216 protein-coding genes, 6 tRNA genes and 2 pseudogenes (2 of these 224 only partly in view) are annotated in these 226894 nt (G+C 66.3%); 105 read left to right on the top strand and 119 right to left on the bottom strand.

The window, feature by feature from the left end:
• On the bottom strand, positions 1–338 hold the 5' portion of the coding sequence (locus ACZLIB_RS15075) for a glutathione peroxidase (RefSeq protein ID WP_019337359.1). The gene continues 250 nt to the left of window position 1, outside the view; only the first 338 of its 588 coding nucleotides appear in the window; it begins with the start codon at positions 336–338; its stop codon lies beyond the left edge, outside the window.
• Positions 339–951: 613 nt separating this feature from the next.
• On the opposite strand from ACZLIB_RS15075, the gene ACZLIB_RS15080 reads away from it, so the two are divergent.
• The 6 genes from ACZLIB_RS15080 to ACZLIB_RS15105 all read left to right on the top strand — a co-directional run bounded on the left by ACZLIB_RS15080 (position 952) and on the right by ACZLIB_RS15105 (position 5293).
• Entirely contained in the window at positions 952–1311 is a 360-nt protein-coding gene (locus ACZLIB_RS15080) for a GntR family transcriptional regulator (RefSeq protein ID WP_006453095.1), read from the top strand.
• A complete protein-coding gene (locus ACZLIB_RS15085; protein ID WP_032130455.1) occupies positions 1311–2186 on the top strand; it encodes an ABC transporter ATP-binding protein in 876 nt (291 codons plus the stop codon). Before ACZLIB_RS15080 ends, ACZLIB_RS15085 begins: the two co-directional genes overlap by 1 nt.
• Complete coding sequence (locus tag ACZLIB_RS15090) at positions 2183–3211, top strand: ABC-2 transporter permease (protein WP_201116784.1); 1029 nt, start codon at positions 2183–2185, stop codon at positions 3209–3211. The genes ACZLIB_RS15085 and ACZLIB_RS15090 overlap by 4 nt, the downstream gene beginning before the upstream one ends.
• A gap of 25 nt (positions 3212–3236) precedes the next feature.
• Positions 3237–4124, top strand: coding sequence for a DUF4097 family beta strand repeat-containing protein (locus ACZLIB_RS15095; RefSeq protein WP_032130457.1), 888 nt, complete (start codon positions 3237–3239; stop codon positions 4122–4124).
• 31 nt (positions 4125–4155) lie between these two features.
• Positions 4156–4761, top strand: coding sequence for a YggN family protein (locus ACZLIB_RS15100; RefSeq protein WP_478468039.1), 606 nt, complete (start codon positions 4156–4158; stop codon positions 4759–4761).
• 106 nt (positions 4762–4867) lie between these two features.
• Positions 4868–5293 carry a hypothetical protein gene (locus ACZLIB_RS15105; RefSeq protein WP_032130459.1) on the top strand — a complete coding sequence of 142 codons (426 nt, stop codon included), beginning with the start codon at positions 4868–4870 and terminating at the stop codon, positions 5291–5293.
• 105 nt (positions 5294–5398) lie between these two features.
• Here ACZLIB_RS15105 and ACZLIB_RS15110 read toward each other — a convergent pair whose 3' ends face one another.
• On the bottom strand, positions 5399–6826 hold the full coding sequence (locus ACZLIB_RS15110; protein WP_049400231.1) for a class II fumarate hydratase: 1428 nt from the start codon (positions 6824–6826) through the stop codon (positions 5399–5401).
• A 294-nt stretch (positions 6827–7120) separates the two neighbouring features.
• Here ACZLIB_RS15110 and purB point away from each other — a divergent pair, with 294 nt between their 5' ends.
• The 6 genes from purB to lpdA all read left to right on the top strand — a co-directional run bounded on the left by purB (position 7121) and on the right by lpdA (position 17298).
• Positions 7121–8488, top strand: a complete 1368-nt coding sequence (gene purB / locus ACZLIB_RS15115) for an adenylosuccinate lyase (protein WP_049422054.1) — start codon at positions 7121–7123, stop codon at positions 8486–8488.
• A 733-nt stretch (positions 8489–9221) separates the two neighbouring features.
• The gene (locus ACZLIB_RS15120) at positions 9222–10634 is read left to right on the top strand and encodes a ribosomal protein uL16 3-hydroxylase (protein ID WP_478468041.1); all 1413 of its coding nucleotides are present in this window, start codon (positions 9222–9224) and stop codon (positions 10632–10634) included.
• A 9-nt stretch (positions 10635–10643) separates the two neighbouring features.
• Entirely contained in the window at positions 10644–11540 is an 897-nt protein-coding gene (locus tag ACZLIB_RS15125; RefSeq protein WP_049398739.1) for a GNAT family N-acetyltransferase, read from the top strand.
• A gap of 186 nt (positions 11541–11726) precedes the next feature.
• Positions 11727–14558 (top strand): 2-oxoglutarate dehydrogenase E1 component, encoded by a 2832-nt coding sequence (locus tag ACZLIB_RS15130; RefSeq protein ID WP_478468042.1) that lies wholly within the window; start codon positions 11727–11729, stop codon positions 14556–14558.
• Between the two features lie 40 nt (positions 14559–14598).
• Positions 14599–15798, top strand: coding sequence for a dihydrolipoyllysine-residue succinyltransferase (sucB, locus tag ACZLIB_RS15135; RefSeq protein WP_478468043.1), 1200 nt, complete (start codon positions 14599–14601; stop codon positions 15796–15798).
• A 63-nt stretch (positions 15799–15861) separates the two neighbouring features.
• On the top strand, positions 15862–17298 hold the full coding sequence (lpdA, locus tag ACZLIB_RS15140; RefSeq protein WP_008264626.1) for a dihydrolipoyl dehydrogenase: 1437 nt from the start codon (positions 15862–15864) through the stop codon (positions 17296–17298).
• Between the two features lie 136 nt (positions 17299–17434).
• Here lpdA and ACZLIB_RS15145 read toward each other — a convergent pair whose 3' ends face one another.
• Complete coding sequence (locus tag ACZLIB_RS15145) at positions 17435–18331, bottom strand: LysR family transcriptional regulator (protein ID WP_478468045.1); 897 nt, start codon at positions 18329–18331, stop codon at positions 17435–17437.
• Positions 18332–18454: 123 nt separating this feature from the next.
• Between ACZLIB_RS15145 and gstA the strand changes: the two genes are divergently transcribed.
• Complete coding sequence (gstA, locus tag ACZLIB_RS15150) at positions 18455–19057, top strand: glutathione transferase GstA (protein ID WP_277779156.1); 603 nt, start codon at positions 18455–18457, stop codon at positions 19055–19057.
• Between the two features lie 25 nt (positions 19058–19082).
• Here the strand turns inward: gstA and ACZLIB_RS15155 are convergent, their stop codons facing one another.
• From ACZLIB_RS15155 to ACZLIB_RS15205, 11 genes are all read right to left on the bottom strand, one after another.
• A complete protein-coding gene (locus ACZLIB_RS15155; protein WP_253143566.1) occupies positions 19083–19331 on the bottom strand; it encodes a hypothetical protein in 249 nt (82 codons plus the stop codon).
• Positions 19328–19540 (bottom strand): hypothetical protein, encoded by a 213-nt coding sequence (locus tag ACZLIB_RS15160; protein ID WP_010486834.1) that lies wholly within the window; start codon positions 19538–19540, stop codon positions 19328–19330. Before ACZLIB_RS15160 ends, ACZLIB_RS15155 begins: the two co-directional genes overlap by 4 nt.
• 169 nt (positions 19541–19709) lie before the next feature.
• A complete protein-coding gene (locus ACZLIB_RS15165; protein WP_478468047.1) occupies positions 19710–21299 on the bottom strand; it encodes an alkaline phosphatase D family protein in 1590 nt (529 codons plus the stop codon).
• Complete coding sequence (locus ACZLIB_RS15170) at positions 21299–23542, bottom strand: TonB-dependent receptor family protein (protein ID WP_350259443.1); 2244 nt, start codon at positions 23540–23542, stop codon at positions 21299–21301. The genes ACZLIB_RS15165 and ACZLIB_RS15170 overlap by 1 nt, the downstream gene beginning before the upstream one ends.
• Before the next feature lie 169 nt (positions 23543–23711).
• Positions 23712–25148 carry a replicative DNA helicase gene (locus ACZLIB_RS15175; RefSeq protein WP_032129633.1) on the bottom strand — a complete coding sequence of 479 codons (1437 nt, stop codon included), beginning with the start codon at positions 25146–25148 and terminating at the stop codon, positions 23712–23714.
• 212 nt (positions 25149–25360) lie between these two features.
• Complete coding sequence (locus ACZLIB_RS15180) at positions 25361–25921, bottom strand: NADPH-dependent FMN reductase (RefSeq protein ID WP_032129634.1); 561 nt, start codon at positions 25919–25921, stop codon at positions 25361–25363.
• A gap of 66 nt (positions 25922–25987) precedes the next feature.
• Positions 25988–27931, bottom strand: a complete 1944-nt coding sequence (gene asnB / locus ACZLIB_RS15185; protein ID WP_478468048.1) for an asparagine synthase (glutamine-hydrolyzing) — start codon at positions 27929–27931, stop codon at positions 25988–25990.
• Positions 27932–27934: 3 nt separating this feature from the next.
• Positions 27935–30214 carry a thiamine pyrophosphate-dependent enzyme gene (locus ACZLIB_RS15190; RefSeq protein ID WP_478468049.1) on the bottom strand — a complete coding sequence of 760 codons (2280 nt, stop codon included), beginning with the start codon at positions 30212–30214 and terminating at the stop codon, positions 27935–27937.
• A gap of 78 nt (positions 30215–30292) precedes the next feature.
• The gene (locus tag ACZLIB_RS15195; RefSeq protein ID WP_478469939.1) at positions 30293–30949 is read right to left on the bottom strand and encodes a glutathione S-transferase family protein; all 657 of its coding nucleotides are present in this window, start codon (positions 30947–30949) and stop codon (positions 30293–30295) included.
• A 175-nt stretch (positions 30950–31124) separates the two neighbouring features.
• Positions 31125–31667, bottom strand: coding sequence for a GNAT family N-acetyltransferase (locus ACZLIB_RS15200; protein WP_049460564.1), 543 nt, complete (start codon positions 31665–31667; stop codon positions 31125–31127).
• A gap of 126 nt (positions 31668–31793) precedes the next feature.
• Complete coding sequence (locus tag ACZLIB_RS15205) at positions 31794–32639, bottom strand: glycine zipper 2TM domain-containing protein (protein ID WP_032129667.1); 846 nt, start codon at positions 32637–32639, stop codon at positions 31794–31796.
• A 163-nt stretch (positions 32640–32802) separates the two neighbouring features.
• On the opposite strand from ACZLIB_RS15205, the gene ACZLIB_RS15210 reads away from it, so the two are divergent.
• Together ACZLIB_RS15210 and ACZLIB_RS15215 are read left to right on the top strand one after the other, a co-directional pair.
• A complete protein-coding gene (locus ACZLIB_RS15210) occupies positions 32803–33018 on the top strand; it encodes a DUF6116 family protein (RefSeq protein WP_049398753.1) in 216 nt (71 codons plus the stop codon).
• On the top strand, positions 33015–33794 hold the full coding sequence (locus ACZLIB_RS15215) for a TatD family hydrolase (protein WP_049420901.1): 780 nt from the start codon (positions 33015–33017) through the stop codon (positions 33792–33794). The genes ACZLIB_RS15210 and ACZLIB_RS15215 overlap by 4 nt, the downstream gene beginning before the upstream one ends.
• Before the next feature lie 72 nt (positions 33795–33866).
• Here the strand turns inward: ACZLIB_RS15215 and ACZLIB_RS15220 are convergent, their stop codons facing one another.
• Positions 33867–34694 carry a tRNA threonylcarbamoyladenosine dehydratase gene (locus ACZLIB_RS15220; RefSeq protein WP_478468051.1) on the bottom strand — a complete coding sequence of 276 codons (828 nt, stop codon included), beginning with the start codon at positions 34692–34694 and terminating at the stop codon, positions 33867–33869.
• An 80-nt stretch (positions 34695–34774) separates the two neighbouring features.
• Between ACZLIB_RS15220 and ACZLIB_RS15225 the strand changes: the two genes are divergently transcribed.
• Entirely contained in the window at positions 34775–35209 is a 435-nt protein-coding gene (locus ACZLIB_RS15225) for a cytochrome c (RefSeq protein ID WP_164080945.1), read from the top strand.
• A gap of 136 nt (positions 35210–35345) precedes the next feature.
• Complete coding sequence (locus tag ACZLIB_RS15230; RefSeq protein ID WP_010486804.1) at positions 35346–35840, top strand: glycine zipper 2TM domain-containing protein; 495 nt, start codon at positions 35346–35348, stop codon at positions 35838–35840.
• Between the two features lie 71 nt (positions 35841–35911).
• Here ACZLIB_RS15230 and ACZLIB_RS15235 read toward each other — a convergent pair whose 3' ends face one another.
• Positions 35912–36121, bottom strand: a complete 210-nt coding sequence (locus ACZLIB_RS15235) for a cold-shock protein (protein WP_005410290.1) — start codon at positions 36119–36121, stop codon at positions 35912–35914.
• A gap of 236 nt (positions 36122–36357) precedes the next feature.
• Between ACZLIB_RS15235 and ACZLIB_RS15240 the strand changes: the two genes are divergently transcribed.
• The 3 genes from ACZLIB_RS15240 to arsC all read left to right on the top strand — a co-directional run bounded on the left by ACZLIB_RS15240 (position 36358) and on the right by arsC (position 38458).
• Positions 36358–36843, top strand: coding sequence for a DUF456 domain-containing protein (locus ACZLIB_RS15240; RefSeq protein ID WP_049398758.1), 486 nt, complete (start codon positions 36358–36360; stop codon positions 36841–36843).
• 119 nt (positions 36844–36962) lie between these two features.
• On the top strand, positions 36963–38117 hold the full coding sequence (locus ACZLIB_RS15245) for a phospholipase A (RefSeq protein ID WP_049434855.1): 1155 nt from the start codon (positions 36963–36965) through the stop codon (positions 38115–38117).
• Positions 38117–38458 (top strand): arsenate reductase (glutaredoxin), encoded by a 342-nt coding sequence (gene arsC, locus ACZLIB_RS15250; protein ID WP_478468052.1) that lies wholly within the window; start codon positions 38117–38119, stop codon positions 38456–38458. The genes ACZLIB_RS15245 and arsC overlap by 1 nt, the downstream gene beginning before the upstream one ends.
• Before the next feature lie 71 nt (positions 38459–38529).
• Here the strand turns inward: arsC and ACZLIB_RS15255 are convergent, their stop codons facing one another.
• The 4 genes from ACZLIB_RS15255 to ACZLIB_RS15270 all read right to left on the bottom strand — a co-directional run bounded on the left by ACZLIB_RS15255 (position 38530) and on the right by ACZLIB_RS15270 (position 41669).
• Positions 38530–39165: a glutathione S-transferase family protein gene (locus tag ACZLIB_RS15255; protein ID WP_049398760.1), complete on the bottom strand. Its 636-nt coding sequence runs from the start codon at positions 39163–39165 to the stop codon at positions 38530–38532.
• A 58-nt stretch (positions 39166–39223) separates the two neighbouring features.
• Entirely contained in the window at positions 39224–39559 is a 336-nt protein-coding gene (locus ACZLIB_RS15260; RefSeq protein ID WP_423175035.1) for a hypothetical protein, read from the bottom strand.
• Positions 39560–39636: 77 nt separating this feature from the next.
• Positions 39637–40032, bottom strand: coding sequence for a hypothetical protein (locus ACZLIB_RS15265; protein ID WP_049421524.1), 396 nt, complete (start codon positions 40030–40032; stop codon positions 39637–39639).
• A 119-nt stretch (positions 40033–40151) separates the two neighbouring features.
• Complete coding sequence (locus ACZLIB_RS15270; protein WP_049398764.1) at positions 40152–41669, bottom strand: fumarate hydratase; 1518 nt, start codon at positions 41667–41669, stop codon at positions 40152–40154.
• Positions 41670–41816: 147 nt separating this feature from the next.
• Between ACZLIB_RS15270 and ACZLIB_RS15275 the strand changes: the two genes are divergently transcribed.
• From ACZLIB_RS15275 to ACZLIB_RS15305, 7 genes are all read left to right on the top strand, one after another.
• Positions 41817–42701, top strand: a complete 885-nt coding sequence (locus tag ACZLIB_RS15275) for an RNA polymerase sigma-70 factor (protein WP_478468053.1) — start codon at positions 41817–41819, stop codon at positions 42699–42701.
• 57 nt (positions 42702–42758) lie between these two features.
• Positions 42759–43223 (top strand): hypothetical protein, encoded by a 465-nt coding sequence (locus tag ACZLIB_RS15280; protein WP_478468055.1) that lies wholly within the window; start codon positions 42759–42761, stop codon positions 43221–43223.
• 161 nt (positions 43224–43384) lie between these two features.
• Entirely contained in the window at positions 43385–43849 is a 465-nt protein-coding gene (locus tag ACZLIB_RS15285) for an Imm26 family immunity protein (protein WP_478468057.1), read from the top strand.
• Between the two features lie 172 nt (positions 43850–44021).
• Positions 44022–44471, top strand: a complete 450-nt coding sequence (locus ACZLIB_RS15290) for a carboxymuconolactone decarboxylase family protein (protein ID WP_012511595.1) — start codon at positions 44022–44024, stop codon at positions 44469–44471.
• A gap of 66 nt (positions 44472–44537) precedes the next feature.
• Entirely contained in the window at positions 44538–45359 is an 822-nt protein-coding gene (locus ACZLIB_RS15295; protein ID WP_478468058.1) for a hypothetical protein, read from the top strand.
• A 96-nt stretch (positions 45360–45455) separates the two neighbouring features.
• Positions 45456–47327: an ABC transporter ATP-binding protein gene (locus ACZLIB_RS15300; RefSeq protein WP_107433037.1), complete on the top strand. Its 1872-nt coding sequence runs from the start codon at positions 45456–45458 to the stop codon at positions 47325–47327.
• 79 nt (positions 47328–47406) lie between these two features.
• Positions 47407–48186, top strand: coding sequence for a ferredoxin--NADP reductase (locus ACZLIB_RS15305; RefSeq protein WP_478468059.1), 780 nt, complete (start codon positions 47407–47409; stop codon positions 48184–48186).
• A 77-nt stretch (positions 48187–48263) separates the two neighbouring features.
• Here ACZLIB_RS15305 and ACZLIB_RS15310 read toward each other — a convergent pair whose 3' ends face one another.
• Positions 48264–48743, bottom strand: coding sequence for a glutathione peroxidase (locus ACZLIB_RS15310; RefSeq protein ID WP_132810485.1), 480 nt, complete (start codon positions 48741–48743; stop codon positions 48264–48266).
• A 130-nt stretch (positions 48744–48873) separates the two neighbouring features.
• On the opposite strand from ACZLIB_RS15310, the gene ACZLIB_RS15315 reads away from it, so the two are divergent.
• Positions 48874–51042, top strand: coding sequence for a M3 family metallopeptidase (locus tag ACZLIB_RS15315; RefSeq protein ID WP_478468060.1), 2169 nt, complete (start codon positions 48874–48876; stop codon positions 51040–51042).
• 198 nt (positions 51043–51240) lie between these two features.
• Here ACZLIB_RS15315 and ACZLIB_RS15320 read toward each other — a convergent pair whose 3' ends face one another.
• The 4 genes from ACZLIB_RS15320 to ACZLIB_RS15335 form a co-directional block, all read right to left on the bottom strand.
• Positions 51241–52002: a hypothetical protein gene (locus tag ACZLIB_RS15320; protein ID WP_182266411.1), complete on the bottom strand. Its 762-nt coding sequence runs from the start codon at positions 52000–52002 to the stop codon at positions 51241–51243.
• 161 nt (positions 52003–52163) lie between these two features.
• Complete coding sequence (gene cfa / locus ACZLIB_RS15325; protein ID WP_049398775.1) at positions 52164–53279, bottom strand: cyclopropane fatty acyl phospholipid synthase; 1116 nt, start codon at positions 53277–53279, stop codon at positions 52164–52166.
• 19 nt (positions 53280–53298) lie between these two features.
• Positions 53299–54180 (bottom strand): DUF3298 and DUF4163 domain-containing protein, encoded by an 882-nt coding sequence (locus tag ACZLIB_RS15330; RefSeq protein WP_478468061.1) that lies wholly within the window; start codon positions 54178–54180, stop codon positions 53299–53301.
• A 37-nt stretch (positions 54181–54217) separates the two neighbouring features.
• Positions 54218–54520 carry a GNAT family N-acetyltransferase gene (locus tag ACZLIB_RS15335; RefSeq protein WP_006455911.1) on the bottom strand — a complete coding sequence of 101 codons (303 nt, stop codon included), beginning with the start codon at positions 54518–54520 and terminating at the stop codon, positions 54218–54220.
• A gap of 209 nt (positions 54521–54729) precedes the next feature.
• Between ACZLIB_RS15335 and ACZLIB_RS15340 the strand changes: the two genes are divergently transcribed.
• Entirely contained in the window at positions 54730–54891 is a 162-nt protein-coding gene (locus ACZLIB_RS15340; protein ID WP_165929939.1) for a hypothetical protein, read from the top strand.
• A gap of 43 nt (positions 54892–54934) precedes the next feature.
• Here the strand turns inward: ACZLIB_RS15340 and ACZLIB_RS15345 are convergent, their stop codons facing one another.
• Positions 54935–55561, bottom strand: a complete 627-nt coding sequence (locus tag ACZLIB_RS15345; protein ID WP_010486760.1) for a rhomboid family intramembrane serine protease — start codon at positions 55559–55561, stop codon at positions 54935–54937.
• A gap of 7 nt (positions 55562–55568) precedes the next feature.
• Positions 55569–57134: a POT-type proton-dependent oligopeptide transporter gene (locus ACZLIB_RS15350; protein WP_032129657.1), complete on the bottom strand. Its 1566-nt coding sequence runs from the start codon at positions 57132–57134 to the stop codon at positions 55569–55571.
• Between the two features lie 163 nt (positions 57135–57297).
• On the opposite strand from ACZLIB_RS15350, the gene ACZLIB_RS15355 reads away from it, so the two are divergent.
• Positions 57298–58146, top strand: a complete 849-nt coding sequence (locus ACZLIB_RS15355; protein WP_478468062.1) for an endonuclease/exonuclease/phosphatase family protein — start codon at positions 57298–57300, stop codon at positions 58144–58146.
• Between the two features lie 132 nt (positions 58147–58278).
• Here ACZLIB_RS15355 and ACZLIB_RS15360 read toward each other — a convergent pair whose 3' ends face one another.
• Positions 58279–58890 carry a superoxide dismutase gene (locus ACZLIB_RS15360; protein ID WP_005410310.1) on the bottom strand — a complete coding sequence of 204 codons (612 nt, stop codon included), beginning with the start codon at positions 58888–58890 and terminating at the stop codon, positions 58279–58281.
• 219 nt (positions 58891–59109) lie between these two features.
• On the opposite strand from ACZLIB_RS15360, the gene ACZLIB_RS15365 reads away from it, so the two are divergent.
• Together ACZLIB_RS15365 and ACZLIB_RS15370 are read left to right on the top strand one after the other, a co-directional pair.
• Positions 59110–59568 carry a guanyl-specific ribonuclease gene (locus ACZLIB_RS15365; RefSeq protein WP_478468063.1) on the top strand — a complete coding sequence of 153 codons (459 nt, stop codon included), beginning with the start codon at positions 59110–59112 and terminating at the stop codon, positions 59566–59568.
• Positions 59568–59981 carry a barstar family protein gene (locus tag ACZLIB_RS15370; RefSeq protein WP_049398781.1) on the top strand — a complete coding sequence of 138 codons (414 nt, stop codon included), beginning with the start codon at positions 59568–59570 and terminating at the stop codon, positions 59979–59981. The genes ACZLIB_RS15365 and ACZLIB_RS15370 overlap by 1 nt, the downstream gene beginning before the upstream one ends.
• Positions 59982–61014: 1033 nt before the next feature.
• Here ACZLIB_RS15370 and ACZLIB_RS15375 read toward each other — a convergent pair.
• Both ACZLIB_RS15375 and ACZLIB_RS15380 read right to left on the bottom strand, forming a co-directional pair.
• Positions 61015–62781: a hypothetical protein gene (locus ACZLIB_RS15375; RefSeq protein ID WP_478468065.1), complete on the bottom strand. Its 1767-nt coding sequence runs from the start codon at positions 62779–62781 to the stop codon at positions 61015–61017.
• 10 nt (positions 62782–62791) lie between these two features.
• Positions 62792–63391 carry an NfuA family Fe-S biogenesis protein gene (locus tag ACZLIB_RS15380; protein WP_032129662.1) on the bottom strand — a complete coding sequence of 200 codons (600 nt, stop codon included), beginning with the start codon at positions 63389–63391 and terminating at the stop codon, positions 62792–62794.
• A 90-nt stretch (positions 63392–63481) separates the two neighbouring features.
• Here ACZLIB_RS15380 and ACZLIB_RS15385 point away from each other — a divergent pair, with 90 nt between their 5' ends.
• The 3 genes from ACZLIB_RS15385 to zupT all read left to right on the top strand — a co-directional run bounded on the left by ACZLIB_RS15385 (position 63482) and on the right by zupT (position 65153).
• A complete protein-coding gene (locus tag ACZLIB_RS15385; protein WP_006456031.1) occupies positions 63482–63832 on the top strand; it encodes a 4a-hydroxytetrahydrobiopterin dehydratase in 351 nt (116 codons plus the stop codon).
• Positions 63829–64245 (top strand): energy transducer TonB, encoded by a 417-nt coding sequence (locus ACZLIB_RS15390; RefSeq protein WP_032129663.1) that lies wholly within the window; start codon positions 63829–63831, stop codon positions 64243–64245. The genes ACZLIB_RS15385 and ACZLIB_RS15390 overlap by 4 nt, the downstream gene beginning before the upstream one ends.
• A gap of 98 nt (positions 64246–64343) precedes the next feature.
• On the top strand, positions 64344–65153 hold the full coding sequence (gene zupT, locus ACZLIB_RS15395) for a zinc transporter ZupT (protein ID WP_006456115.1): 810 nt from the start codon (positions 64344–64346) through the stop codon (positions 65151–65153).
• A 549-nt stretch (positions 65154–65702) separates the two neighbouring features.
• Here zupT and ACZLIB_RS15400 read toward each other — a convergent pair.
• Positions 65703–66677, bottom strand: coding sequence for an RluA family pseudouridine synthase (locus ACZLIB_RS15400; protein ID WP_049401092.1), 975 nt, complete (start codon positions 66675–66677; stop codon positions 65703–65705).
• Between the two features lie 407 nt (positions 66678–67084).
• Between ACZLIB_RS15400 and rne the strand changes: the two genes are divergently transcribed.
• Positions 67085–70330, top strand: a complete 3246-nt coding sequence (gene rne, locus ACZLIB_RS15405) for a ribonuclease E (RefSeq protein WP_478468067.1) — start codon at positions 67085–67087, stop codon at positions 70328–70330.
• A gap of 437 nt (positions 70331–70767) precedes the next feature.
• Here the strand turns inward: rne and ACZLIB_RS15410 are convergent, their stop codons facing one another.
• From ACZLIB_RS15410 to ACZLIB_RS15455, 10 genes are all read right to left on the bottom strand, one after another.
• Complete coding sequence (locus tag ACZLIB_RS15410) at positions 70768–71655, bottom strand: endonuclease/exonuclease/phosphatase family protein (protein ID WP_049401096.1); 888 nt, start codon at positions 71653–71655, stop codon at positions 70768–70770.
• Positions 71656–71657: 2 nt separating this feature from the next.
• On the bottom strand, positions 71658–74825 hold the full coding sequence (locus tag ACZLIB_RS15415; protein WP_478468068.1) for a discoidin domain-containing protein: 3168 nt from the start codon (positions 74823–74825) through the stop codon (positions 71658–71660).
• Positions 74822–75658, bottom strand: a complete 837-nt coding sequence (locus ACZLIB_RS15420; RefSeq protein WP_006378064.1) for a carbohydrate ABC transporter permease — start codon at positions 75656–75658, stop codon at positions 74822–74824. The genes ACZLIB_RS15415 and ACZLIB_RS15420 overlap by 4 nt, the downstream gene beginning before the upstream one ends.
• The gene (locus ACZLIB_RS15425) at positions 75655–76536 is read right to left on the bottom strand and encodes a carbohydrate ABC transporter permease (protein ID WP_006378065.1); all 882 of its coding nucleotides are present in this window, start codon (positions 76534–76536) and stop codon (positions 75655–75657) included. The genes ACZLIB_RS15420 and ACZLIB_RS15425 overlap by 4 nt, the downstream gene beginning before the upstream one ends.
• Positions 76533–77873 (bottom strand): sugar ABC transporter substrate-binding protein, encoded by a 1341-nt coding sequence (locus ACZLIB_RS15430; RefSeq protein WP_032129771.1) that lies wholly within the window; start codon positions 77871–77873, stop codon positions 76533–76535. Before ACZLIB_RS15430 ends, ACZLIB_RS15425 begins: the two co-directional genes overlap by 4 nt.
• A gap of 4 nt (positions 77874–77877) precedes the next feature.
• Positions 77878–79482 carry a glucoamylase family protein gene (locus ACZLIB_RS15435; RefSeq protein WP_032129772.1) on the bottom strand — a complete coding sequence of 535 codons (1605 nt, stop codon included), beginning with the start codon at positions 79480–79482 and terminating at the stop codon, positions 77878–77880.
• A gap of 250 nt (positions 79483–79732) precedes the next feature.
• A complete protein-coding gene (locus ACZLIB_RS15440) occupies positions 79733–82789 on the bottom strand; it encodes a TonB-dependent receptor (RefSeq protein WP_032129773.1) in 3057 nt (1018 codons plus the stop codon).
• Between the two features lie 76 nt (positions 82790–82865).
• The gene (locus tag ACZLIB_RS15445) at positions 82866–83903 is read right to left on the bottom strand and encodes a LacI family DNA-binding transcriptional regulator (protein WP_032129774.1); all 1038 of its coding nucleotides are present in this window, start codon (positions 83901–83903) and stop codon (positions 82866–82868) included.
• Between the two features lie 149 nt (positions 83904–84052).
• Positions 84053–84328, bottom strand: coding sequence for a BolA family protein (locus tag ACZLIB_RS15450; RefSeq protein ID WP_434060509.1), 276 nt, complete (start codon positions 84326–84328; stop codon positions 84053–84055).
• A complete protein-coding gene (locus ACZLIB_RS15455) occupies positions 84325–84624 on the bottom strand; it encodes a YciI family protein (RefSeq protein ID WP_164080200.1) in 300 nt (99 codons plus the stop codon). Before ACZLIB_RS15455 ends, ACZLIB_RS15450 begins: the two co-directional genes overlap by 4 nt.
• A gap of 375 nt (positions 84625–84999) precedes the next feature.
• On the opposite strand from ACZLIB_RS15455, the gene ACZLIB_RS15460 reads away from it, so the two are divergent.
• Genes ACZLIB_RS15460 through ACZLIB_RS15470 form a run of 3 tightly spaced genes read left to right on the top strand, consistent with a single transcriptional unit; the run spans position 85000 to position 88409 of the window.
• A complete protein-coding gene (locus ACZLIB_RS15460; protein ID WP_478468069.1) occupies positions 85000–85905 on the top strand; it encodes a segregation and condensation protein A in 906 nt (301 codons plus the stop codon).
• A 13-nt stretch (positions 85906–85918) separates the two neighbouring features.
• Positions 85919–86794 (top strand): SMC-Scp complex subunit ScpB, encoded by an 876-nt coding sequence (scpB, locus tag ACZLIB_RS15465; RefSeq protein WP_125894427.1) that lies wholly within the window; start codon positions 85919–85921, stop codon positions 86792–86794.
• Entirely contained in the window at positions 86787–88409 is a 1623-nt protein-coding gene (locus tag ACZLIB_RS15470) for a pseudouridine synthase (RefSeq protein ID WP_423175015.1), read from the top strand. The genes scpB and ACZLIB_RS15470 overlap by 8 nt, the downstream gene beginning before the upstream one ends.
• A gap of 116 nt (positions 88410–88525) precedes the next feature.
• On the opposite strand, the gene ACZLIB_RS15475 is transcribed toward ACZLIB_RS15470, so the two are convergent.
• Positions 88526–89314 carry an AraC family transcriptional regulator gene (locus tag ACZLIB_RS15475; RefSeq protein WP_414578492.1) on the bottom strand — a complete coding sequence of 263 codons (789 nt, stop codon included), beginning with the start codon at positions 89312–89314 and terminating at the stop codon, positions 88526–88528.
• Positions 89315–89404: 90 nt separating this feature from the next.
• Here ACZLIB_RS15475 and ACZLIB_RS15480 point away from each other — a divergent pair, with 90 nt between their 5' ends.
• Positions 89405–90520: an MFS transporter gene (locus tag ACZLIB_RS15480; RefSeq protein WP_478468070.1), complete on the top strand. Its 1116-nt coding sequence runs from the start codon at positions 89405–89407 to the stop codon at positions 90518–90520.
• Between the two features lie 95 nt (positions 90521–90615).
• Positions 90616–90909 carry a hypothetical protein gene (locus ACZLIB_RS15485; RefSeq protein ID WP_032129780.1) on the top strand — a complete coding sequence of 98 codons (294 nt, stop codon included), beginning with the start codon at positions 90616–90618 and terminating at the stop codon, positions 90907–90909.
• Here the strand turns inward: ACZLIB_RS15485 and ACZLIB_RS15490 are convergent.
• The 3 genes from ACZLIB_RS15490 to ACZLIB_RS15500 all read right to left on the bottom strand — a co-directional run bounded on the left by ACZLIB_RS15490 (position 90896) and on the right by ACZLIB_RS15500 (position 93402).
• A complete protein-coding gene (locus tag ACZLIB_RS15490) occupies positions 90896–91330 on the bottom strand; it encodes a hypothetical protein (RefSeq protein ID WP_032129781.1) in 435 nt (144 codons plus the stop codon). The two genes, ACZLIB_RS15485 and ACZLIB_RS15490, sit on opposite strands and share 14 nt — an antisense overlap.
• Positions 91331–91433: 103 nt before the next feature.
• Positions 91434–92240: an amidohydrolase gene (locus ACZLIB_RS15495; protein WP_032129782.1), complete on the bottom strand. Its 807-nt coding sequence runs from the start codon at positions 92238–92240 to the stop codon at positions 91434–91436.
• A 13-nt stretch (positions 92241–92253) separates the two neighbouring features.
• Positions 92254–93402, bottom strand: coding sequence for a pyridoxal phosphate-dependent aminotransferase (locus tag ACZLIB_RS15500; RefSeq protein WP_032129783.1), 1149 nt, complete (start codon positions 93400–93402; stop codon positions 92254–92256).
• 188 nt (positions 93403–93590) lie between these two features.
• Between ACZLIB_RS15500 and ccmA the strand changes: the two genes are divergently transcribed.
• The 11 genes from ccmA to ACZLIB_RS15555 all read left to right on the top strand — a co-directional run bounded on the left by ccmA (position 93591) and on the right by ACZLIB_RS15555 (position 101948).
• Entirely contained in the window at positions 93591–94220 is a 630-nt protein-coding gene (ccmA, locus tag ACZLIB_RS15505; RefSeq protein ID WP_032129784.1) for a heme ABC exporter ATP-binding protein CcmA, read from the top strand.
• On the top strand, positions 94217–94912 hold the full coding sequence (gene ccmB / locus ACZLIB_RS15510; RefSeq protein WP_032129785.1) for a heme exporter protein CcmB: 696 nt from the start codon (positions 94217–94219) through the stop codon (positions 94910–94912). The genes ccmA and ccmB overlap by 4 nt, the downstream gene beginning before the upstream one ends.
• 43 nt (positions 94913–94955) lie before the next feature.
• On the top strand, positions 94956–95726 hold the full coding sequence (gene ccmC, locus ACZLIB_RS15515) for a heme ABC transporter permease CcmC (protein ID WP_006378253.1): 771 nt from the start codon (positions 94956–94958) through the stop codon (positions 95724–95726).
• Positions 95723–95911 (top strand): heme exporter protein CcmD, encoded by a 189-nt coding sequence (locus tag ACZLIB_RS15520; protein ID WP_032129786.1) that lies wholly within the window; start codon positions 95723–95725, stop codon positions 95909–95911. The genes ccmC and ACZLIB_RS15520 overlap by 4 nt, the downstream gene beginning before the upstream one ends.
• Entirely contained in the window at positions 95908–96369 is a 462-nt protein-coding gene (ccmE, locus tag ACZLIB_RS15525) for a cytochrome c maturation protein CcmE (protein ID WP_032129787.1), read from the top strand. The genes ACZLIB_RS15520 and ccmE overlap by 4 nt, the downstream gene beginning before the upstream one ends.
• The gene (locus ACZLIB_RS15530; RefSeq protein WP_049401124.1) at positions 96370–98289 is read left to right on the top strand and encodes a heme lyase CcmF/NrfE family subunit; all 1920 of its coding nucleotides are present in this window, start codon (positions 96370–96372) and stop codon (positions 98287–98289) included.
• Between the two features lie 8 nt (positions 98290–98297).
• Positions 98298–98915, top strand: a complete 618-nt coding sequence (locus ACZLIB_RS15535) for a DsbE family thiol:disulfide interchange protein (protein ID WP_049401125.1) — start codon at positions 98298–98300, stop codon at positions 98913–98915.
• A gap of 4 nt (positions 98916–98919) precedes the next feature.
• Positions 98920–99369: a cytochrome c-type biogenesis protein gene (locus ACZLIB_RS15540; protein WP_049401127.1), complete on the top strand. Its 450-nt coding sequence runs from the start codon at positions 98920–98922 to the stop codon at positions 99367–99369.
• The gene (locus ACZLIB_RS15545) at positions 99363–100352 is read left to right on the top strand and encodes a tetratricopeptide repeat protein (protein WP_253143595.1); all 990 of its coding nucleotides are present in this window, start codon (positions 99363–99365) and stop codon (positions 100350–100352) included. Before ACZLIB_RS15540 ends, ACZLIB_RS15545 begins: the two co-directional genes overlap by 7 nt.
• Positions 100353–100490: 138 nt before the next feature.
• Positions 100491–101603, top strand: coding sequence for a homoserine O-acetyltransferase MetX (gene metX / locus ACZLIB_RS15550; protein WP_164080182.1), 1113 nt, complete (start codon positions 100491–100493; stop codon positions 101601–101603).
• A complete protein-coding gene (locus tag ACZLIB_RS15555) occupies positions 101604–101948 on the top strand; it encodes a DUF1294 domain-containing protein (protein ID WP_049401133.1) in 345 nt (114 codons plus the stop codon).
• Between the two features lie 55 nt (positions 101949–102003).
• Here ACZLIB_RS15555 and cydC read toward each other — a convergent pair whose 3' ends face one another.
• Positions 102004–103683, bottom strand: coding sequence for a thiol reductant ABC exporter subunit CydC (gene cydC, locus ACZLIB_RS15560; RefSeq protein WP_478468071.1), 1680 nt, complete (start codon positions 103681–103683; stop codon positions 102004–102006).
• A complete protein-coding gene (gene cydD, locus ACZLIB_RS15565) occupies positions 103680–105425 on the bottom strand; it encodes a thiol reductant ABC exporter subunit CydD (RefSeq protein WP_180866286.1) in 1746 nt (581 codons plus the stop codon). Before cydD ends, cydC begins: the two co-directional genes overlap by 4 nt.
• A gap of 228 nt (positions 105426–105653) precedes the next feature.
• Here cydD and ACZLIB_RS15570 point away from each other — a divergent pair, with 228 nt between their 5' ends.
• The 10 genes from ACZLIB_RS15570 to pgaD all read left to right on the top strand — a co-directional run bounded on the left by ACZLIB_RS15570 (position 105654) and on the right by pgaD (position 116337).
• Positions 105654–107237 carry a cytochrome ubiquinol oxidase subunit I gene (locus ACZLIB_RS15570; protein WP_032129413.1) on the top strand — a complete coding sequence of 528 codons (1584 nt, stop codon included), beginning with the start codon at positions 105654–105656 and terminating at the stop codon, positions 107235–107237.
• Between the two features lie 15 nt (positions 107238–107252).
• Entirely contained in the window at positions 107253–108407 is a 1155-nt protein-coding gene (gene cydB, locus ACZLIB_RS15575; RefSeq protein ID WP_049401140.1) for a cytochrome d ubiquinol oxidase subunit II, read from the top strand.
• Between the two features lie 54 nt (positions 108408–108461).
• Positions 108462–108575, top strand: coding sequence for a cytochrome bd-I oxidase subunit CydX (gene cydX, locus ACZLIB_RS15580; RefSeq protein ID WP_032129411.1), 114 nt, complete (start codon positions 108462–108464; stop codon positions 108573–108575).
• 56 nt (positions 108576–108631) lie between these two features.
• A tRNA-Pro gene (locus tag ACZLIB_RS15585) sits at positions 108632–108708 on the top strand.
• 140 nt (positions 108709–108848) lie between these two features.
• A tRNA-Pro gene (locus ACZLIB_RS15590) sits at positions 108849–108925 on the top strand.
• Positions 108926–109147: 222 nt separating this feature from the next.
• Complete coding sequence (locus tag ACZLIB_RS15595) at positions 109148–110353, top strand: CynX/NimT family MFS transporter (protein ID WP_032129410.1); 1206 nt, start codon at positions 109148–109150, stop codon at positions 110351–110353.
• A 343-nt stretch (positions 110354–110696) separates the two neighbouring features.
• A complete protein-coding gene (pgaA, locus tag ACZLIB_RS15600) occupies positions 110697–112724 on the top strand; it encodes a poly-beta-1,6 N-acetyl-D-glucosamine export porin PgaA (protein WP_478468073.1) in 2028 nt (675 codons plus the stop codon).
• 1 nt (position 112725) lies between these two features.
• Complete coding sequence (gene pgaB, locus ACZLIB_RS15605; protein WP_478468075.1) at positions 112726–114612, top strand: poly-beta-1,6-N-acetyl-D-glucosamine N-deacetylase PgaB; 1887 nt, start codon at positions 112726–112728, stop codon at positions 114610–114612.
• 1 nt (position 114613) lies between these two features.
• Positions 114614–115870 carry a poly-beta-1,6-N-acetyl-D-glucosamine synthase gene (gene pgaC, locus ACZLIB_RS15610; RefSeq protein ID WP_010486660.1) on the top strand — a complete coding sequence of 419 codons (1257 nt, stop codon included), beginning with the start codon at positions 114614–114616 and terminating at the stop codon, positions 115868–115870.
• Complete coding sequence (gene pgaD / locus ACZLIB_RS15615) at positions 115867–116337, top strand: poly-beta-1,6-N-acetyl-D-glucosamine biosynthesis protein PgaD (protein WP_032129407.1); 471 nt, start codon at positions 115867–115869, stop codon at positions 116335–116337. Before pgaC ends, pgaD begins: the two co-directional genes overlap by 4 nt.
• Before the next feature lie 137 nt (positions 116338–116474).
• Here pgaD and ACZLIB_RS15620 read toward each other — a convergent pair whose 3' ends face one another.
• The 11 genes from ACZLIB_RS15620 to ACZLIB_RS15670 all read right to left on the bottom strand — a co-directional run bounded on the left by ACZLIB_RS15620 (position 116475) and on the right by ACZLIB_RS15670 (position 127906).
• A complete protein-coding gene (locus ACZLIB_RS15620) occupies positions 116475–117746 on the bottom strand; it encodes a glutamate-5-semialdehyde dehydrogenase (RefSeq protein ID WP_478468076.1) in 1272 nt (423 codons plus the stop codon).
• On the bottom strand, positions 117743–118900 hold the full coding sequence (gene proB, locus ACZLIB_RS15625; RefSeq protein ID WP_180866279.1) for a glutamate 5-kinase: 1158 nt from the start codon (positions 118898–118900) through the stop codon (positions 117743–117745). The genes ACZLIB_RS15620 and proB overlap by 4 nt, the downstream gene beginning before the upstream one ends.
• An 11-nt stretch (positions 118901–118911) precedes the next feature.
• Complete coding sequence (locus ACZLIB_RS15630) at positions 118912–119175, bottom strand: YciI family protein (RefSeq protein WP_032129404.1); 264 nt, start codon at positions 119173–119175, stop codon at positions 118912–118914.
• Positions 119175–120470: an argininosuccinate lyase gene (gene argH / locus ACZLIB_RS15635; RefSeq protein ID WP_049461415.1), complete on the bottom strand. Its 1296-nt coding sequence runs from the start codon at positions 120468–120470 to the stop codon at positions 119175–119177. Before argH ends, ACZLIB_RS15630 begins: the two co-directional genes overlap by 1 nt.
• A 20-nt stretch (positions 120471–120490) precedes the next feature.
• A complete protein-coding gene (gene argC, locus ACZLIB_RS15640) occupies positions 120491–121444 on the bottom strand; it encodes an N-acetyl-gamma-glutamyl-phosphate reductase (RefSeq protein ID WP_032129402.1) in 954 nt (317 codons plus the stop codon).
• Positions 121441–122043, bottom strand: a complete 603-nt coding sequence (locus ACZLIB_RS15645) for a GNAT family N-acetyltransferase (RefSeq protein WP_049401159.1) — start codon at positions 122041–122043, stop codon at positions 121441–121443. Before ACZLIB_RS15645 ends, argC begins: the two co-directional genes overlap by 4 nt.
• A 3-nt stretch (positions 122044–122046) precedes the next feature.
• A complete protein-coding gene (locus ACZLIB_RS15650; protein ID WP_478468077.1) occupies positions 122047–123375 on the bottom strand; it encodes an acetylglutamate kinase in 1329 nt (442 codons plus the stop codon).
• Positions 123376–123450: 75 nt separating this feature from the next.
• Complete coding sequence (locus tag ACZLIB_RS15655; RefSeq protein WP_478468078.1) at positions 123451–124539, bottom strand: acetylornithine deacetylase; 1089 nt, start codon at positions 124537–124539, stop codon at positions 123451–123453.
• A 152-nt stretch (positions 124540–124691) separates the two neighbouring features.
• Entirely contained in the window at positions 124692–125888 is a 1197-nt protein-coding gene (locus ACZLIB_RS15660) for an argininosuccinate synthase (RefSeq protein ID WP_478468079.1), read from the bottom strand.
• A gap of 119 nt (positions 125889–126007) precedes the next feature.
• The gene (locus ACZLIB_RS15665; protein ID WP_032129398.1) at positions 126008–127018 is read right to left on the bottom strand and encodes an N-acetylornithine carbamoyltransferase; all 1011 of its coding nucleotides are present in this window, start codon (positions 127016–127018) and stop codon (positions 126008–126010) included.
• 318 nt (positions 127019–127336) lie between these two features.
• A complete protein-coding gene (locus ACZLIB_RS15670) occupies positions 127337–127906 on the bottom strand; it encodes a glycine zipper 2TM domain-containing protein (protein ID WP_032129397.1) in 570 nt (189 codons plus the stop codon).
• Between the two features lie 188 nt (positions 127907–128094).
• On the opposite strand from ACZLIB_RS15670, the gene cysS reads away from it, so the two are divergent.
• From cysS to ACZLIB_RS15685, 3 genes are read left to right on the top strand one after another with little or no spacing between them, the layout of a single operon-like run.
• The gene (gene cysS / locus ACZLIB_RS15675; RefSeq protein WP_478468080.1) at positions 128095–129471 is read left to right on the top strand and encodes a cysteine--tRNA ligase; all 1377 of its coding nucleotides are present in this window, start codon (positions 128095–128097) and stop codon (positions 129469–129471) included.
• A gap of 53 nt (positions 129472–129524) precedes the next feature.
• On the top strand, positions 129525–129977 hold the full coding sequence (locus ACZLIB_RS15680) for a SufE family protein (RefSeq protein ID WP_049423936.1): 453 nt from the start codon (positions 129525–129527) through the stop codon (positions 129975–129977).
• Positions 129974–131221, top strand: coding sequence for an MFS transporter (locus tag ACZLIB_RS15685; RefSeq protein ID WP_032129395.1), 1248 nt, complete (start codon positions 129974–129976; stop codon positions 131219–131221). The genes ACZLIB_RS15680 and ACZLIB_RS15685 overlap by 4 nt, the downstream gene beginning before the upstream one ends.
• Positions 131222–131860: 639 nt before the next feature.
• On the opposite strand, the gene dksA is transcribed toward ACZLIB_RS15685, so the two are convergent.
• Positions 131861–133090, bottom strand: coding sequence for an RNA polymerase-binding protein DksA (dksA, locus tag ACZLIB_RS15690; RefSeq protein WP_071229711.1), 1230 nt, complete (start codon positions 133088–133090; stop codon positions 131861–131863).
• Positions 133091–133362: 272 nt separating this feature from the next.
• On the opposite strand from dksA, the gene yidD reads away from it, so the two are divergent.
• The 4 genes from yidD (at position 133363) to ACZLIB_RS15710 (ending at position 137446) form a co-directional block, all read left to right on the top strand.
• The gene (gene yidD / locus ACZLIB_RS15695) at positions 133363–133617 is read left to right on the top strand and encodes a membrane protein insertion efficiency factor YidD (protein WP_014037867.1); all 255 of its coding nucleotides are present in this window, start codon (positions 133363–133365) and stop codon (positions 133615–133617) included.
• Between the two features lies 1 nt (position 133618).
• Positions 133619–134965 carry a dihydroorotase gene (locus ACZLIB_RS15700; RefSeq protein WP_010486624.1) on the top strand — a complete coding sequence of 449 codons (1347 nt, stop codon included), beginning with the start codon at positions 133619–133621 and terminating at the stop codon, positions 134963–134965.
• Entirely contained in the window at positions 134965–135813 is an 849-nt protein-coding gene (locus tag ACZLIB_RS15705; protein WP_049401255.1) for a M23 family metallopeptidase, read from the top strand. Before ACZLIB_RS15700 ends, ACZLIB_RS15705 begins: the two co-directional genes overlap by 1 nt.
• Before the next feature lie 112 nt (positions 135814–135925).
• Positions 135926–137446: a hypothetical protein gene (locus ACZLIB_RS15710; RefSeq protein WP_478468081.1), complete on the top strand. Its 1521-nt coding sequence runs from the start codon at positions 135926–135928 to the stop codon at positions 137444–137446.
• A gap of 97 nt (positions 137447–137543) precedes the next feature.
• On the opposite strand, the gene ACZLIB_RS15715 is transcribed toward ACZLIB_RS15710, so the two are convergent.
• The 5 genes from ACZLIB_RS15715 to efp form a co-directional block, all read right to left on the bottom strand.
• Positions 137544–138248, bottom strand: coding sequence for a squalene/phytoene synthase family protein (locus tag ACZLIB_RS15715; RefSeq protein ID WP_478468082.1), 705 nt, complete (start codon positions 138246–138248; stop codon positions 137544–137546).
• 11 nt (positions 138249–138259) lie between these two features.
• The gene (locus tag ACZLIB_RS15720) at positions 138260–138955 is read right to left on the bottom strand and encodes a phosphoglycolate phosphatase (RefSeq protein ID WP_110712927.1); all 696 of its coding nucleotides are present in this window, start codon (positions 138953–138955) and stop codon (positions 138260–138262) included.
• On the bottom strand, positions 138952–139668 hold the full coding sequence (ubiG, locus tag ACZLIB_RS15725) for a bifunctional 2-polyprenyl-6-hydroxyphenol methylase/3-demethylubiquinol 3-O-methyltransferase UbiG (protein WP_049401248.1): 717 nt from the start codon (positions 139666–139668) through the stop codon (positions 138952–138954). The genes ACZLIB_RS15720 and ubiG overlap by 4 nt, the downstream gene beginning before the upstream one ends.
• A gap of 25 nt (positions 139669–139693) precedes the next feature.
• A complete protein-coding gene (locus ACZLIB_RS15730) occupies positions 139694–141037 on the bottom strand; it encodes a TRZ/ATZ family hydrolase (RefSeq protein WP_014037873.1) in 1344 nt (447 codons plus the stop codon).
• Between the two features lie 197 nt (positions 141038–141234).
• Positions 141235–141801, bottom strand: coding sequence for an elongation factor P (gene efp / locus ACZLIB_RS15735; RefSeq protein ID WP_014037874.1), 567 nt, complete (start codon positions 141799–141801; stop codon positions 141235–141237).
• A gap of 120 nt (positions 141802–141921) precedes the next feature.
• Between efp and epmB the strand changes: the two genes are divergently transcribed.
• Positions 141922–142938: an EF-P beta-lysylation protein EpmB gene (epmB, locus tag ACZLIB_RS15740; protein ID WP_478468083.1), complete on the top strand. Its 1017-nt coding sequence runs from the start codon at positions 141922–141924 to the stop codon at positions 142936–142938.
• A gap of 73 nt (positions 142939–143011) precedes the next feature.
• Here epmB and ACZLIB_RS15745 read toward each other — a convergent pair whose 3' ends face one another.
• The 3 genes from ACZLIB_RS15745 to ACZLIB_RS15755 form a co-directional block, all read right to left on the bottom strand.
• A complete protein-coding gene (locus ACZLIB_RS15745; RefSeq protein ID WP_032130248.1) occupies positions 143012–145138 on the bottom strand; it encodes a putative bifunctional diguanylate cyclase/phosphodiesterase in 2127 nt (708 codons plus the stop codon).
• Positions 145135–146037: a phosphate/phosphite/phosphonate ABC transporter substrate-binding protein gene (locus tag ACZLIB_RS15750; protein WP_032952775.1), complete on the bottom strand. Its 903-nt coding sequence runs from the start codon at positions 146035–146037 to the stop codon at positions 145135–145137. The genes ACZLIB_RS15745 and ACZLIB_RS15750 overlap by 4 nt, the downstream gene beginning before the upstream one ends.
• Positions 146038–146113: 76 nt before the next feature.
• Positions 146114–146884, bottom strand: a complete 771-nt coding sequence (locus ACZLIB_RS15755) for an RNA methyltransferase (RefSeq protein WP_478468085.1) — start codon at positions 146882–146884, stop codon at positions 146114–146116.
• Between the two features lie 120 nt (positions 146885–147004).
• On the opposite strand from ACZLIB_RS15755, the gene ACZLIB_RS15760 reads away from it, so the two are divergent.
• Entirely contained in the window at positions 147005–147832 is an 828-nt protein-coding gene (locus ACZLIB_RS15760; protein ID WP_049401244.1) for an inositol monophosphatase family protein, read from the top strand.
• Between the two features lie 311 nt (positions 147833–148143).
• Here ACZLIB_RS15760 and ACZLIB_RS15765 read toward each other — a convergent pair whose 3' ends face one another.
• Together ACZLIB_RS15765 and htpX are read right to left on the bottom strand one after the other, a co-directional pair.
• The gene (locus tag ACZLIB_RS15765; RefSeq protein ID WP_478468086.1) at positions 148144–148590 is read right to left on the bottom strand and encodes a hypothetical protein; all 447 of its coding nucleotides are present in this window, start codon (positions 148588–148590) and stop codon (positions 148144–148146) included.
• Between the two features lie 254 nt (positions 148591–148844).
• Positions 148845–149711 carry a protease HtpX gene (gene htpX, locus ACZLIB_RS15770; protein WP_478468087.1) on the bottom strand — a complete coding sequence of 289 codons (867 nt, stop codon included), beginning with the start codon at positions 149709–149711 and terminating at the stop codon, positions 148845–148847.
• A gap of 93 nt (positions 149712–149804) precedes the next feature.
• On the opposite strand from htpX, the gene gluQRS reads away from it, so the two are divergent.
• The 3 genes from gluQRS to phaR all read left to right on the top strand — a co-directional run bounded on the left by gluQRS (position 149805) and on the right by phaR (position 152206).
• The gene (gene gluQRS / locus ACZLIB_RS15775; protein WP_478468088.1) at positions 149805–150725 is read left to right on the top strand and encodes a tRNA glutamyl-Q(34) synthetase GluQRS; all 921 of its coding nucleotides are present in this window, start codon (positions 149805–149807) and stop codon (positions 150723–150725) included.
• 17 nt (positions 150726–150742) lie between these two features.
• Positions 150743–151483: an acetoacetyl-CoA reductase gene (gene phbB / locus ACZLIB_RS15780; RefSeq protein WP_049401241.1), complete on the top strand. Its 741-nt coding sequence runs from the start codon at positions 150743–150745 to the stop codon at positions 151481–151483.
• A gap of 183 nt (positions 151484–151666) precedes the next feature.
• Positions 151667–152206, top strand: coding sequence for a polyhydroxyalkanoate synthesis repressor PhaR (gene phaR, locus ACZLIB_RS15785; RefSeq protein ID WP_032130258.1), 540 nt, complete (start codon positions 151667–151669; stop codon positions 152204–152206).
• A gap of 74 nt (positions 152207–152280) precedes the next feature.
• Here the strand turns inward: phaR and ACZLIB_RS15790 are convergent, their stop codons facing one another.
• From ACZLIB_RS15790 to ACZLIB_RS15815, 6 genes are all read right to left on the bottom strand, one after another.
• Positions 152281–153234 carry a TraB/GumN family protein gene (locus ACZLIB_RS15790; RefSeq protein WP_125895514.1) on the bottom strand — a complete coding sequence of 318 codons (954 nt, stop codon included), beginning with the start codon at positions 153232–153234 and terminating at the stop codon, positions 152281–152283.
• A gap of 1 nt (position 153235) precedes the next feature.
• Positions 153236–154168, bottom strand: coding sequence for a DUF1684 domain-containing protein (locus tag ACZLIB_RS15795; protein ID WP_478468089.1), 933 nt, complete (start codon positions 154166–154168; stop codon positions 153236–153238).
• A gap of 11 nt (positions 154169–154179) precedes the next feature.
• Positions 154180–156087, bottom strand: coding sequence for a DNA mismatch repair endonuclease MutL (mutL, locus tag ACZLIB_RS15800; protein WP_478468090.1), 1908 nt, complete (start codon positions 156085–156087; stop codon positions 154180–154182).
• 121 nt (positions 156088–156208) lie between these two features.
• Positions 156209–157771 carry an N-acetylmuramoyl-L-alanine amidase gene (locus ACZLIB_RS15805; RefSeq protein ID WP_478468091.1) on the bottom strand — a complete coding sequence of 521 codons (1563 nt, stop codon included), beginning with the start codon at positions 157769–157771 and terminating at the stop codon, positions 156209–156211.
• Positions 157772–157853: 82 nt separating this feature from the next.
• On the bottom strand, positions 157854–158336 hold the full coding sequence (gene tsaE / locus ACZLIB_RS15810; protein ID WP_032130506.1) for a tRNA (adenosine(37)-N6)-threonylcarbamoyltransferase complex ATPase subunit type 1 TsaE: 483 nt from the start codon (positions 158334–158336) through the stop codon (positions 157854–157856).
• Positions 158333–159817 carry an NAD(P)H-hydrate dehydratase gene (locus tag ACZLIB_RS15815; protein WP_049401236.1) on the bottom strand — a complete coding sequence of 495 codons (1485 nt, stop codon included), beginning with the start codon at positions 159815–159817 and terminating at the stop codon, positions 158333–158335. Before ACZLIB_RS15815 ends, tsaE begins: the two co-directional genes overlap by 4 nt.
• 23 nt (positions 159818–159840) lie before the next feature.
• Between ACZLIB_RS15815 and queG the strand changes: the two genes are divergently transcribed.
• Together queG and xseA are read left to right on the top strand one after the other, a co-directional pair.
• Positions 159841–160911, top strand: a complete 1071-nt coding sequence (gene queG, locus ACZLIB_RS15820) for a tRNA epoxyqueuosine(34) reductase QueG (protein ID WP_164080198.1) — start codon at positions 159841–159843, stop codon at positions 160909–160911.
• A gap of 45 nt (positions 160912–160956) precedes the next feature.
• Positions 160957–162288 (top strand): exodeoxyribonuclease VII large subunit, encoded by a 1332-nt coding sequence (gene xseA / locus ACZLIB_RS15825; protein WP_049463075.1) that lies wholly within the window; start codon positions 160957–160959, stop codon positions 162286–162288.
• 529 nt (positions 162289–162817) lie between these two features.
• On the opposite strand, the gene ACZLIB_RS15830 is transcribed toward xseA, so the two are convergent.
• Positions 162818–163714 (bottom strand): M48 family metallopeptidase, encoded by an 897-nt coding sequence (locus tag ACZLIB_RS15830; protein WP_478468092.1) that lies wholly within the window; start codon positions 163712–163714, stop codon positions 162818–162820.
• Positions 163715–163803: 89 nt separating this feature from the next.
• Entirely contained in the window at positions 163804–165690 is a 1887-nt protein-coding gene (locus tag ACZLIB_RS15835; RefSeq protein WP_032130291.1) for a formylglycine-generating enzyme family protein, read from the bottom strand.
• An 84-nt stretch (positions 165691–165774) separates the two neighbouring features.
• Here ACZLIB_RS15835 and rnd point away from each other — a divergent pair, with 84 nt between their 5' ends.
• Together rnd and ACZLIB_RS15845 are read left to right on the top strand one after the other, a co-directional pair.
• Complete coding sequence (gene rnd, locus ACZLIB_RS15840) at positions 165775–166854, top strand: ribonuclease D (RefSeq protein ID WP_478468094.1); 1080 nt, start codon at positions 165775–165777, stop codon at positions 166852–166854.
• Between the two features lie 162 nt (positions 166855–167016).
• Positions 167017–169056, top strand: a complete 2040-nt coding sequence (locus tag ACZLIB_RS15845; protein ID WP_478468095.1) for a DUF4034 domain-containing protein — start codon at positions 167017–167019, stop codon at positions 169054–169056.
• 88 nt (positions 169057–169144) lie between these two features.
• Here the strand turns inward: ACZLIB_RS15845 and ACZLIB_RS15850 are convergent, their stop codons facing one another.
• Entirely contained in the window at positions 169145–171475 is a 2331-nt protein-coding gene (locus tag ACZLIB_RS15850) for a TonB-dependent receptor (RefSeq protein WP_478468097.1), read from the bottom strand.
• Between the two features lie 180 nt (positions 171476–171655).
• On the bottom strand, positions 171656–172237 hold the full coding sequence (locus ACZLIB_RS15855) for a TetR/AcrR family transcriptional regulator (RefSeq protein WP_478468098.1): 582 nt from the start codon (positions 172235–172237) through the stop codon (positions 171656–171658).
• A 101-nt stretch (positions 172238–172338) separates the two neighbouring features.
• Between ACZLIB_RS15855 and ACZLIB_RS15860 the strand changes: the two genes are divergently transcribed.
• The 4 genes from ACZLIB_RS15860 to ACZLIB_RS15875 all read left to right on the top strand — a co-directional run bounded on the left by ACZLIB_RS15860 (position 172339) and on the right by ACZLIB_RS15875 (position 175395).
• Complete coding sequence (locus tag ACZLIB_RS15860; RefSeq protein ID WP_478468100.1) at positions 172339–173394, top strand: sugar phosphate isomerase/epimerase family protein; 1056 nt, start codon at positions 172339–172341, stop codon at positions 173392–173394.
• Positions 173395–173414: 20 nt separating this feature from the next.
• Positions 173415–174308 (top strand): alpha/beta fold hydrolase, encoded by an 894-nt coding sequence (locus ACZLIB_RS15865; RefSeq protein WP_478468102.1) that lies wholly within the window; start codon positions 173415–173417, stop codon positions 174306–174308.
• A complete protein-coding gene (locus tag ACZLIB_RS15870; protein ID WP_478468103.1) occupies positions 174298–175224 on the top strand; it encodes an alpha/beta hydrolase in 927 nt (308 codons plus the stop codon). The genes ACZLIB_RS15865 and ACZLIB_RS15870 overlap by 11 nt, the downstream gene beginning before the upstream one ends.
• A gap of 95 nt (positions 175225–175319) precedes the next feature.
• Positions 175320–175395: transfer RNA gene (locus ACZLIB_RS15875), tRNA-Ala, on the top strand.
• A gap of 249 nt (positions 175396–175644) precedes the next feature.
• Here ACZLIB_RS15875 and ACZLIB_RS15880 read toward each other — a convergent pair.
• The 7 genes from ACZLIB_RS15880 to ACZLIB_RS15910 form a co-directional block, all read right to left on the bottom strand.
• Positions 175645–175911 carry a hypothetical protein gene (locus ACZLIB_RS15880; protein ID WP_478469966.1) on the bottom strand — a complete coding sequence of 89 codons (267 nt, stop codon included), beginning with the start codon at positions 175909–175911 and terminating at the stop codon, positions 175645–175647.
• A 117-nt stretch (positions 175912–176028) separates the two neighbouring features.
• Positions 176029–176883 carry an aKG-HExxH-type peptide beta-hydroxylase gene (locus tag ACZLIB_RS15885; protein ID WP_478468105.1) on the bottom strand — a complete coding sequence of 285 codons (855 nt, stop codon included), beginning with the start codon at positions 176881–176883 and terminating at the stop codon, positions 176029–176031.
• Entirely contained in the window at positions 176876–177460 is a 585-nt protein-coding gene (gene yhhC, locus ACZLIB_RS15890) for a cyclophane-containing peptide 2OG-Fe(II) oxygenase YhhC (protein WP_478468106.1), read from the bottom strand. The genes ACZLIB_RS15885 and yhhC overlap by 8 nt, the downstream gene beginning before the upstream one ends.
• A complete protein-coding gene (gene yhhB, locus ACZLIB_RS15895; RefSeq protein WP_478468107.1) occupies positions 177457–178593 on the bottom strand; it encodes a cyclophane-forming radical SAM/SPASM peptide maturase YhhB in 1137 nt (378 codons plus the stop codon). The genes yhhC and yhhB overlap by 4 nt, the downstream gene beginning before the upstream one ends.
• Positions 178590–178763, bottom strand: coding sequence for a YhhA family cyclophane-containing RiPP (yhhA, locus tag ACZLIB_RS15900; protein ID WP_423173805.1), 174 nt, complete (start codon positions 178761–178763; stop codon positions 178590–178592). Before yhhA ends, yhhB begins: the two co-directional genes overlap by 4 nt.
• Before the next feature lie 395 nt (positions 178764–179158).
• Positions 179159–180088 (bottom strand): Kiwa anti-phage protein KwaB-like domain-containing protein, encoded by a 930-nt coding sequence (locus tag ACZLIB_RS15905; RefSeq protein ID WP_478453589.1) that lies wholly within the window; start codon positions 180086–180088, stop codon positions 179159–179161.
• A complete protein-coding gene (locus ACZLIB_RS15910; protein WP_423173803.1) occupies positions 180085–180669 on the bottom strand; it encodes a hypothetical protein in 585 nt (194 codons plus the stop codon). The genes ACZLIB_RS15905 and ACZLIB_RS15910 overlap by 4 nt, the downstream gene beginning before the upstream one ends.
• A 419-nt stretch (positions 180670–181088) precedes the next feature.
• Here ACZLIB_RS15910 and ACZLIB_RS15915 point away from each other — a divergent pair, with 419 nt between their 5' ends.
• The 3 genes from ACZLIB_RS15915 (at position 181089) to ACZLIB_RS15925 (ending at position 183157) form a co-directional block, all read left to right on the top strand.
• Positions 181089–181319, top strand: coding sequence for a hypothetical protein (locus ACZLIB_RS15915; protein ID WP_423173802.1), 231 nt, complete (start codon positions 181089–181091; stop codon positions 181317–181319).
• A 735-nt stretch (positions 181320–182054) separates the two neighbouring features.
• Entirely contained in the window at positions 182055–182666 is a 612-nt protein-coding gene (locus tag ACZLIB_RS15920; protein ID WP_423173801.1) for a hypothetical protein, read from the top strand.
• Complete coding sequence (locus ACZLIB_RS15925) at positions 182663–183157, top strand: hypothetical protein (RefSeq protein WP_478468109.1); 495 nt, start codon at positions 182663–182665, stop codon at positions 183155–183157. Before ACZLIB_RS15920 ends, ACZLIB_RS15925 begins: the two co-directional genes overlap by 4 nt.
• A gap of 61 nt (positions 183158–183218) precedes the next feature.
• On the opposite strand, the gene ACZLIB_RS15930 is transcribed toward ACZLIB_RS15925, so the two are convergent.
• From ACZLIB_RS15930 to ACZLIB_RS15940, 3 genes are read right to left on the bottom strand one after another with little or no spacing between them, the layout of a single operon-like run.
• A complete protein-coding gene (locus ACZLIB_RS15930; RefSeq protein ID WP_423173799.1) occupies positions 183219–185153 on the bottom strand; it encodes a helix-hairpin-helix domain-containing protein in 1935 nt (644 codons plus the stop codon).
• On the bottom strand, positions 185154–185939 hold the full coding sequence (locus tag ACZLIB_RS15935) for a PP2C family serine/threonine-protein phosphatase (protein ID WP_478453594.1): 786 nt from the start codon (positions 185937–185939) through the stop codon (positions 185154–185156).
• A gap of 23 nt (positions 185940–185962) precedes the next feature.
• Positions 185963–186637 (bottom strand): vWA domain-containing protein, encoded by a 675-nt coding sequence (locus ACZLIB_RS15940; protein WP_423173797.1) that lies wholly within the window; start codon positions 186635–186637, stop codon positions 185963–185965.
• A 74-nt stretch (positions 186638–186711) separates the two neighbouring features.
• Here ACZLIB_RS15940 and ACZLIB_RS15945 point away from each other — a divergent pair, with 74 nt between their 5' ends.
• Positions 186712–187392 carry a hypothetical protein gene (locus ACZLIB_RS15945; RefSeq protein WP_478468110.1) on the top strand — a complete coding sequence of 227 codons (681 nt, stop codon included), beginning with the start codon at positions 186712–186714 and terminating at the stop codon, positions 187390–187392.
• Between the two features lie 335 nt (positions 187393–187727).
• Here the strand turns inward: ACZLIB_RS15945 and ACZLIB_RS15950 are convergent.
• Together ACZLIB_RS15950 and ACZLIB_RS15955 are read right to left on the bottom strand one after the other, a co-directional pair.
• A pseudogene (locus ACZLIB_RS15950) lies at positions 187728–188076 on the bottom strand (TonB-dependent receptor domain-containing protein); the annotation flags it as partial.
• Between the two features lie 20 nt (positions 188077–188096).
• The gene (locus ACZLIB_RS15955) at positions 188097–188858 is read right to left on the bottom strand and encodes an SDR family oxidoreductase (RefSeq protein ID WP_478468111.1); all 762 of its coding nucleotides are present in this window, start codon (positions 188856–188858) and stop codon (positions 188097–188099) included.
• Between the two features lie 132 nt (positions 188859–188990).
• Between ACZLIB_RS15955 and ACZLIB_RS15960 the strand changes: the two genes are divergently transcribed.
• Positions 188991–189833, top strand: a complete 843-nt coding sequence (locus tag ACZLIB_RS15960; protein WP_478468113.1) for a bifunctional transcriptional activator/DNA repair enzyme AdaA — start codon at positions 188991–188993, stop codon at positions 189831–189833.
• A 71-nt stretch (positions 189834–189904) separates the two neighbouring features.
• Here ACZLIB_RS15960 and ACZLIB_RS15965 read toward each other — a convergent pair whose 3' ends face one another.
• Positions 189905–190930 (bottom strand): NADP-dependent oxidoreductase, encoded by a 1026-nt coding sequence (locus tag ACZLIB_RS15965; protein ID WP_478468114.1) that lies wholly within the window; start codon positions 190928–190930, stop codon positions 189905–189907.
• Positions 190931–191264: 334 nt separating this feature from the next.
• Between ACZLIB_RS15965 and ACZLIB_RS15970 the strand changes: the two genes are divergently transcribed.
• The 7 genes from ACZLIB_RS15970 to dxs all read left to right on the top strand — a co-directional run bounded on the left by ACZLIB_RS15970 (position 191265) and on the right by dxs (position 197784).
• Positions 191265–191340, top strand: a tRNA-Phe gene (locus ACZLIB_RS15970).
• Positions 191341–191413: 73 nt separating this feature from the next.
• Positions 191414–191489: transfer RNA gene (locus ACZLIB_RS15975), tRNA-Phe, on the top strand.
• 140 nt (positions 191490–191629) lie between these two features.
• Complete coding sequence (locus ACZLIB_RS15980) at positions 191630–192181, top strand: lipocalin family protein (RefSeq protein WP_478468116.1); 552 nt, start codon at positions 191630–191632, stop codon at positions 192179–192181.
• 162 nt (positions 192182–192343) lie between these two features.
• Entirely contained in the window at positions 192344–192820 is a 477-nt protein-coding gene (locus tag ACZLIB_RS15985) for an LEA/WHy family protein (RefSeq protein WP_032130304.1), read from the top strand.
• 65 nt (positions 192821–192885) lie between these two features.
• The gene (locus ACZLIB_RS15990; RefSeq protein WP_180844528.1) at positions 192886–194676 is read left to right on the top strand and encodes an acyl-CoA dehydrogenase C-terminal domain-containing protein; all 1791 of its coding nucleotides are present in this window, start codon (positions 192886–192888) and stop codon (positions 194674–194676) included.
• Positions 194677–195105: 429 nt separating this feature from the next.
• The gene (locus tag ACZLIB_RS15995; protein WP_019336875.1) at positions 195106–195771 is read left to right on the top strand and encodes an HNH endonuclease; all 666 of its coding nucleotides are present in this window, start codon (positions 195106–195108) and stop codon (positions 195769–195771) included.
• Between the two features lie 105 nt (positions 195772–195876).
• Positions 195877–197784, top strand: a complete 1908-nt coding sequence (dxs, locus tag ACZLIB_RS16000) for a 1-deoxy-D-xylulose-5-phosphate synthase (protein ID WP_478469940.1) — start codon at positions 195877–195879, stop codon at positions 197782–197784.
• Between the two features lie 165 nt (positions 197785–197949).
• Here the strand turns inward: dxs and ACZLIB_RS16005 are convergent, their stop codons facing one another.
• From ACZLIB_RS16005 to ACZLIB_RS16015, 3 genes are all read right to left on the bottom strand, one after another.
• Positions 197950–198153 carry a hypothetical protein gene (locus tag ACZLIB_RS16005; RefSeq protein ID WP_005417823.1) on the bottom strand — a complete coding sequence of 68 codons (204 nt, stop codon included), beginning with the start codon at positions 198151–198153 and terminating at the stop codon, positions 197950–197952.
• A gap of 167 nt (positions 198154–198320) precedes the next feature.
• Positions 198321–198884, bottom strand: a complete 564-nt coding sequence (locus ACZLIB_RS16010; RefSeq protein WP_049401711.1) for a DUF3011 domain-containing protein — start codon at positions 198882–198884, stop codon at positions 198321–198323.
• Between the two features lie 132 nt (positions 198885–199016).
• Entirely contained in the window at positions 199017–199223 is a 207-nt protein-coding gene (locus tag ACZLIB_RS16015) for a hypothetical protein (RefSeq protein WP_049423877.1), read from the bottom strand.
• 404 nt (positions 199224–199627) lie between these two features.
• Between ACZLIB_RS16015 and ACZLIB_RS16020 the strand changes: the two genes are divergently transcribed.
• The 4 genes from ACZLIB_RS16020 (at position 199628) to ACZLIB_RS16035 (ending at position 201163) form a co-directional block, all read left to right on the top strand.
• Positions 199628–199912 carry a hypothetical protein gene (locus ACZLIB_RS16020; protein ID WP_049423876.1) on the top strand — a complete coding sequence of 95 codons (285 nt, stop codon included), beginning with the start codon at positions 199628–199630 and terminating at the stop codon, positions 199910–199912.
• 12 nt (positions 199913–199924) lie between these two features.
• A complete protein-coding gene (locus ACZLIB_RS16025; RefSeq protein ID WP_032128669.1) occupies positions 199925–200158 on the top strand; it encodes a DUF1653 domain-containing protein in 234 nt (77 codons plus the stop codon).
• Between the two features lie 86 nt (positions 200159–200244).
• Complete coding sequence (locus tag ACZLIB_RS16030) at positions 200245–200817, top strand: TetR/AcrR family transcriptional regulator (RefSeq protein WP_049401207.1); 573 nt, start codon at positions 200245–200247, stop codon at positions 200815–200817.
• A gap of 13 nt (positions 200818–200830) precedes the next feature.
• Positions 200831–201163, top strand: a complete 333-nt coding sequence (locus ACZLIB_RS16035) for an SMR family transporter (protein WP_005410423.1) — start codon at positions 200831–200833, stop codon at positions 201161–201163.
• Between the two features lie 22 nt (positions 201164–201185).
• On the opposite strand, the gene ACZLIB_RS16040 is transcribed toward ACZLIB_RS16035, so the two are convergent.
• The 5 genes from ACZLIB_RS16040 to ACZLIB_RS16060 form a co-directional block, all read right to left on the bottom strand.
• Positions 201186–201359 (bottom strand): DUF1328 domain-containing protein, encoded by a 174-nt coding sequence (locus ACZLIB_RS16040; RefSeq protein ID WP_006380555.1) that lies wholly within the window; start codon positions 201357–201359, stop codon positions 201186–201188.
• Positions 201360–201453: 94 nt separating this feature from the next.
• Positions 201454–202095, bottom strand: coding sequence for a LysE family translocator (locus ACZLIB_RS16045; RefSeq protein WP_032128667.1), 642 nt, complete (start codon positions 202093–202095; stop codon positions 201454–201456).
• Between the two features lie 98 nt (positions 202096–202193).
• On the bottom strand, positions 202194–202802 hold the full coding sequence (locus ACZLIB_RS16050) for an ATP-dependent Clp protease proteolytic subunit (protein WP_032128666.1): 609 nt from the start codon (positions 202800–202802) through the stop codon (positions 202194–202196).
• 37 nt (positions 202803–202839) lie between these two features.
• On the bottom strand, positions 202840–203190 hold the full coding sequence (locus ACZLIB_RS16055) for an SRPBCC family protein (RefSeq protein WP_478468117.1): 351 nt from the start codon (positions 203188–203190) through the stop codon (positions 202840–202842).
• Positions 203190–203501 carry an ArsR/SmtB family transcription factor gene (locus ACZLIB_RS16060; protein ID WP_042358872.1) on the bottom strand — a complete coding sequence of 104 codons (312 nt, stop codon included), beginning with the start codon at positions 203499–203501 and terminating at the stop codon, positions 203190–203192. Before ACZLIB_RS16060 ends, ACZLIB_RS16055 begins: the two co-directional genes overlap by 1 nt.
• Positions 203502–203587: 86 nt before the next feature.
• On the opposite strand from ACZLIB_RS16060, the pseudogene ACZLIB_RS16065 reads away from it, so the two are divergent.
• Positions 203588–204277 (top strand): annotated as a pseudogene (locus ACZLIB_RS16065) (aspartate/glutamate racemase family protein); the annotation flags it as partial.
• Between the two features lie 27 nt (positions 204278–204304).
• On the opposite strand, the gene ACZLIB_RS16070 reads toward ACZLIB_RS16065, so the two are convergent.
• Positions 204305–204700 carry a hypothetical protein gene (locus ACZLIB_RS16070; protein WP_012511691.1) on the bottom strand — a complete coding sequence of 132 codons (396 nt, stop codon included), beginning with the start codon at positions 204698–204700 and terminating at the stop codon, positions 204305–204307.
• Positions 204701–204940: 240 nt separating this feature from the next.
• Here ACZLIB_RS16070 and ACZLIB_RS16075 point away from each other — a divergent pair, with 240 nt between their 5' ends.
• Both ACZLIB_RS16075 and ACZLIB_RS16080 read left to right on the top strand, forming a co-directional pair.
• Positions 204941–205450, top strand: a complete 510-nt coding sequence (locus ACZLIB_RS16075; protein WP_478468119.1) for a DUF3011 domain-containing protein — start codon at positions 204941–204943, stop codon at positions 205448–205450.
• An 85-nt stretch (positions 205451–205535) separates the two neighbouring features.
• Entirely contained in the window at positions 205536–205973 is a 438-nt protein-coding gene (locus tag ACZLIB_RS16080; RefSeq protein ID WP_478468120.1) for an N-acetyltransferase family protein, read from the top strand.
• On the opposite strand, the gene ACZLIB_RS16085 is transcribed toward ACZLIB_RS16080, so the two are convergent.
• The 11 genes from ACZLIB_RS16085 to thrS form a co-directional block, all read right to left on the bottom strand.
• Complete coding sequence (locus tag ACZLIB_RS16085) at positions 205952–206293, bottom strand: low molecular weight protein tyrosine phosphatase family protein (RefSeq protein ID WP_478468121.1); 342 nt, start codon at positions 206291–206293, stop codon at positions 205952–205954. The genes ACZLIB_RS16080 and ACZLIB_RS16085 overlap by 22 nt on opposite strands.
• A complete protein-coding gene (locus ACZLIB_RS16090) occupies positions 206290–206490 on the bottom strand; it encodes a hypothetical protein (RefSeq protein ID WP_014037933.1) in 201 nt (66 codons plus the stop codon). Before ACZLIB_RS16090 ends, ACZLIB_RS16085 begins: the two co-directional genes overlap by 4 nt.
• 117 nt (positions 206491–206607) lie before the next feature.
• A tRNA-Pro gene (locus tag ACZLIB_RS16095) sits at positions 206608–206684 on the bottom strand.
• A 68-nt stretch (positions 206685–206752) separates the two neighbouring features.
• Positions 206753–207109 carry a MerR family transcriptional regulator gene (locus ACZLIB_RS16100; RefSeq protein WP_005410431.1) on the bottom strand — a complete coding sequence of 119 codons (357 nt, stop codon included), beginning with the start codon at positions 207107–207109 and terminating at the stop codon, positions 206753–206755.
• Complete coding sequence (locus tag ACZLIB_RS16105; protein ID WP_005410432.1) at positions 207090–207389, bottom strand: integration host factor subunit alpha; 300 nt, start codon at positions 207387–207389, stop codon at positions 207090–207092. Before ACZLIB_RS16105 ends, ACZLIB_RS16100 begins: the two co-directional genes overlap by 20 nt.
• 27 nt (positions 207390–207416) lie before the next feature.
• Positions 207417–209798 (bottom strand): phenylalanine--tRNA ligase subunit beta, encoded by a 2382-nt coding sequence (pheT, locus tag ACZLIB_RS16110; RefSeq protein WP_478468123.1) that lies wholly within the window; start codon positions 209796–209798, stop codon positions 207417–207419.
• Between the two features lie 85 nt (positions 209799–209883).
• Positions 209884–210879: a phenylalanine--tRNA ligase subunit alpha gene (locus tag ACZLIB_RS16115; RefSeq protein ID WP_005417865.1), complete on the bottom strand. Its 996-nt coding sequence runs from the start codon at positions 210877–210879 to the stop codon at positions 209884–209886.
• Between the two features lie 193 nt (positions 210880–211072).
• Positions 211073–211432 carry a 50S ribosomal protein L20 gene (gene rplT, locus ACZLIB_RS16120; protein ID WP_006380762.1) on the bottom strand — a complete coding sequence of 120 codons (360 nt, stop codon included), beginning with the start codon at positions 211430–211432 and terminating at the stop codon, positions 211073–211075.
• A gap of 11 nt (positions 211433–211443) precedes the next feature.
• Positions 211444–211641, bottom strand: coding sequence for a 50S ribosomal protein L35 (gene rpmI, locus ACZLIB_RS16125; protein WP_005410436.1), 198 nt, complete (start codon positions 211639–211641; stop codon positions 211444–211446).
• Positions 211642–211907: 266 nt separating this feature from the next.
• Entirely contained in the window at positions 211908–212450 is a 543-nt protein-coding gene (gene infC / locus ACZLIB_RS16130) for a translation initiation factor IF-3 (protein ID WP_005410437.1), read from the bottom strand.
• Positions 212451–212498: 48 nt separating this feature from the next.
• Positions 212499–214400: a threonine--tRNA ligase gene (gene thrS / locus ACZLIB_RS16135; RefSeq protein WP_049401217.1), complete on the bottom strand. Its 1902-nt coding sequence runs from the start codon at positions 214398–214400 to the stop codon at positions 212499–212501.
• Between the two features lie 429 nt (positions 214401–214829).
• Between thrS and ACZLIB_RS16140 the strand changes: the two genes are divergently transcribed.
• From ACZLIB_RS16140 to ACZLIB_RS16150, 3 genes are read left to right on the top strand one after another with little or no spacing between them, the layout of a single operon-like run.
• Positions 214830–215126 carry a hypothetical protein gene (locus ACZLIB_RS16140; protein WP_005410439.1) on the top strand — a complete coding sequence of 99 codons (297 nt, stop codon included), beginning with the start codon at positions 214830–214832 and terminating at the stop codon, positions 215124–215126.
• A complete protein-coding gene (locus ACZLIB_RS16145; RefSeq protein WP_049401219.1) occupies positions 215126–215389 on the top strand; it encodes a hypothetical protein in 264 nt (87 codons plus the stop codon). Before ACZLIB_RS16140 ends, ACZLIB_RS16145 begins: the two co-directional genes overlap by 1 nt.
• Positions 215390–215399: 10 nt before the next feature.
• Positions 215400–216959, top strand: coding sequence for a PepSY-associated TM helix domain-containing protein (locus tag ACZLIB_RS16150; RefSeq protein WP_329893986.1), 1560 nt, complete (start codon positions 215400–215402; stop codon positions 216957–216959).
• A gap of 129 nt (positions 216960–217088) precedes the next feature.
• Here ACZLIB_RS16150 and ACZLIB_RS16155 read toward each other — a convergent pair whose 3' ends face one another.
• Positions 217089–217481 carry a VOC family protein gene (locus ACZLIB_RS16155; RefSeq protein WP_478056983.1) on the bottom strand — a complete coding sequence of 131 codons (393 nt, stop codon included), beginning with the start codon at positions 217479–217481 and terminating at the stop codon, positions 217089–217091.
• A gap of 90 nt (positions 217482–217571) precedes the next feature.
• A complete protein-coding gene (locus ACZLIB_RS16160) occupies positions 217572–218762 on the bottom strand; it encodes a glycoside hydrolase family 18 protein (RefSeq protein WP_164080650.1) in 1191 nt (396 codons plus the stop codon).
• A 222-nt stretch (positions 218763–218984) separates the two neighbouring features.
• Between ACZLIB_RS16160 and ACZLIB_RS16165 the strand changes: the two genes are divergently transcribed.
• Complete coding sequence (locus ACZLIB_RS16165; protein ID WP_223224731.1) at positions 218985–219971, top strand: tetratricopeptide repeat protein; 987 nt, start codon at positions 218985–218987, stop codon at positions 219969–219971.
• A gap of 134 nt (positions 219972–220105) precedes the next feature.
• On the opposite strand, the gene pnp is transcribed toward ACZLIB_RS16165, so the two are convergent.
• The 5 genes from pnp to infB all read right to left on the bottom strand — a co-directional run.
• The gene (gene pnp / locus ACZLIB_RS16170) at positions 220106–222214 is read right to left on the bottom strand and encodes a polyribonucleotide nucleotidyltransferase (RefSeq protein ID WP_121504563.1); all 2109 of its coding nucleotides are present in this window, start codon (positions 222212–222214) and stop codon (positions 220106–220108) included.
• Positions 222215–222365: 151 nt separating this feature from the next.
• Complete coding sequence (rpsO, locus tag ACZLIB_RS16175) at positions 222366–222626, bottom strand: 30S ribosomal protein S15 (RefSeq protein WP_005410445.1); 261 nt, start codon at positions 222624–222626, stop codon at positions 222366–222368.
• A gap of 173 nt (positions 222627–222799) precedes the next feature.
• Positions 222800–223708, bottom strand: coding sequence for a tRNA pseudouridine(55) synthase TruB (gene truB / locus ACZLIB_RS16180; protein ID WP_049401224.1), 909 nt, complete (start codon positions 223706–223708; stop codon positions 222800–222802).
• Positions 223709–223815: 107 nt separating this feature from the next.
• Entirely contained in the window at positions 223816–224199 is a 384-nt protein-coding gene (gene rbfA, locus ACZLIB_RS16185; protein ID WP_005410447.1) for a 30S ribosome-binding factor RbfA, read from the bottom strand.
• A 129-nt stretch (positions 224200–224328) separates the two neighbouring features.
• On the bottom strand, positions 224329–226894 hold the 3' portion of the coding sequence (infB, locus tag ACZLIB_RS16190) for a translation initiation factor IF-2 (protein WP_478468124.1). It continues 80 nt past the right edge of the window; only the last 2566 of its 2646 coding nucleotides appear in the window; its start codon lies off the right edge, out of view — the gene reads right to left on this strand; its stop codon occupies positions 224329–224331.

A 226894-nucleotide genomic window follows, 5' to 3' on the forward strand; every position in this document is an offset into this window, starting at 1 on the left:
TCCTGGATCTGCTTCTCGTCACCCGGTTCCTGGCCCTTGAAGTCATTGGAAGGAAAGCCCAGCACCGCAAAACCGCGGCCTGCATAGCGCTTCTGCAGCGCCTCCAGCCCTTCGTACTGCGGCGTGTAGCCACACTTGCTGGCGGTGTTGACCACCAGCAGCACCTGCCCGTGATAGCGCTGCTGCAGATTCACCTGCTGCTTGCTGGCCAACGGCCGGTATTCCAGATCGAGCAGGTCGGCCGCCAGCGCACTGGCGGAACCGGCGGCGCCGGCCACCATCAGGGCCAGCAGGGACAGGCCGCGCAGGCGGCACGGGGAAACGGTCGGCAGGGGCATCAGAGGCGGTCCGCGGTAGCCATTCACAAGGCCCGGCCAGTGCTGGCCGGGAATCGGCCGAACTATAGCACCGGGCTCTGGAGCCCCTGATGGCACAGGTCCATCCCGGGCTTTGCGCGGCGTGGCGAATGTGCTGCCCGGGCGCCATCGAAGGCGCAGTGATGACATAGCATGGACATCACTGAATGGAAGGCCGCCCCGAAAAGCCCTCTGCAGAAGATTCATTTCCCTTTTAAATCAATCGACTAGAGGGATTTTTCAGCAATCTGACCACCCCTGCCATCAGTTGGGGACGGCAAGGGGTTGCACGTAGGCGTGCCGGTGTTATAGTTGCATACAACACCAGTCACCTGAGACAGGGGGAAGCCATGAACGTCCGGATCCGTCGCAACCTCACCGCACCCGCGGCCGTCGCTGTTTCGACCCTGCTCGTGCTGGCCTGGTGGGCCACGCCCACCGCCCCTGTTTCCGCCGCTGCTGAAAGTGCGCAGGACGCGACTCTCTCCCCCGCAGGGAACGCCCCCTCCTCCCCCCCTCCCCCGCGTCGGCTGCACAGCGCGCTGTCCATGCCGTATTTCTCGTTCGCCCAGCCGCTGACCCCACGGAGCTGAATATGAGCGACATCCAGTGGAGCGACGGCGCTCCCATCTACCGTCAGTTGAAGGAGCGCGTGATCGCCATGATGCTCGACGGAATCCTCAAGCCGGGCGATGCCCTGCCTTCGGTGCGCCAGGTGGCCGCCGACTATCAACTCAACCCCATCACCGTTTCGCGCGCTTACCAGGAGCTGGCCGACGAAGGCCTGGTCGAGAAGCGCCGCGGCCTGGGCATGTTCATGACCGAGCAGGCGGCCACGCAGCTGCGCAGCAGCGAACGCGACCGTTTCCTCAACGAAGAATGGCCGGCGGTTCTGGAGCGCATCCAGCGCCTGGGCCTGAGCCTCGACGAATTGCTGCCCCAGGGGAAAGTCTGATGAATAGCACTGCAAGTGAGTCGGTCATCACCGCCCGAGGCCTGCGCAAGGCCTACAAGACCACGGTCGCCCTCGACAACGCCAGTTTCAGCATTCCAAGCGGGCGCATCGTCGGCCTGATCGGGCCCAATGGCGCCGGCAAGACCACCGCGCTGAAGGCCATTCTTGGGCTGACCTCGGTGGAGGGTGAACTGAGCGTGCTCGGCCGCGACCCGCGACTGCACCGCGACGAACTGATGAACGACATCTGCTTCATCGCCGACGTCGCCGTGCTGCCGCGCTGGCTGAAGGTGCGCGAGGCGATCGATTTCGTGGCCGGCGTCCACCCGCGCTTCGACCGCGCCCGCTGCGAGCGCTTCCTGGCCAACACCAAGCTGCAGCCGAAGCAGCGCGTGCGCGAGCTGTCCAAGGGCATGATCGTGCAGCTGCACCTGGCGCTGGTGATGGCCATCGATGCCCGCATCCTGGTGCTGGACGAGCCGACCCTCGGCCTGGACATCCTGTACCGCAAGGAGTTCTACCAGCGCCTGCTGGAAGACTACTTCGACGAACAGAAAACCATCATCGTCACCACCCACCAGGTGGAGGAGATCGAGCACATCCTCAGCGACGTGATGTTCATCCGCGATGGCCGCATCGTGCTCGACGCGGAAATGGACGACGTCGGCCAGCGCTATACCGAGCTGCTGGTCAATGCCGACCAGCTGGACACCGCGCGCGCCCTGAAGCCGATCGACGAGCGCAGCCTGGCGTTCGGCAAGACGGTGATGCTGTTCGATGGCGTGCCGCGCACCCAGCTTTCCTCTCTCGGCGAGACCCGCATCCCGGGCCTGGCCGACCTGTTCGTCGCCATCATGAAGGGGACCTACGCATGAATGCCGTCAACCACCCCATCAGCCCGATCGGCACCCTGCGCTGGCTGCTCAAGCGCGAGTACTGGGAGAACCGCGGCGGCTTCCTGTATGCCCCGTTGATCGCGGGCCTGATCTCACTGGTGATGAGCATCGCCGGCATTGCCTTCGGCCTGTTCGCGCTGAACCGTGCGGCACGCGACGGCGGCCTGCACATCGATGGCGAGAACGTGAACATCAACGGCCTGAACCTGGCCCTGCTCACCCGTGACATCAGTGCCAAGGACCTTGCTGATCTTGGCAACGGCCTGGACCTGACTCTGGTACTCAGTTCAAGTTGGCCGTTCGTGGTGCTGGCCTTCGTCGTGTTCTTCTACTGCCTGGGCGCCCTCTACGACGATCGCCGTGACCGCAGCATCCTGTTCTGGAAGTCGTTGCCGCTGTCGGACACGCAGACCGTGCTGTCCAAGGTGATCAGCGCACTGATCGTGGCACCGTTGATCGCGGTCATCGCCGGCATCCTCACCATGTTCGGCTTCATGCTGATCATCAGTGCCGTCGCGCTGCTGCACGGCGGCAGCCCGATGACCCTGATCTGGGGCCCGGCCAGCCCGCTGACCCTGGCCGCTGGACACCTGGCCTGGATTCCGGTCTATGCCCTGTGGGCCCTGCCCACCGCCGGCTGGCTGCTGCTGTGCTCGGCATGGGCCAGGAGCAAGCCGTTCCTGTGGGCGGTGATGTTGCCGCTGTTTGCCGGCATCATTGTCAGCTCCACCAAGATGATGCCGCTGTTCGGCCTGACCACCGGCTGGTTCTGGCAGAACATCGTCGGCCGCCTGCTGCTGGGCGGCGTGCCCGGCATGGACCTGCTGTATCGCCTCGGCGCCGACGAAGCATCGCGCCGCGATCTGGACTCGGTCGTCAGCCTGATGTCCCCCGCCTCGCAGCTGAAGTCGCTGGCGATGCCGGAGCTGTGGATCGGCGCCGTCGTCGGTGCAGTGTTCATCTTCCTTGCCATCCGCCTGCGCAAGCGCGCCGGCGAGATCTGATCCCATCCATCCGGAGGCACCACCCATGCGTTCTTTGCTCGCCTGTTCTGCGTTGTTGCTGTTGCCGTTGTCGGCGCTGGCCGCCGATGCTCCGAACTGCAAGTTCACTGCTGCCCGCGCACTGAAGCTGGACGTGGCTGGTGCCAGGACGGTGGTGTTCGAGGTCAACCAGCATGACCTGAAGGTGGTCGCCAGCGCTGGCGGCGGCCAGCTGGACGGCCGCGCCTGCGCGTCCAGCCAGGAATGGCTGGACCAGCTGGTGCTGGAGCAGCGCAAGGTCGGCGACAAGCTGGTGGTGAGCCTGCGCCGCGACGGCCGCCAAAGCGGTATCAGCCTGGGCAACAGCTACGCCTGGCTGGATATCCGTGGCAGCGTGCCGGACAACATGCCGCTGCAGTTCAAGATCGGCTCGGGCGATGCCAGCGTGGAGAACGCACAGTCGCTGAGCGTGGACGTGGGTTCCGGTGATGCCGTGGTCCGCGGTACCCGCGGCAGCATCCACGCTGCAGTGGGTTCGGGCGACCTCAACATCGATGGCGGCAGCTCCCTGAATCTGCTGTCGCTGGGTTCCGGCGACGTCACCGTACGCAACATCAGCGGCGATGCCAGCACCGGTACCGTCGGCTCCGGTGACCTGAAGATCAGCGATGTGCGTGGCAACGCGCGGCTGGATACCGTGGGCTCGGGTGATATCGAGTTCAAGCGCGTGCAGGGCAGCGTTGAAGTAGGCGTGGTCGGCTCCGGCGGGGTCGATCTGGCCGACATCGGCGGCAATGTGCATGTCCGCAGCCACGGCTCGGGCGACATCAACGTCGACGGCGTGCGCGGCACGCTGACCGTCGACCACAGCGGCAGCGGTGACGTCGATCATCGCAACGTCAGCGGCCGGGTCACTCTGCCGCGCAGCAAGTAAACCCTCTTCCAGACACTACCAGGGGAACACCATGAACCTGTTGCGCCTGTTGCCCGCTGTGCTGCTGTCCCTGCCGCTGATCGCCTGCGGCGGCACGTCGTCAGCACCCGACAAGACCGTTGGCAAGAGTGTGGCCGAAGCCACAGGCGGCGTCGGCGAGACCGTCAGGAACGCGATGGACGATGCCCGCAAGGATATCGCCCAGGGCAACATCAAGATCTCGGCGGACAAGCAGCCGCGTGCGGAGATCACGCCGGATGGCCGCCTGCTGATCGCGGGCAAGGAGATCGCCGCCAACGATATCCAGCGCCGTCATCTGCAGGACTACCGCGGCCACGTGGTCGCCATCGCGATGGACGGCATGGATGTCGGCCTGGCCGGCGCCAAACTGGGTGCCAGTGCTGCCGGCGAAGCGCTGAAGGGCATTTTCAGCGGCGACAGCGAAGGTATTGAAAAGCGCATCAATGCCGAAGCCGAGAAGATCGAAGCCCAGGCCAAGCGCATCTGCGACCGCCTTCCGGCGATGCTGGCCAGCCAGCAGGCGCTCGCACGTGAACTGCCGGCATTCAAGCCCTACGCGACCATGGACCAGAGCGACGTGGACGACTGCGGCAAGGACACCGTGGTCCAGCGCTAGGCCTGTGACAGATCAGCGCACCCGGCCGGCAGCGGCGTCCAGCTGCCGGCCGTAGTGCGCCGCCCGGCTTACAATAGCGGCCCCGGACGCCCCCGAACCGAATGTCATGAAGAAGCTGTTTCTGCTGTTGACCGCCCTGCTCTGCCTTGGCCTGGCCGGCTGTGACCAGGAGTACCGCAACCACCGCGCCGAGCGTGGCAAACCCAAGATTTCCGTAAGCGAAGGCATGGTCACCGTGCGTCGCCCGCCCGCGCCGAACATCATCATCCTCGCCGACGGCACGATGAAGATGGACGAGATCCAGATTCCGCTGGACGACGGGCAGAAACAGATGCTGCAGACCATGTTCGGCAAACTGCAGGTGCTGCGCCAGAACACCCTGGTGGCCGCACCGGCCGATCCCAACATGCAGCCGGTGAAGATCCAACCGCCGGAGGGCATGGTCGTGATTCCGGCGGACCTGATCCAGCGCATCCCGGAGTTCAAGGATTACACCGACACCTTCGGCAACATCGTCGCCGACCGTCGCTGAAAAAAAACGCCGCCCAAAGGGCGGCGTTTCTGCTTTCTTGTAGAGTCGAGCCATGCTCGACTCCGGAACAACAGTCGAGCATGGCTCGACTCTACAACCGGCCGATCAACCGCCGGCGCCGCCGCCACCGGCCTGGATGCCACCGGCGGTCAGCGCGGTCGGGTCCAGCAGGCGACGCAGCTCGGCCTCCTCCAGTCCACTGTCCTCCAGCGCCACATCCAGTACCGGGCGCTGTTCCTTGTACGCACGCTTGGCAATCGCCGCCGCCTTCTCGTAGCCGATGATCGGGTTGAGGGCGGTAACCAGGATCGGGTTGCGCGCCAGCGCCTCGGCCACGCGGTCCTCGCGCACCTTCAGCCCGGCAATCGCACTGTCGGCCAGCAGGGTGGACACGTTGGCCAGCAGGCCGATGCCATCGAGCAGGTTCACTGCGATCAGCGGCAGGGTGACGTTGAGCTGGAAGTTGCCGGTCTGCCCGGCCACGGTGATCGCAGTGTGGTGACCGATCACCTGTGCACAGGCCATCACCGTCGCTTCCGGAATCACAGGGTTGACCTTGCCCGGCATGATCGAGCTGCCCGGCTGCAGCGCCGGCAGTTCGATCTCGCCCAGCCCGGCCAGCGGACCGGCGTTCATCCAACGCAGGTCGTTGGCGATCTTGATCAGCGCCACCGCCAGCGCATTGAGCTGACCGGAAAGCTCCACCGCGTCGTCCTGTGCGGCCAGGCCTTCGAACTTGTTCTCGGCACTGTCGAACTTGAAACCGGTCTGCTGCTTCAGTGCCTTGGCCACCTGTGCACCGAAGCGCGGATCGGCATTGATGCCGGTGCCGATGGCGGTGCCACCCAGCGGCAGCCGGCGCACGCGCTTGAGGCTGTCTTCGATACGCTCCTGCGCCGACGCCAGCTGCGCCGACCACGCGCCGAATTCCTGCTCGAAGGTCAGCGGCATCGCATCCATCAGGTGGGTGCGGCCGGTCTTGACCACCTTGCGCAGGCTGCGGCCCTTCTTGTCCAGGGTCTTGCGCAGGTGCACCAGCGCCGGCAGCAGCTGCTCATGCGTCGCCAACACCGCCGACACCCGCAACGCGGTCGGAATCACGTCGTTGGAGCTCTGCCCCTGGTTGACGTGGTCATTGGGGTGCACAGTGGTCTTGCCCGCCTTGCCGGCACGGTTGGCCAGGGTGGCGATGACCTCATTGGCATTCATGTTCGACGACGTGCCAGAACCCGTCTGGTAGACATCGATCGGGAACTGCGCGTCCCAGTTGCCGGCGGCCACTTCGGCGGCAGCGGTCTGGATGGCCTTGGCCACGTTCTTCGGCAGGTGGCCCAGTTCTGCGTTGACGCCCGCGGCGGCGCCCTTGACCAGGCCCAAGGCACGGATGAAACCGCGCGGCATGCGCTGGCCCGACACCGGGAAGTTCTGCACGGCACGCTGGGTCTGGGCGCCCCACAGGGCGTCCGCAGGCACCTGCAGCTCGCCCATGCTGTCGTGTTCGATTCTGAAACCCTTGCTTGCAGCTTTGCTCATTGCATCAACTCCGCACTACTTCAGTTGGGGAAAGGGAAGCGGCGGCTGGCAGGGTGTCGCTTCCCGGGCTGGCGGCTGCGCCAACGATACTCCCTTGCCCGCAGCGTGGGATGACGAGGGCGGGCCAGATCGTTTCATCCGCAGGGCCGATCTGCACGCGCAAGGGGTAGTGCCGGCCGCTGGCCGGCAATCCATGGAATCGTGGGCCGGGCGTGGTTGCCGGCCAGCGGCCGGCACTCCCTCACCGGCACGTCGTAGAATATGGCCCCCGCCGCTCGCCCCAGCCCTGCCGACATGTCCGATTCCGCCCTGCTCGCCCTGTCCCCGCTCGATGGCCGCTATGCCGGCAAGGTCGACGCCCTGCGCCCGATCTTCTCCGAGTACGGCCTGATCAAGGCCCGCATCACGGTCGAAGTGGAGTGGTTGCTGGCCCTGGCCGCCGAGCCGGGCATCGTCGAACTGGCCCCGTTCTCCGACGCCGCCATCGCGCGCCTGCGTGCCCTGGCCGCCAGCTTCAGCCCGGTCCAGGCCGCGCGCGTGAAGGAGATCGAGCGCACCACCAACCATGACGTCAAGGCGGTGGAGTACTTCATCAAGGAACAGCTGAAGGACGACGCCGAGCTGGCCCCGGCGCTGGAATTCGTGCATTTCGCCTGCACCAGCGAAGACATCAACAACCTCAGCTACGGCCTGATGCTGGAACAGGCCCGCCGCGAGGTGCTGCTGCCGACCCTGGACGGCATCGCCAACAGCCTGCGCAGCCTGGCCCACGCCCAGGCCGGCCAGCCGATGCTGTCGCGCACCCACGGCCAGACCGCCTCGCCCACCACCCTGGGCAAGGAACTGGCCAACGTGGTCGCCCGCCTGGAACGCCAGCGCAGGCAGATTGCCGCGGTCGAATTGACCGGCAAGATCAATGGCGCGGTGGGCAACTACAACGCCCACATCGCCAGCTACCCGGACGTGGACTGGCCGGCCTTCGCCGAGCGCTTCGTGACCGGCCTGGGCCTGGTGTTCAACCCGTACACCACGCAGATCGAGCCGCACGACAACATCGCCGAGATCGGCGATGCCGCACGCCGCGCCAACATCATCCTGATCGACCTGGCGCGCGACATCTGGGGCTATGTTTCGCTGGGCTACTTCAAGCAGCGCCTGAAGGAAGGCGAAGTCGGCTCGTCGACGATGCCGCACAAGGTCAACCCGATCGACTTCGAGAATGCGGAAGGCAACTTCGGCATTGCCAACGCGCTGTTCGAGCACTTCAGCGCGAAGCTGCCGATCAGCCGCTGGCAGCGTGACCTGACCGACTCCACCGTGCTGCGTGCGCTGGGCACCGCGTTCGGCCACAGCCAGGTGGCGCTGGATTCGCTGGCCAAGGGCCTGGGCAAGCTGGAAGTGAACCCGCAGCGCCTGGATGCCGATCTGGACGCGGCCTGGGAAGTGCTGGCCGAAGCCGTGCAGACGGTGATGCGCCGCCACGGCCTGCCGAACCCGTACGAGCAGCTGAAGGCGCTGACCCGCGGCCAGGGCATCACCGCCGAGTCGATGCGTGCGTTCGTGCAGGGGCTGGAGCTGCCGGCGGATGCGAAGCAGCGTCTGCTGGAGATGACCCCGGGCAGCTACACCGGCCTGGCCGAGTCGCTGGCGAAGAAGATCTAAGGGGTTTCCTTTGCGGCGGCGGCCGCGGGCGCTGCCTGCGGCAGGCAACGGCAACAGCAACGTCAAGAGCGGCTCTGGATTGCTGCTAGCTGGGCGGGACGGGATGGGCCAGCGGGACACGCCGTAAACCCGTCCATGGGGGCTCGATGGCGCCATCCATGGCGCCAACGGTCCCGCTGGCCCATCCCGCCCCACCTCTGACAGATTCCTGGTGACGGATCGAAGAGCTTTGGGTTGTCGGGACGGAATTTGAAAGAGGGACGCGGCTTCGCCGCGTCCCTCTGTTGTTTTTGGCTGATTGTAGAGCCGAGCCCATGCTCGGCTGCTTGTTCCAACAGCAAGCCGAGCATGGGCTCGGCTCTACAGGAGCATGAGCAAGCGCAGCGCGCGACCCGCTTTTGCCTTGCTTTTTTTCTTCCATTCCGTGGCGGGCCGCGCAGGAAACTGTCAGGGGCCGGGCGGGGTGGGTTCGCGGGACCGTTGGCGCCATGGATGGCGCCATCGAGCCCCCAGGGATGGGTTTACGGCGTGTCCCGCGAACCCACCCCACCCGGCCCAGCCCATGAAGCCAGCGCTTTACGCGACCAGCCCCCGCCACGAGGGGCTCCGCCGTTGGCCGGAACCCCCGCGACAAACCCGCGCACGTGCGCAATGCCCACGAACGGCGGACAATGGAGATCTCAGGCGGCCCGCCGCGCCGCCCCTCCCGCTTTCCGCTGCAAGGAACTCCCCCATGGCCGCCCGCAAGTCCTCCGCCCCCCTCATCGAAGTCACCGCCCGCCCCGGCCAGCCGCTGGGCATGGCGCCGGCCACCTTCCTGCGCGACTTCTGGCAGAAACGCCCGCTGCTGATCCGCAACGCCTTCCCCAACTTCCAGACCCCGGTGCAGCCGGAAGACCTGGCCGGGCTGGCCTGCGAGGAAGGCGTGCTGGCACGCCTGATCGAGCACGACAAGACCCAGGACGGCTGGCGCGTACGCACCGGTCCATTCCAGGAAGACGTGTTCCCCGCCCTGCCCGACCACGACTGGACCCTGCTGGTGCAGGACGTGGACAAGTGGGACCCGGACGTGCGCGCCCTGATCGAGCACTTCAGCTTCCTGCCGCGTTGGCGCATGGATGACGTGATGATCAGCTTCGCCGCCACCGGCGGCTCGGTCGGCGCCCATGTCGACCAGTACGACGTGTTCCTGCTGCAGGCCCATGGCCATCGCCGCTGGCAGATCGATGCCAGCGAATCGATCAAGGGCAAGCAGCCGCCGCTGGGCTTCCGCCCCGACGTGGAGCTGAAGCTGCTGAAGGTGTTCAAGCCGACCCACGACTGGGTGCTGGCGCCGGGCGACATGCTGTACCTGCCGCCGAACGTGCCGCACCACGGCGTCGCCGAAGATCCCTGCCTGACATTCTCGTTCGGCATGCGCGCGCCGTCTTCGGCCGAGCTGATCAGCGACTACCTGGACACCCTGATCGCCGATGCCGACGAGAACATCCGCTACCAGGATGCCGACCTGAAGGTGCCGGCCGACCCGAACGAAATCGACACAGTGGCGATGGCGCGCGTGATCACCGCGCTCAACGCCATCCGCATGAACGACCCGGACAAGCTGGGCGACTGGTTCGGCCGCTTCATCACCACCTACCGCGCGGCCGGCGAAGTGATGGCCCACCAGGCCGCACCGGCACAGGAAGAAGTGGTCCAGGCCCTGGCATCGGGCCTGCTGCTGCAGCGCCACCCGTGGGCCCGCCTGGCCTGGCGCCGGGCCAAGCGTGGCGCCAGCCTGTATGTCAGCGGCCAGGACTTCGCGCTGCCGGTGAAGGACGCGCAGCGCCTGGCTGGCACCGAACAGCTGGACGCCGCCGCTTATCGCGGCCTGTCCGACGAGGGCCGTGCCGTGGTCCAGCAGCTGCTGGTCGGCGGGGTGTTCCAGCTGATCGACCCGAATGAGGTATACGAGGCCGAAGACGAGGACGACGGCGAGGATGCCGTGGTGCTCGGCGAGGTCGTCGAAGGCCGTGACCGCGTGGATGCGATCGACGCCGATGCGGTATCCGACGATGTCCACTCCGTGACCGTGCACGACGACGGCATCGAGGTCATCGTCAACTTCGAGGACGACGAAGAAGACGACAGCGCCGGCCGGGCCTGAGCCATCGCCATGATCCGGGTCCAGCAGGTCAGCCACGCCGATGCCCACGTTGCCATCCACGAGGTGCGCCAACGCGTGTTCGTGCAGGAACAGGGCATCGCCGCCGAGCTGGAACGCGATGCGCTGGACCCGGTCAGTGCCCATGTGCTGGCGCTGGACAGTGACAACCAGCCGGTCGGCACGGGCCGGCTGGCCCCGGATGGCCGCATCGGCCGCATGGCGGTGCTGGCCAGCCATCGCAGCCACGGGGTCGGCGGGGCCCTGCTGGAAGCACTGGTGGAGGCCGGGCGCCGGCTCGGCCTGGCCGAGCTGCATCTGCACGCCCAGCTGCCCGCCCGTGACTTCTATGCCCGCCAGGGTTTCCTGCCCGAAGGCGAGGTGTTCGAGGAGGCCGGCATCGGCCACCAGCAGATGCGCCGCCGGCTGGGCGCGGCCAGCGCCATCGACAGCCGCGCCGAGGCGGTGGCCATCACCACGGCCATCATCCACCGCGCCCGTCGCCAGCTATGGCTGCACAGCCGCCAGCTGGACCCCGGGCTGCTCGACGCGCCCCCGGTACAGGCCGCCCTGCGCCGCTTCGTCACCGCCCGCCACGACAAGCAGCTGCGGGTGATCGTGCACGACGCCGCCGCGATCGCCTCTGCCGGGGCGCCACTGCTGGCGCTGGCCCAGCGCCTGCCCAGCGTGATCCAGTTCCGCGAGGTCACCGACCCGGTCGACCGTGCACTGGCCTCGGCCTGTCTGCTCAACGATGCGGGCGACTTCTACTTTCGTCTGATCGGCCATCGCCTCGACGGCGAAGCCGGCATCGCGCTGCCGACACGTTCGCAGCCGTTCGAGCAGCAATTGCAGCGCGTCTGGGACCGTTCGCGTGATTGCAGCGAACTGCGCGCGCTCGGCATCTGAGCGGAGCGGGCTGACTCAACCTGTCTGGAACCGGCACCGGGGGACGCGCGATACCTCTGGTGGTGCCCCTTCGTGTCCGGTTGGGGGTACAATTTGGCTGTTTGAACGCGCCCGCGCAGGGCTATTCATCTTCCTGCCGGGTCCTTCTGAAGCCATACCCCACAAAGCGAATCAACACCCTCCATCGTGGACAATCAACTGAAGCAGTTTGCGCAATCTTCGCAACTCGCCGGCGGCAACGCCTCCTATGTCGAGGACCTGTACGAGCAGTACCTGGTCTCCCCGGATAGTGTCGATCCCAAATGGAAAGCCTACTTCGACGGCTTCAAGGGCCGTGAAGCAGGTGACATTCCGCACTCGGCCGTCATCTCCCACATTGCGGACGCGGCCAAGGATGCGCTGAAGGCCGGTACCGGCAACGGTGCAGGCGACGAGCGCGAGCGCAATGTCGGTCGTCTGATCACTGCCTACCGTTCGCGCGGCCACCTGGACGCCCGCCTCGATCCGCTGGGCCTGGCCGCACCGGTCAACACCCCGGACCTGGGCCTGCCGTTCCACAGCCTGTCCGATGGCGACCTCAACAGCGAGTTCAGCACCGGCGGCGTCGGTGGCCAGCCGCGCATGAAGCTGCGCGACCTGCTGGCACGCCTGAAGGCGACCTACACCGGCTCGATCGGTGCGGAGTTCATGCACATCTCCGAGGTCGAGCAGCGCCAGTGGATCTACAAGAAGCTGGAACTGGCCGGTGGCAACTACCAGCTGGACGCTGATACCCAGCGCCGCACCCTGGAGCGCCTGACTGCGGCTGAAGGCCTGGAGCGCTACCTGCACACCAAGTACGTCGGCCAGAAGCGCTTCTCGCTGGAAGGCGGCGACTCGCTGATCCCGATGATGGACACCATCATCCGCAGCGCCGGCAAGGATGGCGTCAAGGACGTGGTGATCGGCATGGCCCACCGCGGCCGCCTGAACGTGCTGGTCAACACCCTGGGCAAGAACCCGCGCAAGCTGTTCGACGAATTCGAAGGCAAGTTCGAGCACGACGAGCACGCCTCGGCCGGTGACGTGAAGTACCACATGGGCTTCTCGGCCGACGTCGCCACCGATGGCGGCCCGGTGCACCTGGCGCTGGCGTTCAACCCGTCGCACCTGGAAATCGCCGACCCGGTCGTGGCCGGTTCCGTGCGTTCGCGCCAGGAGCGCCGCAAGGACACCGCGCGCAAGCAGGTCATGCCCATCCTGATCCACGGCGACGCGGCCTTCTCCGGCCAAGGCGTGGTCATGGAACTGTTCCAGATGTCGCAGGCCCGCGGCTTCGCCGTCGGCGGCACCGTGCACATCGTGGTCAACAACCAGGTCGGCTTCACCACCTCCAACCCGCTGGATACGCGTTCCACGCGCTATGCCACCGACGTGGCGAAGATGATCGCCGCCCCGGTGCTGCACGTGAACGGCGATGATCCGGAAGCCGTTGTGTTCGCCGCGCAGCTGGCCTTCGAGTTCCGCCAGAAGTTCGCCAAGGACGTGGTCATCGACCTGATGTGCTACCGCCGCTGGGGCCACAACGAGGCCGACGAACCGGCGATCACCCAGCCGCTGATGTACCAGGTGATCCGCAAGCACGCCACCACCCGCGAGATGTACGCCGAGCAGCTGGAAAAGGCGGGCGTGATCGCCGCCGGTACCGGCAAGGCGATGGTCGATGCCTACCGCGAGAAGCTGGATGCCGGTGAAGTGACCACCGAGCTGGCCAAGGTCGAGAAGACCCCGCCGACCAGCCCGCTGTTCGTCGATTGGCCGAAGCTGCTGGAAGGCAAGCTGTCCGACCCGATCTCGACCAAGGTCGAGAAGGACAAGCTGGTCGAGCTGGCCAAGCTGATCAACACCATTCCGGACGAAGTGCAGCTGCACTCGCGCGTGGCCAAGGTCTACGACGACCGCCGCAAGATGGCCGCTGGCGAGATCCCGGGCGACTGGGGCTTTGCCGAGAACCTGGCCTACGCCACCCTGCTCGACGAAGGCAGTGCCCTGCGCCTGGTCGGCCAGGACGTGGGTCGCGGTACGTTCACGCACCGCCACGCGATCCTGCACGACCAGAAGACCGACAACTACTACATGCCGCTGCGGCAGCTGGTGGATTCGCCGGAGAAGGCCACCGTCATCGATTCGCTGCTGAGCGAAGAAGCGGTGATGGCCTACGAGTACGGCTTCTCCACCACCGATCCGAACACGCTGTGCATCTGGGAAGGCCAGTTCGGCGACTTCGCCAACGGTGCCCAGGTCGTCATCGACCAGTTCATCGCCGCCGGTGAAGCCAAGTGGGGCCGCATCTCCGGCCTGACCCTGCTGCTGCCGCATGGTTATGAAGGGCAAGGTCCGGAACACAGCTCGGCGCGCCTGGAGCGCTTCCTGCAGCTGTGCGCACTGGAGAACATGCTGGTGGTGGTGCCGTCGACCCCGGCGCAGGCCTTCCACATGCTGCGTCGCCAGCAGCACCTGACCACCCGCAAGCCGCTGGTGGTGATGTCGCCGAAGTCGCTGCTGCGCCACAAGCTGGCCGTATCGACCCTGGACGAACTGGCCAACGGCGAGTTCCAGCACCTGATCGGCGACGCCAATGCGGACGCCAAGAAGGTCAAGCGCGTGGTGCTGTGCTCGGGCAAGGTCTACTACGACCTGCTGGAAGACCAGACCAAGCGTGGCCAGGACGACGTGGCGATCATCCGCGTGGAGCAGCTGTACCCGTTCCCGCGTGCGCTGCTGGCTGCCGAACTGAAGAAGTACGGCAAGGCCACCGACGTGGTGTGGACGCAGGAAGAACCGCAGAACCAGGGTGCGTGGTACCAGATCCGCCACCACCTGCAGTTCTGCCTGGCCGATGGCCAGAACCTGCACTACGCCGGTCGCGCACGTTCGGCTTCGCCGGCTGCCGGTCACATGGCTGACCACGTCCGCGAACAGCAGCAGCTGGTCGCCGATGCACTGGTCAACCCGTTCAACGACACGTTCGCTGAATAATCCTCCCCCTATTTAGAAGACAAACCAGGAAGCTCCCGCAATGGCCACCGAAGTCAAAGCCCCGGTACTGCCCGAATCCGTCGCCGACGGCACCATCGCCACCTGGCACAAGAAGGTGGGCGACGCCGTCAAGCGCGACGAAAACCTGCTTGACCTGGAAACCGACAAGGTCGTCCTGGAAGTGCCGTCGCCGGTCGACGGCGTGCTCAAGGAAATCAAGTTCGCCGAAGGCTCGACCGTGACCTCCAGCCAGGTCGTGGCGATCATCGAGGAAGGCGCCGTCGCTGCTGCCCCGGCTCCGGCCGCTGAAGAGAAGAAGGCCGAGGCCGCTCCGGCCGCTGCCGCTCCGGCCGCCGCCGCTGCTCCGGCCCCGGCTGCCAAGTCGGCCGCCGACACCCTGCCGCCGGGCGCCCGCTTCACCGCCATCACCGAAGGCGTGAACCCGGCCGACGTCGACGGCACCGGCCGTCGCGGCGCGGTGACCAAGGAAGACATCGTCAACTTCGCCCGCAACGGCGGCGCCGGCAAGGCCGGTGGCGCACGTCCGGAAGAGCGCGTGCCGATGACCCGCATCCGCAAGCGCATCGCCGAGCGCCTGATGGAGTCGAAGAACTCGACCGCCATGCTGACCACCTTCAACGAAGTCGACCTGTCCAAGGTGTCGGCGGCGCGCAAGGAACTGCAGGACGAGTTCGTCAAGGCCCACAGCATCAAGCTGGGCTTCATGAGCTTCTTCGTGAAGGCCGCGGCCAATGCCCTGCAGCGCTTCCCGCTGGTCAACGCCTCGATCGACGGCGACGACATCATCTACCACGGCTACTCGGACATCTCGATCGCCGTCTCGACCGAGAAGGGCCTGGTCACGCCGGTCCTGCGCAACGTCGAGCGCATGTCGTTCGCCGACATCGAGAAGACCATCGCCGACTACGCCAAGAAGGCCCGTGATGGCAAGCTGAGCCTGGAAGAACTGCAGGGCGGCACCTTCACCGTGACCAACGGCGGCACCTTCGGTTCGCTGCTGTCGACCCCGATCATCAACCCGCCGCAGAGCGCCATCCTGGGCATGCATGCCATCAAGGAGCGTCCGATCGCCCAGAACGGCCAGGTCGTGATCGCGCCGATGATGTACCTGGCGCTGTCGTACGACCACCGCATCATCGACGGCAAGGACTCGGTGCAGTTCCTGGTGGACATCAAGAACCAGCTGGAAAACCCGGGCCGCATGCTGTTCGGCCTGTAAGACACCTCCCGCCCCTCCGCGCCTGCGCGGAGGGGTTCTGGTAATGCATCAAGGAATAATTCAATGGCTGAACAATTCGACGTCGTCGTCATCGGTGCCGGCCCGGCCGGTTACCACGCTGCCATCCGCGCGGCCCAGCTGGGCCTGAAGACCGCCTGCATCGACGCAGCGCTGGGCAAGGACGGCAAGCCGGCGCTGGGCGGCACCTGCCTGCGCGTGGGCTGCATCCCGTCCAAGGCGCTGCTGGATTCCTCGCGCCAGTTCTGGAACATGGGCCACATCTTTGGCGACCACGGCATCAGCTTCAAGGATGCCAAGATCGACGTCGAGGCGATGGTTGGCCGCAAGGACAAGATCGTCAAGCAGTTCACCGGCGGCATCGGCATGCTGTTCAAGGCCAACAAGGTCGCCGCCTACTACGGCTTCGGCGAACTGCAGCCGGGCAACGTGGTCAAGGTCACCCAGCATGACGGTTCCATCGTCGAGCTGAAGGGCACCAACGTCATCATCGCGGCCGGTTCGGATTCGATCGAACTGCCGTTCGCCAAGTTCGACGGCGAGACCATCGTCGACAACGTCGGCGGCCTGGACTTCACCGAAGTGCCGAACCGCCTGGCCGTGATCGGCGCCGGCGTGATCGGCCTGGAACTGGGCAGCGTGTGGAAGCGCCTGGGCGCTGAAGTCACCATCCTGGAAGCACTGCCGGAGTTCCTGGCCGTGGCCGACGCCGAAGTGGCCAAGACCGCTGCCAAGGAATTCAAGAAGCAGGGCCTGGACATCCGCCTCGGCGCCAAGGTCTCCAAGACCGAGATCACCGGCAAGGGCAAGAAGAAGGAAGTCGTTGTCACCTACACCGACAGCGAAGGCGAAAAGACCCTGACCGTGGACAAGCTGCTGGTGGCCGTTGGCCGTCGCGCCGCCACCAAGGGCCTGCTGGCCGAAGGCACCGGCGTCAAGATCAACGAGCGCGGCCAGATCGAAGTCGACGCGCACTGCCACACCGGCGTCAACGGCGTGTGGGCGGTCGGCGACTGCGTGCGCGGCCCGATGCTGGCACACAAGGGCTTCGAGGAAGGCATCGCGGTGGCTGAGCTGATCGCCGGCCTGCCGGGCCACGTCAACTTCGACACCATCCCGTGGGTCATCTACACCGAGCCGGAACTGGCCTGGGTCGGCAAGACCGAAGCCCAGCTGAAGGCCGAAGGCATTCCGTACAAGGCCGGCAGCTTCCCGTTCGCCGCCAACGGCCGTGCCGTGGCGATGATCGAGCCGGCTGGCTTCGTGAAGATCCTGGCCCATGCTGAAACCGATCGCATCCTCGGCATGCACCTGGTCGGCGCCAACGTCTCCGAACTGGTGCACGAAGGCGTGCTGACCATGGAGTTCAGCGGCTCGGCCGATGACCTGGCCCGTATCTGCCACGCCCACCCGTCGCTGTCGGAAGTGATCCACGACGCGGCGATGGCGGTCAGCAAGCGCGCCATCCACAAGGCGAACTGATCGTTCGCTGGTAGTGCCGGCCGCTGGCCGGTATGACTGGATACAAAAAACCCCGCCTCGGCGGGGTTTTTTGTTGCCCGCACCCCTGGCGGGCAGCTTGACGCCCGCACACTCCGGCTCCCCGCCGGTAGCGGGCTCACGCTGATCCTGACGCACTGCCCGCAACGGCCGTGGCCAGCTCCCGCATGAAGACCTGCGTTGCACGCGATGCGCAACCCGCCGGCGAAAAGACCAGGCCAAACAATCGACGGATGGTCGGCTTCACCGGCAGCACGCGCAGGCCGTGGAGATCGTCCGGCAATGTCGATTCCGGTACCAGCGAGACGCCCAGTCCCTCGCGCGCCAGCACGCACGCGCTGGCCCAGTCGCGCACGGTCACCCGTACGTCGCTCAGCTGTAGGCCAGCGTCCGCCATCAGGCGCTGACCGTTCACCGCGCAGCCCCCTGTTGCGAGGATGAAGGGTTCGCCCGCCAGCTCGCTCAAAGCCACCCCGCTTTCGGTGGCGCGACGCCCCAGCGGATGCGCCTGCGTAAGCACCGCCATCCACCCGTCGCTGCCCAGCATCAACGGGGCGCGATCTGCAGCGGGGTTCATCACCACCCCGGCGTCGACCGTGCCCGATTCGAGCCAGCGCTCGACCTCCTCGTCCGTACCCTCCACGATCACCACCTCGATGCCCGGGTGGCGGCGCTGGAAATCCCGCAGCAGCGCTGGCAGCACGCTGGAAACGAGTGACGGGAAGGTCGCCAGGCGGATGCGTGCACCACTGAATCCCTGGCTGTCATCGGCCAGCGCGCGGATCGCCTGCAGGCCGCCCAGCATGATGCGCGCGTGTTCGATCACCCGCTGCCCGAGCGCAGTGATCTCGACCTGACGCCGCTCGCGCACGAACACCGCAAACCCCAATGAGGACTCCAGCTGGGCCAGGGCCTGGCTGGCACCAGACTGGCTGATGCCGACCCGGTCAGCGCCGCGCGAGATGGTTCCCTCGTCGGCCACCGCAACCAGCAGGCGCCAGTGGGCAAGATTCATCATGACAGGCAGTAGCCCAGCTTATGGGAGAAAAATCGAAGATTGATTTTACCGGATACAGCTCGCACAGCAGACTGCCTCGCACCGGCTGACCCGGCCGTCCTTTCTCCCTCGAGACCCTCCATGAAGCTGTACTACGCGCCCTACACCTGCTCGCTGTCGCCCCATATCGTGCTACGTGAACTTGGCCTCCCCTTCGAGCTGGTCAAGGTCGACAACGCCAGCAAACAGACCGCCGATGGCCGCGATTTCCGCACCATCAACCGCAAAGGCTATGTCGCGGCGCTGGAACTGGATGACGGGAAGGTGCTGACCGAGGGCCCGGCCATCGTCCAGTACCTGGCCGACCTGAAACCCGGATGCGCGCTGGCCCCGCCGGTCGGCAGCTGGGAGCGGGTACGACTGCAGGAATGGCTGAACTTCGTGACCAGCGAGATCCACGCCGGCTCGGCGCCGCTGTTCAACGCCGATCTGCCGGAAGCGGCCAAGGCCTTCTTCCGGCAGAAGCTGTTCAAGCGTTTCGACCTGCTGCAGGAGACGTTGGCAACGCAGGACTTCCTCATGGGACCGGACTTCAGCGTCGCCGATGCCTATCTTTTCACGGTGCTGGGCTGGTGCCGCTTCTTCTCCATCGATCTGGCGGTGTGGCCGGCGCTGCCTGCCTATGCCCGCAGGATCAACGCACGACCGGCCGTGCAGGCGGCGCTGCGTGCCGAGGCAGCGTGATGTGGAGCCGAGCACAGGCTCGGCGCTACACCTTTCCAGCAGGCTTCTTCGGTGGATCGTCGCAGACCCGATGCTGCACCACCGTCTCGCCGACCTTCCATTCCTTCGCGACCCTGCAGCGCTCCTTGGCTTTCTGCACAGAGACCGCGGCAGCATTCGCCTCGTCAGCCGCAGCAGTCTGCTGGCGTTCCAGCCACACCGACGGTGGCGCTGGAGGTGTGGCCAGTGCCGGCCCCGCGAGCAATGCCAGCGCCACCAGCAGCACCGTCCTCATGCAGCCACCGCTCGGCCACCGAGCAGGCGCGCCGGCAGCATGAACAGCGCGCGCAGGAACGCGAACAGGGCCGAGAAGGTGATGCCGACCAGGCGGAACGGCAGGCTCAGCAGCCACACGAACGGCCAGGCGATCAGGGCGAGGATCGCCAGCGGCCAGCACAGCACGAACAGCAGGCACCACACACCGAGCGCGAACAGGGTCTTCATCACGGTCTCCTTGGGGCGGCACCTTGCCGCCTGCGGACACCTTGGCGCCCCGCCCTGGCCACCCGCAAACGGTTTGCGACGAAACCGGGGCTGGGGGCGATGAAACCGATTGCGGGGAAACCGGAGATTCAGGAGGTTGCCGGCCAGCGGCCGGCACTACCGCAGGGATTTACACCGGGACCGCGCCCGGACGGCCGTGGGTCACCTGGAAACGCGCCGCGGTGCGCACCGCAGCGTCCGCACGCAGCACACTGTCGGTGAAGCGCAGTTCCGCATCCACGGTCTGCCGGTTCAGCTGCAGCTTCCACCAGCCACGGCGGTCACCGTCGAAATAGCGGATATGCGGGTTCTGCGGAATCGACGGCCCGTAGTACGGCCCGTATGGCGTGTCGTCGCCGCCACTGCTGATCGCCGGAGCGATGAATTCGGTGGCTACGACCGGCGCACTGGCCGCGTCGAAATCCAGCTTCAGGTCGTTGACGAAGGTGGAATGCCAGTCGCCGCCCAGCACGATGGCATTGCCCTGCCCGCCTGCCTGCATCGCCTGCAGCAGCCGGTTACGTGCGGCGGGATAGCCATCCCAGGCGTCATTCCAGAAGCGCTCGCGTGGCGTGCCACCGTCCAGCCGCAGCTGCGCCATCAGCAACTGCTGCACCACCACGTTCCAGCGCGTGCCCTGCGCGGCCGCCATCGACTGCGCGAACCACGCCTCCTGGCCCGTGCCGAGCATGCTCATGCGCGGGTCCAGTGCAGCATCACAGCGTGGCGACTCGCCCACGCCACAGGGATTGGCCGGGCGGAACTGGCGGCAATCGAGCAGGGTCAGCTGTGCCAGATCGCCGTAGCGCAGGCGCCGATGCACGCGCAGGCCGCCGTTGCCCGCAGGTGTGCTGCGCATCGGCAGGTGCTCGTAGAACGCGCGGTAGGCCGCCGCACGACGCACGATGAAATCTTCGGTCGATACACCGGGCTTTTCCGGGTGGATGCCGGAGTAATCGTTCTGTACTTCATGGTCGTCCCAGATCACCGCGAACGCGTGTGCGGCATGCGCGGCCTGCAGATCCGGATCGAGCTTGTACAGCGCGTACTGGTCACGGTAGCGCTCCAGGCTGACGGTCTCGCCACTGAAGCGTTGCGCATCCAGCGCACGACCACGCGCGTTCTGCAGCGGGCTGTATTCGTACAGGTAGTCCCCGGCATGCAGCACCAGGTCGACATCGCTCTGCGCGATATCGCGCAGGACCGGGTAGTAGCCGCTGTTCCAGGCCTGGCAGGTGCACAAGGCCAACCGAAGCTGCTGCAGTTGCGTGTCCAGCGGCGGCGCGGTGCGGAAGTGGCCGACCGCGCTTTCCTCATCGCCGTCGCAGGCGAAACGGTAGTAGTAGTCGCGGCCTGGGCGCAGGCCGTTGACCTCCACGTGCACCGAATGCGCCAGCTCGGGCACCGCGGCCGCAGTCCCCCGCTGCACCAGCCGGCGCATGGCCGGGTCCTCGGCCACGAACCAGCGCACCGGCACCGCCCGCGACGGCATGCCGCCGCCATTGAGCGGGTCCGGTGCCAGCCGCGTCCACAATACGGCCCCCTGTGGATCCGGATCACCGGCGGCGACACCGAGGGTGAAGGGATCGCGCCCCAGCCGCGGCCGTGGGCCGGCCGTGGCCAACCCCGGCATCGCCGCCAGCGCGATCGCCGCCCCCGTGCCCTGCCACGCCATGCGCAGCAGGCGACGACGGCTTTCCGGATCGACAGGCCCGCGCATCAGAAGCGCACGGTAGCGGTGGCCATCACCTGGCGCGGCGCGCCGACCTGCATGGTCGCCAGGCTGCGGGTCGGGTCAGCGGCGTAGGTGCCATTGGTGTTGATCGAGGACAGGTAGCGCTTGTCGGTCAGGTTGGTCAGGTTCAGCGCTACGGTCAGGTTCTGCGCCGGGCCGAGCTTGCCGAAGTCATAGGCCGCCGAGGCGTTGACCAGCCAGTAGCTCGGCACCGACACATCGTTGGTATAGGTCACGTAGCGCTTGCCGACATGGTTGGCGGCCAGGCGCAGGTCCCAGGGGCCCGGGGTCCACGCCAGGGTGCTGGCGAACATCCATTCCGGGGTGTCGACGGTCGTCTTGCCGCGGGTCGGCACCACGCCGTTGTTCACGTAGTCGTTGTCGTAGGTGCTGTCATTCCAGGACAGCGCATTGGACCACGTCAGGTCCTGCATCGGCTTCAGCTGCAGGGTCGCCTCGGCGCCGCGGCTGGTCACAGAACCGACGTTGGAGAACAGTGCCGGGCAACCGAGGATGCCCACGCACTGCGCGATGGCCAGCAGGCGGTTGTCGAACTTGACGTCGTACACCGCCACCGAGGCTTCATAGCCGCGGCCGTAGCCACGCCAACCCAGCTCGATGGTGCGCGACTGTTCCGGCTTCAGGTTCTTCGCGCTGGCATCGAAGGCGGCCTGCGGCACATTGAACGGGCTGCCCACGCCCAGTGCATAGGCCGCGATGTTCTTGGCGAACGAACCAAAGATCTCGTTGCCTTCGTTGAGCTTGAAGTTGAAGCCGGCCTGCGGCAGCAGGCCCTTCTTCGAGGTCAGGCTGCTGTTGTTGGCATAGCTGCCCAGCGGCGTGCGCACGCTGGTGCGGGTGTGCGGCGACTTCGCACCGATGTCGATGGTCAGTCGGTCATCGAACAGGCGGAAGCGGTCCTGCACGTAGAACTGGCGGGTGATGGTGGTGTAGCGCTGGTGCCACACGCGCTGGTCCGGGTTGCGCAGGAAGAAGTCGTCGGTGATCGGGCCGTCGATGTAGTAGAAGTTGCGCTGCACGCTGTGGCCGTTGTCCTCGTACCAGAGGCCGGCTTCCAGTTCGTGGCCACCGACGTTCCAGGTGAACGCCGAGGTCACGCCGGTACGGTCGATCGCGTACTCGGTGGTGCGGATCGAGATCGGAATCTCGCGGCTGGTGCCCGGGTTCGACGGATTGGACGGGCTGAACCAGTGGCCCTGGCCACGGTTGCTGTGGTTGTAGACGTTGACCTTCAAGCGCATCGACTCGTTCAGGCCGAAATCGCCGGCAATGCTGGACAGGTCATCATTGCGCAGGCCGTGGCCGGAGTAGTACGCATCCCACGGGCTGTTGACGCCGCCGCTGAATTTGCCGCGTGCGGCGGCGACGGCGCGATCCCAGTCCGGCGCGTAGTTGTCCCAGTCCCAGCCGAGGCGATCGATCATTTCCAGCGACAGATCCTGGTAATCGGCCTCGACCCGGCGCGAGGCGTTGAACAGCGCGGTGATCCTGCTGTCCGTTCCGAAGTTGTAGGTGGCCTTGCCGTTGAACTGCTTCAGCTCCTGCGAGCCCTTGCCCTTCCACTTGTCACCTTCCGAATACACGCCGGACAGGTAGGCGGCAAAGCCCTGGTGCTCGCCGGTCTCCAGGCGCGCATAGCTGCGGCGTGCGCTGTCACTGCCAAAGCTCTGTGCCAGCACGACCCCATATTCGGTGGACGGATCGATCGAGTAGAACTGGAACACGCCGCCGAGGTTGCTGGTGGACGGCGTACCCAGTGCGCCGATGCCGGTGGAGACCTCCGCACCGCCCAGGTTCTCGCTGATCACCGCGCGGCTGATGTGCAGGCCGTTGCTGTTGCCATAGGCCATGTTGCCCAGCGGGATGCCATCAAGGGTGTAGCCCAGGCGGTTCTGGTTGAAGCCACGCAGGCTGATGGTGGTGGACCATTCGTAGGCGCCGGTGGCATCGGCCGATTCGAAATGCACGCCCGGCTTGGTCGCAAGCAGCTTCAGCGGATTGGCACCCGGCGGCAGCACCTTCATGTCCTCGGCGGTCACGCGCTGCACCTGGCGCGCTTCACCGCGGCCGATCACCGAGATCGAGTCAAGGGTGGTAGCCGACTGCGCGTCGGGGGCGGGGGCGGTTTCAGCGACAGCCAGCGACGGCAGCGAAGCACAGACCAGCAGGGCCAGCAGATTGCGGCGGAGCGGAGCGTGGGACGGCATGGGGGCGGATTCCTTGGGCACGCTGGACGCCGAAGGGCGGCGTCGAAGGGCAGCAGCGGCGGAATCGTAGAAGCGTCGCGTTACATGTCATTTACACGCCACATACGGACGTTTGGCGTTTCGAATGGTTTGCCGGCCGTGGGGGGCCGGCCAGCGGCCGGCACTACGGTTATTCGAATGAACCGACCGAATCGTGGGCCAGGTTGTCGAAGCGGGTGTACTCGCCGAAGAACTTCAGCTTGCACGAACCGGTTGGGCCACCACGGTGCTTGCCGATGATGATCTCCGCCAGGCCCTTGTCCGGCGAATTTTCCTTGTTGTAGTAGTCGTCGCGGTAGATGAAGACGATCATGTCCGCATCCTGCTCGATTGCGCCCGATTCGCGAAGATCGGCCATCACCGGGCGCTTGTCGGTACGCGTTTCCAGCGAGCGGTTGAGCTGCGACAGCGCGATCACCGGCACGTGCAGTTCCTTGGCCAGGCCCTTCAGCGAACGCGAGATCTCCGAGATTTCGGTCGCGCGGTTTTCGCTGTTGCCCGGCACGCTCATCAGCTGCAGGTAGTCGATCACCACCAGGCCCAGGTCATGTTCGCGCTTGAGGCGGCGGCACTTGGAACGCAGCACTTCCGGCGACACGCCAGGCGTGTCGTCGATGAAGATCTTGGTTTCCTTCAGCATCTTGATCGCGCTGGTGACGCGGCTCCAGTCCTCGTCTTCCAGCTGGCCGGTACGCAGGCGCTGTGCGTTGATGCGGCCGTTGGAGGAAATCAGGCGCATCGCCAGCTGCGATGCCGACATTTCCATCGAGAACACCGCCACGCCCTTCTTCGACTTGATCGCCGCGTACTCGGCGATGTTCAGTGCGAAGGTGGTCTTGCCCATGGCCGGGCGCGCGGCAAGGATGATCAGGTCGGTCGGCTGCAGGCCGGAGGTCATCGCATCGAAATCGTTGTAGCCGGTCGGCAGGCCGGTGATGTTGCCGCCGTTCTCGAAGCGGCTGCGCAGCTCTTCGAAGGCATCCTTCAATGCACCGGGCATCGCCACGAAATCGGTACGGCCGCGTGCGCCCTGTTCGGCGATGGCGAACACGCTCTTTTCCGCCGAGGCCAGCAGCTCGCTGCTCTCTCGTCCCTCGGGCTGGAAACCGTCGTTGACGATGTCGGTACCCACCTGGATCAGCTGCCGCAGCACCGCCTTGTCACGCACGATCTCGGCGTAGGCCACGATGTTGGCCGCCGACGGGGTGGTACTGGCCAGTTCGATCAGATAGGCACCATCGCCCACCAGTTCCATCTTGCCCTGCGATTCGAACCACTCGCCCAGGGTCACCGCATCGAACGGCCGCTCGCGCTCGGACAGCTCACGGATCGCGCGATAGATCATCTGGTGGTCGCGGCGGTAGAAATCGCCTTCGGTCAGCTGGTCATTGACCCGGTCATAGGCCTCAGGGGCCAGCATCAGGCCACCCAGCACCGCCTGCTCGGCTTCCACCGAATGAGGCGGTACCCGCAACTGGTCGATGCGCGACTCGTCGCGATCGCGATCGCGATCGAAGCCATCACCGCGCTCTCTGCGGTTGGAACGGAAGCCGGGGCGAGCGGACATGCTGCGGTGTTTCCTGCGAAAGTGGGCCGGACGAGTGTAGGCATGCGCCGACCCCGGCGGCCATGGACAAGCCTGTGGATAAGCCGTGGAGAAACGGGGGATATCCGCCGGTGCCTGGCCAGACTGGCGTGGGAGCGTCGCACTGCCTGCGACGGGCGCCATTGCGGCACCCGAGCGGACATTATCGCAGATGGGGCTGGCAACCGCTGGCGTCAATCGCCCTTGACGTGAACCGCGATCAGCGCCAGGAACCGGTCCACGTAGCCCTGCAGGAATTTCTGCGTGCCTTCATTGTGGACCGTGCCATCGGCATCGATCAGGCCGTCCTTGAAATGAATGAACGCCTCGGGCTGGCCGAGCACGTGCATGTCCAGGAAGGCCAGGCTGTTGCGCAGGTGCTGCTGGGCCACGGCGGTGCCGATCTGGCCGATGGAGGCGCCGATCACCGCCGCCGGTTTGCCGGCAAACGCGCTGTCACCGTACGGGCGCGAGCCGATATCGATGGCGTTCTTCAGCACGCCCGGCACCGACCGGTTGTATTCCGGGGTCACGAACAGCACCGCATCGGCGGCACGGACCTGGTCCTTCAGCCGGGTACCCTGCGCCGGATAGTGGCCATCGAAGTCCTGGTCGTACAGCGGCAGATCACCGATCTGCACGTACTGGAAGCGCGCACGGTCGCCGGCAATCTTCTCCAGCGCATGGGCCAGTTTGCGGTTGCAGGAATCCTTGCGCAGGCTGCCGACGAACACGGCGATGGTGGGGACGGACATCGGGACATACTCCTCACGGTGCGGGAGGCCCAGCCTAGTCGCCGGGCCCTTGCAGGCCGGTGAAGATCAGCCGCCGGTCACGCCCGCGCGCACCTGCCGCCAATGCGCCTGCCAGGCCTGGAACATCAGCACGTTCCACAGATGGGTATGCCACTTGCGTTGGCCGCCGAGGAACTGCTGCCACAGCGGCTGTACCGCGGCCGCCGACAGCACGCCCTCCTGCTCCAGCCGCGCGGGCTGCAGCAGGTCTTCGGCCCACGGCCGCAGGTCGCCCTTCAGCCAGTCACTGACCGGCGCGCCGAAGCCACGCTTGGGCCGGTGCACCATCGACTGCGGCACATAACGGCCCAGCACGCGCTTGAGCAGCACCTTGCTGGTGGTTTCACTGCGCTTGAAGCCCAGCGGCAGCGACCAGGCGAACTCGGCCACGCGAGAATCCAACAGCGGTGCGCGGGCTTCCAGGCTGACCGCCATCGAGGTGCGGTCGACCTTGCACAGCAGGTCATCCGGCAGGTAGGTCACGTAATCGGCCAGCATCATCGCATCGGCCGGTGTGCCGGCACCGTGCAACGGGTCGGCCAGGTCGTAGAAGCTGCCCGCGGCCTGCGCCCCGGGCACTGCCGCCGCCGGGTCGCGCCAGCGCGAGATTCGGTTGCGGTACACGTCACCGATGCCACGCGCGCCGGATTCTGCCAACAGCGCGGCCAGGCCGCCGGTACGCGAGGCCTCGCCCTGCTGCTGGGAGCGCGCGCCCATCCAGCGCCGCAGCGGCCCCGGCACGCGGCCCAGCATCTGCCAGTTGCGCAGCGCGCGTACATAGCGGGTATAGCCGAAGAACAGCTCGTCGCCACCATCGCCGGACAACGCCACGGTCACGCCCTGCCGCGCCAGGCGGGCGACCAGCGCGGTCGGCACCTGCGAGGCATCGGCGAAGGGTTCGTCGAACATCGCCGGCAACTGCGGCACCACCGCCAACGCATCGGCACCGCTGACGTAGAGTTCAGTGTGGTCGCAGCCCAGATGCGCGGCCAGTTCCTTGGCCAGCGGCGCCTCGTCGTGGCCCGAACCGGTGAACCCGATACTGAAGCTGTGCACCGGCTGGCCACTTTGTGCCTGCATCAGCGCGGCCACCAGCGACGAATCGGTGCCGCCGGACAGGAACACGCCCACCGGCACGTCGGCCACCATGCGCAGCGCCACCGCGTCACGCAGCAGCCCGTCCAGCTGCTCCTCGGCTTCCTCGATGCGGCCCTGGAACGGCGCAGCCAGCGCCGCCTGCATGCGTGCACGGGCATCCCAGTATGGGCGCTGCGCCTGTTCCGGCCGGTGCGCGGCCGCACCCGTCGCCACGGCTTCCGCATCCAGGCGCAGCACGCGCCCGGGCATCAATTTGTAGCAGCGCTGGTGGATGCTGTGCGGCGCCGGAATGTAATCCAGCCGCAGCAGCAGGGTCAGGGCGTCACGGTCGATGTCGTTGTCGAAGGCCGGGTGCTGCCACAGCGCCTTCAGTTCCGAACCGAACACCAGGGTGTCACCGGCCCAGCCGTAGTACAGCGGCTTCTTGCCGACGCGGTCGCGGGCCAGCCACAGGCACTGCTGCTGGCGGTCCCACAGGGCGATGGCGAACATGCCGTTGCAGCGCTGCAGGGTGTCCTCGATACCCCACTGCAGGATCGCTGCCAGCAGCACCTCGGTATCGGAATGGCCGCGGAAGGCGTGCCCCAGCGGCTCAAGTTCGGCACGCAGGGCGGCGAAATTGTAGACCTCGCCGTTGTAGGCCATCACGTAGCGACCATCGGCCGAGGCCATCGGCTGGTGCCCCAGCGGCGACAGGTCGAGAATGCTCAGCCGACGGTGCGCCAGCGCGATGCCTGTCCCGGCATCGACCCAGCTGCCGCCATCATCCGGCCCGCGGTGGTGCAGCGCCTCGCCCATGGCCAGGACCTGCGCCTGCAGCACCTCGGCCGACGCCACCGGCGCCGGCAACAACATTCCCGCCAATCCACACATGCATCAGGGTTCCTGCGCCAGTTCAAGGGCGGCGCCAATCACTGCATTGTCGCTTGGAAGCCCGAACATTGCTGCCCCCGCCAGCGGGGTATAGGTATCGGCACCGCAGACCCGGCGCAGCGGCAGGTGGCCGAACCCCGCCTCGACCACTGCGGTGACCACGCCCTCGCCCACCCCGCCACTGTGGCGGCCCTCGTCCAGCACCAGCACGCGCCGGGCGCTGGCGGCTTGCGCGGCGATGAAACCAGCATCCAGCGGCACCAGCCAGCGCAGGTCGACCACCCGCACCTGCCAGCCCAGCTGCTGCTCGATTGCCCGCGCCGCGCGCAGCGCCATCGGCACGCCATTGCCATAGGTGTAGACCACCAGGTCGCCTGCCTCCGGCGCATAGACCCGCCCTTCGCCCGGCACCAGCGCCTGGCCCTGGGCGGGGTAGTCGAACAACCACTGGCCATCGCCCGGCGCATGCAGGTCCTTGCTCATGTACAGCGCGATCGGCTCCAGGAACACCGCCACCCTCCCGTCCACCCGCGCCAGCGCGGCCAACGTGCGCAGCATCATCACCGCATCGTCGCCGCGCGACGGGCAACCGACCACCAGGCCGGGAATGTCGCGCAGCGCGGTGATCGAATTGTCGTTGTGGAAGTGGCCACCGAAGCCTTTCTGGTAGCCCAGCCCGGCCACCCGAACCAGCATCGGGTTGCGGTACTGGTCATTGGAGAAGAACTGCAGCGAGCACGCTTCGCCGCGCACCTGGTCGATGGCGTTGTGCAGGTAGGCCAGGTACTGGATCTCCGGAATCGGCAGCATGCCCATGTTGGCCAGGCCCTGCGCCATGCCCAGGATCATGGTCTCGTCCAGCAGGGTGTTGAACACCCGGCGTGGGCCGAAGCGGCGCAGCAGATCCTTGGTGACGGTATAGACACCGCCCTTCTGCGCGACGTCCTCGCCGAACAGCAGGCTCTGCGGATACTTGGCCAGCAGTTCCTGCAGCCCATGGTTGATCTGGATGGCGAGGTGCCGAGGTGCCTGCCGCTCAGGCAGGGCCTCCGCACCGCCATACAGCGCTTCGCGCGCATCGGCGGGCACCTCGCGCCGCGCCTCGGCCTGCACCGCCGCCGGCGTGTACGGCGCCAGCGGCGCCATCACCTCCTGCAGCGACTGCAGCGTCGGGCGGCCCTCGGCATCCGCCGCCGCGGCCATGCAGCGCGCGCGCATCGTTTCGTAGGCGACCTCGATGGCGGCCGCATCCATCCAGCCCGACTCCATCGCGATCTGCGCCGAGCGCAGCAGCGGATCCTGCGCCTCGGCCGCGCACAGCTCCGGCAGCGCGCGCCATTCCACCTCGAAGTCGGTGCCGGCGTGGCCCATCAGGCGGGTGGTGCGCAGATGCAGGAAGGTGGGCCGCCGCGTGCGCCGGCAGTGCTCCACCGCCGCCTGCACCTGGGCGTGCCCGGTGGCCAGGTCGAGACCATCAGCGAAGAAATAGTCGAGCCCCGGCTGGCGGCTGAAGCGCTCCGCAATCCAGCCTTCCGGCGTCTTCACTGAAATGCCCAGCCCGTTGTCCTCGCAGACGAACAGGATCGGCGCCGGCAGCTTCTGGTAGGCCGACCACATCGCGGTGTTGAACGCGGTCTGCGCGGTGGCATGGTTGGCCGAGGCGTCGCCGAACGAGCACAGCACGATGCTGTCGGCCGGGATCGGCAACGGCTGCCCCAGGCGCTTGCCGCTCTCGATGGCCAGCGCGGTGCCCAGCGCTTTCGGCAGGTGCGACGCGATGGTCGAGGTCTGCGGCAGCACCCACAACGGTTTGCTGCCCCACACCTTGTGGCGGCCCCCGCTGGCCGGGTCATCGGCGCTGGCGGCGAAAGACAGTGCGGCATCGCGCAGCGGATCGATGCCCGGCAGCTGGCGCGAACGCTCGGCCATGAAGGCACCGGAGCGATAGTGCAGGAAGGCTGGATCGGTATGCCGGCAGGCCCGCGCCAGCAGCGCGTTGCCCTCGTGGCCGGAGGAACCGATGGTGTAGAAGACCTTGTTCTGCACGCGCAGCACGCGTGCCATCAGGTCCAGCTGGCGGCTGGCCAGCTGCGAATCGAACAGTTCGCCAAACGCTGCGGCAGTGAGCGTACTGCCCGGCAGGATCGGCGCATCCGGCGCCGGGCGCGGACGCGGGGTGCCGCGCCAGCCACGTACCGCATCGAGGAAGTTGACGTCGCACACTTCGGCGCGGTTGAGCACGCGCATGCGTGCGGGAATCGGATCTGGAACCACAGCGAACATCGAACACCCTCCGTGTCGTTGTTGCATTCCGCCCGGCGTTGGCCAGGCGCTACCCTGTGGGGGTCACCCTGGTGAGACTCACGCAGCCTCGAATCGCGAGCGCACTTCGGCAGTCACGGCCGGCATCGGCAGGAAGCGCGGTTGTTCACGCACGCGCTGCAGCCAGCCACGCACTTCCGGGAATGGCTGCAGGCTGATACCGCCCTCTGCCGCCACGTCGGTGTAGGCGAACAGCGCGATATCGGCGACGCCATATCCGTTGCCGGTGAACCATTGCGCCTGGCGCAGGTGCTGCTCCATCACCGCCAGCGCGGTGGCGGCGCGCTCGTGCAGGCGCGGCAGTTCGGCGCGGCGCGGTGAATCAGCGGGGGTCCAGCCACGGATGAAGCGCGCCACCGCCACGCACGGCTCGTGCGTGTACTGCTCGAAGAACATCCAGCTCAACGCCTGCGCGCGCTCCCAGCCATCGGTGGGCAGGTACGGCGTGCCCTCGGCCAGCCAGAACAGGATCGCGTTGGATTCGGTCAGCACGCGGCCATCGTCGCGGACGATCAGCGGCACCTTGGCATTCGGATTCAACGCCAGGAATTCGGGGGTGTGGGTCTGGCCATGGGCGCTGTCCACCTCCACCCAGCGGTAGCGGCTGCCGAGCTGCTCCAGCAGCAGGCGCACCTTGTGGCAATTGCCCGAGACCGACATGCCATGCACCGTCAACGGGACGCGCTCTTCCACCATCGCCTGCTCCATCGGATCCGGCCAGCGGCCAGCTGCGTGCAGTCTGGCAAGCGCGCCGATGAATGCCAAGCGCGGGTGCAGCATGGCAACCCGGTAGTGCCGGCCGCTGGCCGGCAATCGCGTTGCGGCAGATTCATGCGATTGCCGGCCAGCGGCCGGCACTACCGGGCAGCGATCAGCGCGCGCGCTGCCGCCACTGCTCGCGCGACTGGCCCCAGATCTGCATCGGCTTGTCGTTGTACGGCGCTGGCAACTCCCCCATGCGCAGCAGGGTGCTGCCGAGCTTGCGCGCGACCGCCCGCGAGTTGTCGTTGTTCTCGGCAATGGTGTGGATCACTTCGTCCCAACCCAGCGTGTCGAACGCCCAATCGATTGCTGCGACCGCCGCTTCCGGCGCATAGCCCCGGCCCCAGCTGGCATGACGGATGCCCCAGCCGACCTCGGTACCGGGCCAGTCCTGCGGTTGCCAGGGCCCCATCCGCCCGATCCAGTCACCGCTGGATTTCTCGATCACGCTGAACATCGAGAAGCCAAACAGCTGCCAAGCGCCAGCCAGGCTGCAGAAGCCACGCCAGGCCACCGAAGGCGGCTGCACGCCACCGAGGGTGCGCATCGTTTCCTCATCGGCGCAGAACGCCAGATACGGTTCGTAGTCCTCGCGCAGCAGCGGCCGCAGGATCAGGCGCTCGGTTTCGATGCGCAGGTCGAAGATGCTCATGCCGGCTCCATGTCGAAGGAAGCGTCCATGATGGTGGATTCACGCCCCGCGCGGATGAATTTCGCCGGCTGCAACGAAACGGGCCGGCATAAGCCGGCCCGTCAGGTACTGCATGCGGCATCTGGATTACTGGCGCGTGCTGGCCGCCGTGGCACCGGCAGCAGCGGTCTGCGTGACCAGCTGGCCGTCGACCACCGGCAGGCGATCGCTGGCCGGCTTGTTGTCCATGCGCACCGTCTTCTCGGCGCCGTCATAGCGGTAGGTCACGTTGTACCCCTTCACCACGTCGTTGGTACCCATGGCAATGCGGTTGCCCGGCTTGCTGGCCATGCGCATGGTGCCGGTGGTGCCGTCCTCGTTGCGGTAGGTCACGTTGTAGCCGGTGACGCGGCTCGACTCGGAGGTCGCGGTCTCGGTGTGGCACTGGCGCTCGGTGCGGTTGACCACGCGGCCACCCACATGGCGCTTGTCGATCTGGTTGCCGATGAAGCCACCGGCCACCGCGCCGGCCGCAGTGGCGGCCTTCTTGCCATTGCCGCCGCCGACCTGGTTGCCCAGCAGGCCGCCCACCACAGCACCGACCACGGTACCGCCGACGTTGCCGTCACGTTCCGGCAGGCGCTCCTGCACCGTCACGTCCTGGCAGACTTCATGCGGGGTCTGGGTGGTGGAGGTCTCGCGCACTGCATCGGTGCCGATCACGGTGGCGTAGGCCTTCTGCTTCTCGGTGATCGGGTCGACCTTCAGCACATCGGCATATTCCAGCCCACGCGGTGCGGTCGGGTCGAGAGTGTCACCACGCGCGCCATCGTCGGTGGCGTTGCCATCGACCAGGCGCGATTCACCATTGGGGGTTCCGGCGCTGATGGAATCGGGCGATTTGTCGCCACTCTTCATGAAGGCGGCAGTGGCGATGCCACCGACCAGCAGCGCGCCCGCTGCGACCAGGACAGTTGTAGTTGTGCTTTTCATGACCTGCTCCTTGCGGACCATCCGCAACGTTCTCGAACCAGATTGCAGCATGCGCTGCCTGAACGGAATCTCCACATTTCCTGCTCATTCCCGTAACCCATTCAGCATCGGGAAATGCTGGGCCCGTGGTAGCGTTTGCATATTCCCCAGGAGGACCCCCGCCATGGCCAACCCGATGCTGCTGCCGGTACTGCAATGGGCGCGCCGGCTGCGCTACCCCACCCTGTTCAAGCTCACCGCGGGCCTGTTCGCGCTGACCCTGTTCATCCCGGACCCGATTCCGTTCGTCGATGAGCTGGTGCTCGGCTTCGGCACCCTGCTGCTGGCCAACTGGAAGCGCCGCAACACCACCACGCCTCCGCCGCTGGAGCAGCATTGAGCCTGCTGGTCGACAGCCACTGCCATCTGGACGCCAGCGAGTTCGACCGCGACCGCGCCGCGGTGGTCGAGCGTGCGCAGGCCGCTGGCGTGCACCAGCAGGTGGTGCCGGCGGTGACCGCAGCCAGCTGGCCGAAGCTGCGCGAGGTCTGCCAGCAGGCGCCGGGGCTGTACCCGGCCTACGGCCTGCATCCGATGTTCCTGGCCGAGCACCAGCCTGGGCACCTGCCGCTGCTGCGCGAGTGGATCGAACGCGAACGCCCCTGCGCGATCGGCGAATGTGGTCTGGACTTTTTCGTTGAAGGCCTGGATGCCGAGGCGCAACAGGCATATTTCATCGGTCAGCTGGAACTGGCCCGTGAGTTCGAGCTGCCGGTGATCGTGCATGCACGGCGCGCGGTGGATGCGGTGATCGCCGCGATCCGTCGCGTCGGCGGCCTGCGCGGCGTGGTGCACAGCTTTTCCGGCAGTCCAGAACAGGCAGCGCAACTGCACAGGCAGGGCTTCCTGCTCGGGCTCGGCGGCCCGTTGACCTACGAACGCGCGCAACGCCTGCAGCGGCTGGTGCGCGAGATGCCGCTGGAACAGCTGCTGCTGGAGACCGACGCCCCGGACCAGCCTGACGCCGGCATCCGCGGCCAGCGCAACGAACCGGCCCGGCTGGCGATCATCGCCCGCCACGTGGCGGCGCTACGCGGGATGGAGCTGGACGCGGTGGCCCAGGCCACGACGGAGAACGCGCGGCGGCTGTTCGCGCTGCCCGCAATGCAACGGTAGGTGCCGGCCGCTGGCCGGCATCTGCGCTGATTCATTCATTCCGGAGTTGCCGGCCAGCGGCCGGCACTACCATCACGCGTCAGCGTGATCCTCGACCACTTCGGCCTTCACCTTCTTCGGCTCCAGCAGCATTTCCAGCGCCTTGCCGACCGCCGCGAACGCGAACGCACCGGTGATGTGGGTCGCCGCACCCAGGCCCGCGCCGCAGTCCAGCTTCAGTGCCGCATCAGCGCCCAGGTTCGGGCGGATGCCACAGACGCTGCCATCGGCCTGCGGGTATTTCACATTCTCCAGCGAATACACCGCCGGCACGCCGAAGTAGCGCTTGGCATTCTTCGGGAAGTTGAACTCGCTGCGCAGCTTCTTGCGGATCAACGCCAGCATGGCGTCGTGCTCGGTGCGCGAGACATCGCGGATGCGCACCAGGGTGGGATCGATGCGGCCACCGGCGGCACCCACGGTCAGCAGCGGCAGCTTGCGGCGGCGGCACCAGGCAATCGTCTCGACCTTGACCCGGAAGCTGTCGCAGGCATCGATCACCAGATCAAAGCCACGGTCCAGCAGTTCGGCCATGTTCGACACCGTCAGGAACGCCTGTACGGCATCGACCTCGATGTCCGGGTTGATCGCGCGGCAGCGTTCGGCCATCGCCTCGGCTTTGTTGCGGCCGTAGTTGCCTTCCATCGCCGGCAGTTGCCGGTTGGTGTTGGACACGCAGATGTCATCGGCATCGATCAGGGTCAGGTGACCGACCGCCGAACGGGCCAATGCCTCCACCACCCACGAGCCAACGCCACCCATGCCCACCACCGCCACGCGGCTGCTCTGCAGGCGCTCGAGTGCGCCCACGCCATACAGCCGTTCGATGCCGGCGAAGCGTTGTTTGACCTGTTCGTTCATCCGGCTATTTTAACGTGCAGGCGCCAGCGCCTGCAGCGCGCCGGCATCGAACCCACCGTTGCACGTCCGGAGAGCCCGCCATGAACGCCAGCCCGCCCCGTCGCCCGTCCACCGCCTACCGCTATCTGTTCGTGCTCGGCCTGGGCCTGTTGATCGGCCTGATCGCCACGGTGATGGTCGGCCGCGCCCTGCAGGCCCGCCGCGATCCGTTCCCGGACAGCCTGATGCAGGTGATGCAACGGCAATCGCAGCTGCTGCAGCAGGCCCAGCAGCAGAACCGCTGCAGCCTGGCCGACAGCGTGCCGCGGTTGCAGGCGATGCGCCTGCTGTCCAACGATCTGGACCTGGCCTTTCCCGGGCTGAAGGACAGCGCGCAGTTCCAGCAGCATGCCAGTCAGCTGCGCGGCAACCTCAACGCCGCTCTGGCTGCGCCGCCCAGCGACTGCACGGCCCTGGCCCAAATGGTGGAAACGGTGCAGGCCGACTGCCGCGCCTGCCACCAGGACTTCCGCTGAGCCGCATTCATCCTGCAGCCGGACAAGGCCTGCGCGGTTGGCGCCTTGTTCACGTTCAAAAGGGGACGATTCGTCCACCCTGCTGCATGACGCAGTACCACCCCAGACACCCGCCTTCACGGCCAGGAGACGCCCCATGAAGATCCAGCTCATCGCCGCCAGCGCCATCGCTACCCTTGCCCTGGCTGGCTGTGCCACCTCGCCCGGCTACGGCGGTGGTGGTTACAACAACGGCTACAACAATGGCGGCTACGGCAACAATGGTGGCTACAACCAGGGCCGCTGCGCCGACTGCGGCATCGTGACCCGCATCAACACCGTGCAGTCCGGCCGTACCGCGCCCAGCGCGACCGGCGCGATCCTGGGCGGCATCGTCGGCGCCGTGGCCGGCCACGAGATCTCCGACCACACCGGCGGCAGCCGTGGCAACAAGAACATCGCCGCCGCTGCGGGCGCGGTCGGTGGCGCACTGGCCGGCAACCAGATCCAGAAGAACGTGACCAGCGACACCTACGACATCAGCGTGCGCATGGACGATGGCCGCACCATCGTGGTCAACCAGCGCGACCTCGGCGGCATCCGCGAGAACACCTACGTGCGCGTGGTCAACGGCAAGGTCATCCTGCGCTGACCTGCATCGGGCCGACGGCAAGGAAAAGGCCCGCTTGCGCGGGCCTTTTCATTTGACGGTATGCAGCGCGATCAGGTCGGCTGAACGGCGTCGGCCTGCAGGCCCTTCTGGCCCTGCACGACGGTGAAGGTGACCTTCTGGCCTTCCTTCAGGCTCTTGAAGCCCTGGGTCTGGATGGCACGGAAGTGCACGAACACGTCTTCGCCGTTTTCACGGCTGATGAAGCCGAAGCCCTTTGCATCGTTGAACCACTTGACGGTACCGGTCTCGCGATCAGACATCTCACTAACTCCCTGGTGACTCTCTCTTGTTGTAGGAAACGCCTGGTGGGCGGCTGACAAGCAAGGGGGAAGCGAGGTGCATCGATGCAGCGGATCGGGAAGATCTTGCTTCATCAGGCCACGATCCACGGTGACCTTGCCAAGCTCAGCGACTGCAACTTAACCCGCCCAAAACGAAAAAGCAACTGGCAAAATCTTTCACTGTCAACCCCAAAACGACCACCATACGGGACAGCATGGGACTCTCATTCATCTTATATCTGCTAGCGGTCATTTTTGTCCTCGTCGGCATCGCCGGAATCATCCTTCCGGCCCTCCCCGGCATCCCGCTGGTGTTCATCGGACTGCTGCTGGCGGCGTGGGCCGACGGCTTCGCCCACGTCGGCTGGCCGACCCTGGTCGCGCTGGGCGTACTGACCCTGCTCTCGCTGCTGGTGGACGTACTGGCCACAGTGGTGGGTGCGCAGCGGGTCGGTGCCAGCCGCAAGGCGCTGTGGGGCACGTTCGTCGGCAGCATCGTCGGGCTGTTCTTCATGCCGATCGGCCTCTTTGCCGGGCCCCTGATCGGCGCCCTGGCCGGCGAGTACTGGCACACCCGTGAACTGGGCCGCTCGACCAAGGTGGGTCTGGCCACCTGGCTCGGCATCCTGCTCGGCCTGGCGCTGAAACTGGCGGTGGTGATCGCGATGCTGGGCCTGTTCGCCTTCGCCTGGTTCCTGTAAGTCGCACCGTCTTCACGCAGCGCGCACGCGGTGGCCGTGCATAAACCGTGGGGGCTGGCCGCGATGCGGTACAGCCGCCACACTGTGCGATTCCCGTATTCACCGAAGGGCCTGCTGGAATGACCCTCCCCCCGCTGCTTCCCCGCCTTGCGCCGCTGGCGCTGGCCCTGGCCAGTGCCCCATTGGCCGCGCAGGAATTCGTGCCCAGCACCGATACCTCGCCGGCGGCGTGTGCCGCCATCACCACTGACGCGGCGCGCCTGGCCTGCTATGACCGCCTGTTCGCGCATACGCCGCAGGCCACGGCCGCCGCCGATGCCGCTGCCGAGGCGGCCGCGCAGGCCCGTCGCGAAGAACGCCAGACCGCACGCGTGAGCCAGGGCGAAGAGAAACTGCGCGAGCGGGTCAGCGACCTGTTCCGCCCCGCTGCGCCGGACAGCGCGCTGGCCAATGCCGGCCGCGGTTCGCTGCTGGACAGCCGCTGGGAACTGGCCGAGGACTCCAAGCTCGGCCCATTCCAGCTGCGTGCCTACAAGCCGGTGTACCTGCTGCCGGCGTTCTGGACCAGCGACCGCAACACCACGCCGCATTCGCCGAACCCCGCCAACACGGTCACCACGCCGCAGGTACTGGACAGCGCCGAACTGAAGTTCCAGATCAGCTTCAAGACCAAGATCGCCGAGAACCTGTTCGGCGACAACGGCGACATCTGGGCCGGCTATACCCAGAGCTCGCGCTGGCAGGCCTACAACGGCGAGGATTCGCGCCCGTTCCGCGAAACCAACTACGAGCCGGAAGTGATGATGGTGTTCCGCAACGGCTACTCGATCGGTGGCTGGCGCGGCCGCATGACCGGCATCGCGCTGAACCACCAGTCCAACGGCCGCGCCGATCCGCTGTCGCGCAGCTGGAACCGGGTCATGCTCAACATCGGCCTGGACCGCGAAAACTGGGCGCTGGTGCTGCGGCCGTGGTACCGCATTCCCGAGACCCGCAGCGACGACAACAATCCGGACATCGAGGATTACATGGGCCGCGGTGATGCGACCCTGACCTGGAACCGCAACGGCCACGAAGTCTCGCTGATGGCGCGCCATTCGCTGCGCACCGGCAGCCGTTCGCACGGCGCCCTGCAGCTGGATTACGGCTTCCCGATCAGCAACCTGCTGCGCGGCCATGTGCAGGTCTTCGACGGCTATGGCGAGAGCCTGATCGACTACAACCACAAGGCCACCTACGTGGGCGTGGGCGTGTCGCTGCTGGAGTGGTTCTGATGGACGTGACGATCTGGCACAACCCGGCCTGCAGCAACTCGCGTGGCGCATTGAAGCTGATCCGAGATGCGGGCTTCGATCCGGAGGTGATCGAGTACCTGGGCAATCCACCCGATGTGACCACACTGCGCCAGGTGCTGGCCGAATCCGGATTGAGCGCACGTGATCTGGTGCGCAGCAAGGAAGCGCAGTTCGCCGAACTGGGCCTGGAAGATGCGGACGAGGCCACGCTGCTCGCCGCGATGGCCGCACACCCGCGCCTGATCAACCGCCCCGTGGTGCGCACGCCCAAGGGCACCCGGCTGTGCCGTCCACCGGAAACGGTGCTGGAGATCCTGTAACGGAAAAGGGGACGGAGGGGATTAAGTCGCTTGTGCACAAACGACTTAATCCCCTCCGTCCCCTTTTCTGGTTACCGCCAGTCGGTGATGCCCTCGCGGCGGTATACCTCGGCGAACGCCGGGCGCGCCTTCATCGACGTGGCATGTGCCTTGAGCACAGGCCAGGTGTCGCTGGGCTTCGGCATGTTGCGCGACCAGCGCATCAGCATCACCAGCATGTAGTCGACCACGCAGGGCGTGGTGCCCAGCAGGTAGGGGCCATGCGCCTGCAGGTGCGTGGCGACCTGCTGCCAGGCCGCCTCAAGTCTCTGACGGGCCATCTCGCGGCTCGCTTCGATATTTGCCTCGCCCGCCATTTCATGCGGATAGAACCAGGCACGATAGGCCGGCTGCAGCGTATTGGCACACCAGAACATCCAGCGGTAGGCATCGGCGCGCTGCGGCGTGCCCAGTGCGGGCAGCAGGTTGGCCTCCGGATGGCGGTCAGCCAGATACAGCGCGATCGCCGCCGCTTCGGTCAGTACCAAGCCATCGATCAGCAGCGTCGGCACCACACCGGCCGGATTCAGCGCCAGGTACTCCGCCGACTTGTGCTCGCGCGCGTCGAAATCCAGCAGCACCAGTTCGTGCTCGATGCCCAGCTCGATCAGCAGCCAGTGCACCACCAGCGCGGCGGTACTGGTTGAACCATACAGCGTGGTGCTCATGCGGAAGATCCTGTGCAGGTGGATCAGCCGATTATGCGCCCACGCGCGCAATCGTTGCTCAGCCGCAGCGGCTCATGCAGGTATCGCGGCCTTCGCTACAGGACATGATCGGCGTGCGTATCGCGCAGTCGTGCGTCTTCAGTTCACAGGAACGGCGCAGCTCGGGATTGGCAATGTCCTTGCAGCGCTTGTCCGGCGCCGGCACCATCTGTTGTTCGCAGCTGAAGTCGTTGCTGCCGATACTGCCCCGCGCCATGCAGCTGCGATAGTCGGCCTGGCACTGCATGCGGCACTGCGAGGAGGCGGAAAAATCCGCACCTTCGTAGGATGAGGTTGTGGTGCAGCCGGCCAGGACCAGCAGGAACACAGCCGCGACGGATCGATGCAGGCGCATGGGCACATCCAGTGCAGGGGTGTGCCGACCCTAGCAGACTACGGTTACTCGTGCAGGCAGCGACGCGCGCCCCCCGATCAGTACACGGGAATGCCGGTGTCGGTGCGGACTTCATTCACGGTGCCGCCGCAGGAGAGCAGGCACTGGGCGTACGGAGCACTGCATGAAGGAAGCGCCGGGGAACCGCAGTAGGTGCCGGCGCCGTTGCCCCCTTCACAGTTGTGCCGCTGCTTGTCGTCGGCGATACCACTGCAACGGCTGATGATCCGGCTCTTCTCGCTTTCGCAGCTGCGCTGATCCGATTCCGCGCGGGCGCGGTTGTGGAAGTCGCACGTCGCCTTCTGGCTCTCGCAGACCGACGCGCAGATCCTCCCCGCTTCGTGGGTTGGCGGTTCGACGAAATAACGTGGCCCGCAGGCACTGCATGCCAGCGCAGCGACCAGCAACACGAAAACACGCGACCACTGCAGCACGATGGACTCCCTTCCAATACGTCAGACAGCGCACGTTAGCAGAGCACACCATCCACGGGCAGGCTGCATGCAACAACGGCGCCACACGGGCGCCGTTGTCTGGACCGGAACGGGAGGAATTACTCCACCACCACCGGAATCTTGCCGATGCGGGCCTGCCATTCGCGCGGGCCGGTCTTGTGCACCGATTCGCCAGTGGAGTCGACCGCCACGGTCACCGGCATGTCCTGCACGGTGAACTCGTAGATCGCTTCCATGCCGAGGTCGGCGAAACCAACCACCTTCGCCGCCTTGATCGCCTTGGACACCAGGTAGGCCGAACCACCAACGGCCATCAGGTAGGCCGACTTGTTGTCACGGATCGCCTCGATGGCCGCCGGGCCGCGCTCGGCCTTGCCGACCATGCCCAGCAGGCCGGTCTGTTCAAGCACCTGACGGGTGAACTTGTCCATGCGGGTCGCCGTGGTCGGACCAGCCGGGCCCACCACTTCGTCGCGCACCGGATCGACCGGGCCGACGTAATAGATGAAGCGCCCCTTCAGATCGACCGGCAGTTCCTCGCCCTTGTTGAGCATGTCGACCATGCGCTTGTGCGCGGCGTCGCGGCCGGTCAGCAGCTTGCCGTTCAGCAGCAGGGTCTGGCCCGGCTTCCAGCTGGCCACATCTTCCGGCGTGATCGTGTCCAGGTCCACGCGGGTGCCCTTGGACGAATCGTAGGTCAGCTTCGGCCAGTCCTCCAGCGACGGCGGGTCCAGCATCACCGGGCCGCTGCCATCCAGGGTGAAGTGCGCATGGCGGGTGGCCGCGCAGTTCGGGATCATCGCCACTGGCAGGTTGGCCGCATGAGTCGGGTAATCGTTGATCTTGATGTCGAGCACGGTGGTCAGGCCACCCAGGCCCTGCGCGCCAATACCCAGCGCGTTGACCTTCTCGTACAGCTCCAGGCGCAGCTCTTCAATGCGGTTGGAGGCACCACGGGCCTGCAGCTCGGTGATGTCGATCGGCTCCATCAGCGCTTCCTTGGCCAGCAGCATCGCCTTCTCGGCAGTGCCGCCGATGCCGATGCCGAGCATGCCCGGCGGGCACCAGCCGGCGCCCATGGTCGGCACGGTCTTCAGCACCCAGTCGACGATGGAATCGGACGGGTTGAGCATGGCGAACTTGGTCTTGGCTTCCGAACCACCACCCTTGGCGGCGACGATGACGTCGACGGTGTTGCCCGGCACCACCTTGACGTTGACCACGCCCGGGGTGTTGTCCTTGGTGTTGGTGCGCTTGCCGGCCGGGTCGGCCAGCACCGAGGCGCGCAGCTTGTTGTCCGGGTGCATGTAGGCGCGGCGCACGCCTTCGTTGGCCATGTCTTCCACGCCCATGGTGGCGTCGTCCCAACGCACGTCCATGCCGATTTCCAGGAACACGGTGACGATGCCGGTGTCCTGGCAGATCGGACGGTGGCCTTCGGCGCACATGCGCGAATTGATCAGGATCTGCGCCATCGCTTCCTTCGCGGCCGGCGACTCCTCGCGCTCGTAGGCGGCGGCAAGGTTCTTGATGTAGTCGACCGGGTGGTAGTACGAGATGTACTGCAGCGCGTCGGCGATGGACTGGATGAGGTCTTCCTGCTTGATCGATGTCACGACTTGCTCGCTTGCTGGAGGCTGGCGGGGGTAATCCCCCCATTTTACCCCCTCCCCCGGCCGCAGGGTGGTAGTGCCGGCCGCTGGCCTGCACTATCCACGCACACCCTCTGTCACGCCACGCGCCACTGCGGCGTCCTTGCCCACATGAACGCTGAAACCGCTTTCCAGACCCACCGTCCGCGCCTGATGGCGCTGGCCTACCGCCTGCTCGGCAGTCGCGCCGACGCCGAAGACGTGGTCCAGGATGCCTGGTTGCGCTGGTCCGGCGCCGACCCGGCGGCCGTCCGCGACCCCGAAGCCTGGCTGGTCACCACCACCACCCGGCTCGGCCTGGACCGGCTGCGCGCAGCCAAGCGCGAGCGCGTGCATTACGTCGGCCCGTGGCTGGCCGAGCCACTGGCGGTCACCCTGGAGCCCGACCCGGCGCCCGGCCCCGCCCAGCTGCATGCGTTTGCCGACGATGTCTCGGTGGCTTTCCTGACCCTGCTTGAACAGCTCGGCCCCGAGGAACGCGCCGCCTTCCTGCTGAAGGAAGCCTTCGACCACGATTACCGTGAGATCGCCGACCTGATCGGCCACAGCGAGGCCAACTGCCGGCAGCTGGTGCATCGTGCCCGGCAGCGCCTGCAGGCCGGACGACCGCGCTTCAACGCCGACGCCAGCCAGCATCGGCAGCTGCTGGCGCGCTTCATGGACGCTTCCCAGCGTGGCGACAGCGAAGCGATCCAGGCCCTGCTGCACGCCAACGCGCTGTTGGTCTCCGACGGTGGCGGCGTGGTCACCGCAGCGGTGCGCCCGCTGCTGGGCGCCGAACGCATCGGCCGCCTGTTCTGGGCCATCGCGCGCCGCGGCGCGGCGCATCCGGCCCAGCTGGGCTACGTCAACGGCGAGCCGGCGATCCTGCGCTTTGTCGGTGATCGCCTGCACTCGGTCACCACCATCGAGGTGGTCGATGGCCGCATCGCCAACGTGTACAGCGTGCTCAATCCGGAGAAGCTACCGAGTCTTCAAGGTGAACTCCCCGATTAGACATACGGACTAGGGTTTGGGCAATCTGTCAGCGCAATGGAAAGGAAATTGACGGCAATGAATCCCAAGAAGCCAAGAAAGAAGATCAAGGTGAACGTCGGCGATGTATTTGCCGTACCGCTCAATGAAGTCGAGCTTGTTTTTGGCTATTTGCGCACTTACCAAGATCCGGACGTAGCGATCCTTCCATTCATTTCAAAGGGCAGAATGCTCCGAGACTGCGAGCTTCCCACGTTGGAGAGCTTCATGGATGTACTGACTACTCGCACCGGAATTGAAAGAGGTGATTGGCCCAGAATCGCCTCTTTTCCTTTTCCGAATGAAGAATCAACTTGGGCACCACCAAGAAGGCAACTTTCAACGATCCGTCCGGATGTCAGGCTCGTGGTAGTCAAGGGAAATTTTATCCCGTCTAAAGAATACGGCGAATGGGACTCTCTTCCTGAGCTCATCAAAGCCAACATTGACCAGTTGAAGGCATTGATTCTCACGTCAGCACCCGAATTCCAAATGATCACCTGAATGAGATGCATCACGACTTGATTCCACTACAAGAGTCTTTACCGCCAATGGGTACAGCGTGCTGAATCCGCACAAGCTGCAGGCGGTTCAAGATGCCCGTTAGGCCCACCGGGCTGGAATAGGGCAACATCTTTCCACTTTGGAGAATGATGCTACCACCCATGATTCAGAAAAAACCAAGAAGAAGAATCAGGATAAATGCCGGAGACGTCTTCGCTGTTCCTTTATCAGTTGATGAATTGATCTTTGGCTATGTGCGGGCCTATCAAGACCCTGATGTCGCGATACTTCCGTTCATCTCAAACGGCAGAATGCTAGGCGAGCACGAGATTCCTACACTTGAATGCCACTTGCACGTTGCATCGCTCCGTGTCGCCATGGAGAGAGGCGAATGGCCTCGAATTGGCAGAGTCCCATTCGAAGATGAGGATTCTTCGTGGGCTCCTCCCAGAAAGCAGATCATTGATTTCAGACCTGATGTTCGTCTCGTCATAGTAAAAGGACAGCTAGTCAATGCAGAACGCTACGGGGAGTGGGATGATCTGCCAGAGATGCTCAGACGGGACGACGATGGCTTGAAGAACCTCATCAATGACTCGAAGTCTGACTTTCTGAAAATCAAGTAGATCCGATACTCCCGCGCTGGACTTCGAATACACGTCATTTCGCTACTGAACGACCATATGTAGTTGCACGGGGTACTTCACACTGTCGTTTTTGACCATCTCCGTCACGAACGCAGACGGCACGGCGTCCTGATAGTGAAAGGCGGCCATCGTGGCCGCCGTGGAGCCGAAAATGTCCGACCACGCCTCTCCCCGCGTCCCTTACACCCGCCTGGCCGCCGAAGCCTTCAAGGGCCTGCTGGCCACCAGCCAGGCGGTGCATGACAGCTCGATTGATCCGACCCTGATGGAACTGGTGTTCCTGCGCGTGTCGCAGCTCAACGGCTGCGGCTATTGCATGGACATGCATGCCACCACGCTGCGCAAGGGCGGCATCGAGCCGCGCAAGCTCGATACCCTGCCGGCCTGGCACGAAAGCCGTTTCTTCGATGCACGCGAGCGTGCGGCGCTGGGCTGGGCCGAGGCACTGACCCGGCTGACCGACGGTGCACCGTCACAGGCGGCGTTCGATGCACTGGCACCGCACTTCGATGAGAAGGGCATCAGTGACCTGAGCATGGGCATCGCGGTGATCAATGCCTGGAACCGGCTGGGCGCCGGCCTGCTGCCGCCGCTGCCCTGAGCGCTTCGTTGACAGTGCCTGGACCGCCGGGCACTGTACCTGCCCCGCAGGAAGCATCCGAACGTCATGGCCGACGAAGCCCCCGACACGCCCAGCAAGGAGGCGCTGAAGGCGCTGACCCAGTACCGGGAGCGGGACACCGCGCCGCCCGAACTCCTGTCGACGCTTGAACGGCATGGACTGTTGTGGCCCGTCGAACATCCGGGCCATGAGGCCCTCCAGATGCGGATGTTCGCCGCCTATGCCCGCGCCGACCGCCAGCATGTGGCAGACAACTTCATCCTCGGCGTGCAGGAGAACCGCAGCGACCTGCGCGCCGGGCTGTCGGCGTATGCGTTCATGGTGCACTTCCCCAGGCATCAGGAGCAGCCACACCCCAGCCTCGCCTGTGCGGTCTGCGGCCAGGTCCGCGAAGGCAGATTCGACCCGACCACCTGGGCGCGCGTCCGCCACAACATCGGGGTCGTGCTCGGCGGAAGCGTAAACGCCATCACCTTCCTGTTGGAACAACACAATCTGACGCCCAGACGGGCGCCCGGCGACATGAGCACACTGGTGGCACTGCTGCGGCTGCTGCACCACGAGAGCGACGCCAAGGACACACCGTCGATCATCGTCAAACGCGTGCGCGCGCTGCCGGGCCTGAAACTGTCCGTCGAGCAGGCGCGTCACCTGCTGGATGCCCTGGGCCATGCCGGGCTGCTGCAGACCCCCGAGCATCCCGGCCTGGCGCAACGCTTCACCCGGGTCGGCCTGGCACCGCGCACGTCGCGCTCTTCGGACTGGAGCTATCCCGTCGATTTCTGGAAAGGCGCCTACGGCATCGACAGCGGGGCCCTGCGCTTCTGGTTCGCTCACCATCCTGCGCTGCTGGCTGCGCTGGACTGAGCGCGCAGGCAGCGCCGACGCGCTGCCCTGCCGGCGCATGGCAGGCATGCGCCCCGTTCATGCCTCCGCCACGCGCAGGGCGCGCACAATACGCACATGCCTGCTACCCCCACCGCTGGCGCTGCCGCCGCGAAGAAACCCAGCCTGCGCCAGCGCTTCAGGGCGATGCGCAACCTGCCACCGTTCCTGCGCATGGTCTGGAAGACCAGCCCCGCGCTCACCCTGGCCAGCCTTGGCCTGCGCCTGATCCGTGCGCTGCTGCCGGTGGCGATGCTCTACGTCGGCAAGCTGATCATCGACAGCGCCCTGCACCTGAGCCAGCACGACGCTGGCTTCCCGCCGCTGGGCGAAGCACTGTCCAGCGGCATACTGAATCCGCTGCTGGGCCTGCTGGCGCTGGAATTCGGCCTGGCCATCGCCTCGGATCTGCTCGGCCGGCTGGTCAGCTACGCCGATGCCCTGCTCTCGGAACTGTTCGCCAACGTCACCAGCATCCGGCTGATGGAACATGCGGCAACGCTGGACCTGGAGGACTTCGAAGACCCGGACCTGCAGGACAAGCTGGACCGTGCGCGGCGCCAGACCATGGGCCGGATGAACCTGATGAGCCAGCTGTTCGGCCAGGTGCAGGATGCGATCACCGTGGCCAGCCTCGCCGTCGGCCTGCTGGTCTACGCGCCGTGGCTGATCCTCCTGCTGGCGCTGGCACTGGTGCCGGCCTTCATCGGCGAATCGCACTTCAACGCGGCCGGCTACAGCCTCAACTTCCAGTGGACGCCCGAGCGCCGCCAGCTCGACTACCTGCGCCAGCTCGGCGCCAGCGTGGAAACGGCCAAGGAAGTGAAGATCTACAACCTGCACCGCTTCCTGGTGGAGCGCTACCGGCGCCTGTCGGTGGCGCTGTTCCAGGCCAACCGCGCCCTGGCCCGGCGCCGCGCGTTCTGGGGCACGCTGCTTGCCGCATTGGGCACGCTGGGCTACTACACCGCCTACGCCTACATCGCCTGGCGCACGGTGCGCGGCGACTTTTCGATCGGCGACCTGACCTTCCTCGCCGGCAGCTTCCTGCGTCTGCGCCAGCTGCTGGAGGGCCTGTTGATCGGGTTCTCGCAGGTGGCCAGCCAGGCGCTGTACCTGGATGACCTGTTCTCGTTCTTCCAGATCCAGCCGGAAATCCACTCGCGCGAAGGTGCAGTGCGCGTGCCGCAGCCGATCCGCCAGGGCTTCGTGTTCGAGAACGTCGGCTTCCGCTACCCGGATGCCGAGCAATGGGCGGTGCGCCACCTTGATTTCCAGCTGCAGGCCGGCGAAGTACTGGCGCTGGTCGGTGAGAACGGCGCCGGCAAGACCACGCTGGTGAAGCTGCTGGCGCGGCTGTACGAACCGGACGAGGGCCGCATCCTGCTCGATGGGCGCGACCTGCGCGACTACGACCTGGACGACCTGCGCGCCAACCTCGGGGTGATCTTCCAGGACTTCGTGCGCTACAACCTCAGCGCTGGCGAAAACATCGGCGTCGGCCAGGTCGAGGCGATGGACGACCAGGCACGCATCGCCGACGCCGCGCGGCGCGGCATGGCCGAGGAAGTGATCGACGACCTGCCCGGCGGCTACAACCAGCTGATCGGTCGCCGCTTCAAGCAGGGCGTGGACCTGTCCGGTGGCCAATGGCAGAAGATCGCCATCGCCCGTGCATGGATGCGCAATGCGCAGGTGATGATCCTGGATGAGCCAACGGCGGCGCTGGATGCGCGAAGTGAGTTCGAGGTGTTCCAGCGGTTCAGGGAACTGGCGGATAATCGCACCGCAGTGCTGATTTCCCACCGTTTCTCCTCGGTACGCATGGCCGATCGCATCCTGGTGCTGGCCGATGGCCGGATCGAGGCCAGTGGCACCCATGAAGAGCTGATGGCCCAGGGCGGCCGCTACGCCGAGCTGTTCGAGCTGCAGGCGGCCGGCTACCGCTGAGAACGCCTCTCGTTCCGCCTAATGAGAACCTGTCTCATTTGAGATAGAATCCCCCCGACGACTTCCGATAGATACGCCCATGTCCTCCGCTTTTGGCGCCGAAACGGTGCTTGAGGTCCGTCATTGGACCGATGCCTACTTCAGCTTCACCCTCACCCGCGACAGCGGTTTCCGCTTCGAGAACGGCCAGTTCGTGATGATCGGCCTGGAAACCGAGGCGCGGCCGCTGCTGCGCGCGTATTCCATCGCCAGCGCCAACTGGGAAGAGCACCTGGAGTTCTTCAGCATCAAGGTGCAGGACGGCCCGCTGACCTCGCGCCTGCAGCACATCAAGCCGGGTGACAAGGTGCTGGTCGGCAAGAAGCCCACCGGCACCCTGCTGATCAGCGATCTGCACCCCGGCAAGAACCTGTACCTGCTGGGCACCGGCACCGGCATGGCGCCGTGGCTGTCGGTCATCAAGGACCCGGAAACCTACGAGCGCTTCGAGAAGGTGATCCTCTGCCACGGCGTGCGCTACGAGAAGGACCTGGCCTACCGCGATTACTTCGAGAAGGAACTGCGTGAGCATGAATTCCTCGGCGAGATGATCGGCGACAAGCTGCTGTACTACCCGGCCGTCACCCGCGAGCCGTTCGCCAACCAGGGCCGCCTGACCCAGCTGATGGAAAGCGGCGAGATGCAGCGCACCCTCGGCCTGCCGGAGCTGAGCCCGGAGAACGACCGCGCGATGATCTGCGGCAGCCCGCAGATGATGGCCGACCTGCGCAGCGTGCTCGATGCCCGTGGCTTCCAGGTCTCGCCGCGTATCGGCCAGCCGGGCCACTACGTGTTCGAGCGCGCGTTCGTCGAGAAATAAGCAAAAAGGGGACGGAGGGGATTAAGTCGTTTGTGCACAAACGACTTAATCCCCTCCGTCCCCTTTTGGGGTTCATCTCACAGCAGCGCTTCGATCTCGCCGCGCAGCTGCTCCGGCCTGGTGGTGGGCGCATGCCGCGACACCACCTGCCCCTGGCGGTCGACCAGGAACTTGCTGAAATTCCACTTGATGCGGGCGCTACCCAGCAGGCCGCGCTTCTCGCGTGACAGCCATGCCCACAACGGATCAGCCCCGTCGCCGTTGACCTCGATCTTCTCCGACAGCGGGAAGCTGACCGGGTAGTCCAGCGAACAGAACTGGCGGATCTGCGCGGCGTCGCCCGGTTCCTGTGCACCGAACTGGTTGCATGGGAACCCGATCACCACCAGGCCACGCTCGCGATACTCCTGCCACAGCTGTTCCAGCCCGGTGTACTGCGGGGTGAAGCCACAGCGGCTGGCGACATTGACCAGCAGCAACGGGTGCCCCTGGTACCGGGCCAGGGCCTGCGGCTGGCCGTCGAGGTCGCGGAAGCTGAAATCGTAGGCAGTGGTCATGGCAGCGGGCCGTGGGCGGTGAATGCATGGTACCCGCGCCCGGCCCCGGCAACATGCCTTTTGACACAAGTGCAGGCGCCGCCGGCCGGGTTACCCTCGGGCCCTTGTTTGCCTTACCGGAGTTCCTACCTTGACCACTCGCCTTGCCCTTGCCGTGGCCATGTCCCTCGGCCTTGCCCTGCCCGCCTTCTCGGCCGGCGCCGCCACCCCGGCTGCCAGCACCCATGCCCAGCAGGCCAATCCGTTCTTCGCCGAAAGCCCGCTGCCGCTGCACTTCCCGCAGTTCGACAAGATCAAGGACAGCGACTTCGCCCCGGCCTTCGACGCCGGCATGGCGCAGCAGCTGAAGGAAGTGGAGGCGATCGCCAACAACAAGGCCAAGCCGACCTTCGACAACACCATCATCGCCCTGGAAAAGAGCGGTGACATCCTCGACCGTGCGACCACCGTGTTCTTCAGCCTGGTCGGCGCCGATACCAACGACACCCGCAAGAAGCTGCAGGCCGACTACTCGGCGAAGTTCGCCGCGCACAGCGATGCGATCGCGCTGAACGGCAAGCTGTTCGCCCGCATCCAGGCGCTGTACGACACCCGCAGCCAGCTGGGCCTGGACGCCGAAGGCGTGCGCCTGGTCGAGAAGTACTACGACAACTACGTGCGCGCCGGCGCCAAGCTGTCCGAGGCTGACAAGGCCACGCTGAAGGAGATGAACGCCGAGCTGGCCAACCTGGGCACCAAGTTCAGCCAGAACGTGCAGTCGGAAGTGAACGCTTCGGCGATCACCGTCGACGACGTCAAGGAGCTGGACGGCCTGTCCAAGGAGCAGATCGCCGCCGCCGCCGAAGCCGCCAAGGCTCGTGGCCTGGAAGGCAAGTACGTGATCACCCTGCTCAACACCACCGGCCAGCCGCCGCTGACCAACCTGGCCAACCGCGCCCTGCGCCAGAAGATCTACGAAGCCTCGACCACTCGCGGCAGCCGCGGCGGTGAGTTCGACAACACCGCGCTGGTCTCGCGCATCATGCAGCTGCGTGCCGACAAGGCCAAGCTGATGGGCTACCCGAACTTCGCCGCCTACAACCTGACCAACCAGACCGCCAAGACCCCGGAAGCGGTCAACGCAATGCTCGGCAAGCTGGCTCCGGCCGCCGTGGCCAACGCCAAGCGCGAAGCCGCCGATCTGCAGGCGATGATCGACAAGGAACAGAAGGCCGCGCGCAAGCCGACCTTCCAGCTGGAACCGTGGGACTGGGCCTTCTACAGCGAGAAGGTGCGCCAGGCCAAGTACAACTTCGACGAGTCGCAGCTGAAGCCGTACTTCGAGATGAAGAACGTGCTGGAGAACGGCGTGTTCTACGCCGCCGGCCAGGAATTCGGCCTGACCTTCAAGCAGCGCACCGACCTGCCGGTCTACCACGATGACGTCACCGTCTACGACGTGTTCGACGCTGACGGCAGCCAGCTGGCGATCTTCATCTTCGACCCGTATGCACGCGCCTCCAAGCGCGGCGGTGCGTGGATGAACTCCTACGTCTCGCAGTCCAAGCTGACCGGCTTCAAGCCGGTGGTCGCCAACCACCTGAACATCCCGAAGCCGCCGGCCGGCCAGCCGACCCTGCTGACCTGGGATGAGGTGAACACCACCTTCCACGAGTTCGGCCACGCCCTGCACGGCATGTTCTCCAACGTGAAGTACCCGTACTTCTCGGGCACTTCGGTGCCGCGTGACTTCGTCGAGTTCCCCTCGCAGGTCAACGAAATGTGGTCGGATAATCCGGTCATCCTGAAGAACTACGCCAAGCACTACCAGAATGGTTCGGCGATGCCGCAGGCACTGCTGGACAAGGTGCTGGCCGCTGCCAAGTTCAACCAGGGCTTCGCCACCACCGAGTACCTGGGTGCGGCCATGCTTGATCAGCGCTGGCACCAGATCGGCGCCGACCAGGTGCCGGCCGCCAAGGACGTGATGGCCTTCGAGCGCGCCGCGCTGGAGAAGGACGGCATCTACTACGCGCCGGTTCCGCCGCGCTACAAGACCCCGTACTTCAGCCACATCATGGGCGGCTACTCGGCCGGCTACTACGCCTACATCTGGTCGGAAGTGCTCGACGCCAACACCCAGAAGTGGTTCAAGGACAACGGCGGCCTGAGTCGCAAGAACGGCGACCACTTCCGCGCCACCCTGCTGTCCAAGGGCGGCAGCGTGGATGCCATGCAGCTGTTCCGCGATTTCGCCGGCCACGAGCCGCAGATCGAACCGCTGCTGGAAAAGCGTGGCCTGACCGGCGCCGGCAACTGATCGCCCGCGCGGTAGCCTGAAACGAAAACCGCCCGGGAGACCGGGCGGTTTTTTGTTGGGGCATCCACGCATGGCGTGGATCTACTGGAGTGCGTCATGTGTGGATCGATGATGCCGGGGTTCGTGGCGCGAATGGATCGTGCCGACCAACGGTCGGCACCCACCAGTAGATCCACGCCATGCGTGGATGCTCTCCGGTCACCGCCGAAACAGTCGCTCCCACCACCGCCCTTTCGGCGTACCGGGCGTGGCAGCGGCAGTCGATGCGATATCCGGGTGCGCTGCCACGAACTCCGCCAGCTGTGCCGCCGCGGCCTCCGCATACAGCATCGCGCCATCCGGCGCGCAGTTCAGCAGATTGCTCAAGCTGGTCGATGCATTGAGATCCATCGGGTTCGGCTCGACCACCTCGCTGGCCTCCAGCAATCCGCATCCGCTGGCGATCGCGTCATCGACAACACGCCAGAAAACGACCAGGCGTCCATCGGAGAACAGCTCCTCCAGGCGCGCAGCCAGTGCGCTGTCCACTGCATGATCAGCGCGTAACTGCTTCAGCCGGGCATGCGTGATGAACACGCCACCACCATAGTTTTCACGTAGATGGTTGCCGGCGGCAGCATCCGCCCACTGCAACGGCACCAGTTGCCGCCAGTCCGCGAAATAGCGGGCGACCACCGGATCGTCGATGAAAAACGAAAGGGCGCTCCCGCGGAGATAGTGATACCGCCGAAGGTGGCCGGCCACGATCGCCAGGTACAAAGCGTGCCCCTTCTCGAAAGGCACTTCTGCGCTGATCGAGCGAGCCTCCTCGATGCGCTCCTGCAGCTGCTCCATGTAGAACGGCTCGATCTGGAACCGCTGCTGCAGCTCGGCGACCAGCGCGCCATCCTCCAGCGCACGGAAATAGATGTCACGGATCTCGGATTCCGCAATCGGATGATAGGTGATGTCCCAACCCATGCTGCGATGCCTTCAGTGAAGCGGTGATGCCGCTGGTCGACAAGTTTAGCGCCCACGTCACCCCAGCCAGGCACAGCGCCGACAACGCTCGCGCATGACGTCAAGCGATGTCGCTTCTTCCACGATCCGCACCATCGGTCGCGCAGGGCAGAAGTGCAGCCTCAACGTGGCGCCACGTACCCACCCGGCACGCCTTCCGGCGACAGCACCAGCTGCCACAGCTGCGCGTGCCGGCAACGGAAGGTGGCCATCGACCCGGCCAGGTAGAAGCGCCACATGCGCCGGAAGTGCTCGTCATAACGTGCATCCAGCCGCGGCCACGCCGCTTCCACGTTGCGCCGCCAGGCCTGCAGGGTCAGGTCGTAATCGGTGCCGAAGTTGTGCCAGTCCTCCAGCACGAAGCGGCCCTCGAACGCCTTGGTGATCTGCACCGCCGATGGCAGCATCGAGTTGGGAAAGATGTAGCGCGCGATCCACGGGTCGGTACGATGCCGCGAGATGTTGGTGCCGATGCTGTGCAACAGCAGCAGACCGCGCGGTGACAGGCAACGCCTGGCCACCTCGAAGAAGCTGGCGTAGTTCTTGTCGCCGACGTGCTCGAACATGCCGATCGAGAAGATCGCATCGAACGGTTCGTGCAGTTCGCGGTAGTCCTGCAGGCGGATCTCGATCGGCAGGCCGGCGCACAGTTCGCGGGCGAACTCGGCCTGCTCCTGCGAAATGGTCACGCCGACGCCACTGACACCGTAGCGCTCGGCGGCGAACTTCAGGGCTTCGCCCCAGCCACAGCCGATGTCCAGCACACGCTGCCCCGGGCGCAGGCCCAGCTTGCGGCAGACCAGGTCAAGCTTGGCTTCCTGCGCGGCGTCGAGATCGCCGGCATTGCGCCAGTAGCCACAGCTATAGACCAGGCGCTGGCCCAGCATGGCCTGGTAGAGATCATTGCCGAGGTCGTAGTGGCGGCGGCCCACCTCGTAGCTGCCCTGTCCCACCTGCAGGTTGAACAGGCGCGCCTTCAGTGCATCGGCCACTTCGCGCCAACCGTGCACCCGTTCGTCCAGGTGCGCCTGCATCAGGTGGACAAGGAATTCATCCAGGACGTTGGCATCCCACCAACCGTCCATGTAGCTCTCGCCGAGGCCAAGCGAGCCGTGCGCCATGACCCGCGCGAAGAAGCGCGGGTCATGAACCTGGATATCCTGTGGCTGGGAACCGCCGATGCGGACCCCGGCTTCCTGCAGCAGGCCGGCGACCCGCTCCTGCAACCCTGTATCCACGCCACCTCCTCGACTGCGGTCAACCGCGTGCGAACAGCTCCACGTAGTCCTTGGCCACGTGCGGCAACAGCACCGCCGCCGGTACATCGGCGGTCTGGGTGCCGTCCGAGTATGGACCCACCTGGTACGGCGGGAAAACAAAGCGCAGCGCGGTGATCTGCCCCTTGTCGTCGGTCAGCGGCTGGAACTGGCTGAAATTGTCGGCCTGCGGGCCGGTGCCGTCGGCAATCATGCGCGATGCGTTGCGCAGCGATTCCTGCAGCTGGGCCGGATCCATGTCCTCACCGCTGAGGCGGGTGGCCACGCGTTCACGCAGCTGGTCGGCGACGAAATCGCTGATCGCCTTCCAGCCCTTGGCATCGGCCACCAGCTTTTCGGCGCTGAGCATCTGCTGATGCTGCGGCAGCCACACGAATCGGGCCACCAGCGGTTCGCCATGGGCGCCACCGGTGTAGCGGCTGCCATCGGCACTGACCACCACCAGCTGCGGGGTTTCCAGCAGCTTCTCGAAGCTCAGCGACAGCTCGTACGGCATGGTCGGCTTGTCATTGCCCAGCCCGTCCAGCGCCTGTTGCAGGTCACTGCGCGCACTCGTCGCATAGCTCTGCAGCGCGCGGGCCAGGCCCGGGTAGCGGTCGATGCCGGCCGGGTAGCTGATACCCACCACTTCGCGTTCGTTGTTCTCGATCACGTCGCGCAGGTCCAGCGGCGCTTCCGTGACCGGCGTTTCGCCTGCGGCGGTGGCTTCGGCGGCGGGCGCCGCGTCGGTCGCCGGTGCCGGCTCGCTTTCACGCTGGCAACCGGCCAGCAACAGCACGCCCACCACGCCGGCCAGCACGCCGCCGTGCAATGGCCGGTTGTTTCCAATCTTCATCGGGATCCCCTGTTCATGTTTGTACATCATCGCCTGCCATGGCTGAAGCGTGGCCCGCTGGCATTCAGCCAACGAGCAGGTCGTGGTATTCCTCATGCCGCTGCAGGAAGGCCTCGGCGTAGGAACACGCCGGCACCACCTTGTACTTCTGCTCACGGGCAAAACGCAGCGCCACACGGGTCAGCTCACCGGCGATGCCTCGGCCGGCAATCGGCTCGGGCACCTCGGTATGCGTAATGACCATGCGCCTGCGTTTGATCTGGTAGTCCAGCACCGCCAGCTGTCCGCGCACACGGGCGGTGAAGCGATGGTTGGCCAGGTCGTGTTCGACCTCGTAGGCCAGACCGGGGGGCGTGACCGAAGCCATGGAACTGTCTCCTGCGGCGACTGCGTGGATGGTGCGCAGCCGGGCGCCATGATCGCGTGAAGCCTGAACAGGGGCAAGTCCGTTCCATTCACGTCAGTTTGCGACCCTCAAGCTGGAGCGCTGGCGGCCGCTATCGCCTGTGGAGGGGTACGGCCAGGCTGGCACGGCCCTTGCGACCGTTGATCATGCGCACCACCGCGGAGGCTCCGATGCACCCCAGCGATTCCCATTCAGATACCGACCGCGCCCTGCTGGAGGGCCTGCTGCAACTGGCGGTGGAGGGGCAGACCCAGGACCAGGATTTCCAGCGCATCGGCGAAGAAGTGTTCGCCCGCCTGCTGGATACCTACGGTCAGCAGCCCACGCTCTGAAACAGCGGGGGCGGATCGCTGCCGATCCGCCCCGCTCCCGTCATCAACCGCCGCCGAGGCGGAAGGTCGGGTTGGAGAGTTCGCGCAGGAAGTGAGTGAAGATGCTCGGCTGCATGGCCAGCATGAAGATCACGCCGAACGCCGCGCCTGCCAGGTGCGCGCTGTGGTTGATGCGGTCACCGCCGCGCTTGTCCATCCAGATGCTGTAGCCGACGTAGAACGCGGCGTAGACGATGGCCGGCGCCGGGATGAAGAACACCAGGATGATCGACCACGGCTTGATCAGGATGAAGGCGAACAGCACCGCCGACACCGCACCGGACGCACCCAGGCTGAGGTAGTTCGGGTTCTTCTGGTTCTTCAGGTAGCTGGGCAGGATCGAGACCAGCAGCGCACCGATGTAGAACGCCGGGTAGGTCAGGTAGCTGCCGGTCAGCTGCACCATCACGCTCTCGATGAATCCCCCGAAGAAGAACAGGGTGATCATGTTGAAGATCAGGTGCGACCAGTCGGCGTGGATGAAGCCATAGGTCACCAGCCGGTCGTACTGGCGGTGACGGTCGATGGCCGGCGGCCACAGGATCAGGCGGTCGGCCAGCTTGCGGTTGTTGAACGCCATCCACGAAAGGATGGCGGTGATGGCGATCAACAGCAGATTGACGGGGGTCATGTCAGGCTCAGGCGCTACGGTAGTTGTCGACCATACGATAGCGTTTCGCGTACCAACCGAAGGCCAACGCCGCGACGAAGGCGAAACCGGCGAAGAAGAACATCAGGAACGCCGCCTCGCTCAGGCCCGTACTGGCGATCTTGTGGGTCACCGCATCGTTGCGCACCGCCGCGTTGGACAGCAGCACCCACAGGTTGCCGATGGTTGTGGTCAGGTTCCAGAAGCTCATCACCACGCCCTTCATCGCCTGCGGCGCCTGGCTGTAGGCGAACTCCAGGCCGGTGGCCGAGACCAGCACCTCACCGAAGGTCAGCAGCGCATACGGCAGCATCTGCCAGAAGATCGACATGGCGTTGCCCCCGTCCATCACCACCTGGATGCCGCCGACCACGATCCAGGCCAGACCGCTGAAGGCGATGCCGGCGGTCATGCGGCGCAGCGCGGTCGGCTCGAAGCCGAAGCGGCGCAGGGCCGGGTACAGCACCAGGTTGTTGAACGGAATCAGGATCATCACCAGCAGCGGGTTCAGTGCCTGCATCTGCGAGGCGGTGAACCAGCTCGGCATCTGCATCTGCTGGCCCTGCAGGACCCAGGTCGAGGCCTTCTGGTCGAACAGCGAGAAGAACGGCGTGGTCAGCGCGAAGATCACCAGCACCCGCAGCACCGAGCGCACGCCTTCCACGGCTTCGGCCGGATGCTGGCCACGGGCGCGATCGAGCTGCAGCCAGGTGCCACCGCCGATACCGGCCAGGATCGATACCAGCGCCAGGCACAGGCAGATGACAATGCCCAACGAGCCAACCAGGCCGAACGAGGCCACTGCCAGCACCAGGCCGAGCACGGCGATCACCAGGCCCGGACGGCCCTGGCCGGCCACGCGCGTGGTCAGTGCGGTACGCACCACGTTGGCGAACGAATGCGGATCCTTCGGCGGCAGCGGCACCAGCACGTAGCGCTTGCGGCCCAGCCAGAACACGAAGGTGGCGATGAACATCAGGATGCCCGGGATGCCGAACGCCCACTGCGGGCCCCAGTTCTTCAGCACCAGCGGGATCAGCAGCGAGGCGAACAGCGAGCCGAAGTTGATGATCCAGTAGAAGGCGTCGAAGACGATCTTGGCCAGGTGCTTGTTGCTCTGGTCGAACTGGTCGCCCATGAACGAGGCCACCAGCGGCTTGATGCCACCGGCACCGAGCGCGATCAGGCCCAGGCCGAGGAAGAAGCCCTCGCGGCTGTTCTCGAACAGCGCCAGGCACAGGTGGCCGGCACAGTAGACCAGGCTGAACCAGAGGATGGTGTGGTACTTGCCGAAGAACCTGTCGGCCAGCCAGCCTCCGAGCAGCGGGAAGAAATACACGCCGATCATGAAGCTGTGCATGATGTCCTTGGCTTCACCGGCACGGCCTTCCGCAGTGATTTCCTGCAGCAGCAGCGAGGTGATCAGGAACTGCACCAGGATGTTGCGCATCCCGTAGAAACTGAACCGCTCGCAGGCCTCATTGCCGATGATGTACGGGATCTGGCGCGGCATCTTTCCCTGGCCGGCGATGGGGGCAACTGCGTCGTGGCTCATCCTGTAAGGCAATCCTGCAAAGCGAAAGGCGCAAGATTACCGGAAGCAGGGCTTGCGAAGCACGCTGCAGGGCTGCATGACAACGGTGCCAATCCATGGCAGGCAGCGACACTCCGTGCCGGAAGTCACGGCACCTGCACGACAAAAGCGTAAACTTATCGTTATGCGCCCCCTCGCCCCCGCCCGTCTCCTGCTCAGTTGCCTGGTGCTGCTGATGGCGTTGCAGGCACAGGCGCGGCCGCAGGCAACGGCCGCCACTGCCAGTGACAACGAGCCCCGGCAACTGACCGTGGCCGCGCTGGAACTGCCCAGCCGCGATGACGCGCAGTGGAAGTTGCGCCGTGAGCAGGTCGCACAGTTGCTGACCGACCTGCAGCCGGACGTGATCTCGGTGCAGCAGGTGCTGCAGCAGCAGGGCCGCAATCCGGCCTGCTGGCTGGCCAGCCGGCTGCGCTACAGCTGCGACTTCGTTACCGCCGATCCGCCCAGCCAGCCGTTGCGGCATGGCAACGCGATGCTGACCCGGCTGCCGGTCAGCGAGGATGGCGTGACCCTGCTGCACCCACCCGGCACCTTCAGCGCCGCCGGCATGATGCGGCTGAAGCTGGGCGAGGCGCTGGTGAACATCTACGTGGCGCGGCTGCGCCCGGACCCGGACGAGGCGGCCGCCCGTCAGCATCAGACCAGCGATCTGATGACCTGGATCGGGGCCACGGCCGAAGGCATGCCCAGCCTGATCGCCGGCGATTTCTCCGCCAACACAGTGGAACTGGTGCGCAGCACGCCCGGCTTCCAGCCGGCCCGGCGCAATCCCGGCGGCCGCGCCGAGGCGCCTGCGGCCAGTGGCGGTGGCAGCAGTGGCCATGGCCTGGATGTGCTGTTCCAGGTCAAGCACTTCGGCGGCATCCGCCAGCAGCCGATCCTGCTGCCAGCCGACGGCGACCTGCCCGGCCTGCGCCTGGGCGTGATGGCCACCCTGCGGCTGCAGGGTGATACGGCCACGGCCGAATAGGTAGTGCCGGCCGCTGGCCGGCTCCTCGGGTACCACACGATTGCCGGCCAGCGGCCGGCACTACCGAATGACTCCTGCAACAGAAAAGGCCGGGGTCTCCCCCGGCCTTTTCAGTTCATCCCGTTACCGCGATCAGGCGATCGCTTCCTGGTAACGGCGCTCGACTTCGTTCCAGTCGATGACGTTGAAGAACGCGCCGATGTATTCCGGACGGCGGTTCTGGTACTTCAGGTAGTACGCGTGTTCCCACACGTCCAGGCCGAGGATGGGGGTGTTGCCTTCCATCAGCGGGCTGTCCTGGTTGCCGGTGCTCTCGACCACGACCTTCTTGTCCGGGGTCACGCTCAGCCACGCCCAGCCGCTGCCGAAACGGGTCAGCGCCGCCTTGGTGAAGGCGTCCTTGAACTTGTCGAAGCCGCCCAGGTCCTTGTCGATGGCCTTGGCCACGTCGCCCACCGGGTTGCCGCCAGCATTCGGAGCCATCACGGTCCAGAACAGCGAGTGGTTGGCATGGCCGCCACCGTTGTTGCGCACCGGACCCTGCAGGTTCTCCGGCAGCGACTTGAGCTTCTTCACCAGTTCTTCGACCGGCAGGTCAGCGTACTCGGTGCCTTCCAGCGCCGCGTTGACGTTGTTGATGTAGGTCTGGTGATGCTTGGTGTGATGGATTTCCATCGTCGCCGCATCGATATGCGGTTCCAGCGCGTCGTAGGCGTAGGACAGCTTGGGCAGGGTATAGGCCATGATGCATCTCCTGATTGCGAGGGCACCCGACGGTGTCGGGCGTTGCGCGGTGAATGATGGGGACAGACCGCCAGATTACCAAGGGGGATGTAAAGGAAATTGCGTCCTGCCAGTGAGCATGACGGCAATTGTTACGCAGCAGTGACGCGATGGCGTCCTCATGCACCGTGCAGCGCACAGGCGCTACAGTGCCCGCACCACCCTCGCCCGCCCCTGCCCATGCGCAACCCCCGGCTGCTGATCACCGCCATCGCCCTGCTGCTGCTCGGCCTGGTCGCCAACCATTTCATGCAGCGCCCGCCGGCGCCGCAGTTCGCGCCGGACCTGCAGGGTGCGCCTGCCGCGCGCGCGCCGGCCACGGCCACGCCCGCAACCGGCAACGACAGCGGCCTGCCCGCATTCCTGCCCGCTGAAGCCCGGCAGACCATCGCCCTGATCCAGCGTGGCGGCCCGTTCCCGCACCGCCAGGACGGCAGCACCTTCGGCAACCGCGAGCAGCAGCTGCCGCAGCGCCCGCGCGGCTACTACCGCGAATACACCGTCGATACCCCCGGTGCGCGTACCCGCGGCACGCGCCGCATCGTCACCGGCGGCGATCCGCCGGAGGCGTGGTACTACACCGACGACCACTACGCATCGTTCCGCAGCTTCACCGTACCGGCCCAGGGAGCGCAGTGATGAGCCACGATGATTTCGGCCTCGGCCTGCATGACATCAACAATGCCGGCGTTTACGCCATCGACAGCGACGACATCGGCGCACTGGCCGCGGCGATGCGCGATGCCGGGCTGAAGGTGATCCGCATCGACCTGGAAGGCGTGGCCGACAAGCGCACCCTGCTGGCCCGGCTGGCCGCGCAACTGGATTTCCCTGCCGGCTTCGGCGGCAACTGGGATGCGCTGTCGGACAACCTGCGCGACCTGCAGTGGCTGCCGGCCAACGGCTACGCGCTGTTCCTGGCCGACGTGGATACGTTGCGCGCCTCCACGCAGAAGGATTTCGACACGTTGCTGGACGTGATGGACGAAGCCAGCCACGACTGGGTTGGCCGCGACGTGCCGTTCTGGGTGTTCCTGTCGCAGAGCGCGTGACGTCACCGCCCAGGTAGAGGCCGACCCTGGTCGGCGCACGTGCTCCGGTAGATGCCGACCTTGGTCGGCGCTTCTGTGCCAACCAAGGTTGGCACCTACCAAAGCGCGAGCCGGCCAATGGGTTGGCCGAGACGTGCCGTTCTGGGTGTTTCTGTCGCAGAGCGCGTGAGGTCACCGCCCAGGTAGAGGCCGACCCTGGTCGGCGCGCGTGCATCCGGTAGATGCCGACCTTGGTCGGCGCTTCTGTGCCAACCAAGGTTGGCACCTACCAAAGCGCGAGCCGGCCAATGGGTTGGCCGCGACGTGCCGTTCTGGGTGTTCCTGTCGCAGAGCGCGTGAGGTCACCACCCAGGTAGAGGCCGCCCCTGGTCGGCGCACGTGCATCCGGTAGATGCCGACCTTGGTCGGCGTTTCTGTGCCAACCAAGGTTGGCACCTACCAAAGCGCGAGCCGGCCAATGGGTTGGCCGCGACGTGCCGTTCTGGGTGTTCCTGTCGCAGAGCGCGTGAGGTCGATGCCCTGGTAGATGCCGACCTTGGTCGGCGCTTCTGTGCCAACCAAGGTTGGCACCTACCAAAGCGCGGGCCGGCCAGTGGGTTGGCGGAGACCTGCCGTTCTGGGTGTTCCTGTCGCAGAGCGCGTGAGGTCACCACCCAGGTAGAGGCCGCCCCTGGTCGGCACACGTGCATCCGGTAGATGCCGACCTTGGTCGGCGTTTCTGTGCCAACCAAGGTTGGCACCTACCAAAGCGCGGGCCGGCCAGCAGGTTGGCCGAGACGTGCCGTTCTGGGTGTTCCTGTCGCAGAGCGCGTGAGGTCACCACCCAGGTAGAGGCCGACCCTGGTCGGCACACGTGCTCCGGTAGATGCCGACCTTGGTCGGCGCTTCTGTGCCAACCAAGGTTGGCACCTACCAAAGCGCACCAGCATGGCCGTCACATCCCGCGATGGGTCCATCGAAAAGCCCCCTTGTTGTTCAAGGGGGCGCGCCAACGGCGCGGGGATAAGGAAACATGCGTGGACAACGGGAGCCGTTAGCGGCTCCCGTTGTCTTCCTGCAGCTCTTTCTTGAACGGGATGTCCGGCGGCGGTCGTGCCACCGCTGGTTGGTCCTGCATGTTCGGATTGGTCAGGCCACAGCCACCGCCGGCCTGCAGGATCGAGATCACGCAGGAGATCTTCGTGCTGGTACCCGGCAACGGAATCTCCATTGCCTTGACACCCTTGCGCACCCACTCGGCCAGCAGCGATTCCTGCGGCACCCAGTACTTGTCGAACGAGGTAGGTGTGTAGTCGTACGGCGGTCGCTTCAACCAGGTGCCCGATTGCGCGATGCGTTCCTTGCTCCAGCCGTCGTTGGCGCCACCTGGCGCACCGCGCTCGGCACGCCCCTCGCCTTCCTGGCCCGGCACGCGGACGCTGCCATCGGCATTGAACAGGCCACTGCCCTTGCCGCTGGTACTGGCCTGGCGGGCGCCCTTGTCGGCGCCGTCCTGGTTGCGGCTCGATGCACCCCAGTCATCGCCCTTGGCGGGCGTGGCCCAGTTGCCCGGATTGGGGGCCGGGCGCGCTCCGGCCTGGGCCGGGGTCGTGCTGGATGCAGCAGGCCGCGCAGTGTTGCTGCTGGCCTGCGTCGCGCTGCCATTGGCTGCCGACGCGGGCGTTGCCGCGGGTGCATTGCCACTGGAAGACGAAGGGGTTGCCGCCGGTGCCGATGCTACTTCGCGCTCGCGCACCTGTACGTCACGACCCGCCGGCGCATGCACTGCCGGTTCACGACCGGCGACGGTCGCCATCCGCACCTGCGGATCGACCACCGCCTGCACTTCACGCTCGCGCACCTGTACGTCCCGCTGCGGCACGCGCACCTGCACATCGGCCGTGCGCAGTGGCTGCGACACCACCGGTGCATCGACCGTACTGACTTCGCGCTCCTGCACCGGAATGTCACGCAGCTGCGGCGTCCGCACCGCGATCTGCGGCGCACGCATCGCGGTTGGGGTTGGCGGCGCCTGCACCGGCTGCACGCTGCGCTCGCGCACCGTGGGCGTGGTGTCACGCGGCACGATGCTGACCTCGGTGCGCGGCACGCTGACCGGCGGCACCACGAAATCCGTGCTGGCCTGCGCCACTTCGGTGGCCTGCACCGGCGAGGGTGGCGGGGCCGCAAGCGGGGCCGGCTCGGCTTCGGCCGGCGGCGACTGCACGCTGGCTGCCGGTGCTGGAGCCGGTGCAGGCGCAGGCGCCGACGCGGCCGCAGGACGCGGCTCAGGTGCAGTCGCGGCCCCTGCTGCCTGGCCGGCGGCAACCTGGCCGGCCGGTGCAGCCGCAGCCGCCTCGGCACCCGGCTGATCGCCTCCGCCCTCCTGGGAGGCGCGGCCGACGAATTCCACCTGCACACGCTCGCCTTCGGCGCCCTCTGCTTCCGGTGCCGTGGTGCGGATCACCGCAACCCACAGCAGCAGCATGAAGAACAGCAGGTGCAGCAGCGCGCTGGCCAACGCCGAGGTCCAGCGCATCCAGCGCTGATCGCGCGGCGCAGCATCCCAGTCCTGCCAGAACAACCGGCGCAGCGCCTGCCACGGCGACAGCCGGGGTGATTGGCCCGGCGCTCCAGGCAGCGGGCGCGGCAGCAATACCGCAATCACTTCGCGGGCGTGGAACGGCCGCGGCAGCGGGCCCAGCGATCGCAGCCACAGCGCCCAGCCATAGGGCAGGCGCGTGGACTTCTCGAGGACGGCGCGTGGCTGCTGGCGGGCCAGCAGCAGTTCGATGAGTTGCTCGGCCCGGGTCAGAGGCACGCGTCAGCGGTCAGGCGACGTTGCCGCGCGGGATATACGGCGCGTGGCCGCTGTCATGGTCGGTCGCGTCGCGCACGGCGGTCACGCCCGGCACGCGGCCCATCAGGGTCTTCTCGATGCCCTGCTTGAGCGTCACGTCGGCCATGCCACAGCCCTGGCAGCCACCACCGAAGCGAAGCAGCACCACGCCGTCGGACGAGACTTCCTGCACGGCCACCTTGCCGCCATGCGAGGCCAGCTGCGGATTGACTTCGTTTTCCACCACCCAGTGCACGCGCTCGACCAGCGAAGCGGCATCGCCGGGGGCCTCGCCCTTGATGCGCGGCGCCTTGATGGTCAACTGCTGGGTACCGGCGGTGCCGGCGACGATGTCGATCTCGGCGCCATCGAGCCAGCCGACGCTGCTCGCATCGACGTAGAGGGTGAAGCCATCGCAGTCCACCGCCCACTCGTCACCGAGCAGGTCGGTCGGTTCGGCGAACTCCAGCCGGGCATCGGCGCGCGGGGTGCCGGGCTCGACCGCACTCAAGCGCACGCCCATGCCGGGCACGCCCTCGCGTTCGATCAGCTTGCGGAAATGGGTCTGGGCAGTGTCGGAGATCTGGATCATCAGGCTATTCTAGCCAAGTAAGCGTCAACCGCTCATTCGGTTTATACACCGTCCGGCGCATTGTTCAGTCAACACGAGGTGGAGATTCCCATGGCCGACCTGATTCCACTGGCCCAGGCCCGTTGCGTGCCGCGCAAAGGCAGCGATCACAAGCTTGGCGAAGCCCGCCTGGCCGAACTGCTGCCGCAGATTCCCGGCTGGGAGCTGAGCGAGGGCGGCCAGGCCCTGTCGCGCACCTTCCGCTTCAAGGATTACTACGCCACCATGGCCTTCGTGAACGCGCTGGCCTGGATCGCCCATCGCGAGGACCACCATCCGGACCTGGGCGTGCACTACGACCGCGCGGTCGTGCGCTTCTCCACCCACGATGTGGGCGGCCTGAGCGAGAACGACTTCATCTGTGCGGCGAAGACTTCGGCCCTGACGGAGCAACTGCCATGAACGTACGTTTGCTGAGCCTGTCCCTGATCGCTGCGACCGGCCTGGCCGGCTGTGGCGCGTCCGAACCAGCGGCACCACCACCGCCGCCGCCCACCGAAGTGGCTGCGGTGAAGACACCGCCGCCGCAGTACCCGCTTGAGCTGGCCTGCATGGGTGTGGGCGGCACCAGCACCTTCAAGGTGACCATCGGCACCGACGGCAAGCCGAGCGAAGTGGCTCTGCTGACCGGCGCCGGCAACCCCCAGCTGGACGAGCTGGCCAGGACCGCCGTACAGGGCTGGCAGTTCAATGCCGCCACCCGCAACGGCCAGCCCGTGCCGGCCACGATCCAGGTGCCGGTGAGCTTCAACCCGCCGCAGCCGAAGCCGGACCAGTGCTTCGCCATCGAAGAACGCCTGCGCCGCGGCGGCTGATCGCGCGCTCCCCGACGAGGCCAGCCGACGCCCGCCTCGCCCTCCCCGCCCCGGGTTCATCCGGGGCGGTTGTCTGTTGACCAGGACCGCGTCGGTACATGCTGCAGATTCCCCCCGAAAATGTCTGGATCGCACTGGCGGTCACCCTCGCGGCCGGCCTGGCCACCGCCATCGGCAGCCTGCTGGTGCTGTTCTCGCGCCGCCCCAACCCGCGCCTGCTGGCCTTCGGCCTGGCCTTCGCCGGCGGTGCGATGGTCTATGTGTCGCTGTCGGAGATCCTCAACAAGTCCATTGCCTCGTTCGCACTGGCCTATGGCGAGCGCACCGGCTTCACCTACGGCACTCTGGCCTTCCTGCTGGGCGTGATCGTGATCGTGCTGATCGACCACTTCATCCCCAACCCGCATGACAGCCTGGACAAGCAGGACCCGGCGTTCCGCGAGAACAGCCGCGAGTACCTGAAGCGGGTTGCCCTGCTGACCTCGATCGCGATCACCGCGCACAATTTCCCGGAAGGGTTGGCAACCTTCTTTGCCACGCTGGAGAGTCCGTCGGTCGGCATGCCGCTGGCCTTCGCCATCGCCATCCACAACATTCCCGAGGGCATCGCCATTGCGGTGCCGGTGTACTTCGCCACCCAGAACAAGTTCTACGCGTTCAGTGCCAGCCTTCTGTCCGGCCTGGCCGAACCGGTGGGTGCGGCGCTGGGCTACTGGCTGCTGTCCGGGTCGCTGTCGCACGCCACCTTCGGCTGGGTGTTCGGGCTGATCGCCGGCGTGATGGTGTTCCTGGCACTGGACGAGCTGCTGCCGGCGGCCAAGCGCTATGCCAAGGGCCACGAGACGGTGTACGGGCTGGTGGCAGGCATGGGCACGCTGGCGATCAGCCTGGTGCTGTTCAAGTGGTGAGGGGTTTGCGGCCAACGGGCTGAGCCCCCTCGCGGCTGGTACGTCCCGCAGCATCGAGAGGTCACGGGCGGGGGCGGCTTGCAGGGGACGCCGTGAATCCATCCATGGAGGCTTGGCCGCCGCATCCATGCGGCGGACACCCCTGCAAGCCGCCCCCGCCCGTGCCCCGTCATTTTTCTGTGCGTGCCAGCCACGCGATGAAAGAATAAGAAAGCGAAGCCCGCGCTGCGCGCGCGAGTCGAGCGTCGCTCGACTCTACAAAGGCTACGTGCGGGTATGGGTCTACGCTGCGGCTGTCTGGTCCGCCTTGTAGCTAGCCGAGCACCGCAGGTCCGGCGAGGGTGAAGAGGCGCGGGTGTCTGAGCGCAGCGAGTTCCGCGCCGCCCCTCGGCGGACCGAGGAGCGCAGGGCACCGGCGCGCAGCGCCGGCTCGCGGATGGCGGCGTGTTTCTTTGGTTACTTTCTTTGCACGAGCAAAGAAAGTGACAAGCCCACTCATCGCAGGGAAGCGACGGCGCCGACCAAGCACCCGGCGCCGCCGAACCGCCGTCAGCGCAGCCGGTCCAGCGCCTCGACCAGCTCATCGGCCAGCGGCGCGTTCAGCACGTACGGGCTCTTGCCATCGTCCAGTGCGAACTCCAGCGAGGCCGCGTGCAGGAAGAGGCGTTTCAGGCCGATCTGCTCACGAAGCCGCTTGTTGACCGCAGGATCGCCGTACTTGTCGTCACCGGCCACCGGATGCCCCAGATGCTGGGCATGCACGCGGATCTGGTGGGTACGGCCGGTCTCGATGCGGACTTCGCAGTAGGAATGACCACCGCGACGCTCCAGCACACGGAAGTGGCTGATCGATTCCTTGCCGATCGCATTGACCTGCACATGGCGCTCGCCGCCCTGGCGCAGGCCCACGTGCAGCGGCGCATCGACCGTCATCACGCCGTCCGGCATGCGCCCGGCCAGCAGGGTCAGGTAGCGCTTGCGGATGCCGGCGCCGTGATCTTCACGCAGCAGCGCCTGCAGTTCGCTCAGCGCGGAGCGCTTCTTGGCCACGATCAGCAGGCCCGAGGTGTCTCGATCCAACCGGTGGACCAGCTCCAGGGTCTGGCCCGGGCGCAGGGCACGCAGCGTCTCGATGGCACCGAAACTGATGCCGCTGCCGCCGTGGCTGGCCACGCCGGTCGGCTTGTTCAGGGCCAGCAGGCGGGCATCCTCGAAGACGATGGCCTGCTCCAGGCGGCGCATGAACGCCTCCGGCGGACCGGCCTTGTCTCCCTCTTCGGTGAGACGGACCGGCGGCACACGCACCTCATCACCCGCCTCGAGCTTGCGTTCGGCCTTGGCGCGGCCACCATTCACCCGTACCTGGCCGCTGCGCACCAGCTTGTAGACCAGGCTGCGCGGGGCACCCTTCAGCTGGCCGAGCAGGAAGTTGTCCAGGCGCTGGCCGGCACGGTCGGCGGGAACGGTGATCATGCGCACGGAAGGCTTGTCGCCAGCGGGTTTGGTGGGGTCTTGGGCAGTCATCAGGCTGTTTATTCTGTTACACTCGGGGGGCGAGATAAGGGATTGATTTCGTTGGAAGTTACTCAGGGCCAGAAGCCCAGCTTCCGACGAATCCGGCACAGTGCGCGACCACCGCCCGCGGGGCGGCCATGTTAGCGGCTCACCGGCCTTCCCGGCCATCGCCGGATGCCTGACACGCAACCGTGCTGAACATGTCCCGCGTGGCGCTCCAGCCTGGCTGACAGCTGCCTGCGGCCTGTAACACCCCAAAACCCATAAGAGTGAAGCGCTCCCGCGGCCTGCCGTGGTGTCGTAGCGCTGGAAACCCAAGCCGCCCTCCCCGCGCTTGCGCGAATGGGCGGCGAACCGTGTCCAGAGGCGAAACCCCATGGCGTTCCGCGCGGTAGCCGCTTGCGAGGAACGCAACAATGAAGCGAATGCTGATCAACGCCACGCAGGCTGAAGAGCTGCGTGTTGCCATCGTGGATGGCCAGTCGTTGTATGACATCGACATCGAGCAGCCGTCGAAGGAACAGAAGAAGTCCAACATCTACAAGGGCCGGATCTTCCGCATCGAGCCCTCGCTGGAAGCGGCCTTCGTTGAATACGGTGGCGGCCGCCATGGCTTCCTGCCGCTGAAGGAAATCTCCCGCGATTACTTCCAGGCCGGTGTCGACCACAACAAGGCCGGCATCCGCGAACTGCTGAAGGAAGGCCAGGAGATCGTTGTCCAGGTCGACAAGGAAGAGCGTGGCAACAAGGGCGCCGCCCTGACCACGTTCATCTCGCTGGCCGGCCGTTACATGGTGCTGATGCCGAACTCGCCCAGCGCCGGCGGTGTCTCCCGTCGCATCGAGGGCGAAGACCGGGCCGCCCTGAAGGACGCCCTGGACAAGCTGAACATCCCCGACGACATGGGCGTGATCATCCGTACCGCCGGCGTCGGCCGCGATGCGGAAGAGCTGCAGTGGGATCTGGATTACCTGCTCAACGTCTGGCGCGCCATCGCCGAAGCCGCATTGAGCAAGCCGGCCCCGTTCCTGATCTACCAGGAATCGCGCCTGATCGTGCGCGCCCTGCGTGACTACCTGCGCGCCGACATCGGCGAGATCCTGGTGGACACCGAGGAGATGTACGAGCACGCCCGCGAGTTCATGCAGCAGGTGATGCCGCAGACCCTGCGCAAGCTCAAGCATTACAAGGACGACATCCCGCTGTTCAACCGCTTCCAGATCGAATCGCAGATCGAAGGCGCCTACGAGCGCAACGTGCGCCTGCCGTCGGGCGGCTCGATCGTGGTCGACCAGACCGAAGCGCTGACCGCCGTCGACGTGAACTCCTCGCGCGCCACCAAGGGCAGCGACATCGAGGACACCGCCTTCCAGACCAACCTGGAAGCGGCCGAGGAAGTGGCCCGCCAGCTGCGCCTGCGTGACCTGGGCGGCCTGGTGGTGATCGACTTCATCGACATGGCCTCCAACAAGCACCAGCGTGAGGTCGAGAACCGCCTGGCCAACGCGCTGAAGTACGACCGTGCGCGCGTGCAGGTCGGCCGCATCTCGCGCTTCGGCCTGTTGGAAATGAGCCGCCAGCGCCTGCGCCCGAGCTTGGGCGAGTCCAGCCAGATCGTCTGCCCGCGTTGCGACGGCCACGGCCGCATGCGCAGCGTCGAGTCGCTGTCGCTGTCGATCATCCGCGTTGCCGAAGAGCATGCGATGAAGGAGAACACCGGGCAGGTGCTGGTGCAGGCCCCGGTGGAGATCGCCAACTACCTGTTGAACGAAAAGCGCAGCGCCCTGCGTGAGATCGAGCAGCGCCACGAGGCGCCGATCGTGATCGTCGCCGACGAGCAGCTGCACACCCCGCACTACACCGTCACCCGCCTGCGTGAGAACGAGCTGGGTGAAGAGAGCAACAAGCCCAGCTACCAGCGCGGCACCCCGCGCAAGCTGCCGGTGCACGCCCTGACCAAGGGCCAGTTGAACATCCCGCCGCCGGCCGTGACCCAGGTCAAGCACACCTCCCCCGCTCCGGTGCGCGAGGAAGTGGAGCCGGCCGCAGCGGCACCGGCCCCGGTCGTGGCAGCGCCGGTTGCAGCGGCCCCGAGCGGCGGCGTGATCGGTTGGCTCAAGCGCGTGTTCGGTGGCGAACCGGCGCCGGCACCGGCACCGGCGGCTCCGGTCGCCCGCCAGCAGCAGGACGGCGGCCGCAAGGACCGCAACAAGGATCGCAACAAGGACCGCAAGGACCGTCGCGACGACAACCGTGGCAACGGCGGCAACGGCAACGTGCAGCAGCAGAAGGACGGCGGCAACCGCAAGGAGCGCGGTGAGCAGCGCAGCAAGGACGGCCGCAACGGTAACAACGGCAATGCCCAGCAGCAGCCGCAGCAGGGCAAGCAGAAGGAGCCGCAGCAGAAGGATGGCCAGCAGCAGCCGCAGCAGCAGAACAAGCCGCGCAACGAGCAGCAGGGCCAGAACCCGCAGCAGCCGAAGCTGAAGCAGCCGAAGCAGCCGCGCCCGCAGCAGGACGGTGACAAGCCGGCCGAGAAGCCGCAGCGCAACGCCGCAGAAGCACCGGCCGAAGCCGTGACCGCGGCTGCAGCCGTGGCCGCCACGGCGGTCGCCGCCAATACGGTGACCGCGCAGGAAGCGACCGCGCCGGTTGCTCCGGTGGCCGCCGCTCCGGCCGAAGCCGCAGCACCGGTCGACACCACTGCCAACGCCGCCAGCGAGACCGAGGTGGTTGCGGTTGCCGGTGAAGAGGCTGCAACCGACGCCAATGGCGAGCAGACCGGCGAAGGTGCGACCCGCCGTCGTCGCGGCCGTCGCGGTGGCCGTCGCCGTCGTCGCGGTGGCGCCGAGAACGCCGCCGGCAGCGACGCTCTGGGCGATGACCAGGACGATGGTGACGACGGTGACGACGCCGACGGCGCCGAGCCGAGCGTCGACAGCACTGCCGGCACTGCGCCGGTCGCTGCTGCGCAGCCGGCCCGTTCGCAGCCGGAGTTCGACTTCGATGACGAAGCCGAACCGGCCGCTGCCGATGCCGCGAAACCGGTCCGTGCTGCCGCCGCTGTTGCCGCCGCACCGGTTGCCGTGGTGAGCAGCGCTGTGGTCGAAGCCGCCGCCCCGGTCGTGGCTGAAGTGCAGGCCCCGGTCGAAGCTGCTGCGAAGACCGAAGCGGTGTCCTCGCCGGTGCAGACCAGCATGCTCGATGCCATCGACGCCGCGACCCCGGCCCAGCCGGTAGCCGCTGCCGCGCCGGTGACCGAAGCAAAGCCGGTCGCAGTTGCAGCCGCCCCGGTGGTTGAAGCCGCTCCGGTGATCGAAGCGAAGCCGGCGGCGGTCGAGGCTGCGCCGGTCGTTGAAGCCAAGCCAGAGATCGTTGAAGCCGCTGCGGCAGTTGAAGCCAAGCCGGTGGCCGTTGAGGCTGCGCCGGTGGTTGAAGCCACGCCGGTCGTCGAGCCCGTCGTGGCCGCCGAACAGCCGGTCGCTCCGGTGGCGGTGGAAGCCGCGCCGATCGAGGCCGCTGCCCCGGTCGCCGAAGCGGTGGTGACGCCGTCGATCGACCTGGTCGCCGATGGCCATGCCGACGCTGCGGCCCAGGCCGCAGAAGCCAAGACCGATGAAGAAGACGAAGAGGCCGCCAAGCGCACGCCGTCGGCGAACTGATCGCTCCTTGATCGCGTGAAAACGAAACGGCGGGGATCAATGATCCCCGCCGTTTTTGTGTGTGCGTTTGGCGCTGGCTTCGCTTTGGTAGAGGCCAACCTTGGTTGGCGCCGTTGATTCAGTGCACGCGGACACGTCCGTGCCAACCAAGGTTGGCACCCACCAGCGCACACCCCGCGCACGATCACGGCTTAGGTAGAGGCCAACCTTGGTTGGCGCCGTTGATTCAGTGCACGCGGACACGTTCGTGCCAACCAAGGTTGGCACCTACCAGGGCACACCCCGCACACGGTCACTGCTTTGGTGGAGGCCAACCAGCGCACAACCCGCGCACGGTCACTGCTTTGGTAGAGGCCAACCTTGGTTGGCGCCGTTGATTCAGTGCACGCGGACACGTTCGTGCCAACCAAGGTTGGCACCTGCCGGAGCCTGCTCCGTCAGGGCTTCGGTGCGAACTGCAACCGGGTCCACACGCCGTAGTGGTCCGAGGCCCAGCGTCCGCTGTCATCGGGCTGGTCGAACAGCAGCTTCGCCTCACGCGCGACCATCTCGTCCTGCTGGAAGAAGATGTGGTCGATCCGCGAAGGCGCCTGGTAATAGTGGCGGTTGAGCGTACTGACCCCGGACAGGTCGGTATTGACGTGCACGCTGCCGTAGCTGTCGCCGTAGTGGCTGCGCAGCTCGCTCAGGTCGCCGGCATCCACCAGCGCATTGAAGTCGCCCGCGATCACCACCGGCGCACCGGCCGACGTCGTGGTGATGAAGCGCAGCAGGTCCTCGACCTGGGTGCGACGGATGCGCTGCCCACTCTCATCGCTGCGCTCGTTCAGATGCGTGGCGTAGACGTTCACCGGCGTGCCGTCGACGTCGATGCGCAGGTGAGCCACGGTGCGGTAGTCGTCCAACGGCAGCAGCAGATGATCCCCCTGGGCGAGGATCGGCCGCCGGGTCAGCAGTGCATTGCCGTAGCGCTTGGGTGCCCCGACCGGATCGGTGGACACGAACACGTACTTGTAGCCGAGTTGGCTGGCCAGCCATTGCGCCTGGTTTCGCACGTTGCGGCGCTGGATCACCTCCTGCAGGGCAACCGCGTCCGGCTGCAGGCGCTTGAGCTCGGCCAGGATGGTGCGGCGCCGGCTCGGCCAGTCTTCGCGATCATGATGCAGGTTGAAGGTGACCATGCTCATGCCCGCTGCGCTGGCAACGTCGGGCGCCGCGTTCGCGGCAGCCGGCTCGGCCGCCATCACCGCGCCCGGCACTGCCAATGCAATTGCCAGCCCCAGGGCACGCACCGACGTGCGCACCCTTGCCCCCTGTTGCTTCATCGTTACTGCCCCTTGCGCTCGGCGCGGCGCACTGCGCTCGGTACGTCGATCTCAACCCGCGCCGGCAGCTGGTGCACGTGCAGTTCCTTGTTGACCCACTCGGCTGCTTCGCCGTTGATACTCGCCTCGCCCGGATCACCGGCGTATGGCCACGGCAACACCACGCCTCCCAGCGGTGGCACCAGGCCCGGCTGCACCTCCAGCACCAGCTGCTTGTCGCTGCGCTGCAGGCGGTAGTTGAGCTGGCCCTGCGGCGTACGCAGGCCTTGCACGGCGATGCCCTCGCCCTGCAGCCACGCGGTCGGTACGCCGGCGGCCAGCACCAGTGACTCGTCCATGTCGCGGTTGTAGGCGAACATGTCCAAAGCCGAGCGCACGAAGTCCGAGGCCACCCAGGCATGCGGCAGGTCACCGACGAAGAACGGCCTGCGCGGCGTGCGCGAAACCACTTCGGCCCACTGGTTCCAGGCCTGCGGTGCGCGGTCCTTGAAGAAGAACTCGGTGGCCTGCCAAGCGCGATCGCGCCAGCCCAGGCGCACGAACGCGGCCACGTTGCGCCACTCGTACGGGGTGTAGTCCTTCCACTCGCGCTTGCCGTCGCGACGGGCAACGAACTCGTTCCAGTAGCGTTCGAAGGTCGCCTCCAGCGCCTGCTGCGGCAACCTGCCCTGTTCGCCGCCCGGGGCCAGTGCGATGGTCGTCGAGGTCGCGTCGAAGTCACCCAGCTCGGCCGAGCCCGGCAGGTAGTCGATGTTGTGCTGCTGCATCGCGGACAGCAGCGAGGCCTGCAGATCATCCCGGAACTGGTCGCGCGACTCGGCGATCTGCATCGCCTCGACCTTGCCCAGCTGGGTCGCCAGCAGGGCCGCGTCCTTGTAGCCGCGCAGTGCCCAGAAGTTGTCCCAGTACGAGTGCATCGGCTTGGCCGAATAGCCTTCGTGGCTGATCGAGGCCGGCATCATGCCGTAGAAGGCCGGGTTGCGTGCCCGGTTCTCCTCGGTGCGCTCGCTGGCGCGCAGCTGCTCCATGTAGCCGTAGGCGCCCTGCACATGCGGCCACATCAGCTCGGTGAAAGTGCTGTCGCCGGTGTAGCGCCCGTACTCGGCGATGCTGTAGATCAACTCGCCATGGCTGTCGTTCTCCGGCACCGGGTCGCTGCCGCGGGCATCGACGCAGCACGGCACCTTGCCGTTCTCGAACTGATACGGCGCATACCAGTTGATGTAGTCGCGCACCGCATCACTGCGGCCCATGCGCAGCAGGCCCTCGGAAATCATCGCGCCATCGCGGATCCAGCTGCGCGCATACGAACGCGTGCCTGGCTGCAGGCGTGGGCCGACGCGCGAGATCAGCATGTGCGCGACCGCGGTGCGCAGGGTATCCACCAGCGCCTGGCCCGCAGCCGGCACCTGCAGCGAGACCACGCCCAGCTTCTTGCGCCACTGCTCGGCCACCTGCGCCTGCGCCTTGGCCACGTCCAGCGCCTGCGGTGCCCAGCCACCGGTCTGTGGCAGCACCACCGCCACTTCACGGCTCTGGCCGGGCTCCAGCTTGATCGTGTACATCAGCGCACCCGACGCCATGCCGGTGCTGTCCTTCACCGCTGTGGTCGCCGGGTATGTGCCGCTTTCCAGATGCATCGCATCAAGCTTGCCGTCGAACGTACTGGCAAAGCGCGCGTCCGGCACCTGCAGCGGGTAGATGCGCGGCTCACCGTTGACCCGCACCAGCTGCTCACCCACGTCCAGTACATCGATGCGGCTGAAACCACCGACGGTGTTGAGGAACTGGGTGGGCGGGTTGACCTGCCACGGGCGGATCGCCAGCGCCAGGGTGTACTCGTGCGCGACCTTGTCCGGATTGCTCAGGCGGTAGCGGCCGATCAGCTGCGCGCGCTCCGGCGTACCCTGCACGAAGCTGGTCACTGCCAGGCCGACCTTCTCATGCACCCAGTCGACGTTGGCGATCGGCAGGTAGTGATCCTGCAGCGACTGGGTGATGGCCACCTTCGACCAGTCCAGCAGCTTGCCATCGAGGCGGATGAACGGCTCGATGCTGAAGCTGCCCTTGGCCGGCTCCAGTGCGCCATCCTCGCTGATCAATGCCTGTTCCTGGCCACCATCAAGGCCGAGCAGGGTCCAGTACGGCTGCTCGCCCACATAGGCACGAGGCAGCGAGCCCCGTGGCAGGTCGGCGGCGACCGAGGACAGGAATGCGTTCGGGGTGGAAGCAAAGGCCAGCGGCTTGAGCGCGATGTCGCGGATGCCGTAGCGCCAGTTCGGGCCGTCCTGCAGATCGAAGCGCACGTAGCGCGCATCGGTGTCCGGCAGCGCCAGCCAGTCGCGGCCACCGGCACCACTGGTGACTTCGCGCACGGTGCGCCAGTCGCGGCCATCCTCGGAGGTGCGCACGGTGTAGCGGCGGGCTTCCAGGTTCGGCAGCCAGTCGATCACCGCACCACCGATCTCGCGGCTCTTGTGCAGGTCCAGGCTGATGGTCTGTTGCTTGACGCCACCGCTGATCCAGAACGTATCGCTCTTGCCGTCGATCATGCGGTCCTGCAGCGCGGTGGCGGTATCAGCGATCACCGACGGCACCAGCGCCGAGTCATCCTGGGCTGGCAGGCCCTGCAGGGTCAGCTTGTCGAAGCACACCGTGCCGCGGCCGCCGACCTTGCTGTAGATCGTGAACTCGACCGCAGCGCTGCGTGCCATCTCTTTCTCGGGCGACGGCCCCCACGCCTTGTCGATCTGGCGACGGCGATACTCGACCGGCGTCCACGCCTTGGGGAAACTGTAGCCGGGACGATTGACCCACCAGACGTTGTCGCCGCTGGCATCGATCAGCTTGAACTGCAGGTCGTTGCCCGGTGAATCACCGCGCAGCTGGAAACCGAAACGGTAATTGACCGGGTATTCGATGTTCAGCGCGCGGCGGATGCCGACGTAACCGGAGACATCGTGGAAGTCATAGTCCAGGCACAGCGCGCGGCCACCACCGGCGCCGCTGACCGGCCGCAGCGAACCGCTGACCTGGTCGGACAGCACCAGCTTCCAGGCTGCGATGTCGTCGAAGTCGTCCAGCACCTTCGGTGCCGGCAGCGCCGGTGGTGCGGCGATCGCCAGGGAGGTCCACAACAGGCCCAGTCCAACGGCGATCGCTCGCTTCATCCTTTGACGCTCCCCAGCAACAGACCTTGGATGTAGTACCGCTGCAGCACCAGGAACAGCGCCAGCACCGGGACCACGGTGACCACCGCGCCGGCCATCATCATTTCCACGTCCATGATGTGCTCGCGCGAGAGGGTGGCCAGCGCCACCGGCAAAGTGTAGTGCTCCTGGTCGGTCAACACGATCAACGGCCACATGAAATCGTTCCATGCGCCCATGAAGGTGAAGATCGCCAGGGTCACCAGCACCGGCTTGAGCATCGGCAGCACGATCTGGAAGAAGATCCGCAGCTCCCCTGCCCCGTCGATGCGGGCCGCTTCCAGCAGTTCGTCCGGAATGGAACGCGCGTACTGGCGCACCAGGAAGATGCCGAACACGCTGGCCAGCGCCGGCACGATCACGCCGCCGAAACTGTTGACCAGACCGAGCTGCTTCATCAGCAGGAACAGCGGCAGCATCGCCACCTGGGCCGGAATCACCAGCGCCGCCATCAGCACCTGGAACAGGCGCTCGCGGCCGACGAAGTTCAGCTTGGCGAAGGCATAGCCGGCCATGGTGTTGAGCAGCAGCGAACCCAGGGTGATGCCGACCGACACCAGCAGGCTGTTGGCGAAGTTGCCGCCCATGCCGGTGCGCGCGAACAACTCATGGTAGTTGCGCGTGGTGATGCTGGACGGCAGCAGCGGCGGCGGGAAATGGGTCGCCTCGCCCTGTGGCATGAACGACACCGAGAGCATCCACAGCAGCGGTGCCAGGCTGACCAGGGCCAGCACCAGCAACGCACCATTGATCAACCACGGGTACCAGCGCGACTGGCCGATTTCACGACTCATACCAACTGCCTCTTGCGGCCGAAACGCAGCATCACGGTGGTCACCGCAAGGATGATCAGGAACAGCAGGAACGCCACCGCGGAGGCGCGTCCCAGGTTCCACCACTTGAAGCCTTCCTCGAACATGAAATACAGCACGCTGACGGTGCTCTGCAGTGGGTCGCCGCGGGTCATCACATACGGTTCGGCGAACAGCTGGAAGTAGCCGGACACGGTGATCACGCCGACCACCAGCAGCACCGGGCCGAGCATCGGCAGGGTGATGTGCAGGAACTGCTTCCAGCGCGAGGCACCGTCGATGCGGGCGGCCTCGTACAGGTCATGCGGGATGGCCTGCAGGCCGGCCAGGAAGATCACCATGTTGTAGCCAAAGTTCTTCCACACTGCGAACAGCATGATGGTCGGCATCGCCCAGTTGGGATCACCCAGCCAGTCGATCGGGCTGATGCCCAGGTGGCCCAGGCCGTAGTTCACCAGGCCGTAGCTGGTATGGAACAGGTAGCGCCAGATCACCGCCACCGCCACCAGTGTGGTCACCACCGGCGCGAACAGCGCGGTGCGGAACAGCGCCTTGAAACGCGCGGCAGGTGCATTCAGCAGCATGGCTGCGCCCAGCGATACGCCGATCGACAACGGCACGCCGATCAACACGAAGTAGGTGGTGTTCCACAGCGACTTCCAGAACATCGGCGTCTGCAGCAGATCGATGTAGTTGCCGAGGCCGACGAAGCGCAGGTTGCTGCTGTCGGCCAAGGCATACAGGTCGAAATCGGTCACGCTCAGCGCCAGCGCCGAGGCGACCGGCAGGCCGAAGAACATGCCCAGCACGATCAGCGAGGGACCGGCGAAAATCCAGCCGGCAAGCGAGGTACGTTTCATTGCGCGCTCCCGGCGGCCACGGCACTGCTCGATTGCGGCGACGGCACGCGCTGCTGCAGGCGTTGTTGTTCATGCATCCAGCGGCGCTTGGCCAGCACCTTGTCCACGCGCTGGTCCAGCTCTTCCACGGCCTTGTCCTGCGCCAGGCCACCACGCACCACCTTCTCGGTGACGATGCGCATTTCCTGCACGATGCGCTCCCACTCAAGCACCTTCGGCGTCGGCTTGACCCGCTCCAGCTGGTCACGGAACGCAGCGGCCAGCGGATCGTTGGCCAGCGACGGCGCGTTCCAGGTACTGCGGCGCGGCGGCAGGTCGCCGATGATCGAATGGAAGCGCGCCTGGATTTCGGGTCGCGACAGGAACTCGATCAGCTTCCACGACGCCTCCTTCTGCTGCGACTTGCGGAAGATCACCAGGCTGGTACCACCGGCAATACCGGCGCCCGGGCCGTCCGGACCCGGCAGCGCGGCCGTACCCCACTGCCCTTCAAGTTCCTTCGGCTGCAGCTTCTTGAACTCGCGGATGTTCCAGGGGCCGGAAATGTAGAACACGTTGAAGCCACGGAAGAACTCATCCCAGACGTTGGAAATCTGCGTCTCGGACATCTTCGGCGCCCAGCCCTGCTCGAACATGTTGGCGTAGAAGGCCAGCGTGCGACGGAAGCCCGGGCTGGCGAAATTGCCGCGGGTGTCGTCGTCGCGCAGCAACGGATCAGGCTGCTGCAGTGCCAGCGAAAGCTGCTGCTCGAACTCGTTGATCGGCATCAGCACCGCATAGCGGTTCGGGCCCTGCATGCGCTTGATCGCCGCCATCTGCTCGTCCCACTCCTGCCAGGTGCGCGGCGGGTGGTCGTAGCCGGCCTTGGCCAGCAGGTCCTTGCGGTAGTAGATCAGGCGGGTGTCGACGTACCACGGCACGCCTACCAGTTCGCCGTGGATCACATTGGTATCCCAGATGCCCTGGAAATAGTCCTTCGGGTCGACCACGGACGAACGCTGCACGAACGGCTGCAGCGGCGTCAGCGCGTCCAGTTCGGCGAACTCCGGCACCCAGGTGTTGCCCAGCTGGCACACGTCCGGCAGGCCGTCCGCGGCGAACGCGGTCAGCAGCTTCTCGTGCGCGGCGGTCCACGGAATGTTCTGCACATCCACCTTGATGCCCGGATTCTCGGCCTCGAATTCATGGATCAGCTCGCTGACCACCTCGGCTTCGCGGCCCATCGCCCAGAAGCGCACGGTGGTGGTGCCCGGTTCGGTACGGGCGCAGCCGGCCACGGCCAACACGGCCAGGGCAGGCAGCGCCCAGCGGCGCAGGCGGTCGATCCAGTTCGGCATCGGGTTACTTGCCCTGGCCTGTATTGCGGTTGGCATTGTTCTTCTGTTCCTGCGCGGCAGCCGCGCGTGATTCGGCGATACCCACCGCGCGTGCCGCCGCGGCCTTTTCGTCTTTCTGCAGTTCCAGCGGCTGGAACGAACCTTCCGGTGCCAGCCAGCCACCGCTGAACCCGGCCCGTTCCAGGCCCTTGCGGATGTACGGGTTCTTCTTCATCACTTCCCAGACGAAGTCATCGCGGTAGTTGGCGATCATGGTCAGGATCGGGCCCTGGTCGATGGCGATGTAATCGCTGGCGACCCAGCCACGATCCGGCACCAGGCGGCCAGTCTTGATCGGGATGTCGTAGTTGAAGCTGGGGTTGAACGAATCCAGGAAACCGTAGCTGGAATAGATGTAGTCGCCGTAGCGCTTGTGCATTTCCAGCGTAGCCGGGATCACCTGCTCGGGCGCGAACACCACCGAGGCGATCGCGGCGGTGGGGGCAATGGTGCCGTCATCGAAGTTCTCGCGCAGGCCGGCGCCGCGCGAGGAGTAGTGGCGGAACTGGCGCTGCTCGCCGCGGTACTCCTGGGTGGTGTTCTGCGGGCCGTCGCTGGCGGTCAGGCCCCATACGTTCTCGCCATAGTCCTTCCACTGCATCGGGTTGGCGATGGCGTACTCGCGCTGGGCCAGCGCAGCCGAGCGGCTGTTGAGGAAGTAGGTGCTGCCGCGCTCGCGCATGTACGCGTCCTGGATATCGCGGAAGTCGATCCAGACATGGCTGTACTGGTGGCCGAACAGCGGGCCGAAGGACAGGTATTCCTGGCCCTGGTAGACGCCCCAGTCGTTGTCGTAGGTGCGCGTCCACACCGTCCACGCATCCGGGCTGACCGGGTGCGTCGGCGACCCCAGGGCGAGGATGTAGACCATCATCGCCTCGTTGTAGCCCATCCAGTCGTGGTCGATGAAGCCGCTCTCCGGGAACCAGCCCATCGAGATCAGCGGCGCACGCTGCTGCAGCCACGGCCAGTCGACCTTCTTGTACAACGTGTCGGCGATCTGGCGGATCTCCTTCTCGCGCGGATCGTCACCGTCGTAGTACGACTGCGCGAACAGCACGCCCATCATCAGCAGCGCGGTATCCACCGAGGACAGTTCAACCCAGCTGTCGTAGCGACGGCCTTCCTGCATGTCCAGGAAGTGGTAGTAGAAGCCCTTGTAGCCGGCCTTGCCGGTGCGCTGCGGCCCCATCGGCACGTCGCGGAAGAACTTCAGCGTGGTCAGGGTGCGGTCGATCGCCTGGTTGCGGCTGACCCAGCCGTTCTCGATGCCGATCGGATAGGCGGTCAGCGCGAAGCCGACCGAGGCGATGCTGGCGAACGGCCGCGACGGATAGCGGTCCGGGGTCAGGCCGTTGATCTCGTTGGTGGTATCCCAGAAGAACTGGAAGGTACGCCGCTCGATGTCATCGAACAGCGGCGGCAGCACCGGCTTCATCGGCCGCGGCGGTGCGTCGGCCTCGATCAGGATCACCGGCGGCCGCGGCTTGGCAGGTTCCTGCTGGGCCGGCTGGCAGGCGGCCACGGCCAGGCTCAACGCTGCGGCGGACAACAGATGGCGTGCCTGCATGGCGCGATTTCTCCGGTGGTCTGATCGATGGGAAAGCATACCGTCCAATGATCTGAAATCGTTTACAAGATGCGTTCTGAAAAAACCACGAAAAACGTGGTTTGACACCGCGATCATTGCCCATGCCGCTGCCGCCTGGCCGGCAGCGGCATGGGCAATGGACCGGCACGGGGCCGGCCATTGCCTTTTTTCTTCCTGCCGATGCCGCCGGCGAACCGGCGGCATCGGGGTCGTGCATCTACATCCGGGCTTAGAAGCGGAAGCCCACTTCGGCCTTGATCTGGCGCGGAGTACCGATGATTTCGCCGGTCTCGTTGTAGCTGGCTTGCAGCTTGCCGTTGGTCTTGACGTAGTTGTAGGTGGAGAAGTTGTCGAAGTTGAACACGTTGATGATGTCGATACGCGCGTACAGCTCGGTATCGCCCGGCATCTTGAACGTCTTCGTCGCCTGCAGGTCCACCGAACGGTAGCCGAAGATCTTGCCACCCACCAGGAACTTGCCGGTGGCATTGGGCACGGCTGCCTGCGGGGTCGGCAGGGTGTAGCCGCTGGCCTGCATCACCGGATACCAGTCGTTGACGGCAGTCGGGGTTGCCAGGGTGATCTTGCCGCCGAAGGTGATGCCCCAGAAGCCCGCGTACGAACCGGTCACCACCAGGCGGTGGCGCGGCGCGCCGTTGGAGCGGATGGTCGGATAGTCACCGATCAGGCCGCGGTCAAACGCGTACTTCTCGTTGATGTCGCGGTTGTGGCGGGCGGTGGTCCAGGTGTAGGCGATCGAGGTGCCCCAGCCGCTTTCCTTGGTGAACGGCTTCTGCGCCGACAGCAGGACCTGGGTTGCACGGGTCTTGATGCCCTGCTGGCCAATGATCAGGCTGCCGAAGCCCGGCACGTTGCAGCTCCACGCCTGGCTCAGGCCCGGATCGGTGCCGCCACACAGGCGTGGGTCATCGAAGAACTGGCCGGTCGGGTAACGGTTGCCCAGCGTGAAGGCGAAACCGTCGTAGCTCAGGGTACGTGCGATGGTGGCATCGGTCAGCCACTCGCCGATCCGGTTGCTCATACCCAGGCTGAACTGGTCCGAATACGGCGCCTTCAGCTTGTTGTTCAACAGATCGACTTCCAGACCGGCATTGCTGGTCGCACCGACCAGCGACTGCAGGTTGCCGATGCCGTTGAGCAGGTTCGGATCCCAGTTGTAGCAGGCGGCCTGGCCGTTGATGCAGGTGCCGGTGTTGGGGTTGCGGAAGTAGATGGTCGGCTGCGGCAGGGCCAGCTTGGTGGTTTCCAGCTGCAGGTTGTCGAACAGGTCACGGTCGTAGGAACGGCCGGCACCACCGTGGATCACGTGCTGCTCGTCGGCATTGATGTCATACGAGAAGCCCAGGCGCGGCTGCCAGGCATCCTTGAACGCTTTGCGGTTATGACCGTTGCTGATGTAGTCGCTGATGTCCAGGCCGCCCAGCGCCAGCGAATCGGCGTAGGTCTGGCCGGCAGGCGCACGCGGATCCTGCGAATAGATGGCGTCGACCACCTGCTGCGGGGTTACGAAGTTCAGGTAGGTCGGAGTCTTTTCGTAGTCCCAGCGCAGGCCGATGTTCAGCTGCAGGTGGTCGTTGACCTGCCAGTCGTCCTGGATGAACACGCCGTACTGCTTGGACTTCGAACGGACTTCGCCGGACACCCCCGACACGCCGGTCACCGGCTTGACGAACTGCGCCTTGTACGGAATCGAATCAGGGAAGTCCGGATCGCCCAGGGAGTAGGTGAAGGTCGGGTTGATCTGTGCCGCATCGGAAGCGTACAGATCGATCTGCTTGTACTTCACGCCCATCTTGATGGTGTGGTCGCCAGCCCACTGGATGCCATCCAGAGTCAGGTTGTCTTCGATCGACCAGCCCTTCTGGCCCTTCACCTGCGAATCCAGCGCCGATGCGCCACCGATCTTCACCACGGTGCGGTCTTCGGGACCGTCCGGCGCGGTGTAGGTGATGCCGTTGGCCAGGGTCAGCGGGTTCGGATTGTTGAACGAATCTTCGTGAGTAACCATCAATTCGTTGTAGTAGCGCTCACCGCTGTGGTTCCAGCGCAGCGCGTAACGACGGTCGGTGTTGACCACCTCACGACCGGCCTCCGGCGAAGTCTGGCCACTGAACTGCGACTGGGTTTCGTCGCGGTCCTGGAAGGTCAGCTCAATGCGATCATTGTCGGTCGGCTCGAAGTCGATCTTGGCGAAGATCAGGTCCTGCTGGAACGGCTGGCTGGCCGGACCAAGGCCGGCGGCGCCGATGGCCGGCAGCAGACCGGCTGCACCTGTGACCGCACCATCCGGCGCGATGGTCACCGGCAGGTCGAAGCGCTTGGCTTCGTAGGTCACGAAGAAGTGGGCCTTGTCCTGGATGATCGGGCCACCCAGCGCGAAGCCGTATTCCTTCTCCGCCGAATCCTCCTTGCCCTTGTTCGGCTGGCGTTCGGCCGGGGTCATCGCGCGCATGCTGTCGTTGGTGTAACGGTAGAAGGCTTCGCCCTTGAACTCGTTGGTACCCGACTTGGTCGCAGCGGTGACGGCAGCACTGGAGACCTGGCCGTACTCGGCCTTGTAGTTGCCGCTGATGACCTTGTACTCGCCAATGGCCAGCTGCGGGAACGGATTGCCGGCGCTGCCGGACTGGCCCGCCACGCCACCGCCCTTCACGTAGCTCTTCTGGCCCACGCCGTCGATGTAGACGTTGGTGCCGTCGGCATTGGTGGCACCGCCGCGCAGCGAAGTGTTGCCCTTGGCATCACGGGTGAAGATCAGGCCCGGCACCGCGTCGGCGAATTCCAGGAAGTTGCGCGAGACCTGCGGCGTGGTCTGGATCTGCTGCAGGCTGACGGTCTTGCCGACTTCGGACGTGCGCACTTCCTGCAGCAGGGTCGGCGCGACAACGTTGACGGTGTCCAGGTTGGTGGCCGCGGTCGAACCCGGGGTACTGCTGGCGGCACCGGCGAAGTTCAGGGTGGCGGTCGAGGCCACGGTGACGGTGACCTTCTGGGTCTGGCCATTGGCGACCACGTCGTAGGTGCCCGGGTCCAGGCCCATCAGCGAGTAGCTGCCATCGGCACGGACGGTGCCGCGACGGACGGTGCCGGTGGCCACGTTGGTAGCGGTGACTTCAGAACCGGCCTGGGCGCCGGATACCTGGCCGCGCAGGCTGGCATTGGCCGACTGCGCCATGACGTTCGGAGCAGCAGCCAGCATCAGGCAGCTGACCAGTGCGGTGCTCAGCAGCCGGCGCGCCGGCGTGCGGAAGGTGGTGTGCATCATCAACTCAATCTCCGGGTGGCGGTAACCGCTCGCGCGGTCCCTGCGATCAATCAAAAAAGAAGGAACGCCTCTGGCTTCAATGGCCCGATGGCGGAGTGGTGGAATCGCGAACTATCAAGCGGGGAACCAGGGTCTGCTTGTCCCCTGTCCCGTCCGTGGAGGTGCCGTCCATCAACTGCAGCAGGCGCGTCATGGCCCGGTCGCCGAGCTCGGCGATGCTGACCTGCATGGTGGTCAGCGACGGGTGGACGAAACGCGCCAGTGGAATATCATCGAAACCCGCCAGGGCGACATCGGTCGGAACACGGACACCGGCCTGCGTGAATGCATACAGGCATCCCAGGGCCATCATGTCGTTGGCGGCGAACACGGCATCAGGCAGCGCTCCGGCTGCCAGCAACTCCTGACCGGCGCGATGGCCGGAAGCTTCGTCGAAATCACCGGGCAGCTCGATGCCCTCGGCGCCACCGCCAAAAGCCGCCAGCGCGTCACGGAAGCCGCGCAGGCGCTCGCGCGCGTCGAAGTTGAGATCCGGGCCAGAAATGAAAGCGATGCGACGGTGGCCAGCGTCAAGCAGATGGCGGGTCATCGCCATCGCACCGGCATGGTCGTCGATGCTCAGCACCGGGTGGTCCTGCCCGGGCAGATAGGTGTTGATCAACACCGTCGGCAACGACTGCGGCAGGTTGTCGGTCAGGAAACCGGGGCTCTCGGCATAGGGCGAGAGCACCAGCAGGCCGTCGACGCGGCCGCGCATGGCGCGCAGGGCCGCGCCCTGCTGCTCCTGGTCACCGTGGTAGCTGGACACCAGCAGGTGCTGGCGACGGCTACGGGCGACATTGTCGATGCCACGCATCAGTTCGGAGAAGAATTCGCCGTACAGGTCAGGCAGTACCACGCCCACCGTATTGGTGCGGCGGCTGCTCAGGCTGCGGGCGGCGGCGTGCGGGGTGTAACGCAGCCGTGCGGCCACCTCCAGCACAAGCTGGCGGACCGGTTCGGCGACATTTTCATGCCCGTTGAGCGCGCGGGAAACCGTGGCCACGGAGACCCGGGCTTCGCGAGCGACGTCTTTGATTGTGATAGCTGCCTTGTTCACGAAGCCGCCCTCCACGGCTTGGACCTACCAGCATTGGCGCGGAATGTAAGCGTTTCCATCTGGGCTTGTAAACAGTCCGTTAGGCGAATGTCCCGAAATGGACATGGAAATCTGTCTGCAGCGAGCCCCCGCAGGGACCCGCCAGGACAGCGTGGGACAAGGGCTCAGCCCTGTTCTGACGGGGTCTGCGCGCGGATGGACAACGCGTGGATATCGGTCTCCATCATCGTCCCCAGCGCGGCGTACACCGCGCGATGCCGGGCCAGCGGGCCCAGTCCGGCGAAGCGTTCACTGACCACATGTACGTTGAAATGGCCGCGGCCATCGCGCGCACCGGCATGGCCGGCGTGGCGATGGCTGTCGTCCTCGATCTCGAGCACGCTCGGCGCCAGCGCATGCTGCAGCGCATCACGCATTCGCGAGATCCGTTCCGCGTTCACGGCAACACCTTCCGGAACGGTCGCACCTGCACGCGGGTGTAGACGCCGGCGACCACGTACGGGTCGGCGTCGGCCCAGGCCTGGGCCTGCAGCAGCGACTCGAACTGCGCGATCACCACCGAACCACTGAAACCGGCCGGGCCCGGGTCTTCACTGTCCACCGCCGGGCAGGGGCCGGCCAGCAGCAGGCGTCCCTCGTCGCGCAGCGCGTGCAACCGCGCCAGGTGTTCCGGCCGCGCCTGCAGCCGCTGCGCCAGCACATCCTGGCCGTCATACCCTTCGATCACATACCACACCGGCATTTCCTCGCTTGCGTTGTCGGGTCCGCAGATTCTAGCCAATGCGGCCCCTGCCCCGGCCCGGCTGGACACTGGCGCAACAAAGGCTTACCCTAGACTCCATTGCACGTGGCTGGATGCAGCAGCCCGTCGGTTTTTGCGGCCAACGCAGCCCCCGACGACCGTCCCGCTGCTTCAAACCGGACCACCTGGCCGGGCCACGTAGACGACCTCCCCGTAGTTCCGTCGCTGCCGTTTCCTGCGGCGCGTCCTGCTGTTTGATATGTGTGGAATCGCGCCGATCCCGGCGTGTCTGGTGCCCTGGGGCTCCGTGGCGTTGGCCCGGCGAACCCGGTGCCGCGACTGGTCCGTTGCAATCCTGATGTCCATTAGATGACTTCCGAACTCGCGCCCGACGCGAACCCGCCAACCCGGCCGCCCGCCCCCCAGCAGCAGGAAATGCCGCTGGCCGTGGTGCATGGGCAACCGGTCCTGCAGATTCCGCAGGACCTGTACATTCCGCCGGACGCGCTGGAAGTCATCCTGGATGCCTTCGAAGGCCCGCTGGACCTGCTGCTGTACCTGATCCGCCGCCAGAACCTGGATGTCCTGGACATTCCCGTCGCCGAGATCACCCGGCAGTATGTGGAATACATCACCGTGATGCGCGAGCTGCGCTTCGAGCTGGCCGCCGAGTACCTGGTGATGGCCGCGATCCTGGCCGAGGTGAAGTCGCGCATGCTGCTGCCGCGCCCGGTCAGCGAGGAAGGCGATGAAGCCGACCCGCGCGCCGAGCTGGTGCGCCGGCTGCAGGAATACGAACGTTTCAAGCAGGCCGCCGAGGACATCGACGCCCTGCCCCGCCAGGACCGCGACACCAGCCTGGCCCATGCCTTCATGCCCGAACGCGCTACGGTGAAACTGCCGCCGCCGGTGGACCTGAAGGAGATGCTGCTGGCGCTGCACGACGTGCTCAAGCGCGCCGAGCTGTTCAGCGGCCACGCCATCAAGCGTGAGGCACTGAGCGTGCGGCAACGCATGGGCGAAGTGCTGGGACGCCTGGAAGATGGCAAGTTCTATCGTTTTGAAGGCTTGTTCACGGCCGAAGAAGGCAAGCTGGGCGTGCTGGTCACGTTCCTGGCGGTGCTGGAACTGGCCAAGGAACAGCTGCTGGACATCGTCCAGGAAGAACCGCTGGCGCCGATCTACGTGAAATCGCTGGCCGCCGGCAACACCAACGCCCCGCTGCAGTTCAGCAGCGAGTTCGACGACAACGACGCCGCCAATGCAGACGAGTGAGCGCTGACTGCCGATGGATCAATTGCTGATCAACCGCATTGTCGAAGGTGCGCTGCTGGCCTCCAGCCAGCCGCTCACCCTGGCCCAGCTGAAGGACCTGTTCCCGGAAGAGGAACCGGCACCGCCGGGCAGCATCGAACGCGCACTGGAACGCCTGCGCGAAGCCTGCGAAGGGCGCGGCGTGGAACTGGTCGAGGTCGCCTCCGGCTTCCGCTACCAGGTCACCGGCGAAGTGCATGGCTGGATCAGCCGGCTGTGGACCGAACGCAAGACCCGTTACACCCGCGCCACCCTGGAAACCCTGGCGCTGATCGCCTACCGGCAGCCGATCACCCGTGGCGAAATCGAGCAGGTGCGCGGCGTGGCGGTCAGCAGCAACATCATCCAGGCGCTGGAAGAACGCGAGTGGATCCGCGTGGTCGGCCACCGCGACGTACCCGGCAAGCCGGCGCTGTTCGGCACCACCAAGGGCTTTCTGGATTATTTCGGCCTGAAGCGATTGGATGAGCTGCCGCCACTGTCGGAACTGAAGGACCTGGGCGAGCTGGAACCCCAGCTGTCCCTGGACCGCGATGCACCGGCAACGGCAAGCGCCGACGGTCCTGACATCTCGGCCGGCGACGAAGGCGCTGCCGCGAACGATGATGCCGGCCTGGCCGGCAGTGACACCCCCGATTCCGCCGACGCAGCCCCTGCGCCGGCTTCCGATGAGCAAGCACCTTCGCCCCTCGATGATGGGCACCCCGATTCCGCGCCGGGCGAGCGCGCGGTGCCAGTGAACGAACGCGAAGACAACGCCGTCGCGATGACGACCGTGGCTGTTGACCAAGCCGATTCCGAACCAGAGGCCGACCCCGAAACCGTCGGCCGGAGCAAAACTGATGAGTGACACCCCTCGCAAGCTGTCGTTGAACAAGCTCTCGCTCAAGCGTGAAGCCACCTCCGAACAGTTCAAGTTGGAAGAACGCCTGCACAAGGTGCTGGCACAGGCCGGCCTTGGCTCGCGCCGCGCGCTGGAACAGCGCATCGCCGAAGGCCTGGTCAAGGTCAACGGTGAAGTCGCGCAGACCGGCATGTCGGTCAAGAGCGGCGACAAGATCGAACTGGATGGCCGTGGCTTCGTCGCCACCGCCCTGGCCGAGCCGTCGCGCGTGCTGGTCTACAACAAGCCGGAAGGCGAAGTGACCACCCGCGATGATCCGGAAGGCCGCCCGACCGTGTTCGAATCGCTGCCGCCACTGAAGGGCGCGCGCTGGATCGCGATCGGCCGCCTCGACATCAACACCACCGGCCTGCTGCTGGCCACCACCGACGGTGAACTGGCCAACGCCATGATGCACCCGTCGTTCGAGGTCGAGCGCGAATACGTGGTGCGCGTGCGCGCGCCGGAAGGCGAGGAAAAGGTCTCCGACGCCATCGTCGACCGCCTCACCCGTGGCGTCGCGCTGGAAGACGGTCCGGCCAAGTTCGACGAGATCGAACGCATCGGCGGCACAGACTCGCACGACTGGTTCCGCGTCGTGGTGAAGGAAGGCCGCAACCGCGAAGTGCGTCGCCTGTGGGAGTCGCAGGGCTGCCAGGTCAGCCGCCTGAAGCGCACCCGCTACGGCAAGGTGAGCCTGCCGCGCGAACTGGCCCGCGGCCATTCGGTGGAACTGGGCACCGCCCAGGTGGAAGCCCTGCGTGCGCAGCTGAAGCTGGAAGAAGGCGCACCGTCGGCACTGACCCTGCAGCCGGTGATCGGCCAGCGCCGTGCCGCCAAGACCACCGTGCGCGTGCGCGAAGGTGGCCGCGGCAACGCCTACGTCAACGGTCACAACACCGCTGACGAAGGCCGCGAGCTGCGTCGTTTCGACAACGTCCGCGAAGACCGCGGCCGTGGTCGCGGCGGCAAGGGCGGCGGCTTCAAGGGCGGCCTGACGGTCAGCGGCGAAGCGGCGGCCAAGCAGTCGCAGAAGCCGTTCAAGCAGCGTGCCCAGAAGAACGACCGTTCGCTGCCGGAAGGCAATCCGGCCGCGTTCCGCACCTGGTACGTGCCGGATGGCGTGAGCACCGGCCCGAGCGGACATCGCAATGCCGGTCCGGGCGCACGTGGCCCGGGTGCCCGTGGTCCGGGCGCAGGCGGCCAGGGCCGTCCGTACGGCAAGCCGAAGGGTCCGGGTGCTGGCGCCGGTGGCGGCCAGGGCCGTGGCGGCTTCGGCGGTGAAGGCCGTGGCGGCGCAGGCGGCCAAGGTCGTCCGGCCGGCGCGGGCAACCGCTCGCAGGGCCAGGGCAACAAGCACCCGTACGGCCATCCGGGCAATGCCCCGAGCTTCCCGTCCGACCACGCCACCCCGGGCTTCAACCCGTATGGCAGCCCGAAGCCGGCGCAGGGCGCCCGTCCGGGCGGTCGCGGTCCGGGCGGTGGCAACAACCGTGGCCCGGGCGGTAACCGTGGTCCCGGTGGTCCGGGTGGCAACCGCGGTCCGGGCGGCCCGCGCCGCAGCGGCCCGCGCGGCGGCTGATCAGCGATCCGACTGAAATGAAAAACCCCAGCTCCGGCCGGGGTTTTTCTTTAAAAAGGGGACGGAGGGGATTAAGTCGTTTTTGCCACGGCGTGTGTCGAAGGGGCGAAAGCGACTTAATCCCCTCCGTCCCCTTTTGCGTGGCGCTGGAACGCGGCGGGTGTGGTGCCGGTCATGCTGCGGAAGAAGGCGATGAACGGGCTCTCGGCGGAGAAGCCGGTGTCCTGCGCCACATGCGCGACGCGATGGCCGAGCAGCAGCAGCTCCATGGCCCGCATCAGGCGCCATTGCTGGCGCCAGGCCTGGTAGCTCATGCCGGTATCACGCTGCATCAACCGGCCGACGGTACGCGCGCTCAGGCCCGTGCGCGCGGCCAGCTCCCCCAGTTCAGGCGGCAGCTGTTCGGCCAGCGGCAAGCACCGTGCGATCCGCGGATCACGCGGCAGAGGCAGGTCCATCGGCGCCACCGGTGCAGCGGCGATTTCCAGCACGCACAACGCCAGTTGATGGTGTGCGCGCGGCGACTGCCAGTCATGGTCGAACGGTGCCTGCGCGATCGGCTCCAGCAAGGCCTGCAGCAGCGGGCCCACGCCGATGATGGCCGGCTGGCGGGGCAGCTGGGCCGACAGGGTGGCATCGAAGTACAACGAACGGTAGTCGACCGCCTGGCGCATCTGCGCGCGATGGCGCAGCCCACCCGGAATCCACGCTGCGCGCGCGGGCGGCAGCAGGCTGATGCGATCACCGTAGGTCAGGCGCGTACAGCCCTGCCGGGTGTACAGCAGCTGCGCGCGCGCATGCTGGTGCCAACCCGAGTCGTGATCGGCCAATGAGGCCGCGATACCCAGCACCGGAGCGCCCCAGGCATCGGCGTCGAAGTGCGCATCAGGCTGCAACCAGGCCATGTCTGATTTCATGCATTCGATGACAGGATAGACAGAGTGCGCCATTGCGGACGCAACCACAATGCGCGGCCCTGTTTCTGGAGCGCCCGCATGTCGCGCCGCCTGTTGCTGCTCACCATTGCACTGCTGATGTTTCCGCAGTTGGCACAGACCCTGTACAGCCCGGCCCTGGCCGATCTGGCCGAACGCTTCGCCCTGCCGCCGAGTGCCGCCAGCCAGGCCATGAGCCTGTACCTGTTCGGCTTCGCTGCAGGCGTGCTGCTGTGGGGGCGCCTGGCCGATCGTATCGGTCGTCGACCCGCCCTCCTCTGTGGCCTCGGCGTCTTCGCAGTGGCTGCACTGGGCGGCCTGATGGCTGGCAGCTTCGGCCAGGTGCTGCTGGCCCAGGCGTTGGCCGCAGTCGGCGCCGCCGCCGCTTCGGTGGTCACCCAGACCGTGCTGCGCGACCATCTGCAGGGGCCGGCATTGGCGCAGGCATTCTCCTGGATCGGCATGGCCCTCGCCCTGAGCCCGGCCATCGGTCTTGCACTGGGCACGCTGCTGGTCACCGCCAATGGCTATCTCGGCGTACAGTCCGGCCTGCTGCTGATAGCTGCCCTGCTGGCAGTCGCATGCCTGGCTGGCCTGCGCGAAAGCCGCCCTGCACAGATCCCGCACACGCTCATGCTGCCGCTGCTGCGGGAACTGCTGCGCGATCGCTGGATCTGGTCACACGCGTTGCTGGTGATGGCCTTCAACGTGGCGATGTACAGCTGGTATGCACTCGGCCCCTTCGTGTTTGCGCGCCTGCACTGGCCAGCCACCTGGTTCGGCGCCAGCGGCGCGGTGCTGGCATTGGGCTCGGCACTGGGCGCGTGGGGCAATGGCCGCCTGCTGCGTGCAGGCGTTGCCGCAACCACGCGCATCCGCATCGCCGCAGGACTGGTCCTGACGGGAGGCCTGCTGGCCACGCTGCTGGATGATCACCCTGCCCTGGTCGCGGCGATGGTGCCGGTGGTGACGGGCTTCGGCCTTGCCATTCCCAATGTGCTCGGCCAGGCTCTGCGCGGCTATCCGCATTGTCTCGGCAGCGCAGGCGCGCTGTTCGGCCTGCTCTACTACCTGTTGATCGGCGCGGCAATGGCGTTGGTCGGCGCAGTGCAGCTGCTGGCACCGACCCTCATCGTGTGTGGCCTGCTGGCCTTGTGGCTGCAGCCGCGGCCTTAGGAATTGCTGCAAAAGCAGCGCACTGTGCGTGGCTTCCGGGAACGGCTTTGATTCCCTGGCTATCGTGCGCGCTCTCCCACACCAGGCAGATGCCCATGATCACCATTACCGCCGAACAGGCACGCGCCAACGCCGATGCCGCCAAGCGCCCGATCGAACAGTTCTACCGCGACCTCGACAACTCGATCCAGATCGGCTCGGAGAATGGCCGCCGCTATCTCGTGTTCGGCTTCAGCCAGGTGATGGCCAGCGAGCAGCTCGTCGAAGACGTGACCGCACAACTGCTCAAGAATGGTTTCGGTGTCGAACGGTTGTTGAGCGATTCCGAACAGCACTACATCCGCATCAGCTGGGGATCTGCCGAGCCGTCGCGCCTCAGCGCCGGCTGAGGGTGAACGCGGTGCCGTCCACGCCCAGGTCCCAGCCCTTGCCGGTACCGGACAGGGCCAGCGAGATGTCGCCCTTGGTCATCACCTGCGCGTTGCTGGACTTCACCGCACCGGCGTGCGCACCCACCGAGGCGTAAGTACCCAGCAGTTCGTTGACGCTGACCGCGCCGGTGAAGCTGCCACGCCCGTTGGTGATCTTCGACTTGCCCACGGTCAGGCCGCCGCCCTTCATCTGGATGCGCACCGGCATGCTGGCGCCGTTGCTGCAGGTGACCGTGCCATTGCCGGAGGCGGTCTTGTAGATCAGCGACCAGCCGGAGAGGTTGTAGCGCAGCTCGCAGTCGAGGTTGCCGGCGGCGTGCGCGGCCGGGGCCAGCGATGCGGCGGACAGGGCCAGCAGCAGGGCGAAGGACGTGTTCATGGCAGGACTTCCAGTTCGGTCGGACTGGCGGCGAATCTAGCAGCGCGCGCGTGCACGTTGAATGCAGGCGCGCGCGCTGGTGCGGCGGCGTTCAGGCCGTCGCTCAGGCCTGCTCGTCCAGGTGGAAGGCATCGGCATCGAGCATCGCCGGGAAGCGTGCGCGGTGTGCAGCCAGCGCATCAGCCGAGATGGTGGTGGTGACCACCTGTTCGCGCTCGCGGATTTCCACCTGTGGCTGGCCGAGGAAGTCGATCACCGCGCTGTCACCGGCGTAATGCAGCTGGTTGCCATCGACGCCGACACGGTTCACCGCGGCAACGAAGCACAGATTCTCGATCGCACGTGCACGCAGCAGTGTCTTCCACGCATAGGCACGTGCCGACGGCCAGTTGGCGACGAATATCTGCAGGTCGAAATCCAGCTGCTGTGGACGTTCAACGTTGTAGCGGTTGCGGCAGAACACCGGGAAACGCAGGTCGTAGCAGACCTGCGGATTGATCCGCCAGCCCTTCCATTCCACGCTCAGGCGCTCGCGGCCGGCCGCATAGCGCTCGTGCTCGCCGCCATAGCGGAACAGGTGGCGCTTGTCGTAGTACTGCAGCTCGCCGTCGGGCGTGGCGAACAGCAGCCGGTTGTAGACGCCTTCGCCATCACGCAGCTGCACGCTGCCGATCACCGCCGCGTCCAGCGCCTTGGCCTGTTCGCGCACCCAGGCCACGGTCGGACCATCCATGCCTTCGGCCTGGGCGATGGCTTCATTGGAGAAACCACTGGTGAACGTCTCCGGCAGGATCACCAAGTCGGTGGTGCCGGCCAGCGGTGCCAGCAGCGCGCCGTAGTACTCACGGTTGCCCGCCGGGTCATGCCAGCGGGTGTCGCCCTGGACGAGGGAAATGCGCAGGTCCTGCATGTTCACGCCTCGCTCAGAGCAGGCGCAGGCGTTCGATCGCCGCGTCCATCGTTGCTTCATTCTTGGCGAAGCACAGGCGCACCAGGCGCTGGCCGGCCGGCGGATTTTCGTAGAACGGCGACAGCGGAATGGCAGTGACGCCCTTCTCGATGGTCAGCCACTTCACGAACTCATGGTCCGGCAGGTCGCTGATGGCCGAGTAGTCGACCAGCTGGAAGTAACCGCCCGGCACCGGCAGCGCCTTCAGCCGGGTGCTGGCCAGCTGTTCGCGGAAGCGATCGCGCTTGGCCTGGTAGAACGCACCCAGCTCCAGGTGGTGTTCGGGCTCATCGCGGATCATCGCGGCGAAGCCGTACTGCGCCGGGCCGAAGCTGGTGAAGGTGTTGTACTGGTGCACCTTGCGGAACTCGGCGGTCAGCGCCGGCGGGGCGATCGCATAGCCGATCTTCCAGCCAGTGCAGTGGTAGGTCTTGCCGAAACTGGAGATGACGAACGCGCGCTCGCGCAGTTCCGGGTAGCGCAGCGCCGACTCGTGGCGGCGACCGTCGTAGATGATGTGTTCGTACACCTCATCGGAGATCAGGTAGATCTGCGTGCCGCGCAGCAGCTCGGCCAGCGCCTGCATGTCCTGCGCCGACAGCATCGCACCGGACGGATTGTGCGGGGTGTTGACGATCAGCATGCGGGTACGCGGGGTGATCGCCGCACGCACGCGGTCCCAGTCGACGGCGAAGGTCTGCGGATCCAGCGACACATGCACGGCCTTGGCGCCGGCCAGATCGATCGCCGGTTCATAGCAGTCATACGCCGGGTCGAGCACGATCACTTCCTCGCCCGCACGCACCACGGCATGGATGGCGTTGAAGATGGCCTCGGTGCCGCCGCTGGTGACGGTGATTTCGCTGTCCGCGTCGACCTGCGCGCCGTAGCAGTCCAACGCCTTCTGCGCGATGGCCTGGCGCAGCGGCGCCACACCCGTCATCGGCGGGTACTGGTTCAGCCCGGCGGCCATCGCCCTGGCGGTTTCATCGATCAGGCGCTGCGGTGCGGAAAAGTCCGGGAACCCCTGACCGAGGTTGACCGCGCCGTGTTCGGCGGCGAGCTGGGACATCACGGTGAAGATCGTGGTACCGACCTTGGGCAGCTTGGTGGTGGGTTGCATCGGCCTGGGCTGTGGGGGAACAAGGGATCCGAGTTTACGCAATCCGCGCGACGGTAGTGCCGGCCGCTGGCCGGCAACCTCGGCCCACGCGACTGGCACCCTGGGGAATTGCCGGCCAGCGGCCGGCACTACCGCAGGCATTCACCGCTACAATTGCCGCCGCACTCCGGCATGAAGACCTTTGCCCCTTGAACACCCCTGCATTGCTGGCCGCCAGCGGCCTGAGCTTTTCCCGCAATGACGAGCCGGTGTTCGGCCCGCTGGACTTCCATGTGGACGCCGGCGAAGCCCTGCTGGTGCAGGGCGGCAATGGCGCCGGCAAAACCACCCTGCTGCGCGTGCTGGCGGGCCTGGCCCGGCCTGGTGCCGGGCAGGTGCAGATCGATGGCAGGCCGGCCGGCAATGCCGAGCGCGCGCGTTACGTCGCCTACCTCAGCCACCTGCCCGCATTGAAGCCAGACCTGGACACGCTGGAGAACCTGCACTTCCTGTGCGGCCTGCACGGACGGCGTGCGCGGCAGATGCCCGGCAACGCGCTGGCCATCGTCGGCTTGGCCGGTTATGAGGACACTCTCGTTCGGCATCTGTCCGCCGGGCAGAAGCGGCGGCTGGCACTGGCACGCATCTGGCTGTCACCGGCGCCGTTGTGGCTGCTCGACGAACCCTATGCCAACCTCGACCTGGAGGGCATCACCCTGGTCAACCGGATGATTTCCGCGCATCTGCGTGCCGGCGGCGCTGCACTGGTCACCACCCACGGCGCCTATGCCGCACCACCGGTGCGTACCCGCCAGCTCGACCTCGGCGGTACCGCATGATCGCGCCAGGCACCGAACCGGGCCTGTGGCAGACCGCAGCGGCCCTGCTCAAGCGCGACCTGCGCCTGCTCTGGCGCCGCCGGGGCGATGCGCTGCAGCCGCTGCTGTTCGCGGTACTGGTGGTGGTGCTGTTCGCGCTCGCCCAGGGCCGCGAACCGCAACTACTGGCCGCCACCGCCGGCGCGGTGCTGTGGCTGGCCGTGCTGCTGGCCGGCCAGCTGTCACTGGATTCACTGTTCCGCTCCGATGCCGAAGACGGCTCGCTGGAGCAATGGCTGCTGGCGCCGGTGCCGCTGGCCTGGCTGGTGCTGGTGCGCGTGCTGCTGCACTGGGCCACCACTGCGCTGCCGCTGATCGTGGTCAGCCCGTTGCTGGCCGAAATGCTGCATCTGCCGCATGACCAGCTGCCGATGTTGCTGGCATCGTTGCTGCTGGGAACGCCGTTGCTGAGCCTGATCGGTGGCGTGGTCGCCGCGCTGACCGTAGGCATCCGGCGCTCTGGTATTCTCGTGGCGTTGCTGTCGTTGCCGCTGTACGTGCCGGTGCTGGTGTTCGGTGCAGGCAGCCTGGCAGCGGCGGGACGCGGACAGGATCCGGTCGGTGCGCTGCTGATGCTGGGCGCCGGCCTGCTGGTCGCGCTGGTGCTGGCGCCGTTGGCCACCGCCGCTGCAATACGTATTTCTCTGAGTTGACCGAGCTGAGAGCCAATCCACCCCTGCTGGATAGCCGCCACGCATGAATCCGATTGTCCGCTGGTTCCACCAACTCGGTTCGCCCCCCACGTTCGACCGATTCGCTGCCCGCTGGTCGCGGGTGTTCTACCTCGCGGCGGTGCCGGTGCTGCTGGTCGGCATGTGGCAGGCGCTGCTGGTGGTGCCGCCGGAAGCCAAGCAGCTGGACAGCTTCCGCATCCTCTACATCCACGTGCCCAGCGCCTGGATGAGCCTGTTCGTGTTCGCGCTGATGGCGCTGTATGCCGCCATCGCCCTGATCTGGCGGATCAAGGTCTGCGAGATCCTGGCCATGGCCTGCGCACCGATGGGTGCCGGTTTCACCCTGATCACCCTGCTCACCGGCAGCATCTGGGGCAAGGGTACCTGGGGCACCTGGTGGGACTGGGACCCGCGCATGACCAGTGAGCTGGTGCTGCTGTTCCTGTACCTGGGCGTGATCGGCCTGTATCACGCCATCGAAGACCGCCGCAGCGCCGCACGCGCAGCCGGCCTGCTGGCCATCGTCGGAGTCAGCCTGCTGCCGGTGATCCGCTATTCGGTGGACTGGTGGGGCGGCCTGCACCAGCGCCAGTCGATCAACGTGTTCGGTGAATCGGCGATCAGCAGCGCGATGATCGCGCCACTGTGGTGGATGGTGATCGGCACCAAGTTCTGGTTCGCCGGTTCGGTGCTGGCCAAGGCCCGCGCCGACAATCTCGACCGCGAGGCCGGCAAGGCCTGGGTCGGTGGTCGCGTCGATGCCGCACGTCCGGCCGGGGAGGCCCAGCCATGACCCACCTGCCCTATGTGATCGGCGCCTACGCCGTGTTCGTGCTGGTACTCGGCGCCGATGCCATCGGTTCGTGGCTGCGCCTGCGCGTGGCACGCCGGTTGGCGCTGGCACGCCAGCAGCGGCAGCAGACCCGCGCCGTCAAACAGGACGCTGCGGCGCCGCTGTCGACGGAGCTGGAACGATGACGCCGGTACAACGTCGCCGCCTGGTCTGGGTACTGCTGGCCCTGCTCGCCTCCGGGCTGGCCACCGCGCTGGTGGCGATGGCGCTGGAACGCAACATCGCCTACCTGTACACGCCTTCGGAAGTGCTGCGCGGCGATGTCGATGCGCAGTCGCGGTTCCGCCTGGGCGGCATGGTGGTGAAGGGCTCCTTCAACCGCCCGGTCGGTTCGCTGGAAGCACGTTTTGAAGTGACCGACGGCGATGCCCAGCTGGCGGTGACCACGTCGCGGATCCTGCCGGATATGTTCGCCGAAGGCACCGCAGTGGTCGCCAGTGGCCGCCTGCAGGACGATGTGTTCGTCGCCGACGAGGTGCTGGCCAAGCACGATGAGAAGTACGTGCCCAAGGAAGTGGCCGACAAGATGGGCGACGCCCATCGCAAGCATGACGTGCCGGTGACGGCACCCGAGGTGCGCTGAGTGCTGCCCGAACTGGGTCAGATCCTGTTGTTGTGCGCGTTGCTGGCCTCGCTGCTGCAGGCCGGCCTGCCGCTGGTCGGCGCGCATCGCGGCAACACGGCATGGATGGCGGTGGCACGGCCAGCCGCCTTCGCACAGCTGCTGCTGCTCGCCGGCGCCTTCGCGGTGCTCACCGCCGCGTTCGTGCAGCAGGACTTCTCGGTGCGCTACGTGGCCGAGAACTCCAATTCGCTGCTGCCGATGATCTACCGCTACTCGGCGGTGTGGGGTGCGCACGAGGGCTCACTGCTGATGTGGGCACTGGTGCTGGCGCTGTGGACCGGCGCGGTGGCGCTGTTCTCGCGGCACCTGCCGGCACCGGTGCAGGCGCGTGTACTGGCAGTGATGGGCATCGTCAGCGTCGGATTCCTCGCCTTCCTGATCTTCACCTCCAACCCGTTCCTGCGCCTGAATCCGGCCCCGCTGGAAGGCCGCGACCTCAATCCGCTGCTGCAGGACCCGGGGCTGATAATCCATCCGCCGATGCTGTACCTGGGCTATGTCGGCTTCGCGGTGCCGTTCGCATTCGCGGTGGCCGCACTGCTGGAAGGCCGCGTCGACGCACGCTGGCTGCGCTGGACGCGGCCGTGGACCAACGTCGCCTGGGGGTTCCTGACCCTGGGCATCGCGCTGGGCAGCTGGTGGGCCTATTACGAGCTGGGCTGGGGCGGCTGGTGGTTCTGGGACCCGGTGGAAAATGCCAGCTTCATGCCGTGGCTGGTCGGTGCGGCACTGATCCATTCGCAGGCGGTCACTGAGAAGCGCGGCACTTTCGGCAGCTGGACCCTGCTGCTGGCGATCGCGGCCTTCGCGCTGTCACTGCTCGGCACCTTCCTGGTGCGCTCCGGTGTGCTGACCAGCGTGCATTCGTTCGCTGCAGATCCGTCGCGCGGCCTGTTCATCCTGGTGTTCCTGTCGGTGCTGGTCGGCGGCAGCCTGCTGCTGTACGCGCTGCGTGCCAGCCAGCTGAGCGTGGACGCCGACGATCCGCGCCGTGGCTTCACCGCCACCTCGCGCGAGACCCTGCTGCTGGCCAACAACCTGCTGCTGGCCACCGCCTGCGCGATGGTGCTGCTCGGCACGCTGTACCCGCTGCTGGCCGATGCGCTGTCGCTGGGCAAGATCTCGGTCGGCCCGCCCTACTTCGGCAGCCTGTTCCTGCTGCTGATGGCGCCGATGATTCTGCTGCTGCCGTTCGGCCCGCTGGTGAAGTGGCAGCGCGACCAGCCCTCGCGCGCGTTCGCGCTGCTGGCACCCTGGCTGGGGCTCGCGGTGCTGCTGGGTGCGCTGGCCTGGTGGCAGGCGCCGCAGAACGGCTGGAAGGCCGGTCTTGGTGTCGCCGCTGCGGTCTGGGTCGGGTTCGGTACCGCACGCTTCGTCTGGCAACGACTGCGCGGCAACGGCCGCTTCACCGCCGAGATGCTCGGGATGATCGTCGCCCACGCCGGCATTGCCGTGTTCCTGGCTGGCGCGCTGCTGGTGGAAGCCCTGAACGTGCAGCGCGAAGTGGCGTTGGCACCGGGCCAGCAGGTGGTGGTCGGCCGCCACGAGGTGCGCTTCGAGGGCGTGGACCATCGTGAAGGACCGAACTTCATCGCCGACCGCGGCCACCTGCGCGTGTTCCGCAACGGCCGCGAGCTGGCCCTGCTTCATCCGGAAAAGCGCCAGTACGCCAGCGGCGGCCAGGTGATGACCGAGGCCGGCATCGATGCACGCTTCGATGGTGATGTCTACGTGGCATTGGGCGAGCCGCTGGGCAACAATGCATGGGCGGTCCGGGTGCACATCAAGCCGTTCGTGCGCTGGATCTGGCTGGGCGCGCTGCTGATGGCCCTGGGCGGATTCATCACCGCCGCCGACCGCCGCTTCCGTCGTCCGTAGGAGTTCCCATGTCCGAGTCCCCCACCCCGCGCCCCTCCCGCCCGCTGCCGCCGGTAGCCATCGTGATCGGCGTGCTGTTCTTCTTCGGCCTGCTCGGGCTGATGATCTACGGGGTGATGAAATCGGGCGATCCGCAGCGCGACGTGCTGCCATCGGCGCTGATCGACAAGCCGGCGCCGGCGTTCGCGCTGCCGGTGCTGCACGACCCGGAAATGATCGTGCACAGCGACGAACTGCGCGGCGCGCCTTACCTGTTGAACGTGTGGGGCAGCTGGTGCGCGGCCTGCCGCGAGGAACACCCGGTGCTGACCCGTTTCGCCGAGAGCAAGCGCGTGCGCGTGATCGGCTACAACTGGAAGGACGACCCGACCGACGCGCTGCACTGGCTGGAACAGCTGGGCAACCCGTTCATGGTGGTGCTCAGCGACGTTGAAGGCCGCACCGCGATCGACTGGGGTGTGACCGCCGCACCGGAGACCTTCCTGGTCGATGGCAGCGGCATCGTGCGCTGGAAGTACAGCGGTGCGATGACCCAGCGCGTGGTCGACGAGAAACTGATCCCGGCGCTGCAGAAGATCGAGAAGGCCCAGGCCAGTGCCGGCAACACCCTGCATACGGCGCCCTGAGCCCATGCGCTGGCTGCTGGCGCTGCTGCTCCTGATGCTGCCGCTGGCCGTGCTGGCCCAGCAGCCGCTGCACGATCCACAGCCCCTGCAGTTCCGCGATGGCGCCGAAGAACGTCGCTTCCACGACCTGGCCGCGCAGCTGCGCTGCGTGCAGTGCCAGAACCAGTCGCTGGCCGATTCGAACGCGCAGATCGCGCAGGACCTGCGCCGCGAGGTGCTGCAGCTGATGCAGCAGGGCCACGACGACGCGCAGATCAAGCAGTTCCTGGTCGCGCGCTACGGTGAGTTCGTGCTCTATCAACCGCCTCTACAGCCGGGCACCTGGCTGCTGTGGGGCGGTCCGCTGCTGGTGCTGGGCGCCGGCGCGCTGGTGGTACTGGGCATCGTCCGCCGCCGTGGCCGCACGGTTGCTGCCGCCCCCGCCAGCAAGACCGATGAAGGAGACGGATGGTGAGCCATTGGCTGCCGATGCTGGCTGGACTGGTGGCCGCACTGATGGCGGCGCTGGTGCTGTGGCCGCTGCGCCACCACGGTCGCCGCGGTTTCGTGGTGGGCGTGCTCGCGCTGGGCGTGGCCGGTGCCTGCCTGTATCTGCTGGTTGGTGATCCGCGTGCAGCACAGGTACAACCAACCCCGTCGGTAGCCACCCTGCGAGATGGCGTGCAGGCCCTGCAGGATGCACTGAAGCGAGACCCGCAGCGAGCCGATGGCTGGACGCTGCTGGGCCGGTCGCAGGCCGAACTGGGCAACGCCGCAGCCGCAGCGGATGCCTTCGCACGTGCTGCCGCTCTCGCCCCGGAAGACCCCGGCGTGCTGGTGGAAGCGGCGCAGGCACGTGCGCAGGCCGATGCCGGCAAGCAGTTCGATGACACCGCGATGGCCTGGTTGCAGCAGGCTCGTGCGCTGGCGCCCGATGCAGAGCGCGCCAGCTGGCTGCTGGGCATCGCCCTGCGCCAGCGCGGAAAGAATGCCGAGGCTGCCGACATCTGGAGCGGCCTGCTGCCACGGCTTGAGCCCGGCGCCGCGCAGGCGCTGCAGGCGCAGATCGCCATCGCCCGCGAAGCCGCCGGCCAGGCGCCTGATGCTGCCGCTGCGGCGCCACCGGCGCTGCTGCAGGTGCGCGTGCAACTGCCTGCGCTGAACAACGCCGAGTGGCCCGCCAGCACCCAGGTATTCGTGCTGGCCCGCGCCGTGGGTGGACCGCCGATGCCGGTGGCCGCACGCAAGCTGCCTCTGGCCGGTTTCCCGGCCACGGTAGGGCTGGGCGACGCAGACAGCCCGATGCCGACCGCACCGTTGTCCGCGCATCGCGAAGTGGAAGTGCTGGCACGCATCTCGCGCAGCGGCAGTGCCAACCGCAGCGAGGACGATCTGCAGAGCGTGCCGGTAAAGGTGAGCCTGCCGCATGAAGGCGTGGTGGAGCTGCGGTTCCCGTAGTGCCGGCCGCTGGCCGGCAACCACGCGGGCGCATCCAGATTCATGAGGTTGCCGGCCAGCGGCCGGCACTACCGGGTGCATCGCCGATGGAAACCAGCGTGTCGCCAGCTCCACATGCGGCCCCGCTAGAATGACTGCATGACCGAATTCATCCCGCCCGGCACCCGCTTCCACGCCCTGCCCTCGCCGTTCCCGTTCAAGCGCGGTGGCGCCCTGCACGGCGCACGCGTGGCCTACGAAACCTGGGGAACGCTGGCCGCCAACGCCAGCAACGCGATCCTGATCGTGACCGGCCTGTCGCCGGACGCGCATGCAGCGGCCAACGAGGCCAACCCGGCACCGGGCTGGTGGGAAGGCATGGTCGGCCCCGGCAAGCCGATCGATACCGACCGCTGGTTCGTGGTCTGCGTGAATTCGCTGGGCAGCTGCAAGGGCTCGACCGGTCCCGCCTCGCTCAACCCGGCCACGGGCCAACCGTATCGCCTCGACTTCCCCGAGCTGTCGATCGAAGACGGCGCACGCGCCGCGATCGAAGTCGTGCGTGCACTGGGCATCGAACAGCTGGCCTGCGTGGTCGGCAATTCGATGGGCGGCATGACTGCACTGGCCGTTCTGATGCTGCATCCGGGCATTGCGCGCAGCCACGTCAACATTTCCGGCAGTGCGCAGGCACTGCCGTTCTCGATCGCGATCCGTTCGCTGCAGCGCGAGGCGATCCGCCTTGATCCGCGCTGGAATGGCGGTCACTACGACGATGCCGAGTATCCCGAGTCCGGCATGCGCATGGCGCGCAAGCTGGGCGTGATCACCTACCGTTCGGCACTGGAATGGGATGGCCGCTTCGGCCGCGTGCGGCTGGATTCGGACCAGGCCGACGACGATCCGTTCGGCCTGGAATTCCAGGTGGAAAGCTATCTGGAAGGCCATGCACGGCGCTTCGTGCGCTTCTTCGATCCGAACTGCTATCTGTACCTGAGCCGTTCGATGGACTGGTTCGACCTGGCCGAATACGCCGACGGCGACGTGCTGGCCGGGCTGGCGAAGATCCGGGTGGAGAAGGCGCTGGCGATCGGCGCCAACACCGACATCCTGTTCCCGGTGCAGCAGCAGCAACAGGTCGCCGACGGCCTGCGCGCCGGCGGTGCCGACGCGCGCTTCATCGGCCTGGAGTCGCCACAGGGCCATGACGCCTTCCTCGTCGATTTCGAGCGTTTCGGCCCGGCCGTGCGCGGCTTCCTCGACGCGCTGTAAGTGGCATGGCGGCGTAACCTCGCGCTGGCCGCATTCGGTGCGTTGATCGCACTGACGGTCAGCGGCGTGCTGCCGCTGTGGCTGGGCGGTTGGTGCCTGCTCGCCAGCGCAGTGTCGTTCGGGCTGTATGGCCACGACAAGCGCGCGGCGCAGCGAAAGCAGTGGCGGATTCCCGAGCGCACACTGCAGTTGCTGGCTTTTGCCGGCGGTTGGCCGGGCGCGCTGCTGGGCCAGGCGCTGTTCCGCCACAAGCATCGCAAAGCCGGATTCCAGTGGGTGTTCTGGCTGTGCGTGCTGGCCAACGTGGCCTCGATCGCGGTGATGCTGCGCGAGTTCTCACGGTAACCGTTCGAATGGGTAGATCCACGCCATGCGTGGATGTGCCGACCAAGGTCGGCATCTACCGAAGCGCTTCGCGCACCAGAACCCCATCACGCAACCGGTACTGCGCATCCACCACGCCGTCGGGCAGGTCGTCGTGGGTGATCATCAGCAGGCTGCGCCCGTCCAGCAACCCGGAGAGGTCCTGCAGCAGCGCGCGCGCGGTATCCACGTCCAGGCCTTCGGTCGGTTCGTCCAGCAGCAGGATCGGCGCATTGCGCAGCAGCGCGCGCGCCAGCGCCAGGCGTCGTGCCTGGCCGGCCGACATCGTCGCGCCGTTCTCGCCCACCCAGGTCTGCAGGCCACCGTTGCGCTCGGCCCACTCGCCCAGGCGCACGCGACGCAGTACCGCCCACAACGCTGCGTCACTGGCATCGGGATCACCCAATCGCAGGTTCTCGGCCACGCTGCCGGCAAACACCGGCGCGTTCTGCGGCAGCCACGCCAGTTGCCGGTGCCAGTCGGCCTGGGCGAAATCACGCAGGTCGCGGCCCGCGTAGGTCAACCGTCCCTGTTGCGGATCCCATAGCCGCAGCAGCAGGCTCGACAGGGTGGTCTTGCCACTGCCGCTGTCGCCGCGAATCGCGATCCGCTCGCCCGGCGCCAGGGTCAGCTGCAGGCCGGACAACACCGGCCGCGCCGCACCGGGCCACTGGAAGTGCACGTCATCCCAATGCACGCGCGCGGCCTGCGGCACCGCCTGCGGCGCCTGCGGGTCCTCCACCGTCGGCGGTTGCTCGACGATGGCCTGCAGGCGATCGGCGGCGATGCGCCCGGACTGCAGCGACTGCCAGGCCAGGCCCATGCCGGCCCACAGTTCGATCAGTGCCACGGTGAGGAACACCAGACCCGCCGCCATTTCCGGCGCGATGCGCTGCTGTTCGGCCGCATGCAGGGCCAATGCCAGCATCGCCACCAGGCCCAGCCCGGCGACCAGGCCATGCAGGGTCGAGGCCGCGATCAGGCGCCAGCGCCGACGACGATCCCGCGAAGCCAGCTGCTTGGCCGCCACGCGCACCTTCAACTGCCACGCTGCACCGGCATGCAACGCGGCCAGATCACCCGCGCCCTCCAGTCCTTCGAAGGCTGCGGTACGCAGGGCAGCACGATGCGCGGCACGGTCGGCCTCCTCATCGTCGCGACCACGCACGCCCAGCCACGGCACACCGAAGGCGATCAGCAGCGCCAGCACCGCCAGCAGTACCGCCGCAGACGGCAGGATCACAGCGGCCGAGGCGATCGCCACCAGTGACAGCGCACCCAGCGCCACCAGCGGCCCGATCGCACGCACCAGCAGGCCATCCACCTCATTGATGTCACCCAGCAGGCGTGCCAGCAGTTCGCCGGTACGCGTGGCCCCCAGCCGCGCCGGTGCCAGTGGCAGCGCGCGGCGGAAGAACCACACGCGCAGGTCGCGGGCGATGCGCAGCGTGGCATCGTGGCCGACCAGCTTCTCGAAGTAGCGCGACACGATGCGCGCCATGGTCAGGCCGCGGATGCCAGCCGACGGCGAAAAGAAGTTGAAGCCCTGCGCCAGCCCGGCCGCACCGGCCAGCGCAGCGGCGGTCAGGAAGCCACCGGACAGGCCCAGCAGGGCGGTGCCGGCCAGCATCGTGATCCACAGCAGCAGCACGGTCAGCAGCAGGCGCGGGCGATGGCGCAGGAACACCGCGCGCAGCGAATCAGGCGAACGGCTCATGCGCGCACCGCCTGTGCCGGCTCGACCAGGCGGCCTTCCGGCAACAGCAGGCAACGGTCAGCCCACGCGATCACCGCAGGGCTGTGGGTGGCGACCACCACGCTGCGTCCACGTGCATAGGCGGCCAGGCTGCGCAGCAGCGCGGCTTCGGTATCGGCATCGAGGAACGCAGTGGGTTCGTCCAGCAGCAGCACCTGCGGGTCGCGCAGCAGCAGGCGGGCCAGGCCGATGCGGCGTGCTTCACCACCGGACAGGCCGAAGCCGCGCTCGCCGATCACGGTATCCAGCCCCTGCGGCAGGCGCTGCGCGAACTGCAGCACCTGCGAGGCCTCGGCCACTGCGCGCAACCGCGCATCGCTGGCACCGGGATCGGCCAGGCGCAGGTTGTCGGCGATGCTGCCGTGGAAGAGGTACGGCCGCTGGCTGGCATAGGCCACCTGCACGCCGGGACGCAGCTGCAGCTTGCCGGCACGCGGCGGCAACCATCCGGCCAGTGCCTCCAGCAGCGTGCTCTTGCCGGATCCGCTGGGCCCGACCAGGGCCAGGCGCTGGCCCGGTTCCAGCAGCACATCCAGATCCTGCAGCACGTCGTGCGGCGCGCCCAACGGGCGCAGCACCAGGCCCTGCGCCTGCAGCGGCGGCAATGCGGCCTCGGCCGGCTCCACCGCCAGCGGCGCGATCTCGTTCTCGATCAGGCCCTGCTCATCGGGCAGCGACTGCAGCAGGCGCTCCACCTCGGCGGCGGCAGCCAGCGCGTTGGCGCGGTCGTGGTAGTGCGCGGCCAGCCGCCGCAGCGGCGCGTAGAACTCCGGCGCCAGCAGCAGGCAGAACAGGCCGGCGCCCAGCGTCGGCACTGCTGCATGCAGCGTCATCAGGCCCAGATAGCTCAGGCCCAGGTACAGCGCAACCATCGCCACGCTCACCGAGGCGAAGAATTCCAGCACCGTGGACGACAGGAAGGCGATGCGCAGCACCTTCATCGTACGCACGCGCACGCCTTCGGCAGCGGCCGCGATGCCGTCCAGTTCGGCCTCGCCCCGGCCATACAGGCGCAGCAGGCCCAGACCCTTGATGCGGTCGGCGAAGTGGCCGCTCATCCGCGCCAGCTCGCCCAGCTGCGCACGGCCGGCGGCTTCAGCGCCCCAGCCCACCAGCATCATGAAGAACGGCACCAGCGGTGCGGTGAACAGCAGGATCAGCGCCACCACCCAATCCACCCAGGCCACTGCGGCCAGGATCAGCAGCGGCACCACCACCACTTCGGTGCGCACCGGCAGGAAGCCGCTGTAATAGCTCTCGATCGCATCACCGTGATGCAGCATCAGTTCGCCCAGCTCGCCGGTGCGGCGCTGACGCAGCCACAGCGGCCCATGCCCAAGCAGGCGCGCGAACACACGCTCGCGCAGCGCCAACCGCGCGGCATCGGCCACATCACCGGCAGCCGCCTGGGTGGCGCTGCCCAGCAGCGTGCGCAGCACCAGGATCACCGCCAGCCCAGCGAGCACCGGCAGGCCCGACGCCAGCGGTGCGCGCTCCACCAGCACCTGCTGCACCAGCCAGGCGATGGCAGCGGCCTGGCCGATCAGCAGCGCGCCAGACAGGCTGATGCACAGCGCCGCCAGACGCTGGCGACCTCGAGCGGAGCGCGCAAGATCGGCCAGCCAGGCGGTGCGGGCACGCCGCTGGCGGGTCGTTTCGGCTTCCGGGGAAAGGCCGTCAGGGGTCGTTTCGGCAGCGCTCAAGGGGTCTTCACGGGTAACAGGGGAGACACGGCATTGTAGGCGCAGGCAACAGCCTCCCCCTGCGGCCGGCGGTCGCAGTCTTCATCGGGTTGGCATACGATCCTCCTGAATACCCATTCATACATTGATCTGGATCAAGGCTGTTTGAAGTAGTCGGTCACATCATTCACCCCGTAGACCACCCTTCCCGCCACCTGCAACGGCACTATCCAACGAGGTAGCCAGGCCATGATTGATCAGACAGTCGTAGAACTGTCGCGGCTGCAATTCGCTCTGACCGCGATGTACCACTTCCTATTCGTCCCGCTCACGCTTGGCCTGTCCTTCATGGTGGCCATCATGGAGAGCGTGTACGTGATGACCCGCAAGCAGGTCTGGCGGCAGATGACCCTGTTCTGGGGCACCCTGTTCGGCATCAACTTCGCCATCGGCGTGGCCACCGGCCTGGTGATGGAGTTCCAGTTCGGCATGAACTGGTCGTACTACAGCCACTACGTGGGCGACATCTTCGGTGCGCCGCTGGCCATCGAAGGCCTGATGGCGTTCTTCCTGGAAGCGACCTTCATCGGCCTGTTCTTCTTCGGCTGGAAGCGCCTGAGCCCGGTCAAGCACCTCACTGTGACCTGGCTGATGGCGCTGGGCACCAACCTGTCGGCGGTGTGGATCCTGATCGCCAACGGCTGGATGCAGAACCCGACCGGTGCGGTGTTCAACCCGGAAACGATGCGCATGGAAGTGGTCGACTTCGCTGCGGTTCTGCTGAACCCGGTGGCCCAGGCCAAGTTCGTGCACACCGTCAGTGCCGGCTACGTGACCGGTGCGATCTTCGTGATGTCGATCAGCGCCCTGTACCTGCTGCGCAACAAGCATCGGGACATGGCCCGCCGTTCGTTCGCGGTGGCCGCAGCCTTCGGCCTGCTGTCCTCGCTGTCGGTGGTGGTGCTGGGTGACGAGAGTGGTTACGCCGCCAGCGAACACCAGAAGATGAAGCTGGCCGCGATCGAAGCAATGTGGGAAACCGAGCGTGCACCGGCCGACTTCACCGCCTTCGGCATTCCCAACCAGGACACCCACCAGAACGACTACGCGGTGAAGATCCCGTACCTGATGGGCCTGATCGCCACCCGTTCGCTGGACCAGCCGATCCCGGGCATCCTGGAACTGGTGGAGCGTGCCGAGCACCGCATCCGCGGCGGCCAGATCGCCTATGGCGCACTGGAACGCGTGAAGAAGAACCGGAACGACCTCGAAGCACGCGAGATGTTTGATCGCCACTGGCAGGATCTCGGCCACGGCCTGCTGCTGAAGCGCTACCGCGAAGACATCCTCAACGCGACGCCGGAGGAAATCTCCAAGGCCGCGATGGATACCGTCCCGCGCGTGGCCCCGCTGTTCTGGACCTTCCGCATCATGGCGGGCCTGGGCTTCTACCTGATCGCCTTCTTCGCACTGGCGTTCTACTTCTCGTGCCGCAACAACTTCCAGGACAAGCGCTGGTTCCTGAAGCTGGCCGTGTGGTCGCTGCCGGCACCGTGGATCGCGATCGAGTGCGGTTGGTTCGTCGCCGAGTACGGCCGCCAGCCGTGGGCGGTGGATGGTGTGCTGCCCACCTTCTACGCGGCATCGGGCCTGGCACTGCATGAAATCCTGACCACGCTGGCGGTGTTCACCAGCTTGTACACGGTGCTGCTGATCATCGAGATCAAGCTGATGCTGAAGGCGGTCCGCAAGGGTCCGGACGACATCCTGCCCTCGCTGCAGGCCGATATCCGCCCCGCTTCCCCCAATGCAGTCGCCCCCGGCCAGGCCTGAGGCAGGAGAATCCAGATGGAATTCATTGCACTTGATTACACCACGCTCCGCGTGATCTGGTGGCTGCTGCTCGGCATCCTGCTGATCGGCTGGGCCGTGATGGATGGTTTCGATCTTGGTGTCGGCACGCTGCTGCCGTTCGTGGCCAAGACCGATGAAGAACGCCGGCTGGTGATCAACACCGTCGGCCCGGTGTGGGAAGGCAACCAGGTCTGGCTGGTGCTGGGTGGTGGCGCGATCTTCGCCGCATGGCCGCCACTGTATGCGGTCAGCTTCTCCGGCTTCTACCTGGCGGTGTTTGCGATGCTGTTCGGGCTGATCCTGCGCCCGGTCGGCTTCAAGTACCGCAGCAAGCTGCCGTCCAAGCGCTGGCGCGACAACTGGGACCGCGTGCTGTTCATCGGCGGCCTGCTGCCGGGCCTGATTGCCGGCGTCGCCGTGGGCAACGTGCTGCTGGGTGTGCCGTTCCACTTCGATGACACCCTGCGCGTGACCTACACCGGTTCGTTCTTCGGCCTGCTCACCCCGTTCGCGCTCATCGCCGGCCTGATCAGCGTGGCCATGCTGGTTTCGCATGGTGCGGCCATGCTGGTGATCAAGACCGACGGCCCGGTGGCCGAACGAGCCGCACGTTACGGCAGCGTCGCCGCCATCATCAGCTTCGTGCTGTTCGCTGTCGCCGGTGCCTGGGTGGCCTTCGGCCTGCCGGGTTACCAGATCACCTCGCAGGTGGTCACCGATGGCCCGACCAATCCGCTGCTGAAGACCGCCGAACTGGGCACGGCCGCCGGTGGCTGGCTGCGCAACTACAGCTCCATGCCGGCGACGCTGGTGTTCCCGGTGCTGGGCCTGCTGGGCGCACTGGCCAGCGCGGTACTGCTGCGCGCACGTCGTGGTGGCCTGGCCTTCATCGCCTCGGGCGCCTCCATCGCCGGCATCATCCTGACCGTCGGCTTTGCGATCTTCCCGTTCCTGCTGCCGTCCTCCAGCCAGCCAACCTCCAGCCTGACTGTCTGGGACAGCTCGTCCAGCCATCTGACGCTGTGGGTCATGCTGCTGGCCACGGCCATCTTCCTGCCGATCATCATCGCTTACACCACCTGGGTGTACCGCGTACTGAAGGGCAAGACGACGGTCGAGGAAATGGGCGACAACCCCAACGCTTACTGATTGCCGGTGTGCCGGCCTACGGTCGGCACATCCCTTGAACATAGGAGATTGACCATGTGGTATTTCGCCTGGATTCTCGGTGCCGGACTGGCCTCGGTCGTGGCCATCCTCAACGGGATGTGGTTCGAAGCGCGCGAAAGCGCCCGCACCGACAACGACGTGCATTGAAACTGTAAAAAAGGGTTGCCGACAGGGCCTTCACACGGTATCTTAGGCGGCTCCTTCGGGGTGTAGCTCAGTCTGGTAGAGCGCTACGTTCGGGACGTAGAGGTCGCAGGTTCGAATCCTGTCTCCCCGACCACTCAAGTGGTCGCATTGAAGCCTGGTGAAGTCGTCCAGGCTTTTTTGTTCCCTGAAGTGGCACTGCTTCGGCAGTGTGAAGAAAACAGCATTCACCCCTTGCCGCCATCGGGGTGAATCGCTAGAATAGGCGGCTCCCTTCGGGGTGTAGCTCAGTCTGGTAGAGCGCTACGTTCGGGACGTAGAGGTCGCAGGTTCGAATCCTGTCTCCCCGACCACTTCGGTGGTCACCAAGAAGCCTGGAAGACATCACTGTCCTCCGGGTTTTTTTGTATCAAGCGCCAGGCCGCCCGCGTGACGGGACCTTGCCGCGCAGCGCACGTACAATGGCCGCGCTGCCGGCCCTCCTGCAGCCCCCACCCCCACCTGCCGCTTCGGCGTAGACCGATGCCGGCGCTGCATGCCGTTGCTGCGGCGTGCGACACCTGCAAGGACCACCGATGAGTTCCTCCCCTTCCGATTCGCCGTCGCTGCTGCACGGCCGTGTCCTCGCGTTTGCCGCGATCCTGCTGGCAGCGGTCAACCTGCGCACTGCGGTCACCTCGATCACCCCGCTGCTGGACGTGCTCGGCCAGCAGTTCGGCTTCGGCACCACCATGACCGGCGTGCTGGGCATGCTGCCGACCGCCTCGTTCGCGCTGTTCGGCGTGGCCACGCCGGCATTGGCGCGGCGCCTGGGCCTGGAACGCACCACGCTGCTGGCGATGGTGATGGCGATGGCCGGCCTGCTGCTGCGTTCCAGCGCCGGCAACGTCGGCACGCTGCTGCTCGGTTCGGTGGTTGCACTGGCCGGCATGGGCATCGGCAACGTGGTGGTGCCGCCGCTGGTGAAGCGCTATTTCGCCAACAAGGTTGGCACCATGAGCACGCTGTACATCAGCGTGCTGCAGCTGGGCACGATGCTGCCGGCGCTGCTGGCAGTGCCGGTGGCGAATGCTGCGGGCTGGCGCGTATCGCTGGGCATGTGGGCGCTGCTGGCGCTGGCCGCCGCCCTGCCGTGGCTGCTGCTGGCCAGGCGCGCACCGAAGCCGCAGGCCGACGCCACCGATCCCACCGCACAGCCGCACGGCAAGGTCTGGCGCACGTCGCTGGGCTGGAGCATGACGCTCATGTTCGGCATGACCTCGCTGATGACCTATTCGATGTTCACCTGGCTGCCGCGCATCGTGGTCGAGGCCGGTGGCACGCCCGCGTTCGGCGGCGTGATGGTCGCCGTGTTCTCGGCACTGGGCCTGCTGCCGTCGCTGGTCATTCCGTCGATGGCGGTGCGCCTGCAGAACCCGTTCCCGCTGGTGCTGATCGGTTTCTTCTCGTTCGTGATCGCCTTCACCGGCCTGCTTGTGGCCCCGATGAAGGCGCCGCTGCTGTGGGCCTGCCTGCTCGGCGTCGGTCCGTCCACCTTCCCGCTGGCGCTGACCCTGATCAACCTGCGCACCCGCACCCCCACCGGCTCGGCCGCGCTGTCCGGGTTCATGCAGGGCGTGGGCTACAGCTTCAGCTGCCTGGGGCCGTTCCTGGTCGGCTGGCTGCACACCGTCAGCGACGGCTGGACGATCCCATTCAGCTTCCTGTTCGGCTGCGCCACCCTGATGCTGTGCGCCTCCTGGGTGGCCTGCAAGCCGCGCAAGCTGGAAGACCTCTGGTAAGCCACGTGGGGCCTCGCAACCGGCCCCACCTACCGCTCGTCAGCCCGTCTGCGCATTTTGACGCCGGGCTGACAATTCCGGGCGGATAGTGCCGACGAATGCCCATCCTTGCCGCGTGCCGGCATCGGGCATGGGGGCGGCAGCGCCGCCCAGGCCACCACTCGGTGTGCGGGGGACTCTCGTTTCAGACAAGACATTGCAGGTCGCTGTCCTGGTTTCGCCCATCCCTGCTGGATGGGAGTTCGCGAGGGGAGTGACGCAGGCCACGGCCATCCCAAAATCTGGCATGTGATGTGCGTCACATTTTTCAGGTTGTCTGGTTCGGAAGCCAAGGGGGTCCCCAATGGTTGTCCACCGCCGGCTGGCGCTCTGCGTCGGCCTTGCCTGTACCGCCCTGGCCTGGGCCAGCAGCGCTGCCCCGCCTGACCGCGAGGCGGCCCTGGCCGAGATCGGCCGCTACCGCGACCAGGCCCGTTGGCTGGATGCGCTCGGCGCGATCGAGCGCGCCAGCCAGCAGCAGCCCAACGACGACCTGCTGTTCAAGCTGCGCGTCCTGACCCTGGGCGACATCGGCAATGCCTGGCGCGCCTGGGAGCTGTACCAGCAGCGCCCGCAACTGTTCGACGCTGCTCAGAAGCAACGCATCGAAGGCGACTACCTGGCCAAGCTGGTGGTCTGGAGCCTGGCTTACAGCAGCAGCGAAGACAGCCGGCTGGAAGAAGCCGAATCGACCCTGGCGCGCATGCAGCGCTATCTGGGCAGCGAAGGCACCCCACCTGTGCAGGCGCCATTGCGCATCCGCATGGACCGGCTGATCCTGCTCAACCGGCTGGGCCGCCATGCGCAGGTGCGAGAGGAAGCCCGCGCACTGCAGGCTGAAGGCCATGCCCTGCCCGACTATGTTCTGCCTGCGGTCGGCGATTCGCTGATGGGCACGCTGCATCCGGAAGAAGCCATTCCGGTGCTGCAGGCGGCCGTCGCAGGCGATCCGACGCGCGACGCCTCGCATTCGGAACTGGCTTACGCCTACCTGGAAAGCGAGCAGCAGGAAAAGGCCGTCGACCTGCTGCAGGCGTGGCGCGACAAGGAACCTGCCTGGCGCTGGAGCAACGGCAAGTCGCCGTATCCAAACTGGTCGCGCTACGAAGCCGACCTCAACCTGGCGATGGTGCGCGCCTACAGCGGTGACCTGCCCACCGCGCAGCGCGATCTGGAATCGATGGTCGACATCGCACCGGGCAACGGCGGCCTGCAGAGCGCGCTGGGCAGCGTGTACATGATGCGCGGCTGGCCACGCAGGGCGCTGCAACGGCAACAGATGGCGCATGCGCTGGACCCGCGCGACATCGAGCCACGGCTGGGCATGCAGGAAGCCTACGTCGCCCTGCAGCGCGATGACCTGGCGCGACCGCTGCACGACGATCTGGTCGCGCGCTACCCCACCCAGCCCGCCGTCGAACGCATGGACCAGGCCTGGCGCGCGCACCGCGGTTGGCAGCTGAAGGCATGGACCGACATCGGACGCAGTTCCGGCGGTGGTGGCACCTCGCCACTGGGCAACGACGACCGCCGCTATGGCATGGAAGTCCAGACACCCGTACTCGACGATCGCTGGCGGCTGTTCGCCTTCGCTGACCGGCGCTCGGTCGATTTCCAGGACCAGCGCATCGACCCGCTGTGGCTGGGCGCGGGCGTACGCTACCGATTCGGCCGTCTGGATGCGGAAGCTGCAGTGCTGCGCGCCAACGACCACATCGGTGATACCGGCCTGCGCGTCGGCGTGGGCTGGCAGTTCAACGACTACTGGCATGCCGGACTGACCGCCGCACGCAATGATCCGGATGCATCAATGCAGGCGCGCGTGGCCGGCATCACTGCCGACAGCGTCAGCGCGCAGGTCGACTACCGGCGCAGCGAACGCACGCACTGGATGTTCGGCGCCAGCCGCTTCCGCTACGACGATGGCAACCATCGCGAACTGTTCAGCACCAGCGTCGAGCAGCGGCTGCTGACACGTCCACGGTGGTTGATCGATGGCCTGGGCAGTGCCTACACCAGTCGCGGCAGCCGCGATGATGCTCCCTACTTCAACCCGAAGCGTGATCGCATGGTCGAGATCGGCCTGCGCATCGACCAGCAGCTGTGGCGCCACTACGAACGCCACTTCCGCCACCGGCTGACCGTCTCGCTGGGCGATTACTGGCAGGACGGCTTCCGCAGTGCACTGGTGCCGTCGGTGTCATACATGCACGAGTGGCAGCTGGGCCAGGGCCGCGTGTTCGAGTATGGCGTGCGCTGGTCGCGGCCGGTCTACGACGGCCATCGCGAACGCCATATCGGCTTCGAAGCCGCACTGCGCTGGGGAGACTGACATGACCCGCATCCTGCGCCTGATCGTGCTCCTGCTGCTGTCGGCTGCGCCGCCGGCCTTCGCGCAGCAGGCCCTGCATCTCGATGCGATCGACAACGGCCTGCTGATCCTCAGCTACCACGACATCCGCGACCAGGTCGCAGCCAAGGGGGATGCCGATACCTATGCGGTGAGCACGCAGAACTTCGCCGCCCATCTGGACTGGCTGGGGGCACACGGTTACCACCCGGTGTCGCTGTCGCAGGTGATCGACGCCTCCCGGGGACGCGCCACGCTGCCACCGAAACCGGTGCTGCTGACCTTCGATGACGGCCTGCGCAGCGTCTACGACAAAGCCTTCCCGTTGCTGCAGGCTTACCGCTATCCGGCGCTGGTGGCGGTGATCACCGACTACGTGGACATGGCACCTGGCCGCACCATCGACTATGGCTACCGGCCGTTCGGCCGCGACGACTTCATCACCTGGGCACAGCTGAAGCAGATGCACGACAGCGGCCTGATCGAAGTGGCCAGCCATACCGACGACCTGCACCACGGGGTGCTCGCCAACCCACAGGGGAACTCCACCCCGGCTGTCGTGACCCGCGTTTACAACCCCGCCACGCGCAGCTATGAGAGCGAGGCGCAGTACGCGCAACGCCTGCGCGCCGATCTCTCGCGCAGCGTGCAGCGCATCGAGCAGCATCTGGGCGTGCGCCCGCGCGCCATCGTCTGGCCATACGCGGCCTACAACCAGTTGAGCAACGACATCGCCGAGCAGCTGGGCATGCCGGTGTCCTTCGATCTGGAGGGCCGCAGCACGCCGGTGGCCAGCGACCTGCATGGCCTGGCGCGCTTCCTGGTCAGCGACAACCCGACCGTGGAAGGGCTGGCCTACGAGCTGCGCCGCGACGTCGCACTCGATGGCATCCGTGCCCTGCAGATCGACCTGGATGATGTCTACGACCCGGAGCCCGCACAGCAGGCGCGCAATCTGGATGCACTGATCGAGCGGGTCAAGCGCATCGCACCGACGCACGTCTACCTGCAGGCGTTCGCCGATCCGGACGGCAACAACACCGCCGATGCACTGTACTTCCCCAACCGCCACATGCCGATGCGCGCGGACCTGTTCAGTCGCGTCGCCTGGCAACTGAAATCGCGTGCGGGGGTGAAGGTCTACGCATGGCTGCCGGTACTCGGCTTCGAGCTGCCCGACCCGGTGCAGCGCAAGGCGCTGGCGATCCGCAACGGCGATGCCGATGGCATGTACCGGCTGGACTTCACCAATCCCCAGGCGCGCCAGGTCATGCTCGACATCTACGAGGATCTGGCGGTCAACTCCTACTTCGAGGGCCTGCTGTTCCATGACGATGGCTATCTGCGCGACACCGAGCTGCCCACGCTGGCGCCCGGCGATGGGGGCAGCGCACGCACGCAGGCGTTGATCGACTTCACCCTGGCGCTGCGTAACAGCGCGCAGCGCTGGCGGCCGAAGCTGGCCACGGTGCGCAACCTGTACGCGGAGCCGGTGCTGCGCCCGCAGAGCGAAGCCTGGTTCGCGCAGCGCCTGGACCTGTTCAACAAGGCCTACGACCAGACCGCACTGATGGCGATGCCGTGGATGGAAGGCAGCAAGCATCCGGAGCGCTGGCTCGACCAGCTGCTGGCCGCGGTGCGTGCACATGACCCACAGTTGCAGCACACCCTGTTCGAACTGCAGACCGTCGATTGGCGCAGCGGGCAACCGATTCCCGCCGAGCGCCTGCGCGCGCAGATCCGCCAGCTGCAGGCGCAGGGCGTGCACCACTTCGCCTGGTACCCGGACGACTTCATCGCCGACCAGCCCTCCACCCGCGATGCCCGCGCGGCAATGTCCGCCGGCAACTTCCCGTACCCGGAGAAGTGACATGGACATGCATCCGTTGCTGCAGGTCCTGTTCCAGTTCGCCTTCTACTACCCGATGGTGATGGCATTCTTCTGGATGTCGGGCGGCCTGTATTACTACTTCCGGCGCGAACGCCATTCGCGCCCACGCAACGACCCGCCGCTGATGGTCGATCCACCGTTCGCGAGCCTGCTGATTCCCTGCCACAACGAGTCGGCAAACCTCGACGACACACTCGGCGCGGCGCTGGCCCAGCGCTACCCGGCCGACTATGAGGTGATCGCCATCGACGACGGCAGCAGCGACGACACGGGTGCGCGGCTGGACGCCCTGGCGGCAAAGCACCCACGGCTGCGCGTGCTGCACCTGGACCGCAACCTCGGCAAGGCCAATGCGCTGCGCATGGGGGCGCTCGCCGCACGCTCGGAATACCTGGTGTGCATCGACGGCGACGCGATGCTGGAAGAACACGCGCTGCACTGGATGATCTGGCACCTGGTCAGCGGCAACCGGGTCGGCGCGGTCACCGGCAACCCGCGCATCCGCAACCGCTCCACCCTGCTCGGACGCCTGCAGGTGGCCGAGTTCTCCTCGATCATCGGCATGATCAAGCGCGCGCAGCGGGTGTACGGGCGCATCTTCACCATCTCCGGCGTGATCGCCGGCTTCCGCCGCACCGCCCTGCACCAGGTCGGCTGGTGGTCCGATGACATGGTGACCGAAGACATCGACATCAGCTGGCGCCTGCAGCGCGCGCACTGGGACATCCGCTACGAACCCAACGCACTATGCTTCATCCTGATGCCGGAAACCCTGAAGGGACTGTGGCGGCAGCGGCTGCGCTGGGCCCAGGGCGGCGTGGAGGTGATGCTGCGCCACGCACGCTCGCTGCTGCACTGGAAGGAGCGGCGCATGTGGGGCGTACTGCTGGAGTACGTGCTCAGCGTGATCTGGGCTTACACCATGTTGTTCATCGTGGTGCTGTGGGCGCTGGGCAAGTTCATCGAGCTGCCCCCGCAACTGCATATCGCCAGCCTGCTGCCGGAGTGGCATGGCGTGATCCTGGCCCTGGTCTGCCTGCTGCAGTTCGCCAGCAGCCTGATCATCGACCGTCGTTACGAAACACAGATTGGACGCAACTACTTCTGGGTCATCTGGTACCCGATGGCGTACTGGTTGATCAGCCTTTCCACCACCCTGGTGGCGTTGCCGAAAACCCTGCTGCGCCGTCGCAGCAAGCGCGCCACCTGGACCAGTCCCGATCGGGGGATCCGATGAACGCACAACGCCCGTCCAACCGCTTCGACTCGCGGATGATCCGCAAGCCGCATCGCCAACCACGCTTCCAGCGCACCGCCTGGGGCTTCGTCACCCTCGCGTTCTGGGGGTTCTACTTCTACCTGTGGGCGCCACTGGTCACCCTGGTGTCGTGGCTGGTCGGCGGCCAACTGGCCTGGCAGCAGCTGTACGAACGGCAAAGCCAGTTCGACCCCTATGTGCTGGTGGCGTTGCCGCTGATGCTGCTGTGCGCCAGCGTACTGCTGATCGGCTGGGCCGAGTACAACCGCGCGCGCTTCCGCGGCCACGACCGGCGCCTGCCGCGGCCGCTGGCCAGCCTCAACGAAGTGGCCGCCGACCTGGGGGCCAGCACCGGGCTGGCCGAGCGCCTGCTGGGCTGCAAGGCCGCCACGCTGCACATGGACGATCACGCGCGGCCGATCGGCATCCGCCGCGAGGTGGTGTAACTCGATTGCCCTGGGTGCCGACCCTGGTCGGCACTTGCTTTGGTAGATGCCGACCTTGGTCGGCGTTCGCTCTGGTGGGTGCCGACCTTGGTCGGCACCGGGGTCTACCACGAAGAGCATCCACGCATGGCGTGGATCTATTTGCGGGTCTGCCCTTCACCGCGCACGACAAATCGTTCGACGGTGAGTGCCTCCAGCCCCATCGGGCCGTACGCGTGCAGGCGCGTGGTGGAGATGCCGATCTCGCTGCCCAGGCCCAGCTGGCCGCCGTCGGAGAAACGCGAGGACGCATTGACCATCACCACCGCCGAGCGCAGTGCGTTGATGAAGCGCTCGGCATGGCCGGCGTCTTCGGTGGCGATCACTTCAGTATGGTCGGAGGTGTAGGCACGGATGTGCGCAATGGCAGCGTCGAGATCGTCAACCACGCGTACCGCCAGCACCAGATCAAGGAACTCGGCGGCATAGTCGTCTTCAGTGGCCAACATGCTGCCCGGCAGCAGCGGCTGCGCCAGTGGATCGGCGCGCAGCTGCACGCCGCGCTCGCCGAGCGCCTGCGCCACGCGCGGCAGGAACGCTTCGGCCACCTCGCGGTGCACCAGCAGCGTTTCCAGCGAGTTGCAGGCTGCAGGGCGGCTGCACTTGCCATCCACCAGCAGGTCAATGGCCTTGCCGAGGTCGGCGCTGGCATCCACGAACAGATGGCACACGCCCTTGTAATGCTTGATCACCGGCACCCGCGCATGCTCGGCGACGAAGCGGATCAGGCCTTCGCCGCCACGCGGAATGGCCAGGTCGATCAGCTCATGCAACTGCAGCAGTTCCAGCATCGCTTCGCGGCGCAGGTCGGTCAGCACGGTCACCGCAGCCGGCGGTACGCCGTTGGCCTTCAATGCGCCGGACAGCGCCTGGGCGATGGCGGTGTTGGAGTGGATCGCCTCGGAACCACCGCGCAGGATCACGCCATTGCCGGCCTTCAGGCACAGGGCCGCAGCTTCGGCGGTCACGTTCGGGCGGGCTTCGTAGATCATCGCGATCACCCCCAGCGGAACGCGCACCTTCTGCACCCGGATGCCGTTTGGACGCACATCGTCGCGGGTGATCTGGCCGACCGGATCGGGCAGCGCGGCGACCTCACGCACGGCTTCGGCCATCGCGAACAGGCGTGCCGGGTCCAGCGCCAGGCGGTCGAGCATGGCACTGCCAACGCCCTTGTCGCGCGCGGCGGCGAGGTCACGCACATTGCCGGCCAGGATCAGCCCGGCATTCACTTCCAGTGCCTGCGCCATTGCCAGCAGCAGCGTGCGGCGCGCCGCACTGTCGAGGCCGGCAACGATCTGGGCCGCGTCACGGCAGGCACGCGCCTGCGCTTCGATTTCGCTCATCGGGGTGTCTTTCAAACCGGTCATGGCAGCACCAGATCGTCGCGATGGACGACACTGCCACCGTAGTTGTAGCCCAGCACGGCCTCGATGTCGCGCGAATGGCGACCGGCGATCCGGCGCACATCATCGGCGGCGTACTGGCTGACACCGCGGGCGATGCAGACACGGCCCTCTGGTGCATTCCAGCACACCTGCACCATATCGCCACGCCGGAACGCGCCCTCCGCACCGGTGATGCCACCGGGCAGCAACGAGGCGCCCTTCTCACGCATGGCCTGTGCCGCACCGGCATCGATCACGATCGCGCCTTCGGTCAGCGGCGCATGCCGCAGCCAGTGCTTGCGGGCCGCCTCGCGGCTGCGCGCGGCGTGGATGCGGGTGCCGAACAGGCGGTCCTGCGCCAGTGCACGCACCACGTCGCTGCTGCGGCCGTTGAAAAGGTAGGTCTCGATGCCGAGACGACCCGCCTTGGCCGCCGCCTCAAGCTTGGTCCGCATGCCGCCGGTACCGGCGCGCGACCCTGCGCCGCCGGCCATCGCCAGCACCTCGTCACTCAGTTCCGGCACGTCGTGCAGTGGCCGCGCATCGGCCACGGTGCGCGGGTCCGCGCTGTACAGGCCGTCGATGTCGGTGGCAATGAACAGTGCATCGGCATCGACCAGCGCGGCCACGGTGGCGGCCAGGTTGTCGTTGTCGCCGAGCTTGAGTTCGTCCACCGACACGGTGTCGTTCTCGTTGACCACCGGCAACGCGCCCAGCCGCAGCAACTCATTGAGCGTGGCGCGTGCGTTGAGGTAGCGGCGGCGGTTGCGCAGGTCGTCGTGGGTCAGCAGCACCTGCGCCACGGGGCGCTCGAAGAAGCGCTGCCAGAGCCCGATCAGCTGGGCCTGGCCGAGCGCAGCCAGCGCCTGCCGCGCTGCCATCGCTGCGCCCGGCTCATCGGCCCGCGGCAGGATCGCGCGCCCGGCAGCGACCGCGCCGGAAGACACGATCACCACCTCACGCCCGGCCAGTACATTGGCCGACACGAACTGTGCCAGGCCCAGCGCGTGGCGAGGTGACAGGCCGCCGCCATCGGCGGCCAGCAGGCTGCTGCCGACTTTCAGCACCGCACGCCGCCACGGCGGCAGCGCTTGTTCGGGGAACGGCGAGGCGACGTGGGCAGCGTGCTGGATCATCGGTCAGGCTCTCAGCGGGTGTTCCATTCGTGCACGGTCAGTGCGGAGGCCTGCATCGTCACCAGCGGATCGGTGGCGACGATGGCCTGCGCCTGCGCCAGGCTGTCCACGTTGCACAGCACATAGGCGCCACCGCTGCCATCGGCAAAACCGCCGGTCAGCTGCAGCTTGCCCTGTGCCTGCAACGCATCGAGAAAGTCACGGTGCGGCTGCACGGCGGCGGCGTTGAAATCGGGCCGGCGCATGGCCAGCACCAGGTAGACGGTGCCGGCCATCAGGACAGCGCCTGCCAGCGCGCGTGCAGTTCGTCCAGGCGCAGGTCGGCGGCCGAACCCGGCGATACGCGTGCGGCCAGGCTGCCTTCCGGAGTACGCCCCTGCCCTGCGCTGTCGGCACCGGCGGCAGCAGCCTTGTAGGCCTCGCGGAACGGCACGCCGGCCACGGCCGCTTCCACCGCCACATCGGTGGCGTACATGCCCGAGTCGATTGCCGCGCGAACCTTGTCGTCGCGCCATTCCAGGTTGGCCAGCAGCGCCGGCAGCAGTTCCAGCGCCGACAGGCCGCGACCGAAGCCGTGGAAGATGGCGCCCTTGGACGACTGCAGGTCGCGGTGATAGCCCGACGGCAGCGACAGCAGCTGCTCGATCTCGGTACGCGCGGCGGCGACGCTGGCGTGGGTCGCGCGCATCAGCTCGATCACGTCCGGATTGCGCTTGTTGGGCATGATCGAACTGCCGGTGGTGTACTGCGCCGGCAGCGCGACGAAGCCGAACTCGGCGCTGGTGAACAGCGACAGGTCCCAGGCAATGCGGCGCAGGTCCAGCGTGGCGCCGCCCAGCGCTTCCAGCGCGGCCAGTTCGAACTTGCCGCGCGACAGCTGCGCGTAGATCGGCGAGATCTGCATGCGGGCGAAACCGAGCGCGGCCGTGGTGTGCTCACGGTCCAGCGGCAGGTTCACACCGTAGCCGGCAGCCGTGCCAAGCGGATTGGCGTCGACCAGCGCATGGGTGTCGCGCGCGCGGATGGCGTTGTCGATGAAGGCCTCGGCCCAGCCGGCCCACCACATGCCGGCCGAGGACACCACGGCACGCTGGATGTGGGTGTAGCCGGGGATCGGCAGATCCTTCTCGGCCTGCGCACGGTCCAGCGCGACCTTGGCAACCTCGGCGCTGAGCTGGGCCACACGCTGCAGCTTCTCCTTCAGCCAGAGGCGGGTGGCGACCAGGATCTGGTCATTGCGGCTGCGGCCGGTGTGGATCTTGCGGCCGGCATCGCCGAGGCGTTCGGTCAGGCGCGCTTCGATCGCCGAGTGACCATCTTCGTACTGCGTGTCCAGCACGAAGCGGCCTTCACGGAAGTCCTGCGCCAGCACGTCGAGCTCGCGCAGCAGGCCGGCCAGTTCATCGGCGCTGAGGATGCCGATGTGCTGCAGTCCCTGCGCATGCGCGGCGCTGGCGGCGATGTCGTGCAGGAAGAATTCGCGATCGAGGATCACGTCATCGCCGGCGAGGAAGGTCTGGATCTGGGCGTCGACGGCGACGCCGGGCTTCTGCCAAAGAAGGTCTGCCATGGGGGCTCCGGAATACGTGTTCAGTGCGGGATCGACGTCAGTTCGTCGATGCCCAGCGCGAGGTTGAGGTTCTGCATGGCCTGGGTGGCCGCGCCCTTGAGCAGGTTGTCCAGGGTCGCCACCACCACCACCCGCTTGCCGCCCGGGGCCAGGGTGAAGCCACCGACCTGCGCACCGTGGCGGCCGGCGATGCGGCTGACCCACGGCGCTTCATCCACTACCTCGATCAGCGGTTCGCCCGCATAGGCCTGCTGGAAGCGCTCGACGATCTGTTCGCGGGTCTGCACGCGGTTCAGCCACAGGTTGGCGGTGAGCGTGATGCCGCGGAAATGCGGCGCGACATGCGGCATGAATTCAACCGCAACGCCCAGCTGGACCGACACTTCACGCTCGTGCACGTGGTTGGTCAGCGCATACGGCATCAGGTTGTCGGCGAGCAGTTCGACGTTGTTCTTGTCCGACGGCGTGGTGCCGGCGCCGGAATAGCCGGACACACCGAAGCACTGCGGCGGGCCGGCCAGCAGGTCCAGCAGCGGATGCACCGCCAGCTGCATCGCCGTGGCATAGCAGCCCGGGTTGCTGATGTGCTTCTGGCCGTTGTAGCGGCCTCGGGTCAGCTCCGGCAGGCCGTAGTACCAGCTGTTGTCGAAGCGGTAGTCGGCCGACAGGTCGACGATGACGGTGTCCGGCTTCGCCGCTTCCAGTGCGGCCACGAACGGTGCGGCCAGGCCGTTGGGCAGGGCCAGGATCACCGCGTCCACGCCCTTGGCGGCCACCGCGTCGGCGTCCAGGTTCTCGTACTGCAGCTCGCCCTGGAACTCCGGATGGTGGTCGGACAGGCGCTGCCCGGCGCGTTCGCGCGAGGACACGAAGGCCAGCTTCAGCCGCGGATGTGCGGCCACCAGCTTGATCAGCTCGGCACCGGTATGGCCACGGGCGCCGACGATGCCCAGGGTGAAAGTCGAATCGTTCATGCGTGGCTGTCCAGGCGGTACTGCAGGTGGCGCTTCACGCCCTGCCATTCCGTATCGATGATGGAGAAGATGACGGTGTCGCGCGGCGTGCCGTCGGCGTGCCGCTTGTGGTTGCGCAGCACTCCGTCCTGCTTGGCGCCCAGGCGGGCGATGGCGGTGCGCGAGGTGAAGTTGAACCAGCTGGTTTCCAGCACTAGGCTGATGCAGCCCATGGTTTCGAAGGCGTGCTGCAGCAGCAACAGCTTGGTTTCGGTGTTGACGCCGGTACGCTGCACGCGCGGTGCATACCAGGTGTAACCCAGGCTGAGCTTGGGCACGCCAGCATCCAGGTCGTAGAAGCGGGTGGTACCCACGATGTCACCCGCCGCATCGAGGATCACGAACGGCAGCACCTTGCCTTCTGCCTGTGCCTGCAGCGCGGCCTGCACATAGTGCTCGACCCGCTCCGGCGAAGGCACCTGGGTGTACCAGAGCTGGTCCAGGCCGCTGCCCTCCACGGCGGCGCGCAGGCCAGGCACATGCTCGGGCTGCAGCGGCTGCAGTGTCACGTGCTGGCCGCGCAGGGTGGGAATCGTAGTCCAGTGATCGGAATGGTCCATCATTCAGCCCTGCAGGCTCGGTGCGCGCTGGGCGCAGTGGTCGACATAGGTGCTGATCCGGTCGATGCCATCGGCGCCGTACCAGAACACCTTCCAATGGCCCTGCTTGTAGCAGCCATCGGATTCAGCATAGTAGAAGTGATTGATCGGGTTGCCATTGCGCGAACGCCAGAACAGCTGCGGCGTTTCATCCCGCATCACGTTCCACACCGCGCGGCCGAGGCCTTCACCCTGTGCATCATCGAGCACGGCGAACTTGTCCAGGTACACGCCCTCGGCTTCGTCGGTGAGGATCACCGCGGTGCGGTAGTTCTCGCTGACATAGGCGCGCAGCAGCTTGGTCTTCTGGAAATAGTCAGGCACCAGCGTGCGGCCGAAGCTGGATTCGATCAGGCCCTTCAGCCGTGGCAGGTCCAGCTCGTTCCATGCGGTGGCGCGCAGCACCTTCTCGCCCTTGCGCACCAGCGTGCCCGAGCCCTTGTGGGTGAACAGTTCCTTGGCCAGGTCAGCCGGGCGCGTGATGGACACCGACGATTCCAGCGGCAGGCGGTCGAGCAGGTCCTTGATCTGTTCGATCTTCACCTTCATGCCGCCGTGGATCCACGGCTGCGCGATCAGGTGGTCGTACTCGGTGGACAGGTTGATCGAATCGATCACGCTGCCCTGCTCGTCCAGCAGGCCGCCGGTGCCGGTCAGGAAAATGATCTTGTACGGCTGCAGCTCCTGCACCAGCTCGTTGGCGGCGAAGTCGGCGTTGACGTTGAGGATCTGGCCACCCGCGGTTTCGCCCAGGCTGGTGATGACCGGGATCGAGCCGGCGCGCAGGCTGGCCTCGATCGGCGCCAGGTTGACCCGCTTCACTTCACCGACCAGGCCGTAGGTGTCCACGTCCAGGTACTCCGCCTCGAACACGCCACCGGTGATCGAGGTGGCACGCGCGCCGTTCTGCTGCAGGGCTTCGACCAGGCGCAGGTTGGACTGCTGGAACACCCGGCGCACGATCGCCAGTGCCTCCGGCGAGGTCACGCGCAGACCGTTGACGGTCTGCTTTTCGATGCCGGCGGCCGACAGTTCGGCATCCAGCTGCGGGCCGGCGCCGTGCAGCACGATCGGGGTCAGGCCGACTTCCTGCAGGAACGACAGCGAAGAGGTCAGCGCGTCGAGATCGTCGCGCAGCACCGCGCCGCCGACCTTGACCACGGCAAAGCGCTTGGCGTCCAGCTGCGAGAAGCGCTTGAGGTACTGGCTGATCTCCTTCGCGCTGGCCATGCTGGAAAGCAGGCGCACGATGGTCTGGCGGGTCTGGCGGTGGGGCTGGAAGGCAGGAGACATTTCGGTTTCGTCACAGGCGGCGGTCGCCGCGTTGCAGTTCCACCCGGCCAGGGCCGGGCGGCGTTGTGGGGTCGATCAGGCGCCGGCGGCGATGATGCGGTGCACGGCGTCGGTGTAGCGCTGCAGCTGGTCCAGCGTCACGAACTCATCGGCGGTGTGGGCCTGGGCGATGTCACCCGGGCCGAACACCAGCGTGGTGTATCCAGCAGCGGAGAACAGCGAGGCCTCTGTCCAGAAATCCACCGCGTTGCCGATCGGCAGTGCCAGCGCATCGGCCACGTCGCGTGCCAGCAGACGGCGGTTCTCGGCCTCGGCGATGTCACCGGCCGGCAGGCTGGGGCCACGGAAGGTTTCGGTGAACAGTGCAGCTTCCGGTTCGGCAAAACCGGCGAAGGTCGCCAGCAGGCCATCGATGTCCATCGACGGCAGCGGACGGAACCCGAACCGCACTTCGGCGGCCGGCGCGATCATGTTGGCCTTGATCCCGCCTTCCACGCGACCGATGTTGAAGCGCAGACCGGTCAGCCCGCCGAAGCGCGCCGAGGCCAGCGATTCCACATGGTCCAATGCGCGGTTGCCCCAGCGCATGGCCTGATGCAGCGCGCTGGCGGCCGCATCCTGCTTGCCCGACGCGTGCCCGGCGCGGCCGGAGAACTGCATCAGCACCGAACTGATGCCACGGTGCGCCAGCACCGCTTCGCTCATGGTCGGCTCCGCCACCAGCACCGCTTCATATGGCAGGCCACGGGCCAGGAACGCGGCGATGCAGCGCGGATCGTTGGCTTCTTCGTCGCTGGAGAACAGGAACGCGGCATCGCCATCACTGGCGTTGGCCGCGGCCACCAGTGCAGCGGCGGCGCCCTTGATGTCACACACGCCCAAGCCGACCACACGGTCGTCCAGACGCCGCATCACGTGCGGGTCGGCACTCCAGTGCGGCGAATCCGGCACGGTATCCAGATGCACGTTGAACAGGTACTTCGGCGTACCACGCACGGCGTACAGGCTGACCGCACCGGCGCCATGGTCGATCACCTCGACGTTGAAGCCGGGCAGGTTCGCGCGCAGGTAATCGAAGATGCCACCGGTGGTGATCGCACGCGGCGGATTGCGGGTGTCGAAGGACACCAGGGCCTGCAGGTGATCGAGCGTCTGTTCAAGCATGTGTCTGAATATCCGTAGGGTTCGAAATCGGTAGTGCCGGCCGCTGGCCGGCTCCGCAATGATCCAGCCGTGCCACGAGCCGGCCAGCGGCCGGCACTACCCTCCATTGACGTTGCGAGGCGCCGGCCAGCGGCCGGCACCCCCGTCACAGGTCAACCGCGATTGACCTGCGCATAGACAGTGGAGCTCATTCCGAACAGCTTGATGAAGCCCTCGGCCTCCTCCACGCCCCAGTCGGCCGACTGCGCGTAGGTGGCGCCCTTGGTGTTGAGCAGGTGCGGCGACTTCACCGCCACTGCATCGACGCGGCCGCCGCGGGTTTCCAGCACCACTTCGCCGTTGACCTTGGCCTGCGAGGACTTCAGGAAGGCCTCGATGTCGGTCTTCAGCGGGTCGTGGTAGAAGCCTTCGTAGACCAGCTCCACCCACTTGCGCGCCACGTCCGGCTTGAAGCGGTTCTGCTGCTTGGTCAGCACGGCATCTTCCAGCGCGCGGTGCGCGGCCAGCAGCGACACCAGGCCTGGGGCCTCGAACACGATGCGACCCTTCAGGCCGATCACGGTGTCGCCGGTGTAGACACCGCGGCCAACGCCGTACGGGGCGAACAGCTTGTTGAGCTGGGCCAGGATCTGGTCGCCCGGCAACGCCTTGCCGTTCAGTTCGACGGCTTCGCCCTCGACGAACTTCAGGGTCACGTTCAGCGCCTGCTCCGGCCACTCGCTGCGCGGTGCGCACCAGCCACGGGCGCCCTCGCCCGGCGCTTCCCAACGGTCGATCTCGCCGCCGGACATGGTCAGGCCCAGCAGGTTCTCGTTGATGGTGTAGGCCTGCTGCTTGGCACGCACGCCGAAGCCGCGCTCTTCCAGGTACTTCTGCTCGTAGGCGCGGGTCTGGGTGTGTTCCTTCTGGATCTCGCGGATCGGCGCGATGATCTGGTAGTCACCCAGGGCCTTCACCGCCAGATCGAAGCGGACCTGATCGTTGCCCATGCCAGTGCAGCCGTGGGCGATGATGTTGGTGCCCAGTTCGGCGGCACGCTTCAGCGCGGCATCGACGATCAGGTAGCGGTCCGAGACCAGCAGCGGGTACTGGCCCTGGTAGCCCTCACCGGCCCACACGAACGGCTTGACGAAGCCTTCCCAGATGGCCGGGCCACCGTTGACGGTGACGTGGCTGGTCACGCCCAGCTCGGCGGCGCGCTTCTCGATGAAATCACGCTCTTCATCATCCACGCCGCCGGTATCGGCGAACACGGTGTGCACGTTGTAGCCGCGCTCCTGCAGGTACGGCACGCAGAAGCTGGTATCCAGGCCGCCGGAGAAGGCGAGAACGACGTCGTTGTTGCTCATGGGGATCAGGTCCACTTGGGGGATGGGAATTCGGTAGAGCCGACCGCTGGTCGGCTGAAATGTTGGATGCGCCGCTGCGGGAGCAGCCGACCAACGGTCGGCTCTACCCCTTGTTTGATTCAGCGCCCGGCAACCGCCGCCATGATCGCCTTCTGCACGTGCAGGCGGTTCTCGGCTTCGTTGATGGCGATGCACTGCGGCGAATCCATCACCGCGTCGGTGGCCTTCACGTTGCGGCGCAGCGGCAGGCAGTGGCTGAAGACACCGTTGTTGGTCAGCGCCATCTTCCGCTCGTCCACGATGAAGTGCTTGAACTGGTCGCGGATCGGCTTTTCCGGTTCCCAGTTGCCGAAGAACGGCAGCGCGCCCCAGCTCTTGGCGTAGACCACGTCGGCACCGGCGTAGGCGCTGTCGATGTCATGGCTGATCTTCAGCGAGCCGCCGCTCTCGGCCACGTTCTGCTCGGCCCAGCCCATGTAGCGGTCGTCGAGGATGTAGTCGGCGGTCGGGCACAGCAGGGTCACGTCCATGCCCATGCGGGTGGCGATGGTCAGCGCCGAGTTGGCGACTGCGGTGTTCAGCGGCTTGGGGTGGTAGGTCCAGGTCAGCACGTACTTCTTGCCGCGCAGGTCCTGGGTGCCGAAGTGCTCCTGCAGGGCCATGATGTGGGCCAGCTCCTGGCACGGGTGGGTGATGGTCTCCATGTTGATGACCGGCACCGGCGAGTACTTGGCGAAGCTGTTGAGGACGATGTCCTGGCGGTCGTAGGCCCAGTCGATGAACTTGGGGAATGCGCGCACAGCGATGATGTCGCAGTAACGGCCCAGCACCTTGGCCACTTCAGCGATGTGCTCTTCGGTATCGCCGTCCATCACCGTGCCGAGGTTGAACTCGATCGGCCACGCATCCTTGCCCGGCTGCAGCACCACCGCGTGGGCACCCAGCTGGAACGCACCCAGTTCGAAGCTGGTGCGGGTGCGCATGGACGGATTGAAGAACACCAGCGCGATCGACTTGCCCTTGAGCTGGTCGCCGAGCTTGTTGCGCTTGAACAGCGCGGCCTGGGTCAGCAGCGCGTCGAGCTCGCTGCGGCTCCAGTCCTGGGTGTTCAGGAAGTGCTTGGGGGACATCATCTTTCCTTGCGTGGCGGCGCCGGGTTCGACGCGGTGGAAGGGAAAACAGGAAGCAAAGGTGGAACGAAAAGGTTGCAGTTGCAGCTTTCATGACGCAGAAACGAAAAAACCCAGCCGGCGGGCTGGGTTTTTTTCGGACGAACAGCAAAAAGCTCCGGTTACCCAGCGAGGATGTGGGGTTCCGGTCGACGCGCACGCGAGGTCATGCCCGACGCCTGTCGGGCTGCGCTGCTGTCGTGCTGGAAGTCGGTGAGCTTCATGGTCATCCATCTTTGCATGCGGCCGGGGCCGACGCAAGGGGCCGGGGTCGCAGAATCAGGGATTGCCGGCGGCGCCCTGCTCGGGGCCGACCCAGGGGGTGATCGACACCCGGATCTTGAGCCGGTTGCCGGGATCTTCCGGCAGCCGCGAGCGGTACTTGGTGCCCTTGTAGACGTAGTCCACGTCGTAGGCGATGGGCCGGCGGAATTCACGTCCCACCGGCACGATGCGACAGTCGCGGGTCAGCATCGGACCATTGTTGGCCGGTGCCGGCGCCGGGGCCGGTGACTCGGCGGCGGTGTCCTCGGAGACCTCTTCATCGCTGCGCTTGAACATCGAGCGTACCGAGTCCCAGAAGCGGCTGATCCGGCCCTTGTCCTCGACCGGCTCCTCACCAGTGACATTGACCGGCGCCAAGGTCCGGGTCGAGACCGGCTCGCAGTGTTCTTCGGTACGGGTCGCGCGCAGGGTCTGGAACACGGGTTCGACGTTCAGTACCTGCGCGTAGTCGAACTTCACGTTCTCCACGATCACCACCCGGTTGCGGGGCTCGGCCTCCTGCGCCTGGGCCACGGCGGCCAGCGCCGACAGGCAGGCCAGGGTCAGCAACGCGGTGGATTTCATTGGCGAAGGGAGCAAGGACACGGCAATAGTGTAGGCAGTGGCGAGCGCAAGGGGCTGAACATTACCCGTCCACGCTGCTCCTGCCCACCCCACCCTGGTTGGACCCGGCGTCCACCGGTGGCAGGCGGTGCCCCCAAAGGGGGCCGACACGTTCTAAAATCACAGGCTTGTCCCCCAGCCACAGCCCCATGACCCTGCGCCTGCACAACAACCTGACTCGCCAGCTCGAACCGTTCACCCCGCTCGACCCGGCCTGTCCGACCCTGTATGTGTGCGGCCCGACGGTCTACAACTACGTGCACATCGGCAACGCCCGTGGCCCAGTGGTGTTCGGGGTGCTGGCCGATCTGCTGCGGCGCCGTTTCGGTGGCCTGCGCTACGCGCGCAACATCACCGACGTGGACGACAAGATCAACAACGCCGCGCGTGAGCAGGGCGTGCCGATCAGCACCATCACCGACAGGTTCGCCGCCGCCTACCGTGAAGACATGGCCGCGCTGGGCGTGGTGCCGCCGGACATCGAGCCGGAAGTGACCGCGCACATCCCGCAGATCATCACCATGATCGAGCAGCTGATCGCCAATGGTCATGCCTACGCCGCCGAAGGCCACGTGCTGTTCGCGGTGGCCAGCTTCGAAGGCTATGGCAAGCTCTCGCGCCGCGACCCGGAAGAGATGCTGGCCGGCGCCCGAGTCGACGTGGCCCCGTACAAGCGCGACCCGGGCGATTTCGTGCTGTGGAAGCCGTCCAGCGACGACCTCCCTGGCTGGGAGTCTCCCTGGGGCCGTGGCCGCCCGGGCTGGCATATCGAATGCTCGGCGATGGCCGCCGCCCACCTGGGCGAGACCATCGACATCCATGCCGGCGGCGTCGATCTGCAGTTCCCGCATCACGAGAACGAGCTTGCGCAGAGCGAATGCGCCCACGGCGGCAAGATCTTCGCCCGCTTCTGGCTGCACAACGGCATGCTCAACTTCGGCGGCGCCAAGATGAGCAAGTCGCTGGGCAACATCGAACGCGTGCACGACCTGGTCCGCCAGCACCCGCCGGAAGCGCTGCGCCTGGCCCTGCTGTCGGCTCACTACCGGCAGCCGCTGGACTGGTCCGATGGCCTCATCGAGCAGTCGGTGCGCACCCTGGACCGCCTGTACGGCACGCTGCGCGAGCTGGCGTCGGTCGAGGCGGTCGTGGCGATCCCGGCCACAGTCGAGGCGACCCTGGATGACGACCTGAACACCCCGCAGGCACTGGCCGAAGTGGCCCGCATCGCCGCAGATGCACGCCGGGCCACCGACCCGGCCGAACAGGCGCGCCTGAAGGGCGAGCTGCTCGGTGCCGGCCTGGCCCTGGGCCTGCTGCAGGCCGATCCGGCGCAGTGGTTCGGCACCGTGGCCAGCGATGACGGCGAAGATGCCCGCATCCAGGGCCTGATCGACGAGCGTGCCGCCGCCAAGCAGGCGCGCGATTTCGCCCGTTCCGACACCATCCGCGACCAGCTGGCCGCCGAAGGCATCGTGCTGGAAGACACCCCGCAGGGCGTGCGCTGGTCGCGCAAGCGCGGCTGACCCACCCTGCCCCGTGGCCGGTCCGCCGGCCACGCTCCACTGTAGAGACTGTTGTGACCGACTCCCCGTTCCCGCTTGAACCCACCGCCGCCGAGGCCCAGACCGCCATCGCCGAGGAATTCGGCTTCTTCGGCGACTGGTCCGAGCGCTACCAGTATCTGATCGACCTCGGCCGCAAGCTGCCCGCCTTCCCGGACGAATGGAAGACCGAAGAGCACCGCCTGCTCGGCTGCCAGTCGATGGTCTGGATCGTGCCGGAAGGCAATGCGCAGTCGCTGCGCTTCCACGCCATCAGTGATTCGGCCATCGTTTCCGGCCTGATCTTCCTGGCCCTGCGCGTGTACTCCGGGCGCTCGGCGCAGGAGATCCTGGCCACCGAACCGAGCTACATCCAGGACATCGGCCTGGCCCGCCACCTCTCGCCCACCCGCAGCAACGGCGTGGCGGCGATGCTGGCCTTCATCCGCGAGACCGCGCAGGCCCAGCTGCAGCGCGACCCGTCGTGAGCGAACCCGCCACGGCCGAAGACACCGCGCTGGGGCTGCTGTCCCGGCCCGGTTTCGCCAAGCTGCTGGCCTACCGCATCTTCGCGATGCTGTCCTACCAGGTGGTCGCGGTCACCGTCGGCTGGCACATCTACGAAGTCACCCGCAATCCGTTCTCGCTGGGCCTGGTTGGCCTGGCCGAGGTGCTGCCGTTCTTCTGCGTCGCGCCATTCGCTGGTTATCTGGTCGACCACCTGCCGCGCCGCCGGCTCGGCATGGTCGCCTGCTCCGGGTTGATCGCCACCGCGCTGGTGTTGACCGGCGTGGCCAAGGGCTGGCTGCCGTTCGAAGGCGTGTGGCCGATCTATGCGGCCATTGCGCTGACCGGCATGGTCCGCGCCTTCCTGTCGCCGATCTACAACGCCCTGTTCGCCCGCGTGCTGGCCCGTGACCAGTTCGCACGTGGCGCTGGCCTCGGCGCCGTGGTGTTCCAGGCCGGCATGGTGGCCGGTCCGGCATTGGGCGGCGTGCTGGTCGGCTTCGGCGGCAAGGGCCTGTCCTACGCGGTGGCCACGGGCTTCGCGCTGGTGGCGATGGCCTGCCTGGCCACGCTGAAGGTGGAAGAACCGGTGCATACCGGTCCGGCCGCCCCGATTTTCAAGAGCATCGCTGAAGGCGCGCGCTTCGTGGTCGGCAACCGGATCATGGTCGGGGCGATGGCCCTGGACATGTTCTCGGTGCTGCTGGGCGGCGTGGTGGCGATGCTGCCGGCGTTCCTGCACGAGATCCTGCACCACGGTCCGGAAGGCCTGGGCATCCTGCGCGCAATGCCGGCGCTGGGCTCGGTCTGCGTTGGCCTGTGGCTGGCGCGCCACCCGCTGCACCGCAATGCCGGCCGCGTGCTGCTGTTCGCGGTGGCCGGCTTCGGCCTGTGCGTGATCAGCTTCGGGCTGTCGCAGCACTTCTGGCTGTCCGCGCTGATCCTGCTGTTCTATGGGGCCTTCGATGGCGTGTCGGTGGTGATCCGCTCGACCATCCTGCAGCTGGCCACACCGGAAGAAATGCGCGGCCGGGTGTCGTCGATCAACGGCATCTTCATCAGTTCGTCCAACGAACTGGGCGCGTTCTATGCCGGCACGATGGCAAAGCTGCTCGGCCTGGTGCCGGCAGTGGTGCTGGGTGGGTTCGCGGTGCTGAGCGTGGCCGGGATCACCGCGTGGAAGAACCCGACGTTGCGGAAACTGAATTTGCGTGATCTGCAGTGACCCTGCGGAGAGCGCGTTCGGCGGCGCCGGGCGTTTGACTGGCCACGTCACTTTCCCTCGATGAATGGGTTTGTCACTTTCTTTGCGCGCGCAAAGAAAGTAACCAAAGAAACGCGCCGCCATCCGCGAGCCGGCGCTGCGCGCCGGTACCCTGCGCTCCTCGGCGAATCAGGGGACGGCGCCGAACTCGCTGCGCTCAAACAGCGGCGCCTCTTCGCCCCTGATTCCCCTGCGGTGCTCGGCTCGCTACAAGGCGGACCCAACAGCCGCGAGCGCACGCATGACCGCCCTTGGTAGAGCCAAGCCATGCTTGGCTGCTTTTGCTTTTGCTTTTGCTTTTGCTTTTGCTTTTGCTCTTCCTTGCCCTCCGCCTTCGGCCCGAGCCGGGCATGAGCTCGGCTTTACAGCAACCGCGCACGCAGGAAACCGTAGAGAGCCTGCGGGTGGGGCCGGGCAGGACCGTCCGCGGCATGGATGCCGCGGCCGAGCTTACAGGGATGTACTTGCAGCGTGTCCTGCCCGGCCCCACCCGCAGGCTCCCTCCTATACCTGGAAGGCGCCGTTCTACCCAGCCAACCACACCCAACAAAAAACCCGGCCGAGGCCGGGTTTTTCGCATGACCAGACAACGATCAGGAATCAGTCGCCCTGCTGCTTCTGCAGGTGCTCCCAACGCTCCTGGGCGTCGATGGTGCGCTCGGCGGTCAGGCGCGCTTCCAGGCGCTCCAGGCCGATTTCTTCGCCGGTGTCGACGCAGTAACCGTAGTCGCCGGCTTCCAGGCGCTTCAGGGTGCTGTCGATCTTGCCGATCAGCTTGCGGTAGCGGTCACGGGTACGCAGTTCCAGCGAGTTCTCGGTCTCGCGGGTCGCGCGCTCGGCTTCGTCGCCGATGTCACGCACTTCCTCGCGCAGGTTCTCGATGGTCTGCTTGGACTCTTCCACCAGGTCCGCGCGCCAGTTCTGCAGGCGCTGACGGAAATACTCCTGCTGCAGCGGGCTCATGTATTCCTCTTCCGAGGACGGCTTGTAGCCAGCCGGCAGGATCGGGCGGCCGGTGGCCTCGTCGGTCTTGTACTCGACCACCTTGTACTTGCTGCGCGGGGCCGGTGCCGCCGAGCGGGCGGCGACGGCCACGGCAACCTTGCCGACAGGGCGCGACACGGTCTTCGGGGCGGAATCGGATTTCACGGCGGTTTTGGCAGGCGATTTCGAAACGGGCACGGGATTCTTGGATTGCGGGGCCTTCGAAGCAGCAGGAGCGGCGGCCGGGGCCGGCTTGGGGGCCGGTTGGGCTGCTGCCACTGCCACGGTCTTGGCCGGGACAGGCTTGGCCGGAGCCGGCTTGGGGGCAGGCTTCGGTGCGGACTTCACTACGGGGGCCGGGGTCGGCTTTGCGGCCGGCGCGGCAACATTCTTGGTGACTTTCTTTACAGCGGCAGGCGTGGCCACCGGTTTAGCCGCAGCAACCTTCTTCGCTGCAGGTTTGGCGACCGGCTTGGCCGCAGCCTTCTTCACCACCGCCTTCGGCGCCGGCTTGGCTGCTGCCTTCTTCGCCACCGGCTTGGCGGCGGCCTTCTTCACCGGCGCGGCCTTGCTGGCGGCTTTCTTCACCACCGGCGCCTTCTTGCTGGCAGCGGCAGGCTTGGCCTTGGCGGGCGCAGCAGCCTTCTTCGCCACCGGCTTGGTTGCCTTGACCGGCGTTTTCTTTGCGGTGGCCTTCCTGGCCGCCGGTTGCGAGGACGCTGCCTTGGTCGCCGGCTTGCTGGCCGGTTTCCTGGCAACGGGCTTTGCCGCCAACTTCTTCACAACAGGCTTGGCGGTTTTCTTGGCGGCCGTTGCGGCCTTCTTTGCAGTTTTTTTAGCAGCCACGAAACGCTCTTCCTTGGATTCCCCGGGGCCCGGGAAAGCGGGCCTTTATAGCCTACCCGACCCGCAGCAGCAACCTCGACCCCCTGCTCCATTCAGTCCTGGAGTCAAGGCGCCCTTGGAGGCAGTCCGACGAACACGGACCGCCTTGCGCGGTACGGAACCTGGCCAGCACCCGAAGGTACTGGTACCGGTCGCAGGCCATCGGCGACATGCGACCAACGGCCCATCCTGCACAAATGCGGCCTTCATGCCAACTGGCATAAGATGACTGGGTGATCTCGCGCCTGCTCATTGCCCTGCTGCGCTTCTACAAGCGCTTCATCAGCCCCCTGCTGGGGCCACGCTGCCGTTTCGTGCCGAGCTGTTCTGAATACGCGATGGACGCCATCTCGCGGCACGGCCCGCTACGCGGAAGCTGGCTGGCTGCGCGCCGGCTGGGCCGCTGCCACCCGTTCCATCCCGGCGGCTTCGACCCCGTGCCCGAGTCCCCCAACGCCCCCTCTTGCCGTTGCACAGGAAAACACTGACATGTCCTCCACCCTCATCACCAACGCCCGCATGGTCAACGAAGGCCGCACCTTCGACGGCGACCTGCGCATCGAGAACGGCCGCATCGCGCAGATCGGCAACGGGCTGGCGCCGCGCGACGGCGAGCAGGTGGTGGACGCAGCCGGACGCTGGTTGCTTCCGGGCATGATCGACGACCAGGTGCACTTCCGCGAACCGGGCCTGACCCACAAGGGCGACATCGCCAGCGAATCGGCAGCTGCGGTGGCCGGTGGCCTGACCAGCTTCATGGACATGCCCAACACCAATCCGCCGACACTGGATTCGACCATCCTGGAAGCCAAATACGAGCTCGCGCGCGGCCGCGCCTGGGCCAACTACGGCTTCTACCACGGCGCCAGCAATGACAACCTGGACGCCATCCGTGCGCTGGACCCGAAGAAGGCCCCGGGCGTGAAGGTGTTCATGGGCGCCTCCACCGGCAACATGCTGGTCGACAATCCGGAAACGCTGGACGCGATCTTCCGCGAATGCCCGACGCCGATCATCACGCACTGCGAAGACACGCCGATGATCGACGCCAACCTGAAGGCCTTCCAGGAGAAATACGGCGACGCGCTGACCCCGGACATGCATCCGGACATCCGCTCGCGCGAGGCCTGCATCAAGTCGACCCGCCTGGCGATGTCGCTGGCGCGCAAGCACGGCACCCGCCTGCATGTGCTGCACATCTCCACCGCCGATGAGCTGGCGCTGTTCGAGAAGGGTCCGCTGATCCGCGCCGACGGCAGCCGCAAGCAGATCACCGCCGAAACCTGCGTGCACTTCCTGCACTTCGCGCGTCCGGACTATGCGACCAAGGGCAACCTGATCAAGTGCAACCCGGCGATCAAGGAAGTGTCCGACCGCGAGGCGATCACCGCCGCGCTGGCCGATGACGTGCTGGACGTCCTGGCCACCGACCACGCGCCGCACACCTGGGAAGAGAAGCAGAAGCCCTACGCACAGGCGCCGTCGGGCCTGCCGCTGGTGCAGTACGCGCTGGTGGCCGCGCTGGAACGCGTGCACGAAGGCAAGCTGACCCGCGAGCAGGTGGTGCAGAAGTTCGCGCATGCGCCGGCACAGCTGTTCGACGTGGAAGAACGTGGCTTCCTGCGCGAGGGTTACTTCGCCGACCTGGTGCTGGTCGAGGACGTGCCGTTCACGGTCAAGCGCGAGGACGTGCTGTCCAAGTGCGGCTGGTCGCCGTTTGAAGGCACGACCTTCCGCTCGCGCGTGGCCTCCACCTGGGTCAATGGCCAACTGGTGTGGGACGGCAGCAAACTGGTGGGCGAGCCGGCCGGCCAGCGCATGACCTACGACCGCTGATGCGCTCCGCACTTCTGATCGGGGCGCTGCTGCTGGCCGCGCCCCTGTTCACCGCACCGTCGGCGCAGGCACAGGACGGCATCGGCAGCCTGATCGACAGCCGCGTGGTGTTCCCGGCCAGCGCATCGCAGGGAGCACTGGTGATCGGCAAGGTACCCGCCGGCAGCCGCGTGCAGTACGCCGGCCGCCAACTGCGGGTGAGCGGCTATGGCAGCGTGGTGTTCGGCATCGGCCGCGACGAGAAGGGTCCGCTGCGCGTGCAGGTGCAGCGCCCTGATGGTGGCAGCGAGACCGCGACCATTGCGGTGACCCCGCGCGACTGGCCCACCGAGCGGGTCAACGGCGTGCCGCCGAAGACGGTCAACCCGCCGCCGGCGATTGCCGAGCGGATCAAGCGCGAACAAGCACAGGTGACCGCCGCCCGCGCCCGCGATGACGATCGCACCGACTTCACCCAGACCTTCATCTGGCCGGTGCAGGGCCGCATCAGCGGCCGCTTCGGCAACGCACGCGTGTACAACGGACAGCCCGGCGCAGGTCATTCCGGCATGGACATCGCGGTACCGACCGGCACGCCGGTGAAGGCGCCGGCGGCCGGCATCGTCACCTTCGCCGGCCCCGACCTGTACCTGACCGGCGGCACGCTGCTGCTCGACCACGGTTTCGGTGTCAGCTCCAACTTCCTGCACCTGTCGCGCATCGACGTAAAAGTTGGCGACCGTGTGGAACAGGGCCAGGTGATCGCTGCGGTCGGCGCCACCGGTCGTGCCACCGGCCCGCACCTGCACTGGGGCATGAACTGGTTCGATACCCGTATCGATCCGCTGCTGGTGCTGGAACGCAAATAACGGTCGTGCCGGCCGCTGGCCGGCAACCCCATGATCTTCGCGGCGAATCTGGATGCCGGCCGGCGGCCGGCGCTACCGTGATGTTTCGACGCATGGAAACAAGGAACGTTGCATGCCCGCTACGGGTGATATCCACGTCGTCCACAACGCACGCCTGGGCGCCTACGTGGCCTACCAGCTCACCCACCAGAATACGGAGGACGGCAGCTTCGCCGTCCTTGCACTGGACTGGGTGGGCAGTGCCCTGCCGGATGCCGCCGCCGTTGCAGCCATGCAACCTGCCCGCTTCAGCCCGTTCCGTGCGGCGCCCGCGATCCTGCACCGCTGGGTAGGCAAGCGCGTCCCGCGCGATTTCTGGCAGGTGGGCTGGCGCGAGCCGCTGATCGCCGATCATCCGAGGGCTTGCGGCAGCTGGCCGGATGGCGCCGAATGGGTCGGGCAACGCAAGTGGGATGCGCTGGATACCGATGCCGTGCGCGCCTTCCACGCCGCGATGTCCGCGCCGCAAGACCAGAGCGTGGTACTGGAAAGCGATGCCTTTCCGGTGCGTCGCTGTACCCGCCAACTGGACAGCGCGACCCTGAACCGTGCGCCGTCACTGTCTGTATTCGATGCCCTGCCGCTGCTCACCCAGCTGGAGATCAGCACACCGGTGCCGGACCTGCTGTCGTGGCTGCGTACACGGCCGTTGATCCATACCTTGCAGATCAGTGGCCAGCAGGAGACTGACGTCGATGTGCGAGGAACCCGGCTCCTGCAGATGACGATCGATGTCACCGGCCTGCGCTCGCTCCACCTCAACCCGCAGCTGGATCGCCTGACGCTGATCGGCAGCATCGATCCCGCGCTGATCATCCACGCCGAGGACGAGGGCCGCTGGCTGACCCTCATCAGCACCGATCCGCTGCTGCCAGGCCTGGGCCTGGCGCAGCTTGGTGAGCTGCAGCTGCGGGAGGTACGCGAACTCGACGCCGCACGCATCGCCCAGCAGTTCCCGCAATTGCAATCGCTCGCGATCAACGGCGCCCCCTGCCTGCTGCATCAGCTGCAGTGCCTCGGCGACCTGCAGCAGCTGCACACCCTCAGCGGCAGCGATCTCTTTCCGCCTGCTGGTTCGGTGTTTCCGGCACCGGAACGCTGGCCGCGCTTGTGCCGGCTGTGGCTGCACAGCCTACCGGCCGACCTTGGCACCGCCATCAGGAAGGCCTACAAGGGCGAGGCAGCAAGAGGCCTGGATCTGGACGTGGGACAACTGCGCAAGCCCGAATGGCTGGCCGCAAATCTCGACAACCCCTTCCGCGACTGGGAGGGAAGCACGCACATCAGCACTGCGCAGGCGAAGAAGGCAACCACGCTGTATCGCAAAGCCTGTACGGATGCATTGAAGCTGGCCACCGATGACCGCGCTGCTGCAGAACTGACCGCAGCGCTGGCGCAGATCGGCCGCAACTACACCGAAGGCTTCAACGCACTGGACCGCCGCAGCGGCTTCATCGAAACCGAAGAGCGCGAGCAGATCTACATGGCGTGGATGGGCATCGTCGATGCCGTGGAAGCGGCGCGCGCACCGGGCACTACGCCGCTGCAGCGCGACGTACTGCGCGAAGCAATGAACGAGGTCAGGACGTTCTGAGGCGCCCTGGAAGGGTAGCGCCGGCCGCTGGCCGGCAACCCCATGAATCCTGCATCGCCCTGGCTGTCGGCCAGCGGCCGGCAGCCAGGGCAATCGATCAGCCGCGCGCAGCCCACCACACACGCAGCAGGGTGCGTACCGGCGTGGCTTCGATCGGCCTGCCTGCCGCCTGCGCGGCAAGGCGTGCACGCGCCAGGCTGGACCACACGCGGCGCGGGCGCGGGCCGGGCACGCGGCTGCCCCAGCCCTTCAACAGATGCTGCGCCCAGCGCTGTGCGGCCGTGCTGGCATCACCGTCCAGCAGGCTGCGCGGCACACCGGCTACGCCGGCATCCTGCAGGCGCTGGGCCAGGGTCTGCAGCTGCACCGCGCGACCGGCACCGGTGCGCGGCTTGTCCGCGAACAAGGCCGCCTCGACCGCAGCCACGGCTTCAGCGTAGTTGGCCAGCGCACGCTCGGCACTGGCGGCGTCCAGCGCGACGGTGCGTGCTTCAACCAGATCCGGCAGGGCCTCGGCCAGCTGCGCCCACGGCGCACGCACCGGCTCCAGCAGACGGCCCAGTGGATGGCGCGAACGATGCGCGGCCCAGCTGCGCAGCTCCTCGCCCCACCACGCCAGCTTGGCGTCGGCCGGCAACGGGTCGCCGCTGGTGTTGAGCATGTCGTCGAATTCCTGCAGCAGCGCGAACCACGCCACCGCAAGCTCGCGTTGCGATTCGGCCACGAACGGGGCGGCCACCGACCATTCCGGCCAACGGCTGCGCCACTTGTCGAGGAAACTGTCCAGCGCGGTACTGCTCACTACGTGATTCCTTACGGCTGGGCCGGGGCTGCCGGCCGGGTCGGCCAGAGGCTGGCCAGTTGCAGAAGTTCGGCGTTCTCGACCAGCACGTCGGCCTGCCAGGCCAGCGGATCGTCGCTGTGCAGGCGATAGCCCCACAACGCCGCCACCGACGGCATGGCCGCGGCACGCGCGGCGATGATGTCGCGCTCGTCGTCGCCCACGTACACGCAGTCTTCGGCGGCGATGCCGATCGCCTGCGCGGCGTGCAGCAACGGCAGCGGATGCGGCTTGCGTTCGGCCAGGCTGTCACCACCCACCAGTACCGCACAGCGCTGCTGCCAGCCGTGCTGCGGCAGGATCAAGCGCGCCAGGTATTCAGGCTTGTTGGTGACAATGCCCCACACCGTACCGGCATCGTCCAACGCGGCGAGCATGCCGGCCACGCCATCAAACAGCACTGCGTGCTGGCCGATCAATGCTTCGTAGCGCTGCAGGAATTCCGGGATCAGCGCGTCACGTGCGGCAACGTCCAGTTCCGGGAACGCAGCCGAGACCATCGCCCGCGAGCCCTTCGACACCACCGGGCGCAGCGCGGCCGGATCGATGGGTGCGCGTCCACGCTCGGCCAGCATCGCGTCGCAGGTGGCGACGAAGTCCGGCGCGCTGTCCAGCAGGGTGCCGTCCAGATCGAACAGCACCGCGCGCGGGAAGCGGGCCGCGGTCATGCCGGCTTGACCGCGTAGGCCAGGTAGTTGATGTCGGTGCGGCTGCTCAGGCGGGCCTGGTTGCGCCACGGCTCGTAGGCCATGCCGCTGACATCCACCAGCTGCATGTCGGCCTCGCGCAGCCAGCGCGCCAGCTCGGCCGGCTTGATGAATTCCTGGTAGTGGTGGGTACCCTTGGGCAGCAGCCGCGCCACATACTCGGCGCCGACGATCGCTACCGCGAAGGCGGCGGCGGTGCGGTTGATGGTCGACAGGAACAGGTGGCCGCCCGGCTTCAGCAGGCGCTTGCAGGCCTCGATGATCGCGCCCGGGTCGGGCACGTGTTCGAGCATTTCCATGCAGGTGACCACATCGAAGCTGCCCGGCTGCTCGGCGGCCAGATCTTCGGCAGCCTGCACCCGGTAATCGACCTTGGCGCCGCTTTCCAGCGCATGCAGGCGCGCGACCTTGACCAGTTCCGGGGCCAGGTCGATGGCGGTGACGTCAGCCCCGGCCTGCGCCAGTGCTTCACTCAACAGGCCACCACCACAACCGATGTCGAGCACGCGCGCACCGCGCAGCGGCACGCGATCGGCCACGTACTGCAGGCGCACCGGGTTCAGCGCATGCAGCGGCTTCTGCGGGCCGTCAGCGTCCCACCAGCGGTTGGCCAGTGCGGCGAACTTGTCCAGCTCGGCCTGATCGAAATTGGAGGAAGCGTGGGGGGCAGTCATGAGGGAGTCCTTGCGGCGCCGGGGTTCAGGCGCGGATATGACGGATGCGCTCGCGCCACTGGCGCGCGTTGGCGATGATGCCCGGCAGGTCCATGCCGACCAGCTCGCGCTGTACCAGCTTCGGCTTGCCGGCAATCCAGACGTCGCTGACCTGCTGGCGGCCGGTGGCATACACCAGCTGCGACAGCACGTTGTGCAGCGGCTGGGTTTCCAGCGCGGACAGGTCGACGCAGACCAGGTCGGCCTGCTTGCCGACTTCGATGGAACCGATGCGGTCGCCGAAGCCCAGTGCGCGGGCGCCACCCAGGGTGGAGGCGCGCAGCGTGGTCGCCGCGTCGAGCGCGGTCGCATCGTCGGCCACGGCCTTGGCCAGGATCGCCGCGGTGCGGTTCTCGCTGAACATGTCCAGGTCGTTGTTGCTGGCGCAGCCATCGGTGCCGATGGCCAGGTTCACGCCGGCGCGCTGCAGGGCGCAGGCCGGGCAGAAACCGGAGGCCAGCTTCAGGTTCGATTCCGGGCAGTGCACCACGCTGACGCCACGTTCGGCGCACAGGTGGATTTCCGCATCGGTCAGCTGGGTCATGTGCACCGCGATCAGGCGGTCGTTGACCAGGCCGAGCCGATCCAGCCGCGCCAGCGGGCGCTGGCCGTGCAGCTTGATCGAATCGTTGATCTCCTGCGCGGTCTCGTGGGTGTGCAGGTGCACCTGCATGTCGAGCTGGTCGGACAGCATCCGCACCCGCTCGAAGTTGGCATCGTTGACCGTGTAGGGCGCATGCGGCGCGAACGCGGTGCCGATCAGCGGATCGGTGCGCCACTGGTCGTGCAGTTCACCGGCCTTGGCGAAGTATTCGTCATCGGTCTTGGCCCAGGCGGTGGGGAAATCGATGATGACCGCGCCCACCAGCGCGCGGAAACCGTGCTTCTTGTAGACCGCGGCCTGCACGTCGCCGAAGAAGTAGTTCTCGTTGGCACAGGTGGTACCGCCGCGCAGCATCTCGGCGATGGCCAGGGTGGTGCCGTCGGCAACGAATTCGGGGCCGATCACCGCCGCTTCCACCGGCCAGATGTGCTGCTGCAGCCAGGTCATCAGCGGCAGGTCGTCGGCGACGCCGCGCAGCAGCGTCATCGGGTTGTGCGTGTGCGCATTGACCAGGCCCGGCATCAGGGCAGCCTCGGGGCGGCTCACCACCTGGGTGGCGCGGAACCGTGCGCGCGCCTCGGCACGCGGCAGGATGGCCACGATTTCACTGCCACGCACGGCAACGGCATGGTCTTCCAGCACCACCGCGTGCGGCTCGATCGGAACGACGTAACCGGCTTCGATGAGCAGGTCGCAGGCTTCAGGGAGGTGCGGGCTATCGCTCATGCGGGCTCACTGGCTGTGGGGCGAGATACTTCTGGGGGACACGCCCCTGAGTCAGGGGCTGCCGCGAAGCGGCGGGGTCTGGAGACTCGTGAAGCGGGGCCCATGATCTGCCGAAGCAGATCATGGGAGCGCCAGCGCGAATGCGATGGCGCGTACCCGGCCAGCGGCCGGCACTACCATGATCCGGCTGCGCCGGATTACTTGACGCGTGCGGAGTATTCGCCCGAACGGGTGTCGACGCGGATCACTTCTTCCTGGTTCACGAACAGCGGCACGCGGACCACGGCGCCGGTTTCCAGGGTGGCCGGCTTGCCGCCGCCGCCCGAGGTGTCGCCACGGACGCCCGGATCGGTTTCGGTGATCTTCAGCTCGACGAAGTTCGGCGGCTGCACGAAGATCGGCTCACCGTTCCACAGGGTGACCACGCAGGACTCTTCGCCCTTCAGCCACTTCTCGGCGCCGCCCATGCCGGCCTTGGTGGCCTGGACCTGCTCGAAGGATTCCGGGTCCATGAAGTGCCAGTACTCGCCGTCGCTGTACATGAAGTTCATGTCGGTATCGACGACGTCGGCTGCATCCAGCGAGTCGGTCGACTTCATGGTGACTTCCTGGGTACGGCCGTCCTTGATCAGGCGGTACTTCACGCGGGTGAAGGCCTGGCCCTTGCCCGGCTTGACGTATTCGGTGTCGATGATGACGGCCGGTTGGTTGTTGACCAGGATCTTCATCCCGTTCTTGACGTCGTTCATGCCGTAGCTGGCCATGCGTAAACTCCTGAGTGGCAAAAACGCCGCGGGTGCGGCGAGCCGTTAGAATGGAAAGCCCACCGGATGCCGGTGGGCGACTGTTTTTCTGCCCCCATGATAACCGCAGGCCCCCTCTCCATGCAGCTTTCCGCCTTCCCACGGCCCCAGTCGCCAGGTGCGCCCGCGCGCTGGCAGCAGCTCTGGCGCCAGGCGCTGCGCGACCCGCACGCCCTGCTGGCCCGGCTGCAGCTGGACCCGGCCGCGCTGGGTGTCTCGGAGGCGGCCATGGCCCAGTTCGCGCTGCGCGTGCCGGAGGGCTTCGTGGCCCGCATGCGCCCCGGCGATGCGGCCGACCCGTTGCTGCGCCAGGTGCTGCCGATCGACGAGGAAATGCTCCCGGCGCCCGGGTTCAGCTTCGATGCGGTGGGCGATGGCGCCGCCAAGAAGGCCACCGGCGTCATCCAGAAGTACCGTGGCCGCGCCCTGCTGGTCGCCACCGGCAGCTGCGCGATCAACTGCCGCTACTGTTTCCGCCGCCACTTCGACTATGGCGCGGAGAACGCCGCCAAGGGGGGATGGCAGGAAGCCGTAGCCGCCATCGCCGCCGACCCGGACATCGACGAGGTGATCCTGTCCGGCGGTGACCCGCTGTCGCTGGCCACGCACAAACTGGTGGAACTGACCGACGCCCTGCGCCAGATACCGCACATCCGCCGCCTGCGCATCCATACCCGGCTGCCGATCGTGCTGCCGGAGCGCGTGGACGATGAACTGGTCTCCTGGCTGGGCAGCCTGCCCTGGCCGCTGGCGATCGTGGTCCACGCCAATCACGCCAATGAATTCGACGCCAGCGTGGACGCGGCCATGGCCCGCCTGCGCGGTACCGGCGCCCAGCTGCTGAACCAGGCGGTGTTGCTGCGCGGGGTCAACGACAGCGTGCAGGCCCTGCAGGACCTGAGCGAGCGCAGCTTTGCTGCTGGCGTGCTGCCCTATTACCTGCACCAGCTGGACCGGGTCGAGGGCGTGGCCCACTTCGAAGTGGACGACACCCAGGCCAAGGCGCTGATTGCCGGCCTGACCGCACGCCTGTCCGGCTACCTGATCCCCAAGCTGGTGCGCGAACTGCCCGGCGACCCAAGCAAGCGCCCGCTGTAACAAAAAAGGGGACGGAGGGAATTAAGTCGCAAATGCATAAGCGACTTAATTCCCTCCGTCCCCTTTTTTGGGGTCAGACGCCCGATTCGATCATCCGCACCACTTCGGTGGCGGTCACCGGGTGGCTCAGCCAGTAGCCCTGGCCAAGATCGCAGCCGCGCTGCGCCAGCAGCTCGAACTGTGCCTGCTGCTCGATGCCCTCGGCCACCACGGTGATGCCCAGCGCGTGGGCCATGGCGATGATCGCCGTGGTCAGCGCAAGGTCGTCAGGATCGCGCTGCATGTCGGCAACGAAGCTCTTGTCGATCTTCACGCCGTCCACGGGCACCTGGCGCAGATGACTGAGCCCGGAGAAGCCCGTACCGAAATCGTCCAGCCACACCTTCACGCCGGTGCGGTGCAGCTTGTCCAGCAGCTGCGCGGCAACCATCTCGTCGCCGATCACGGCGGTTTCGGTCAGCTCCAGGTGCAGGCGCGACGCCGGCAGCCCGGACTCATGCAGGCACTGCGCGACCAGTGCCGGCAGTTCGCCGCCACGCAGCTGCCGCGGTGACACGTTGACCGACACGAACAGATCATCGCCCGCTGCCCCGCGCGGCCACTGCGAGGCCTCCATGCAGGCCGCACGCAGCACCTTCGGGCCGATGATCTCGATCAGGCCACTCTGCTCGGCCACCTCGATGAACACCGAGGGCGGGATCGTGCCCAGGGTCGGATGCTGCCAGCGCAGCAGTACTTCAACGCCGACCATGCGGCGGTCGCGCATGCGGAAGATCGGCTGGTAGGCCAGGCGCAGCTCACCGCGCTCCCAGGCGCCGCGCAGCTCCTGTTCCATATGCACGCGACGCTCGACCGCATGGTCCATCGCCCGGCTGTAATAGCGATAGCAGTTCTTGCCGGCCATCTTCGCCTGGTACATGGCGATGTCGCCGTTCTTCAGCAGCGTGGTCGCATCGGCAGCATCGTCGGGGAACAGGGTCACGCCGATCGAGGTGCCCAGGAACAGTTCCCTGCCCTGCACCACCAGCGGCTTGCCCAGCTCGCGCACCAGCACTTCGGCCAGCAACCGCGCGTTGGCGGCCACATCACCATCGCCGACCAGGATCACGAACTCGTCGCCGCCGAAGCGGGCCAGCAGGGCTTCATCGCCCCCGGCCTCGGTGACCGCGCGGCCGATACGCTGGGCGAACTGCAGCAATGCCTCATCGCCGGCCTCGTGGCCAAGGGTGTCATTGACCCGCTTGAAATCGTCGATATCGGCGAACAGAAGGCCCAGCCGGTGATTGGCGGCACGGGCCGCCATCAACCGATGATCAAGCGCCTCGCGGAATGCCAGCCGGTTGGTCAGCCCGGTCAGCGCGTCGGTATAGGCCATGCGCCGCACTTCGCGGTCATGGCGTGCGATCGCATCGCGCATCCGGGCGAAACCGCGGACCAGTTCGCCGACCTCGTCGTCGCGGGTGTTCTCGGCCAGGGGTGTCTGGTAGTCACCGGCCTCGATGCGGCGGGCGGCGACGGCAAGATCACGGATCGGCGCGACCAGGGTGCGCTGCACGTACAGGATCACCACCACGCCGATCACCACCAGCAGGCCCAGCATCAGCAGCAGCCAGCCCAGGTGACGGCTGCCAACCTGCTGCAGGCGCTCGCCCAGGGTGGCGTTGGCCGCCTGCTCGCGCTGCTGCACCTCATCCAGCGCCATGCCGACCCGGACGCCGCCAATGCGCTGGTTGCCGATCATGATCGGCATGGTGTTGTCGAGCACCTTCGGCGATTCCTGCACGACCAGCATCTGCGCGGCCGCGGCCTTGGGTGCCAGTGGATCGGCCATCGGCTGACCGAATCCAGACACCTCGACCGAGCCATCGTGTACCAGCCGGCCGCGTTCATCGAACACCAGTACATAGCGCACCACGGGCTGGCGCGCGGTACTGCGCACCAGTACGCCCACCTGGTCCAGGTCACGGTAGTACAACGGGTTGGCCAGCGCGTCGGACAGCTCACGCGCCATCGCCTCGCCGCGGCTGCGCACGCTGCGGTCGAACAATTCATGGATGACGCCGCCGCTGAGGTTGCGCACCTCGCCCTGCATCGCGGCCTGCCGCCCCAACAACACCGCAAGGATCGCGATCACCACGACCATCGCCCCGCCCATCGCGAGCAGGAACCGGGCCTGCATCCCCGAGCCAAGCCACTTCATTCCACTTCCATCCGCACGCGCGTCAATCCTTGTTTCAATTCATCCAACCGCTGCTGCGCATGCGCATCGACGCGGTGGAACCCGGAAGTGCCAAAAAACCGATGCAGCGCCCCCTGTGCCTGCGGGTCGCTGGCCGCCTGCAGCAGTACTTCCTGCAGGCGATCGCGCACGCGTGGATCAAGGTCGGCGCGGACCATCTCCACCGCACGCGGGTAGGGCTCGGTGCGCAGCAGCTCGCGGAAGTCGCGCCGGAACGCTGCCGGCATCCGCCGCTCGTCGTTCCAGTCCACGCTGCTCACCGCCCCCACGTCAACCACCCCCTTGTGCACGAACGTCGCGATGTTCAGCTCGCTGCGTGCAAACACGTAACCCACACTGTCCCGGCCCGGCATGTCCCATGCACCGGCCAGGATCTGGGGCGACAGGCCCTCCTGCAGCAACGTCATCACCGGCACCAGATAGGCACTGGTGGACGCCGTGTTCTGCAGGGCCAGGCGATGGCCCCGCAGATCCTGCACGCGCTGGATCGGGCTGTCGCGGCGCACGAAGAACACCGTCTGGTAATCACGCACGCCGTTGCGCTCGGTCAGCAGCAGTGGACGGGCGCCACTGCGCTGGCCCAGCGCCACCGCCGTACCGGAAGTTTCCGTGACCCAGTCGACCCTGCCCCGCCGCAGATAGCTGGCCATCTGCTGCGGGTCGCGTGCCATCAGGATCCTCCCCTCCTTGATGCCAACGTCGTGCATGCGCGCCACCACGTAGTCCAGCAATGGTTGCAGCTGCTCGTAATGGGCCTTGGGATCATCGCTGATCCGGCCCAGCACCAGCACCGGGTCCGGTGCTGCACGCACCGTCCCGGCCAGCAGGACCATGGCCAGGCTCAGCAGTCCCCCCTGCATTGCCTTTCGCAGACCCGACACAGGCTTCATCCCCCCTGGGTATCCGGACAGACTACCCGAAAAAATGAGAACGTCGTCAGCTGTCCTTGCCGCCTGCCTGGGCCAGTCGCGCCATGCGCTGGGTGTCGGCGAGGATGCCGCGCAGCAGGCGCACTTCCTGCTCGCTCGGCTCACTGCGCAGGAACAGGCGGCGCAGCTTGCGCATCGCCGATTCCGGGGCGCGGCCCTTGTGGAAATCGATCTCGTCCAGCGTGTCGCCAAGCAGGGCGAAGAAGCTCTCCATCTGCTCGTGGCTGGCCGCCTGTTCGCGGAAGCCGGGCTCGGCATCGGTGGCCGGCTGCGCGCCCAGCAGCTGCATGCGCGTTTCATAGGCCAGCACCTGCACGGCGGCAGCCAGGTTGAGCGAGCTGAACTCCGGGTCGGACGGGATGTGCACCGCTGCATGGCAGAGCTGCAGTTCCTCGTTGGTCAGGCCGGTGCGCTCACGGCCGAACACCAGCGCCACCTCGGCGCCCTCGCCGGCCTTGGCCACCGCGCGGGCAGCGGCATCGGCGGGCAGGTACTCCTCCAGCTGGACGCGGCGTGCGCGGGCGGTGCAGCCCAGCACCAGGCGGCAATCGGCCACCGCCTCGGCCAGGGTGGCCACCACCGGGGCATCCCCCAGCACGTCTTCGGCACCGGCCGAGCGGCGGAAGGCCTCCTCGTCCAGTGGCTTTTCGGGGGCAACCAGCACCAGGCGGGCCAGGCCCATGGTCTTCAGGGCGCGGGCGGCGGCGCCCATGTTGCCGGGGTGCTGGGTACCGACCAGGACGAATCGGAGGCGGGTGGCGGCAGGAAACTGGGACATGAACAGGGAAAAGGTCGAGCTGGACGATGACCAATGGTAAACTGTGCGGCCGGCCACTGCGCCGGACCCGCTCTTTTCCCCCGCCAGTCCATCTCTTCTGCCTTTCCGGGAGCCCACGCCATGCAGAAACCCGCCGTAACCGTCATGGTCAAGGCCGCCCGCCTCGCCGGCAACGTCCTGTTGCGCAACATCAACAAGCTCGAGGCACTGAACGTGGTGCAGAAGGGCCGGATGGACTACGCCAGCGAAGTGGATGCGGACGCGGAAAAGGTCATCGTCAAGGAACTCAAGCGCGCCTACCCCGAATACGGTGTATTCGGCGAGGAAGGCGGCGTGCAGGGCGAGCGTCGCCACATGTGGGTCATCGACCCGCTGGACGGCACCAGCAACTACCTGCGCGGCGTGCCGCACTACTGCGTGTCGATCGCCCTGGTCGAGAATGGCGAGCCGACCGATGCGGTCATCTTCGACCCGCTGCGCAATGAACTGTTCACCGCCAGCCGTGGCGCCGGCGCCGTACTGAACGACCGCCGCATCCGCGTGGCCGAGCGCAAGGATCTGGAAGGCACCATGATCCACACCGGCTTCGCGCCGCGTGAGCGCAACCGCGCCAGCGCCCAGCTGAAGGCGGTCGACGCCCTGCTGGTGCACGGCGAAGACATCCGCCGCACCGGCTCGGCTGCACTGGACCTGGCCTACGTGGCCTGTGGCCGCGCTGATGCCTACTTCGAAGCCGGCGTGAAGGCGTGGGACATCGCTGCCGGCCTGCTGCTGGTCCGCGAAGCCGGTGGCAAGGTCTGCGACTTCAAGGGCGCCACCCTGGGCCGCATGGACAACCGCGGTCCGGAGACCCACCAGATCGTGGCCGGCAACCTGAAGGTGGCCGAGTCGCTGCAGAAGGTGCTGGTCAACACCGGTTACGCCGCCGAGTTCGACGCCAAGTTCTAAGCGTCCCGGCAACGCGGCTCACTGAAACGGCACCTGCGAGGGTGCCGTTTTTGTTTGTGCCGCTCCGCCGGGCATGGCCCGGCGCTACCGTGCGCCCGCCTCTTGTAGAGTCGAGCCAATGTTCGACTCGCGCGTGCAGCGCGAACAGCAGCCGAGCGTGGGCTCGGCTCTGGATGACGATGCCGGAATGATCCGCCGGGCACGGCCCGGCGCTACCGCTGCGCGCGCCTCCGCGGCAACACCCGCCTTTGTAGAGTCGAGCCGTGCTCGACTGCTTTTCGCGGCAACCGGCCATGGCCATCGCCCCGGAATCAGCGCTTGAGAATACGCTGGATGAACGACCCGATGTCCGACGGGCCAGAACAATCTCGAAGACGGGCGATGGCGGCAAACGGATTGAACGGCTCGGGCGGGTCCATTTCATGTCCAACGAGCATCGGCTCGGGCACACCGGCATCATTCAACTCGACGTTCAGCCATTCGCCACCAAAACGCAACCGGACAACTTCCCCCAGATACCGGCCGACCGTGTACTGCATGAGCTCCTCTTCCTCGCCAGCTTCATCCAGAAGCGCGATAAGGGTGGTCAACGTCCGATCGAGATCCTGCCAACCATGCTCGGGATCCGGCAAGGGGCGCCGCGCCCGTCGCTCCAGTTCTTCGCTGAACATCTCCAGCTCGGTCACCATGTGCTCGATGAACTCCTCCAGGAACTCAGCCTTGAGGTCATCGAATCCCACCTCGTCGTCTCGATGCATGCCTGGCATCCTTGATCATCCCGCGAAACAACCCTGGACTTGATCAGATTTCCATCATGGGCTCAATGCACATGCGCGGCTGTACTGCCCGATCCCGTGCAGCGGCTCGCTGCAATTGATCGCAGCATGCAGGGGCCGTCAGGCACACGATGCCATTTGCGACAAATCCAAGACATTCCCCCCGGTCTGGGACGCAGACACAAAAACGCCCGGCACATGGCCGGGCGTTGGTGTTTCCAGCTTCAGCCCGACGCTTACGCCACCGTCGACGCCCGCAGCGCGGCGATGCGCTCTTCCAGCGGCGGGTGGCTCATGAACAGCTTCTTCGCCGTCGAACCGGCAATACCGAACGCCGCGATCTGGGTCGGCAGCGTGCTCTGGCCGTGGTTGAGCTGCAGGCGCTCCAGCGCCGAGATCATCTTCTGGCGGCCGGCCAACGAGGCACCGCCGGCGTCGGCGCGGAACTCGCGGTGGCGCGAGAACCACATCGAGATCATCGTGGCGAACAGGCCGAACACCATCTCCAGCACGAACACGATGATGTAGTAGGCGAAACCACGACCGCCACCTTCGCGGTTGCCCGACAGTGCGCTGTCGATGATGCCGCCGACCACGCGGGCCAGCACGATCACGAAGGTGTTCAGCACACCTTGCAGCAGGGCCATGGTGATCATGTCACCGTTGGCGACGTGGGCGATCTCGTGGCCCAGCACCGCTTCGGCTTCGTCTTCGCTCATGTTGTGCAGCAGGCCGGTGGACACCGCCACCAGCGCGTTGTTGCGGTTGGCACCGGTGGCGAAGGCATTGATCTCCGGACCTTCGTACACGGCCACTTCCGGCATGCCGATGCCGGCCGCCTTGGCCTGACGCTCGACGGTGGCCAGCAGCCAGCGCTCGGTCTGGTTGCGCGGCTCGGTGATCACCACCGCACCGGTGGAGCGCTTGGCCATCCACTTGGACAGCAGCAGCGAGATGAAGGAGCCACCGAAACCGAAGATGCCGGCCATGATCAGCAGGCCGCTCATCTTGCTGGGGTCGGTTCCCAACAGCGACATCACGATGCTGGCCAGGATCAGCACGGCAAAGTTCGTGGCCAGGAAGAGGGCAATACGGGTGAACATGGGAAATTCCGGCTCGGAAGGGGTCGATATCGATCAATTTGCGGTGCGGTCAGCTTGAATTCAAGCGCCAACCTGACCGACGATTCAGCCAGCATGACCTCCCCCATTCCCTGCGGCCGCTTCGCCCCTTCGCCGACCGGCCTGCTCCACCCCGGATCCCTGCTCGCCGCCTTCGGCAGCTGGCTGCTCGCCCGCCATCACGGCGGCCTGTGGCGGCTGCGCATCGAAGACGTCGACCCGCCGCGCACCGTGCCCCGTGCAGCGGAATCACAGCTGCAGGCGCTGGCCGCGTTCGGCCTGGTCCACGATGGCCCGGTGCTCTGGCAGAGCACGCGCGGCGAGGCCTACCAGGCCGCGCTGGATGAACTGCTCGCCAGCGACCAGGCCTTTGTCTGCCACTGCAGCCGCAGCGACCTTGCCGCCAGCGGCGGCATCCATCACCGCTGCGTCGCCCGGCAACCACGACCGGACCCGGCCGTCCGCTTCCGCGTGCCGCCCGGCAGCCTTGTGCACTTCGACGATGGCCTGCGCGGCCCGCAGCAGCAGGACGTGCATGCCGAGGTCGGCGACTTCGTGCTGCGCCGCGCCGATGGCTGCTGGGCCTACCAGCTGGCGGTGGTGATCGATGACGCCGCGCAGGGGGTGACCGAAGTGGTGCGCGGTGCCGACCTGCTCGACTCCACCGCACGGCAGATCCTGCTGCAGCAGGCGCTGGGTCTGGCGGTGCCGCGCTACTGGCACCTGCCGCTGCTGCTGGATACGCCGGGCCACAAGCTGTCCAAGTCACTGGCGGCGCTGCCGGTGGATAGCGAACGCCCGCTGCCGGTGCTGCGCCAGCTCTGGCAGCTGCTCGGCCAAGCCCCTGAGGCGCTGGCGCAGGCACACGATCTGGACGCGCTGCTGGCCACCGCTCGACAGGCCTTCGACCCGGCGCGGTTGCCGCGTAGCGACATCCTGTTGCCGGCCGGCGCACTTTCCGCGCCGATGTTGCAGAATCACCCTTCCCCCACCTGATACCCGGACAGCACTCCATGACATCTCGCGTCGCACTGGTCACCGGCGGAACCGGCGGCATCGGTACCGCCATCTGCCAACGCCTGGCCGACCAGGGCCACCGGGTCGCCACCAACTACCGCGACGAGGCCAAGGCCCGCGCCTGGCAGCAGGCGATGACCGAACGCGGCTACAGCGTGTCGATCTTCCCGGGCGATGTCTCCGATCCGGACAGCGCCGAAGCGCTGGTGCGCGCGGTCGAGGCCGAACTGGGTCCGGTCGAGATCCTGATCAACAACGCCGGCATCACCCGCGACACCACCTTCCACCGCATGCGCGCGGACCAGTGGCACGATGTGATCAATACCAATCTCAATTCGGTGTTCAACGTCACCCGTCCGGTCATCGAGGGCATGCGCCGCCGCGGCTGGGGCCGGGTCATCCAGATCAGCTCGATCAACGGCCTGAAGGGCCAGTACGGTCAGGCCAACTACGCGGCGGCCAAGGCCGGCATGCACGGCTTCACCATCTCGCTGGCCCGCGAGAACGCCGGTTTCGGCATCACCGTCAACACCATTTCGCCCGGCTACGTCGCTACCGACATGGTGATGGCGGTGCCGGAGGAGGTGCGTGCCAAGATCATCGCCGACATCCCCACCGGACGCCTGGGCAAGCCGGAGGAAATCGCCTACGGCGTCTCGTTCCTGGTCGCCGATGAAGCCTCGTGGATCACCGGTAGCAACCTGGACATCAACGGCGGCCACCATATGGGTTGGTAAGCCGCGCAGCGGGCCATCGCGGCGAACACCGCCGGCCCCTGCCAAGAGTCATGCTGCGCAGCACGCAAACCCTTGTTGCGCAACATGATCGCCGCCGAAAGCCAAGCCTGGCGGGGGCTGAGGCGGTTGCAACGGCTGCTGCACTGCGCCATGCTGCGCGTCTACTGTGACGAGTACCGCTTCATGGCTGCGACCCGCATCATCAAGAAGTATCCGAACCGCCGTCTCTACGACACCGAGATCTCCAGCTACATCACCATCGAGGACGTGCGCCAGCTGATCCTGGACGGTGAAGACTTCGAAGTCCGCGACGCCAAGAGCGGCGACGACCTCACGCGATCGGTCCTGCTGCAGATCATCGCCGACCAGGAACAGGACGGCGAACCGATGCTGTCCACCCAGCTGCTGAGCCAGCTGATCCGCTTCTACGGCGATTCCCTGCAGGGCTTCATGGGCAACTACCTGGAGCGCAGCATGCAGGTCTTCCTCGACCAGCAGCAGCAGTTCCGCCAGCAGATGGGCAACCTGCTGGGCCAGACCCCGTGGGCGATGATGAACCAGCTGACCGAGCGCAACCTGGAGTTGTGGCAGGAATTCCAGCGCAACATGGGCACCGGCTTCGGTGGCCCGCGTCCGGGCGGCACCGGAACCGGAACCGGCGCAGGTACCGGCAACAAGCCGAACGAACCCGGCACCGGCACCGGCGGCAAGACCCGCCGCTGAGCTGCTGCAAGGGCTGATACGAAAACGGCGCGCCCCTGGCGCGCCGTTTTGTTTGGCATCGCGCCAACGATACGTCAGCGTTTCGCCTTGCACCCCGTGCATACGCGCTCGACCTTATAGCCCTTCGCCTTCAGCTTCTCGACCACGCCATCACTGCCCAGCAGGTGCAGCGTGCCCACCACCACCAGCGTACCGCCCTGCCCGGCCTGCAGGTACGGCAGCAGTTTCGGCACCCAGGCGTCATTGCGGCCGGTGTTGATGCGCTGATACAGCTGCGGATACTGCTGGCGCATTTCCGCCGCCATCCGGGTCCACAGCACGCGCTCGTCACCGCGGCGCCAGGCGTCGTGCAGCTGGCGTGCCTGCTCGTCGGCCTTGCCGGCCTGGTCCAGCGCTTCGGCCAGCATCTGCCGCTGTTCCTGCAGCGTCATTCCGTCAAGCATGCCGATCTGGGTGTCGATGTCTTCCAGTCCCGCGGTCTTGCGCCCGGTCTTCTGCGCACGCTCCATGAAGTGACGGTCCAGGCCCAGTGCCGGGTCCAGGCCCAGCTTCTGCATCTGCCCGACCGAAATGCTCAGGCCGACAAACCACGGCTTCATCCCCTGCATCTGCGCCAGCGGCAGCTTGTTTTCGGTGGCGAACACCTGCAGCTTCTGCCAGGTCGCGGCATCCAGATCGCGCTTGAGCTCGCTGCCATCGGTGCGCACCGCAGCCTGCACCATGCGGCTGGCCAGCTGTGGCGACTGCATGTCTTCCGGCGACAGTTCGAACACGACCCGCTGCGAGGCCTCGAACGCCTGTTCAACATCGGGCGACAACGGGTAATCCTGCGGCTTCAGCAGGTGGAAGGAACCGAGCAGGTAGAGGCGCGAGTCACCCGGGCCGGTCACTTTCCACAGCAACGGCACCGGCGGCTTGGCCGCCGCTGCGCCAGCGGTATCGGCTTGCACGGTACGCGCCGCAACCAGCGGTGCCAGCGCACAGGCCGCCAACAGAACGGTGGCACGCAACAGGGATCTGATCGGCATATCAGCCTTCTCCTTCAGGCAGGTGGTAGGCCTTCTCGCCCGCTTCCACGCGCAGGTCCAACCGGTTTTCCGGTGGCGCCAACGGGCAGGTCGCGTAAGCGGTGAACGCACACGGTGGGTTGTAGGCATGGTTGAAATCGATGCGCACCGTGCCATCGGCGCCCGGCGCGTCGGTGTCCAGGTAACGCCCGGCCGGATAGCTGCCACGGCCACTGGTGCGATCGGCAAAGATCAGGAACAGCGGCTGCCCCGGCGCACCGATCGCCTCCAGCCGCCAGCTGCGGCCATCGCGCTGGAACTCGACCGCGCCGGCATTGGGCATTTCGGTGGTCAGGCCGGTGATGTCGACGATGGGCAGGGTCTTGCCCGGCGGGTGCGCGATGAAGCGCGCCTGCACCTGCCAGTCCGGGCCGCCCGGCCAGTACTCCAGCCCACCGAAATCGCGACGTGCCGGCGCATCGGCGTGCTTGACCCGCAGCGCATCGCGCGGACCGCGGCGGATGATGCTGAGCTGGCCTTTGCCGCCATCGAAAGCCAGCAGCGTCGGCTGCGGATCCTTGTCGGTGTCGATGCGGATGCGGCCGCGCACCGGCTGGCCATCATGGCTGACATCCACGCCGGCTTCGGGCGTGAACCACCATTGGCTGCCTTCACGGCGCAGCAGGCCCAGCTTGTCCGGCCCAACCGCCAGGCGGATGCCATTGGTCGCGCCGCTGCCGACGAAGTGGGATTTGTTCTGCAGCCAGTGCAGGCCGACCAGCGCGGTCCAGCCATCGGGCCGGGTCAGGTCCTGATAGCGTGCCACCCGCCACTGCTGCTGCTCGGCGGCATAGGACGGATCCTCCGCGGCCGAGGCCGGTGCCGGCGGCGTTGCCGGGCTGCAGGCGGCCAACACCAAAGCGGCCAGCAGGCCGCCCATTCCCCGATAACGCATCGATGCTCCCCTCAACGTCCGCGCAGGAACCAGCGGTCGATCTCCGCCAGCGAAAAACGGGCCCAGGTCGGCCGGCCGTGGTTGCACTGGCCGGACCGCTCGGTGATTTCCATGTCGCGCAGCAGCGCGTTCATTTCCGGCACGGTCAGGCGCCGGTTGGCGCGCACCGCCCCATGGCAGGCCATGGTCGACAGCAGTTCGTCGCGTGCACTGGCCACGCGCCGGCTCTGGCCGTGTTCGCGCAGGTCGGTCAGCACGTCGCGCAGCAGGCCTTCCGGTTCGGCATGCGCCAGCAGCGCCGGAATACTGCGCACGTGCAGCGCACCGGGACCGGCACGGGTCACTTCGAAGCCGAGTGCGGCCAGGGTTTCACTTTCATTCTCGGCGGTGTCGGCTTCGCGCTCGCCCACCGCCAGCGTGATCGGCACCAGCAGCGGCTGCGACTGCAGGCCGATGCCATCGTGCGCGTTCTTCAGCCGCTCGTAACCGATGCGTTCGTGTGCCGCATGCATGTCGACCACGATCAGGCCTTCGGCGTTCTCGGCCAGGATGTAGATGCCATGCAGCTGCGCGATCGCGTAGCCCAGCGGTGGCACGCCAGCGTCGGCACTGGTGACCGGCAGCCCGTTCTCGGTCGGCATCGGCGGCAGCGCAGCACCGCGTTCGGCGCCGGCCGGGGCGGCATACAGCGCGGCATAAGCCGCCGGTGCATCGGCCACCTGCAATCCCAGCGGTTGCTGCGGGCGCCAACCCGAGAATCCAGTACCGCCACCACTCGAACCGGCCCCCGGTGCGGCACCGCGTACCAGACCGAAACCGGAGGCGCCCGCACTGGAGACCATCGGTGCCGCGCCTGCATCCACCGGATGCGCGGAGCCGGCGCCGATGTCCTGCACCGACATGCCGGCGCGGGTATCGGCCAGCGCATCCTTCAGCGTGCGGTAGACAAAATCATGCACCAGCCGCGAGTCGCGGAAGCGCACCTCGTGCTTGGCTGGGTGCACGTTGACGTCGACGCGGGTCGGGTCAAGCTCCAGGAACAGCACGTAGGCCGGTTGGCGGCCGTGATAGAGCACGTCGCCATAGGCCATCTTCACCGCATGGGCGACGCTGCGGTCGCGCACCGAGCGGCCGTTGACGTACAGGTACTGCTGGTCGGCGCTGGCGCGCGAATAATGCGGCTGCGCGATCCAGCCGTGCAGGCGCAGGCCGGCACCGCTGTGGTCGACGCGAACGGCCTGGTTGGCGAAATCCTCGCCCAGCGTTTCGGCCAATCGCGCATCGGAATACAGATCGCCCGGCTTGTAGCGACGCGAGGCCTTGCCGTTGTGCGAGACGCGCAGTTCGACATCCGGCCGCGCCAGCGCCAGCGAACGCAGCCATTCTTCGATATGGCCCAGCTCGGTGCGCTCGGCGCGCAGGAATTTGCGCCGCGCCGGTACGTTGTAGAACAGCTCGCGCACTTCCACCGTGGTGCCCGGCGCATGCGCGCGCGGCGTCACTTCGCCGATCTTGCCGCCTTCGATCTGCAGCGCCGAACCGTGTTCGTCATGAGCACGACGCGAGGACAGGGTGAAGCGGCTGACCGAGGCGATCGATGGCAGCGCTTCACCCCGGAAACCGAGCGTGGCCACCGATTCAAGATCGTCCAGATCGGCGATCTTGCTGGTGGCGTGGCGCGATACCGCCAGCGGCAGCTGTTCCGGCGCGATGCCACTGCCGTTGTCACGGATGCGGATCAGGCGGACACCGCCCTCCTCAAGATCGATATCAACGCGGCTGGCGCCGGCATCGATCGCGTTCTCGACCAGCTCCTTGACCACCGACGCGGGACGTTCGACCACTTCGCCAGCGGCGATCTGGTTGATGAGGATCTCCGGCAACGGCCGGATCGGGCGCGGATGGGTAGCAGACGTCATGCGGGGATGATAACGGAGCGGCCGAGGGTAGAGTCGAGCCATGCTCGACTGACGGGCTACCAGTAAGGCCCAGTCGAGCGCGGCTCGACTCTACAGCAAGCAGTAACCCGCCTTCGGCGGGTTACTTGCTGCCGCCGGCCATGGTGCCGGCGGCGTCGATCTCGGCCTGGGCCCGGGCGGCATACAACGTGCCCGGCGGCGGCTGACGGCTGAAGAACGTGTGCACGCCGTCCAGCACCGCACCGGCGATCTTGCGCTGGTAGGCCGGGTCGATCAGGCGGCGCTCTTCATCCGGATTGGAGATGAACGCGGTTTCCACCAGCATCGCCGGCATGTCCGAAGTACGCAGGACCGCGAAGTTGGCGCGCTCGATGTTCGGCTTGTGGTTGTTGCCGATCCGCTTCAGGCCGCCCAGCACATGGCCGGCCGCGTCCTCGGACGCCTTCATGTAGCCGCTCTGGGCCAGATCCAGCAGCACGTTGGCGAGCGTGCCTTCGGTCTGCTGCAGGCGCACGCCACCGACCAGGTCGGCCGCGTTTTCCTTGTCCGCCAACCAGCGGGCGCGCTGCGAAGAAGCGCCCTTGGTCGACAGCACGTACACCGACGAGCCCGTGGCCGAACGGTTTTCCGCCGCGTCGGCATGGATCGAAATGAAGATGTCGGCCTTGTTCGCACGCGCCTTCTGCGCGCGCATCGGCAGCGGAATGAACACGTCGCTGTCGCGGGTCAGGTAGGCCTTCAGGCCCGGCGTCGCGTTGACCTGGCGGGCCAGCTCACGCGCTACGGCCAGGGTCACATCCTTCTCGCGCTTGCCGGTCGGGCCGATCGCACCGGGGTCCTGGCCGCCGTGGCCCGGATCGATGGCCACCACCAGGTGGCGCATGCCAGCCTGCATGCGGATGCGCGAGGCATCGCTGGGCATGGCCGGACGCGGTGGCACCACCGTGGTCGGAACCGGTGCGGGCGCTGTGGCCGGCGGCGTGGTTACCACGGCGGCGGTACGCTGGCCGGCAAGGATCGCAGCCGGCGATCCGGACGGCGTACTGCTGGCAGCCGTGCCCGCTGCCGCGACCTGGACCGGTGCAGTGGACGGGGCCGGGGTCGGAGTGGCCGGTGTGGCAGCGGCGGCGCTGGCCTGCTGCTGTACCTGCGCGGTCAACAGCGCGGTGGCGCGCGCGGCGTCGTTGCGCGACTGCGCGCTCTCGGCCGGCGTCGGTGCGGGCGTGTTGACCGGTGCCTGCGGCTGCACCGCCGGCGTCGCTGGCGGGCGGCTGGCGGCCACGGCTGGGCCATCGCCCGGCCATTCGATCACCAGCTTGGATTCATTGCCTTCGCGCTGCATCTGTGGGCGGAACGGCGCCACCGATTCAGCGAGGTCGAAAACGACACGGAAGGTCCCCGGCACCGGCTGTCCGGTACGCACCGCCGTGACCACGCCCTGCGCGGCCGGCATTTTCAGGTTGCGTATGGCGCTGGAGTCCGGGAAATCGACCACCAGGCGGTTCGGTCCGGCCAGCGACAAGGTCTTGTAACCGCCGCTGCCGACCAGCGAGATCTCGGCACGGGTGCCGGTGGCGCCGGTATTCAGCAGGACCTGACGGACTTCACCGGCCCACGCACTGACGCTCGCCAGACTCAGTCCGACGGCGGCACAGATGGCAATGAGACGGTTCCCCGGGCGCATGGCTCAGGATTCAATCACCGCGCTGAACGGAATGCAACACCTTTTTCCTTAATAATCCGTAACCTGCCGGTGTTTGTTCTCGTCAGCCGACAGAAATGGCCTGCAAGTCGCCCCCTTGGGGGAGCCGTTCCAGCCATTCATGTCCGACGTCGCTGGCTCCAGTGAGACGGACGCGACGCCCCTGCCCCTCGATCTCCAGCGCCACCACCAGGTCGGTCGGCGGCAGCGCGCCAGCGCCGCGTTCCGGCCATTCCACCAGCCACAACACCGCGCTGCCCTCGTCCAGCCCGAGAAAATCGAGCTCGCCGGCCTGGCCGATCCGGTACAGATCCAGATGCCAGGCCTCGCCACCGCTGGCCAGCGGATAGCGCTCGACCAGGGTGTAGGTCGGGCTGCGGATCGCCCCCTGCACGCCCAGTGCACGCAGCAGTGCGCGGGCGGTGGTGGATTTGCCGGCGCCCAGGTCGCCGCGCAGTTCGACCAGCGCCTGCGGCGGTCGGGTGGCGGCCAGCCACTGCCCGAGCAGTTCAGTGGCATCGCTGTCGGCAAGGAAGAAATCGATCATCGGGAAAGTTCCGGGTTGGCCAGTCGCCGCAGCGGCGACAGCAGATCAGTTGGAAGCAGGCCGCGCGCGCCGTCGGCGGCAGCGACGTCGCCGGCAAGCGCATGCAGCAGCGCACCAGCGGCAGCGGCATCGAAGGCGGCCAGGCCTTGCCCACGCAGGCTGGCGATGATGCCTGTCAGCAGGTCTCCCATGCCACCCACGGCCATGCCGGGATTGCCAGCCGCGATCAGTCGTGGCCGTTGCCCCGGCGCTGCGACGATGCTGCCGGCGCCCTTCAGCACCACCACGGCGTGGAAGCGCTCGGCCAGTGCCTGTGCGCAGGTGAAGCGATCGGCCTGGATGTCAGACGTGCTGCAACCCAGCAGGCGCGCGGCCTCGCCCGGGTGTGGCGTAAGGATAGCGCCGGGCAGCGCGCGCGGGTCCTGCGCCAGCAGGTTCAGTGCATCGGCATCGACCACCAGTGGCCTGGCGCTGGCCAGCACCCGCGCAAACAGTGCGCGCGCCCATTCGTCCTGGCCCAGACCGGGGCCGATCGCCACCACCCTGGCCTTGTCCAGCAGTGCCGGCAGCGCGTCACCATCTTCCAGTGCATGGGTCATGGCCTCGGGCAGCCGCGCCAGCAACGGGCCAACATGGTCGCGGCGGGTGCCCAGGCTCAGCAATCCAGCACCCGCGCGCAACGCCGCTTCAGCCGCCATGGCGATGGCGCCGCCGCTGCCATGGTTGCCGCCGACGCACAGCACGTGCCCGGATTCGCCCTTGTGGGTATTGGTGCGGCGCGGCGGCAGCAGGGCTGGCAGGCGCACCTGCGTCCAGAGCTGCGCAGCGGGTGACACGCCCTGCCATGCGGCCGTGGGTAGCTGCAGCGGCGCCAGCGCCTTCCGCCCGCAATGGTCCAGCGCATCGCCGGTGTACAGCCCGCGATGCGGCACGATGAACTGCACGGTCAGCGCCGCCCTCACCGCCTCGCCCGGTACGGCGCCGCGGTCGGCATCCACGCCACTGGGGACGTCCAGCGCCAGAACCGGTGCCGCCTGCGCGTTGAGCGCGGCAATCAGCGTCCGCGCCACGCCCTCCGGCACGCGATCGAAGCCCAGCCCGAACAGGGCATCGACCCAGATATCGGCCTCGGGAAGCGCGCCGTCGAAATCGGTGAGGGTGCCGCCGTCGGATGTGAATTCCGATGCTGCACGCTGTGCCAGCGCGGTTGACGGTGGCTTCCCCGGCAAGGCGATCACCGTCACCTCACGTCCGGCCTGCAGCGCATGGCGAGCCAGCACATGGCCGTCGCCGCCGTTGTTGCCCGCACCAACCACCACGCCGATCCGCTGCGCCTGCGGCCAATGCTGCAGCAGGCACTGCCAGGCGGCCTGGCCGGCCTGTGCCATCAGGCCCCAACCGCCCTCGGCGGCCAGCGCCGAGGCCTGCGCATCAAGCGCACGCGCGGCAGCGGAATCGAACAGATCGGCAAGGTTGGCCATGCGGGGATTTTATACTGGTGCACATGTCCCCCGTCCCCGCCCCTGTCGATCCGGCCCAGGCCGTGCAGCGCATCCGCGAACTCGCCCGTGCGCATGGCTTCCAGCGCTGTGGCATCGCCGGCATCGAGCTGGGCGAGGATGAAGCGCACCTGGCCGACTGGCTGGGCCAGGGCCTGTACGGCACGATGGACTGGATGGCGCGCCACGGCACCCTGCGCGCGCGCCCGGCCGAACTGCTGCCCGGCACCGTGCGGGTGATCTCGGTGGGCATGGACTACAGCCACAAGGACGACACCGAAGCTTGGGCAACCCTGGCCGACCCGGGCCGCGCCTACGTGGCCCGTTACGCCTTGGGTCGCGACTACCACAAGCTGATGCGCAACCGCCTGCAGAAGCTGGCCACGCAGATCAACGATGAAGTGGCACCGCTGGGCTACCGCGTATTCGTCGATTCCGCCCCCGTGCTGGAACGCGCACTGGCGCGCAATGCCGGGCTGGGCTGGATCGGCAAGCACACCTGCCTGATCGACCGCCATGGCGGCTCCTGGTTCTTCATCGGCGAGATCTACATCGATATCCCGCTGCCGATCGATGCACCGGCCACCGCACACTGCGGTACCTGCACGCGCTGCATCGATGTCTGCCCGACCCAGGCCATCACCGGCCCGCAGCGGCTGGACGCGCGGCGCTGTATCTCCTACCTGACCATCGAGCACGACGGCGCCATTCCCGAAGAGATGCGGCCGTTGATCGGCAACCGCATCTACGGCTGTGATGACTGCCAACTGGTCTGCCCCTGGAACAAGTTCGCCAAGCGTACCGACGAAGCCGACTTCCGCGCGCGCAACAACCTCGATACCGCGCGGTTGGACCAGCTGTTCGCCTGGGATGAAGCCGAGTTCCTGCGCCGTACCGAAGGCAGCCCGATCCGGCGCAGTGGCCATGAACGCTGGCTGCGCAACATCGCCGTGGCACTGGGCAACGCACCGTCCTCTGCCGAAGCGCTCGCCGCATTGCATACCCGCATCGATGATCCCTCGCCGCTGGTGCGTGAACACGTGCAGTGGGCGCTGGGCCAGCACACGGTGCGCTGACGTGCGATCCTGAGCCCCCCGTTCCGCCCGCAGCACGCCGTTCCCATGCAGCCACGCAACAACGACATCCTCACCCCCAGCCAGCTCAACACCCTGGCCCGCGACCTGCTGGAAGGCAGCTTCCCGGCGATCTGGGTCGAGGCCGAACTGGGCAGCGTGGCGCGCCCTGCCTCCGGGCACCTGTATTTCACCCTGAAGGACGCACGTGCGCAGCTGCGCGCAGCAATGTTCCGGATGAAGGCGCAGTACCTGAAGTTCGTGCCGCGCGAAGGCATGCGCGTGCTGGTGCGCGGCAAGGTGACCCTGTACGACGCTCGTGGCGAGTACCAGATGGTGCTGGACCACATGGAAGAAGCCGGCGAAGGCGCGCTGCGCCGCGCCTTCGAGGAGCTGAAGGCACGCCTGGAGGCCGAGGGCCTGTTCGACCCGGCACGCAAGCGGCCGCTGCCGGCGCACGTGCAGCGCCTGGCAGTGATCACCTCGCCCACCGGTGCCGCCGTGCGCGACGTGCTGAGCGTGCTCGGCCGCCGCTTCCCGCTTCTGGAAGTGGACCTGCTGCCGACCCTGGTCCAGGGCAGCAGCGCCGCCGCGCAGATCACCCGCCTGCTGCAGGCGGCCGATGCCAGTGGCCGCTACGACGTGATCCTGCTGACCCGCGGTGGCGGCTCGCTGGAAGACCTGTGGGCCTTCAACGATGAAGCCCTGGCCCGAGCGATCGCCGCCAGCCGCACCCCGGTGGTGTCGGCGGTGGGACACGAAACCGACTTCAGCCTCAGCGATTTTGCCGCCGACCTGCGCGCACCGACGCCGTCGGTGGCGGCCGAGCTGCTGGTACCCGACCAGCGCGAACTGGCCCTGCGCCTGCGCCGCACGGCGGCGCGCATGGTGCAGCTGCAACGGCATGCAATGCAGCAGGCGATGCAGCGCGCCGATCGTGCCCTGCTGCGCCTGAACGCACAGAGCCCGCAGGCGCGGCTGGACCTGCTGCGCCGCCGCCAACTGGATCTGGGTCGGCGCCTGCATGCCGCCTTCAACCAGCAACAGGAACGCCGTGCCGCGCGCCTGCGCCATGCGGCGGCAGTGCTGCGCGGGCATCATCCGCAGCGCCAGCTCGACGCGATGCAGCGCCGCCTGGCTGCCCTGCGCGGGCGCCCACAGATTGCGATGCAGCGTCTTCTGGAACGCGATGCACTGCGCCTGCGCGGGCTGGCGCGTTCGCTGGAAGCCGTCAGCCCGCTGGCGACCGTGGCGCGTGGCTACAGCATCCTGACCCGCAGCGATGATGGTGCCCTGGTGCGGCACGTCGACCAGGTGCAGCCTGGTGACGCCCTGCAGGCCCGTGTTGGCGACGGCGTGATCGAGGTGCAGGTCAAGTAAAGGGTTGTTCGGCAGGGCTGCGCCCTGCACCTGCCGAAGCAACAGCAACAGCCGAAGCAACAGCCAAAGCTGGTATTCCGTGGGATGGCGGGGCGGTGTGGCTGTGCAGGACACGCCGTAAACCCATCCATGGGGGCTCGATGGCGCCATCCATGGCGCCAACGGTCCTGCACAACCACACCGCCCCGCCTCTGACAGATTCCGGAGGCTGTTGGTAGTTGTCGACCTTGGTCGACACGGTAGATCCACGCATGCGTGGATGAATCTCCATCGGAATCGAATATTTCGAATTGAGATCGAAGAGCATCCACGCATGGCGTGGATCTACTGCAGGTCGCGAGAATCTGTCGAAGGCGGGGTGGGTCCGGTTGCGGGAGTGTCCGCGGCATGGATGCCGCGGCCAAGCCCCCATGGACGGGTTTACGGCGTCTCCCGCAACCGGACCCACCCCGCCATCCCACGGAATGCACGCTGTTGCTGTTGCTCTGGCTTGTAGCAGGTGCAGGGCGCAGCCCTGCCGAACAACCCTCTACTCTGCCTGCTCGCAGAACTTCTGCCGGTACTCGAGCGCCTTCGGCATCAACGCCTGCAGGTTCTGGATGCGGGTACCCGGGTTGGGATGGGTCGAGGAGAATTCCGGCGGTGACTGGCCACCGCTGGCCTGGCCCATGCGCTGCCACAGCGGCACCGCCTCGCGTGGATCGAAGCACGCCGCTGCGGCCAGCATCAGCCCCACTTCATCGGCCTGCGTCTCGTGGCTGCGCGCATACGGCAGCAGATACCCATAACCCATCGCCGACATCATCATCTGTTGCTGCTGCGCATCCATGCCGCTGGCGGCGCCGGCCACCTGCCCGATCTGGGTCAGCTTCTGCTGGGCCATCCGCTGTGCACCGTGGCGCAGCAGCGCATGGGCAATCTCATGGCCCATCACCACCGCCATCGCATCGCGGGTGCGCGCCACCGGCACCAGCCCGGTGTAGACCGCCATCTTGCCGCCCGGGAGGCAGAACGCGTTGGCCTGCTCGGACGGGATCACATTCACTTCCCACTGGAAATCCCGCGCGAAATGCGCCGGCTGCACGCCGTGCTCCTGGGCCAGCGCGGTCTCCACCACATCGACCTTGGCAATCAGCCGCTGGGCGATGTCGCGCACATCGCGCGCGATCGGCGCATTGGGATCCATCGGCCGTTCCTGCGACAGGATCTGCTGGTAGGCCTGCAGCCCCAAAGCGGTCTCCTGCCGCGCATCCAGGCTGCTGTCGATCATCACCTTCTCGCCGGTATACGGATCCACCGTGCGGTTGGAAAACCAGTAGAAGACCGCATAGCCGGCGGCCAGCAACAGCACCCACCAGCGGATGTTGCCGAACAGGCCGCGCCGTTGCGGGCCTTGCGGCGAGCGGGAGAAGGGATCATTGCGCATCGGGTCGGCTTCCAGCAGGCCCCGCCGGCCGGCGGGCACGGCGCAATCTTAGTGCGCCGATGCCAGCAACGGGTGAAGCCGGCCGCCGATCAGATGCCGCGCACCAGGCGGAAGCCGATGCGCGCGTTGGTGGTATCCGAGTCCTGGGATTGCCGCCAGGCGGCACGGGTCTGCTCCGGCGCATTGGCCCAGTTGCCGCCCCGGATCACCCGTGCGCGGCAGCCCGGGTTGAACCAGGCGGCGCCATCGGAGGGCGCGCGCCGGTAGCTGGCATGCCAGCAATCGGCCACCCATTCGCTGAGATTGCCGCCCATGTCGTGCAGGCCGAAGGCATTGGCCTGGAAACTCCCTACCGGTGCCGGCCCCCACCAGCCATCGCCATAGCCGATGAAGGCGTTGTGCCAATGCCGCCCTGACGGCGACACGTCCTTGCTGCCGGTGAAATTGCCGCTGCCCGGCGGCGGCGTGCCGGCATCGCCCCAGGGGTAGCGACCACTGCTGCCACCGCGCAGCGCGTACTCGAACTCTGCTTCACTGGGCAACCGGTAGCTGCGCCCGGTCTGCTCGGACAACCACGCCGCATAGTTTTCGGCATCGCGGATGCTGACGTGCATCACCGGCGAATTGGCCATCGCGCGGCCACCGTCGTAATCCGAGCGCCAGTCCACGCCGCTGCGGCGGATGAAGTTGCCGCTGCGTTCGTCATAGACCACCGAATGGCCGCGCCGCGTCGCCCGTGGGCGCGCATTGGTCGCCTTCACGTAGCGCTGGAAATCGCTGACCGTGACCTCGGTGATCGCCATCGCAAAGCCTCGATCAAAGCGCACATAGTGCGATGGTCGCTCGGCATCGCTCGAGCCCGGCTCGGCATCGCCGGCGCCCATCTGGAAACCGCCATGCGGCACCACCACCATCTGCGGCCCGCGTCCGCCATCGCGCATGGCGTCGCTGAACACCTGTCCAGGGCGGAAGCTGCCGTAGTGGGTGGCCAGGTCGATACGCTCACGCAGCTGGGCCACCACCGCGTCTCCCGGCAGGGCGATGCGCAGGGCCTCGGCCAGTTTCTCGCGCGCCGGCTTCAGGCCCTGCGGCGTGGACAGGTCGCGCAGGCCGTCATCGCGCAGCTGCAGCAATGCCGCCGCACGGATCTGCTCGATGCGCTCGAACGCGTCGGCGATGGTGGGCGACGAGTCGCGCACCTTGCTCGCTTCGGCCAGCCAGGTGCCGGCGCTGGCGAAATCACGCGTGCGTGCCGCGTCTTCGGCGCGGCGGATCAGTCCACTTTCGGCCGCGGCCAGTCCCTGCCGTGCGCGGCTGTTGTCCTCATCCAGTGCCAGTGCCTCACGGAAGTTGCCGATGGCCCCGTCCCCGTCCTCGCCGATCCGGTCCGAGCGCAGGTCCTCTTCGCCGGCGCGGTTATAGGCCACCACACGCTGGGCAAGCTCCACCCGTCCCTGCAGCGCACGCACCTTTTCGTCCTTTGGCGCCAGCGTCAGCAACACCAGCGCCTGGCGGCTGGCCTCGGCCAGCGCCTCGCGCTGCTTCAGCGGCCGCACCAGCAACGCATCCGCCTGCTGCTGCAGGCGCTGGCGGGCGCGCTGCAGGCCTTGGCGGGCCTGGCGGTCATCCGGATCCTCTTCCTGTACCGCCAGCCACAGCGGGATGGCGGCATCGGCATCCTCATAGAGCCGTCCTTCGGCGAACGCCTGCTCGGCGGCGCGGCGCAACTGGGCCAGGCTGCGGCCCTGGCGGTCCACCCGCGGCGGCGTCCACTGCTGTACATCCTCGGCGGCATCCTCACCGGCGATGGTCACGCTGCCCTGCCCGGCCTGCGGGCGCTCGTCGCTGTCTGCGTCCGCGGACGGGCGCGCCTGTTCCCCGGCACTCCGGTCCGTTGCCGTGGGGGGCGACGGCGTGCAGCCGGCCAGGGCCAAGGCCAGGACGGTGCACAGCACGGGCGACAACGAAAAACGCAAGCAGAGCCTCCTTCGGCACGGACGCGCACCGACGTTAGGCTATTCTCCCCTGCCTGAGCAAACCCGAGTAGTAGGCCCTGACCCGTGGCAACCTGGATCACCACCCCCGCCGAGCTGGATGCGTACTTCCAGCAGCGCCCGACCCGCATCGGCCTGGACACCGAATTCATCCGTGAACGCACCTTCTGGCCGCAGCTGGCCCTGGTGCAGATGGCGATCGGGCAGGACATCCTGCTGATCGACCCGCTGATTCCCGGCATGACCGAGGCGCTGGCGCCGTGGCTGGGCGATGAATCCATCACCAAGGTGATGCACAGCGCCAGCGAAGACCTGGTCGCCTTCAAGTGGGCGTGCGGCGTGCTGCCGCGACCACTGTTCGACACCCAGATCGGTGCTGCGCTGGCCGGCATCGGCGGCGGCATGGGCTACCAGAAGCTGGTGGCGGAAATCACCGGCGTCGCCCTGGCCAAGGGCGAAACCCGTTCGGACTGGATGCGCCGCCCGCTTTCGGAGTCGCAGCTGCAGTATGCCGCCGACGACGTCGAGCACCTGTTCGCGCTGCATGACGCCATTGATGCCAAGCTGCAGGCACTCGGCCGCCAGCAGTGGCTGCACGACGATGGCGAGCGCCTGCTGGCCAGCGTCGCCAATGACGAAGACCGCTGGCCGCATCTGGCGATGCGCTCGGCGCAGTTCCTCGACGCGGCCGCTCAGCACCGCCTGCTGCGCCTGCTGCGCTGGCGTGATGTACAGGCACGCAACAGCGACCGCCCGCGAAGCTGGATCCTGGACAACGAACTGGCCGCCACCCTGGCGCGCACGCCACCGGCCGACGAGGCTGCGCTGGGCAAGCTGTTCGAGCAGTTCCCGAAGGCACCGCGCAAGCTGGCCGGCGCGGTCTGGCAGGCGCTGTCCACACCGCTGGCCGATGAGGCCGGGGCACCGCTGGCGCTACCCGCCAACGACAGCAACAAGCAGGCGGTGAAGAAGCTTCAAGACGCGGTGGCCGAGCGCAGCCGCGAGCTTGGCCTGCCGGATGGCGTGCTGGCCTCCCGCAAGCATCTGGAAAGCTATCTGGAACGCCGCCAATGGCCGGCAGCACTGGCCGGCTGGCGCCAGCAGGAACTGGAATCGCGGTTGCAGGCGCTGTTGCCCGCACACTGAGATCAACCGGCGCCGGGCAACCCGGCGCCGGCGCCGGCGCCGGCGCCGCAAACATGAGCATCTGCCATGCTTGCCGACGCGGGCGCGGGCCTGTCCAATAGCGTCCCCGCTATTGTTGGATTGCATCAGATGACAAATGGACTTGTAAAAGACGGCCTTTCCATGGACGACCTGGCTTGGCGCGCGCAGGCGCGCACCGCGCTGCAGGAACACGACCATGCAGCACTTGAGGCGCTGCTTGCCCCACACGAACAGGCCTGGCTGAACGGCACCCGGCCGCTGCCCGGCATCCGCTGGCGCCTGCGCAACGTGCAGGACACGGCGCTGCCCCTGGATGAGCGCCTGCAGCAGGCGCAACGATGGGTTGCCGCCGCTCCCAACAGCTATTACGCACACCTGCGCCTGGGTGCATGCTGGGAGTCGGCCGCTGGCGCCCTGCGCAGCGCCGATGTGGCCGCACTGGTGGAAGACAGCCAGTGGCTGGCCGCACAGCAGGCACGCGACCACGCCGTGCATGCCTACCTGCAGGCGATCGCGCTGTCGCAGCGCCCGGCGTTGGCGCTGGATGGCATCAAGCGCATCACCAGCTACCTGCGCGAGCCAAACTGGCTGCGCGCACTGCAGGCGGGGCAATCGCCCGAATCCGATGAAGCCGCCTTGGCCGAGCACTATCCGCAAGCCTGGCCGCAGGCATTGCAGCTGCTTTCGCGCTTCGGTGCCCCGTTGCAGACGCTGCCGGATACGCTGCCCACGTTGCTGCGCGATCGCAGCGAGGACGATTTCGATGCGCCTCTCGCGTACTGGATGCGCCTGGTGCTGGAGCAGCGGCCGGACGACCTGGGCACGCTGGAAGACACCCTCTACTACCTGTACCCGCGCTGGGGCGGCAGTCACGAAGCGATGGAGGATTTCATCGAGGGCGGCTGGTGTCGTGGCCTGGAGCTGGCACAACGCAATGCGTTGCGCTGGTGCAAGGAACAGGACTGGATGGGAGACCTGCCGCGCCGCGGGGATGCCGAAGCGGTAGCCGTGCATGAGCGCGCGTATGCACAGATCCTTGACTGGCACCTGGAGGGCTACGTGCGTGCTGAAGTCCTGACCCAGCGTGCTGCACTCCGCTTTCATCTCGGGCGCATCGAGGAGATCGAAGACCAGGTGCAATGGGATGCCGGATGCATGCAGGCCGTGCTTGAGGACCTGCAGCAGGCCTGGGTGCTGGATCGAGACATGGTCCTGCACGGAGGTTTCAGCAGCCTGGAAGCCTGCACCTGGTTCGCCCATGTTGACGGCGCCGAAGCGCTGTTCGCGCAGGTGGTGGACTACGCCGCGCGCGAAGGTGATTCCGCGCTCGGCCTGCTCTGGGCCGCAACCGCCATCGAGCATGGGCTGCTCGGCCAGGCAGCCGATCCGGCACGTGCGCACCCCCTGCTGCAGCGCGCCCTGAAACTGGCGGCGCAGCAGAAGACGTCCACGGTCACCTTCGCTTCCAATCTGTTCTGCGATGTCTCGCAGGCCGCAGGCCTGTCGCTGTTGCAGCGCATGGCCGACGACGGCGACGCCGGTGCGATGGCCGCGCTGTGCGACCTGTACAAAGGCCGGTTGGGCGGCCGCGACCAGCCGGACTTCGTCGATGCCCAGAAAGCCCTGTACTGGCAGGAGCGTGCCGTCGAAGGCGGCGACCTGATCGCCACCTACAACCTGGCCGTGCGCCTCGTCGCTGCAGGCGGCGCGGATAATGAAGCGCGTGCGCGCGAGCTGTACCTGCGCTGCCTGCGCGAAGCCGACGCCGGTGAGCGCGTGTGGGGCCCGACCTGCCGCAACCTGGCCTGCCTGGCATTCGATGGCCAGAGCGACGCGCACAAGCGCGAAGCGGTCGAACGCGCCTTGATTCCGCTTTGGTGGCGCGGTGAGGACGACGACAAACTGTGGGCGGCCGGCTACCTGGCCGACGTCTACCACTTCGGCAACGGCGTCCCGGCCAATGCGTTCCTGGCGCTGACCTGGCTGCAGCGCGCCAGCGAGATCGATCCGGAGTATGTGGACGTGGTGCGCATGGCGCCGCTGATCAACGGCGAGGGCCGCTGGTTCGGTGCCAGCCGCGCACGCAAGCAGCAGGAACAGGACCGCCAGCAGGTGGACAGCGCCACCTGGGCCCTGACCTTCGGCCAGCGCAGCCAAGACAGCGACCTCACTGCGGTCTGACGCAAAGAAAAGGGCGGCCCGGATCACCGGGCCGCCCTCTTGATTCAGGCAGTGCGATGGCAGGCTGGCCCGCCATCGCGACAGCGCATTACCAGTTCATGTTCAGCGAGACACCGACGGTACGCGGCTCGTTGTAGACCGCGGCCATGTAGTTCTCGATCACACCCTTGAGGTTCTTCTCGTTGGTGATGTTGCGCGCGAACAGCGCCACTTCGTAGGCACCGTAGTTGCCCGAGTAGCCGATCTTCAGGCCACCCTCGAAGTCACCCTTGGAGTTGAACTCCTTGCTGTCGTACAGCACGAAGCTGGTGTAACCCTGCTTGTTCCAGTCGGTGGAGACGAACATGGTGCCGGCGTCGCTCACCGGGAAGTCGTAGCGGGCCGCCAGGTTGACGTTGTACTTCGGCGCGTTCGGCAGCGGGTTGCCGTCGATCTGCGCGAAGGTGTTGGCACCGACCTTGATGGTCGGGTCATTCACGGTGCACACCACCACGCCGTTCAGGCCGCAGACCTGCGCGTAGACGCGCTTGTCCTTGATTTCGCTGTGCAGCAGGCTCAGGCCGGCACTCAGGGTCAGGTTCGGGATCGGACGCAGCTCCATGTCCGCTTCGAAACCGTAGGCCTTGGCCTTGTCGGCGTTGAACAGCACGCCGTTGCCGTCCGAATCGTTGCCGTTGAGCTGGATGTCGTTGACGGTGTAGGTGAACGCGGTGGCGTTCAGGCGCAGGCGGTTGTCCCACAGGCTGCTCTTCACGCCCGCTTCCCAGGACAGGATGGTCTCGGAATCGGCGGTGGTGAAGTCGGCATTGAACACCGCCGAACGGCCCTGGATGGTCGGGCCGCGGAAGCCGCGTGCGACCTTGGCGTAGACGCTCACGTCCGGCGTGATCTGATACATCGCGCTCAGATCCCAGCTCGGGGTGGTGTCGGACATCTTGACGTCGGTGCGGCCCTTGTAGGTGACCACGCCAGCAGCGGTGTCCGCGGTCTTCAGCAGGCGGGTGTGCTTCTCGTCCTTGGTCTGGCGCAGGCCAGCAGTGACGGTGAACTTGTCAGTGAAGGCGTAGCTGATCTGGCCGAAACCGGCCCACGATGTGTTCTTGTTGCGCAGGCGCACCCAGTTGTTCGGGTTGCGGGCCGTGCCCTGCAGGAACCATGCACGCTGGTAGAAGTCGGTGGTGTCGCTGCCGTTGAAGTAGAACGCACCGGCCTGCCACTGCAGGGCGCTGTCGTCATGGCTGGCCAGGCGGAATTCCTGGGTCCACTGGTCCAGGTCACGGATGCGGCCCATCGACTGGCCGTAGCCGTTCGGCACGCCGTTGACCGGGAAGTTCACCGCGGCACCGCCGTCGGTGTCGCCACGGCTGTAACCGGAGGTGGTTTCGTAGGCGGTGATCGAAGTGAAGTCGATCGCGCCGAAGTCATAACGCGCCTTCACCGAACCGCCATAGGTCTTGTACGCCTGCGGGTTGTTGCCGGCTTCGTCGTAGGCGACCTTGTCGCGCGGCACGTCGGTCTTGTTCGAGCCCTTGGTCAGCGCACCGCGCAGGAACAGGGTTGAGGTGCCTTCGTAATCACGGGCGTGGGCCGAGGCCAGGATCGAGAACTGGTCGCTCGGGGTCAGCAGCAGCTGGGCGCGCACGTTGCGGTCATCGAAGCCGCCCATGGCGTTCTTCTTCGGGCTGACCGTGCCGTCGGCGCTCGGGCCCTTGTAGGTGTTGTCGACGTAATCGTCGCGGTGCTGGTACAGGGCCGACACACGGAACGAGGCGATGTCGTTGATCGGGCCACCGAAGCCGCCGTCGATCGACACGCTGTTGTAGGACGCGTAGCTGGCGCTGACGCGGCCGGTGTAGTCCTGGGTCGGCTTCAGGGTGTCGAACTTGATGATGCCGGCGGTGGTGTTGCGGCCGAACAGCGAGCCCTGCGGGCCGCGCAGCACTTCCACCTGGTCCACGTCATAGACCGGGTTGGACTTCAGCACCACGTGTTCCAGCACCACGTCGTCCTGGATGATCGACACCGGCTGCGAGGCACCGAGGTAGAAGTCGATGTTGCCCAGGCCACGGATGTAGAAGCGCGGGAAGATGCGGCCAGTGGTGGTTTCCGCATACAGGCTCGGCACGCGGCCGGACAGCGCCAGCAGGGTGTCGTCGCCGCCGGCGGTGAAGTCGCGCATGCGCTCGCCCTGCACCACGCCGACCGAGACCGGCACTTCCTGCAGGTTCTGCTCACGGTGTTCGGCGGTCACGGTGATCGTGTCCAGGCCGGTCGGGGTCGGCGCGCTGTCCTGTGCGGCGGCGCCGAAGCTGCCGACCAGGGCCAGGCCGGCACAGGCCAGGGCCAGCGGATGGCGGCGGAAGGAAACAAAGGAAGACGACATACCCGACAGGCGGCGGGAATCGGAATGGGAGGGCATGAAATGCTCTGAGGAGGCGTCCGTGCGGCCTGCGCGAGCCGGGCGGCAAAAAGGAGGATAACTGCGCAAGCCGCCATTATCCCCCAAATTGTTACGATTTCGTTGCGCAGCACCCAAACCCGGCGAAACAAGCGGTTTCGGCACAGTCACCGGGCATTCCGCACGCCCTGAAGGCTTGACTCAGGGCAGCGGGGTCAACGCCACATCGACCATCGCCAGCAGCCGCTCGCGGCTGATGCCGTCACGGGCCTGCACCGAAATGCCGTGCAGCACCGTGGCGAAGTGATCGCCCAGTGCGTGCACCGCCACATCGCCGGCCAGCTGCCCTTCGGCCTGCGCCTGCTGCAGCCGCGCAATGATCGCCGCCGTACGCTGGCGACGATGGCTGGCCAGCCAGTCCCGTACGCCCTCGCCATCGGGCGACACGCTGCTGGCCGAGGACACCACCAGGCAACCGTGTGGCCGCCCGCGCCGGGTGTAGGTCAACACGGCGTCACGCAGCATGGACCCGATCGCCTCGCGCAGCGTGGCCTGCTCCAGCGCGCGCGGCGCGAAGCCGCCCTCGCCTTCCTCGTACAGCGCAACGGCTTCGCGGAACAACTGCTCCTTGCTGCCGAACGCGGCATAGATGCGTGCAGAGGCGATGCCCAGTGCTTCCACCAGTGCCGACATCGACGTGCCTTCATAGCCGTGCTGCCAGAACAGCAGCATCGCCTTGCGCAACGCCTGGTCCCTGTCGAATTCGCGCGGTCGCCCTGCCATCTGCCTGCCTGCTCCAGTGAGGCGCGCAGTGTAACGCGGGTGTTGACCACCGCGAGGGTCGCGCCTATTCTTTGTTGATCGCCAAACAATTGGAGCAAAACATGCAGACCCTCAAGGGCCCCAGCCTGCACCTGGCGCAGTTCGCCGGCGACCAGGCCCCGTTCAACAGCCTCGCCGGCATTGCCGCGTGGGCCGCCGGCCACGGCTTCAAGGCGCTGCAGATTCCCGCGTGGGATGCACGCCTGTTCGACCTGGCCACGGCTGCCGACAGCCAGGACTACTGCGACGACCTCCGCGGCACCCTGGCCGAGCACGGCCTGCAGGTCAGCGAACTGACCACCCACATCCTCGGCCAGCTGGTGGCCGTGCATCCGGCCTACGACGAGCTCTGCGATGGCTTCGCCCCCGACGCACTGCGCGGCAACCCGAAGGCCCGCAGCGAATGGGCGCAGCAGCAGCTGCACCTGGCCGCCCGTGCCTCGCGACGGCTGGGCCTGCAGGACATGGGCACCTTCTCCGGCTCGTTCGCCTGGCCGTATCTGTTCCCGTTCCCGCAGCGCCCGCCGGGCCTGATCGACGCGGCGTTCGACGAACTGGCACGACGCTGGCGGCCGATCCTCGATGCCTGCGAGGACAACGGCATCAACCTCTGCTACGAGATCCATCCCAGCGAAGACCTGCATGACGGAACCAGCTTCGAGCGCTTCTTCGAACGCGTCGACCAGCACCCGCGCTGCCGCATCCTGTTCGATCCCAGCCACTTCGTGCTGCAGCAGCTGGACTACCTGGAGTACCTGGACATCTACCACCCGCTGATCCGCATGTTCCACGTCAAGGATGCGGAGTTCCGCCCCAGCGGCCGCCAGGGCATCTATGGCGGGTATGCCGACTGGACCGAGCGCGCCGGCCGCTTCCGCTCGCTGGGCGACGGCCAGGTCGACTTCAAGTCGATCTTCTCCAAGCTGGCCCAGTACGACTACCAGGGCTGGGCAACGCTGGAATGGGAGTGCTGCCTGAAGGACCAGGAAGCCGGCGCGCGCGAAGGTGCGGCGTTCATCCGCGACCACATCATTCCGGTCACCGACAAGATCTTCGACGACTTCGCCGGTGCACCGATCAGCACCACACAGATGCAGCAGATGCTCGGCATCGCCTGAGCCCCAACGGAGCAACCCCCATGAACACCCTTTCTTCCGCTGGCACTGCCGGCGACGATGCCCTGCGCCATCACTACCTGCGTATCGACGGCCAGCGCGTGCATTGTGTTTCCGCCGGCCATGGCGAGCCGGTGCTGCTGATTCCCGGTTGGCCGCAGACCTGGTATGCCTGGCGCCACGTGCTGCATGCGCTGGCCGAAGCCGGTTTCGAAGCGATTGCCGTGGATCCGCCGGGCATCGGCGAATCCGAACGCCCCGCCCACGGCTACGACACCGGCAGTGCCGCCGCCGTCCTGCACCAGACGATGCGGGCGCTGGGCCACGACCGTTACCAGGTGGTCGGACATGACATCGGCATGTGGATCGCCTATGCGCTGGCCAGCGATCAGCCGCAGGCCGTGCGCCAGCTGGCGGTCACCGAAGCGGTGATTCCCGGCCTGGCGCCGGAACCGGGCATCTTCGCCGCACCGGCTGACAACATCTTCCTCTGGCACTTCATGTTCAACCAGGTGGCCGACCTGCCGGAAGCACTGATTACGGGGCGCGAGCGCGCCTACCTGGAATTCATGTTCGACCGCTGGTCGTACCGCCGTGATGCGGTGGCCGCCGATACCTACATTGCCGCCTACAGTCGGCCCGGTGCACTGCGCGCCGGCTTTGCCTGGTACCGCGCGATTCCGGAAACGATCCGCCAGAACAAGCAGCGTGCGCAGCACCGTTTGCCGATGCCGGTGCTGGCGATCGGCGCCGAACACGCCACTGGCGATGCCCCGATGCTGACCCTGCAACCGCATGCCGATGATGTCCGCGGCAGCATCGTGCCGGGCTGCGGCCACTTCATCATGGAAGAAGCGCCACAGGCATTCCTTGCACAACTGCTGCCGTTCCTGCAGGAGGCACGCCATGCAGCTTGAACCGGCGCTGCAGCAGTTTGTCGACGCCGTCGCCGCGCATCCGCTGCCGGAGGACCTGCGCGAACTGCGGGCGATCAGCGAGAACGTGCTGCCACAGTTGCAGGGAGCACCACAGGCCGTCGCACACGTGACCGAGCACACGGTAATCGCGCGCGACGGGCATGCGTTGGAGCTGCGTTTCTACACGCCGGAAGGGCTGCCCGATGGACCGGTACCGGCTCTGCTGTTCGCCCACGGTGGCGGCTGGTTCCAATGCTCGCTGGCGGTCTATGACGGCCCCTGCCGTGCGCTGGCCAATGCCAGTGGCTGCGTGATCGCCGCAGTGGGCTACCGGCTGGCGCCGGAGCACCCGTTCCCGGTTCCACTGCATGACGTCGCCGACGCCTGGCAGTGGTTGCAGGACAACGCCGAGCGCCTCGGCCTGGACCCACGGCGGCTGGCAATCGGTGGCGACAGCGCCGGCGGCAACCTCGCCGCCGCCGGCTGCCTGCTGCTGCGCGAACAGGGCCTGCCGCAACCGTGCCACCAACTGCTGCTGTACCCGGCGCTGGATGCCGGCATGGGCAGCGGTTCCTACCGCGACTACGCCACAGGCTATTACCTCAGCGCCGAACTGATGCAGCGCTGCTGGCAGGCCTATCTGGGTGATCTGGCCCAACCGTCGGCGCTGGCCTCGCCCGCCCACGCAACCGACCTGCAGGGGCTGGCGCCAGCCTCCGTGCTCAGCTGCGAGCACGATCCGCTGCGCGACGAGGCCGAGCAGTACGCGCACCGCCTGCAGGCTGCGGGTGTCGACTGCATGCTGGAGCGGCTGCCGGGGATGATCCATGCCTGCATCCACCTGCAGGGCGTGGCCGCTTCCACCGGCATGGCGATACAGCGCGCGGGCGATCTGCTGCGCCAGGCGCTGGCCTGAACCGGCTGGGGGACGGCGGCAGATCCACGCCTGCCGCCGTCCCGGTCCGACGCTTGGCAAGCCCGGCAGGCGGCGCTACACTGAAAGCCTGCCGTGGGGCCATAGCTCAGCTGGGAGAGCGCGTCGTTCGCAATGACGAGGTCAGGAGTTCGATCCTCCTTGGCTCCACCATTAAATTTTCTTTATTTATCAAGAGGTTGGACAGGAGGCTGTCCAATCTTTTTTTATTGTTCCACGCCAGTCAATCCAAGCAAAAACAGATCTTTCCAAGGATGGTTTTTCCCAACTGTTTCCCAGGGCCGTGACAGGCATCCTCCCTGTGCTGCGCGAAATGTTCCCCGGAAAGGCGATGCTGACCGTCGAGGACGCGGCATGCGTGCTCAACCGTACGGGTGCGGGCGGCTATGAGCAGACCCGAGATCAGCTTTCCAGAGGACTCATCGTCCCTGGACTGAGGAAGTTCGGCGGAAGCTGGTTGGTGCCCATCATCACCTTGGCGGCCGCCCTCGATGGTCTGGTGGAGACCGACGGTACTGGCAGATCGACACCGAAGACCTTGCCCGCAACACATACGGTCGTCTCTGCAGAGCCGCTGGTACCTCGCCGAGTCGGTCGGATGATCGGCATGCCCGCCTCAGCCTCGCGCAGGAAGCCGATGATCTGCTCTTCGGAAAAACGTTTCTTCACGTCCAATCTCCTTGTCATTGAGGATTGGACTCCAACCCGTCTCGCTACTCAATCTCGGGGGGACGTCGGTTTGCGGGCAGCAATGAAGGTCCCGCGGCCGACTACCCTGTGGCGGGGCTATCGCGGCGCTGCGTTCCCAGAGGACTTGGGCAGGACCGAATCGAACAGGCGGCGGGCGAGCTGAGCGCCGACGGGCGTCAATCCGTCTGCGTCAGCAAAGGCCGTCAACTGCGAAACTTCCTCACCAATCTCTGGCAGCCTGCGCTGTGCGTAAGCGCAGGCAGGCCCACGAAGGGAAAGCCACTCGTGGATCACTGCAAACACATACAACCCATGCAGGACACCACCTACGGGGCGGTGACCCCCACGCCACGGCGAGAAGAAGGTCAGTTCACTGTCATGGATCATTGGAAGGACCCGTTCGATCAGTGACAACTGCAGGTGCATGGCTTCGTGGATGAACCCCTCGGCCAAGCGCAGCGCCGCGAACCGTTCGTCGACAGCCGGAACGGACACGAAGACGCTGAAAGGAAGCGCGGGATCGCTGTGACTGGTGTCCATCCCCTCCCCCGCAGAACGAAGCAAGTGCGTCGCCTTCGCCAAATCGGTGACGGAGGCAAGCAACGAAGCCGGGATTGCATCCGTGCTCAGCGCGTCATGAAAGATCGCCTTGGGACTTTCGGCCACCTCATGGGCGGAAAGAAAACTTAAGCCTTGCCCTTGATAGGGCGCCTCTACGGCAGGAGCCAGCACCTCAAGGCAAGTCAACTTGCCCTCCCCTGCTTCCAGCGTCTGGACCCATCGAGGGTTGCAGTCCGGCCCGCCGACGTAATGAGAGGTCCGGTAATCAAAGGAGGCGGCCTGAGATGCCTCGCCCCACGCTTGGATCAGCACCTTTGACAGACCGGGGAACCAACTCGGCTTTGAAAAGGAGAGCGCTGAGGCGACCAGGGCGACAAATACGTTAGGCATTTCTGGCATAGAAGGAGAACACCAACGTGTATCGATCGCCCGACACGATGGGCGTCACTGCATGGTGCGAGGTTGGACCAATGGCGAACGCAAAGCCGGTGTCGTGCTGGGGACGAAACGCTTTAGCCAAGTCCGCGGCGTCGCCCGAGGAAAACAGCATCAAAATGCCCCCGTTCTCATCGACCCACCCACGATTGAGCTGAACCAGGACCCGATGGGTCTCTTGACCGGGAATGTAGTCGTTGTGGATACGGATGCGCTGCCCGCGCACCAACTTGTGGGCGGTCACGTCACACTGTTCGCCCAGTTGAGTGCCGAACACGGCTTCCACCTTGGAACGGACCGCCTCGACGATGGGTCGCCCCAGCAATGCATCGATCGCCGGCGGTAGTTCGCAGTCGAGCAGGCTGAACTCATACTGCTCGTAGAAACTTGCCACCTTCAGGTGCCATGGGGCAGACGTCTCAAGCCAGGACAGCACGACTTCGCTCTCTGCCCTCCCCAGGGCGCAGGGGACCGAACAATGATCGAAGGGATGGCGATCAAGTGCGCTCGCACTTTCCAAGAACCCTTTCACGCGATGAGCCCCTCACCCCTTAGCCTGTTTCGAATAGATCCGATGATGTGCAACTGATCCGAGCAGTAGACGGACGGATTGTTAAGACCGTCGTCCTGGCTCCAGCGATGAAGCGGCATGCCCCCGCCACACACCGACAACTCGGTGCACGAACGGCACTTTGATGCAGTAGGGCGCTGGATCTTGTGGTAGCGAGCGAACTCATCGCTCTGGACCACCTCGGAAAAGCCATGGGTATGAACAGACCACGCTTGCTCAAAACGATCAGCCCCGGGTTCTGTGCTCTTGAGCGTATCGTTCTTCGTGATGCTGCCGTCGGTGTCCACGATCAAGATGCCGTAATCCATTTCGCCCAGGCCTTCCTTGACGCCCCTGCCCCCCAGCACAAGCTTGATCAGATCGTCCAGAAAGCGAATCTTGGGCGGGGCTGGATCTGCTAGGTAGCAATCCAGAATGCCCTCTAGCCACTGCCCATACTCGATCGACTGCGCGGCAACCTTTCCATACGGAAGAACCGAGTGGTTCCCGTCCCTATACAAAAAGTCGATTGAGGGCGCACCGAGCGACGTCAAGTGGGCATAGACCGCAGCAGGCGAGGAGCCGGGATCAATGACCGCCAGCACTCCTGAGAAGAGACGCTCGGAAGAGGGGTGAGCCTTGAGAAGCGAAATCCCTGCACGGGTCTGACCATGCGTTCCCTGGCCCTTCTTGCCAACCCTGAAGCGATCGTGGACGTCCTCGGGACCATCGATGCTGATGGACAGGGACACATCCGATTCATCGCAAACGTCGAGGATCTCCTTGGTCAACAGGACCCCGTTGGACTGGATGGCGATCGGATAGTCTCGGGAGAGCACGCTCCTTAATGCCGCCAATAGCTTCTTCAGCCGGCGCGGGCCCAGCATCATCGGCTCACCACCATGCAGCACGATGGCGAACTTGCGAGACTGGGTCTGCGCCAGTTCTGAAAGCCGTCGGCAAAGCGCGTCGACGGTCGCGTCACTCAGGAGGGCGGGCATTCCACGCCAACCTTCGTCCCCCATGTTGTAGACATAGCAGTAGGTGCAATCAATGTTGCACCTACTGGCTACTTTCAACAGAACTGTGTCGACTTGGGCAGTCGACGTGCTCACCTGTTATGCCGGTTGTGCACGCGATCGTAGCCGCCCATGGCCATGTCGTCGTTGCGAACTTCTTCGGCTAAGCGGGCAAGCGCCACGCTGGAGACAGCCGCCAAGTTCATCTCCACCTCGGCGCCGGTGTTGCGAGCGTCGATACTGCCTTCGTTAAGCGGGTAATCCATGTCCAACCTCCTTTGTGCAGGAGAAGAGATGGTATTGGATTCAAAACGGGTTGTAAATCACATTTTTTGGATTTCGATCAATCACTTACGAAGCAATTGCATGCACGGCCCGGGACCAAAGAAATCAAGAAAATAGATATAAATCAACTGGTTACATTTTTTCTATTTTAGATCATCGGTTTCGCCGCATCGACTTGCGTCCCACGGCAGCAGAAAATGGGGGGGGACCCTGACATTTTCCGCGCAAGCGACTGCTGCACGGGCTTCGCAACGCGAAACGCTGCACCCACGACTCAGGACCTCAGCTCAGCCGCCCAAGTCCGTGAGAACGATTCGGCGCTCTCCTTGGAGGCCTCACAAATGTTCCTGGGACAGCCGCCGCGACTCAACGGCGGCTACTGGACTGCATCGACGCGATGACCGCTTGGCACGTCATACATGATGTCGGTGATCTCGCTGATCAGGCGCTGGTCTAGAAGCAGCCTCATGATCACCACAGCGGTCTCTTCGGATGGAACAATGAGCCCATTGGCGTCGAACGCCACGCCCCATTGGCGTTTTTCACACACTTGGCGGAGAGTGGCAAGATACTTCGGGTTTTCATATAGCCTGCGCTCCTGGATGACCGCCATCCGGCGCAGATGGGTGCCATTGCTGCCCACGTGTGCTACCAGGGGAGCCAGCGTGGTGAACAGCGCTACGAACTCTGCTTCGCCCTGAAGCTGAGCAAAGGCGTTCACGAAGCCAGCCCGATACTTCAACATCGACTCAAACGCACGCTTGTTGCTCACGAGCAATGCGCCATCCAAGGCGAACAGGTCAAAGCCTGGCTCCAGCGTAAAATCCACATCCTCCACCGCGCTGAGCGCTCCATTGTGGAACGACATGTTAATGATGCTCTTCTTCTGATACGAGGTCTTCCACGTCGCCGGGGAACGCCGCAGCGCATACAGCACCCGATCTCCATGGCAGAACTTCACGACGTAACCAACCGCGTTCTTGAGCTGCTCACGCCCTTTCACGGGGTGCTCAAGCTCGGGCCTGTCGACCAGCGCCTGAAGGGCAGCGAAGTCGGTCTCTGCTGCAGCAACGGAAAGGCAGCCATCGTCTGTGGGCTGGGCCAAATGACCGTAGGGAATCCACTCGGTCATCTTTGTCCTTTGCGCCTTGGCGAACCCCCGCAGTGTGCCCTCCAGTGCCTCGTCCACGCGGACGTAGCTCGCTGAGAACCGATTTGCGGTTGTGCTGGCTTTGAAAACCCACACGTGGACCCCTGCGCCGTCGAGGTCGAACTCTTGCAGCGCCTTCAGTGCTTGATCGGTCACGGATCCCCCATTAGGTAAACGTCCTGTATTTCTTCGGCCATTTGAATGCTGGGCACGAGCGAGCCCCTTTTCAAGACCCTAACCATGCGAATCACGCCGGTTTGCCCTAGAGCGACTTTGACCTCGTAGAGCTTCCAGCCCAATACGATCAGCAAGGGATTCATCAAGATCTGGCCTGACCGGTAGGTAATCACGAACAGCCCGACCCAAAAGACCAAAAAGCCTCCCAACTTCTGGGGCTCTGCATAGCTCAAGCCCATGAAGGACACCACGTAGGGAAGCACGTAGTTGATGAGGTCATTGGGAATGGCCTTGGTCTCCAAAACGTGGACACGGTGCGTCAGGCGGACTGACCGCAGCACCCGCACCATCAGCAGGAGAGCGCTCAAGGTCACCGCAACGCTTCCCCAAGCCAGCCAGGGGTGGGCGAAGATCTGGAACTGGCAGTCCCATTGCCCTTTCCACCCGCAAACCGGTGCCCCCCAGTAAGCCGTCGAGATGTCCTGCACCATCAAGATCAACGCCAGCGGCAAGTAGGAGCCCAAGAAGATGAAAACCGCTGTCCAAAACCGGAACTGCATGCATTGGCCCCCTTCTGTTGTAGACCGGCATTATCGCTCCCAGGCATCGCACCGCCTGAGAATCGCTCCCGGGGCCGGCAATGGGAAACCAGCGCCAAACGGAGCCTTTCCCCTGGAAGCATAGAATCCTTGCCAGATCGGAAGCAAAAGCTGCGCGCCGACCGTCCTAACGACTCGGCGTGGCTCACCAAGCCCTCGGGCGCTGGCCGCCTCATAACCCTCGCATGCAGCCGTGATTCCCGCAGGCCCTTGGCGTTGAGGGTCTCGCGCGCCCATAGCGCGCCTACCGCCCCCACCTGTTCGGCCCAATTATTGGGAACTTTGACGCCTTGCACGATCGCCAAGAGATGCAAACGGCTTGACAGTGCAGCTCGACTGGCTTGCCCCGGACTTCCCTTCATCGCTGTTGCTAAAAGGAGTTGATCAATGACGGAACAGAAAAGGCTTCCACGGCTCCCCTGTTGTCTCGCGCGGATCTCCAATACGACTACTCATGGGAGGCATCGGAGGGCGACAATGCCCGCATCGTTGGTTTCCCGGACAACGTGCTGCTGAATCGACACGAAGCATACGAGATCCTTCCCTTTATCAATCGGTTTGCCGACAAACATGGGTGGAAAAAGAAGATCTCCGGCCAAAAAGCGGAGTGACTCATCAAGGAGCATCTTCCTTCCAATGTGCGCAGTCACGAGAACGTGCGCCAATGGCTGGAGAGCAACTGGAACGCCAACGATGGCGAATGGAACAAAAAAAGGAACGCGGCGATATCGCCAAGTGAGCTGAAGTGAGCCACCGATCCCCCTGACAACGCGTCAGCCCTCCTCGCCCCGGCCCGATGGACCGGGGCGAGTTCGTTCAAGGATGCCGCAATGGACCTGCCGAGGTCGCAGCCTTGGCTCAACGTTGTGCTTGGGATGTGGGATTGCAAGCAGTCACAGGCGCTGCCGCTGCATTTCTGGTCTACCCATCGGCCTAAGCCTTGAGCGCGAGAGCAGGCACGCGGTCGGACGGCCCTCTTCTCCCTTTTCTTATTCCGGTGGAGACATCAAAGGGCCTCAAATCAGCCTTTTTCGGATAGCGAAGTAAAAGGCTGCGCCTCGCTCCGTGCATTCAAATAGGAATCGATTTCATTTAAATGAATTCGTTTGTAGTATTGCCGCGCCAACGGGTCAGGATCGCCCTTCGCAAGCAACGCCCCCACCCAAACGGTGCGGAGGGGCTACGCCAGCTCTGCGGTCACTCAACCGAGATCAAACGGCTTACCTCCTCCCTATCTGCCACCTTTGCATGGATGATTGACTGTGCCCCCCCCCCCCCAATCGAGCGCATCGAAGTGTTGCCTGCGTCGGCCTCGGCCATCGATGGCGGAGGAGCCCAGGCCGGGGTTGATCAACGTGATCCTCCGCCGGGATTACGTGGGCACCGAAGTCAACCTGCGCTATGAAACCACGGATGACGGCGAGGCACCGGTGCGCACCGGGAACCTCACCGCGGGCTTCGCCTTGGAAGGCGGGCGGACCCAAGTACTTCTCTCGGCGCAGTACCAAATGACCAGTGAGCTGAGGGCCAAGGATCGAGACTTCCTGCAGCGGGGCCGTGCTCGCCAGTTGGCCAACACCCCAGATTCCCTGTTGATTCCCTCCGGCGTCACCGGGAATCCTCCTGCTGGCATGTTGGTCAACGTGCGCAGCGCCAATGGCACCGCCCTGCCCAACTTGCGTGTGTCGTTGGACTACTTCCGCATCAAGAAGAACAACAACATCACTAGGGGACATCAACTACGTCCAAGGCGAAACAATGGACAGCAACTCCATGAACGAGTCGCTCTCTGTCGCCCACGACGACCAGGCACTGTTTCTTACCAGCATGGGCATGTCTGGGTTCGGAACAACGCGCGAGCAGAAGCTGACGTAGGAGGGCGCCGCCGAGCTTCTGTGGGAACAGCTGATCGGTCCTTTGCAGCTCAACAGCGCCCGCGGTTGGAGGCGTTGAGATGATTTCCACGAGCGATTTCCAAGTATCCGTGGCGGGCGACTGCGCGCCCCTCTCTCTGATCCTGCCTCGCGAAACGGGTGAGCTGGCCATGCTGATGGGCTGGTCAATGGAGGGAAAACCGGCCGCCTTCATTCTGACCGGTCCTCACCGCTTCACCTGTCACCTTTCAGAGGGCGCCGATTGCTGGACCGGGCTCGTGTTCTCTTCGATACGGATTGAGATGGATGAGACCAGCACCTTTAGTCCGCAATCCAGCCAAACGCCTTTGTGCAGCCTCGTCCGCCAAGGCACTTCTTTGGTCGCTCGAGCAACGGCGCCCGACATCAGAGGCTCGAACACGGTCGTTCTTGAGAAGGGTCTCCCTTCTGCTGGCGAGCTATCCGTCGGCTTCCGCCGTTGGCAGGTCGTCCTGGGGCATGGGGCTGAAAAGCGCGTGCTGTTCAATGTGGGGGAGCCATCCGATACCGTCCCCCCCATGCCCGTGGGGCACTAGGCCCCGACGTTTTCTGCAAGGCACTCTGGCTCCCGAAGCCAGCCAGAGGAGTTCCTTCGACCTACAGAATCCCAGCCGCCTTGGCATCGGCGGTTTGCTGCGACAGCATATCAACCGCAGCGCGCATGGCCTCCTCCAAGGATCTGCGGCGAGCCATCGCGGCTTGTCGCATCTGCAAAATGACCAATCGGCCAGCCACCAGATCAGACTCGATTTGGGCCCGCCGTCCTTGAATGGTGCGGTCCAGATCCGCGACCTGCCGGGGGTCGATCGCCGAGTTTGGGTCAAAGAGGAATCGTGCTTCTGCATCTTGCCGCCACTTCATCAAGCGGTCGGTCAACGCCGGGCCGAACCCCGGCACGTTGAGGACTGCCTGGCGACTGACGTCCGCTGCCGTCTCAATACCGAAAGACTCCAGCATGGCCTTCTTGGTTGCGCCGATTCCAGGAATGGACGCGCGCTCGATCTCGAACTTGTCCAAGAACTGTTTCAGCGCGCTCTGGTGGCGGTTGTTGAAGAGCGCGCGGTAGCGCCTTTCTCGTTCTGCGGGCAGACCGACATGCTCGTCCCGCAGGGGACGAAGGAGGTTATGCTTGGCCTGTAGCTGCGTGTCGGCTTGCTCTTGGGTCCAACGCGCCGCAAGTCCGTCGTAATGGGCCTTGGCCTTCTTGTAGCTGGCGGCCAAGGGCGCCGAGTCCGACCGGCCACGGCTGTTCACCCACGCCCCCAGTGCCCATCCCATGCAAGCCCAGAGGGGCGCGAACACGGCCGAGAGTGCAATGCCCAGCACGGCAATTGCCAAGCCCACCATCCACCCGGCGGTTTGCCAGAACGTCCGACGCCGGCCCCACGCTTGCATCTGGGGAGCGGCCTGCACGGCCTGCAACTGAGGGATGGCCTGCATTGGGGGCAGCACCGCCGTTGTAATGTCCCGCCAGACAGCGTCCAGGTTGAACGGACCAGAGGCGAGCTTGGAGATGACCACTGCGCCGCCACCAAAGAGCGCAATACCGGCGCGCTCAATCGGACACCAAGGACACTCGGGGAGTCCATTAAAATGGAAATGGGAAGGCCTTGAAGCACACCTCTTGAAGTTCTGCTCCAGCTTGCTCAGCGCTTGAACCCAGTCTTCAGCCTTCGGACGCCCGCCTGGCTTGGCCCCGTCAGGGCCGAACGCCTTTTCCCAAAGATCTGCAACCCAGGGCGACGCCGTGGCAGGCAAGGCACTCAACGGCGGCGGGCTCATTCGGGTCCGCGCAGTGTCTTTGCCGTAGGCGTAACGGAACTCCGGGATCGCCTTTTCGATGGGCATGTCTCCCGGACCACTGTAACGGCCGGCGAACGGGTGACGACCGTTCATGAGCATCTGAAAAATCAGGACGGCCAACCCGAAGTTGTCGTGATTGGCCGTTCGCGTCACTTGCTTAAATGCCTTCCCGTGGAGCTCGGGCGGCGTGAAATCCTGGACCCCAACCTCGCACAAGAAAGTGCGCCCTTGGTGCGTGATCTGAAAGCTGTCGGTGTCGATCAGCTTCACCGTCGCATCGGGCGACACCCGCACGCCGCCGTGGTTGACGTCCCCGACCAAGTGGCCGGCTCGATGCAGAACAGAAAACGCCTTGGCCGTGTTCAGCGCAACGCGGACCACCAGCCGCCAGTCGGCTTGCGGGAACTCGGCCAAACGGCTCTTGGGACTGTAGAGCTTGTGGATGTCCTTCGATGCACGAAGGTTGGCCATGACAAAGCCGCAGACCTTGCCATCGGAGTGCCGCAGCACGTCGGTGGGCCAGGCCGTGAGTTGGTCCAGCGCAGGGGTCCGGAGGGCGGCCATGGCCAACAGCTTGTCCGCCCTCTCACTGCTGATCGCTGCCAAGTAGATCTTGGCGGCCGAGTCGGGTTTGCCTTCAACCTCGAAGACTGTTCCCTCTCCGCCCTTGCCCAGCTGCTTTCCCAAGCGGACCGGTCCGGATTTGCCAACCAGAGCAGACGAGGCCATTTAAGCCTCCTCAGGTGACGCCGATGCCTCGGGCACCTTCGCCAGCCGGCTGGCAAGCAGGAGCGTCTTATCGTCGTCCGTCCGCTCGCAGATCATCGGGGAACCAAGGTATGCCTCGAGCTTGGACGACAACTCCTCGCTGTAGCCCAAGTTATCCAGTGCTCGCACCGGCACGAATATTTTGTCAAAGAAGGGGGAATGGACGCTCTGGGTGGCTTGGTGAAGCACCAGTGCTTCAATGCCATCGGTGAACACCGCGACCTCATCGACGGGACCGGCACTACACGAAAACTCGGCATTCAATACAGCCACCGGATCCGTGACAAAGACCGTGGTGTTGATGTACTCGCCGTGTTGCGGCCAGAACACGTAAGCCCAGTCGTCACCGCGGGGCCGGATGACGATGGCACCGTCGCCTACTTGGAAGAAGCAGGCGTGGGTTGGGGACACGATGGCCGCCACCAACGTACACGCATACTCCCTGACCTCCAGTCCCTCAGCAGCGGCCCTGTGCGCGATCCGGGCCGCGACGCCGGCAAGCCAGTTCAGCACGACGTCCCGGGTGACCTGCTCAACGCTTTGGCCGTCGTCAAAATGATTGCGCACGCAGTCCCGAATCTCCGCCGTCGCCAGCTTCGCTCCCGTTGCCGATTGCGAGGCGCTTCCGGCGCCATCGGACGCCACCAGGAGCACGGTGCCGTGCACTTGGAAGAACTCCTGCTCGTAGGCGTCCTGGCAATCCGTCCCAAACTTGATGTGGGAAGTGCCAATGGAAGACGCTGCCACCACGCGCCAATCCTGCAACTCCATTACACGCTGGCCCAGCCGTCTGGCGCCATAGGGTTCACCAAGGGCACGTTGTCGCCCGGGGTCGAACGGGAAACCGCGCCCATGGAGTTAGAAAGCCACTTGAACAGCTCCCTGAACTGGAGCCCCTTGAGGTTGAGCGGGGCACGTGTGGAGATCTGGCCGAGGACGTCCATATCCGCGCCTTTCACGCCCACTGCGAAGAACTGGAAGTTCTTCGTTGCTTCCCCCTCTCTAACCAACGCGGCTGCACGCTGCCAGGAATCGGTAGGCGCTCCATCGGTGATCAGAAACACCCACGGCCGGTAGTAGGACACGCCGTTGGCCTTGTAGACCTCTTTGCGCTGCCGAACCATCTCCAGGCCTTGCTCGATCGCGGCCCCCATCGGGGTATCCCCGGTGCACGATAGGACCGGCGGATAAAAGCTGTCGGCCGTAACAAAGTCAGTCACGGTCTGGACGGGCCCGAACGTGACAATGGCCACCTCTACCCGTTTGGCCGCCAGGGAATCCGAGTTCAGCTCTTCCTGGAACTGCAGGAGACCGGCGTTGAGCTCCTCAATCGGTTTGCCTCCCATCGATCCAGATGTATCCAACAGAAGCAAACAGGCGCAGCGGTTTTCCGGATTCTCGGCAAAATCGCTGGCCCCGAAAGGCACTTGATCAAAATCAGTCATGACGCTGGATCTCCCTGTCCACTGGCTAGAAACGCCATCATAGCTCCGCCTTCCAACCCAATCTATGATGGACCATGGCCACGCACTCCTCCTCCGCTTCACTGCCAACTTGGGCACCGCAAGGATTCGCGGATTGGGCCCCTTTGGCCGTTTCTGGCACCGTGATCCTGATATTGGCGACCGCTTTGCTCGTGCGCACTGCAGCCGATGCAAAGTCCATGCCAAATAGGACCGTTGAAAAGGAAGCCGCAGAAAACGCGCCAACGCTGCCAGTGTTGAACGTGGGAACGCCCGCCCTCTCTGCAGCGCGGGTGGGCACGCTGCGGTTGGTGCCGACCGTCCAACTGCCGTCGGCAAAGCAGCGGCCGCAAGCGGACGCGCAGTGCCCTCGCCCCGCCTTGGCTGCCCTGTCGCCTCAAGCCAACGCAGCGCACGCGGCCGGCTGGCACGTCAGTGCCGACGAGACGGTCAACGGCATTCAGTTCGTCATGGTGGACGCGGGCTCGGAGAAGGGGCCCGCCGGCTGCGCGGCCATTGGAGCCAGTGCATTGGTCTTCAATGCCCACGGCCTGATTGCCATCGCCTACGACCGCAACGCCAAGCCATCATCGAGGCTCGCCTCACTTAGTGCCGGTCAGCCGGGTTCTGTGAGGCTCGAATCGCTCAGAGGACCTCTGGCCGAACTGATTGTCAGCGATCGGGAGATCGGCCTTAAGCCGCTGGCCACAGCCAAGCCGCGTCGGTCATCGAAGTGAGCGTTGGCCTAGATCGGCCAGGTGGCTGGCTGAGACGATGGGAATATTGCCCAGCGACATAGGTGCCTGGGCCTCAATCATCCACCAAGCGCAGCGGCAGTTCTGCCACCGGTCTGTGACGATGGCCAGAGCCCGCGCAGGGAAGCGCACGGGTGAGCGCGCAACCCCGGCGAAGTCATCTTTGGGAAAAGACGGGAGATTGTTGACGAGAAAAGGGGTTCCGGATTGCTCCGACACCCTTGTCTCGCAATGGGGTTCGACGCGCGTTAGTGCATCTCGGCCAAACGCGCCTCATACACCTGCTGAACTCAGCTCACGTCAGAGCATACGTCCCGGACGCTCCTGCGCCAGTTCCCCTGACGCCGGGTCCGCTCTACGTTTCGGTAGGTGCTGCGACCGTTGATGCTGCTAGCCACGGCCAACTCATCTTCGGTTTCCGCGCGGAACAGGCTCACGTCCAGTTGCTTTCCATCTTGGGCGTGCCACTTGCTTCCCACCTCCCAGTTCTTGCTCTTGGCGGGAGCGAGGTCCAGCGCGAGACCGGCCTGGCCGTCACGCCGATATCCCATTTCGTTGAACGTGGGCGTTTCGCCCCCCCCTGCCCATCGCGGCGTGCAAATGCCAGGCCGGGGTCACCTCAAAGCTGACGCTCGCAACCTGCGAGGTCGCGGAGTAGCGCCTACGCGCCACGCACGTGACCCCACTCAGGTACGGGTGATCGACACCCCACCCTCCACGCGCATCGCGCTGCCGGTAACGAAACTGCTTTCATCGCTGGCCAGGAACAACGCCGCATTGGCGATCTCCTCCGGCTCGGCGAGGCGCTTGAGCGCATGCAGCGAGCGCACGAAGTCGCGGGCATCGCCGGTCGGTGCCGCTTGCCGGCCCATCTCGGTATCGGTACCACCGGGCAGCAGCACGTTGCTGCGCACGCCACGCGCCCCGTATTCGGCGGCGATCACCTGGCTCAGGCCGATCAGCCCGGCCTTGCTCGACGCATAGGCCGCCATGCCCGGGAATCCCACGGTATGGCCGACGAAGGTGCCGACGAACACCAGCGAGCCACCGCCGCGTGCCAGCAATGCCGGCAACTGCACGCGTGCGGCATGGAAGGCGGCATCCAGATTGGTGGCCATCACTTCGCGCCAGGCGTCCACCGGGAACTCCGCTGTCTGCACGCCCGGGCCGAGCATGCCGGCGTTGTTGAGCGCGATGTCCAGGCCACCGAAGGACTGCTGGGCCAGATCGACCAGCGCCTGCGCCGTGCCCGGGTCGGCCACGTCGGCGGCATGCACCACGGCTTCGCCACCGGCGGCGCGAATCTGCTCGGCCAGCGCCTGCAGCGGCTCCAGCCGCCGCGCGTTAAGCACCAGTTTTGCGCCTTCGGCGGCGAAGCGCAGGGCGCTGGCGCGGCCAATGCCGGCGCTGGCACCGGTGATGAGAGCGATCTTGTTGTTCAGGCGCATGGTCGTGGTACCGGTTGTGAAGTGGCCGCCACGATGCCAAGCCTTCGGCCCACCAACACTCCGTTTCCGGGCCTCACAGATGGGTGCAGGAAACGGAGTTTCCGCAGCACCGGCACGTGCCAGAATCCGGCCATGGACAGTACCGCCACAACCGCCCTCGATGCCCGCGTCGAACGCGTCTGCCGCCACCTTCAGACCAGCCTCGACGAACCCTCGCTACAGGAACTGGCCGCGATCGCCGGCTGCAGCCCGACGCGCCTGCATCGCCTGTTCAAGCAGGCGACCGGGCTGACCCCAAAGCAGTACGCCGCCGCGCTGCGCGCCGACCGCCTGCGCACCGGCCTGGAACACAAGGAGCGCATCACCGATGCCTTCCACGATGCTGGCTTCGGTTCCAGCGGGCGCTTCTACGAGAACGCACCGAAGTTGCTGGGCATGACGCCCAAGCAATGGCGCGCAGGGGGCCGCGGCGAAGTCATCCACTTCGCCATCGCCGAAAGTTCACTGGGCAGCGTGCTGGTGGCCAGCAGTGCCACCGGCGTGGTCGCGATCCTGCTCGGCGATGATCCGGAGACGCTGTTGCAGTCACTTCAGCAGCGCTTCCGCCAGGCCGAACTGGTCGGCGCCGACAGCGGCTATGAACAACTGGTAGCGCAGGTGGTGGGCCTGGTCGAGGATCCCACGCGGGGCACCACGCTGCCGCTGGACATCCGCGGCACCGCGTTCCAGCAGCGGGTGTGGCAGGCGCTGCAGCAGATCCCGCGCGGGCACACTGCCTCGTATGCCGATATCGCCGCGCGCATCGGCGCGCCCCGATCGAGCCGCGCGGTGGCACGTGCCTGCGCAAGCAATCCTCTGGCAGTGGCCGTGCCCTGCCACCGCGTGGTGCGCCGCGATGGCGACCTGTCCGGCTATGCGTGGGGCGTGGCACGCAAGCGCGAACTGCTGCGCCGGGAAAAGGCCTCGACTGCCTGACGTGGGTGCCGACCTTGGTCGGCACACCACGCGGTAGCGCCGGGCCATGCCCGGCGAATCCCGGCGAACGCTCAATCCAGCTTCACCACCAGCTTGCCGAAGTTGCGCCCCTGCAACAGCCCGAAGAACGCCTCCGGCGCCTTCTCCAGCCCTTCCACCACATCCTCGCGGTACTGGACGCGGCCTTCGCGCAGCCATCGCGGCATCTCGCGTTCGAAGTCCGGCCACAGGTGGTTGAAGTCGTGCACGATGAAACCACGCACGGTCAGGCGCTGGCGCAGGATCTGGCTGAACAGTGCGGGCAACCGGTCCGGGCCGGGCTGCTCGACGCCCCGCTCGTTGTAGGTGGCGATGGTGCCGCACACCGGAATGCGGGCGAAGGCGTTGAGCAGCGGCAGCACTGCATCCAGCACGTGCCCGCCTACGTTCTCGAAATACACGTCGATACCCCTGGGCACCGCCGCACGCAGCTGCGCGGCGAAATCAGCGGCGCGATGATCCAGCGCCACGTCCACGCCCAGCGTCTGCAGATAGGCACGCTTGGCTTCGCCGCCGGCGATGGCGACCACGCGCGCGCCCTGCAGCTTGGCCAGCTGGGCGACGGTCGCGCCCACCGGCCCGGTCGCGGCAGCCACGACCAGCGTCTCGCCCGGCTTCAAACGGGCGATTTCATGCAGGCTGGAATAGGCGGTGAAGCCGGGCATGCCATACACGCCCAGCGCGGTACTCAGCGGCAGTCCGGCCGGGTCCAGGCGGCGCCCCAGTGCCCTGGCCGGCAGCACCGCGTGGGTCTGCCAGCCACCCGGCGCCAGCACCAGCTCACCTGCGGCTACGCCCTCGGCGTTGGACTGCAGCACCTCGGCCACGGTCTGCCCTTCCATCACCGCGCCCACCGCCACCGGCGCGGCGTACGACGGGCCCTCGTCCATGCGTCCACGCATGTACGGGTCCAGCGACAGGTAGCGGTTGCGCAGCAGCACTTCGCCCGGCCCGGGCGCCGGCAGCGTGGCCTGCTCCAGACGGAAATTGCCGGCGGTCGGTGCGCCCTGCGGACGCGACGCAAGCACGATGCGGGAGGTGGTCGAGGGATCGGACATGGCCAGGTCTCTGCTGTTGCCAGCATCAGGAAAGGAGTGCCGACACTACGCCGCAGCCATCCCCGATGGCGGCCACGAAAACAGCGTTCCATCGCCCGGACCGGCGCGGGTCCGGCGCAGCCCTTGCCCTTGCAGCTTTGGCGATCGCGGCGATCTGCTGATTTCCACCGCAGACGATGATCGACTGGCCACGCCCCGCCCCAGGACGGAGGATCAAGCACTTGCGAGCCCGCAGACGGCAATGTGAAGAAATCTTGGCAAAACGCTTGCCGAAGGCAGCCGACCTCCGTAATATACGCGTCCTTGGCAGCGACCTCGCTGCAACGAAACACGTGGCCGAGTAGCTCAGTTGGTAGAGCAGGGGATTGAAAATCCCCGTGTCGGCGGTTCGATTCCGTCTTCGGCCACCACTTTCGAAGGCCTGCAGAAATGCGGGTCTTTTTTTTCCGGAAACCGGGTTTGATCACGGTTGCCACACAATTTGGCCGAGTAGCTCAGTTGGTAGAGCAGGGGATTGAAAATCCCCGTGTCGGCGGTTCGATTCCGTCTTCGGCCACCATCTTCAGAGACCTGCAGAAATGCAGGTCTTTTTTTGTTCGCGCTCCGCGCAAGCGGCGGCCACACCACCCGGTTGACGAAACATTTACACCGGCATGTGCGGTGGCACCTACGCTCCAGACTCCTGCCTGGAGCCTGCCGATGCCTCTGCGCCCCACCCTGCTTGCCTGCATGCTGCTGGCCGCCTCCCCGGTGATCGCCGCCGAACCGGTGCGCGCAGTCGACACGCTGGACATCGACCGCTACGCAGGCCAGTGGCACGAGATCGCGCATCTTCCGGTGTCGTTCCAGAAGCAGTGCGTCGGCGAGATCACCGCCAACTACGGGCTGCGCCGCGATGGCCGCATCAGTGTCACCAATGCCTGCCGCAACGGCGACGGAGAACGCGTGGTTGCTGAAGGCGTTGCACGCCCGGTTGCCGGCCATCCCGGCCAGTTGCAGGTGCGCTTCGTGCCGGACTGGCTGAGCTGGGTGCCGCTGGTCTGGGCCGACTACTGGGTCCTGGCACTGGACCCGGACTATCAGTGGGCGTTGGTCGGTGAGCCGGACCGTAAGTACCTGTGGATCCTCTCGCGCCTGCCGGAAATGGATCGCGCCCGGTTCGAACAGTTGAAAGAGAAAGCCGAGACGATGGGCTACGACCTCGGCCCACTGCGCCTGATGGCTCCGATTCGCGATACGCCCGCCGACTGAACCGCGTCGTATCCGGCGCACCACGCGCGCGCCATCCGGCGCCGCGCACGCCCGGCCGCCATCTTCACGCGCTACCCTCTGCGACGGGTCGCCACAGGCGATCCAAACGACCATACGCCGTAGTATGCTTATCCAACGCACCCCTCCAGAGGACCTGCGCCCATGCTCCACCGCTTCCGTATCGCCTTGATCGTCCTGTGCACCCTCGCCCTTGTTGCCTGCAACAACGGCATCGTCAAGCGTGTTTCGGAACCGGCAGCCAGCCTGCAGCAGCTGACCGTGCGCGCCGACGGCAACTGGACCGTGGCCCTGCGCCTGCAGAACTACAGCTCCATGCCCATGACCTTCGATGACGTCGCGCTGGCGCTGACCGTCGGCGACAGCGACGCCGGCACCCTGCAGGCCAAGCCGGGCATTTCCATCGGCGGCACCTCGGCCGACGTCATCCAGGTCAACCTGGTGCCCAGCTCGGCCGCACGCCTGGTGGTGGCCGATGCGCTGGCCAGCAACCGCACCCTGGCCTATGGCCTGAAGGGAACGGTGGCAGCCACTCCGCAGGAAAAGAAGCAGCGCAGCTTCGACATCAGCAGCCGCAGCACCCTGAACCAGGCCCCGGGCCTGCCGGGCGTGCTGCGCTGACTCCCGCTTTCCGCCGCGGCGCCCGGCGCCGCTCCCCCTGTCCCTGATCAAATCGAGACGTACCGATGAGCAGCTACACCGCCCCGCTTTCCGACCTCCGTTTCGCCCTGCACGATGTGCTCAAGGTCGAACCCCTGTTCGCCCGCCTGGGCTTCACCGACGCCACCGCCGACGTGGTCGATGCCGTGCTGGAAGAAGCCGGCCGCTTCAGCGCCACCGTGCTGGCCCCGCTCAACAGCGTCGGCGACGAGATCGGCTGCGTACTCGACCAGGCCTCCGGTGAAGTGACCACCCCGCCCGGCTTCAAGCAGGCCTACGACCAGTTCGTCGATGGCGGCTGGACCGGCCTGACCGCGTCGCCGGAGCTGGGCGGCCAGGGCCTGCCGCACACCCTGGGCGTGCCGCTCAACGAGATGATCAACGCCGCCAACCTGGCGTGGGGCAACTTCCCGCTGCTCTCGCACGGCGCCATCGAAGCGCTGAAGCAGCACGGCGAGGCCTGGCAGCACGAGGCCTTCCTGAAGCCGCTGATCGAGGGCCGTTGGACCGGCACCATGTGCCTGACCGAGCCGCACTGCGGCACCGACCTGGGCCTGCTCAAGACCAAGGCCGAGCCGAATGCCGATGGCAGCTACTCGATCACCGGCACCAAGATCTTCATCACTGCCGGCGAGCACGACCTGACCGGCAACATCGTGCACCTGGTGCTGGCCAAGCTGCCCGACGCCCCTCCGGGTGCCAAGGGCATCTCGCTGTTCGTCACCCCGAAGTTCAAGGTCGACCGCGAAGGCAACGTCGGCGAGCGCAACGCACTGCGCTGCGGCTCGATCGAGCACAAGATGGGCATCAAGGGGTCGGTCACCTGCGTGATGAACTTCGATGGTGCGCAGGGCTACCTGGTCGGCCAGCCGCACAAGGGCCTGCAGGCCATGTTCACCATGATGAACACCGCGCGCCTGGGCGTCGGCCTGCAGGGCATCGGCCTGTCCGAGCGCGCTTACCAGAACGCACTGAAGTACAGCCGTGAGCGCCTGCAGTCGCGCGCCCTGAGCGGCGCCAAGTTCCCGGACAAGCCGGCCGACCCGATCCTGGTCCATCCGGATGTGCGCCGTATGCTGCTGACGGTGAAGTCACTGGTCGAGGGCAGCCGCCTGCTGGCCCTGCACGCCGCCACCCTGATCGACGTCGCCCACCACGCCGAGGATGCCGCCGAGCGCGAGCGCGCCGACACCCTGGTGAGCTTCCTGACCCCGATCTCCAAGGCCTGCCAGACCGAATGGGGCATCGAGAACACCTACAACGCCCTGCAGTGCTTCGGCGGCCACGGCTACATCCGCGAACACGGCATGGAGCAGCTGGCCCGCGATGCGCGCATCACCACGCTGTATGAAGGCACCACCGGCATCCAGGCGCTGGACCTGATCGGCCGCAAGACCGCGTCCAGCCAGGGTGCCGGCCTGAAGCTGATGCTGGCCGAGATCGAGGCGTTCGCCAAGGCCAACGAGGGCAACGAAGCGCTGGCCGAATTCATCGGCCCGCTGCGCGCCAAGGCCGCCGAATGGGGCAAGCTGACCCTGGACGTACTGCAGCGCGCGGCCGCCAACCCCGACGAACTGGGCGCAGCCAGCTACGACTACCTGTTCTATTCGGGTTACGTGGTGCTGGCCTACTGGTGGGCCCGCAGCGTCGCCGCCGCCGATGCCAGCGCGCACGGCGCCGCCTTCGCCCAGGGCAAGCGCGAGACCGCACGGTTCTACTTCGCCCGCGTGCTGCCGCGCACGCTCAGCCACGCCGCCGCGATCCAGGCCGGCGCCGCCCCGCTGATGGCGATGGACGACGAGCGCTTCGGCGCCTGAGCCGGGCTGCGCCCGGCACCCGCGGTAGTGCCGGCCGCTGGCCGGCCACCGCAACAGCAACATCAACGGCAAGAGCTGGCTTCCTGCGGGGTGGCGAGGTGGGTCCAATTGCGGGGGACGCTGCAAGTACGTCCATGTAAGCTCGGTCGCCGCATCCATGCGGCTCACGCCCCCGCAACCGGACCCACCCCGCCCTCGACAGATTTCTGCTGCTGGTAGGTGTCGACCTTGGTCGACACCGTAGATCCACGCCATGCGTGGATGGAAACCACCGAAATCCATCTGGAGAAAAGCCCCCCTTTGTTAAGGGGGGGCGCACCGACAGGTGCGGGGGATAGGAGGAATGCGTGGACCTGAATGTTGACGATTTGTGTATCGCCGACAGGCGATACACAAATCGTCAACATTCAGGTATAAGCTGTTCTCCCGATGGAGACAGACACTACACGCTTGGGTCTGATCGAAGCCGGAGCTCCGTTTTCTGCTCCGGGCGCCGAAGCATCGCCCAACGCCACGACGCTGCATCGCCCCGGTTCGGTCCGGCTGCTCTCGCTTGATGCCCACGGACGCGTACTGGACTGGATCACCTGGCAGGATGCGGCGTGCCTCTACGCCCGCGAAGCCGTCGCCTGGACACTCGGCGATCCCTGCCTGCACATCCACGGCGGTACCAACCGCTTCAGCGGACTGCAGAGCGGCATGGACCTGCACCCGATCATCGCCGCCCGCGGCCACGCCCGCTCCCGCGCGATCGACCCCACGCCGAATCTGACCAACCCGGCCCTGTTCGCCCGCGACGCACACCTGTGCATGTACTGCGGCCAGCAGTTCAACCGCCCCACGCTCACCCGCGACCACGTCATGCCGCTGTCCAAGGGTGGCCTGGACTGCTGGGAAAACGTGGTCACCGCCTGCTTCCACTGCAACTCGCGCAAGAGCGACCGCACCCCGCAGCAGGCCGGAATGCCGTTGCTGGCGGTGCCTTACCGGCCCAGCTGGATCGAGCACCTGATCCTGTCCAACCGCAACATCCTGGCCGACCAGATGGCCTTCCTGAAGGCGCAATTGCCCAAGCGGTCAAAACTGAGCACCTGAATCGCCGAAAATGCAACCCTCACCGTCCTGTCACGGACGGCGGCGTTTGCTTGCCCCACCCCCGTTTGAGGGCGAAAATGGGCGTTCAGAACAAGTGCGAACATGATGATCGACTCTGCCCGCTATCCCCGCCTCGCGCGCATCCAGACACCGGATGACCTGCGCACGTTCGACGAATCCGAATTGAGGGCGGTCGCCGACGAACTGCGCGCCTACCTCATCGAGTCGGTGGGCAAGAGCGGCGGCCACTTCGCCGCCGGCCTGGGCGTAATCGAACTCACCGTGGCCCTGCACTACCTGTACCAGACTCCGCAGGACCAGCTGGTCTGGGACGTCGGTCACCAGACCTACCCGCACAAGATCCTGACCGGTCGCCGCGACGAGATCCACACCGTCAAGCAGAAGGACGGCGTCGCGCCGTTCCCGAAGCGCGAAGAGAGCGAGTACGACACCTTCGGCGTCGGCCACTCCTCGACCTCGATCTCGGCCGCACTCGGCATGGCCATCGCCCGCCAGTCCGAAGGCGACAACCGCCAGGTCGTTGCAGTGATCGGTGATGGCGCAATGACCGCCGGCATGGCGTTCGAAGCGCTGATGCACGCCGGTGGCATGGAGCCCGAGCCGAACCTGCTGGTGATCCTCAACGACAACAACATGTCGATCTCCGAGGCGGTCGGCGGTCTGACCAAGATGCTCGGCCGCGCCACCGGCAGCCGCACGCTCAATGCGCTGCGCGAAGGCGGCAAGAAGATCCTCGGCGACAAGAAGAACAATCCGGCGCGCTTCGTGAAGCGCTGGGAAGAACACTGGAAGGGCATGTTCGTGCCGTCCACGATGTTCGAGGAAATGGGCTTCCACTACACCGGCCCGATCGACGGCCACGACATGCCCGCCCTGCTGTCCACGCTGAAGACGCTGCGCGCCTCCAAGGGCCCGAAGCTGCTGCACGTGATGACCACCAAGGGCAAGGGCTACGAGCCGGCCGAAGGCGACCAGATCGGTTACCACGCCGTCGGCCCGTTCGATCCGGACAAGGGCCTGGTGGCCAAGGCCGGTGCCAAGAAGCCGACCTACACCGATGTGTTCAGCGACTGGCTGTGCGATGCCGCCGCTGCCGAGCCACGCCTGTACGGCATCACCCCGGCGATGCGCGAAGGCTCCGGCCTGGTGCGTTTCAGCAAGGAATACCCGCAACGCTATTTCGACGTGGCAATTGCCGAGCAGCACGCGGTCACCCTCGCCGCCGGCATGGCCACCCAGGGTGGCAAGCCGGTGGTGGCGATCTACTCGACCTTCCTGCAGCGTGCGTACGACCAGCTGGTGCATGACGTGGCCATCCAGGACCTGGACGTGCTGTTCGCGATCGACCGCGCCGGCGTGGTCGGTCCGGACGGCGCCACCCATGCCGGCAACCTCGACCTGAGCTTCCTGCGCTGCGTGCCGAACCTGGTGGTGATGGCTCCGTCCAATGAAGCCGAGTGCCGGCAGATGCTCAGCACTGGCCTGCAGCATCCGGGCCCGGCTGCCGTGCGCTATCCGCGCGGCACCGGCACCGGCGTTGCCGCCGGTACCGACCTGTCGACCCTGCCGATCGGCAAGGGCGAGCTGCGCCTGCAGGGCAGCCGCGTCGCGCTGCTCGCCTTCGGCAGCACCGTGGCCGCCGCTGAGCAGGTCGGCCGCGAACTGGGCCTGAGCGTGGTCAACATGCGCTTCATCAAGCCGCTGGACCGCGAGCTGGTGCTGGCCGTGGCCGCGCAGCACGAGGGCCTGGTCACGATCGAAGACAACGTGGTGGCCGGCGGCGCCGGCTCCGGCGTCGGCGAACTGCTCAACGCCGAAGGCATCCTGCGCCCGATCCTGCACCTGGGCCTGCCCGACAGTTACCAGCACCACGCCAGCCGTGAGGACCTGCTGGCCGAAGCCGGTATCGATGCGGCGGGCATCCGCGCGGCGGTACTCAAGCGCTGGCCGCAGCTGGCTGCCGGGACCCCGCCGCTCAGCGCGGCAGGCTGAGGCCGGTCACCACCAGTAGATCCACGCATGGCGTGGATCTACTGCGGAACAGGGGTGCGGAACAGGGGTCGATCCACGCCATGCGTGGAGACAGATGCAAAGTAGATCCACGCCGTGCGTGGCTAGCGGGCTCCGGAACGATGATCTGGCCGGAAACCCCAACCCTCAGCCGTAGCTGACCGCTTCCACGAACGCACCGCTGGCCTCCACCCGCACCGCAGCGCGCTGCCCGGTGTCGACGAAGTGGAGGCGTGCAAGGGTTTCAGCGAAATCGTAGGCCCGGGCACCATCGCGGAACTCGATCGGTTCCGGCCGGTCCGGGTGCAGCACGCGCCATTGGCGTTGCTCGCATTGCAGGCGGATCAACATGCAGCTCACTCCTTGAGGCAGCGTATCGACGGTGGCGGGACGGGCGTGCCGGTTACGGCAGACTTCATCGCGACGGATCAGGGGCACGCAGGGGCGCCCTGATCACAGAAGATACGACGTTCAAAATGTGAGCTGTATCAGATTATTCTGATTTTCGATGGGCGAGCTCAATTCACCTGGAACTGCGCCCGGCAGCCGTCGCTGACCCAGATGCCACGACGGTTCCAGCCCCAGGTCTGGCCCTCGATGCAGGCGCTGCGTGAATCCTGACGCACCAGGCGCACACCACGACGGATGCGGGCATCACAGTACTCCTGGCGGTGGCCGTTGGAATGGCAGGTGATCACCTCACCCCCGCCCCAGCCATTGCCACCGTTGCCCCAGCCGTTGCCATGGCCACCACCCCAGCCACCGCCACGGCGGTACTCGCCAACGAACTCGGCACGGCAGCCCTGGGTGACCCACACACCGTAGCGCGATTGCCCCCAGGTCTCGCCTTCCACGCACGGCGAACCGGACAACTGGCGGATCATCCGGGCACGGCCTTCCAGACGGCATTCATTGCTGCGGTTCTTGATCGATTCGCAGCGGACGATGCCGCCGCCATCACGACCGCCATAGCGATCGTCGTCATAACCGTAGCCATAGCTCTGCGCCTGCGCGCCGCCTGCGGCCGCCAGCATCGGCAGCAGCGTGCAGGCCAGGGTGCGCCAGGTGAGTGCCTTGCCCATCGGAATCTCCGGATGAATACGATGGCGCAAGCATCCGGGATTCGTGGCGCGGCGCACAGGGGGGCGCACCACGGCGGTTTTTTCCCCATTCAAACAACTCAACCGTGGCTGACTGCGCCTCGGCCGGTGGCGTCACTCCCCGATATGGAGCGCATCCACGGTGCTGCCGAGCGCCTCGACCCGGACCGTGCTGCGCTGGCCGGTGCGACGATGGTGCTCGAGGGCCAGCGCAGCGGCCGCGTCGAAGGCATCGGCACCGCGGGCGTAACGGGTGGCGTCACCCGCCTTCGGATGCAACACGGACCAGTGCCGGGCAGTGCATTGGACAGTAAAGACCATGAGAAGCTCCTGCGGAAGGAAAGAGGCGGTGACAGGCGGCAGGGCCACGTGCCAGTACACCCTCAGGCTATCGATCGCGTCGGAGATGGCCCATCAGATTTGTACGAAAATGCCTCAGGATTCGGTCGGGCGCTTCCCAACCCTCACATCCCTGAGGCTGTTTAGTGAAGGCGTTCCGTGACCCTTGTCACGGAGTTGACGGAGCTTCACACTACCGTCACCAACAGGGGCCCCTTCCACATGCGCACCTTCTTCTCGCAGCAGCGCTGGACGCTGCTGAAGTTCTATTTCGTGGCCAGCTATCTGGTGCTGATTGAAGAGCTGATCCGCGCCGCCATGCACTGAGCGCTTGCTGGACGGCTATTTGCGACAGACACTGTCGCTTTAGGCACGGAGCCCGCCCGATGAAAGCGCTTCTTCTGATTCCAGCCCTGCTGGTGCTGACCGCGTGCGCCAACCAGCACGACGCCGCCGCACGTGCCGATGCGGCGCCCACCTCGTCTGCGGTACCGAAGGTGGGCGGCGATCGCGATGCCCACGGATGCATTGGTTCGGCCGGCTACCAGTGGTGCGAGCACAGCCAGCGTTGCGAACGCCCGTGGGAACTGGCACAGGCACAGGGCCTGGCCAATACCGCCGAGGCCATCGATGCCTACTGCGCGAAGCCGGCCAGCCCGGCACGCAAGTGAGGCGCGCACCCCATGGCTGAGCTGAGCCCGCTACCCACCCTGGCCCCGGGTCGCTACCGCCACTTCAAGGGCGGCGAGTACGACGTGCTCGATATCGTCCGCAGCAGCGAGACGCTGGAGCCACTGGTGCTGTATCGCGCGCTCTATGGCGAAGGCGGCCTGTGGGTGCGCCCGTATGCCATGTTCGTCGAACAGGTACCGGGCGAACACGGACCGCAGCCGCGTTTCGCCCGCATCGACGCATGACGGTTCCGCTGCCGGCCCTGGCCGGCAGCGCGGTGACACCACGGGCCTGCGTTACAATCGTACCGTCCAGTCGGTTTCTTCCCGCCATGTCCGCATCCCCCTCCCGTTCGCGCCGCAAGGCGCCCGACAGCGTGCGCCAGTCACTGCTGCAGGCCACCATTGAAGTGATCGGCCGTAATGGCCTGGCCGCGCTGACCGTGCAGGACGTCGCACAGGCCGCCGGTGTCAGCAAGGGTGCGCTGTTCCATCATTTCAGCAGCAAGCAGGCACTGGTGGATGAAGCCATCGGAGCGCTCATCGGCGAATTCGAAGCGCGGGTGCGTGCCCTGCTGCAGGAAAACCCCGAAGGGCATGGCCGTTTCAGCCGCGCCTATGTGCAGGCCAATTTCGAGCATCTGCTGCAGCAGGAACAGGACAACGACATCGGCCTGACCCTGGGCAACCTGATGGAACCAGCCCTGCTCGCGCATTGGCGTACCTGGAAGCGTGCGATGCTGGCCGAGTTCGCCGGCGAAGCCAACGATCCCCGACTGTATGCGGCGCGCTGCGCTGCCGATGGCTACTGGGCCACGGCCTATGGGCGACCACTGGACGAGGAAGAACGCGCCAACGCATTGGCGATGGCCGAACAGGCCCTGAAACTATGCGACCCGCAGTGAGCAGGAGCGCTCAATGAATCCCTACCTCTACCTTGCCGCTGCCATCGTGCTGGAAGTAATTGCCACGTCGCTGCTGAAGGCATCCGACGGCATGAGCCGGCTGGCGCCGACACTGGGCGCGCTGGTCGGCTATGGACTGTGCTTCTACCTGCTGTCGATGACCATGAAGTCGATCCCGACCGGTATCGCCTACGCGATCTGGTCCGGCGTCGGCATCGTGCTGATCTCGCTGATCGGGCTGGTGGTGTTCAAGCAGCGCCTGGATGCACCGGCGTTGATCGGCATCGGCCTGATCTGTGCTGGCGTACTGGTGATCAATCTGTTCTCGCGCAGCAGCGCGCACTGAGTACGCTGCTGCGCGATCAACGCTAGCTGACCTTCTTCGCTACGGTCATGCCGAGCAGGAACAGCACCACGGCGATGATGATGCCGGCCCAGAACAGGAACTTGGCGATGCCGACCGCGGCGCCGGCAATGCCGCCGAAGCCGAGCACGCCCGCAATGACGCCGATGATGGCGAAGATGATGGCCCACTTGATCATGTCAAACCTTTCCCCGTGGGGACTGCGTACTGGATGATCAGGCTAGGCCGTAGCCGATGCGGCAGTCGTGAACAGGCCGCGTGCGCGGCGTGAATCAGCGCGGGCGGAAACGCAGCAGGGCCACTGCAAAGGCCAGGAAAACGCTGCCCACCAGCCGCTCGAACCAGCGCCGCGCGAAGGGTTTGGCCAACCATCGGCGCAGGCCATGGCCACCGGCGGCATACATCACATACCAGAACAGTTCGCAGCCGGCGAAGGTGGCGACCAGCACGCTGTACTGCAGCGCCTGGCCACGCGACGGGTCGACGAACTGCGGCAGGAACGCCGCAGCGAACAGCAGCAGCTTGGGATTGCTCAGGCCCACCAGAAGGCCACCACGGAACACCTTCCACGCGCCCAGCGACGCCGCAACCGGCAGCGCGGCATCGACCGTCACCGGTGGTGCCGGCCGGCAACTGTCACGCCATGCCTTCAGGCCCAGCCAGGCCAGATAGGCCACGCCCAGATAGCGCAGCACCTCAAACAGCATCGGCGAGGAATGCAGCAGCGCACTCAGGCCTGCTGCGGAGGCCGCCAGCACCAGCAGCATCGCCAGCAGGCAGCCAGCCATCGCCGGCACGCTACCGCGAAAGCCGAGCCCGACGCTGCGACCGAGGATATGCAGCATGTTCGGCCCCGGCGTACCACACAGAACGAACACCGTGGCGAGGAACCACCACCAGGTATGCAGGGCCATATCGGACATCCACTTCAGAAGATCCCACCAGCATAGAGTGCGCCGGCCTGGCGCGGCACACACAGCGCAGCATGGATGCGGTGGTTACAGAGGCAGGCTCAGGCCGCGAGCGCGTCGCGCCGTACCAGTACCTGATCGATCAAGCCCCATTCGCATGCCTGCTCGGCACTCATGAAACGATCGCGGTCCAGGGTCTGCTCGACCTCCTCGACACTGCGTCCGCAATGCTGCGCATACAGCCGGGTGATGCGCTGCTTGGTGCGCTGCATTTCCTCGGCATGGATGAAGATGTCCGACGCCTGGCCCTGCACCCCGCCCAGCGGCTGATGCACATGCAGGCTGGCATTGGCCAACGCCGCACGGTGACCGGGCTCGCCGGCCATCAGCAGGAACGAACCCATCGACCGCGCGGTGCCCATGCACAGCGTATGCACCGGGGCCGAGATGTATTGCATGGTGTCGTACATCGCCAGGCCGCTGGAGATCACCCCACCCGGCGAGTTGATGTACAGATGGATCGGCTTCTCCGGGTTTTCCGATTCCAGGAACAGCAGCTGCGCGCAGACCAGCGCCGACACAGTGTCATCGACTTCACCGTTGAGAAAGATGATGCGCTCGCGCAGGAGCCGCGAGTAGATGTCATGGGAGCGCTCACCGCGCTCGCTGCGTTCCACCACCATCGGTATCAGCTGCATTCTGTCCCGCATGTGCCTGCTCCCTGTAGCGTTCGATCCAGGCGCCGGCTCAGGCCGCGCGCATCATGGTGCGATGATCGTCGTTGGCGGCCAACGGCAGCAGCGCGCGCAGGTCGGTGAGGCGATGCACGATGGCCAGCACCGTCCCCCCGCCGTCATCCGCGCGCAGCCGGAAACACACCAGGCTGTGCAGATGCGGGGGCTGCGCATCGCGCAGGTGGAACCCCAGTTCCCGCCCCTCCTCGCACAGGCAGGGCTGCGGATCGGCAAGATCGGCCGCAGGCAACCAGCGCTCACGCAGCGCCGGATCGAACAGTGCGCGCCAGACCCGTTCCGGTGGCGCTGGCAGCCACTGCTCCATCACCAACGCGGGAGCCGCTTCGTTCAGAACATCGTCCATCAGTCCATCTCCTTCAGCAGATCCTGCAAGGCATCCATCCGCGCGGGCCAGTAGGCCCGGTAGCGCTGCAGCCAGTTGCCGATGTGCGCCAGCCCGCGCGGATCGACCTCGTAGTGGACGAAACGGCCTTGGCGCTGTTCGCTCACCAGCCCGGCATCGCGCAGCACCGCCAGGTGCTGGGACATCGCAGACTGGCTGATCGCCATGCCCTCGCGCAGCGCGCTGGCATGCTGCCCGCCCTCGGCCAGCTTTTCGAAGATGTGGCGGCGGGTGGGGTCGGCCAGCGCTTTGAAGAGGGCGTTCTCGATCATGACCAACACATTAGCAACCACTAATGTGTAGTGCAACTCCCGCATCGGCTGTGCTGCAATGACGGCTCCCCGGCATGGAGCTGTGCATGAAGACCCTTGGCCTGATCGGCGGCATGAGCTGGGAAAGCTCGGCGCAGTATTACCGGCTCATCAACGAGGACGTGCGGCAGCGCCTCGGTGGCGCACATTCGGCGCAGCTGCTGCTGTGGTCGGTGGATTTCGCCGGCATCAAGCAGCTGCAGCATGACGGCGACTGGAATGCGCTGGGCGACCATATGGCCGACGCTGCACGGCGCCTGCAGGCCGGTGGCGCCGATCTGCTGTTGATCTGCACCAACACCATGCACAAGCTGGCCGACCGCATCGAGGCGGTCTGCCCACTGCCGCTGCTGCATATCGCCGATCCCACCGCCCAGGCCATCGTGCAGGCAGGCGCACGCAAGGTGGGCCTGCTCGGTACCGCCTTCACCATGGAACAGGACTTCTACCGCGGCCGGCTGCAGGATCGCTTCGGATTGGAGGTGCTGGTTCCCGAAGCCGATGATCGTCGCAGCGTGCACGACATCATCTACCAGGAACTGATCGCCGGTGTGGTCAGCGAGCACTCACGACAGGTCTACGCCGGCGTGATCGCGAGACTGGTGGCGCGCGGTGCCGAAGCCATCATCCTGGGCTGTACCGAGATCATGCTGCTGGTACGACCGGAAGACAGCGCAGTGCCGCTGTTCGATACCACTGCACTGCACGCACGGGCTGCGGTGGACGCGGCGCTGGCGTCAATCGATGCGCGCCGGAGCGCGGAATCAGTCCGCGCCCTGCACTTCCAGCGCGGTGATGAGCCACTCGACCACCGCCTGTGAATCGCACAGGAAGAAGATGGCATCGCCGGAGCGCGCCTCGGTAAGCAGGCGATAGACCGTGATCGCCACCGCCGACTGATTGGCGATGAACACTTCCGGGCTGCGCGGCCCCTCGCTGTGGCCGGCAACCGCGTGCAGCGCCTTGCGTGCGGCCACGGTCGCTGCCGGGTCCGCGCTGCGGGTCAGTTCCGGCCCGCGCAGGCCCCAGGCAATGAACACATGCTTGCCCTTGAACGTAGTGTCCAGGACCCGCACCTCGGCGCCGCCTGCGTCGGCCGAGCGATGAATGACGGTACTGCTGATCAACGCAACCCCCTGTGGTCGTCGTGGTCCGCGCATCCTCCTCCACGCGCCGGCCGCATGCCAGTGACAACAGCCACAGGCTGTGCCGACCGGCGTGGGAGACATGTAAGAGGGTGTAAACCGATGCGATCGGATGTGCAGCGATGATACGGGATGTAAGCCTCTGCATGGGCCCGCGCGTACTACTAAACCGCCACTGAGCCATCTTCGGAACGAAGCGTTCCGGCAGCCCCGGACTGGGCCATTCTTGCCGCCCCATCCCCACCGAGCCTGCACATGTCCCATCGCCTGCTGATGACGATCACCGGCACCTCCCTTGCCCTGCTGCTGGCCGCCACCACCGTAGCCGCACAGGACTACGACACCGATCACATTCCGGCGCTGCGCTGCGAATCGCAGTTCAACAAGACCGCGCAATGCCCGATCGAGGGCCCCATGCGCCTGGCCAGGCAACTGTCGGTGACCCGGTGCGTGGAGAACCAGAACTGGGGCCAGAGCCGCCGCACGTTGTGGGTGACCGACGGTTGCCGCGCCGAGTTCGTCGCCGACGGCTATGGGCGCGGACGCTGGCCGGGCCGCGGCAGGGACCGTGACGATGATGGCGAGCGCCTGGTCTGCGAGTCCTACGAAAAGAAGGACAAGGAATGCCGTATCCGTGTGCGCCACGAGGTGCGCCTGGTCAAGCAGAAGTCGGTGACGGCCTGCATCGAGGACCGCAACTGGGGCTGGGACCGCCGCGGCGTGTGGGTCAGCGACGGCTGCCGGGCCGAGTTCCGCGTGTACTGACTGCCGAGCACGCGCTGGCTGCGGCGGGTGCGGCTGCGCCTGCGGCAGAGCCGATAGACTGGGCCCTCCTGTCAGGAGCCCGACCATGCCCGCTGCGACTGCGCTGCGCGTCCGCGACGCGACGCCCGCCGATGCCTCTGCGCTGATCGCACTCGACAGCGTGGCGGCAAGCGACCCTCGACGGGCGGAACAGATTGGCGAGTGGTTGGCGCGGGGCAACGTGCATGTTGCCGAGCAGGAGCGCGAGATCGTTGGCTACATGACCCTCCATGAGCACTTCTTCGGCGAAGCCTTCGTCGAAATACTGATGGTCGCGCGCGAGCGGCGCAGCCAGGGCGTCGGCGCCGCACTGCTGCGGCACGCGATCGCAGAGCGTGGACAGCGCAAGCTGTTCACCTCGACCAATGCCTCCAACATCGCCATGCAGCGCCTGCTCGTTGCATCGGGCTTCATCGACAGCGGCATCGTGCATGGACTGGATGACGGCGACCCGGAGCTGATCTACCGCTTTGCCGGCAGCTGATCGAGATACGCGATCACCTTGGTGTCCAGCAGATCCATCAGCACGGGATCCATGCAGCGATAGTCGTCCGGGATATCCAGGCAATGCAGGCGCTTGTGTTCCAGCAGGCGCGCGTATGCGGCCTGCAGTCGATGCTGATGCTTGGCCTCCATCACGAAGATGACATCGGCCCAGCGGATGTCCGCCGGGCCGATGGGGCGTCGTGCATGCGGGCTGGTGCCGGCCGACAGCGCAGTGAAGCCGGGCCGCCGTCGCCACATGGCTTCGGCGGTCGGGCTGCGCAGCTGGTTGCGGCTGCAGACGAACAGCAGGTTGATCATTCCTGTTCCTGCAGTTGGCGGGCGCTGAGCACCGGATAGGTGAAGCCCAGCTGGCGCGCGCGCGCGAGCTTGGCATCGCGCGTGTACAGCAGCTTCCAGTTCTTCTCGGGCTTGTAGCTGTAGGCGGTCGTGGCGCGGTCGCCACCACGGTTGCGTGCCTGGCTGCGACGCCAGGCACGGTTTCTTGCAGATTCCATGATGTGTTCTCGTGAGTACCGGGTTCAGCAGCCGCGGTAGTACGAGTGGCGCGCAGCATACACCGCGCGCACAAAAAAGCCCACGCATTGCTGCGCAGGCTTCTTGATTCATCACAGTGGTCGGGACGGCCGGATTCGAACCGACGACCCTCTGCCCCCCAGGCAGATGCGCTACCAGGCTGCGCTACGCCCCGACTGATGCTGCGATGTGCCCGCCAGTGCGGCGGGCCGTGAAGTATAGCGGATTACGATGGAAATGGGATCAGCGGCGCAACAACTGCAGCACTTCTTCCAGCTCCATGCGCACCTGCTTGATGATCTGGTTGCTCAGCGCCGATTCCTCGCGGGCATCGGGGCCATCCAGACGCAGGCGTGCACCACCGATGGTGTAGCCCTGTTCGTACAGCAGGCTGCGGATCTGCCGCACCATCAGCACGTCGTGGCGCTGGTAGTAGCGGCGGTTGCCTCGGCGCTTGGCCGGCTCAAGGCTGGGAAACTCGGTTTCCCAGTAGCGCAGGACGTGCGGCTTGACGTCGCACAGCTCGCTGACTTCACCGATGGTGAAGTAGCGCTTGGCCGGGATCGGCGGTAGTTCGCGGTTACTGCCCGGATCCAGCATAAGCTTCCACCCTCTCCTTGAGCTTCTGGCCCGGACGGAAGGTGACCACCGTACGGGCGGAAATCGGAATTTCCTCGCCGGTCTTGGGGTTGCGACCCGGGCGCTGGTTCTTGCGCCGCAGATCGAAATTACCGAAGCCCGACAGCTTCACCTGACGTCCCTGTTCCAATGCTTCACGCAGCACATCGAAAAACGCGTCGACGAATTCCTTGGCTTCCCGCTTGTTCAGACCGACTTCGTCGAACAGCTTTTCCGCCATCTCCGCCTTGGTCAATGCCATTGCCTGCTACCCCCGAGTGCTGCCCGCTCAGCCGCGGATCCGGGCGTGATGTTCACGCTCGATGGCAGTGACCGCCTCGGCCACCACCGCATCCACGTCGCGGTCCGTCAGAGTGCGCGACTTGTCCTGCAAAATCAAGCCCATAGCGAGACTCTTGAATCCCGGCTCGACGCCCTGGCCGACGTAGCGGTCGAACAGGTTCAGGTCGCGCAGCAGCGGGCCAGCAGCCTGGCGGACGGTGGCCGCGAGATCGGCCCAGGCCACCTGTTCAGGCACCAGGAATGCCAGGTCGCGACGCACTGCCGGGAAGCGCGACAGTTCGCCGGCACGCGGCAGGCGGCGGGCGGTCAGCGGCTCCAGGTCCAGTTCGAAGGCATAGACGTCGGCTTCGATGTCCATTGCCTTGGCCAGGCGCGGGTGGATCTGGCCGATCCAGCCGATCGCCACGCCATCGCGGAACACCTCGGCCGAACGGGCCGGGTGGCCGTAGGGGCGGGCCGACGGGCGGAACTCCAGTACCGCACCACTGGCAGCCGCCAGCGATTCCAGATCGCCCTTCAGGTCATGGAAATCGACCTTGCGGGCCGGCAGGCCCCACTGCAGTGCCTGTGCATCGCCACAGACCGCAGCGGCCACGCGCGGGGTTTCCAGCGGCGCCGGCCGGCCGTCGCCGGCCTGCTGGGCGAACACGCGCCCCAACTCGAACAGGCGCACGCGGCCGATCTGGCGGGCGGCGTTGCGGCCCAACGTGGCGACCAGGCCTGGCAGCAGCGACGGGCGCATCACCGCCAGTTCGGCCGACAGCGGGTTGGCCAGCGGTACCAGGCCGTCGCGCAGCTGCCACTGGCTCAGCAGCGCATCGTCGACGAAAGCGAAATTGACGGTTTCCTGCTGATCACGGGCGACCAGCTGGCGACGCACGCTCAGCGCGTCCAGCTGGGTCTCGCTCGGCATCGCCACGCGCGAGGCGCCGCCCGGCAGCGTGGTCGGGATCTGCTCGTAACCGTGGATGCGGGCCAGCTCTTCGATCAGGTCTTCTTCGATGGCGATGTCGAAGCGGCGGCTCGGCGCCGTGACCTGCCAGCCGTCGGCGGTGGCAACCACGTCCATGCCCAGCGCGCGCAGGATGCGCTCCACTTCCGCATCGTCGATGGTAATGCCGAGCACGCGGGTGATGCGGGCGCGGCGCAGCACGATGGTTGCCGGCTGCGGCAGATCGGCCTCACGCACGGCCTCGGTGACCGGCGCCGGGGTGCCGCCGGCCAGGTCCAGCACCAGGCGGGTGGCGTACTCGATGGCGGTACGCGGCAGTGCCGGATCGACACCACGCTCGAAGCGGTGGCCGGCATCGGTGTGCAGGCCCAGCTTGCGGCCACGGCCCATGATCGCGGCCGGCGCGAAGTGTGCGGCTTCCAGGAACACGGCGGTGGTCGCGTCGGTGACGCGGGTGTCGAAGCCGCCCATCAGGCCGGCCAGGCCGACCGCACGATCGGCGTCGGTGACCACCAGGAAGCTGTCGTCCAGCGCGGCGTCGCGGCCGTCCAGCAGCTTCAGGCTCTCGCCGGCACGCGAACGGCGCACGGCGATGCTGCCCTGCAGGGTGCCCAGGTCGTACGCGTGCATCGGCTGGCCCAGCTCGAGCATCACGTACTGGGTGATGTCGACCAGCAGCGAAACCGGGCGCACGCCGCTGCGGCGCAGGCGTTCGGCCATCCACAACGGCGTCTTGGCAGCGGCGTTGACACCTTCGATGACACGGCCCAGGTAACGCGGTGCTTCGGCGCCGGCGTCGAGCTGGATGGCCAGCTCACGGCTGCCGATGGCGGGAATCGTCTCGGTGGTGAAATCCAGCACGTCGCTGCGGGTGGCGGCGGCGACGTCGTAGGCGATACCGCGCAGGCTGAAGCAGTCGGCGCGGTTCGGGGTCAGCTTGATCTCGATGCTGGCGTCCGGCAGGCCCAGGTACTCGACCAGAGCCTGGCCGACCGGTGCGTCATCCGGCAGCTCCAGCAGGCCGGAGGCATCGTTGTCCAGGCCCAGCTCCCTGGCCGAGCACAGCATGCCGTTGGACTCGACACCGCGCAGCTTGGCCGGCTTGATCTTCAGCTCGCCAATCTGCGCGCCGACCATCGCCAGCGGCGCAACCAGGCCCGGACGTGCGTTCGGTGCGCCGCACACGATCTGCAGCAGCTCGCCCTGCCCGGCATCGACCTTGCACACCTGCAGGCGGTCGGCTTCCGGATGGCGTACGGCGTCGACGATGCGCGCCACGACCACGTGCTCGAGGCCTTCGCCCAGCGCGGTCACGTCTTCCACTTCCAGGCCGATGGCGGTCAGCACCGCACTCAGTTCATCGCGCGAAGCGCGGGTCGGGACGTGGCTGCGCAGCCAGTTTTCGGAGAATTTCATGGTGTCACCCTGGTGGGCCCGGCGCATGCGCCTGGGCCTGCGAATTTAGAAGCAGTCGAGCAAGCTCGACTCTACGGACCGGCGCTTACGCGAACTGCTTGAGGAAGCGCACGTCGTTCTCGAAGAACGCGCGCAGATCGTTGACGCCGTAACGCAACATCGCAAAGCGCTCCACGCCCATGCCGAAGGCGAAGCCGGTGTAGCGCTCCGGATCGATGCCGACGTTGCGCAGCACGTTCGGATGGACCATGCCGCAGCCGAGCACTTCCAGCCAGCGGGTGCTGCCATCGGGCTGCTGCCAGGCGATGTCCACTTCCGCACCCGGTTCAACGAACGGGAAGTAGCTGGGGCGGAAGCGCATCTCGAAGTCGCGCTCGAAGAAGGCGCGCACGAACTCGGCCAGCGTGCCCTTCAGGTCGGCGAAGGTCGAATGCTCGTCCACCAGCAGGCCTTCCACCTGGTGGAACATCGGCGAATGGGTCTGGTCGCTGTCGCTGCGGTACACCTTGCCGGCGGCGATCATGCGCAGCGGCGGCGCGTGGTCGCCCATGTAGCGCACCTGCACACCGGAGGTATGCGTGCGCAGCAGGCGGCCGTCACCGAAGTAGAAGGTGTCGTGCATGGCACGCGCCGGGTGGTGCGGCGGGAAGTTCAGCGCCTCGAAGTTGTGCCAGTCATCCTCGATCTCCGGCCCTTCCGACAGCTCGTAGCCCAGCCGGCCGAAGATGCCGGTGATGCGCTCCAGGGTGCGGGTGATCGGATGCAGGCCGGCGCGGTCGCCATTGCGGCCCGGCAGGGTGATGTCGATGGCTTCGGCGGCCAGGCGCGCATCCAGTGCCGCGTCTTCCAGCAGCGCCTTGCGCTCGCCCAGCGCGCGGGTCAGCGCGTCGCGGGCCTGGTTGATCGCTTCACCGGCGGCCTTGCGCTCGTCGGCCGGCAGGGCGCCGAGCTGCTTGAGCTGCGAGGTGATGCTGCCACTCTTGCCAAGCAGGGCCACGCGCAGCTGTTCCAGCACGTCGGGGCTCTGTGCGGCGGCCACATCGGCCAGCGCCTGGGTGGTGAGGGATTGGATGTCGCTCATGGGGGGCCGGAACTCCAGTCGATCTGCCATCGCGATGCGCGAAGGGCCGACCCCTGTCGCCACCGCCGTCCCCGCGCTGCCGTCATGGCCTCGCCGGGACCCAAAAAAGAATGGGGAAGGACTTGCGCCCTTCCCCATGCATTGCCTTGACCTGACACCGTTCCGAGTGAACGGTTACGGCATCGGGAAGGACTTATGCCGCCAGCGCGCCCTTGGCCTTTTCGGCCAGCGCGGTAAAGCCGGCTGCGTCGTGCACGGCGATGTCAGCCAGGACCTTGCGATCCAGGGTGATGCCGGCCTTCAGCAGACCGTTCATGAAGCGGCTGTAGCTCAGGCCGTTGATGCGGGCAGCCGCATTGATACGGGTGATCCACAGCGAACGGAAGTTGCGCTTCTTCTGCTTACGGCCGATGTAGGCGTACTGCTGTGCCTTGATGACCGCCTGCTTGGCGACGCGGAAGACCTTGCGACGGGCGTTGTAATAGCCCTTGGCGAGATCCAGAATCTTCTTGTGGCGGCGACGCGCCTGTACGCCACGCTTAACTCGTGCCATTTTTCAGTTCCTCAGAGGTAAGGGAGCATGCGGTCCAGACGGCCTGCGTCTTCTGCACGGACATGGCCCGTCTGACGCAGATTACGCTTACGCTTGGTCGCTTTCTTCGTGAGGATGTGGCTACGGTTGGCGTGGCCGCACTTGTACTTGCCCGAGGCGGTCTTGCGGAAACGCTTGGCCGCTGCCCGGTTGGTCTTGATCTTGGGCATTGCAATGTCCTTGATGGGATATGACCCTGGTTTCTGACTGATCTGGCGGCGGCCTGGGCCGCTCTTTCCGTCCTGCCATGATCGGCGTACGACCCGTCCTGGGTGGGTCGAGCCGGGCATGATACAGGCAAAACCGCCCTGCCACCAGCCCCTGCAACCCTTTCGCCGGCAATTCACCGGCTTCCTGCAAAAGCAAAGGGACGCCCATGGCGTCCCTTTACCCTGAACCATTCAGCCAGGCGCCCCGGAAGGCGGCCCGTCAGGCCTCAGGTCTTCTTCTTCGGCGCGATCATCATGACCATCTGACGCCCTTCCAGGCGCGGACGGGATTCAATGACGATGTCCTCGCCCAGATCGGTCTCGATCCGGTTGGCCATTTCGCGGCCCAGTTCCTGGTGGCTCATTTCACGGCCACGGAAACGGATGTTGACCTTGATCTTGTCACCATCCTCGAGGAACCCGCGCATCTTGCGCAGCTTGATCTGGTAGTCGCCCTCGTCCGTGACCGGACGGAACTTCACTTCCTTGATCTCGACCTGCTTGGTCTTCTTCTTGGCCTCGCTGGCCTTCTTCTGCGCTTCGAACTTGAACTTGCCGAAGTCCATGATCTTGCAGACCGGCGGATCGGCCTGCGGCTGGATTTCGACCAGGTCCAGGCCTTCATCTTCGGCCATGGACAGCGCTTCGTCGCGCGACAACACGCCGATCATTTCTCCGTCACTGCCGATCACGCGGACGCGCGGCACACGGATTTCCTGATTCTTGCGGTTCTGTTTGTTGTCAGGGGTGCTGATATTACGTTCTCCCAAGGGTATCGAACCGGTCCGGGTGCCTGTGCCCCCGGACCGGACCTTTGCTTACGCGCCCTCGGCCTGGAGCCGCTCGATGAAGGCCTGCAGGCTCATGCTGCCCAGGTCTTCGCCAGAACGCGTACGCACCGCCACAGCCCCATTTTCCTTCTCGCGGTCACCAATGACCAGCAGGTAGGGCACGCGCTGCAACGTATGCTCGCGGATTTTATAGCCGATCTTCTCGTTACGCAAATCCGAGCTGACGCGGAAGCCTTGCTCCGCAAGGGTTTTGGTCACGCCCGAGACGTACTCGGCCTGGGCGTCGGTGATGTTGGCCACCACCACCTGGGTCGGCGCCAGCCAGGTCGGGAACTGGCCGGCATGGTGCTCGATCAGGATGCCCAGGAAGCGCTCCATCGAGCCCACGATGGCGCGATGCAGCATGACCGGGTGCTTCTTCTGGCTGTTCTCGTCCACGTACTCGGCGCCCAGGCGGCCCGGCATCATGAAGTCGACCTGCATCGTGCCCAGCTGCCAGGTACGGCCGATCGCGTCCTTCAGGTGGTACTCGATCTTCGGGCCGTAGAAGGCGCCCTCGCCCGGCAGCTCCTGCCACTCCACCCCGTTGCTGGACAGTGCCGAGCGCAGCGCGCCCTCGGCCTTGTCCCAGGTGGCGTCATCGCCCAGGCGCGATTCCGGACGCAGCGCGATCTTGACCTGGATCTCATCGAAGCCGAAGTGCTGGTAGACCGCCAGCGCCTGCTGGTGGAACGCGGTCACTTCCGCCTCGACCTGGTTTTCCGTGCAGAACACGTGGCCGTCGTCCTGGGTGAAACCACGCACGCGCAGGATGCCGTGCAGCGCGCCGGACGGCTCGTTGCGGTGGCAGGCACCGAACTCACCATAGCGGATCGGCAGGTCGCGGTAGCTGTGCAGGCCCTGGTTGAACACCTGCACGTGGCCCGGGCAGTTCATCGGCTTGAGCGCGTAGGTGCGCTTCTCCGATTCGGTGAAGAACATCGCGTCCTGGTAGTTGTCCCAGTGGCCGGACTTCTGCCACAGGCTCACGTCCAGGATCTGCGGGCAGCGCACTTCGCCGTAGCCGGTCTTGCGGTACACCTTGCGCATGTACTGCTCGACCACCTGCCACAGTGCCCAGCCCTTCGGGTGCCAGAACACCAGGCCCGGCGCTTCTTCCTGCAGGTGGAACAGGTCCTGCTGCTTGCCGATGCGGCGGTGGTCGCGCATCTCGGCTTCTTCGATGCGCTTGATGTACGCCTCGAGCTGCTTCTTGTCGGCCCAGGCGGTGCCGTAGATGCGCTGCAGCTGCTCGTTCTGCGCGTCACCGCGCCAGTAGGCGCCGGAGATGCGGGTCAGCTTGAAGGCCTTCAGGAAGCGCGTGTTCGGCACGTGCGGGCCGCGGCACATGTCCACGTATTCCTGGTGGTAATACATGCCCATCGCCTGGATGTCGTCGGACATGTCCTCGATCAGGCGCAGCTTGTAGTCCTCGCCACGGGCCTTGAAGATCTCGATCACTTCGGCGCGCGGCGTCACCTTCTTGATCACGTCGTAGTCCTGGGCGATCAGTTCACCCATGCGCTTCTCGATCGCGGCCATGTCGTCCGGGGTGAACGGGCGCTCAGAGTAGATGTCGTAGTAGAAGCCCTCGGCGATCACCGGGCCGATCACCATCTTCACGTCCGGGTACAGCTGCTTGACGGCGTGGCCGACCAGGTGGGCGCAGGAGTGGCGGATGATCTCAACGCCCTCCTCGTCCTTGGCGGTGATGATGCGCAGGCTGGCATCGTGGTCGATGACGTCGCTGGCATCGACCAGCACGCCATCCACGGCACCGGCGATGGTGGCCTTGGCCAGGCCGGCGCCGATCGACTGGGCGACCTCCATGACGCTGACGGGATTTTCGAATTCGCGGCGGCTGCCGTCGGGAAGAGTAATGTTGATCATCGCAGTGGCTTCGTGCGGGGCCCGCTGGGCGGGCTGGAAAGCGTTCCCGGGGCGGCGCCCGGGCAATAAAAAAGCGCCGCGAGGGCGCCTGGAACACAGGGCCTTCGGGGGCAGGTCAACAGTGGGCGGTGGTAGTGCTCATGTCGCACGCTCGGCCGGCGCTGGGCGCGGGCCACCTTGTTCCAGTCAGGGTTCTAAGCTGATCTTAAACCAGCGCAGGGGAAAGCCCAAGGCCTACCGTACGGTCCGCTGAATGGGTCTCGCTGGCGGCGTGAAATTGCAATGATTACCATGTCGGCGCAGGCCGCCCTGTGCCAGCCTGCCCGCTTTCCCCCAGGACCCCGTGATGCGCCACCCGCTCCGACCGGCTCCCGCCGGCCCCGCCCGTGCCCCGCGTTCGCCGGCCCGCTGCCACGCTGGCCGCCCGCGATGATCACCGTCGGCCTTTCCACGCTCGGCTTCTGCAGCCTGGGCATGCTGGCGGCGATGTTCTCGGCGCTGGCATTCTATGCCGCCTCGCCGCACTGCCGCTGGCCGCGCCTGCGCCGTGCCGGCCGCCTCGGGCGGCAGATCGGCCTGGTCGCCGCCGCTGCCGCGCTGTGGCTGTGGATGGCCGAGCTCGGTTTTGCCGCCGGCCTGGTGGCGATGCTGTGCACCTGGATGCTGGCGGCGATGCTGCTGCCGGCGCTGGCGGCCTGGCACCGCCCCGGTACGGAGTCGCCGTGATGTGGCCGCGCGCCTTCGCCGGCATCGTGGCCGGCTTCCTCCTGGCCGCCGCCGTCACCGGCCTGCTGGCGTGGCTGCCGCCCGGCCCGTGGCAACGGGCGCTGGTGCCGACCCTCATCGCCTTCATCCCGCTGTGGATGCTGGCCGCCCTGTGGGCGTTCAGTTTCCGCAGCGCGCTGCGCGCCTGGCTGGTGCTGGCCGGCAGCGCCGCCGCCGGCTTTGCCGTGCTCGGGCTGCTGCGCCTGACCGGCGCGGTGCAATGAGACCGTTCCCATGAAGTTCAGTTCGCAGACGCTGCGCACGTTCACCACCCTGCACACCTGGGTCGGCCTGGTTGCCGGCTTCGGCCTGTTCGTGGCCTTCTACGCGGGTGCGCTGACCCTGTTCCACCACGACCTGCCGCTGTGGCAGACGCCCGGTGCAGCCACCGCACTCCCCGCCGGCCTGGACGACGCGCAGTACCTGCTGGAAGACGTGCTTGCCGCGCATCCGGAAGCGCGCCGCCACGTCGGCATGACCTTCCCCGGCACCGAACACCCGCAGCCACTGGCCTACTGGCAGGCCGATGACGGCAGCTGGCGCTACGCCTGGCCGGGACAGATCGCCGGCAGCACCACGCCGCCACAGACCGGGCTGGCCGAACTGGTCAACGAGCTGCATTACAGCCTCGGCCTGCCGGTGGCCGGCATCTACGTGATGGGCATCGTCAGCCTGCTGTATGGCATGGCCCTGCTCAGCGGCCTGGTGATCCACCTGCCGAAGCTGTTCGGTGATCTGTTCGCGCTGCGTCCGGGCCGCAACCTGAAACAACTGTGGCAGGACGCGCACAACGTGATCGGCGTGCTCAGCCTGCCCTTCCACCTGATGTTCGCGGTCACTGGCGCCCTGCTCTGCCTGGTGTTCGTGCAGATGGCCCTGCTCAACCCGCTGATCTACGACGGCAAGGCCCTGCAGGCGGTACCGACCGCAATGGACACCGCGCCTGTGCGCGACGCCAGCGGCATCCCCGCACCGCCGGGCAGCCTGCGCGTGCTGCATGCACGCGCGCTTGAAGTGGCCCGCGCACAGGGCGTGGCCAATTTCGAACCGGCCTACCTGAAGCTGGCCAACGCCGGCGATGCCAACGCCACCATCGAGATCACCGGCGAATCCACCGGAACGCTCGGCCCGCTCGGCGCGGTGGCACTGGACGTGGCCACCGGCAACGTCCTGGCCTCGCAGCTGCCCGGCCAGCGCGACGCCAACCACGCCACGCTCAGCGCGGCCTATGCCCTGCACTTCGGCGAGTTCGGCAACGGTGTGGTGGTCTGGCTGTACTTCCTGCTCGGCCTTGGCGGTGCCTTCCTGTTCTACTCCGGCAACCTGTTGTGGATCGAATCGCGGCGCAAGCGTCGCCAGCCACAGCAACCGCGTGCCGGGGTGAACATGGCACGGGCCACGGTCGGCGTCTGCATCGGGCTGTGCGTTGCGATTTCGGTGGCGTTCGTCACCGCACTGGTGCTGGAGCGGCTGGCACCGTCCGCGGTCGACCACGGCATCCGCTGGGCCTGCTTCGGCAGCTGGGCGGCCTGTGCGCTGTGGGCCGCGCTGCGACGCCCGGCGCAGGCGGCACGCGAACTGCTGTGGGCGGCGGCGATCAGTACCGCACTGGTGCCGATCCTGCATGGCGCGCTCAATGGTGACTGGCTGTGGCGTGCGGCCGCGCGTGGCCACTGGCCGCTGTTCTGGGTCGATGCCATCGCGCTGGCCATGGCCTTCGGCTTCGCCCGCCTGGCTGTGGCCAGCCAACGCCGCGCCCGCAACGGCGACCCCAACAGCGTCTGGGCCAACTGAGCCGTCGCCGGGCATGGCCCGGCGCTACCGACCGTTACGCGCAACGCCCCCTGTAGCGTCGAGCATGCTCGACAGCTGTTGATTTCGCGCCAAGCTCCGTCGAGCAAGCTCGACGCTACCCAAGCAGGATCATGCCTCGCCGGGGTAACGACTCACTTCGATCAGGTTGCCATCCGGGTCGCGGAAGTACACCGATTCGATCAGCCCCAGCGCGCCAGTACGTGCCACCGGCCCCTCCTCCACTGCAACGGACTGCGCCTGCAGGTGGGCCAGCACATCGGTCGTCGCCGTGCGCGTGACCAGGCACAGATCGGCGCTGCCCGGCATGGGCCGCAGCGCATGCGGTTGCAGCGGGGCGCTGGCCGGATGCAGGTTGATCTTCTGCTGGCCGAACTGCAGTGCGGTACGACCGGCGCCGAAGCGCACGACCTGCATGCCGAGCACGCGCTGGTAGAAATCACAGCTGCGGTCGATGTCGGCGACGGTGAGGACCAGGTGGTCCAGGCGTTCGAGATGGATCATGCCCGCAGCGTAGCGCTGCGGACGTGGACATGCTGTGCGGGGTCGGGCCGATGGCGTTGCGGCGTTGCGCCGGACATCGCCTGATGCAGCTCAATCGCCGATGCGTGCCTTCTGCCAGGGGCCCAGCATGGCGTTGAGCAGGCTGGCCTGTTCGTCGTCGCCGGTCAGCTCCCACATGAAGACGCCGGCCAGGCCCTGCTCGCGGGCGAACTGCGCGCGCAGGCCGATCGAGCGCGGGTCTTCATAGCTGATGAAAACCTTCTGCTCGGCGTTGTACAGCCACGGGCTCTGCGCCTGTGGTTGCCAGTGCTTCGTCCAGCCCGGCTGGTCGAGATAGCGCGCCTTGATCACGCGCCAGTCGCCGGCATCGGCCGGTGCACTGTAGGACTGGTACAGCCCATCCGGCGCATCGCCGGTGACCTTGAAGCCGCGCCCGTAGAACGGCACACCCAGGACCAGCTTGTGGGCTGGCACCCCGCGCTCGCGGTAGTACTGCACCGCGCCGGCAACGTTGTTCCAGCGCCGCAGTTCCGGCGCCAGCGGATCGGTCGGCACTTCATGCAGGGGCGCATTGAACGTCGACACCGCCGAGAAGCCGGTGCCCATGTCGTAGCTCATCAGGTTGATGAAATCGAACACCTTGGCCAGCGCCGGCAGGTCATAGCTTGCGGCTGGATCATAGGGGCCATCGGTCTGCAGGCGACCGGCGGCCAGTGCGGCGGTCAACAGCATCGGCTGCCCCGCCTTGCGGCCATGCGCATCAAGGGCCACGCGGAACGCCTGCGCGAGCCGGGTCAGATTGGCGCGGTCCTGCGGGCGGTGTGCCAGCTCCTTCGGTCCGCCACTGACCGGGAACTCCCAGTCGATGTCCACGCCATCGAAACTGCCAGCATGACGATCGAAGAACAGCGCCATGCATGAGTCGACCAGGCGCTTGCGGCTGCCCTCGGTCAGCGCTGCATCGGAGAATCCACCTGCCCCCCAGCCACCGATCGAGATCAGCGTGCGCAGATGCGGGTGCGCCTTCTTCAGCTCGGCCAGCGCCGCGAAGTTCTTCGGCGCTTCCGCACCGATCGTGCAGCGCCCGTCCTCGATGGTGGAGAACGCGTAGAACAGGTGGGTGAGGCGCTCGGCCGGAATGCTCGACACCGGGTAGCGCTCGGCCGAACCACCGGGGTAGTAGGCACCGAAGATCGGCGGCTGCGCGGGTGCCGCATGCACGGCAATGGGCAAGGCACCGGCAATCAGCACGGCAAGGGCAGCCACGGTCTGGCGGAACATGGGATCTCCCGGTTCGAAGGCGCAGCCACGTTAGCAAACGGATGGGGCTGTGGGACGGTTGTCGTGGCATGTCGTCCAGTGGACAAGTGCATCCCGCCGGATGACGACAACACGCCAGTCATGCAACGACCCTCATGCACTGCAGCAGGACACACGCCGACGCCGCCTTCGCGGGCTCGCGCATCGGCTAAGGTAGCCGCGGACCTTCAACCGCGCATGGACATGAGCACCGACCACGACAACCTCGACGACGGCGACCTGCTGGACGACGAAACCCTCGACGAATGCCAGGCCCTGGAGGCACGCGCCTACGCCGCCTTCCGAGAGGGCGACCTGCAGCAGGCGGTGGCGCTGTTCGGCGAGCTGATCGCACTCGCCCCCGAAGTGCCGTACCTGCATTACATGCGCGGATTGGCGCACAAGTACCTGCGCGACTGGGCTGCCTCACTGCAGGACAACCTGCAATCGGAGCAGCTGCGTGGGGAATTCGATGTCGCCACCGCCTGGAATGCCGGCATCGCGGCCACCGGCATGGGCAACTGGGCCGAAGCACGGCGCCAGTGGGCCCGCTGTGGCATCACCCTGCCCGAAGGCGAGGGCCCGATCGAGGGCCACTTCGGCGTGGCCTGCGTGCGCCTGGCACCATGGTCCGACGCCGAGGTGGTGTACATGAGCCGCATTGATCCGGTGCGTGCACGCATCGACAACGTACCGCTGCCCGAAAGCGGCTTCCGCTTCGGCGACATCGTGCTGCACGACGGCGCATCAACCGGCCATCGCACCTACGGCGAGCGCCAGGTGCCGGTGTTCAACGCGATGCAGCGCCTGCAGGCATCGGACATGGCGACCTTCACCGTGTTCGTGCAGTGCGATTCGGCCGATGACATCGCTGCGCTGGAGGCAATCACCCTGCCCGGCATCGGCATGGTCGAGGACTGGACGGCTACCGTGCGCCGGCTGTGCCGCCGCTGCAGCTACGGCACGCCGCACCAGCATGGTGATGAGGCGCCAGATGAAGACCAATGGAGACGCGAACGTGACCTCGGCGTGGCCGCACAGGGCCGGGCTGCGGTGGAAAAGCTCATGGCGGTGTGGGTCGCTGCAGCCCCCGGCCGGGTGCTGGAGGCCATCGAACAGCGCGAGCACCCGATGAGCGACCCGGAGCCAGGCCAGGTCTGGTGGCTGGGGGAGGACGAAGAAGACGCGTAAGTGCAAGGACCAACGGTCCTCATCCACAGGATTCCAGGCAAAGAAAAAGCGGGCCGAAGCCCGCTTTTTCATTTCAGCGATTCCAGGAGCGTGTCAACCAAGGTTGACACCTACCGTAATCGACCGGAGGTCGATTACTCGGCGCTGGCGGCGTCGCCTTCTTCCACGGCCTTCATCGACAGGCGGATACGGCCCTGCTTGTCGACTTCCAGCACCTTGACCTTGACCACATCGCCTTCCTTCAGCACGTCGCCGACCTTCTCGACGCGATCGCTGGAGATCTGCGACACGTGGACCAGACCGTCCTTGCCCGGCAGGATCGTGACGAACGCACCGAAGTCCATGATCTTGGCGACCTTGCCTTCGTAGATGCGGCCCGGCTCGACGTCCGAGGTGATCTGCTCGATGCGGGCCTTGGCGGCCTGGGCAGCGATGGCGTTGACCGAAGCGATGACGATGGTGCCGTCGTCCTGGATGTCGATCTGGGTGCCGGTTTCCTTGGTGATGGCCTGGATGGTCGAGCCACCCTTGCCGATCACTTCGCGGATCTTGTCCGGGTGGATCTTGATGGTCAGCAGGCGCGGCGCGTAGTCCGACAGCTCTTCACGCGGAGCGGTCAGGCCGTGGGCCATTTCGCCCAGGATGTGCAGACGGCCAGCCTTGGCCTGCTGCAGGGCCTGCTTCATGATCTCTTCGGTGATGCCTTCGATCTTGATGTCCATCTGCAGGGCGGAGATGCCCTCAGCGGTACCGGCCACCTTGAAGTCCATGTCGCCCAGGTGATCTTCGTCACCCAGGATGTCGGACAGGACGACGAAACGCTCGCCTTCCTTGACCAGACCCATGGCGATACCGGCAACCGGCGCCTTCACCGGCACGCCGGCGTCCATCAGGGCCAGCGACGAACCGCAGACCGATGCCATCGACGACGAACCGTTCGACTCGGTGATTTCCGAGACGACGCGGATGGTGTACGGGAAGGCTTCCAGCGACGGCATGACAGCCAGCACGCCGCGCTTGGCCAGGCGACCGTGGCCGATTTCGCGGCGCTTCGGGCCCATCATGCGGCCGCACTCACCCACCGAGAACGGAGGGAAGTTGTAGTGGAACAGGAAGTTTTCCTTGTACTCACCGGCAACGGCATCGATGACCTGGCCATCACGGGCGGTGCCCAGGGTGATGGTCACGATGGCCTGGGTTTCGCCGCGGGTGAACAGCGAGGAACCGTGGGTACGCGGCAGCACGCCGGTCTTCACGGCGATCGGGCGGACGGTGTCCAGCGCACGGCCGTCGATACGGACCTTGGTGTCCAGCACCGAGTCACGCATGGTGCGGTATTCCAGCTCGCCGAATTCCTTCGACAGCTCGGCCGGGTTCCAGCCTTCAGCGGCCACGCGGCCAGCCAGGGTTTCGACCACGTCCTTCTTGATCGCCGAGATGGCGTCGCGGCGCTGCAGCTTGTCGCGCACCTGGAAGGCTTCGCCCAGGCGCGGGCCGATGGCTTCCTTCAGGGCGGAGATCAGCGCGTCGTTCTTGGCCGGGGCTTCCCAGGTCGACGGCTTGGTGCCGGCTTCGACGGTCAGCTCGTTGATCGCGTTGATGACCTTCTGCATTTCGCGGTGACCGAAGGTCACGGCGCCCAGCATCACTTCTTCGGACAGCAGCGCGGCTTCGGATTCGACCATCAGCACGGCGTTGGAGGTACCGGCGACAACCAGTTCCAGCTGCGAGTCGGCCAGTTCGCTGACGGTCGGGTTCAGGATGTACTCGCCGTTCTTGTAACCGACCTTGGCAGCGCCGATCGGACCCATGAACGGGGTGCCGGCCAGGGCCAGGGCAGCCGAGGCGCCGATCAGGGCCGGGATGTCACCGTCCACGTCCGGGTTCAGCGACATGACCGTGGCGATGATCTGCACTTCGTTCTTGTAGTCTTCCGGGAACAGCGGACGGATCGGACGGTCGATCAGACGCGAGATCAGGGTTTCCTTCTCGGTCGCACGGCCTTCACGCTTGAAGAAACCACCCGGGATACGGCCGCCGGCGTAGAACTTTTCCTGATAATCGACGGTCAGCGGGAAGAAGTCCTGGCCTTCGCGCGCGCTCTTGGCGGCGACGGCGGTGACCAGCAGTACGGTGTCGTCCATCTTGACGATGACGGCACCGCTGGCCTGACGGGCGACTTCGCCGGTCTCGAGCGTGACGGTGTGCTTGCCGTACTGGAAGGTTTTGGTGATTTTTGCCACGGAGGGTGTCCTTGGGGATGCTGTCTGCGAATTTGGACCGTCGGCGACCCTTGCCGCCAGCGGGTGGCCGGATCGTTCCGGCCTGAATCGGGGATTGCGGTGCTACAAAACAAAACCGCGGCGCATCGCTGCGCCGCGGGGGATTCGTTGCTTAGCGACGCAGGCCAAGCTTCTCGATCAGGGCCTTGTAACGCTCGACGTCCTTCTTCTTCAGGTAGTCGAGCAGGCTGCGACGGCGGTTGACCATCTGCAGCAGGCCGCGGCGGCTGTGGTGGTCCTTCTTGTGGGTCTTGAAGTGGCCGGTCAGCAGTTCGATGCGGGCGGTCAGCAGTGCAACCTGGACTTCCGGGGAGCCGGTGTCAGCCGAGCTGCGCTTGTTGTCTTCAATGACCTTCTGGGTGTCGATCGACATTTCTTTTTTCTCTGTGATGCGTGGCCGGCAGGAACGCGCTTCGCGCACCGCCAGGCTCGCCGTGGACTACGAGGATGAAACCTGCGCGAGGCAGGCTGCCGGAAAACGGCCGCGAAATTGTAACGGTCGGGGGCTTCCGGGACAAGGACCGGGGCTGAACCGCCCGGGTCCGGTCAGAGGTTGAAACGACGCTGCGGAGCCAGCAAGCCACTGTCATCGACCTGGCCCAGGCCCTGGACAGCATCGTCCGGGCCAAACACGGCCACCAGGCCATGCGGCCAGGACAGGTCGCGCTGGCGCTGGCCGACGCAGAAGCGGTGGGCCTGGTCGGCATCGAGGTCGACCCGCGGGTATTCAGCCAGGCCGGCCGCCAGCGGCAGCAGCAGCGCGTCCATCCCGGCCTCGTCACCGGCCTCGACCATCGCCCGCAGCTGGTCCAGGGTGACCATCGCCGGTTCATGGAACGGCTCGACCCAGAGCCGGCGCAACGCAGTGATGTGAGCGCCGCAGCCCAGTGCCTCGCCCAGGTCGCGGGCCAAGCTGCGGATGTAGGTGCCGGAGCCGCAGGTCACGCGCAGCCGCAACCGCTCGGGCTGCTGCTCCATCACCTCGATGGCGTGCACCTGCACCTCGCGCTCCGGCGCTTCGATGACGTCACCACGGCGGGCCTTCACATACAGCGGCTCCCCACCCTGCTTCAGTGCCGAATAGATCGGTGCACGCTGGCGGATGCTGCCGGTCAGCGGCGCCAGCGCCGCCTGCAGGGCCTCGGCACTGATCGCCGGCACCGGGCGCTGCAGCAGCACCTGGCCTTCGGAATCGTCAGTGTCGGTGGTCTGGCCCAGCATGATCTCGGCGTCGTAGGCCTTGGCCGAGCCGAGCAGCAGACCGGCAATCTTGGTCGCCTCGCCGAAGCACAGCGGCAACAGGCCGGTGGCCAGCGGATCGAGGCTGCCGGTATGGCCACCCTTTTCGGCACGGAACAGGCGACGGGCCACCTGCAGGGCGGCGTTGGAGCTCATGCCGGTCGACTTGTCGAGCAGCAGGATGCCATCCAGGCGGCGGAACTGAATTCGGGTCATGACAGGATTTTGTAGAGTCGAGCCATGCTCGACTGCTGCAGCGCGGTCTGCATCAGACATCGCGCAGCCGGAATGCAACGACGCCGGGCATGCCCGGCGTCGCGCGGTTATTCTTCGTCGCTCTCGCGACGCTTCTCGGCGGCCAACGTATCAGGCAGATCGCGCAGGATGTTGTCGATGTGCTCACCACGGTCGACCGAGTCGTCGTAGTGGAAATGCAGCTCCGGCACGTGGCGCAGCTTCATCGCACGGGCCAGGTCCATGCGCAGGCGATAGCCCAGCTCCTTCAGGCCGGCCACGGCTTCGGCCGAACGTTCCGGCATCAGCGCGGTGACGAACACCTTGGCATGGGCCATGTCGCGGGTGATTTCCACGTCGGACACGCTCACCGAGGGCAACCCGTGCTCGCGCACGGCGTTGTGCACCAGGGTGCCGAGTTCACGGCGCAGCTGGGCGGAGACACGGTCGGTTCGATGGAAAGTCTTGGGCACGAGGAGCTCTTGGTTCAGTTGTCGCCCGGCCAACGGTCGGGCGCTACCTTTGATTCGATTGTCGCCCGACCAACGGTCGGGCGCTACAGGTCCATGGTGGGGCCCGACCGTTGGTCGGGCCACATCACATTACAGGGTGCGCGGCACTTCGATACGCTCGAAGCACTCGATCTGGTCACCCGGCTTGACGTCGTTGTAGGCCTTCACCGCGATACCGCATTCGGTACCGTTGCGGACTTCCTCGACGTTCTCCTTGAAGCGACGCAGCGATTCCAGCTCGCCCTCGAAGATCACCACGCTGTCGCGCAGCACGCGGATCGGCTTGTTGCGCTTGACCACGCCCTCGATGACCATCGAGCCGGCGACGGCGCCCAGCTTGGAGCTGCGGAAGACGTCGCGGACCTCGGCGATACCGATGATCTCTTCGCGGATCTCCACGCCCAGCAGACCGGAAGCCACCTGCTTCACCTGATCGATCACGTCATAGATGATCGAGAAGTAACGCAGATCGACGCCGTTGGATTCGATGATGCGACGGGCCGAAGCGTCCGCACGCACGTTGAAGCCGATGACGGTGGCCTTCGAAGCGGCCGCCGAGTTGGCGTCCGATTCGGTGATGCCGCCCACGCCGGAGTGGATCACGTTGATGCGGATGTCTTCGTTGGACAGCGCGACCAGTGCCTGGCTCAGCGCCTGCACCGAACCCTGCACGTCGGCCTTGATGACCAGGTTGAGGACCTGCTGGCCCTCGCCCTTGCCCAGGGTCGCCATGATGTCTTCCATGCGGCTGCCGGCGGTGGCGACCAGGCGCGATTCACGGCGCTTGGTCTCACGCTGCTGGGCAACGTCCTTGGCCAGGCGCTCGTCCTCGACGACCACGAAGTCATCACCCGCTTCCGGCACGCCGGACAGGCCCAGGACCTGCACCGGGATGGACGGGCCGGCGAACTCCGGCTGCTTGCCGGTTTCGTCGAACAGCGCACGCACGCGGCCGTACTGGATGCCGCACACCAGGTAGTCGCCCTTCTTCAGGCGGCCCTGCTGCACCAGCACGGTGGCGACCGGGCCACGGCCCTTGTCCAGCGACGATTCGATCACCACGCCCGAAGCGCGGCCTTCGTCGACGGCCTTCAGTTCCAGCAGTTCGGCCTGGATCGAGATGGCGTCCAGCAGGTCGTCGATGCCCAGGCCGGTCTTGGCCGAGATCTCCACCATCTGGGTGTCACCACCGAAGTCTTCGGCCACGACCTGCTCGGACAGCAGTTCGTTCTTGACCCGCATCGGGTCGGCGTCGGACTTGTCGATCTTGTTGATCGCCACGATCAGCGGCACACCCGCCGAACGGGCGTGCTGGATCGCTTCCTTGGTCTGCGGCATGACGCCGTCATCGGCGGCCACGACCAGCACCACGATATCGGTCAGCTTGGCGCCGCGCGCACGCATCGAGGTGAATGCCGCGTGGCCCGGGGTATCCAGGAAGCTGATCACGCCCTTCGGCGTATCCACGTGGTAGGCACCGATGTGCTGGGTGATGCCGCCGGCTTCGCCGGTGGCGACCTTGGTGCGGCGGATGTAATCCAGCAGCGAGGTCTTGCCGTGGTCGACGTGGCCCATGATGGTGACCACCGGCGGACGCTGGGTGGCTTCGCCCTGGTTTTCACCGGTCGAGGCCAGCAGTGCGTCTTCGGCGTCGTTGTCGTTGGCACGGATCGCCTTGTGGCCGAGTTCTTCGGTCACCAGCGCGGCGGTGTCATGGTCGATGGACTGGGTGATGGTGGCCATCACGCCCATCTTGAACAGCGCCTTGACCACCTCGCCGCCCTTCAGCGCGAGCTTCTGCGCCAGGTCGGCCACGGTGATCGTGTCGCCGATCGCCACTTCACGCACCACCGGCGCGGTCGGACGCTCGAAGGCGTGCGGACCTGCATTGTTGCCACCGCGCGACATGTCGCGACGGCCACCGGCCTGGTTACGCCCGCCCGGACGACCACGGGTGTTGCTGTTGTTGCTGTTGCCACGGCGCGCGCGGTCGGCAGCCGACAGGTGCATCTGGCCGGCGAAACGGTCGCCCGGGCCACGCTCGTTGCGCGGCGCGCTGCGGTTGTTGCGGTCGTCGTTGCGCGGCGGCGGCGGAGCGCTGCGCGGCGCAGCCGGAGCGGCGGCCGGCGTGCGCGGCGGACGCGGCGCGGTTTCATCGATCGGAGCGCGCTTGGGCTTGCTGGCAGCCAGTGCCTCGGCAGCCTTGGCGGCGGCCGCAGCTTCCTCGGCAGCCTTCTTCTCGGCCTCTGCGCGTTCCTTGGCCGCAATCTCTTCCTCACGGGCACGGACGATGGCTTCGTCGCGAAGACGATCCTTCTCGGCCAGGGCCTGCTGTTCGGCGAGGTTGCGGGCGCGCGACTCTTCCAGCTTGCGCAGGATGTCGGCGCGCTCTTCGTCCGGGGTCATGGCGCGAGCACCATCCTTGACGTAGGTACGCTTCTGGCGCACCTCGACATTCACGGTCGTCTTGCTGCGACCGGAACTGACCGTCACTTCCTGCTGTTTCCGGCGGTTGAGCGTGATCTTCTTTGCAGACTGATCAGTTTCTTCCGGGGCCTGCTCGGGCTTGCCGTGCGAACGACGAAGGAAGCCCAGGAGCTTCACCTTCTCGGTGCTGGTCACGACCTGGTCGGGACCGCTGAACTTCATGCCGGCA

Source organism: Stenotrophomonas sp. 220_Sma (genome assembly GCF_056487375.1).

Bases quoted from the DNA above. Each gene is read 5' to 3' on its own strand.
- ACZLIB_RS15340 (WP_165929939.1), top strand. From the start codon at position 54,730: ATGCACCCCAGCGATTCCCATTCAGATACCGACCGCGCCCTGCTGGAG.
- gluQRS (WP_478468088.1), top strand. From the start codon at position 149,805: ATGACCTCCCCCATTCCCTGCGGCCGCTTCGCCCCTTCGCCGACCGGC.
- ACZLIB_RS15700 (WP_010486624.1), top strand. From the start codon at position 133,619: ATGTCCTCCACCCTCATCACCAACGCCCGCATGGTCAACGAAGGCCGC.
- rpsO (WP_005410445.1), bottom strand. From the start codon at position 222,626: ATGTCGATCGACACCCAGAAGGTCATTGAAGACAACAAGCGCAGCTCG.
- ACZLIB_RS15490 (WP_032129781.1), bottom strand. From the start codon at position 91,330: ATGAACACGTCCTTCGCCCTGCTGCTGGCCCTGTCCGCCGCATCGCTG.
- lpdA (WP_008264626.1), top strand. From the start codon at position 15,862: ATGGCTGAACAATTCGACGTCGTCGTCATCGGTGCCGGCCCGGCCGGT.
- ACZLIB_RS15790 (WP_125895514.1), bottom strand. From the start codon at position 153,234: ATGCCGATCAGATCCCTGTTGCGTGCCACCGTTCTGTTGGCGGCCTGT.
- ACZLIB_RS15190 (WP_478468049.1), bottom strand. From the start codon at position 30,214: ATGTTCGCTGTGGTTCCAGATCCGATTCCCGCACGCATGCGCGTGCTC.
- ACZLIB_RS15865 (WP_478468102.1), top strand. From the start codon at position 173,415: ATGAACACCCTTTCTTCCGCTGGCACTGCCGGCGACGATGCCCTGCGC.
- ACZLIB_RS15435 (WP_032129772.1), bottom strand. From the start codon at position 79,482: ATGCAGGCACGCCATCTGTTGTCCGCCGCAGCGTTGAGCCTGGCCGTG.
- ACZLIB_RS15955 (WP_478468111.1), bottom strand. From the start codon at position 188,858: ATGCGCCTGAACAACAAGATCGCTCTCATCACCGGTGCCAGCGCCGGC.
- ACZLIB_RS15105 (WP_032130459.1), top strand. From the start codon at position 4,868: ATGAAGAAGCTGTTTCTGCTGTTGACCGCCCTGCTCTGCCTTGGCCTG.
- ACZLIB_RS15460 (WP_478468069.1), top strand. From the start codon at position 85,000: ATGACTTCCGAACTCGCGCCCGACGCGAACCCGCCAACCCGGCCGCCC.
- ACZLIB_RS16055 (WP_478468117.1), bottom strand. From the start codon at position 203,190: ATGGACGATGTTCTGAACGAAGCGGCTCCCGCGTTGGTGATGGAGCAG.
- ACZLIB_RS15620 (WP_478468076.1), bottom strand. From the start codon at position 117,746: ATGACCGGTTTGAAAGACACCCCGATGAGCGAAATCGAAGCGCAGGCG.
- ACZLIB_RS15320 (WP_182266411.1), bottom strand. From the start codon at position 52,002: ATGGGTTGGGACATCACCTATCATCCGATTGCGGAATCCGAGATCCGT.
- ACZLIB_RS15145 (WP_478468045.1), bottom strand. From the start codon at position 18,331: ATGAATCTTGCCCACTGGCGCCTGCTGGTTGCGGTGGCCGACGAGGGA.
- rne (WP_478468067.1), top strand. From the start codon at position 67,085: ATGAAGCGAATGCTGATCAACGCCACGCAGGCTGAAGAGCTGCGTGTT.
- ACZLIB_RS15650 (WP_478468077.1), bottom strand. From the start codon at position 123,375: ATGTCTCCTGCCTTCCAGCCCCACCGCCAGACCCGCCAGACCATCGTG.
- ACZLIB_RS15365 (WP_478468063.1), top strand. From the start codon at position 59,110: ATGCGCAACCCCCGGCTGCTGATCACCGCCATCGCCCTGCTGCTGCTC.
- ACZLIB_RS15930 (WP_423173799.1), bottom strand. From the start codon at position 185,153: ATGGCCTCGTCTGCTCTGGTTGGCAAATCCGGACCGGTCCGCTTGGGA.
- ACZLIB_RS15850 (WP_478468097.1), bottom strand. From the start codon at position 171,475: ATGCCCTCCCATTCCGATTCCCGCCGCCTGTCGGGTATGTCGTCTTCC.
- ACZLIB_RS15570 (WP_032129413.1), top strand. From the start codon at position 105,654: ATGATTGATCAGACAGTCGTAGAACTGTCGCGGCTGCAATTCGCTCTG.
- ACZLIB_RS15485 (WP_032129780.1), top strand. From the start codon at position 90,616: ATGATCACCATTACCGCCGAACAGGCACGCGCCAACGCCGATGCCGCC.
- ACZLIB_RS16020 (WP_049423876.1), top strand. From the start codon at position 199,628: ATGAAAGCGCTTCTTCTGATTCCAGCCCTGCTGGTGCTGACCGCGTGC.
- ACZLIB_RS16145 (WP_049401219.1), top strand. From the start codon at position 215,126: ATGTGGCCGCGCGCCTTCGCCGGCATCGTGGCCGGCTTCCTCCTGGCC.
- ACZLIB_RS15355 (WP_478468062.1), top strand. From the start codon at position 57,298: ATGCGCCCCCTCGCCCCCGCCCGTCTCCTGCTCAGTTGCCTGGTGCTG.
- ACZLIB_RS15100 (WP_478468039.1), top strand. From the start codon at position 4,156: ATGAACCTGTTGCGCCTGTTGCCCGCTGTGCTGCTGTCCCTGCCGCTG.
- sucB (WP_478468043.1), top strand. From the start codon at position 14,599: ATGGCCACCGAAGTCAAAGCCCCGGTACTGCCCGAATCCGTCGCCGAC.
- tsaE (WP_032130506.1), bottom strand. From the start codon at position 158,336: ATGATCGATTTCTTCCTTGCCGACAGCGATGCCACTGAACTGCTCGGG.
- ACZLIB_RS15080 (WP_006453095.1), top strand. From the start codon at position 952: ATGAGCGACATCCAGTGGAGCGACGGCGCTCCCATCTACCGTCAGTTG.
- ACZLIB_RS15285 (WP_478468057.1), top strand. From the start codon at position 43,385: ATGATTCAGAAAAAACCAAGAAGAAGAATCAGGATAAATGCCGGAGAC.
- ACZLIB_RS16150 (WP_329893986.1), top strand. From the start codon at position 215,400: ATGAAGTTCAGTTCGCAGACGCTGCGCACGTTCACCACCCTGCACACC.
- ACZLIB_RS15595 (WP_032129410.1), top strand. From the start codon at position 109,148: ATGAGTTCCTCCCCTTCCGATTCGCCGTCGCTGCTGCACGGCCGTGTC.
- ACZLIB_RS15110 (WP_049400231.1), bottom strand. From the start codon at position 6,826: ATGAGCAAAGCTGCAAGCAAGGGTTTCAGAATCGAACACGACAGCATG.
- truB (WP_049401224.1), bottom strand. From the start codon at position 223,708: ATGACCCGAATTCAGTTCCGCCGCCTGGATGGCATCCTGCTGCTCGAC.
- ACZLIB_RS15400 (WP_049401092.1), bottom strand. From the start codon at position 66,677: ATGACTGCCCAAGACCCCACCAAACCCGCTGGCGACAAGCCTTCCGTG.
- ACZLIB_RS15260 (WP_423175035.1), bottom strand. From the start codon at position 39,559: ATGCGCCTGCATCGATCCGTCGCGGCTGTGTTCCTGCTGGTCCTGGCC.
- ACZLIB_RS15730 (WP_014037873.1), bottom strand. From the start codon at position 141,037: ATGAGCGATAGCCCGCACCTCCCTGAAGCCTGCGACCTGCTCATCGAA.
- ACZLIB_RS15885 (WP_478468105.1), bottom strand. From the start codon at position 176,883: ATGCCTAACGTATTTGTCGCCCTGGTCGCCTCAGCGCTCTCCTTTTCA.
- ACZLIB_RS15925 (WP_478468109.1), top strand. From the start codon at position 182,663: ATGATTTCCACGAGCGATTTCCAAGTATCCGTGGCGGGCGACTGCGCG.
- ACZLIB_RS15245 (WP_049434855.1), top strand. From the start codon at position 36,963: ATGACCCTCCCCCCGCTGCTTCCCCGCCTTGCGCCGCTGGCGCTGGCC.
- ACZLIB_RS15225 (WP_164080945.1), top strand. From the start codon at position 34,775: ATGAACGCCAGCCCGCCCCGTCGCCCGTCCACCGCCTACCGCTATCTG.
- ACZLIB_RS15750 (WP_032952775.1), bottom strand. From the start codon at position 146,037: ATGCAGGGGGGACTGCTGAGCCTGGCCATGGTCCTGCTGGCCGGGACG.
- pgaD (WP_032129407.1), top strand. From the start codon at position 115,867: ATGAACGCACAACGCCCGTCCAACCGCTTCGACTCGCGGATGATCCGC.
- ACZLIB_RS15430 (WP_032129771.1), bottom strand. From the start codon at position 77,873: ATGCCGAACTGGATCGACCGCCTGCGCCGCTGGGCGCTGCCTGCCCTG.
- ACZLIB_RS15425 (WP_006378065.1), bottom strand. From the start codon at position 76,536: ATGAAACGTACCTCGCTTGCCGGCTGGATTTTCGCCGGTCCCTCGCTG.
- ACZLIB_RS16115 (WP_005417865.1), bottom strand. From the start codon at position 210,879: ATGAGCGACATCCAATCCCTCACCACCCAGGCGCTGGCCGATGTGGCC.
- ACZLIB_RS15940 (WP_423173797.1), bottom strand. From the start codon at position 186,637: ATGACTGATTTTGATCAAGTGCCTTTCGGGGCCAGCGATTTTGCCGAG.
- ACZLIB_RS15470 (WP_423175015.1), top strand. From the start codon at position 86,787: ATGAGTGACACCCCTCGCAAGCTGTCGTTGAACAAGCTCTCGCTCAAG.
- ACZLIB_RS15085 (WP_032130455.1), top strand. From the start codon at position 1,311: ATGAATAGCACTGCAAGTGAGTCGGTCATCACCGCCCGAGGCCTGCGC.
- ACZLIB_RS15385 (WP_006456031.1), top strand. From the start codon at position 63,482: ATGGCCGACCTGATTCCACTGGCCCAGGCCCGTTGCGTGCCGCGCAAA.
- ACZLIB_RS15120 (WP_478468041.1), top strand. From the start codon at position 9,222: ATGGCCGCCCGCAAGTCCTCCGCCCCCCTCATCGAAGTCACCGCCCGC.
- xseA (WP_049463075.1), top strand. From the start codon at position 160,957: ATGCAGCCACGCAACAACGACATCCTCACCCCCAGCCAGCTCAACACC.
- phbB (WP_049401241.1), top strand. From the start codon at position 150,743: ATGACATCTCGCGTCGCACTGGTCACCGGCGGAACCGGCGGCATCGGT.
- phaR (WP_032130258.1), top strand. From the start codon at position 151,667: ATGGCTGCGACCCGCATCATCAAGAAGTATCCGAACCGCCGTCTCTAC.
- ACZLIB_RS15280 (WP_478468055.1), top strand. From the start codon at position 42,759: ATGAATCCCAAGAAGCCAAGAAAGAAGATCAAGGTGAACGTCGGCGAT.
- ACZLIB_RS15240 (WP_049398758.1), top strand. From the start codon at position 36,358: ATGGGACTCTCATTCATCTTATATCTGCTAGCGGTCATTTTTGTCCTC.
- ACZLIB_RS16140 (WP_005410439.1), top strand. From the start codon at position 214,830: ATGATCACCGTCGGCCTTTCCACGCTCGGCTTCTGCAGCCTGGGCATG.
- ACZLIB_RS15220 (WP_478468051.1), bottom strand. From the start codon at position 34,694: ATGAACGAACAGGTCAAACAACGCTTCGCCGGCATCGAACGGCTGTAT.
- ACZLIB_RS15230 (WP_010486804.1), top strand. From the start codon at position 35,346: ATGAAGATCCAGCTCATCGCCGCCAGCGCCATCGCTACCCTTGCCCTG.
- ACZLIB_RS16090 (WP_014037933.1), bottom strand. From the start codon at position 206,490: ATGGAATCTGCAAGAAACCGTGCCTGGCGTCGCAGCCAGGCACGCAAC.
- ACZLIB_RS15295 (WP_478468058.1), top strand. From the start codon at position 44,538: ATGGCCGACGAAGCCCCCGACACGCCCAGCAAGGAGGCGCTGAAGGCG.
- ACZLIB_RS16035 (WP_005410423.1), top strand. From the start codon at position 200,831: ATGAATCCCTACCTCTACCTTGCCGCTGCCATCGTGCTGGAAGTAATT.
- epmB (WP_478468083.1), top strand. From the start codon at position 141,922: ATGCAGCTTTCCGCCTTCCCACGGCCCCAGTCGCCAGGTGCGCCCGCG.
- ACZLIB_RS15370 (WP_049398781.1), top strand. From the start codon at position 59,568: ATGAGCCACGATGATTTCGGCCTCGGCCTGCATGACATCAACAATGCC.
- efp (WP_014037874.1), bottom strand. From the start codon at position 141,801: ATGGCCAGCTACGGCATGAACGACGTCAAGAACGGGATGAAGATCCTG.
- yhhA (WP_423173805.1), bottom strand. From the start codon at position 178,763: ATGGATTACCCGCTTAACGAAGGCAGTATCGACGCTCGCAACACCGGC.
- ACZLIB_RS16045 (WP_032128667.1), bottom strand. From the start codon at position 202,095: ATGGCCCTGCATACCTGGTGGTGGTTCCTCGCCACGGTGTTCGTTCTG.
- gstA (WP_277779156.1), top strand. From the start codon at position 18,455: ATGAAGCTGTACTACGCGCCCTACACCTGCTCGCTGTCGCCCCATATC.
- ACZLIB_RS15305 (WP_478468059.1), top strand. From the start codon at position 47,407: ATGTCCTCCGCTTTTGGCGCCGAAACGGTGCTTGAGGTCCGTCATTGG.
- ACZLIB_RS15535 (WP_049401125.1), top strand. From the start codon at position 98,298: ATGTCCGAGTCCCCCACCCCGCGCCCCTCCCGCCCGCTGCCGCCGGTA.
- ACZLIB_RS15845 (WP_478468095.1), top strand. From the start codon at position 167,017: ATGGACGACCTGGCTTGGCGCGCGCAGGCGCGCACCGCGCTGCAGGAA.
- ACZLIB_RS16160 (WP_164080650.1), bottom strand. From the start codon at position 218,762: ATGTTCCGCCAGACCGTGGCTGCCCTTGCCGTGCTGATTGCCGGTGCC.
- ACZLIB_RS15980 (WP_478468116.1), top strand. From the start codon at position 191,630: ATGCCTCTGCGCCCCACCCTGCTTGCCTGCATGCTGCTGGCCGCCTCC.
- ACZLIB_RS15300 (WP_107433037.1), top strand. From the start codon at position 45,456: ATGCCTGCTACCCCCACCGCTGGCGCTGCCGCCGCGAAGAAACCCAGC.
- cydC (WP_478468071.1), bottom strand. From the start codon at position 103,683: ATGAGCCGTTCGCCTGATTCGCTGCGCGCGGTGTTCCTGCGCCATCGC.
- queG (WP_164080198.1), top strand. From the start codon at position 159,841: ATGTCCCCCGTCCCCGCCCCTGTCGATCCGGCCCAGGCCGTGCAGCGC.
- ACZLIB_RS15090 (WP_201116784.1), top strand. From the start codon at position 2,183: ATGAATGCCGTCAACCACCCCATCAGCCCGATCGGCACCCTGCGCTGG.
- argH (WP_049461415.1), bottom strand. From the start codon at position 120,470: ATGGCAGACCTTCTTTGGCAGAAGCCCGGCGTCGCCGTCGACGCCCAG.
- rpmI (WP_005410436.1), bottom strand. From the start codon at position 211,641: ATGCCCAAGATCAAGACCAACCGGGCAGCGGCCAAGCGTTTCCGCAAG.
- ACZLIB_RS15235 (WP_005410290.1), bottom strand. From the start codon at position 36,121: ATGTCTGATCGCGAGACCGGTACCGTCAAGTGGTTCAACGATGCAAAG.
- ACZLIB_RS15540 (WP_049401127.1), top strand. From the start codon at position 98,920: ATGCGCTGGCTGCTGGCGCTGCTGCTCCTGATGCTGCCGCTGGCCGTG.
- ACZLIB_RS15745 (WP_032130248.1), bottom strand. From the start codon at position 145,138: ATGAAGTGGCTTGGCTCGGGGATGCAGGCCCGGTTCCTGCTCGCGATG.
- ACZLIB_RS15495 (WP_032129782.1), bottom strand. From the start codon at position 92,240: ATGCAGGACCTGCGCATTTCCCTCGTCCAGGGCGACACCCGCTGGCAT.
- ACZLIB_RS15500 (WP_032129783.1), bottom strand. From the start codon at position 93,402: ATGCAACCCACCACCAAGCTGCCCAAGGTCGGTACCACGATCTTCACC.
- purB (WP_049422054.1), top strand. From the start codon at position 7,121: ATGTCCGATTCCGCCCTGCTCGCCCTGTCCCCGCTCGATGGCCGCTAT.
- ACZLIB_RS16155 (WP_478056983.1), bottom strand. From the start codon at position 217,481: ATGATCCATCTCGAACGCCTGGACCACCTGGTCCTCACCGTCGCCGAC.
- ACZLIB_RS15960 (WP_478468113.1), top strand. From the start codon at position 188,991: ATGGACAGTACCGCCACAACCGCCCTCGATGCCCGCGTCGAACGCGTC.
- cysS (WP_478468080.1), top strand. From the start codon at position 128,095: ATGACCCTGCGCCTGCACAACAACCTGACTCGCCAGCTCGAACCGTTC.
- ACZLIB_RS15805 (WP_478468091.1), bottom strand. From the start codon at position 157,771: ATGCGCCCGGGGAACCGTCTCATTGCCATCTGTGCCGCCGTCGGACTG.
- ccmE (WP_032129787.1), top strand. From the start codon at position 95,908: ATGACGCCGGTACAACGTCGCCGCCTGGTCTGGGTACTGCTGGCCCTG.
- ACZLIB_RS15195 (WP_478469939.1), bottom strand. From the start codon at position 30,949: ATGGTGGAAGAGCGCGTCCCGTTGACGGTGCATGGCATGTCGGTCTCG.
- ACZLIB_RS16105 (WP_005410432.1), bottom strand. From the start codon at position 207,389: ATGGCATTGACCAAGGCGGAGATGGCGGAAAAGCTGTTCGACGAAGTC.
- ACZLIB_RS15705 (WP_049401255.1), top strand. From the start codon at position 134,965: ATGCGCTCCGCACTTCTGATCGGGGCGCTGCTGCTGGCCGCGCCCCTG.
- ACZLIB_RS15965 (WP_478468114.1), bottom strand. From the start codon at position 190,930: ATGTCCGATCCCTCGACCACCTCCCGCATCGTGCTTGCGTCGCGTCCG.
- ACZLIB_RS15160 (WP_010486834.1), bottom strand. From the start codon at position 19,540: ATGAAGACCCTGTTCGCGCTCGGTGTGTGGTGCCTGCTGTTCGTGCTG.
- ACZLIB_RS16085 (WP_478468121.1), bottom strand. From the start codon at position 206,293: ATGATCAACCTGCTGTTCGTCTGCAGCCGCAACCAGCTGCGCAGCCCG.
- ccmC (WP_006378253.1), top strand. From the start codon at position 94,956: ATGAATCCGATTGTCCGCTGGTTCCACCAACTCGGTTCGCCCCCCACG.
- ACZLIB_RS15855 (WP_478468098.1), bottom strand. From the start codon at position 172,237: ATGGCAGGGCGACCGCGCGAATTCGACAGGGACCAGGCGTTGCGCAAG.
- htpX (WP_478468087.1), bottom strand. From the start codon at position 149,711: ATGTTCACCCGTATTGCCCTCTTCCTGGCCACGAACTTTGCCGTGCTG.
- ACZLIB_RS15125 (WP_049398739.1), top strand. From the start codon at position 10,644: ATGATCCGGGTCCAGCAGGTCAGCCACGCCGATGCCCACGTTGCCATC.
- ACZLIB_RS15710 (WP_478468081.1), top strand. From the start codon at position 135,926: ATGCCCGCTACGGGTGATATCCACGTCGTCCACAACGCACGCCTGGGC.
- ACZLIB_RS15660 (WP_478468079.1), bottom strand. From the start codon at position 125,888: ATGAGCAACAACGACGTCGTTCTCGCCTTCTCCGGCGGCCTGGATACC.
- ACZLIB_RS16100 (WP_005410431.1), bottom strand. From the start codon at position 207,109: ATGCTGGATCCGGGCAGTAACCGCGAACTACCGCCGATCCCGGCCAAG.
- pgaA (WP_478468073.1), top strand. From the start codon at position 110,697: ATGGTTGTCCACCGCCGGCTGGCGCTCTGCGTCGGCCTTGCCTGTACC.
- ACZLIB_RS15830 (WP_478468092.1), bottom strand. From the start codon at position 163,714: ATGCGCAATGATCCCTTCTCCCGCTCGCCGCAAGGCCCGCAACGGCGC.
- ACZLIB_RS15330 (WP_478468061.1), bottom strand. From the start codon at position 54,180: ATGTACAAACATGAACAGGGGATCCCGATGAAGATTGGAAACAACCGG.
- ACZLIB_RS15720 (WP_110712927.1), bottom strand. From the start codon at position 138,955: ATGACCGCGGCCCGCTTCCCGCGCGCGGTGCTGTTCGATCTGGACGGC.
- ACZLIB_RS15345 (WP_010486760.1), bottom strand. From the start codon at position 55,561: ATGACCCCCGTCAATCTGCTGTTGATCGCCATCACCGCCATCCTTTCG.
- ACZLIB_RS16025 (WP_032128669.1), top strand. From the start codon at position 199,925: ATGGCTGAGCTGAGCCCGCTACCCACCCTGGCCCCGGGTCGCTACCGC.
- mutL (WP_478468090.1), bottom strand. From the start codon at position 156,087: ATGACGTCTGCTACCCATCCGCGCCCGATCCGGCCGTTGCCGGAGATC.
- ACZLIB_RS15995 (WP_019336875.1), top strand. From the start codon at position 195,106: ATGGAGACAGACACTACACGCTTGGGTCTGATCGAAGCCGGAGCTCCG.
- pheT (WP_478468123.1), bottom strand. From the start codon at position 209,798: ATGAAATTCTCCGAAAACTGGCTGCGCAGCCACGTCCCGACCCGCGCT.
- proB (WP_180866279.1), bottom strand. From the start codon at position 118,900: ATGATCCAGCACGCTGCCCACGTCGCCTCGCCGTTCCCCGAACAAGCG.
- ACZLIB_RS15480 (WP_478468070.1), top strand. From the start codon at position 89,405: ATGTCGCGCCGCCTGTTGCTGCTCACCATTGCACTGCTGATGTTTCCG.
- ACZLIB_RS16060 (WP_042358872.1), bottom strand. From the start codon at position 203,501: ATGATCGAGAACGCCCTCTTCAAAGCGCTGGCCGACCCCACCCGCCGC.
- ACZLIB_RS15335 (WP_006455911.1), bottom strand. From the start codon at position 54,520: ATGGCTTCGGTCACGCCCCCCGGTCTGGCCTACGAGGTCGAACACGAC.
- ubiG (WP_049401248.1), bottom strand. From the start codon at position 139,668: ATGACTGCCCCCCACGCTTCCTCCAATTTCGATCAGGCCGAGCTGGAC.
- ACZLIB_RS15795 (WP_478468089.1), bottom strand. From the start codon at position 154,168: ATGCGTTATCGGGGAATGGGCGGCCTGCTGGCCGCTTTGGTGTTGGCC.
- ACZLIB_RS15910 (WP_423173803.1), bottom strand. From the start codon at position 180,669: ATGCAGTTCCGGTTTTGGACAGCGGTTTTCATCTTCTTGGGCTCCTAC.
- ACZLIB_RS15165 (WP_478468047.1), bottom strand. From the start codon at position 21,299: ATGCGCGGGCCTGTCGATCCGGAAAGCCGTCGTCGCCTGCTGCGCATG.
- metX (WP_164080182.1), top strand. From the start codon at position 100,491: ATGACCGAATTCATCCCGCCCGGCACCCGCTTCCACGCCCTGCCCTCG.
- ACZLIB_RS15290 (WP_012511595.1), top strand. From the start codon at position 44,022: ATGTCCGACCACGCCTCTCCCCGCGTCCCTTACACCCGCCTGGCCGCC.
- ACZLIB_RS16010 (WP_049401711.1), bottom strand. From the start codon at position 198,884: ATGGGCAAGGCACTCACCTGGCGCACCCTGGCCTGCACGCTGCTGCCG.
- ACZLIB_RS16070 (WP_012511691.1), bottom strand. From the start codon at position 204,700: ATGCGCGGACCACGACGACCACAGGGGGTTGCGTTGATCAGCAGTACC.
- scpB (WP_125894427.1), top strand. From the start codon at position 85,919: ATGGATCAATTGCTGATCAACCGCATTGTCGAAGGTGCGCTGCTGGCC.
- ACZLIB_RS15255 (WP_049398760.1), bottom strand. From the start codon at position 39,165: ATGAGCACCACGCTGTATGGTTCAACCAGTACCGCCGCGCTGGTGGTG.
- thrS (WP_049401217.1), bottom strand. From the start codon at position 214,400: ATGATCAACATTACTCTTCCCGACGGCAGCCGCCGCGAATTCGAAAAT.
- pgaB (WP_478468075.1), top strand. From the start codon at position 112,726: ATGACCCGCATCCTGCGCCTGATCGTGCTCCTGCTGCTGTCGGCTGCG.
- ACZLIB_RS15765 (WP_478468086.1), bottom strand. From the start codon at position 148,590: ATGCATCGAGACGACGAGGTGGGATTCGATGACCTCAAGGCTGAGTTC.
- ACZLIB_RS15380 (WP_032129662.1), bottom strand. From the start codon at position 63,391: ATGATCCAGATCTCCGACACTGCCCAGACCCATTTCCGCAAGCTGATC.
- ACZLIB_RS15155 (WP_253143566.1), bottom strand. From the start codon at position 19,331: ATGAGGACGGTGCTGCTGGTGGCGCTGGCATTGCTCGCGGGGCCGGCA.
- zupT (WP_006456115.1), top strand. From the start codon at position 64,344: ATGCTGCAGATTCCCCCCGAAAATGTCTGGATCGCACTGGCGGTCACC.
- ACZLIB_RS16005 (WP_005417823.1), bottom strand. From the start codon at position 198,153: ATGTTGATCCGCCTGCAATGCGAGCAACGCCAATGGCGCGTGCTGCAC.
- ACZLIB_RS15545 (WP_253143595.1), top strand. From the start codon at position 99,363: ATGGTGAGCCATTGGCTGCCGATGCTGGCTGGACTGGTGGCCGCACTG.
- asnB (WP_478468048.1), bottom strand. From the start codon at position 27,931: ATGTGTGGATTGGCGGGAATGTTGTTGCCGGCGCCGGTGGCGTCGGCC.
- ACZLIB_RS15665 (WP_032129398.1), bottom strand. From the start codon at position 127,018: ATGTCCCCCAAGCACTTCCTGAACACCCAGGACTGGAGCCGCAGCGAG.
- ACZLIB_RS15520 (WP_032129786.1), top strand. From the start codon at position 95,723: ATGACCCACCTGCCCTATGTGATCGGCGCCTACGCCGTGTTCGTGCTG.
- ACZLIB_RS15870 (WP_478468103.1), top strand. From the start codon at position 174,298: ATGCAGCTTGAACCGGCGCTGCAGCAGTTTGTCGACGCCGTCGCCGCG.
- ACZLIB_RS15180 (WP_032129634.1), bottom strand. From the start codon at position 25,921: ATGTCCGTCCCCACCATCGCCGTGTTCGTCGGCAGCCTGCGCAAGGAT.
- ACZLIB_RS15755 (WP_478468085.1), bottom strand. From the start codon at position 146,884: ATGTCCCAGTTTCCTGCCGCCACCCGCCTCCGATTCGTCCTGGTCGGT.
- ACZLIB_RS15860 (WP_478468100.1), top strand. From the start codon at position 172,339: ATGCAGACCCTCAAGGGCCCCAGCCTGCACCTGGCGCAGTTCGCCGGC.
- ACZLIB_RS15630 (WP_032129404.1), bottom strand. From the start codon at position 119,175: ATGGCCGGCACCGTCTACCTGGTGCTGGCCATGCGCCGGCCCGATTTC.
- ACZLIB_RS16030 (WP_049401207.1), top strand. From the start codon at position 200,245: ATGTCCGCATCCCCCTCCCGTTCGCGCCGCAAGGCGCCCGACAGCGTG.
- ACZLIB_RS15415 (WP_478468068.1), bottom strand. From the start codon at position 74,825: ATGAAGCGAGCGATCGCCGTTGGACTGGGCCTGTTGTGGACCTCCCTG.
- ACZLIB_RS15410 (WP_049401096.1), bottom strand. From the start codon at position 71,655: ATGAAGCAACAGGGGGCAAGGGTGCGCACGTCGGTGCGTGCCCTGGGG.
- ACZLIB_RS15440 (WP_032129773.1), bottom strand. From the start codon at position 82,789: ATGATGCACACCACCTTCCGCACGCCGGCGCGCCGGCTGCTGAGCACC.
- ACZLIB_RS15200 (WP_049460564.1), bottom strand. From the start codon at position 31,667: ATGAGCATCTTCGACCTGCGCATCGAAACCGAGCGCCTGATCCTGCGG.
- ACZLIB_RS16050 (WP_032128666.1), bottom strand. From the start codon at position 202,802: ATGCGGGACAGAATGCAGCTGATACCGATGGTGGTGGAACGCAGCGAG.
- pgaC (WP_010486660.1), top strand. From the start codon at position 114,614: ATGGACATGCATCCGTTGCTGCAGGTCCTGTTCCAGTTCGCCTTCTAC.
- ACZLIB_RS15815 (WP_049401236.1), bottom strand. From the start codon at position 159,817: ATGGCCAACCTTGCCGATCTGTTCGATTCCGCTGCCGCGCGTGCGCTT.
- ACZLIB_RS15420 (WP_006378064.1), bottom strand. From the start codon at position 75,658: ATGAGTCGTGAAATCGGCCAGTCGCGCTGGTACCCGTGGTTGATCAAT.
- ccmB (WP_032129785.1), top strand. From the start codon at position 94,217: ATGATCGCGCCAGGCACCGAACCGGGCCTGTGGCAGACCGCAGCGGCC.
- argC (WP_032129402.1), bottom strand. From the start codon at position 121,444: ATGAACGATTCGACTTTCACCCTGGGCATCGTCGGCGCCCGTGGCCAT.
- cydB (WP_049401140.1), top strand. From the start codon at position 107,253: ATGGAATTCATTGCACTTGATTACACCACGCTCCGCGTGATCTGGTGG.
- ACZLIB_RS15985 (WP_032130304.1), top strand. From the start codon at position 192,344: ATGCTCCACCGCTTCCGTATCGCCTTGATCGTCCTGTGCACCCTCGCC.
- arsC (WP_478468052.1), top strand. From the start codon at position 38,117: ATGGACGTGACGATCTGGCACAACCCGGCCTGCAGCAACTCGCGTGGC.
- ACZLIB_RS15170 (WP_350259443.1), bottom strand. From the start codon at position 23,542: ATGCCGTCCCACGCTCCGCTCCGCCGCAATCTGCTGGCCCTGCTGGTC.
- ACZLIB_RS15175 (WP_032129633.1), bottom strand. From the start codon at position 25,148: ATGTCCGCTCGCCCCGGCTTCCGTTCCAACCGCAGAGAGCGCGGTGAT.
- ACZLIB_RS16080 (WP_478468120.1), top strand. From the start codon at position 205,536: ATGCCCGCTGCGACTGCGCTGCGCGTCCGCGACGCGACGCCCGCCGAT.
- dxs (WP_478469940.1), top strand. From the start codon at position 195,877: ATGATCGACTCTGCCCGCTATCCCCGCCTCGCGCGCATCCAGACACCG.
- ACZLIB_RS15945 (WP_478468110.1), top strand. From the start codon at position 186,712: ATGGCCACGCACTCCTCCTCCGCTTCACTGCCAACTTGGGCACCGCAA.
- ACZLIB_RS16075 (WP_478468119.1), top strand. From the start codon at position 204,941: ATGTCCCATCGCCTGCTGATGACGATCACCGGCACCTCCCTTGCCCTG.
- ACZLIB_RS15670 (WP_032129397.1), bottom strand. From the start codon at position 127,906: ATGAAATCCACCGCGTTGCTGACCCTGGCCTGCCTGTCGGCGCTGGCC.
- ACZLIB_RS15655 (WP_478468078.1), bottom strand. From the start codon at position 124,539: ATGCTTGAACAGACGCTCGATCACCTGCAGGCCCTGGTGTCCTTCGAC.
- ACZLIB_RS15350 (WP_032129657.1), bottom strand. From the start codon at position 57,134: ATGAGCCACGACGCAGTTGCCCCCATCGCCGGCCAGGGAAAGATGCCG.
- ACZLIB_RS15645 (WP_049401159.1), bottom strand. From the start codon at position 122,043: ATGGACCATTCCGATCACTGGACTACGATTCCCACCCTGCGCGGCCAG.
- ACZLIB_RS16040 (WP_006380555.1), bottom strand. From the start codon at position 201,359: ATGATCAAGTGGGCCATCATCTTCGCCATCATCGGCGTCATTGCGGGC.
- ACZLIB_RS15310 (WP_132810485.1), bottom strand. From the start codon at position 48,743: ATGACCACTGCCTACGATTTCAGCTTCCGCGACCTCGACGGCCAGCCG.
- ACZLIB_RS15205 (WP_032129667.1), bottom strand. From the start codon at position 32,639: ATGAAAAGCACAACTACAACTGTCCTGGTCGCAGCGGGCGCGCTGCTG.
- ACZLIB_RS15360 (WP_005410310.1), bottom strand. From the start codon at position 58,890: ATGGCCTATACCCTGCCCAAGCTGTCCTACGCCTACGACGCGCTGGAA.
- ACZLIB_RS15390 (WP_032129663.1), top strand. From the start codon at position 63,829: ATGAACGTACGTTTGCTGAGCCTGTCCCTGATCGCTGCGACCGGCCTG.
- ACZLIB_RS15760 (WP_049401244.1), top strand. From the start codon at position 147,005: ATGCAGAAACCCGCCGTAACCGTCATGGTCAAGGCCGCCCGCCTCGCC.
- cydX (WP_032129411.1), top strand. From the start codon at position 108,462: ATGTGGTATTTCGCCTGGATTCTCGGTGCCGGACTGGCCTCGGTCGTG.
- ACZLIB_RS16165 (WP_223224731.1), top strand. From the start codon at position 218,985: ATGAGCACCGACCACGACAACCTCGACGACGGCGACCTGCTGGACGAC.
- ACZLIB_RS15475 (WP_414578492.1), bottom strand. From the start codon at position 89,314: ATGGCCTGGTTGCAGCCTGATGCGCACTTCGACGCCGATGCCTGGGGC.
- ACZLIB_RS15210 (WP_049398753.1), top strand. From the start codon at position 32,803: ATGGCCAACCCGATGCTGCTGCCGGTACTGCAATGGGCGCGCCGGCTG.
- ACZLIB_RS15990 (WP_180844528.1), top strand. From the start codon at position 192,886: ATGAGCAGCTACACCGCCCCGCTTTCCGACCTCCGTTTCGCCCTGCAC.
- rplT (WP_006380762.1), bottom strand. From the start codon at position 211,432: ATGGCACGAGTTAAGCGTGGCGTACAGGCGCGTCGCCGCCACAAGAAG.
- ACZLIB_RS15095 (WP_032130457.1), top strand. From the start codon at position 3,237: ATGCGTTCTTTGCTCGCCTGTTCTGCGTTGTTGCTGTTGCCGTTGTCG.
- ACZLIB_RS15275 (WP_478468053.1), top strand. From the start codon at position 41,817: ATGAACGCTGAAACCGCTTTCCAGACCCACCGTCCGCGCCTGATGGCG.
- ACZLIB_RS16015 (WP_049423877.1), bottom strand. From the start codon at position 199,223: ATGGTCTTTACTGTCCAATGCACTGCCCGGCACTGGTCCGTGTTGCAT.